Here is a 230,686-nt window from a genome sequence, read left to right as displayed (position 1 = left end):
ATCTGTTCGCTCATGCCGGCATCAGGCCGCGGGTGTCCATCGACCGCCAGGACCCGCAGGACCTGATGTGGATCAGGCGCGAATTTCTGAACGCCGAGGAATTCGACGGCCTGTGCGTGGTTCACGGCCACTCCCAGGTCACCGAGGCCATCAACCTGCCGCACCGCATCGCGGTGGATACCGGGGCCTATCACTCGGGCCGTTTGACCTGTGTGGTGCTCGACGGCGAGGATCGCCGGTTCGTCTCGACGGGCGGCTAGAACCGGCCTCTAGCCCGAGCGGGCGACGATATCGGTCAGCACTTCCTCCCAGCGATCCACGTGACTCTCCCATGCAAAACGCTTGCTGGCCACCAGATGGGCGCGCGCACCCGCCGCGTCGACCGGCGCCGGATCGGTCACCAGCCGCTGCACGCCGGCGACAAACGCCTCGTCCGAGCCGGCCAGCCAGCCGGTCTCGCCATTGTCGACGATTTCGTTGCTGGCGGTATGCAGACCCTGGATTCGGCTATCGAGCGCCAGCACCGGAAGGCCATGCTTCATGGCGTCGATCAGCGTCAGCCCCATATGCTCGAGCCGCGACGGAAACAGCAGCACGTCGCAGCGGCGGTAGAACGGCGACAGGTCGTCCTGCGCGCCGTGAAAATGGATCGGCAGGATGCGGCCGTCATCGGCGGCCTGGGTTTCGTAGATCGTCCGGTCATCGCCGTCGCCCACGATGTGCAACTCCCATTTCGCCCAGGGAGGCAGCGCCAGCACGGCCCGGATCGCCAAATCGAGGCGCTTGGTCGTGTGCAATCCCTCGGCCGTCACCAGCAGCCGGAGCGGGCCCAACGGGTCGCGCTGGCGCGGCGCGGCCTCGGTCCAGGTTGCCGGCGTGATCAGGGTGAAGCGGGCCATGTCATCGAGAGAGAGCTGCTCCATGATCGCCTCCATGCTGGTGCGGCAGAGCCTGACCGTGATGTCGGCACGCCCCACGGCCCAGCTCTGGAGGCGGCGGGCGGCCCCCATGGACAGACGGTGATGCAGCTTGGGCTCGGTGAAGCGCTCGATTTCCTCGGGATAGGTGAACGGATGCGGGAAGTAGACCCAGGGCCTGCGCCGGAACCTGGCGGCATGGCCGCGCATGAACAGGTGCTCCGACGCGACGGTGATATCAGGCGCCGGACACGACAGGTTCCGGATCGCCCGCCGGCCACGCGCCAGCGACAGCGGCAGCTCGAACTTTCGCAACAGCAGCCCTTGAGCCGGCGCCGGCAAGGGCAGCGGATAGACCGTGACCGGGCCATCCCGTCCCTGATCCGTCCGGGCAATGACGCTGATGCGGTGACCGCGCGCCGCGAGCGCGTCGATCAGCCTGCCATCATAGGCGTCTTCGCCTGTTGCTGAATCCAGGCGGCCGGTCAGAAAACGAATGTGCATGCTGACGGCTATAGCCCAAGGCCGCGGGCTTTGCCAGCGGCCGGCTTGCGTCGCTACTCGGCCAGATAGGCGTCCAGCGTCTTGTGTATGCGCCGAATGCGGATTTCCTGGTAGTTGCCCAGGGTCTGGCCCCGCTTGCGCGACGCCTTGAAGCCCTTCTGCTGCATGTCCAGATTCATGGTGTCCTGGTCATAGACCGCGCCCAGCAACGGGTTGAGCCCCGCTGCCTCGGTATAGGATTGCTTGACGTCCAGTCTGATCGGCGCGGGCGCCTCGGGCAATGCCTGGCCGTCGGCCAGCGGCCGTAGAAGCATCAGGTCGAAAATCGCGCTGTCCACATCCATGCCGTTGGGCCGGAAGCGGTAGAGCATGGGCAACGACACGCCCGGGAAGAAAAACATGTTCGGGAACAGGTGGTATTCGATCGAATCGAGCATCTCGCTGTCGCTGTAGGCGCTGAGGTCGATGCTGAACTCGGCGCCCATGGTCTCGCGCAGGAACTGGGCGGCCACGGCGCGCGCGGTCTCGCCCTCCTTCAAGGTCACATCGCGCGGCGCAAAGCGCATCTTGCCGATGATCTCCTGCTCGGTCTGCTCGACCGGGTAATGGGGACTCTGGATGCCGACCGTATGTACGAAGCGCGTCACCTTGTCGCTGAACGTGTCGTACTGGCAATTGGCGTCGCTGGTGATGGGCATGGACTGCGGATGGGTTTCGAGGACGTGATAGGCCTCGAGGAACGCTTCCTGCGACGCCTTCCAGTTGGCCGGCAGAATCTTCTGGATATGGACGGCCACGTAGCGCCTCGACAGGTCCCAGCGGCCCGACAGGTGCTCCGCCAGGGGGCCGAGATAGTCCGCCAGCGGCCCGGCGTTCTCGTCCATGTTGATCCAGATGAACCCGCCCCAGCGCGCCACCTTCACCTCGGGCAGGCGGTAGTCCTCGTCGGTAACCTTGGGAAAATCCCAGCGGCAGGGAATTTCCTTCAGGCTGCCGTCCAGGTTCCACGTCCAGCCGTGGAACGGGCAGCGAAACTGCATGACGCTGCCGACACTGTCCGATGGGCGCAGCTGGGTGCCCCGGTGCAGACAGGAATTGACGAACGCCTTCACCTCGCCAGGGGCGACGCGCGCGACCAGGATCGAATATGGCCCCACATCGTGGACATAATGGTCGCCCACTTCGGGAATATGCTCTTCCCTGCAGGCCCATTGCCAGGTGCGGTTCCACATCCGGTCGATCTCGGCATGGAAGAACGCCTCGGAGGTATAGCGCTCATACGGCATGTCGTCGTCACCGAGGAACGTATAATCCTCGGCGATCAGCGCCGCCGGCACCTGCCAGCCATCGCGCAGGATCAGGTCCCTGGTGCTGGGCCCGGGGCAACGCGCCTCGCCGGGTTTCAAAGCCTGAGGGTTCTGGATATTCATGGTTGCATCCCCTGTAGTATCCCACCGCCAGGCGGGGGCACGCTGGTGCGGCGCGAGCCTAGCCGACGCTGCCCGGTCGCGAACCTCTCAAATCTCATAGGTGCGGGCCGGTTCAGGAGCGGCCGGGCCGTTCCGCCACCTTCGCAGCCAAAAACAATAAGACAAACGTGATTGCTTTTGCAAAAATGCACGGATCAAAATATTATATTTATCTACAGTAGGTTAGATCATTTTTAGCGGTATCCCGCCCATATTGAAAATGCCGATCAACCTGTCAAAAATAGCATCTCTTATGGACGGATTGTTGATTGGGGCATAGCATGTGATCGATAACGCATGGGGAGGATGGCGTTCATGGTCACGGGGGATCTGACGAACATTCAACAACATGGACCCAAAGTCGCGCTTCGCGACACTGATACAGGGTCCGAATCCGGACGGACGGCCGAACTCGATTCGCGGCAACGGCGCAAACTGGCATTGCAGCATGCGAAGGAGAATTGCGATCCGGAACACTGGCAGACGACAAAGAGCGAATTCACGCGGGACAGTATCCTGCGGGCGATCGTGGATTGCCTGGCCGAGTTCGGCTATTCGAACCTGACGCTCGGTCAGGTCGCCCGCAAGGCGGGCCTGTCCAAAGGCGCCATGCAGCATCACTTCGAGTCGAAATCGGCCGCCATCGAAGCCGCGCTGCAATTCATCTTCCAGCAGCAACTCGAACTCCAGCAGAGCTACGCGCGTGGCCCCACCGAGCCTACGGATGATCAGCTCCACGGCCGGCGCATCGATGCGTTGTGGGGCTTCGTGCAGGATCCCTCCTATGTGGCGTTCCTGGAGATCGCCATGGCCGGGCGCACCGATCCCCATCTGGGCGCGCTGGTCAACGACCAATATTGGCGATTCCGCCAGCGAGCCCGCGAGAACGCCAAGACGGCGATGCCGGAATGGCAGCTGGACCAGGAGAAATTCCGGGTTGGCGGCGCGCTGGTCAATTACGTGCTGGAAGGCATGGCCCTGCGGCAAACCCTTGGCCTGTCGGAGGCGGACACCGACGCCGCGCTGCGCGCCCATCTGAAGAAGATGGTCGCCGCGCTGTTCGACAGTCAGAACGGCGACAAATAGCGCGGCACCGGACAGTCAGACGCCACTGGGACGCCAGGGCCGCCGCCCTCGAGACCTCGGGCCATGTTCCGTTCGACCTTTTGTGCAGTCAGGCGCCGCAGCCTGCCCCCGATGACCGGGCAGGCACCGCAGTGGCTGGCGCACATGGCGGCAGGCGATGGGTATCAGTCCACTGTCCGCAACCCCAGATACGTCCCCTTCGCCCAAATCAAGCCGCCATCGCCAGCTATTATGCGAAGGACCTTGCTCAGTTCGCTGAATACCAATGTTGAGCACGCCGAATACCAAATCATCGCATGGTCCAGATCACCTGATTTAGCTGGACTCCGTGAAATCGACACGAAACTATATATCTGCTTTTCGAGAATGTTTGAGGGGGAAGCAGATCGCGGCTTCTTGCGATCACGAAATCGCCAACATGAAAGGGAGCGATATGCGAACCAAGATATCACTACTGACCGTGGGCCTTTGCCTTGCTGCCGCACCCGCGCTGGCAGGCGACCTGACGCCGCAGAACGCTAGCGGTCCCATGATGCTTTCCGACACGCAAATGGACAGCGTTGTGGGTGGCCAAGTGATCGCCAGGTACCTCGTCACCGGAAAAGTCATTGGCACGGATACCAACGGGAACCCGATCTACAAAACGATCGACAAGCCGACACAGGGCGGGAAGATGTATGCTGGAGAGGGCCCGAACAATGAAGGCGTCACGTCCGTTCAGGATGTTGACGTTGGCGTCACTCTGCCTGTCCCTCTTCCGCCAGGCTTGCTTACCGTTGATGCGACCCTGGTCGGCAAGGGCCACGGTGCGAGGTTCGTTACGGTTAACCTGAACCTTCCGTGATCTCCGGAGACCTGGCCTGGCTCAATGCAGACGCACCCGTGCGTTTGCAGCTTCGGCCTTGAAGGCGGTATTGGCGCGCGTCGATGCCGCCTTCTCTTTTTGAACTGCGTCTGTGGTGCATGATTTCCTGAAAAGGCTTGCAGGCATAGTCCTCGTTGCCGCTTTTGCCATCGCCGGGACGATCCCGTCCGCTGCGGCGACAGGAACCCGGTCGCTCAAGGAAATGCGCGAGGCCGGCGTGGTGATCCAGAAATGGGACACCAGCTGCGGCGCCGCTGCCATCGCCACGGTTCTGACCTATCATTTCAACGATCCTGTTTCCGAGCAGGAAGTGGCGGGGGGTCTGCTGCGCCAGACCGAGCCGCTGAAGGTCCGTCATCGCGGCGGATTCTCCATGCTCGACATGAAACGCTACGTCGAAGAGCGCGGATACCGGGCCATTGGGTTCAAAGGCATGACGATCGAGGACATCCGGCATTTCGACGGCCCCATCGTTCCCATAAAGGTGCATGGCTACAACCACTACGTGGTTTTCGCTGGCCTGACACCAAAGGGCCGGGTCAGGCTGGCCGATCCCGCCTATGGAAATCGTACCTTGAGCCGGGACAAATTCGAGGAGGCATGGATGGGCGGGATGGCTTTCGTCATGCGGAGGGGTGATCCGTGACAGGGTGTTATCGCATCGTGCTTCTGCTGCTGACCTGCGCGTGCCTTTGCGCGGCGGGCCCGGCTGCCGCCGAGACGCTTGAACAGGTAAAGGCCGAGCTGGCGGCGCAGAAACAGATCAACGGATTGTTGAAACAGCGGATAGAGACCCTCGAGGCCGAGCTTGGCGGCCGCAAGATTCCACCACCGGCGGCGTCCGCCGATGCACCCAGATTCGAAGCGGACGACCCCGAACAGGACAGGGCGCTGGAAAGAACCCTGGTGCGCCGTGGCACCGCCGTCCTGCCGCCTGGAATCATCGAGGTGGCACCCAGTCTCGTCTGGAGCCGGGCCGGCGGCGGATTCATGGCCCCCGCCCAGAACATTTATGGCCTGGGCCTTGATGCCCGGGCCGGTCTCAAGGGCGGCTGGATGGTGGGAGCCAGTGTTCCGCTACTGCACCGTGAGGCGCCCGCCGGCGGGAACAACACCGGCCTGGGAGACGTGTCGTTCACGGTCTGGAAGTCGCTCTTGAGCCAGACCGAAAACCGTCCCTCGGTGGTGGCGAGCGTCCGCTATACGGCGCCGACGGGCGCAGATTTCGGGTCCACGCCCGTGCCCCTGGGCAACGGCTTTCACGTGCTGACCGGCCAGTTATCCGTTACCAGGAGCATCGCGCCGATCGCTTTCTATGGCACTGCCAGCTATTCCGACTTCATCGGGGAGACGATCCGGGGCATCGACCTGGACCGCAGCGGGATCTTCGGCCTCAATGTTGGCGTCAGCCTGGCGGTAACGCCTGACATCTCGTTGAACACCGGGTTCAATTTTTCATTTGAAGGCCGGGCTGCCGTTGGCGGCACCAAACTTCCCGGCACCCGGGAAACCCAAGGAGCGGTTGAACTGGGAGTCGGCGTCGTGCTGAGCCGGAACGTCTTCCTAACTGTCAGCGGAGCGTTCGGCGTGACGCCGGACAGTCCCGACGTGACAATCGGCATGTCTCTGCCCATGCGCTTCTAGGGCACCGGCTGTCCAAGGGGCACGGGCGTGCACCTTGCCCAGGACCGTCATGGCCTGCGTTCCCGGAAATCTGCCGTCACTTGAGTTCAACGACCGGTGAAACCGGAACATCACCTGAAACGTGAGCATTAATGTGCAACCGGAAGGAGACGCAATGCTGCTCGAGAAAATCAAGACGCCCGGACTCTCGCACCTTTCCTACCTGGTCGGGTCCGGGGGCAAGGCGATGGTGGTCGACCCCCGGCGCGACTGCGAAATATACGTCGAAAAGGCACGTGCCGAGGGCCTTGAGATCACCTACATAGTCGAAACCCACCGCAACGAGGATCTGGTCTCGGGCGCTCCGGTGCTTGCGCGCATGACCGGGGCGCAGGTGCTGCACGGCCCCAATGCCGATGGCGATGTCGTTTATGCGGACACCGCCAGGGACGGTGACCGCTTCCAGATCGGGCAACTCATCGTCGAAGTGCTCGAGACGCCCGGCCACACCTACGACCATCTCGCCTTCGTGCTTCATGACAAGGACTATCCCGATGGCCCCGTGGGTGTGTTCACGGGAGATGCACTGTTTGTGGGCGACGTGGGAAGGGCCGACTTCTACCCGGATCGCAAAGAAGAAGTCGCGGGCCTCCTGTTCGACTCGCTGCAAAAGATTCTTCGCCTGGGCGATCAGACGATCCTGTATCCGGCGCACGGAGCGGGCTCCGTCTGCGGCTCCGGCATGGCGGAGCGGGAATTTTCCACGCTGGGCCACGAGCGCCGCAACAACCCCCGCCTGCGGATCACGGACCGGGATGAGTTCATTCGCCTCAAGGTGAACGAGAACCACTATCAGCCGCCCTACTTCCGGCTGATGGGGCGCTTGAACCTGGAAGGGGGCAAGCAAGCACCGCGAGTGATGAGACCGCGCAGCCTTTCGCTTGATGAACTCAAGGCGGCGGGCGCCGACCATCTGGTCGATATTCGCGATCCGATGGCGTACGCCTCGGGCCATCTGCCGGGAAGCATGAGCCTCCCCGTGGACATGATTTCCGCCTTCGCCGGCTGGTTTATCCGGGAAAATGACACGGTCGTCCTCATTGCGTCCGATGCGAGCCAGCTTTGCGCGGCCATGGAGCACCTCAGCCGGATCGCGCTGGACAAGGTGATCGGCGGCTATGTCGGGGTGGTAGGCGCGGCGGCGAAGGGCGAGAAAATGGACGCTGTTCCCATGATCGGGACGCCCGAAGTGGCCCGGCGGTTACGCGAGGACAGGAACACCTGGACGTTGCTCGATGTACGGGACGCCGACGAGCGGGCCTCGGACGCGATTGCCGGGTCGGAGCATATCTATGTCGGCACACTCAACGAGCGCTACCGCGACCTCGACAAGAGCATGTCCTATACGCTGATGTGCGCCAGCGGGATGCGCGCGACGGTCGCGGCAGGCTGGCTTGCCAGCCAGGGTTTCGCCAATCTCGATATCTATCTTGGCTCGATGGGCGCCTGGAAGGCCGCACAAGGCTGAATTTCCATTTCAAGGACGCTGCCTCTGCCAGGCGGACGGCATGAAAAAGGGCGCGTAGGCCGCGCCCTTTTCCGTCGTCCGTGTACCGGCCGCTAGGCGCGGTTGGAATATTGCTTCAGCTCGAGCTTGGCGATGGTGCGGTTGTGCACCTCGTCCGGGCCATCGACAATGCGCAGGGTCCGCGCATTGGCATAGGCCGACGCCAGACCGAAATCGGTGGTAACGCCGGCGCCGCCATGGGCCTGGATGGCCATGTCGACCACCTTGCAGGCCATGCGGGCGCAGGCCACCTTGATCTGGGCAATGTCGGAACGGGCCGTCTTGTTGCCCTCCATGTCCATTTTCCAGGCGGCGTGATAGACCAGCCAGCGGCACATGTTGATCTCGGTGCGGGCATCGGCGATCCGGTCCTGCCACAGCGACTGGTCGGACAGCTTCTTGCCGAACGGCGTGCGCGAGACCAGGCGCTTGCAGGTCTTCTCCAGCGCCCGCTCGGCGACGCCGATGGCGCGCATGCAGTGATGGATGCGGCCCGGGCCGAGGCGGCCCTGGGCGATCTCGAAGCCGCGGCCTTCGCCCAGCAGCATGTTGGACACCGGCACCCGGACGTTCTCGAGCAGCACCTGGCCATGGCCCTTGGGCGCGTGATCGAAGCCGAACACCGGCAGGTGACGCTCGATGGTGATGCCGGGCGTGCCGGCGGGCACCAGGATCATGGATTGCTGCAGATGGGTGGCCGCTTCCGGGTCGGACTTGCCCATGAGGATGTAGACCTTGCAGCGCGGGTCCATGACGCCCGAGCTCCACCATTTGCGGCCGTTGATGACATATTCGTCGCCGTCACGCTCGATGCGGGTCGAGATGTTGGTGGCGTCCGACGAGGCCACGTCCGGCTCGGTCATCAGGAACGCCGAGCGAATCTCGCCGTTGAGCAGCGGCTTCAGGTACTTTTCCTTATGCTCGGCATTGCCGTAGCGCTCGAGCACTTCCATGTTGCCGGTGTCGGGCGCCAGCGAGTTGAATACTTCCGACGACCAGCCGACCCGGCCCATGATCTCGCAGAGCGGCGCGTAATCCAGGTTGCTCAACCCCTCGATCGTGTCGCTGTGCGGCAGGAACAGGTTCCAGAGGCCCGCTTCCTTGGCCTTGTCCTTCAGGTCCTCGATGATCTGGGGAATCTGCCAGCGGTTCGCGCCGAATGCGGCCATCTGCGCGTCATAGGTCGCCTCGTTCGGATAGATGTGCTCGTCGAAAAAGGCGAGCAGGCGCTGCTGCAGCTCTTTCGCCTTGGGGCTGAGTTGGAAATCCATCGGTGTCTCCCTTCAAACTGGCTCTTTCGCGGCCGTATTCATCGGCCGTTTGGCCGGGGGAAACAAGGATAAGTTACGTGTGCAGGCGAGCGGTCACTGCAGCAGCGAGCCGAGGATGCCGGCCTGCGCCGCCAGTGCCGCCGCCTGGGTGCGGTTATGCACGTTGAGCTTCTTCATGGCGTTTTCCAGGTGGAAGCGCACCGTGGGCACGGACCGGTTGATGATGGTGGCGATCTCGCCGTCGGTCTTGCCCAGCGCCACCCAGGACAGGCACTCGACCTCGCGCGCGGACAGGCCGGTGTCGCCCGTGCCGGCGGTGACGGTGGGCGCGTCCATGTCCTGCTGGGCGACGATGTCGAGGAACAGGATCGCGGCGAGCCGGAGCTGGGTGGAATAGTCCTCCAGCACCTGCTCGAATGGCCGCGCCTCGGTCCGCGCCACCCAGCTCATCGAGGCGACGCGCCCCAGCGGCAGATGCACCGGAATGGTGAGGCCGCCGGCGATCTGCCGCTCGGGCGTCAGGTGCCAGTGCTTGCCGCGGGTATCGGATGTCAGCGGCGACATGGTGACGATGTCCTTCGAGCGCCACACGAACGGCCGGGTGGAATAGCGGCATACATTGGCGATGGGGCTGATCAGGTTCAGCCGGTTGCGCTCCCAGTCCTCGCGGAAATCGGCGCCCCAGCCGAACAGCTCCGCATAGGTGCGCCCGTCGGGCGCGCGGGTCAGCATCGGGTCGGAATAATCGGCGATGCAGGAGGGATAGGGCAGGCCGATCACCGCGCCGATGTCCTTGGCGATCTCCACGGCCTGTTCGGTATCGCGGGTCCGCTCCAGCGTACGCAACAACGAAGCCAGTGGATCGGACTCGCCGGCCGCCATGTCTGTCTCCCCTTTGAAGTCAACGCGCTGGGCCTGATGATAGCGAAGCGCCTGCCGTGCGTCACGAACCACGACCGGTCACCGGATGGCTTTGATTGCACGGATGCAGCGGCAAATTAAACGTATGTGCAGCGATGGTCTCGCCTGACCGCGTCAACCTGTGGCATATTGGCGCCACGCAAGACCGAACGGGGAGACCGACCGCATGACCGTCCATAACGCCGCCTGGTACGCACAGCCCGCCGAGAAGTGGTCAGAGCCGCATCTCAAGGGTCAGACCATCCCGGGCTACCGCTATCATTCCAAGGAATTCTTCCATGACGAGTGGGAGAACATGTGGACCAAGGTATGGCTGCTGCTGGGCCGCGAGGACGAGATCCCGGAAGTCGGCGACTACCAGCAGGAAGAGGTCGGCCCCGAATCCATCCTGATGGTGCGCCAGGCCGATGGCGGCATCCGCGCCTTCTACAATGTGTGCCAGCATCGCGGCGCCCGCCTGGTGTTCAACGAGCTGGGCACGGTCGACGCCTTTACCTGCCCGTATCACGGCTGGCGCTGGGAGATCGACGGCACCTTGACCTTCGCGCTCGACCCCGAGGATTTCCCCGAGGGCGACCCGTGCGGCAAGCTGACCCTGAACGAGATCCCCTGCGACACCTTCGCCGGTTTCATCTGGGTCAACATGGATCCGGACTGCGTGCCGCTGAAGGACTATCTCGGCCCGATCTGGGACGACTGGAACGCCTACGAGATCCACACCTGGAAGCGCTACCTGGCGCTGACCGCGACGGTGCCGTGCAACTGGAAAGTGGTGCTCGACAATTTCAACGAATCCTATCACCTGCCGACCGTGCATCCGCAGGTCGACGGCGTGGTCGAGGAAAACTACCAGTGGACCCAGTTCGACATGTCGGAAGAGGGTCACAACCGCATGTGGATGCAGTCGGGCACGCCGTCGCATTCGCTGGCCAAGCGCGGCGACGACGAATTGCTGAAGCCCGGCCTGGCGTTCCTGCTGGAACAGTGGGGTCTTGATCCCGACGATTTCCGGGGCGGCCGCGAGTTCGAGACCCGCGAGGCGCTGCAGAAGGCCATGCGGGAAAAGGGCAAGGAGATGGGCTACACCCAGTTCGACAACCTCAAGGACCATCAGCTTACCGATACCTACCACTACACGATCTTCCCGAACTTCGCGGTGTCGGTGTGGGCGGACGGCTTCCACTTCCTGCGCGCCCGGCCGCACCCGACCGATCCGGGCCAGTGCCTGTTCGACAATTGGTGGTACGCGCCGGCGCCCGAGGGCCTGACCACGCCGGTGATGACCATCAACGGCCCGGTCGAGCGTGACGCCGAGGTCGAGCACGAGGTGTTCAACTATCTGGACCGCAGCCTGTCGACCCTGATCGACCAGGACATGGGCATCACCACCGGACAGCAGCTGGGCTTCCGCAGCCGCGCCTACAAGGGCGTGTACCTGGCGAAGCAGGAGCACCGCATCCGGCGCTATCACGAGGTGATCGACGAATATATCGAGGGCAAGCGCCCCGCGCCGAAGCGCTCGAGCGCCATCGCGGCGGAATAAACCGACACAACGGGCCGGAAAGGGGCGCTTCGGCGCCCCTTTTTTGTTCACGCAAGCGCCCGGCGGCCCGACCTGCGGAGCCATGCCAGAGCGCCGGCGGTCATCCCCTTGAACTTGGGCCAGCCCTCGGGACGATCGTCGAGCGGCGCCACCAGCAGCGCCGCCCCGGCCGGCAGCTGCCGCTTCGTGGCGTGATAGAGCCGCGACCGGGTCAGAGAACTTCGCACGAGCCAGAGATGGTCGGCGAGCGGATGAGCATCGCCCGCCCAGGCAAGCGCCGGACGCTCGTCCGGCGGAAGCCCGTCAAACCAGACGAGATACAGCAGCGGCGAGCCGGCGCCTTCCGAGGGGGTCTTCATGTGACGTTAACGAGCGGCGGGCCCGGCGGTTTCACCCGCCGGCAGGCACTATCAGACTCAACAGGTGACAGAAATGCGCCGCCGGACCGATAATGGCGCACCAATTCACGGGGAGTTATGTCCATGACCACACCGAATCCCGCCTGGGCCAAGGAGCCCGCGCCCCGCTATCCGGCGCCAACCTTCAAGGGCAGCAAGATCGAGGGCTTCCGCTATCACTCGAAGGAGTTCTTCGAGGAGGAGTGGGAACACATGTGGACCAAGGTGTGGCTGCTGCTCGGCCGCGCCGACGAAATTCCCGAGACCGGCGATTACCAGCAGGAAGAGGTCGGCCCGGAATCGATCCTGATGGTGCGCCAGGAGGACGGCGGCATCCGCGCGTTCTACAATGTGTGCCAGCACCGCGGTGCCCGCCTGATCTTCAACGATGTTGGCACGGTCGACGCCTTCACCTGCCCCTATCACGGCTGGCGCTGGGAAATCGACGGCCAGCTGACCTTCGCGCTGGACCCCGAGGATTTCCCCGAGGGCGATCCCTGCGGCAAGCTGACCCTGAACGAGATCCGCTGCGAGGTGTTCGCCGGCTTCATCTGGGTCAACATGGACCCGGATTGCGTGTCGCTGCAGGAATATCTCGGCCCGCTGTGGGACGAATGGTCGGCCTACGAGATGGATCACTGGAAGCGCTATCTGGCGCAGACCTGCACCGCGCCGATCAACTGGAAGGTGATCATCGACAACTTCAACGAATCCTATCACCTGCCCACGGTTCACCCGCAGGCGGCCGGCAAGACCGAGGAAAGCTATCTGTCGACCCAGTACGACATGGCGCCCGAGGGCCATGCCCGCATGTGGATGCAGTCGGGCAAGCCGTCGAAGCAGATGGAGTGGAACGGCGGCCAGGTGAAGATCGAGCCGGTGCTGGAGCGCCAGCTTCGCCTGTGGGAGCTGGATCCCGACGAGTTCCGCGGCGGCCGCGAATACGAGACCCGCGAAGCCATCCAGCAGGCCATGCGCAAGCTGGGCCCGTCACGCGGCTACAACCACTTCCAGAACCTGCGCGACCATCAGCTCACCGACGTCTATCACTACTTCCTGTTCCCCAACTTCGCGGTGTCGCTGTGGGCGACGGGCTTCCACTTCCTGCGCGCCCGGCCGCACCCGACCGACCCGACCCAGAGCGTGTTCGACCACTGGTGGTACTCGCCGGTGCCGAAGGATCTCGACACGCCGATCTACACGCCCAACGGCGTGTTCAAGGCCGGCGAGGATGTGGAACACGAAGTGTTCAATTACGGCGAGCAGAGCCTGGGCCTGCTGATCGACCAGGACATGGGCGTGACCACCGGCCAGCAGCTTGGCTTCCGCAGCCGCGCCTTCAAGGGCGTGTACCTGTCGGGCCAGGAAGCGCGCATTCGCCGCTACCACGAGGTCATCGACGAATACATCGAAGGCAAGGGCAAGCGCGCCGTGCCGAGCAATCCGCATACGGCCGTGGCCGCCGAATAAGCCTGACTTCAGGGGGTTCGGAAAAGGGGCGCTTCGGCGCCCCTTTTGTTTTGGCGATTGATGAGCCGCGCGTTGAACGTACGATGTGGAGGAGGATGGGACGTTGCGCGAAAACCTTGGACCGGTGCTCTGAGAAGTATGCAAGCAGCACAGAACCAGCATCTGGAAACCATCGGCTTCGGCGGCGATGGGGATGAAGTGGATGCCGTCTTGGAGGTTGAAAGGCACTTTGGTGTGTCGTTCAACTATGCAGATGCAGCAACCTGGCAGACTGCTGGTGACGTTTTCGACGCCCTCCTTAAAGCACTGCCGCCGGACGGGAGGGACCAAGAAAACCTCTGGTCCACATTCACCAAGATCATGTGCGATGAGACGGGCGCGGATGCATCGCGGGTTGGGTCGGATACGCTTCTGATTGCGCTACCGCTAAAGGTCGTATTGTGCAGGGGGCTAGAAAGACTGTTCCGCTCTCGCTAGCTTCCGAATTGGAGCGAAAACGCTCCTCTATGAACGCGGTAGCTACATCCCGACCAGAATATCCTTCCCATCCCAGTTTGCCGCGCGTTCCGATACCGTGCGGTACAGGTGCCGGATGCCCGGATAGTCGGTGTACAGCTCGACCATGCCGCCGGTCAGGTGGCGGGCGTCCATGTAGCAGGTGCGGTTTTCCGTGCCGCCGAAGATCATCGCCGTCGGGCAGCCCATGGCCTCGTAGCGGGCGCGTTCCTTCTCGAAGTCCGCGCACAGCACGGCGACATGATGGAATCCTTCCTGACCTTTCGGCCAGGTGTCGCGGTAGCAGGACGGGCCGTCATAGTGCTGCTGGATCAGCTCGACCTGGATCGGGCCGGCCTGGCACAGCGCCGCCGACAGCTCCATCTCGGCCGGCTGGCCGTGGTAGAGCACGTTGGGCAGCGTGATATGCGGCAGGTGGACGAACGGGCCGATGCCGAACGTGCGATTCCACTTCTCCGCCGCGGCGCGGATGTCGTTCACCACATAGGCCTGCTGCACGATGGCGCCATAAGGCATTTCCATGGGACGGTCCTTTCGTTTTCTCCCCTGTGCAACCAATAGCCGGACAGCAGCGCCACTGTCACCCCTGACAGGTGGCACCAGCGCCGGGCTTGCAGCATGATCCGGTTCGGATAACTCTCCCGGGAAGCGGGGAAAGGCTGCGCCATGACCAGACTGGACACGATGAACTTCTTCGACCCGGAGACGGTCGAGTGCCCGTTCGCGTTCTATGCGGCGGCACGGGCCGAGGCCCCGGTCTACAAACTGCCCAACAGCCCCATACCCGGCCGCGACGTGTGGCTGGTCACACCCTACAAGCTGGTGCAGGAGGTGCTGCGCGACTGGAAGCGGTTCTCCAACAAATTCGCCAGCCTGATGAGCGCCCGCGGCCAGCGCGATCCCGACGTGGAGGCGATCATGGCCGAGGGCTTTCCGCAGGTCGAGACCATGCTGACCCAGGATCCGCCCGCCCAGCGCGAGTACCGCACCCTGGTCAACAAGGCGTTCAGCGCGTCGCGCGTCAATTCCATGGAAACCTATATCACGCAAATCTGCGACGAGCTGATCGACGAGATGGCGAAGTCGACCGAGTGCGACTTCTTCGAGCGCTTCGCCATCCCCCTGCCCGTCTTCGTCATCGCGGACCAGCTGGGCGTGCCGCGCGAGGACCTGCCCCGTTTCAAGCGCTGGTCCGACGACGTGATTGCCAGCCTGAGCCAGATGGGCGGCAAGGACGCCCAGCTGCAGGGCGCCCGGTCGGTGGTCGAGATGCACCAATATTTCGCCAGGGTGGTGGAAAGCCGCCGGGCCGAGCCGAAGGACGACATCATCAGCGACGTGGCCAACGCCACTGTCTATGACGGCCGCCTGCTGACCATGTCCGAGGCGCTGTCGATCATCCAGCAGCTGCTGGTGGCCGGCAACGAGACCACCACCAACGCGCTGGCGGGCGGCATGGCTTATATCCTCGGGACGCCGGGCCTGGCCGGGAAACTGGGGGACGATATCTCGCTGATCCCCAACGTGGTCGAGGAAGTCCTGCGGCTGGAGGCGCCGACCAAGCATATGTGGCGCATCGTCACGCATGAGACCGAACTGGCCGGCGTGACCTTGCCGGAAGGCGCCATCCTGCTGTTGAGCTATGACGCCGCCAACCGGGACGAGGGCAAGTTCGAGGATGGCGACGCGTTCAATCCCGACCGGCCGAATGCCGAGGCGCACCTGTCGTTCGGCATGGGCACCCATTTCTGCGTCGGCGCCATGCTCGCCCGAAAGGAGATGAACATCGCCTTTGAGCGCCTGTTCACCCGCCTGACCGACTGGCGCCTGACGCCGAACAGGAACGAGTTGCGCCACATCGTCAGCATCCTGCACCGGGGCCTGACCGGCCTGCATGTCAGCTACCGCGCCCGCTGAGGAAAACAACCATCCCCTTCGTCTGTGGCTGGGAAGCCGGCGGCACGGCGATGAAGGTTGGCCTGGAGGCTGTCCAGACGCCGTTTCCGTCAGGTTCGGACGAGGCCGCCATCGCCGACGGGCTGAAGCTGGAAGCCGACGCGCGATTGGCGACCGCGCCTGCCGCCCATCAGGAAACCAGCGTCTCCTGGACCTGACGCAGACGGGTGCGGACGTCGTCGGCGATGTCGCCGGTGGTGACAGCCGCCAGCGCGAGGAGCAGTTCGTAAATCTGCCTGTCGGCCAGCCGGTCCATGGCGACCTTGCCGATGGCCCAGTCGTGCACGGCCGCGTACTGGTGATTGGCGGTCTGCGACGCCAACAGGTCGATATCGACCCAGGGCAGCAGGCCGCCCTGCTCGCGCAGGCTTGCAAACAACCGCCGGTGAGCCTGCATGGTGATGCGGCGCAGCAGGTCGCGGACCAGGTTCTCGGCGCTGGCCGAGAAATAGACCGTGACCATGGCGCGGGAATATTCGGGCATGCGCCGGATTTCCTCGGCGATCCAGCGCATGCGCGCAATGGTGCCGTCAAGGCCCGCGCCGCGCTCGGCGGTGTCGTGCGCCATCTGTTCTTCGAACAACTCGGAAACCGCCGTGGCGATCACCGTCTCCTTGTTGCCGTAGATGTTGTACAGCGTGGCCGACGCAACTTCCGACCGCTCGGCAAGCAGCCGCATGGTGACGCCGTCATATCCCGATTCGGCGATGAGCTTGCGCGCTTCCTCGAGCACCCGGGTGCGGCGGCGCGCCATGGACTCGCTGGAATACGAAGAACGCTTCTGACTTGCCGCGCTCACCTTGGTCATCATCTGTCCGTCACTGTTTCGGGCGCAAAGGTCTGCGTGATCCGCACTTCCAACCTTCATTGTCGCTTTTAGCGGTCGTACCGGCACGATTCAAGATCGCAGGCCACTTGACCGACGCGTCCGGCATCCCTAAAATTTTACATCGTTCCATTTTATCGGTTTGACCATCTGCGTCGAACCCGGAATGGTCGGGCCTTGGGGATTTGAAACGGCGGCCATGCCGCAAGTCATAAGATATCGCGGATCGCCGCGCCACGACGGGGAAATTTCATGGACGACTTCTTCGACATCAAGGACCGGGACTTTCAGGAAAATCCCCATCCCGTCTACAAGCGGCTGATCGCCGAGTGCCCGGTGCACAAGTCCGAACGATACGGCTTCTATTCGGTCAGCCGCTATCAGGACGTGAAGGAAATTCTGCGCGACACCGCCATGTGGTCGAGCAAGTTCGGTCCGGGCACCGCCTATGCCGACCCCAACGCACCCAACGCATTGGTCAACGTGGATCCGCCCGAGCACGACTTCCAGCTCAAGCTGGTCAACAAGGCGTTCACCCGCCAGTCGATCAACGCGCTGGAGCCGGACATCGCCGGCTACGTGAAGGAACTGATCGACACGTTGCAGCCGAACGGCCGCGCCGATTTGATGCGCGACTTCGCCATGCACATTCCGCTGTTCGTCATTGCCCGCATGCTGGGCGTCAATCCGGACGACCGCCTGATGTTCCGGGGCTGGGTGGAAGAGCTGACCATGGGCGTGTTCGGCGACGCCGATCCGGCGGTGATCCAGCGCGTCCAGGGCGAGTTCGGCGCCTATTTCACCAACGAGGTGCAGAAGCGTCACAAGGTGCTGGAACAGGGCGGCGATCTGGCGGACGATCTGATCACCCGCCTGCTGACCGCCGAAGTGGACGGCAAGACGCTGGAGCCGGCCCGCGTGCTGGGCTTCATCTCGTTCCTGCTGATCGCCGGCAGCGGCACCACGACCATGCTGGTGTGCAACACCATCCACCATCTGCTGAACAACCCTGACCAGATGGCCAAGGTACTGGCCGATCCCGCCCAGCTGATCCCGGCAGCGGCCGAGGAATCCATGCGGTTCACCGCGCCGGTGCACGGCCTGTTCCGCACCAACAACGAGGACGTCACCCTGCACGGCGTGCATATTCCCAAGGATTCCAAGGTGATGTGCATGTTCGCCGCGGCCAATCTGGACCAGGCGCAGTTCTCGGACCCCGACAGGTTCGACGTGGAGCGCGATGCCAGCGAGTTGCGCAAGCAGCTGGGCTTCGGCTGGGGCACCCACATCTGCACCGGCGCGCCGCTCGCCCGGATGGAAGCCAGGATCGCGCTGACCGAGGTGCTGACCCGGCTGCCGAACCTGCGCGCCGACGGACCGGCGGTGCAGACCGCCCCATCTGTGCTGTATGGTTTCGACCGTCTGCCGGTTGCCTGGGACGTGGAGTAACGCCGATGGAATACTTCGCCAACTACAACACCGGGATCGACCTCGACCCGGCGGACTGGGCGCTGGCGCGCGAGGCCGAAGGCTATACGGGCGTGGTCGTCAGCGATCATTTCTGGGTCGGCGACAAGCCCTACCCGCATGTATGGGTGACCTTGACCCGTATCGCCTGCGCGACGAAGGACCTGCGGTTCGGGTCGTCGTTCTGCAACAATCTGTTCCGCTCGCCGGTGGAGTTCGCCCAGGCGAGCCTGACCCTGCACCAGGTGGCAAAGGGCCGGTTCGAGGCGGGCCTGGGCGCCGGCTGGTCGGAGAACGAGGTGTCGGGCGGGCTGGGCCAGCATTATCCGCCAGCGCCCGAGCGCGCCGGACGCTACCGCGAGGCCATGAGCGTGGTGCGCGAGATATTCGACACCGGCAAGTGCACGTTCGGCGGCGACTATTACCGGATCAACGTGCCGGTGATCGGCCCCTATGACGGCACGCGGCCGCTGCTGGTCGGCTCGGCCGGCGGACCGCGCACACGGCGCGAGATCACGCCGCTGGTCGACCGGGTGGAGGTGTTCGCCGGCGAGTTCATCCGCGGCGGCTCGATCGACCTGGCCGCCCTCGCCACCGTGACCGACGACGACGTGCGCGAGATGATCGCCAGGGTTCGCGAGATCAAGGCGGACATCCCGATCGGCTACTTCACGCTGATGGCGGCCGGCGAGAGCGACGCAGTCAAGGGCCTGGAGGCGACGCTGGGCAACAATTTCGCCAGCGGCCTGGTAGGCCATCCGGAGAAGGTGGCGGCCAAGATCGCCCAGATGGAATCCTGGGGTCTGGGCCGCGTCCAGCTGACCGAACTGGTGCCGGGAAGCTATACCAATCTGGCGCCGCACCTGGCGCGCTAGACCTATCGTCCGAACGCCTGGCTGAAGGGGAGACACATGGCGCTCACGCACATATTGCAGCCGATCCAGATCGCGGGGAAGACGATCAAGAACCGGGTCGTCCGCACCGCCCACGCCACCGGCATCGGCGGCGGCGTCATGTCGGACGACCTGATCGAATATCACGCGGCCAGGGCGCGCGGCGGCGTCGGCCTGTCGATCCTGGAAATCCTGTCGGTGCATCCGACCAGCCCGGCGCCGCTCAACATGTTCGATCCGACGCTGGACGAGGGTTACGGCAGGCTGATGGATGCCGTCAGGCCCCATGGCATGACCGTGTTCCAGCAGATCTGGCATGCCGGGCACAATGGCACGCCGCTCGATGGCAGCCCGCCCTGGTCGGCGTCCGACATCCCCAATCCGCTGGGCGGCGCGGTGCCGATCCCGATGACCCGGGACATGATCGACGAGATCATCGGCGCCTATGCGGCCACGGCCGCGCGCTGCGACAAGGCGGGCATCGACGGGGTCGAGCTTCACTGCGCGCACGGCTATCTGGTGCAGCAATTCCTGTCGCCCAATATCAACAAGCGGACCGACGATTACGGCGGGCCGTTCGAGAACCGCGTCCGGTTCATGGTGGAAACGCTGCGCGCCATTCGCGCCGCGGTCCGCCCCGGCTTCGCCGTCGGCATCCGCGTCGCCCCCGACATGGTGGCGGCCGGCGTCGGCGTCGAGATGAACCAGATGGCGGTCGAGCGGGTGCAGCAGGAAGACCTGGTGGACTTCGTTAACGTCTCCATGGGCAACTACAACAGCTTTCCCAAGATGATCGGCGGCATGCACGAGCCCATGGGCTACGAACTGCCGACCAGCGTGCCCATCGCCAGGATCGCGATGGTCCCGACCATCGTCATTGGCCGGGTGCGGACACTGGAGGAGGCGGACCAGATCATCCGCCAGGGCGAGGCCGACATGGTGGGCATGACCCGCGCCAACATCGCCGACCCGGACCTGGTGCGAAAGACCATCGAGGGCCGGGTCGAGGAAATCCGGCCCTGCATCGCCTGCAACCAGGGCTGCGTCGGCAACCTGCTGGGTCCGGCGCGGCGCATGGGCTGCGCGGTCAATCCGGGTGTCGGCTTCGAGCGGTCCATCGGTGACGACCGCATCGGCACCGCCGGGGCGCAGAAGAAGGTGCTGGTGATCGGCGGCGGACCGGCGGGTCTGGAAGCTGCCCGCGTCGCCGCCCTGCGCGGCCACAAGGTGGTGCTGGCCGAGGCGACCGATGAACTGGGCGGCATGATGAATTTTGCCGCCAAGCTGCCAAAGCGCCACGGTATCGCCGACATCACCAAATGGCAGGAGGCGGAGATCTTCCGCCTGGGCGTCGAGGTCCGCCTCGGCACCTATATGGAGAAGGAAGACGTCCTCGCCGAGAATCCGGACGCCGTCGTCATTGCGACCGGCTCGATGCCGCGCATGGACGGCATCCAGTCGACCAATCCGGGCGAGCCGATCGGCCATTTCGACCGGCCCAACGTGTTGTCGAGCCTGGACCTGCTGACCCATGGCCGCAACCGCATCGGCAAGAGCGCCGTGGTGGTGGACGACGTGGGCCACTACGAGGCCATCGGCGTCGCCGAATATCTGATGGAGGCCGGCGCGGCGGTGAGCTACGTGACCACCCAGGCCATGTTCGGCACCAAGGTGGAAAGCGCCCTGATGACCGAGCCGGCGCTGGAGCGTCTGAACAAGGGCAAGTTCCAGGTGTTCACCCGCTACCGCATGACCGATATCGGCGACGAGGAAGCCACCATCCAGCCGACCTATGAGGGCGCGCCGTTGGCGGTGCCGGCCGAGACCGTGGTGTTCGTGTCGGCCAACCGGCCGAACCGCGACCTGTTCAACGAGCTGCGGGGCGCCATTGCCGAGGTTCATGTGGTGGGCGATGCAAATTCGCCCCGCTTCCTGCAAACTGCCATCCGCGAAGGCCATCTCGCGGCCAAGGCCATCTGAGGGGTGAGACGATGAGCGACGACCTGAAATATCTGCGTGACCGCGCCGACCTGACCGACCTTATCAACAAATACGCCACCGGCATCGACACGCGCGACTGGAAGCTCTACCGCTCGATCTTCGCCGACGAGGTCGACATCGACTTCTCTTCCTACAGCGGCCAGCCCGGCACACGCATGAAGGGCGACGACTGGGCTGCCGGGGTGCAGATGATGCTGCCCGGCTTCGACGCCACCCAGCACCTGCTGGCGAACATGGTGTTCGACATCAGGGGCGACGATGCGGTGGTCACCGTCTACATGCAGGCCGAGCACTTCCTGCCCAACAGCCAGGGCGATTCCAGCCACACGCTGGGCGGCTACTACACGCACAAGATCAAGCGCGGCAAGTCCGGCTGGAAGATCCATGCCACCAAGCTGACCGTAACCTGGAGCCGCGGCAACCGGCACGTCTACGAGCTGGCGCGCCAGCGGGTCGCCGAGCGCAACGCCAAAAAAGCCAAGGGCAAGAAGGCCAGGTAATCCAGAAACCCGGTGACGGCGCGGCGCAGGCAGGGCAAAGTCCCGGTTGTCCGATCACGGACCATGTCCGCCAGCCGGGAGAACCAGAGACAATGAAGCCTGAACGCCTTCGCGTCGTCCTGATCAGCGTCGCCGCCGCCGTCATCGGCTTCAATGTCTGGATGTATTTCACCTGGCCCGACCTGCCGCTGCTGCCGTGCAAGAACACGGAGGTGTCGCGCGCCGCCTCGCCCAACGGCAGGCTGGAAGCGGTGCTGTTCACGCGCGAATGCGCCAGCACGAGGTCAGTGGGATCGCAGGTTTCGGTCGTCGAGGCCGGCGAGCCGCTGGCCAACAAGAGCGGCAACGCCTTCGTCTCTAATGGAGGCGATGTCAGGGCGGCATGGGGCGGCCCCCGGGCCGCGATCGTCTGGACCGGTCCCTCGGCGTTGACCGTGAGCCACGACCCGACCGCCGAGATCTACAAGGCCGAAACCGAGGCCGCCGGCGCCGTCATCACCTATCAACCCGAATAATCCCTGCTCTGCCCGGCAGGCCCCGGCGCGTCCGGACCCAAGCCCGATCTCCGATAAAGCCCGATCTCCGATAAAGAATGGCTCCGCCCTGCCGCAGGGAAGCACGGCGGGGCGGAGCCTGAAGTCCGGGGAGTGGCATCCCCAAGAGCCGGACGCCTTCGCGGGCGCCCGGTTTGTCGTCCTATTGGAAGCGGTAAGTCACCTGGAACATCAGGGTGCGACCGCGCTGGGTGGTGCCCGCGAGATCGGCCCATTTGCCGTTCGGCGTACCGGTCCCGGAACCGGTCAGCGGCGAATCCACAGCGCTGAGCAGCACCACCTCGTTGGTCAGGTTGCGACCGATGAAGGAGACGGCCCAGCGGTCATCGTCGCTGTGCAGGGTCAGGCCCGCATCGATGGTGAAAAAGCCGCCCTGGACCGCATCCGGACGCTGCTGCGGATAGAGCGGGTAGGCGCTGGAATAGCGGCCATCCACGTTCCAGTCGAGCGCGAGCCCGTTGGAGATCGGCAGGCTGTAGCTGAAACCGGCGGTCAGCGCCCATTCGGGTGCAAGCTGCAGCCGGGTACCCGACAGGTTCTGGGTCTGAAACACGCCCGCGCCATTCGGCTGAAGGTTACAGCCCTGGGCCGGCGTCTGGCCCGCCCAGCAACCGCCGACATAGTCGGTGTACTTGGCGTCGTTATAGGCGACCGAGCCGCGCAGCGTCAGCTCGTCGGTGGCCGCGAAGTCCACGTCGAACTCGACGCCGGTGGTGCGAGCCGCCGCCGCATTGGCCACATGGAACGCCGCGATGGAGCTGTCGAAGATGTTCACCTGCAGGTCGCTGTACTGGTAGCGGTAGAACACCAGGTTGGCGCGCAGCGTATCGCCCAGCAGCGATGCCTTGGCGCCCAGTTCGAACCCCTTCACCTTCTCGGGACCGAATTCGAGCAGCGCGATCTGGTCCACCATCGGCAGCGTGCTCCTGCGGGGCGCCGTGCTGTGCGAGAAGCCGCCCGACTTGAAGCCCTGCTTGTAGGCGCCGTAGAGCATCAGCTCGTCTGTCGCATGCCAGCTCAGGGTGACCTGGGGCGACAGATTGTCGTTGCTGATGGTGCTGTCGAACGGATCGCTGGAGAACACGCCGTTCAGCAGCGCGTGCACATAGGTGTTCTGCAGGTGCGAGACCTTGCGTTCCTTGGTGTAGCGCAGGCCGCCTGACAGCTCGAGCGTGTCGACGATGTTCCAGATCGCCTCGCCGAACAACGACCAGGTGCGGCCGTCCTGCATGGAGGTGCGGTCCCAGCTGAAATATCGGCCGGTAGCCGCGTCGGCCGGCAGGGCGGCAACGCGCGACGTGTTGCGGAACGTCAGGTTGGTGTCCTGGTAGTAGGCGCCGACCATGAAGTTGAGCGGAAAGTCGAAGCTGGACAGCGCGCGGATTTCCTGGCTGAACGCGTTGAACTTGGTGTCTTCGTGGGCGAACACCTGCGACGCGTTCGAGAAGTCGTAATTGTCGAACAGCTTGCTGCGCAGGGAATGGTAGCCGGTCACCGAGGTGACGTTGATGTCCTCGAGGTCGTATTCGGCCTTGAACGAGATCGCGAGGCTCTTGTAATCGCCATAGGTAGAGCCGTCCTTCATCTCGGGGAAGTTGGCGCCGAGTTCGGGCGGCGCCATACCCCGCGACTGGCGGAAGTCCACGTTGCACTCGCCGTCGAGGTCGGGCACGCCGAAGATCGGCTGGGGGGTGTTGTTCGGGCCCTGGCAACCGAACTTCTGCACCACGCCCGAATAGCCGTCATTGTCCATGGATGCGCCCTGGACCTTCAGGGTCATGGTCAGGTCGTCGTTGGGCGTCCACTTGGCGGTGACGCGGCCGAGATATTCCTCCTTGCCGTTCACCCGGTAATCGCTGGCGCCGGGTAGAGTGAAGCCGAGCGGGTCGATGCCGGTGTGCGGCTGAGCGATGTTGCGCATCCAGCCGCTGGAATCGGTGGCGCGAAACGCGACGCGCAGGCCGAATGTGTCGGAGACGGGCACCGAGAAGGCGAACTCGCCCATTTTCTCCCGCGCCTCGACCTCGTAGCCAGCGCGGACATAGCCTTCGAACTCGCCCGTCGGATCGGCGGTCCTGATGCTGACAAGGCCGGCCGGCGTATTCTTGCCGAAATACAGGGTCTGCGGGCCTTTCAGCACCTCGACCTGCTGCATGTCCATGAAGCCCTGGGCGATCCACTGGCCGCGATTGTAGAACACATCGTCGATGACCAGGCCGACCGACTGGTCAAAGCCGGCGTCGACGGACGACGTGCCGATGCCGCGGATATACAGTAGCGCACCCGCGCCGCTGGAGCTGGGACTGATGGTCAGGTTGGGCGTGATCGTCGACACCTGGTTGAGGTCGGCGATGGCATAGCGTTCGAGCTCGGCCTTGCTGACGGCGGTGATCGCCACCGGCACGTCCTGCACGGTTTCCTCGCGTTTTCGGGCCGACACCACGACCGTGTCGAAATGCGGCCGGACGGCCTCGGCCGCCGGACGCGGCGGTGCGTCCTGCGCCGCGGCGCCTGCCGGATGCCACATCCACAGCGCCGCCACTCCCATGGCCGCCCATTGCCCGGTTGTCAGGCGTAATCCCTTGATTGTCATGACTTGCCTCCCCATAAGCGCTTTGTGCGCGATTGCCTCCCTCGCTTGGGCAAAGCACCGCCGTCCCCGGAAACGCCATGGCGCCGCCCGGCCGGTCATATGCGAAGTTCGAAACTTCCCCTTGCGATCTTCTACCGCCCAATTCTAGGGCGCGTATCAAATTACAGGCAAGCGAGATTAAAAGTGGATCGCTGTTCAATATTAAGAATATTGGAGAGTGTGTCATAAATGGCACAGGCAAAGCCGCGCCGTCCGGCCCCCACCAGACACGCAGGCAAAATCAGATTGTGGAAAGCCCGCCTATGCCAGGCGGCTGGGCTCGACGCTATAGGGCCCGGATTCCTCGACGGTGACGTGCAGCGCCTCGAACAGCCACTGGCCATCTACCCGCACATATTCTTCCTCGTAGAAGCCGATGATGCGGTGATACTGCAGCGAACCGTCCGGCACCTTGCCGGTGAATTGCATGACAAAGCGCCAGTGGCCGGTGGCGCGGTCGCCGACCGGGGTGATGATCGGGTTGAACACCATGTGGGCGCAGTTGCGGATGCGGCCGCTGTTGCGGACTCCGCCAATATAGTCCTTGATCGCCGCATGACCCTTGGCGTGAACATTGATGTTCTTGCCTTTCCACAACCCGTCTTCGATGAAGCACGCGGCCACCCTGTCGGGGTTGTGGTCGTCATCGCAGGCCTGGCAGTAGCGGGCCTTCAGTTGCTTGATCGCCTCGATGTCCTCGAGCCGCTGGATTCGTGCTTCAAGCGATTCACTCATGTCCGGTCTCCCCCAGTTTCCGGGGAACCCTAGCACAATCCGGGCGGCCGAAAACCTATTCGCCGGGAATGCCGCGCTTTACGCCGTAAGCGGCGATGGCGTCCATGACGGGGCCCGGAATGCCATCGCGCAGCAGGGCGCGGACGTGGTCCTTCAGGTCCTCGAGCAGCCGGCGCTTGCGGTAGTCTGCGTCGGTCCACATGAAGCTGACGGCCATGCCGATCATGGCATATTGCACGAGATCGGCGGTCAGGCCGAAGCGGTCGTCCTGATCGGATTGGGCGTGGGAATGATCTCGGCCGATCCGATCCCATTCCCGTTCATATTCCTCCTGTGCCGGACGCATGATGCTTTCCAGCTCCGGGTCGGTGCGGGCGGCAACGGTGAGTTCGTTGTAGGCCATGAACAGCGGGTCGGAAATCTGCTGCCAAAGGGTCTCGAGCGCGTGGCCGACAAAGTCCTCCTCACCCTCGATCCGCTCCAGGGTGTCGCGGTAGATGACCAGCCGCTTCTGTTGCAGGTAGGAGATCGCCGCCTTGGTGACGTCCACCATGGAGGGAAAATGATAGATGATGGCGCCGCGCGACAGGCCGGTACGGTCGGCGATCTGCTGCAGCGTGGTGCGGCCATAGCCGACATCGATATAGGACCGGATGACGGCGTCGAGGATTTCCGTGCGGGTTTCCGCGCTCTTGCGCGACTGCCAGGTTTCCCGGCCTGTCTGCCCACGTGCCCTGCCCTTGACCAGTTCCGTCATTTCGCCATCCATCGTTGTCTGCACCTCCGCCTCTGCACACCCGTTATACAACGCCAGCCGCTTTTTGACATAACAGTCGGATTTGATTGATCTTGACGGTCGTAGAAACTTGGGTAACGATTGTCACACAGTTACAGACCGCCAAAGACGGTTCCGGGGAGACTGCCTGCACAACCTAAAAACCAGCGTAGCCATAGCTATACACCGAAAGCGTTGCCAACCGGTAACATAAGTGTGTGGGAGCAGGCGTGCGCAACGTTCAGGTCGCGGGTTTCCCCGAGCGACGGACGAACTTCCGGATGCGGCCGCGTGCCGCATCGGAGGGGGACACAAGGCACGGCATCCGCCAAGTGTCCCTTACCCTCCTCCCTGAGGGAACTGAGCACCACTGGTCCCCGCCGGTGGTGCTCATTTTTTGCCCGTGGGCCACGGCGGCAGGCTGGTCACACACTGCCCGGTCGAGCGGGCGCGAGGCGCCGGGAACACTAGTCATCCAGCAACTCTCGGACCTTGCTGGCAAGCAAGTCGCGCGGGAACGGCTTGGACAGCAGCACCACGCCCTCATCCAGCCGGCCATGATGGGTTACCGCATCCTCGGTGTAGCCGGACATGAACAGGATGCGGCAGGTCGGCACGCGCGCGGCCACAGCCTCGGCGACGTCCATGCCACCCATGCCCTTGGGCAGCACCACATCGGCGAGCAGCAGATCCGGCCGCAGGCCGCCCACGATCAGTTCCACCGCAGCCGGACCGTCCGCCGCGGCGGTCACCTGGTAGCCCAGCGATTTCAGCAGCCGGTCGATGGTCTGGCGCACATCAGCGTCATCCTCGACCAGCAGGATGGTTTCGTGGCCGGGACGAATGGTCTCCTGCTCAGGCTTGCGCGCCATCGACGACACTGGCGCTGCATGGGCGCGGCGGAAATGCAGCACGATGCGTGTCCCCACGCCCACGCTGCTATCGATGGCGATATGACCGCCCGACTGCTTGACGAAACCATAGACCATGGACAAGCCCAGGCCGCTGCCCTTGCCCACATCCTTGGTGGTGAAAAACGGGTCGAAGGCACGCTCCTGAACATCAGGCGGCATGCCGGTACCGGTGTCGCTGACGGTAATCCGGACATGCTCGCCCTGCGCGACATCGTCGGGATGTTCGGCATCGGCCGGCTCAAGCACCACGTTGGCAGTCTCGATACGCAAGCTGCCGCCGTCGGGCATGGCGTCGCGCGCATTGACGATCAGGTTGAGCAGCGCCGCCTCGAGTTGGCCCGGATCCACCTCCATCGGCCAGATCGCAGGATCGAGATGCGTTTGGGTGTCGATGTTTTCCTGCAGCAGCCGGTGCAGGAGCTTCATCATGTTGCCGATCAGTTCGTTGGCGTTGATGACGCGCGGCTCCAGCGGCTGCTGGCGCGAGAAGGCGAGCAGGCGCCTGGTCAATTCGGCGCCGCGATCGACCGCGCTCAGCGCCACATTGATCGACTCCGCAACCTCCGGACGGTCGTCGACCAGCATGGTCGCCAGTTCCAGGTTCAGCTGCATCGCCATCAGCAGATTGTTGAAGTCGTGAGCGACACCGCCGACGAGCTGGCCCACGGTCTCCATTTTCTGTGCCTGGTTGAGACGCGCCTCTGCCCGCTTTCGCTCGGTCAGGTCGCGCGCGCTGGCGATGATCAGGCGGCGGTCGCCCAGGCGCATGTCGCTGACCGCCAGATCGACCGGAAATTCCTCGCCGCCGCGCCGCACGCCGGTAACCTCCCGCGGTGCGCCACCCTCGGCCGGCGCTGCGTGAAACGCCGGCATCAGAACAGCCAGGTCGCGGCCCGCAATTTCGGCCGCCGGGTATCCGAACAAACGCTCGGCCTCGGGATTGGCGGATTCAATCATGCCCTGATCATTGGCGGTGATCAGTGCCACCGAGGCGGATTCCATGATCGCCCGGTTGCGCGCCTCGCTCTCCTGGAGCTGTTCGACAACCCGCTGCTCGGCCGTGATGTCGGCCACGTAGCCTTCGAGCGCGACCACATTGTCATGCTCATCGCGGATGGCGCTGCCCTGTTCCAGCACCCAGCGCAATTCACCCTGCTTGGTGGTAATGCGATAGGACATCTGGAAGGCATGTCGGTTCTTGATGGCGCTCTGGATCCCGTCCCATACCCGTTGCCGGTCGCGCGGGTCGAGAACCTCCATATAGGAGATCAACTGATTGTCGATCAGTTCGTGCCCCTCGTAGCCAAGCACCTGCCGGCACGCGTCGCTGACAAAGCGCATTGTCCAGCGCTCGTCGTTCTCACAGCGGTAGACCATGCCCGACAGGTTGCGCATCAGCGCCGTCATGGCCCGTTCGGTCTCGCGATGGGCCTGCTCGAGCTGCCTGAACCCGGTGACATCCTGAAGCACCCCCGAAAGGCCGGTCAACGTTCCCGAAGCATCCCGTTCGGCTTCAAGAATGACCTGAAGATGGATTGTCTCGCCGTGTGGGGTCAGGAAGCGGTACTGCACTCGGGCGCTGTCGATTGCTCCGGACTCCAGCTCCTGTATGGCAGCCTCGAATTGCGGAAAGTCGTCGGGATGAATTTGGCGCTCAGCCAGCGCCTGGTCATAGGCGGCGTAACCACCGTCCAGGCCGAGGATATTCCGGGTTTCGGCGGGCATCTGGTAAATACCGCCGGCAATGTCCAGGCGCCAGGCCCCGACCCGCGCGAGTTTCTGGGCCTGACGCAGCTGGCCTTCGCGGCGCGACAGCACGGCCAGCGCCTTGTTGCGTTCGGTGATGTCGAGATAGGACACAATGACGCGGAACGGCTCGCCTTCGTCGTCGAGCACCACGCCGGCCAGCACCGCCACGTCGAATTCGGTGCCGTCGGCCCGGACCATGCGCAACTCGCCGGCCCAGCGGCCGGTTTCGCGCAGGGTCTCGATGGAACCGGCAACCTTGTCGGGATCGGTGATGAAGTCGCGGAACGGCCGTCCGTCGATATCATCGAACGAGCTGTATCCCAGCAGCGCGACAAAAGCCTTGTTCCCGTAGGTATACCGGGCGTCCAGGGTCGACAGGGTCAGCGGGCTGGCGGCCGTTTCGAATGCCCGGTCGCGGATCGCGAGTTCGCGTTGCGCCATACGCTGGTCGGTGATGTCCTGAATCGTGCCGTGCACCAGCACCGGCTTGCCGCCGCTATCGCGACTGGCGCGAACGGCAAGGCGCAGCCACACCGTGGTGCCATCTGGCCGGATCACGCGGGTCGTCAATTCCGGGCGCGGATCGAGCCCCGACCGGACGCGGGCAATGCGCGCGGTCATGTCGGCGACATCGGCCGGATGTACCGGCGCGATCAGATCGTCGATCCCGATGGTGATCGCATTGTCGCCCATGCCGAGCAGCCGGCACATTTCCGGCGAGCAATGAACCTTGTCGGTCAACAGATCCCAGTCCCAGGTTCCCACATGGGCGATCTGTTCGGCGATCTCGCGGGTCTTTTCCGTCGCCTGCTTCGCCGCCTCGGCCTCGACGCGCCGGGTGATCACCTCGGTCATCATCACCATGCCCCGCGGCGGGGCCGACCCGTCCCCCATCGGCACCAGTTCCCAGCGGATATAGACGGTCGTGCCATCCGAGCGATCGAACCGATCCTGCTCGCACCGCCGCGCCTCGCCCGCCAGGCACTTCGCATGCTCGTCCCGCCAGCGGTCGGGCACGTCGGGAAACACGTCATAGTGGCACTGCCCGAGGATCTGCTGGTCGCCCAGTTCGTAATCCTCGTACCAGCGCCGGCTGGCGGCCAGATAGCGCATGTCGCGGTCGAACACGGCGATGGCCGACGGCGCATACTCGAACAATAGCCGCACGAAGTCGTCGCCTGCATCGCCCGAGATCAGCCGTTCAAGCGCACCGGGATCGACATATTTGCTATCCGCCAAGCCCATCGGCCGAAATCTTGCCCCAAATGCTGCCTGAACACGCGTCGTACAATTGAGCATAGCCGATCGTTTCGGCCGCTCATACGGGACATTGTTCCGGCCCGTTACGGTGCGAGGGCCGATGCGGCGTCCTGCGACTTACTCTGGACGCGGTTCGATCTACGCTTTATCTCCTGTGCCCGCCGGATGATCGGCGATCCGTTGTTAAACCCCAACCGAGAAACAGACCCGCCATGGGACAGGACGACACCAAACGCCCGTATCCTGACGTTGAGCCAAATCCCAGCTTTCCCGCCATCGAGCGCGAGATCCTGGCATTCTGGCAGAACGAGGGCATTTTCGAGCGCTCGGTAGACGAACGGCCCGCCATCAAGGACGGCGCCAGCAACGAATACGTCTTCTATGACGGCCCGCCCTTCGCCAACGGCCTGCCGCACTACGGCCATCTGGCAACCGGGTTCGTCAAGGACATCGTGCCGCGCTACCAGACCATGAAAGGCCGCAAGGTCGAGCGCCGGTTCGGCTGGGACTGCCACGGCCTGCCGGCCGAGCTGACCTCCGAGAAGGAGCTCGGGATCTCGGGCCGTCAGGAAATCCTGAAATTCGGTGTCGAAAAATTCAACGAGCACTGCCGCACCTCGGTGATGCGGTTCACCCAGGAATGGGAGGACTACGTCACCCGCCAGGGCCGCTGGGTCGACTTCCAGAATGACTACAAGACCATGAACCTGCCGTTCATGGAGAGCGTGATCTGGGCGTTCAAGCAGCTTTACGACAAGGGCCTCGTCTATGAGGGCCACAGGGTCGTGCCCTATTCCTGGGCGGTACAGACGCCGCTGTCCAATTTCGAGACCCGGCTGGACAATTCCTATCGCGAGCGGCAGGACCCGGCGCTGACCGTGGGCTTCCTGCTGGAGCCGGTCGACGGCGAGACGGTGCCGACGCGGCTGCTGGCCTGGACGACGACGCCGTGGACCCTGCCGTCCAACCTCGCGCTGGCCGTCAACAAGGGCCTGGAATACGCCGTGCTGGAGCATGAAGGCCAGCGGGTGATCCTGGCGACCACGGCGCTGGACCGCTACGACCGCGAATTGGACGGCTGGGCACGCGTGGGCACGGTGACCGGCGCCCAGCTCGAAGGCCGCCGCTACACGCCGCTGTTCGACTATTTCCAGCACCTCGACGCGTTCCGGGTGCTGACCGGCGAGTTCGTCTCCGACTCCGACGGCACGGGCACGGTCCACATCGCGCCGGGCTTCGGCGAGGACGACATGGACGTGGCGCTGGCCAACGGCATCCCGATCGTGGTCCCGGTGGACGAGGCCGGCCGTTTCACCGCCGAGGTACCCGACTATCAGGGCGAGAACGTGCTGGAGGCCAACAAGGCCATTATCCGCGACCTGAAGGCGCAGCCGGGCGTGATCATCCGGCACGAGACCTACCTGCACAATTATCCGCATTGCTGGCGCACCGACACGCCGCTGATCTACAAGGCGATCACCGCCTGGTACGTCAAGGTGACGTCGATCCGCGAGCGCATGGTGGAGCTGAACAAGGGCATCGTCTGGAACCCGGAACATATCCGTGACGGTCTGTTCGGCAACTGGCTGGAGAATGCGCGCGACTGGAACGTCAGCCGCAACCGGTTCTGGGGCTGCCCGATCCCGGTCTGGCAGAGCGACGACCCGGCCTATCCGCGCATCGACGTCTATGGCAGCCTGGACGAGCTGGAGCGCGATTTCGGCGTGCGCCCCACCGACCTGCACAAGCCCATGGTCGATGAACTGGTGCGCCCGAATCCGGATGATCCCACCGGCCGCTCCATGATGCGGCGCGTTCCGGAAGTGCTCGACGTCTGGTTCGACAGCGGCTCGATGCCGTTCGCCCAGCTGCATTATCCGTTCGAGAACAAGGAACGGTTCGAGGCCAACTTCCCGGCCGACTTCATCGTCGAATACGTGGCCCAGACCCGCGGCTGGTTCTACACCCTGATGGTGCTGTCGACGGCGCTGTTCGACCGGGCGCCGTTCCGCTCGGCGGTATGCCACGGCGTCGTGCTGGACGAGAACAAGCAGAAGCTGTCCAAACGCCTGCGCAACTATCCGGACCCCATGGAGGTGTTCGACGAATACGGCGCCGACGCGCTGCGCTGGTACATGATCTCGTCGCCGCTTCTGTCGGGCGGCGACCTGTCGATCCCGCGCGAGGGATCCGGCATCGGCCCGGCGCTGCGCCAGGCTATCATCCCGATCTGGAACGCCTATTCGTTCTTTACCCTCTACGCCAACATCGACGGCTACAAGGCAAGCGTGCGCGCCGACCAGAAGGGCGTATTGGACCGCTATGTGCTGGCCAAGACCCGCGAGCTGGTCGAGCAGATCGAGGCGCGTCTCGACGCCAATGACCTGCCGGGCGCCTATGCGGTCGTGCCCTATTACATCGACGCCCTGAACAACTGGTACATCCGGCGCAGCCGCGCCCGCTTCTGGCGCGAGGCCGAGGACGGCGACAAGCGCGACGCCTATGACACGCTGTATACGGCGCTGACCTATGTGACCCGCGCGCTGGCCCCGCTGATGCCGTTCATCGCCGAGCGCATCTACAAGAGCCTGACCGGCGAGACCTCGGTGCATCTGAGCGAATGGCCCGATGCCACCGCCCTGCCCGCCGAGCGCGGCCTGGTGACGCGCATGGACCAGGTGCGCGAGATCTGCACCGCCGTGATGTCGCTGCGCGAGGCCAACAGCCTGCGCACGCGCCTGCCGCTGCGGACCCTGACCGTCGCCCATCCGGACGCGCAGGCGCTGACCGACTTCCAGGCGCTGATCGGCGACGAGGTCAATGTAAAGGCCGTGGCGCTGTCGACCGACCCCGCGTCCATGGGCGAGCAGCAGCTGAAGGTCAATCCGCAGATCGGCAAGCGTATCGGCGGCAAGATGAAAGACGTCATGAACGCCCAGCGTTCGGGCGACTGGACCATGGTGGACGGCGGCCGGATCGCCATCGCCGGCATCGAGCTGGATCCGGAAGACTTCAGTTTGCGCGTCGTCACCGGCGAGGGCCTCGATTCCGAGCCGTTCGACGGCGGCCGCGGCGTCGTGGTGCTCGATACCCGTATCTATGACGACCTGGAACGCGAAGGCTGGGCACGCGACTTCGTGCGCCTGGTGCAGCAGACCCGCAAGGATGCCGGCCTGGAAGTGACCGACCGGATTCACCTTTCCGCCCGCGTGCCCGAGAATGTCGCCGGCGCGCTGGCCGAGCATCGCGATCATGTGTGCCGGGAGACACTCGCCGTCGATTTGCGCTTCGGCGAGGATGTGCCCGGCGGTTTCAAGGCCGAGCACAAGCTGGCGGGCGAGACCGTCACCATCGAGCTGGCGCGGGCCTAGTCACTGGGTCTGGCTGGATTGGTGGGGCGAATGTCCGTGTGATATCGCCGCATTCCGCTAATCTCCCGCAACGGGAACAGCGGAGGATCGATCATGCACACCAGTCTGCTCGCGCCGATGATGACGCTGGTGCTGTGGACCTTCGTGATGTGGATCTGGCTGTACGCCACGCGCATCCCGGCGATCCGGCGGCTCCGCGTCTCGCTCGCCGCCGACCAATCGAAAGAGGCGTTCAACGCGCAGCTACCGCCCCAGGTGCGCTGGAAGGCGGATAATTACAACCATCTGCTGGAACAGCCCGTGCTGTTCTACGCGGTGGTGCTGGCGCTGTGTTTGGTCGGCCAGTGGGGCGATGTGAATGTCTTGCTGGCGTGGATCTACGTGGCGCTGCGCGTCATCCACAGCATCGTCCAGGCGACCGTCAACATCATCCTGCTGCGCTTCTGGATCTTCACCATCAGCACCATCGTGCTGCTGGTCCTCGCCATCCGGGCGGCGCTCGCCATCTACTAGCCACGCACGGCCGCAACCGCTGACCGTGATCATGCCGCGCAAGCCGACCTAATCCGCCTCGATAATCACGAAGGACAGATTGTCGGGTGCACCGCGGTCGAGGCAGGTGGCCTCGATAGTCTCGGCCGCGTCCATCAGGTTGACGATCCCGGACATGCTTGCAAGTTCGGCATCGCCGAGCACGCCGGTTACGCCATCCGTGGCGAGCACCAGCCGGTCGCCCGTCTCGATCGGACCGTGACAGGTATCCACCTGGAGCTCCTGGTGGGCGCCGAGCGCGCGGGTAATGACGTTGCGCATGGGGTGAACGCTCGCGTCCGCCTGGCTGAGCTCGCCCGCATCGACCAGCTGCTGGACATAGGAATGATCGCGGGTAAGCCGGGTGAGCGCCCCCTTGCGAAGCCGGTAGAGCCGGCTGTCGCCAACCCAGAGGCACGCGTAGAAGTCCTGATAGATCAGCACCGCCACGACCGTGCTGCCCATGGTCCGCTGCTGCGACTGCCGGGTGCCCTGGGCGTACAGGTCCTCGTTGATCCGGTACAGATCCTCGCGGACCTCCCGCAGGAATGTACGGCCGTCGATCGGCGGCTTCACCTTGGCAAGGCGTTCGATGATCATGGCGCTGGCCACGTCTCCTGCCCGGTGCCCGCCCATGCCGTCGGCGACGACGAACAGGCCGATATCGGTGCGTTCGAGGAACGCATCCTCGTTATGGGGACGCACCTTGCCGGTGTGGGTCCTGCCGATCGACCTGAAACTGAGTTTTCCGCCGTACACGCTGCTGCTTTGCCCGTTCGCTGTCAGTACCATTTCGGCAGGAGATATGCATCGTTGTCCAGCGACGACGGACGCACCTCCCTTCCCAGAACGATCCTGATACTGGCATCAGGCGGCGTCGATGGCTCTCCTATCGGCTCGGTGACGATGCTCATGAGACGTTGCCCCCTTTCCCTTATCCAGGGATCAAGCTGATGGCCCAGCGCCGCCAGCCTTTGCGCGGCCAGGTCCGGCACAGCCGGATTCCGTTGCGCGACCAGATAGACCGGCCCCTGCGCTGCTCCCACAGCGGCGCCGATCCGCCGGATGACGCCGATGTTGGCCTGTTCTGGCTCGGCGGTTCCGGAATGGAAAATCATGTCGCCGGAAACGCCGATGATCAGCGAGGGTCCGGACGCGTCGAACGTGACGACCTTGGTAGCGATATCGCCCTGCAAAGCGGCCCTGACATTGCCGGGCACCGGGTCTGAACGGGGCTGCAGGTCGGCGCTCCGCAACACCGCCGGATCGCCGGCCGCGGTTTCGCCGTTGACGATGGGCGGCCCCGCGTCGCCAAAAATCCAGACCGCGAGGGCCAGCGACGCCGCGATGAACAGCACGCCAGCCAGCATCATGGTGAACGGGTTGATATAGGCGAGCGCCTTGTGCGTGCTGCTCTGCGCGGCCCAGGATACCGACGAGTCCGGATGCTTGGGACCCTCTTCACGAATCGCGGCCAGCAATCTCTCGCGGTACTGGATCAGCAGGAGCGGGCCGCGCGCATCGGTCCGGAACGGCCCCTCGAAGCCCAGCGCAAGCACCACATACACCAATTCGAGCATGTCGTAGTCGTGCGCCGGGGAGGCCAGCGCCTCCTCCATCAGTTCAAAGACCTGCTGGCCGTTCGCGCGTCCATCCCGTGCCTGTGCCACCAGCGGCTGCTGGCGCCACTCTGCCTTGCCGGGCCAGGGCCCGTTGAGCGCGATGTCGTCGATCAGCGCCGCGGCCACCAACTCGCCCGACTTGCCCGCGCCTTCGTTGGCGCCGCCATAGGCCACGCGGTTACGGTAATCGTAAAGCGCGTTCTGGGCGATCGAGCGGATTTCGCGCATGGACTCGAACTGGTCCGGTGTCTCACGCAGCCGCTCCGCCAGGCTCAGCAACGCCGAGGCGGCCACCACCAGCGGATTGCCCCGCTTCAGGTTCACGGTGACCCGTCCGAAGCTCAGCGTCTCGAAGGGCGCCGGGCTGTTGCCGCTGTCACCCCGGGGACTGACCAGGAAGGGGTTGGCCATGTCGGCCGCATCCGCACGCGCGGCACGGAGCGAGGGGCGTGAACCGCCCCCGCCGTTACCGTCGAACTCGAATGGGTCGTTGGACTGCATGGCCTCGCGCTGTCCCCGTTACAACCTTTGGTACCCGATGGCGGTCATCGCGCTATGTCGATCTACCGCCACCTCACAAATCCGCGTTCTGCAATTGCCGCAGCCGGTCCTCGTAACCGCGCCGGAAATCCGCCATGAACGAACTGCGGTCCAGATCGGCGATATCGCGTTCCAGCTGTTCGAAATAGGCACGGTAAGTGTCCCAGGCCGCCGCCTTCTTGCCCCCTGCCGTCACGATCGACATGGTGCTTCGCTTGCCGAGCAGTTCCTCGATTTCGTCGGGATTGAGCCGGTTCACCAGCCCCACCAGCGCCCGGTGCATGCCCGACAGGACGGCCAACTGATGCCGTTTCACGTCGCGGAACGTGGCCTCGACCGCCTCTTCCGACGCCAGGTAGCCCTTCTGGTCGCTGCGCAGCAGGCGCACGGCCAGTTCGTCCGGCATCAGCGATTTGAACGGATTGGCATTGGACGGCGTGACCATGGTCTGTTCGGCGCGGAACTGGGCCTTCACCGCCGAACGGTCGCGCAGCAGATCATGTACGTGGCCGATGATCTGGCGGTACAGCCGACCGGCACGCTTCAGCACCGCCGCCGGCTCGGCGCCGCGCATGGTGGCCAGATCGAGCTGGGCGCCGTCCATGAACGCTGCCAGCGCGCCGTCACGGGGGATATCCGCCAGCGCGGCCGCTGGCTTTGTCGCCGGCGCTGCCACGGGCTCGGGCTCGGGCTCGCCGAACGGATTGTCGGGATGGAACGTCTCGCGGTCGCCCGGGGCGGTGTCCGTGTCGAGGTCCCCCTCCTCGACCAGAATGCTCAGTTGGTATTCGCCGATCCGGAGCTGGTCTTCATGTTCGACCTCGATGGCCCGGCCCCGCTCCAGCCGCATGGTGTCGCCATTCAGAAAAATGCCGTTGGAGCTCTTGTCCGTGACATGGATACGGTCGCCTTCCAAGCTGATCTCGCAATGCTGGCGCGACAGCAGGCGCGCCCGGTCAACCAGCACCCAGTCGCAGTCGGGCGCACGTCCGATCACCAGGGACCCCGACCTGAGCGTCCGCTCGTCTTCCACTATGTCGCCATCGTCGCCCGGACGCGTCAGGCGCAGCTTCACCAACGTCAAGCCCCTTCTCCCTCGATCACCATTCGCGCGGAGCGGGATCGCTGCCGCCCCGGCGCACTAAAACGACGCCCTGAACATCCTGACCTGTCATAGGGATGCCAGTAACCCCATATCCTTCAGACGCGCGCGGCGGCGCAACCTGTCACTATCGAGATCGGCCACCAGCGAGACATAATCCGGCCGCGCGCGCAGCGATGCCAGCGCCGGGTCCCATCCCACGACCGACACCCCTGCAAAGCGCTGCGACACGGCGCGGCGGAGCGCGTCCATGGCGTCGTCCTGCTTGCCGTCGAGCGCGTCGATCCGTGCCTCGAGATAAACGAGCTTGGGATGTTCGAAACCCATGGCCCGCTGGCGCGCCAGCCATGTACGGGCGCCCTCCAGCAGCGGCCGTGCGCCGGCAGTGTCACCGAGCGCCAGCCGCGCGCCGGCCAGCGTCAGGGCGGGCATGGCCAGCGGTGATCGCCCGTAGAGCGGCCCGGTGCCGTCATTGGACAGCGCCTCGAAGGGTGAGAGCAACGCCGCCGCTGCCTTGGAGTGGCCGGCGGCGGCCTCGGCATCGGCGAGCGCGAAGACACGTGCCTGATCGGCGGGATCGGCGGCGAACCGCTTGCGCGCCTCGGCCAGCGCGTCGGCAGGGCGTCCCTGGGCAAGCAGCACCATGTCCCGGGCATCCAGCCACTGCGCCGCTTCGGACGCGGCGCCAAGGTCCAGATAGGCGAGGCCGATCATGCTCCGGACCCTTTCGTCGGCCGGGTTGGCCTTGTTCGCCCTTCCCAGAAGCTGGATCGCATCGGCCGGGCGCCAATCGTCGGCGAGGCGCGCACCGCGCGCCGCCAGCAGGTTCTCGTTATCCGGATAGAGCGCATCGAGCCGGTCGAGCAGCATGTCGGCTTCAAGCCGGTGGTCGCTGAGCGCCAGAAACAGCGCCATGTTGAGACCGATGGCGAGCGACGTGGGGTCGAGCTCATGGGCCTTCCTGAGTTGATCGACGCCCTCGTCGAACCGGCCAGTTGCCGCATAGGCCTGGTAGAGCCACAACCGGGCCTTGGCCAGGTCGGGCTTCTGCTCGACCGCCTTGGCCAGGCTGGCGATCGCCGCGGCGGTGTTACCGGATGCCAGGTCGATCAGGCCGCTCACCGCCCTGGCATCGGCCAGCTTGGGATCCAGTTCCAGGGCCTTGTTCGCGAAGGGCCGGGCCCTGGCGACGGCGTCGGCGAGCGGCATCTGACCGTAGGTTTCCCAGGTCCGGCCCTGAAGCAGCAGCGCCTCGGCCAGCGCGGCGTGGGCCGGCGCCGATTTGGGATCGCGCATGATCGCCTGCTCGAAGGCCGAGGTCGCGGCAACCAGCGAGGCTTCCGTGCGCTGTGCCAGCCCGCTGCGGCCGCTGTTCAGGAGTTTGTTCGCCTGGCTTCCGGCATCCTGCGCTTCGGCATCGGACACTGCCGGCGGCATGATGATCTTTCGGACATCATCGACGATCGACTGCGCGAGATCGTCCTGCACCACCAGCATATCCGCCATCTCCCGGTCGAAGGTCTTCGACCAGAGCTGCACGCCGTTCTCGGTATCGATGAGTTGCGCCATGACGCGCAGCTTCGCGCCCGAGCGCTGGACGCTGCCGTCGAGGACGACCGGCGCATCCAGCTTCTTGCCGATGGCATGGATGTCCTCGTCATCGCCCGGCTTCTGGGACGCGGGCCCGGCGACGACCTTCAGGCTCGCCACTTTGGCCAGCCGGTTACGCACGTCCGATGTGATGGCCCGGGACATGCCTTCCTGTTCCGGCTCGACCGAGAGATTCGCAAACGGCAACACGGCCACGGTGTTGATGACCGGCATACCGGCCATCTGCGATCCACCTTCCCGCATGTTGACCGTGTAGCTCATGTAGCCGACGGCCGCGATAATGGCCACGAGCAGTGCATAATCGCCCAATTTGGCCGACGACAGGATCACCTTGCGGTGCTGGTCCACGTCCTCGGTGCGGCGCAGTCCCTCGGGCGTCATCTCGAACGCCCAGGTGACCAGGATCACGATCGGGAAGCCGAGCGCCAGCATGAGGAAGACGAACGTCGTGGACCAGGCCGGCAAGCCAAAGGCGTCGACAAGGTTGGGAACGAGCTCGATAAACGCAAAGGTGACGACGCAGTAGGTGCCTGCGATCCGAAACACGTTACGCCGCTTGAGCTCGTCGATCAGGCGCACTGCCCCTCCTGGGTCAGACTACAGCTTCAGTTTCCCCGATAAGCCCAAGCACTATATGCGATAATCTGCGTCGTGTGTAGCGTCCCCTCGCCCCTATGCGGCACGCAACCGCCGGGCCACCCAGCGTCGATTCGGAATCGCAACGGGATTTCGCGCCCCGCGCCACCTCATCGGCCGCTCGCCGATCGATCACTGGCCGGCGCAACCGCATCTGTCTGATCCGTAATACCGATTTCTTCGCAGAACGATTACGCATGTCATGCAGAATATCCCCATTGGTTAAAGGCCATTTACGATTGCCGCAGGATAGCTGATCATGCAGGTGTTCAGCACGGGCGTGAACGGTGCAAGCGGTATGGCGTACACAGATGCCAATCCGCTGGCAGGGGGGCTGTACCGGTCGGCTGACATGGAGCTAGCTCGAATCACCAAGGGGGGTGTGTCCGTGTCCATCATTTATAAAGCTATGGGTGCCGCTTTTGCCGCAGCGTTGTTGAGCGCCTGCGCATCCCAACAGGCCGCACCGCCACCGCCACCGCCGCCGCCGCCCCCTGTCGCCGCTCCCGTCGAGGAAGCGCCCGTCGTTGCCGAGCCCGTCTTCACGGCGACGCCCGATCTGACGCCCAGGGAACGTTTCAGGAAGGCCCTCAAGGATCTGGAAACCGGCGAAGCCGGTCAGGCCAAGGCCGAACTCCTGCAATACCTTGTGGATGTGCCCGAGAATAACGCGCGCGCCCAGGCGCTGCTGTCCCAGATCGAGTCCCCGATCGAGGAATATTTTCCGCCGGAAAACTTCACGATTGTGGTGGGTACGGGCGAAACCATGTCTACCCTTGCCCAGACGTTCCTGGGCGACGCGCTGAAGTTCTATGCGCTGGCGCGCTACAACGACATCGCCAATCCCAGCCAGGTGTCGGTGGGCCGGACGATCAAAATTCCCCAGACCGAGCAAACTCTCGCCGCGAAGGACGCCCGCGACAAGGGTATCGTCGCCAAGCCTGCGGAGCCGGATGCAGCCCTCGCCGAGGATGGCAGTGCCGCTGAACCCGCCGCCGATGGCAAGGCCCCGCCCGCAAAGGCGGTGCCCAAGGGCACGATGGACAAGATCCGCGCGATGGCAGCCTCGGGCGACACCGAAGGCGCGGTCAAGGCGATCGAGGCCAACAAGATCGGCGCAGGCCTGTCGTCCGCGGATTCGACATTCGTCGCCGACACCTATCTGGCCAGCGCCAAGTCGTTGCAGGGATCGAACGCGTCGGTCGCCGGGAGCCGTGCCCAGAAGGCGGGCGAGCTGTACCTGAACATGGGCGACAAGCCCGACAAGGCGCTCGAGGCGGCCCAGCTCGCCTCCACGCTCAACCCGAGCGGCGCCGGCACCCAGAAGCTGCTGGCCTCGGCCAAGTCTGCCGCCGCCGACCGCTACTACCGCAACGGCCTTTCGGCCTTCCGCAAGCAGGAGCTGGATGCGGCGATCAAGGCCTGGGACAAGGTGCTCGTGATCGACCCGACCCACGAAAACGCCAAGCTGCAGCGCGCCCAGGCGGTCGAGCTGAAGGACAAGCTGTCCAAGCTGAAATAGGGCCGCAGCCGGCGCCGCAATGGCGGCGCCGGCTGTCTCACCAGGTCCCGATACGGCAAACCCCACGATTCCCCAACGCGCGGCAGCCCCGCTGCTGCGCCACGCGGCACCCAAAAGGGTTTGTCAGCTGCGGGGCTTGGGAGGGCCGATGCGTTCCAGGTTCTGCTGCATCTTGCGCGCCTGATTGAGGCTCTGCTTGTACCGCCAGTTGCCGGGGTCGAGGTCGACCGCTTCGGCCAATTGCTCGACGGCCTTGGGCAGGTTCGAGTTCATCACCGAGATGCCCTGGCTGTAGAGCTGACCGGCCAGCTCCAGCCGCACAACATTGACCTTCGCCTCGATCGCCGGCTTTTCGCTATCCTCGGACATATCGGAAACCCGGTCCAGATAGGTCAGCGCGTCCCTGTAGCGGCCCTTGGCGCGGCTTTCGTCGATCAACTTGACGTAGGCGGATTTGCGGTAGCTGGCTGCCGACTTGTTGTTGGGGTTGCGCTTGAGAAACTGGTCCGAGATATCGATGACCTTGCGGTAGTCACCCCGCTTTAGCGGCACATTGACCTGAGCCTCGAATTCCTCGCTGGTGTCCTGCTCGCGTACCACGGTGGCGCGGTACTCGGTCATGGCCTCCTTGTCCTTCTTCCCCTGGTTGGCAAGCGCGAAAGCGCGGTCGATCTTGCGCAACCGGGTGACCGCTTCCTCGTCGCCGGGATCGAGCGACAGCATCTTGAGGAAGGCGGCCTGGGCTTGCCGGGTCTGCCCCCTGGACAATGCGGCGTCGCCCTCCCTGAGATATTCGGCCCGGCGGGCATCGATGATCTCGGACAGGTCGGCGACACGGCGGCGCGCTTCCTCGTCCTTGGGGTCGGCGGCGGCCACATAGCGCCATTCCCGCCGCGCCTCGACCAGCTTGCCGCGGAGTTCCAGGTCCCTGGCAAGCTGCTTCTTGCCGGTGATGAATCCGGCAAGCGCCGTGTCGTTGCCCGGCTGCACCGACACGGTTTCCCAATTACTGTTGGTGGTGCCGCAGGCGGCGAGCAGGAGGCCACTGAACACGGCCGGCAGGAAACTCGATTTCATCGGCCGGTCACCGCAACTTCATGTCGACGCGCACGGCGACATATTTCTTGAAGTCCGACAATTTGTCGTCGGAATAGACCATGTCCCGGCGCAGGATCAGCGGATCCGCAAAGGAGGGGTTGCCGCCGCGCTGCACCGTCGTGGCGGTGGCATATCCGCGCTCCTTCAGGATCGACAAAGCGGTCGGGCTCGTGTCGCCATAGGGATAGGCGAAATGCGTGATCGGCTTGCCGAGCTTGGCGGACAGCACGCCGTCGGGGACGACGATTTCCTGCGCGACCCGGTCCCCGTAGGCGGCGCCATTCGCTTCGTTCGGCAGCAGCGCCATGCTGGTATGGGTCTTGGAGTGGGATTCGATGTCGATCAGGCCGCTGGCTTCCATCTCGTTCATCTGCGCCCAGGTCAGCGACATGCCGGCGCCGATGAAATCGGAATAGACATATACCGTTGCCGGAAAGCCATACTTCTTCAGGATCGGAAACGCGACGTCGTAGGTCGAGCGATAGCCGTCGTCGATGGTGATGACCACCGACTTTTCCGCCAGCGCCTTGTCGCCGTTCAGAAAGGCGTGCAAGTCGGCCAGGTTGATCACCGAATAGCCGTTGTCCTTCAGATAGGCCATCTGCTGCTCGAAGGCGTTCTCCGAAACCTCCATCTTGTTGCGCGCGCGTTTGCCCGCGCCGAACTGGTGGTAACAGAGGATCGGGACGACCTGGTAGCCGTCGGCATCGACCGTCCATGCCTTGCCGGCGCGCAGCGGGATGATGACGATCTGCCCGGGTGTGAGTGACTGGGTCTCGTTCACCTCGGCAATGGCGCCGGACTTGTCCTCGTCGTTCAGATAGGTCTTCGCCAGGGTGCGCAATGTGTCCCCGCCGCCTGCGCGGACCAGCATGAAATCATCGGAGCGCGCCACGACCTTGTCGCGCGGCGCCTCGATCCGGACCTGCTCGGTGGCGCAGCCCGCCAGTATCGCCGCGAACGCCGCCACGGAAATCAGCCGCGTGAGAATCCTGGTCATCTCCATGAAATCAACGCTTTCTCGGCGACCGCGCGGCCGGCTTGGTTTCGTCCGGCTCCTCGGCGAAGGGATCGTTCTCATGCGCCGGTTCGGTCTCGTCGAACGGATTGTTCTCCGCGAACGGATTGTCTCCGCTGGCGGCAGGCGGCGCCGTTCCCTGCGGCGCGATCAACGTGGCGTCGATCACCGGCCGGACCGCAGGACCGACCGAAATGGCCGTCAGGTCGCTGTCCGTCGCCGGCGCATCGTCATCGTCGCGCCACATGGCGGGAATCGGCTTGTTCGAGACGTCGGGCACGTCGGTGTCGGCGGCGGCATGCTTGGCCACCAGGCCATTCAGCGCCTCGGCCATCCGATTGAACGAATTGAACAACTCGCCGATCTCGTCGCGCCGGACTTCCGAGATGCGCTGGTCGAAATCGCCGGCGGCCACCGCCAGCATCGACTGGCGCAACCGCTTCATGGGTTTGGCGATCAGGCCACCGAAGACGTAAAGCATGACCACCACCGCCCCCACAGTGACCACGACAAGCCCCATCATCAGCAGCCGGGTTATCGCCATCACCTGCTCGAGGCCGGCTTTCGACAGGCCCATGTAAATGCGGCCCACTTCCTTGTTCTGGAACAGGATCGGCGTATCGAAACGGAAGGTGCTGGTGCCGTCGGCCAACTCGACCGATGACGCGGTGACATCGGGCGAACGCTTCAGGATTTCAATGTTCTCGGGAGCCACATAAGGCTTTCCCGCCATCGCCGGATCGCTGGCGGCCCGGATGACACCGGTATGGTCGACGACCACAAGATTGGCGAAGGTCTCCCGCTCGCTTGCGTCCTGCACAAAGGTTTCCAGCCTGATCCAGTCTTCGCTGAGCACGGGAATGGCGGATTCCATGGCAATGAACTTCGCCAGCGAGGAGCCGGAATCCAGCTCCTGGTCCTGGATCGCCTTACCCAGGAAATGGAACACGCTGAACATCGCGCCGATCATGAACAAGGCGAGGATGCCGCCCATGGCGGCCGCCCACTTGACCTTGAGCGGGATGTACTTGTTGGCCGCGGCTTCCTGCTCCTGGTCGAGCAGCACGTTGAGCTCGCGCTGGAGCGCCTCGGCCACTTCCGCCCCGGTCTGGTAGCGCTTTTCCGGCCGCTTGTTGAGCATCTTGGTGACGATGCGCTGCAGGCCGACCGGCAGCTCGGGCGCGGTCTTCTTGATCGGTTCCGGGTCCTGCTGGGTAATCTGCAGCAACAGCGAGGTCATGGTGCTGGCATTGAACGCCTTGGCGCCGGTGAACAGCTCGTAAAGGATCACACCCAGCGAAAAAAGATCGGAGCGGCCATCCAGCTTCTCGCCCAGCGCCTGTTCGGGCGACATGTAGCGCGGCGTGCCGAGCACCGTCCCGGCGTGGGTCTTGCCCATGTCATCCGCGCCATCGCGCCGGGCAATGCCGAAGTCCGCCACCTTGATGGTTTCGCTGCCGCGCATGAACAGGATGTTGGCCGGCTTGATGTCGCGGTGGATGATGCCGAGCCGGTGGGCGTAGTCGAGCGCCTGGGCAAGCTGAATGCCGATGGAAACGATACGCTTGAGAGGAATCTTCTCGTTCTTCTCAAGCAGGTCGCTGAGCGTCTGCTCCTCGAGGAACTCCATGGTGATGTACGGCTTGCGCCCCACCCGGCCCACGTCGAAGATCGTCACGATGTTGGGATGCGAAATGGCCCCCGCCGCCCGCGCCTCGCGCAGGAAGCGGTTCATGTATTCCTCGTCGATGCACAATGCATCCTTGAGGACCTTGACCGCGACGGTCCGATCAATCTCGGGATCGTAGGCCTTGAAGACCTCGGCCATGGCGCCTTCGCCAATCATGCCATCGACCAGATACCGGCCGATCGACTTGGTCTCCGTAGTCTCAGCAGTCATGCAAGCCTCCTGCGCCCTTCCCCCTGAATCCTGAAAGGCCACCTTCATGCGGAGACAACTCTAGTGCAGGCAACAGGAATCAGCAAAGATTCTGCGCCGCAGCAAGCATTGCCCGCCACGAAGCCGTTGCGGCGCCGGAAGGACCGGAAGGCGGCCCCTAAGCACCTGTATTCGTTAGGGTCCGGCCGGCGGCAAGCGGTTCCAGCACGCCCCGCTCCGAACCCTCGATCACCACCGCGCCGACCGCCTTTGCATAAAAATCAGCCGGACCGACCCCACCGATGATCGAATAGGCATACCCTTGCGCCCGCTGCGCATGCAGCACCGACAGCAGCAACGCGCGGCCCACCCCCTGTGTCCTCGCGGCCTCCGCGACGCCCATCGGACCGAAGTAATTCCGGCAGGCCGCATCGTAGCAGGCGAAGCCGAGAAGCTGTCTGTTCTGCACCGCGATGTGGCACGCGGCCGGCAGACGGGCGAAAGCGACATCGACCTCGGCCGCCCAGCCGGGAAAACGCGCCGTCACCCAGGACAGCACGGAAGGGCGCTCGAGCACCAGCGCGGGACGCACGTCGATATCGATCGCCGCCATCCTGGCAAGCGCCTCGTCGAGGTCCGGAAGATCATAGAGCCTGGCAAGCATGTCTGGCATGCCCCGAGCCTAGATGATTCCGAGCCTGCAGTACCATCATCTTCTGTTGGAGTCGGGCGCGCGCGCGGGCCATAGTGCCTGCCAACAGAGACGGAGGACCGAATGGAACTGGGGCTGAAGGACAAGGTGATATTCATCGCCGGTGCGTCGCGCGGTATTGGCCGGGCCATGGCCGAGGCTTTTGCGCGCGAGGGATGCAAGGTGGCGATCACCGGCCGCACGGAAGAGTCGCTCGAAGAGGCACGCGCGGCACTGTCGGCCATCGGTGGCCGGGACGCGGTCGTGGCCGTTTCCGGCGACATGACGAAATCCGCCGATATCGCGCGCGCGCTCGACCGGACCGAGGCCAAGCTGGGCTCCATACATTGCGCCGTCGCCAATGTGGGCATCGGCCGGGCGCCGCTGGGTATCGACGTCAGCGACGACGACTGGGCAGCGGACATCGCCCAGAACCTGTCGGGCTCCATGTTCCTGGCGCGCGACGCGGTGAAGCGCATGCTGAAGCGTCAGCCCGCCGACCGCGACGGGGCCAACATCATCATGATCTCGTCCATTGCCGGTGTTGACGCCATGGGCACCGCGATCCCCTACGCAGCCACCAAGGCGGCGATCAACCACGCCGCCTGCGCAATGGCCAAGCTGGTGGGCAAGGACGGCATCCGCATCAACGCCATCGCGCCCGGCAACATTCTGTTTCCTGGCGGCGGCTGGGAAAAGATCACCTCCAGCCGTCCCGACGCATGGCAACGCTGGATTGATCGGGAAGTGGCGTTGCAGCGGTTCGGCAAGGTCGAGGAGATTGCCGACGCCGCGCTCTGGCTTGCATCGGACCGGGCCAGTTTCGTGACCGGGGCCACCATCGTCGTCGATGGCGGTCAGGTGCGCTAGCCGCCCCTGCAAAACAGAACGGGGCCGCGTCAACCGACGCGGCCCCGATCATTTGGCCATCGATGGATGGATCAGACGCGCTTGGAATCCTCGCGCGAGACCAGATTGTGCCAGCTGTGCATCGAGAGCAGGTGGCAGTAGATTACCGGCAGCGCACCGGCAGCGCGCAGCGCCTCGAAGGCATCGGCGGGAAGGGCGTTGAGCTTCTTCTCGTCGACCAGCTTGAACCCGGTCAGCGAGACCTTCTCGCCACTCTCGAGGGTAAAGGTGCCGCGGTTGCTGGTGAACAACTCGTACTTGCCGAGCAGCTTAGCCACCTCGTTCGTCTTCTGGAACTCGGCCTCATATGCCTGACAGAACTTGAGCGCGTTCTGGGTCACCTCGGTGCGCTTGCCGTCCAGGAAGAAGGGATTGTCGCGGTTTTCCATGATCCGCGCAGAGTTGCGTTCGATGCACAGGGTCAGCGTCTTCGAATTGGCATTGCGCATGAACACGAACGGATAGCGGCGGACATAGGCCGGCGCATAGATGCCCTTGGCCCAGCTGCCGTCATTCTCGATGAACAGGTTCGAGCCCTGGCGAAGGCCCAGAACGGCTACCGGGAACGGGTTGGCGGTGTCGGTGAACACGATCGGATAGTGGCGCACGGCCCGGGGCATTTCCGCCGCGTTGATCGGCAGCGAGTTCGCCGAACGGGCGAAATCGTACTTCGCCTCGGGAACGAGACTGATGTTCTTGTGCTTGTCGGCACGAAGCACCTCCGGCTTCTTGTAGAACAGCGGGAGGTTGCGTTCGGATTCCTTGGTGGTGGCTGTCGCCATGTGTAGATCTCTCATGCGCTGTTGGGGTCGTTCGAGTCGGGCAGTCTATGGGGCATGGCCGAAAAGTAAATCCCAGAATGCCGCGCGGGGGTGGTCCGCGCCTCCGAAACTCCAACTATTTCCTTGGGTTTTCGCCATTTTCACCCGCGTGTTCGGCACCGCCGCCGGTCCGGTTTTCGGTCTCAGAACTCGGTGTGGCCGCCTGCCGCGCCGCCCGGCGGCATGGCGCGCGGGATACGGACGAACAGCATCAGGACGATTGCCCCCAGCGAGGACAGCATGAGCCAGTGATAGCTGTTGAGGAAGCTGATCATCATCGCCTGGCGCGTCACCTCCTGGTTGAGGATCACCAGAGACTTGGTATCGGTCAGTGCCGAAAACGTTTCGGGCATACCGCCGAGGCGCCAGCTTTCAAAATATGGCGAGACGAACTGGACAAGTTCCGCATGATTGAGCTGGGTATATTGAGACAACAGCGCCACGCCGATCGACAGGCCCGCCGAGGTGCCCATGGCGCGGGTCAGGTTGAACATGGTCGCCGCCTCCACATGCAGGTGACGTGGCAGGCTGGCGAAGGCGATGGTGTTCAACTGGACGAACACCAGTCCCAGACCCAGTCCCTGGACGATGGCCGAGCGGATGATGTCCCATTGGCTGATGTCGGTGGACAGATGCGACAGGTCCCACAGGCCCAGCGCCGTCAGGGCAAGGCCGGCGATGACGATCCACCTGACGTCGATCCGGTTCATCAGGCGGGCGGACAGGATCATGCCGATCATCGTGCCGACCCCGCGCGGCGCCAGAACGTAACCGATGGTCAGGGCGGGATAGCCCATGACGTTCTGCAGCATGGGCGGCTGCAGCGCGACGGTGATGAACATGTTGGAGCTGACGACCACGAACAGCACCGAGCCGGTGACGAAATTGCGGTCGAGGAACAGCGCGCGGCTGACAAAAGGTTTGGCCGCCGTGACCATCTGTACCGTGAACATGTAGAACGCCAGCGCCGCCATGCCGGCGTAGATCTTGATCTCCGTCGACTCGAACCAGTGGACCGTTTCACCCCGGTCCAGCATCAGCTGGAACGAGGCGATGCCGATGATCAGCATGGCGAAACCGAACGTGTCGAAATAGGTGTCCGTGCTTGACTGGTATTCGTCGAGAAACACCCAGACACCGGCGATCGAGATCAGGCCGAACGGAACATTGACCAGAAACACCCAGCGCCAGTTGGAGACCTCGGTGATGTAGCCGCCAAGGGTCGGGCCCAGGATCGGCCCCAGCATCATGCCGACACCGATGATCGCCATCGCCTTGGCGAAGTATTCGCGGGGATAGATGCGCATCATCACCGCCTGGGCAAGCGGCAGCAGCGCGGCACTGGACAGCCCCTGCAGCGCGCGGAACAGCACCATCTGCTCAAGCGTCGCGGCCAAACCGCACAGCACCGACGTAAAGGTGAAACCGGCAAGCGAAGCCAGTAGGACCTTCTTCTGCCCTATGCGGGCCGCCAGCCAGCCGACGAGCGGTGTGCCCACTGCCGAGGCGACGATATAGCTGGTCAGCACCCAGGCAATCTGGTCCAGGGTCGCGGCGAGCGATCCCTGCATGTAGGGCAGCGCCACGTTGCAGATCGTGGTGTCGATCGACTGCATGGTGGCGCCGATCATGATGAAGATCACCACCATGGTGTTGCGGAAGCCGAGCCTGAACGGCTGGCCGTGAGCCGCGGCGGGCGCGGCCGCAGTCACCTGTCGCCGCCTCCAAGCGGCAGGCCGCGCTGGCGGCCGGTGTCGATCGACACATTGACGCTCATGCCGGCGCGCAGCGGCACCTTGCTGGTATCGCCGGTCAGTTCGAGCCGCACGGGCACCCGCTGGGTGATCTTGACCCAGTTGCCGGTGGCGTTTTGCGCCGGCAGCACGGAATATTCCGAGCCTGCCGCCGGCGAGATCCCGGACACGACAGCGCGCAAGGTCACATCGGGATAGGTATCGATTTCCAGCGTCGCAGTCTGGCCGGCCCGCACATGGGTGAGATCGGTTTCCTTGATGTTGGCCTCGACCCACATTGAATCGGTGGCCATCAGGGCGAACACCGTCTGACCGGCGGTGATATATTCACCGGGCTGCAGGCCTGTCTTGGCCACGATGCCGTTGACGCGGGTGTGCACCGTGGTGTTGCGCAGGTTGCGCTTTGCCTCCTCCAGCCTGGTCCGGGCGCGCAGTACCTTGGGATGTCTGGTGGCATCGCCGGCCAGACCGCCACCCAATTCGGCCATGACCGTCTCGATGCCACGGCGGGCAGTAGCGGCGCGGTTGCGGGCATCGGTAAGCCGGTGCTCCACCTCCTCGAGTTTGGCGCGCGAGATGGTGTTGGATTTGGCGAGCCGGGAATAGCGGGCGAACTCGTTCTGCTGGTATTCCACATCGGAGGACGCGGTGGCCAGTTCCGAACGCTTCATGTCGAGCTTTGCGCGCAGGGACTGAACATCAAGCCGCGCATCGGCCAGATCCGCCTCGGCTTCGGCAACGGCGATCTCATACGGCTCCGGATCGATCTGGAACAACGCGTCGCCAACCTTCACGGCCTGATTTTCGCGGATCATGATATCGATGACCTCGCCACTGACATTGGCGGCGACCGATACCATCCCTGCCCGGACATACGCATTGTCGGTGGTCACGTACCGCCCGCCCGACACATAAAGGTAACCGGCCACAAGCACCGCCACGAGCGGCCCCAGCACAAGCAGCGCTACCCGCACCGTGCGGCGGCGGCGCACTGGGCGCACCAGACTGTCTTCTCCCCGGTTTTCCGTCATACGTGCTTATTGTTCTTTGGCACGCAACGTTACCCGAATTCGGCAACAGTCAAAGCTGCTTTTTTGGCTCACCGGCCAACTTTGACCGCCATTGCCGAGGCGGCCAGTACACGAGGCCGACACGGGCCATCGGCGCGCCCAACGGGAACACCAGTCCGGCAGCACGAAACGCACTGGCGGCACGCGCCCCTAAAGCGGCGCAACCATACGGCTTGCGGAATAAAACACCGCACCGCAGGCGGGCGACCGGCTATTTCCCGATCTGCTTGGCTTGGCAGGCAGACCCCAGGAGCGTACGGCCGAATTGTCGGAGCGGCATCGCGGCACTGTCACGACCCGATTGGTCCCGGCGCGAGCAACGCTGCGCGCCGGGCCCGCGCCACCGGCCAACGGCCAACGACCAACGGGTACTAGGCCGCGCGCAGGTTCGCCGCCGCAAAGTCCCAGTTCAGCAGTTCGTCGATCACCGCATTCACATAATCGGGACGCACATTCTGGTAGTCCAGATAGTATGCGTGCTCCCACACATCGATGCACAGAAGCGGTACGGCGTCGCCGGCACAGAACGCCGGCATGGCATCGTGGGTATCGCGGACCTGCAGCGCGCCGCCTTCCAGGGTCACCCAAGCCCAGCCGCTGGCGAAATGACCCGTGGCCCGCTCCACCAGAGCGTCGCGGAAGCCGTCAAAGCCTCCGAATCCGGACTCCAGCAACCCGGTGAACGCCTCACCCGGCTTGCCGCCGCCTTCGGGCGACAGCGACTGCCAATAGAACGAATGGTTCCACGCCTGACCGGCCTGGTTGAACAGGGTGTCATGCTCGTCGTCGCCACACGTTTCCCGTACGATCTCCTCGAGGCCGAGGTCGGCAAACCGGGTGCCCTCGATCAGTTCATTGGTCTTCTTCACATAGGCGGCATGATGCTTGGTATGGTGGACCGTGAGCGTACGCTTCGAAATGCACGGCTCGAGCGCATCATAGGCATAGGGAAGATTGGGAAGCGTGATCATCGGCTACTCCGTCTTTTGATTCCGTGACACGGCCCCTTGCGCCGCGTTGGGCAAACAGGGAAAATTCCACGGGTGGGGGGATCGGTGGATTAACGCTGCCGCATGTCCCTGGTTCCAGAGGAATATCGGCGGCAAGGCGCATCAGGATCGGTTCATTCCGGGTTCAGCCCTTGTCTGGCAGACTGCAATATACAAGTGGAGCCGGCCAAGTAATCATCCTCTGCCGACTTCCACCGTCAACCCGCATAGGGAGAGACCGATGCGAAGGAGTGTAACGTCCACGCTGAAAGCGGCGCTAATTTCGGGCACGGCCTGTGCGCTGTTCATGGCTTCGTCGGCCTATGCTGCCGGCCGAGACGATGAAGAGAAGCAACGGTACAAGTTCGAACGTCAGGATCGAGGTGATCGGGGCCAGCGCGACGGCGAACGGCAGCAGCGAAAGCAGCGGGAACAGCCGCAGCAGCAACGCAACGTCACCCGCGAGCCACAGGACCGCGGCAGCGACGCGCGGCGCACCTACCAGCAGCGTCAGCAACAGCAACAGCAGACGGCGCCCCAACGCGCAGTCACGCGGGACCCGCAGGTCAATCGCGGCAACGACGCACGCCGGACCTACCAGCAGCAGCAGGGGCCGGCGCAGCGCGATGCGGTCCGGGACCCTCAGAACCGGCGCGGCAATGACAATTATCGCGGTCAGGCGCAGGACAACCGGCACGACCGGCGCAACGATCGCGGCAGCGCCCAGAACAATCAACGGGCAAACACCTGGGACAAGCAGGACAAGCGCGACTACAGACAGGAGCGCCACGACGACAAGCAGGACCACAAGCAGGACCGCCGCGGTGACCGCGCAGACCGGAAGGACGAGCGCCGGGCCGGCACCTGGGACAAGCAGGACAAGCGCGACTACAAGCAGGAGCGCCGCAGCGACAAACAGGACTATAAGCAGGACCGCCGCGAGGCCCGCGCCGATCGCCATGACGCGCGCAACTGGCGCAACGACCGCTGGCGCCATGATCGCAACGACTGGCGCCATGACCGGCGCACATGGGAGCGCCGCTGGTACGACCGCAACCGGCGTGATCGCGGCTGGGTCTGGCATCGCGCGCCGCACCGCAACTACGCATGGTACCGTCCGGGCTTCTCGATCGGCTACCTGCCGAGCGGCTATCGTCCCCTGCGGGTAGGCTACCGCGACTATTACTATTACCAGGGACTCTACTACTCGCGCGGATCGAGCGGCTATACGGTCGTGACGGCACCGTTCGGCGCCTTGCTGGCGTCTCTGCCGGTGGGCTACAGCACGCTCTATTACGATGACGAGCCGTATTATTATTACTATGGCACCTATTATGTCTGGGATGCGCGCTACGGCCAGTACCAGGTTGTCGCGCCGCCCGAGGGCCTGGCGGTGGACTATCTCCCCGACGGCTATGAGACTGAATATCGTGGCGGCGACCTGTATTACCGCTACGGCAATACCTGGTACCGTCCCGATTATCGGGATGACGGCAGCGAAGTGTTCATCAGCGTCCGCTTCTGAGCCAAAGCAACGAGCGCCCGCCCGGGACCTGCCGGGCGGGCTTTCGTTTGCCCTGCATCAAGCAGCCTGGCGAGTGATCGCAGTACTGCAGAATTGATCGGATTTCCGCATTCCGGTGATGTCACGTCATTGCAGGATCGTCTAATCTCGCGGCCCATAGGGCGTGCGGGGGGATGATTGTTGATTGACCTGACGAGGCGGAGCCTTCTGGCAATGGGCGCGGGCGCGCTGGCATTGCCGGTGCTGGGCCATGCACAGGTGCCGCGCCAGGCGTCCAATGTGCTGTTCATCTGCGTTGACGACCTGAATGAATGGGTCGGCTGCCTGGACACAAACAAGGCGACACGGACCCCGAATATCGACCGCCTCGCCGCCTCAGGCACCCTGTTCCGGAATGCCTATACGCCCGTTCCCACCTGCAAACCCGCGCGAGAAAGCGTGCTGCGCGGCCTTCTTCCCATGCGCACCGGCGTCTATACCAATGAAGATACGGTGCCGGGTTGGCTGCGCGCCCGCACCAACCTGCCCCGGCTGTTCCGCCGGGCAGGCTACCGGTCCCTGGGCGGCGGGAAGGTCTTTCACGGCAAGTTCCATTATGCAGGCCTCAATACGCTCGGCCGGCGCTCGGCACTCTGGCAGGAGGAATACGCCCAGGACGACGACTGGGACGAATTTCACCACTTCGACCACGAGTGCCTGCCCGATCCCTGGCCGGCAGCAGGCATCGACCGCCGCGAATTCGACTGGGGCGAGGCGCCGCCGGCTCATGCGACGCCCGATGAACGCCTGGCCGACTGGGCGACCGGCATCCTCCGCAAGCCAAGCGACAAACCGTTCTTCCTGACCGTCGGCATCTACAAGCCCCATGCGCCCTGGTACGCCCCGAAGGAATTCATCGACCTGATCGATGACGACGAGATTCCAATGCCGGTCAATCCGCCCGAGGCGATGAAGCGGCTTTATCCTGCCTATGACAGCAGCCGCTACCGCGATCCGATCGAGAAGAAGGGTTTGACGAAGGCCGCCATCAAGGGCTACCTGGCCGCAACCGCCTATGCCGACCATCAGATCGGCCGGATCATCGACGCACTGCATGCCGGTCCGCATGCCGCGAACACCCATGTGGTCCTGTGGAGCGATAATGGCCATCACCTGGGAGAAAAGCGGCAATGGGGCAAGCAGACATTGTGGGAGCAATCCACCCATGTGCCGATGATCATTGCGCCGGTCGGCGGTGCCGCCGGCCAGCACTGCGACCATTGCGTCTCGACCGTCGACCTGATGCAGACGGTCTGCGGGCTCGCCGGCATCACGCCGCCCGGCGACGTGGACGGTCGGGACCTGGCGCCGCTGCTCGCCGCGCCCGACATGCCCTGGCACTATCCAGCGCTCTCCATCAAGGGGCCTGACACAGTCTCGCTCAGATACGGCCCCTACCGCTACACGCGCTACTCCACGGGAGCGGTCGAACTCTACGATCACCGCGACGACCGCAAGGAGTGGAACAACCGGGCCGACAATCCCGCCTACGCGCCCGTGGTCCGTCAATTCGAGGGATTGTTCCCAAAGCGTTTCACCGAACCGGCAAGCGGCCCATTGACCACCAAACTGCGCCGTAGACTGGAAAACTACACGGACTGGATCAACACCGCCGTTACACTGCCCGATCCCTGCGGCGGCTAGGTTCGCTGTCTAGTAGGCATTCTTCTGGAACAGGACAACCGAGGCTGTACGGAGCAGGATCTGCAGATCCAGCCATAAGGACCAGTTGTCCACATAAGCGAGATCGTAGGCAACGCGCCGCTGCATGTCCTCGATGGACCGGGTTTCGCCGCGGGCGTCATGCACCTGCGCCCAGCCGGTGATGCCCGGCTTGATCTTGTGACGCGCCAGATAGTCGTCGATCCGGGCGGCAAATTCGGCGTTCATGTCGACGGCATGTGGCCGCGGCCCGACCAGCGACATATCACCGCGCAGCACGTTCAGCAATTGCGGCAACTCGTCGATGCTCGAGGCGCGAAGGAAACGCCCGATGCGGGTAATGCGCGGGTCGCCGCGGGTTGCCTGCCTGAAGCCGGCCTCGCCATTTGCATACATGGTGCGGAACTTGAGGATCGAGAACTCGCGTCCCTGGAACCCGATCCGGCGCTGCACATAGAATACCGGCCCCGGTGAATCGAGCTTGATCAGGATCGAGACTGCGGCAAGCATCGGCAGCAGCGCAAGCAACAGAGTCGTGGCCAGCAGGTAGTCAGCCACCAGCTTGATGATCCTGCCGTGCATGGAAAGCGGACTGCGCATCAGGTTCATGGCCGGCAGGCCGCCCAGCGTCGCGATAGGCCGGCCGATCCATTCGTGCCCCAGCCGAGGCAGCATCAACTCAACATCCAGCGCCAGGCTGCGGAGAGAGGCGACGCAGAGGTCGATGGTCTGCGGTTCGCGCCAGTTGAACAGCAGCACCACCCGGTCAGGCGACAAGGTCTCGGCCATTTCCGCAAGATGCTCCACGCCGTTCCGCACGGGACAGCCGTCGACCGACACCGGCATCTGGTTACCGATGGTCACCACGCCAAGGACCTTGAGCATGCGGGTGTTCTTCGAGGCCAGCCATGCCGAGAAGCTTGCGATGCGCTCGGGATCCCCCACCAGCAACAGCCGGTCGCACAGCGCGCCATTGTCCTGGGCCGCGCGGACGAACGCGGCCCGGACGAAGAACCAGACAACCAGCCCTGCGGTGCTGATCGTCATCCATAAGGTGAACCAGACTCGGGAGAAATCGGCGGACGTCTTGGACCCGAACCCGATACCCAGCAGGATCAGGGTCACCAAGAGCTGGGCGCCGATCAGCATCATGGTCTGCTGCGCGCGCCTGGCGTAGGTTTCCAGCGCGTAAAGCCGCCGCCAGCGGAAGATGTTCACGGAGAGGATGGCGCCCAGGAACACCGGGAACAGGTAGTTCGGGGCCAGCTCAAGCTCGCCGAACTTCAGTTGCGAGGCGATGATGGCGGCAGCCAAGATGACAATGACATCGCCGGCCATGGCCGCGAGTTCAATCGTTCTTGGCGTCCAACGGAAGTCCGTTGCCCGCGTCGCCGCTGCGCCGTTGATGGCGACCCCCTCTTTGCCCAATTGAAGCACGCGCCTTTGACCTCGTCCGCGCCTACTTTTCTGCCCCAGGTGATTTTGCGGGCAAATGGCCATCGTTGCCAAGCCAAAACACCCCTGTACCCCAAGGTGAGATGATTGCGCATGGATCGACTGCCAGTGTATGCCATGCCAGCGCATAATCGCGAACGAGGGATTCCCGTCCGTTGCAGAAGCCCGAGAAATCCGAAGACGGACTGACCTTCGGCGACGACATCGGCGAGCTCAAGCGAAAGTCGTTCCGCGGCGGCATGGCGTTCGCCATTGCGCAGGCGTGCCAGATCGTCCTGCAGGTGGTCTCGACGGTTGTTCTCGCGCGCCTGCTTACCCCAGCCGATTTTGGCCTTGCCGCCATGGTGGCGCCGTTCGCGGTCGCCATCGCGGTCATCAGCGATCTTGGGCTGGGCCAGGCGGTCGTACAGCGCAGGGAACTGACATCCGCTCACCTGTCGAACCTGTTCTGGGTGTCGTTGGCATTTCACCTGGTATTGCTGGTGATTTTCCTGGCGCTGACACCGCTGGTGGGCATGTTTTACGATCGGCCGGTTCTGACCACCGTAGCAGCGGTCTATTGCAGCCTTTTCCTGATCAACGGCCTTGGCAGCCTGCACAGATCCGTGCAGACCCGGCGGCTGCAGTTCGGACGGTTGGGCGCGTTCCGCTTCTCGTCCATGCTTTTCGGCATCTGCGTGGGCATCTTCATCGCAGCGCAATGGCATACGTTCTGGGCGCTGGTGGCAATTCCCGTCGCCACCAGCCTTGCCGGTCTGACGCTGTCATGGCTTGGCAGCGGCTGGCGGCCGGGCTTGCCAGACCGGCGCGTCGAAGTGCGCAGCATGATCGGCTTTGGCGGCAACGTCGCGTCGGTCAGGATCATGAACTTCATCTCCAGCAATGCCGATTCCGTGATGATCGGCAAGCTGTGGGGTGAAGTGGCGTTGGGCTATTACGACCGCGCCTACCGCCTGATGGTCACGCCCACCAACCTGATCACCGCGCCTCTCGCCAATATGGCGCCGACCGTGTTCGCCCGATTGTTCGACAACCCGGAGAGCTATCGCCGCGCGGTGCTGGGCCTGATGCGCCTGGTGCTGCTGGCCGCCATACCGGCGATGGCCTTCGCAATCGTGATGGCGCCGCAACTCATCCCCCTGGTCTACGGCGACGCATGGGACCAGGTGATACCGATCTTCCAGGCATTCGGCATCGCCGCCCTGTTGCGGTTTCAACTGGTCATGCTGGAATGGCTGTTCGTGGCCGAGGACCGAACCCGGGAATTCAGAAACTGGGCGGTTATCAGGACCGTTCTGATGGTCGGCTCTTTCGCTGTCGGGCTGCCCTGGGGCGGCCTGGGCGTTGCAACCGCCTATGCCGGCGCCATGCTCTTCCTGATGCTTCCCTGGCTAATATTCGTCGTGACCAGGCGCTCGCACATCCGGATCGCCGACATCGGCCTGACTTTTGCCGTTTTCCTGCCCGGCACGATTGTCGCCGTGGGCGCCATGGTGGCGGTCACGGCCACAACCACGCTGCCCGAATGGGCCACCCTGCTGGTCTGCCTGGCGCTTTCCTACGGTATCATCTGGGCGGCCGCCTGGCTGTTTCCCGCCGGCCGCCGTTCATTCAGGCTGGGGTTGGAGGTCCTGCGTCATGCGAGGCCAGTGCCGCCGGAGGCGGTCTGACCGACGCTTGCCCCAAGACCGTAGCGGCGTTGTTGCCTGCGCGCACCGCTGGTATAACGCCCCGGTCCGGCCGCATGCGAGGGTAGTAGTGGCGCCAACGAGAACAACGACTGCCGACCCCATCAAACGCCGGTCGGTCCGCCACATCGTCATCGGCGGGGTCCCGACGGCTGTCCTGGGATCGCAGGGTCTGGCCGACCGCATGGTTGCCGATTGCCTGGCGCACCGGGCGCAACCCGATCGCTGGCCGACCATGGTTTTCTCCACCAATGGCCATACCTTGTCGATGGCGGCCGTCAACCGGCGTTTCCGGGACAACCTGCTGAAGGCGGATATCATCCACGCGGACGGCGGCGTCATCGTCGCCGCATCCCGCTTCACCGACGCGAACATTCCGGAACGGACCGCAACCACCGACTTCATCCACCAGGCCGGGCAATCGGCAGTGGATGCCGGCGGTCTTCGGTTTTTTCTGCTCGGCTCGCCGGAGGACATCAACCGCGCCGCCGGCGAGAGGCTGGAAGCGCTTTACCCTCATGTGACCATCGTGGGACAGCACCACGGCTACTTCAAACCTGAAGATGAAGCGGAGATTTGCGACCTGATCAACAGCTCGGGCGCCGACGTGGTCTGGGTCGGGCTGGGCAAGCCGCTCGAGCAGGAATTCTGCGTGCGCAACCGGAGCCGCATCCGCGCCGGCTGGATCATCACCTGCGGCGGCTGCTTCCACTACCTGACGGGCGACTACCGGCGCGCGCCGGTGTGGATGCAGCGGTGGGGGCTTGAATGGCTGCACCGCATGGTGTTCGGCCCCAGCTACCTGATTGCCCGCTATCTGACGACCAATCCTCATGCGATCTACCTGATCGCCACCCGCACCCGCCGAAAGCCAGAGTAGACCGCCGCCGCATTCCTAGAGCGAACCGCGCCGAATGCTGCCATCAATGACGTCCGGCGGCGCCTGCATCCGGGACGCAGCGGCTTCCGGTCCGGCAAGTCGCCATTTCGTCGCGACCAGCCCCGTGGTGAACAAGAGCCAGGTTATCTCGGAATGCACGAAGATGGCCTTCTCGGCGATGCTGTAGATGAGGATGAACACCAGCAGCCCGCCATAGAACTGGGCCATCGGATCGTCATGCTTAAGTCCGTAACGGGTCACCCGGATGAACGCCTGGATCAGCAAGGCCGCCAGGCAGGCCAGCCCGACAAAGCCCAGTTCCAGCCAGGCGTCCAGATAGCCGTTGTGGCCATTGCCGATAATCGTGTTGCCACTGCCGAACATATTGAAGAATGCCCCGGCGGCATTGCTTTCGATCCAGAAGGATTCGTAGCCCACTCCAAAGACCGGATTAAGCCAACCCTGCTCGTAGGCCGCGCTCCAGATGAAGATCCGGTTGGTGAGCGTGTCGTCCCGTTGCAGGATATCGAACACCTCGCTTGAATAGAACGGCAAGGTCAACACCAGCACGGCGGCGAACAGCGCCCCAACGGCCAGCTTGGCAGGAAGCGGTGCGTCGAAGGGGGTTCGCGACCAGACGACGACGATGCTGACGAAAGCACCAAAGACGGCAGCGAAAGACGTCGCCGCCTGCGCCTGGAAGGTGCAGAGCGCGAACAGCCCGAGCACCAGGACGTCATATCGCTGCAAGCCCCAATTCGCCCGCCGCAGGCACCAGACCACAAGCATGCCCAGCGCCATGAAACGGCCAAAGGAGGTATTGATGCTGCAAACACCTTTCCACCAGCCCAGCTTGCGGCCGTACATTTCACGGCCCAGTTCGGGGACGAAGAGCGCTGCTATAACGCTCGCGATCGCGACACAAAACAGAGCCCAGGCTGCAAGCCGCAAAATATCCGTCGGCGGGAAGCGTAGTACGAGATAGAGACAGAAGGTCGTTGTCAGGGCGAAAGCCATCGAGCGTCTCAGCGCCGTTGGCGGGTCCACCGACCAGAAGGTGGATGCAACGATATATGCCACGACCACGAGCAATAACTTGTTTTGCACGAGCAGCTTCGGAAGATCCCTGACGTGATGCACGAGAAGCAGCAGCACCGCGGTGCCATAGAGGATCGCCAGCCACGTGAAGCGGGCTGGTGAGCTGTCATTGAGCGCGTTTTGACCGCCGCTGTTGCCCAAGGCGAACAGGCTGTCAAATCCACGACAGCATGTAATCATGACAAGAATGACGAATACGCGTTCCCAGGCTGGCGCCTTCGCTACCGAAGAAAAGCTCGTCTGATTGCTCACGCCGCGAAACCCATATGTGCCAACGTCCGCTCCGATACATACCCCGTGTCGCGACCGCCCGATAGAGTGGCACGCCAAAACTTCCCGCTCATTCCTGCCCCGCGACCTGCTCGAACCCGTCAATCATCCGGTCGAACGTGAAGTGCCGCGCCCGCTCTCGCGCCGCGTCGGACAGACATTGCCGCAATCCTGGGTCACCCAGCGTACGCCGGATGGCGTCGGTCCATGCATTTGGATCATTGACAGGCAGCAAGATGCCAGCGTCACGCCCATCCGGTCCGCGCAAGGTCTCGATCTGCTCCGGAATATCGCTGGCGACGATCGGCATGCCTTCGGCCATGGCCTCGAGCAGCGCGTTGCTCTGACCCTCGAATGTCGACGCAAGCGCAAACAGGTCGCAGGCGCGGAACAGGTCCGACAGCGCTTCCTTCGACAGATGGCCAAGCAGGTGAAGCCGGTCGGACATCCCCAGCGCGGCAGCCTGGCTTTCCAGCGCCGCCTTCCGCTGCCCGCTGCCCGCCACGACGAGGTGGGTTCGCTCGAGTCTCGACACGGCATCGATCAGCAGCGGATAGTTCTTCTGATCGGCAAGGCGTCCCACCGCAAGGACGATGCCCTCTTCGGCCGGAAGATTGAACGCCGCCCGGGCCTGTGCGCGGCCCATGGGACTCGGAATACGGCTTACGCCGTTGTGGATAACCCGGACCTTCCTGCGGTAGGCCAGCGGATAGCCGGCCACCGATGCTTCCACCGCATTCGACACGGCGGCAATGCCGGTATAGGCGCCGATAGTGCCAAGTACCCGGTCGAGAAACCGCAGCACCGGCTTGTATTCACTGCAGACGACCCGGTGCGCCGCCACGCGACCGCGCACGCCGGACAGAACGGCCACCACCTGCCCCAGCACATGGGCCAGCGGCGAAAAGCTGATGACCGTGTCCGGACGAAAGCGCCGCAGCCGCCTGAACAATAGCCAAGGGATCAGGAGGTAACCCAGCGATACCGACACGTCCCTGTCGATCACCAGCGCGCACGGACCCGGCGGCAGAGGATGTTCGGACCTGCGGTACAGGTACAAGACTTCGACCTCGTGTCCTCGCGCCTCAAGGGCCGCTGCGATTTTCGCCGCCACCTGAGGCGCCCCCCCCAGCGACCAGAAAGAGACAACAAATGCAATGCGGCGCTTTTGCAGGCTCATGGGCGCCGCATCGCATGGAACCAAAGGCTTCAGCATGCGCGCATAGCCGCCCGACCCGCCTCAATCCCCCACGAAATTACTGCCTCCTAAGATACGCTGCCCCACCGCCTGTATACCGCTATAGTCAGAGCTTCGCCACCGCAGGCAATTGCGGGTGCGGCCACGCATAAAACCAATTAATCTCGCCACCTCATGACCCTCAAATCCGATCAATCTGGCACCGTGAAACACCGGCCGTCGCGCCTGCCGATCGCCGCCGCGCACCGGCGCGTCCTGCGGGACCAGGTCGACGGGATGGTCAACCTCTACAAACGTCTGTTCACCTCGGCGGACAATCCCTTGCCGGATTGCCTCATTATCGGGGCGCAGCGCGCCGGCACCTCATCGCTTTACCGGAACATCCTGCAACATCCGGGCATCCAGGGCGCGACGCGCAAGGAGGTCCACTTTTTCGACCAGCATTTCGGGCAGGGCACCAACTGGTACCGTTCCTTCTTCAACGCGCCGGGGAACGGCAGTGCGCGCCGGCTCAGCATCGAGGCCACACCATACTACCTCTACCATCCCGCCGTGCCGCAACGGGTCAAGGCCGTGCTGCCGGAGGGACGGTTCATCGCCCTGTTGCGGGATCCGGTGGAGCGCGCCTATTCGGAATATCTGCATGCGCGCCAGCGGGGTTACGAACCGCTCGGTCTGGCCGAGGCGCTCGATGCCGAGGCCGGACGGCTGCGGGGCGAGGAAGAGCGGCTGCTGGCCGAGCCCGGCTATGCCAGCCACGCGCATCGCTTCCAGTCCTATCAGTCGCGCGGCCTGTATGCGCGGCAACTGGCGCGCTGGCTCGAGCTGTTTCCCCGAGACCGGTTCCTGCTGCTGAAAGCCGAGGACCTCTATGCCGACACGCAGGCGGTCGCCGAGCGGGTCGCGGATTTCCTCGGCCTGGCCAACAGTTCGATCGTTCCCACCTGGCGCAACAGCACGCCCGGCAAGGCGCCCATGCCCCGGGAAATCCGGGAGCGCCTGAGGCGCTATTTCGAGCCCGCCAATGCCGAGTTACGCGCCATTGCAGGCTCGGAATTCCAGTGGGACGACACGGCTGGCTGAACCAGCCTTTGCCGGTCAGGGCGTTTCGGCCGCCGGCACCGTGTCGCGGATCTGTCCCCCGCCGGCGGTCACTTCGCCGACAATGCGCCGGTCGGTCGCATCACGGTCCCAGGGCCGCGCGCCGGCATTCTCGAGCACCGAACGCATGACCGCATCGACCGGCAGGATCCGGATATCGGCGCCCGTCTGGACCGGAGGCTCGTCGACCAGCGGGTCGAAAATCGGCGTCGCATCCGTCGGCCATCCCGCGCCGAATACACGGGTGCCGCCAGCGTCATTGCCGCTGCGGTGGATGCGGCTTCCTGGCGCCGGCCCCTTCTTGCTCCACAGATCGAAGTCGCCCTTCGACGACGGACCCGTGCGGACCACGTTGCCCACGATCGACGCCAGCGTTGGCCCGTAATCGCCGCCATAGAGGTGGATGGCCTGGTCACCCGCGTCATAGATCAGATTGTTGGCCACCAGAGCCGTGACGCCCGACGCCAGCACGGGATTACGCCAGCGGTTATGGGCAAAGAGGTTGCCCTGGATCAGCACGTTCCTGGCGCCCGTGCCGACCAGCATGCCCATGGAATGGGAGCCCTTGGCATGCAACGACCGATCGAGCCCCTCGGCGATGATCGAATCCCGCAAGGTGACAGCCTCGATACCTGGAAACCACAGGCTGACATTTTCATCGATCGCCCAGGATATGGAGCAATGGTCGATAAGCACATTGCTGCTGGCGGGATTGCTGTTCTGTTTGCCGAGAATGGTGATGCCGTCCCGGTCGTCGGGAGAGGGCCCCGGACCGTCGCCCACGCGAATACGCAGATGGCGCACGATCACGTCGTTCGCCCTGATGCGCAGCGGCGCGCCCCATAGCGTGATGCCGGGCGACGGCGCTGATTCGCCGGCAATGGTGACGTTCGAATGCTTGATCTTGAGCGGCTGCCGGAGCCTGATCACACCCGCGACGGCAAAGCGGATGATTCGCGGTTCATCGGCCTCGATGGCGGCACGCAGGCTACCGGGTCCCTGATCCTTCAGATTGGACACCGTGATCGTCCTGCCGCCCTCGCCGCCCCGCGTCTGGGCCCCGGAGATGACGGGACCGGCGGCATCTGCTGCCACGGCAGCGGGCGCCATGGCCGATACGACGATGGCGGCGATGATCAGAAGAGAAAATCCACCCATGCCTTGTCTTACCTCCTGCCATTGCGTTCGCGAACCGCAGCCCGAAGGTTCGTGGTTGTTTCCCACAGATTTCCCAAAAGGGAACGGTCGGATTGCCACCCCCTCCTCGGCTGGCGCCTGATGCTGGCGCACGCCTTGCCGAGGCTGGTGTGATCGGGAGAGAGCCCGGCCATTTCCGCCAGCGACGGCAGATTGTCGGCCAGCGACTCGATGGAGACATGCAGGTAGTTGGTCATGGCCGGGCGCGCATCCAGCACCCGCCGGTTCATGGCTTCATAGAACGCGGTCGCACGGCCAAAGTCGAGGAACTGCCGGCGGCGCACCAGGCTGCGCGCCACGTCGACCGGTTGCCGTTCGATATGCACGAACAGCGCGTCGGGATAAATCTCCAGCCAGGACGGCAGGAACATGACCGCGGTGGGACACTTCCAGTGCCAGGGTCGCGATCGGTCGGGAAAGCTGTCCGGCAGTCCTTCGGCCAGCCATCCGCGGATGTCCGGCACCAGGTGCGCGTCGTCGTGAAAACCCTGGACGAACCCCATGTCGAAAATCGTCCGGGTCCATCCCTTGCCGGCAATATGGCTGATAAGGCGCCGGTGAACCTCGAGGAACGTCCTGTCTTCGAGCCATTCATTGTCGATACGGCCCGCCGCGCTGCCCAGGGTTCTCAGGACATCCACAACCAGCCGGGTTCCGGCGTGATTGGCGCCGAGCACGATGATCGGAGGCCGCTCGCTCATATCGCAGCCCGACGCCCGTCACCCAACAACAGGCTGGCATAGGTGTCGGCCGCGCGCCCGACGGAAAAGCTCCGTCCCCGCGCCATCAGGGTATCGCGGCACGGCGGGTCGTCCAGGGCCCGCATCATCGCGTCGGCAAATGCCTGCTCGTCGCCGACGGGCACCAGTTCACCGAGGTCGCCATCAAGCAATATCTCGCGCGGTCCGCTCGGGCAATCTGTCGCCACCGCGGGGCTGCCGCATGCCAGCGCCTCTACCAGAACCGTGGGAAACCCTTCCCAGGACGACGACAGCACGAACAGGCGCGCCCGCGACATGAATGCATACGGGTTGCTGGTGTAGCCGTACATCTCGACGTCTTCGGAGAGCCCAAGCTCGGTGATCAGCGCGGATAACCGGTCCCGTGCGCCGCCATTGCCAAGGATCAGCAGGCGCGCCGGTCTCTGCTGGCGCAGGATGCCGAACGCACGAAGCATCATCGGGTAGTTTTTCGCCGTGGCCAGCCTGCCGACCGCGAGGATCAGCGGTACGCCATCGTCGTTTGCCCAGGGATGCGGGCAAGGTTGGCCGGCCTTGTCGATGAGATCGTCGGACACGATGGGATTGTGGATGACCCGCATCTTGTCCGGTTTCATCCCCGAATAGCGGCACAGGGAATCACGCACGCCGTCCGATACGCAGACGATAGCGTCAGCCCAGGGATACGTCCAGCGGATGGCCCGGTAGGAGCGGCTGTTGCCGCCGAAATAATCGGCGCTCTTGTCCACCTGGTTATGCTCGGTAAGCACGATGCGGGCGCCGGTTCGCGCGATGCGTCCGGCCACGACCGCAGCGACATTGCACGACACCATCACCCCGACCACTGCCGAGGGACGGGTTTGCCGGATCAGCCTGGACAACGGCAGGATGGCCGCGAACCACCCTGAACCACCGATTTCGATCAACGCGATTCGCGGATCGATCCGCTCGAGGAATTCGCCGCGCTTTGCATAGACGGCAATGCCGACACGGATGCCCCGCGCCACCAGATCGTTGGCGAGCAAGATCGTCACGCGCTCGGCGCCGCCCGCCTGAAGGTGCTGCATGACGAAGAGCACGTCCAGCTGGTCCGAGGTCGTTTCGCTCGACCCATTTGAGGCGACGGTGGAGGCCACGGCCCTCGATCTCCAGCGGTCAGGAAGTATAGTAGCTCTTGTACGCCTTGCCGTAATAGGCGGTGCCGTATTGATAGGACGACAGGCGGTCCATATCGGCGCGGGTCATCACCACGCCAGCCACGGGGGCGGCATTGCCTTCGAGATGCTTGAGGCCGTCGATCAGCGTATTCCGGCTCGTCTTGCCCCAACGGACGACGAAGACGACAGAATCGCAGCGGTCCGCGATCACCTTGGCATCGGCCACGGCCAGCAATGGCGGCGTGTCGATGACGATCAGCCCGAATTGCGGCTTCATCTGGGTCAGCAAGGCGCGAAGCTTCTGGGACTCGATCAGATTCAGCACATTCTGGGTTTCGCTGCCTGCGGTGATGTACTGGAAGTTGAAGCGCTCGTCGGTACGCATGACGGCCTCCAGTTCCACCTGGCCCGCCAGGTATTCGACGAGGCCCGGGCCCCGTTCGACACCCAGTTCCTGGTGCAGGCGAGGCCGCCGCAGATCGCAATCCATGATCAGCACGCGCTTGCCAGCCGCAGCGGCGGTCGCGGCCAGCGATACACTGCTGACCGTCTTGCCTTCCGACGGATTCGATGAGGTGACCGCGATGATCTTCGGCGGATTATCGACGTTCGACAGATTGAGGCCGACCAGCAGATTCCGGTAGCTCTCGGTATACCGGGACATGGGCGCCGTCACGATCTGCATCGGCTTGCTGGTCGCGGCATTGGCCTTGCCCTTCAGTTCGGGCACGGTGGTCAGCACCGGCAGGCCGGTCCAGCGCTCGATGTCGCGACCGGTATGCACACCGCTATCGAGCCGCTCCACCACCATGGCGATGGCGAAACCCAGTCCTGTCGACGCGAGAATCGAGAGCACCAGGACGAACATGGTCTTGGGTGAACTGGGCCCGGACGGCGGCTGTGCGCGCGAGATCACCCGGGCGTCCGTGGTCTGCAGATTGGCCTGGTCGCTCAGTTCCTTGAACCGGCCGAGAAAGGTTTCAAGCAACGCCCGGCTGGCGTCGGCCTCGCGCGAAAGCTCGCGCAGCTTGATGCCGCGCTGGTTCTCGCTCGACATGTTGGCTTCAAGACGACGCTGCGCGCCCAGGAGCGAGTTCTCCCGCGAGCGGGCGATGGCAACCTCGCCCTGGAGCGAGGCGACGATCTTGGCGACCTCGCCCTTGAGTTTCTGCTGGATGTCCGCGAGTTCGACCTGGGCCTGAAGGATCTGCGGGTGTTTCGGCCCGTAGCGCTGGCTCAACGCGGCCATGTTGCGCCGCAAGGTACCTTCTTCGCCCTGCAGCCGCTGGATCAGATCATTGCCCAGTACCTCGGACACCGAACCGGTGCCGTCGCCGCTGTTGATCAGCGACTGCACGTTGGACAGCCGCGCCTCGGCCTCGGCGCGCTGGGTGCCCGCGAGGACAATCTGATTGCTGAGCGAGGCCATCTGCTCGGCCGAGGCCAGCGCCGCGCCCTTGCCTTCGATCAGACCAGCTTCCTGCCGGTACACCTCGACCGCCTGCTCGGCGGTGCGCACCTGATCCTTGAGTTCGTCCAGACGTTTGTTCAGCCAGGTCGTGGTGCGCTGGGTCGCCTCGAACTTGGCGTCCAGTTGCGAGACCAGATAGGCGTCGGCAACGGCATTGGCCAGCCTGGCGGCCTTTTCCGGCGATTCCGCCTCGACGGTCAGCGACATCACGCGGCTGCGGCCGCTGCTGGCCGCCGTGGTGGCGCCGGCCAGCGTGCTGGTGGCGCCGCGCTCGACATCCTCGATGGTCGGTGGCGGCGTGTCGTCGGCAAACAGGTTGTCGAGCAGCCTCCGGCCAAACCATGCGGGCTTCAGGTTGCCGTTGAATTCCGGGTCCTTGGTCAGCGAGAGCTCGCGGACAACCTTCCGCAGCAGACCGTGCGACGTAATCACTTCAAGTTCGGTCTGAATGGTCTCGAAGTCCGCCGGCAGTCCCGACAAGACGGACGTGGAATCAGCAACGCGGTTGACGCGCGGCTCGACCAAGATCAGCGCGGTCGACATGTATTTCGGCGTCACCATGCCGAGGCCCACCAGCGTCGCCAGCGTGACAACCGCGACCGTCGCCACGACCACCCAGCGACGGCGCCAGAGCAGGCTCAGCAGATCGCGGAATGCCGCCTCTTCCTGGTCCTGCCCACCCCACATGCCGTACAGCGACAGCAGGCTGCGGCGTCTTGTCTCGGACTGCTCATTCATTAGAAGGAAAACACCCTGGTTTGGCGCGCGCCCTGCGGGCGGCGGCGCTGCGTGACGATCGCGCCCGCGCGCGGCGCGCAGGCGTGCAGGAACAGGACGGCAGGCTGGCGTGCTGAAGCGAACAAACGGTGGTCCATGATCAGAAGTACCGCTCGCGAACCTTGATGACATCGCCGGGCATGACAGTCGTCTCGATAGGCTGCAGATCTTCGCCGGACGCGGTCCCCACGGAGCGTTTGATCAGGACCTGCTCGGTCTTGGCGCGGTAGGTAAACCCGCCCGCCAGTGCCACCGCCTCGAGCGCGGTCATGCCGCTCTGGTAGGGATAGCTTCCGGGCTTGTTCACTTCGCCGATGATGAAGAAGGGCCGATAGCTCATCACCTCGACATTGACGTTCGGATTCTTGACGTAGTCCGGCGTGAGCTTGTCGCTGATGGTCTGTTCGAGCGCGGCCGGGGTCAGCCCCTTCGCCGCGATCTGGCCGATCAGAGGCAACGAGACCATGCCATCGTCGCCAACCTTGAATTCGCCCGAGAGATCGCTCTCGCCGAATACCGTAAGGCGGATCTGGTCGCCGGGGCCCAGGATGTATTGGTGCGTGACATCGGCCGGCTGCGCGCTGGCTGGCGCGGCGATCACAGCGAAAAGAACGGCGATAGCCGCCGCGGCGGTCAGGAACAGTCCGCGCATCGGCCGGGGCATGGTTGCATTTTCAGTAGTCCACATGAAGGTTCACATAAGCGGTGTTTGTGTCATAGCCGTTGCCGAACACGTTGGAGCGGCGGGAATTGTAATTGTACCCTGCCCGCAACCGGAAGTGACGGCTGATGAGGTATTGCATGCCGAGGCCTCCCCGCCAATTGTCGTCGTCGCGCGCAATGCCCTCGTAGTGCCGGTTCAAATATCCGCCCGACAACGTTATCACAAGGTTGCGGCGCAGCTCGTGGTCCACTGTCAAGCCGAACGACGTGTTGAGCGACGCGGTACTCCCGACAAGCGTTGTTTCCTCGACGGTCCGTTCGCCGCTGATCGTGACTGTCGTCAGCTTGGTCGGCGCCCAGATGAAATTCAGGCCGCCTGCCACGCCGTCGATATCGACCAGGGCCATATCCTTGAACGACTGGCTTCGGTAGCCGACATAGCCTTCGGCCGAAATGGTGCCGGTAATCTCGACGATGACCCCGCCGAAAACGCCAAATCCCTTCGAATTCCTCTGGAATCCGTTGTCGTCGAATGCCTCGTCATAGGTGCGCCGGTCCATCAGCCCGCTGACATAGACCTGCACGTTTTCGGAAACGTCGTATCCGGCGCGGCCTTCCAGCGTCCATGTCAGCCGGTCGCGGTCGTCCTCGTCGATGATCACGCCCGTGCTGGATTCAACGTCATTGAAATCCAGGTAGTCGAGGGTGCTCTTGATCCGGAACGCCATGCGGTTGACGCGCTGCTCGAAGCGCAACTCCGGTGACAGGCGGTAGTAAATCGTGGGGTTGATACCGCGGGCGTCATCCGGCGAATCCCGCCGCTCGTGGTCACGTTGCGCCGCCAGTCTCGCCGTCAACTGGCTGTGCTCGGCGATATCGATGCGGCCTTCCGTGGTTACGCCGGCATCCTCGTAATTCTCGCTGGAATTGCTCGTATAGATGCCGAAATCGCCATAGGCGGTCATGGTGAGCGAGTGACGCTGCCAGAGCGAGCGGCCCGTGATCTGCGGCTTGACGATGGCGATGACATCATCGACCTTCGCGCCGCGTGTGGCATAGATGTTGTCGTTGTATTCGCCGCGCACATCCAGGGCCGGATAGAACATGAAACTGCCCGCCCTGATGCCGATGGCCTCATAGCCCCGGTGCACCCGGCCCTGCACGGTTTCGTCGATCACCGCCTTGCCAAACTCGACGGCGACGGCGCCGGTCGGCGCAACGACACCGGCTGACAGGATGGTCATGGCCGCGGCAACACGCCAAATGGCACCCTTTGCCACCGTCATTCCAAACCCAGCCGCTGTCGACATTCCGGACCCCCTTGCCCACCACCCGCCGGCGTCAGGCCCGCGGAAGGCCCGCGCTGGGGTCCCATCCGGCTGGTTCGCGCATTGCCTGCGGCACGCACGATCACACACTGGCCCTGACAAACCCTGCTATCGGCAGTGTTCGTTGATACGATACATATTGGATTCCACGGCGCATGTCACTGTGCGTTGCCACACCACGGACACATGGATGAACAGATTTGTCTTCAGACAGCGGCATCAGCGCCAAGGTCCTCGTCACCGGCGGCGCAGGCTATATCGGCAGCCATACGGCCCAGCAATTGCTGGATGCCGGCAACGAGGTCCTTATCCTCGATAACCTGTCGAACGGCGACAGGGCGATGGCGCCCGGCGGCGCCCGGTTCATCGAGGGCGACCTGGCCGACCGGACCTTGCTGGCGGAGATCCTGGCCGACGGTATCGACGCGGTGCTGCACTTCGCCGGTTCGATCGTGGTGCCGGAATCCGTCGCCGATCCGCTGGCCTACTATCGGAACAACACAATCAACACGCACGGACTGCTGCAGGCCTGCGTCGAAAACGGCGTCGATCGGTTCATCTTCTCATCGACGGCGGCGGTCTATGGCGACACAACGCTCGTCCCCGTGCCCGAGAACGCCCCAACCCTGCCGATCTCGCCCTATGGGTCATCCAAGCTGATGTCGGAATGGATGCTGCGCGACACGGCAGCCGCCCACAGCCTGCGCTATGTGGCGCTGCGCTATTTCAACGTGGCGGGCGCGGATTTGCAGGGACGGCGCGGCCAGGCGTCGAGAAACGCCACCCACCTGATCAAGCTGGCGGTGGAGACGCTGACCGGCCAGCGCGACAGACTGGCGATCTTCGGCGGCGATTACCCCACCAGCGACGGCACCGGCGTGCGCGACTATATCCATGTGGTCGACCTGGCCAACGCCCATGTGCGCGCCCTCGATTATCTGCGCGGCGGCGGCGACAGCCAGGTGCTGAATTGCGGCTATGGCAGGGGCAGTTCCGTAAAACAGGTGATCGGGGCGCTGGAGCGGGTGTCGAACCGGAAGATACCGATCGAGATGGCGCCGCGGCGCGCCGGCGACGTGGCCGAGCTGGTGGCCGAGGCCAGCCGCATCCGTGGCCTGCTGGGCTGGCAGCCCGAGCATGACGACCTGGAGTTGATCGTGAAGACAGCGCTCGACTGGGAGCGCAAGCGGGTTGGGCTGGGCTAGTCGAGGGCGATCAGCAGGGGCTTGAAGCGCCCCTTTTCCAAAGGTCCCTTGATGTTCGTTGCGATCACGAGGACCTTAGGATGTGGGCGGGCGACGTACAGCCCATTTGCGCTCGCCGGTTTCGGCATTTGATATCGCGCGACCTGCCCTGCGCCGAGCCGGTATAGAACGTGCCGACGGCGGTCTTCCCGGACGAGATAGGATTTCGATTTCGAAGCCGGATCGCTCGGCAGCAATTCCTGCGTGAACGTGCTCTCGTAGGTCGAGGTCCAGAACTCGCCGTCGGTGACCGCGATACCGGACATTGCCTCGGACCACTCATCTACAAGGGTGCCGGACAGTTCCTTATGCTTTCTCTCCAGAACGACTTCCATACCGTCGGGACAGACGCGGACCACGCGGCCATGTTCACCAAAATGCCTGAGGCCTACGGCAGCCAGAACGCAATCGCTGCGCTCGCGATCCGCTGCCAAACCGGTAACTGGACTGGTCTCTCCAGTTTCGGTGACGATACCGGTGGCAATATCTATACGCTGGATGCCGCCACCCCACTCACCTAGATTGCTCCCGGCATAGATGACGCTGTCATCACGCGGCGTCACTTGAGAATCAAAATGAAACCCGGATCCGACGCGCAGCACGGCACCTTTGAGCGCCGTTCGCTTCCACCCGGCTCCGGATGAGGCGTAGAGGGCGTTGCTGGTCAGGACAACGGGGGCGCCATCGTCGACGACCACGCCAATCGGCACCTCCATTTTGCCAAGCCGCACCCAAGCGCCGGGCAGGAAGCGGTCACCATTCCATCGGTCGACGCGTACCCGAACCTGAAAAGCACCGCCACGGTAGAACAACCAATTCGGGATATCCCGTACTAGCAGAACCCAAGGTCCGCCTTCGCCATCACTAATCGCAACGACACCCCGGCCATAATGCGACGCCAGATGTGTCAGATTGTGGTCAAGCGAGATCAGCGACTTCACAGGGCCGATGCCACCGACCAGCCATATCCTTCCAGCGGCGGATTTACCGTCGATAATGCGGCCAGCAAGCGGCTCGTCCGCCAACATCGGATGATAAGGTCGGATCAGGAATGCAGCTGTGAGCACCGCACCCACTGCGGCGAGCAGAAACAATCCCAGACAGACAAATGAAATTCTGCGAAACGTCTTCATCGGCTCCGCGCGTCCCCAAGCCGCTCGTCCCACTGGCTATTTCCAGCAAGACGAGCATGGCAGGAACGGAGCCGATGGAATACCGCTTTATCGGACCAGAATGGCTTCCTGCTTCCAGGGGGCGATGACCTCGTCACTCTCCTGGAAGGTCTTCGGCAGTTCCTCGACCATGTGCCAGGTGGCGGCGAGACGGCCGAAGCCGACGAAGAACGCCACCGTGGTGCCCAGCTCGACGATCTGCGCCTCGGTGAAGTGCTTGCGCAGATTGTCGTAGACCGCGTCGTCGATCGACAGATGGTTGGTGGCGAAACGCTCGCCATAATCGATGGCGGCCTTTTCCGCCTCGGTAAGGTTGGCGGCCTCGGCCGGACGCTCCAGCGAGCACACCAGATCCTCGGTGACGCCGTCATTGGCGGCCTCGGTGTAGCGGATCGCCATGCACGACCGGCACTGGTTGTGGAAGGCAACGCGCAGGCGCACCAGTTCGACCAGCCGCGGCGACAATGTGCGGGTGCGCTTCATCGCCCCGCCGAACCCGACAAAGGCCTTCGCCAGCTCGGGGACATTGGCGAAGATGCGCATCAGGCCCTGTTCCAGAGGCGTCGCCTCGTCGGCGCGGGTCATGGCGCGCAGTTCCGGATCCCAGTTCTCGATCTCGACCTTGGCAACTCGGGTCATTGGTTCGGCTCCTATTTCCTAGGCGTGAATTCGATGTGAAGTTCCTTGAGCGCCCGCAGGCAGAAGTTCGGCTGGTGACGCAGCTTGTTGCGGCCCGGCGCCAGCCAGAAGTCGTCGATCCTGTCGACGAAGGCCTTGAAGCCCCAGTACAGTTCGCGGCGGGCCAGCGGCGCGCCCAGGCAGTGATGGATGCCCGAGCCGAACGCCAGGTGACTGCCGGCGTTCTTGCGGTCCAGGTCCAGCTTGTCCGGGTTCTCGAAATGGCGCTCGTCGCGGTTGGCGGCGGCATAGCGGGTATTGATGACGGCGCCCTTCGGGATGGTGACGCCGTGCATCTCGATATCGCGGGCGGCGACGCGGAACAGGCCCTGCACCGGGCCTTCCAGGCGCAGCACCTCCTCGCTGAAAGTCTTCAGGTACTTGCCCGGGTCGGACTTCAGCTTGACCCAACTGTCCTTGTCCTCGGCCAGCAGCATGATGCCGGCCGACAGCGCGTTGGTGCTGGTCTCCGAGCCGCCGACGAAGGTGTCGCCGGTAAGCTCGGCATGCAGCTCGTTCTCGTTGAGGGTGCGGTTCCATTCCGGAATGAAGGTGTTGACCAGATCGGACAGCAGCGAATTGTCCGGCTCCCGGCGCAGCCGCTCGATGATCGGCTGGAAATAGTGCTGCTGCTGCAGCTCCATCTCGACCGACCAGCGTTCCTCCTCCTCGGTCTGCATCATGCCGAGGCGTTTGACCCAGGCGTCGGTCCACGCCTTGATCTGCCAGATGTCCTCTTCCTTCGCGCCCATCTGGCGGCCGATGATGATCAGCGGCAGCGGCACGGCGAACTGGCGCACCCAGTCGCAGTGGCCGTCCTCGATGAAGGCGTCGATCAGGCGGTAGGCCAGCGTCTCGACGTCGCCGTCCAGTTCCTTGATCTTGCCGGCGCGGAAGGTCTTGTCGAACAGGTTGCGCAGGGCGCGGTGGTCCGGATCGTCGCGCGCGGCGAGGGTCGCGGCCGGCAGCCAGCCCTTTTCCTCGTAGAGCTGCTTCATGCGCCTGGAGCGCTCGGTGTTGATGCGGGTGTCCTCGACGCTGCGGTCGCTGGAGAACGCCTCGGTGTCCATCAATACCTGGCGCAGATCCTCATAACGGGTGACGGTGTAGAAGCCGGTGACCGGGTCCTTCCAGATCGGCGCCTGGTCGCGCAGCATCTTGTAGGCGGGGTACGGGCATTCCTGGGTCTCGACGTCGAGAAGGTTCACCTCTTCGGGGGAATCGGGCCGGATGGGGTCGGCCATGCGGTTCACTTCGACGTCGGTCACTGTGTACTCCTTGCTGAACTACGGAGCGCACACCATCCCCACGGTCGCGCTCCCCTCGCATCCGGGGTAAGGATGCGTCAGGCACTGTATCGAGTCCACGAAAATTCATGCGTGACCGTATTGTGCCCGCGTGCTGGAATGCACAGGGGAACCGGGGAGACGATGCGATGCTGAAGGCGGTGGAGTTCTTTCGGAAACGTCCGGGCATGCCCGATGACGAATTCTACGACTACTGGCTGGCCAACCATTCCAGGGTGGTGATGGGCCTCCAGGGATTGGTCCGTTACACCCAGAACCATCCGCTTCCCGAAACGCGCGCCGGCGCCGAGCCGCTGTATGACGGCGTGGTCGAGGTGTGGTTCGAGAACGCCGAGGCGATGAAGCTGAACATGGCCAGCAGCTATTGGCCCGAAGTGGTCGCCGACGAGATGAAATTCATCGACCGGTCGTCGCTGGCCCTGCTGCTCGTCGACGAGCACACCATTCTGGATGGCGAATGGCCACGCAGCGGCGTGAAAAGCATCAAGACCGCGACACGCAAGCCGGGCATGGATGTCGCCTCGTTCCAGCGGCACTGGAAGGATGTACACGGCCCGCTGGTTGCCGCGATTCCGGGAGTGCGCCGGCACGTGCAGAATCATGTGAAGGCAGGAGCCTACAGGTCGGGCGCCGCCATATTCTGCGACGGGTACGGCGCCACCTGGTTTGACAGCCTCGCCGACGCGCGCGCCTCGGGCCCGACACCGGAGCACAAGGCGGTGGACGCCGACGAACCGGCGTTCAAGGATAATGCCGCGACCATCCGCATGATGGTGACCGAACATGTGATCAAGGCCTGATGCTGAAATTCGCCTCATTCTTCCGCAAGCGCCCGGACATCGGGCATGCCGAGTTCCACGACTACTGGGTGGATACCCACGCCGAACTGGTGATGAGGATGCCCGGTCTGGTGCGCTATGTGCAGAATCACCCGCTGCCCGGCACACTCACCGCGGCCTCCCGCTTCCACGGCTGCGCCGAGGTCTGGCTGGAAAGTGCCGACGCGCTGGTGCGCGAACCCGGCTCGCCGTTCTGGGAGGAAGTGGCGTTCCAGGAGGCCATGTTCATCGACCCGGACAGCCAGGTGGTGCTGCCGGTGGACGAAAAGCTGGTCAAGCAGGCCAAATGGCCGCGCGAGGGCATGAAGATCCTGCGGACCTTGCGGACCATGGCCGGCAAGGTGCCGCCTGTCTTCGCCATGCCGACGGTTGCGCGCTATACGCGGAACATCCTGCGCGGCGACACTCCGGCATTCTGCGGCGGCTACGATTCCAGCTGGTTCGCCAATCCCGGTGTCGCCAATGCGGCCGCGCCGGCCATGCGGGATACGGCAAGCCTCGAGGTCATGATCGTCAAGGAGTTCGTCATCAAGGCGTGATCGAGGCTTGACGATCCGCCGTCCCTGCTGGTCTGCTGCGTCCGGGGAAGAACCGCACGGTAACAAGGGGAACTGGCGATGAACGATCCGTTGACCGATATCTCGCGCGCGCAGCCGGACAAGCTCGCGGTGATCGACGACCGGCCTGACGGCACGCTGATCCGCTGGACCTATGCCGAGCTGGAGGAGAATGCCAACCGGCTGGGCAATGCCTTCCTGGCGCTGGGGCTGGAGCCGAAGAACCGGGTCATCTGGTTCGGCCGCAACTCGCCCTGGATCGTCGCCATGATGGCCGCCGGCCGCAAGTGCGGGGCAACCGCGGTGCCGATGAACTACCGGCTCGCGCCCGAGGAAGTCGCCTATATCGCCGACAATTCGGATGCCGACTTCATCTTTGCCGATGCCGAATTCGTGCCGGTGCTGGAGCAGCTCCGCAAGGATATCCCCAAGGTGCGCCAGATCGTCATCTTCGACGGGCCGCCCGGCAAGGACATGCTGAGCGCCGACGCGCTGATGGCGAAATCCACGGCCGAGACCATCATGCCCCGGCTGCTGCCCGGCCAGGCCAATTCCATGATCTATACGTCGGGCACCACCGGCCGGCCGAAGGGCGCCTACCGCGACAATATGGGCAACGCCGAACTGGCGATGAAGCTGATGGAACTGATCGGCTACCGGCCGGACGACATCTACATCACCACCGGGCCGCTTTATCACTCGGGTCCGTCGTCGTTCATGAGCATGGGGCTCGGCATGGGCCAGACCGTGATCCTGCAACGGAAATTCGATGCCGAGGACTGGCTGAGGCTGGTGGACAAGTACAAGGTATCATCCAGCTTCTCGGCGCCGACCCCGATCCGGCGCATCTGCCAGGTCGATGACGCCGTGTTCGCGAAATACGACGTCAGTTCCATGCGGGTGCTGATCGCCAACGCGGCGCCGTGGTCCTATGCGCTCAAGAAGATGTATCTGGACCGGTTTCCGCCGCTGTCGCTGTTCGAGGTCTATGGCTCGACCGAGCTTGGGGTGAACACCATTTTGACGCCCGAATACCAGCTTTCCAAGCCCGGCTCATGCGGCAAGCCCGCGCCGGGCGTCGAGATTTTCCTGCTGGATGACGACGGCAACGTGGTGACCAAGCCGCACACGCCGGGCGAGCTGTTCATCCGCAGCCCGGGCGTGTTCACCGAATATTACAAGGCGCGCGAGCAGTTCCTGAAGGACCGCAAGGGCGACAAGCAGACCGTGGGTGACGTGGCCTATTTCGACGAGGAAGGCTTCTATTACATCTGCGACCGCAAGAAGGACATGATCATCTCGGGCGGCATGAACATCTATCCCGCCGAGATCGAGGATTCGCTCGAGCATCATCCCGACGTGATGGACGTTGCGGTATTCGGCATCCCCAGCGAGGAATGGGGCGAGAGCGTCCACGCCATCGTCGTGCCCCGTCCCGGCAGCGGCCTGACACCGCCGGAGGTGATCGCCTATGCCCGCGAACACATGGCCAGCTACAAGGTGCCGCGCTCGGTGGACTTCATCGACGACATTCCGCGCACCGGATCGGGCAAGATCCTGAAGCGCGAGTTGCGCGAGCCCTACTGGAAGAACCAGACCAGCCGCGTCGGTTGATCCTGCGCAAGGACGGCCGGCAACCGCCGCCATAGGCTCTTGCCTGGAATTGACGCCGGGAGAGCCAGATGGGAACGACCCCCTATGACATGCTGGGCGGTGAGGCAGGCGTTCGCGCCCTCGCCAATGCCTTCTACGATGCGATGGACAGCCGGACGGACGCCCGCGACATCCGGGCCATGCACGGGAGTGATCTGACCGAGATCCGGGAAAAGCTGTTCGATTATCTGTCAGGCTGGCTGGGTGGTCCGCATCTGTACCGGCAGAAAACCGGCCGCGTATGCCTGACGCAGGCCCATGCGCCATTCGCGATCGGCGAGAAGGAACGCGACCAGTGGCTGCGCTGCATGGACCAGGCGCTGGAGGACGTGGGCGCGCCCGAGGAACTGCGTCAGGCCGCCAAGGCGCCGTTTTTCCGCATCGCCGACACAGTCCGCAATCGCCCCTGAGCGCGTCGGCCCCCGCAAGTATTCGCCAGCCGCGGGAACGGCTCAGCCCCACCAACCTGTCAGGGCGCTGTCCGCTCGGGCTCGTCCTCGATCATGTCTTCCGGATCGAGGGATTCATGCCGCGGCGCGTGGTCACCCACGGAGGTCACCAGGAAGAACGCCAGATTGACCGCCTGGAACATGGCGCCCGAGACCAGGAACATGCCGGCGACCGCCGCTTCCGGCGCATCGACATAGTGCGTGAGGCTCATGCCCAGACCGACCATCATCAGGTCCTGGTTGGGCAGGAACGGCAGCCGCGTAAGCACCATCTGGGCGGTCAGGAACAGCAGCCAGGTGAGAAACGGAACGTGCGGGAATACGACCGCCCACTGCGCCGTCTGGAGCAGCAGGATCAGCACCACGCGGAGTCCATGGATGCCGGTGATCCGTGCCGCCATGGGGAACGGCACGCTCAGGATCCGGCGATTGAGGCCCAGCACCACCAGCACCATCAGGACGCCGACAAGGACAGTGGCGGCTATGTAGCTGCCCGCATCGGGCTGGGCGCGAGTGATCGTATCGAGTTGGCCGGTGGCGAAGAACGCCGCCACCAGCAACAGGGTGAACGTATTGGACGCCAGCCCCGACAGCAGATTGTTGTCCTTGACCATGGACAATATCTGGCGCCCGTTGAACGGCAGGTGACGCTTGGCCCACAGGAACATGTAGGCCTCGCCCGAATAGCTCATCACCGCATAATTGTAGACCCGCTTGCGCACGAACATGGGCAGGCTGGACCAGAAGGAGATGGGCCAGCGCAACACCCGGTAGCTGACCAGTTCGGATACCGGAATGACGAAGTACATGGCGCCGAACAATATGTAGAACCATATGGACTCCGGCAGCGAGCGGCGCACTTCGCTCCAGCCGATCTCGGACACGCGGCTGATCAGATAGACCACCACGGCGCTGACCAGCAGCAGCTGCAGCCCCTTCAACGCCAGCTTCACCGGACGGCGCGACAGCCACTGGTTCCACGCAGGCACCGAGAAGAACTGCGATTTCCGTCCAACCGTCAACCGCGTCCCCTGTTCTCGCGCCGCCCCAGCGGCATAAAGCATTGTCCGGAAATTGAAAAGCCCGAGTGTCAGGTCAGCGCGGCGTCATCGACCAGCACCCGGCGCCGGGCAGCGCCGGACGCGCCGTCGGCGGCACCGGCGCGGTGCCGCTCGAGCACCTCGCAATAATGCTGTACCAGCGTCTCGATGACGGCGTCCCACGTATAGTCTCTCGAGCGCTCACGGGCCGCGCTTCCCATCCGGGCCCGCAACGCCGGATCGGCGACCAGTCTCGCCACTGCGTCGACAAATCCCCGTTCATCGTCGGGGCGCACCAGAAAGCCGCTTTCGCCATCAGCGACCAGCGATTGGGATCCGGTGGCATCGGCACAGACAGACGGCAGGCCGACCGCCATCGATTCCAGGGTGACGATACCAAAAGTCTCGGTGACGCTAGGATTGAGAAACAGTTCCGACGACGCATAGGCCCGCGCGAGATCGTCGCCATCGAGATAGCCGGTGAATACGGCGTCGTCGGGCAGCATCTCCTTGAACCGTGTCCGCTCGGGGCCGTCTCCCACCACCAGCACGCGATGTACAACACCCCTTTCGCGCAGCCCGGCGATGGTGCGCGCAAAGCAGTCGATTCCCTTTTCGAGCACCAACCGGCCGACGAAGGCAATGACCGTCTCGTCATCTCCGAAACCCAGAGCACGCCGCCATTGCAGGTCGCGCTTGTCCGGATTGAACCGCCCGTCGTCCACACCCCGGCTCCAGATTCGCACGTCTCGGGACATGTGCTGTTCACGGAGCACCTGGGCCGTGGATTCCGACGGTACGTAAATCTGCTCGCAGGGCCGATAGAAGTGCCGCAGGTAGCGGGTCGCCGTGCTTTCCAGCCAGGCCATCCGGTAATAGCGGAAATAGGTGTCGTAGCGGGTGTGGAACGAGGCAACCAGCGGAATGCCCCATTGCCGGGCTAGACCGCGCGCCGCATAGCCGAGAAGGTCGGGCGCCGACAGGTGGAACAGCGTCGGCCGGAATTCCCGCAGCCGTCGGCGCTGCTCGCGCGGCAGGCCCAGCGCAACCCGGTACTCGGATCGTCCCGGGATGGCGATCGAGGGCACCGACACCAGGGTTCCCGCAGGCTCGAAGGCTGGATGATCCGCAGTGGGTGAGAAGACAAGCGATTCGATTCCCCGGCGCTCGAGATGAGCGACCAGGTGGTTGAGGGCTACTGCTGCGCCGTCGGTCACATAATTGTAGTTGCCCGAGAACAGCGCGAGGCGAATCGATTGATCTGGCATGGCCGGTTGAGAGCCCTTGTTCGGCATCGGCCCATACTACGGCATCGGCAGCAGGAGGAACAATGGACCGAGACACTTATCCGCAGCCGGCAGCATTGCGCGACATTGCCACATCAACAGCTTCCGTCGCGCGCGGTTCCGTCAATACGTCTTTCGGTTGTACTGTTTTGCCATCCACCTCGTGACAGGGTAGAATAGCCGGGCCGGAGCCGTGGGGGCTGATCCGGCGTGAGACATAGGGACGATTTGGTCCCGGACAACCTCACAACCATGACGGGGCCGTCGGTGGTAGGTGCTGGAAGTGTTATTGCGTTGATCGAGGACGATCCCGCGCTCTCGCGGGGCGTGTCCGAATATTTTACGCTGGCAGGGTTCCACGTGATCGTCGGCGCGTCGTGCCGCGAGGCACGAGCCATTGCTGCCGCCCATCAGGTGGACCTGTTCATCCTGGACCGAAATCTTCCCGACGGTGACGGATTGTCGCTGGCAGGGCATTTGCGCCATGCCTGCGACGCGTCGATCATCATCCTGACCGGACAGGGCGACGTGAACGCCCGTGTCGAGGGCCTCAATACCGGGGCCGATGACTATCTGGTAAAGCCCGCCGCACCCGAGGAATTGCTCGCCCGCGTCAATGCCGTGATCCGCCGGGCGCGGGCCGGCCGGACCCGAATGGTATCAGCCAGCAATGTATGGCGGATCAACAACCTGACCCTGGACCCGGTCAACAATCAGCTCGGCGGCACCGCCGACGCCCAGGCAGATCTCACGGAGATCGAGACCCTGATCCTGTCCCGGCTGATCCAGAGCCAGGACGAACTGGTCGACAAGAACAGTCTGAGCATGTTTGCGCTGGGCCGGCCCTGGCAGCCGGAAGACCGCAGCATCGATGTGCATCTGGCCCGGCTCCGCCGCAAGTTCCGTGACGTCGGCCTGAACGAGAAAGCCATTCACACGGTGCGCGGCAAGGGCTACCGGTTCATCAGTATCGCGGCTGGTTGAGACAGAAACGGACGGGACCCACGTTATTCGCTGCCAGGGGGAGTGGCCTCGCGTGAGTCCCGTCTCTGTGGGGCTCGGTGAAGGGTTCAGCGCCCCAGATCGGCCATGGCCGTGGCGACACCGGCCGGCTGGTCGGCCGCCGCCAGGAACCAGGCGCCGGTTTCGCTAAGCGAATAGACCGCCTGATATTGGCGCAACTCGCTCGGCGCGGCGGTCTGCAGCGCAATGCAATCCAGCACCAGCGGGGCGCCGTCCACCAGGACAAGCGACACCATGTGCGCCCGGTCGTCGGACGCGACCAGGGTCATGCGCAGATCCTCGGCGGATACGCCCGAGGCGCGCAGCAGGAAATACTTGAACAGGGCGAAGTCTTCGCAATCGCCGCCCATCTTCTCGAACATTTCCGCGGGGGTCGCCCAGTAATCGGCCTTGCGATAGACGTCCCAATCGGACCAATAGCCCATCTCGTTGACCAGGTCGTTGACGCGGCGGACCCTTTCGTCGAGCGGCAGGGTCTTCAGTTCGGCGACGGTCTCGGTCCAGAAAGTGGCGAAGCAATGGTCGGCCGACGGGTCATCGCAGGCCGCCGGTGCTGCCATGGCCTGCTCCTGGCGGCGCAGCACGTCTGCCCAGCGGGTCGCATTCTTGACATCGAGCGGCATGACCACGCGGGCGCCAAACGCTTCGGTGAGCGGGTCGGCGGCGATATTCATCCGGTCGGCGATGGTAAAGGTGGGCTGCCCCTCCGCGGCGGACGCGGGAGAGGAGAGGAGCATGACCGCAGCAATCGACGCAGCGGTCAGGCCAAGCCACGACCGCAAGCGGCCAGAAGGCTGGGTAGACATATGTTGGCCCTTTCGGAAACCCCGCTACCCTTTCGGTCATCCCAGAGTCGCGGAATATCCGATGTCGGGCCGGTGGCTTTGCGTCCCATCATTCCTGATGGTTTGCCGTTTCGAGGAGTTAACGAACTTCTACACCTCTATTAAGGAGGGTACAGCCTGTTCGTTCAAGTACAATCCGGGTAAAAATGGCCGAATTATGGTTAAGATTTGTTGCTTCGAAACCAATTAGTTAAAATTTTCCGCAAATCAGGCGCCGATTCTACGAATCGAGCACCTCGCGCAACTTCTCTGCGAGATGACGTCTCGGGAATGGTTTGGACAGCAGCACCACGCCATCCTCCAGCCGACCCTGATGAACGATGGCATTTTCGGTGTAACCGGACATGTACAAGGTCTTGATGCCGGGAAGGCGCGCGCCGATGGCATCGCAGACCTGGCGGCCGGTCAGTCCCTTCGGCAGCACGATGTCGGCAAGCAACAGGTCCGGCTTGACGCCGCCCTCGACAAGTTCAAGGGCTTCGGGTCCGTCCGAGGCCACCACGACCGTATAGCCAAGCGACTGGAGCAGCGCCGTCACGGTCTGACGCACGCTCGCATCGTCCTCGATCAGCAGGATCACCTCGTTGCCGGTTTGCGCGACCGGTTCGGCAGTCCGGGCTTTCTCCACCTGCACGCCGCGCCGGTCCCGCCGGAAGTAGATCTTGATCGTCGTGCCCACGCCCAGTTCGCTGTACAGCTTGAGGTGCCCGCCCGATTGCTTGACGAAACCATAGGTCATGCTGAGGCCGAGACCGCTGCCACGCCCGACGTCCTTGGTGGTGAAGAACGGCTCGAATGCGCGCGCCAGCACCTGCGGCGACATGCCCGTTCCCGTATCGGAGACAGCGAGCATGACATACTCGCCGGGCTCGACGTCTCCATGCGTCACCGCATAATGCTCGTCGAGTACGGAATTGACGGTTTCGATGGTGATGCGCCCGCCCGATGGCATTGCGTCGCGCGCATTCACCGCCAGGTTCATCAGCACGTTTTCAAGTTGGGCGCGGTCGACCTCGACCGGCCAGATGTCGGGCTCAAGCACGCTGACGATGGCAATCTGCTCGCCCAGAGTCCGCTGCAGGATGCGCACCGTCTCGGTGACGAGCCCGTTGATGTCGATCACCTTGGGCTGCAATGGCTGGCGGCGGGAGAAGGCGAGCAGCCGCCGAGTCAGTTCGGCGCCGCGCGCGACGGAAGAGAGCGCCGCATCGGCATATTCGTTACCGTCCGGATCGTGCTCGACCATCTCCTTGAGCAGTTCCAGATTCACCTGCATGGCCATCAGCAGGTTGTTGAAATCGTGGGCAACACCGCCGGTGAGCTGGCCGATGGTCTCCAGCCGCTGCACCTGCTGCAGCTTGGCCTCGGCCCGCTTGCGCTCGGTAATATCCTGAATGGCGGCCACGAAGGTACGGCGCCCGCCGATGTCCATTGCGGTCACCGACATTTCGACCGGCGTGGCTTCGCCCTCGCCGCGGGGCACGGTGAATTCGTGCAGCACGCCAAGGCCCGCTTTGTGGCCGCCGGCCTCATCCTCGTCAACAGGCAGACGCATGGCGTCGCACGACTCGCGCTCTGACGGGGCAAACATATCCGCCAGATTCCGGCCCAAGAGCAGGGTCTCCTCCATGCCGAAGATGTTCTCGGCTTCTGGATTGAGCGACACCATACAGCCGGTCTCATCCAGCGTGACGATACCGATGGATGCCGCCTCCATTACCGCCCGCGTGCGTACTTCGCTGTCGCGCAGCGACTGTTCCGCCTGGCGCAGATCGGTGAGGTCGCGCCCCGAACTCAGCCATCCCGCGAAATTGTCGTCGTCGTCGTAGAGCAGCGATGTCACCCATTCGATCAGCCGCCGTTCTCCGGTGCGAGTGACCACCTCGCTCTCACGGACCCGGAAGCCCTGGCTGCGCTCGTCGGCCATTATGTTGACCCGTGCACGAAGTTCGTCATGCAATTCCGCGGGCACAGCCAGATCGTACCAGTCGCGGCCGATCAGCTCTGATTCCGAATAGCCCAGCAATTCGCGGCCCTGGCGGTTTATCAGGTTGATGTGGCCGTCGGGATCGAGGGCGATGATGACGCTGCCGGCAATATCCAGATAGCGCTCGGCCCGCCGCCTGGCCTCGCGGGCCTCGTCCTCGGCCTGCTTGATATGGGTAACGTCCTGGATGATGCCGGTCATGCCGGTGACCCGCCCGGTCTCGTCACGTTCGGCATGATTGATCGTCTGTACGTGCAGGGTGCCGCGGGTCGGCGACAGGAACCGGTACGTGGTCATGTCACTGTCGCTCAGCCCCTTGATCAGCAGGCGGGCGCCATCGTCGATCTTTTTCCAATCGTCCGGGTGGATCAGTTTGCGTCCCATCGCCGCGTCGAACGTGGCGTATTCGTCACCCAGGCCCAGGATTTCCCGGGTATGGGCCGGCATGGCGTAGCGGCCGGTCACCGTGTCGTAGGCGGTTTCGCCCAGGCGCGCCATGGTCTGGGCCTGACGGAGCTGACGTTCGCTGCGGGCAAGATCGCGCAGCGCCGCGTTCCGTTCGGTCACGTCCATGTATGACGCGATGATCAGCGGCTCTTCGCCCACGGCCCGATGGACGGCCGCGGTAACCAGAACGTCCCGGTGCTCGCCGCTGGTGCGGCGAATCGGCAACTCGCCGTCCCAGCGGTATGGTTCGTTCACCAGCGCCCCAAAGGCAGCTTCCGCCGCTGCGGGATCGCGGACGGTTTCCAGCGCATTGACCTTTTTCAGCGCTTCCTGGCTCTCAATGCCCAGCAGATCGAGGAATGCCTGATTGGCGTATACGAAGTAGCCGTCCATACCGGCCATGGCGACGGCGCCGACCGAGTTCTGCAGCGCGCTGTCGCGGAGAGCGATTTCGCGATCGGCCACCTTGCGCGCGGTAATGTCCTCCACAGCGCCATTCATGCGCACCAGCCGACCGGCGTCGTTGGTGAACCCGCGAGCGATGGCGCGAATCCAGATCGTCCCTTGTCCGGGCCGCACCAGGCGCATTTCGCTCTCGACATTCACGGCGCCGCCGGATCGGAGTTCGCCGAACCCCACGGTAACGCGCTCGGCGTCATCGGGATGGATGCGGCTCATCAGATCCTCGAGCCGGATCGAGGTGCGCGTCGTTGGATAACCGTAGATCCGCAACAATTCCGGCGAACAATTCAACGTCTCGCTGCCAACATCCCATTCCCAGCTGCCGACGCTGGCGATCTGCTGCGCCACCAGCAAATTGCGCTCGCTGTTCTGCAGCGCCAGGTCGGCCAGCTTCAGATCGGTAACGTCGCGGGTGGTGCCGACAATGCGAAGCGGTTCGCCCTTTCTGCCGCCCAGCACCTTGCCGTAGGCGCTGAGCCAGATGGTCTTGCCGTCCGGCAGCCTGGTGCGCAGCGTCAGGTCATAGGTCGAGCGGTTACCCGCCACGATTTCGCCGATCATGCGCGTCAGCTTCGCGCGGGTCTCCGGCGGGAACGCCGCCTGCAGATCATCGAGGGTCTCGCTGGGCGGCTCGCCCGCGCGACCAATAAGCCGCATGAAATTCTCGTCGGTAAGAACCCGCCCTTCCTTCGGCCAGATTTCCCAGGCCGCCGTGCCTGAGACCTCGCTCGCCAGCCGGTAGCGGCGATAGACCGCAGACAGTTCGCGCTCCTTGCGCCGCAGCTCGGTAACATCCTGCATGGCGCCAAACACCGACAACGGATTGCCCTCCGGGTCGCGGCTGATCTCGGCGATTACCCGGACATCGAGAATGGTTCCATCGTCGCGCAGCATGCGCATTTCGATGTCGTAGGGAATTTCGCCCGCCAACGCCCGGCCTACCTGCTTCATGACCCCGTCACGGTCGTCGGGATGAACCAGGCGGGTCCAGCTGGGCCGCTCGCCATCGGCTCTTACGTCGTCAAGCCCGAGCAATGCCGACAGGCCCGCGCTCCAGGTAACGACATTGGCGGCCACGTCCCATTCCCAGGCGCCGGACTTGCTGACGATCTCGGCGCGGTGCAGGCGGTCGGCCTCCGCCTCGACCTTCTCCTCCAGCATGCGCTGGCGGGTCATGACCTCGGAAAACATGATCATTCCGGCAATGTCGCCTTGGGCGTCATGCCAGGGGACATATTCCCATTTGACGGTCAGCCGCGCGCCGCTCGGCAGCACATAATCGTCGAGGCCCAATCTGATCGTTTCACCGGCAAGGCAGCGGCGGTGCCTTTCACGGCGCGTGTCGTCCAGGCCGGGAAAGAGGTCGTAGTGCGACTGGCCAATGATGTCGCGGCCTGTCAGTTCCAGGTCTTCGATCCAGCGTTCGCTGGTGGCCACATACCGCATGTCGCGGTCGAGCACGGCGACACAGGCCGGCATATGCTGCAGGAACAACCGCCACATCTCGGGACTTGCGGGCATGGACCATGGCAGGCGCGGATCAGCGCTCATGCCCACGCTCCGGCATTCCGGCCGCGCAGGGCAATCCGCGCGGCATTTGCCATGCGCCCAATAAGTGCCAGTTCAATCCCCATTTCCCGGCTCAGCCACTCCCGGACCGGAGCAGGCCATTGTCAGGGAACTGGCCACCCTTGGCCCACATCCCCAGGCATCATCGTCTTGGCGGTCATACTGCACTTAGTTGCACCGAGGGTAAAGTGTGCAGCGGAGGGCCGCCCTCATGTAACCTGCTTGAAGTGTTGCTGGAATTCCTCGGTGGTATTCACCCTCGGATAGGGATCGGCCGGCATGGGCACGCCGAGGAAGCGGCAGAGCGGTTCCCAGCCCTGCGAGGCTTCGAACACCAGCAGGCGATCACCGGGAATGACCTTCTGGACCGTTTCATTGTGCCGGTTGTAAACCGAGATTGCATGAGCACGGTTGTCGATATCGCCGCCGAAGGTGTCCTGAATCACCAGCTTTCGGACCATTTCCATCTGGATTCGAATGGCCTCCGGCGCCTCGGTGTGGTCCATCTGCATGGCACGGAAGATGGTGCTGCGGCAGCTGTCGAACCACTTGTCCGGATCGCGCAGACTGAGGATAACCTTGGCATCCGGATAATGGTCGGCCAGCTCGCGGTAATAGTTGCAGGAGGGCCAGTCCACCGTCGCCGTGTAGCCGCTGAATACCGCGTCCCAGTCCGGCTTGCCCCCGAATGCAATGTCGCGCCAGACCGCGCCGAAGCCGTGCTGGACCACCTCCAGCATGTGGTAGCACGGTTCGAAGCCGAGTCTCTCGAGCGCTCCCTTGAGCGACAGCGTGCCGGTACGGCCGAAGCCCGCGCCGATGACCGAAAGCGCCATGGCTTTCCCCTCCTCTGATACTCGGCGCCAAAGCCGCCAGCCGGGCAAGATTAGCGCAGGTGTCCATCCCCGCCACATATTCCTTGGAGGCGCGAGACGGATTGACGCATCCTGACCGCGCGGGACGGGAGACCCGCGCCAATCGACAATCGGGGAGCGAGACATGAGCGGACGGTTCGATCTGACGGGCAAGGTGGCGCTGGTCACTGGCGGCAGCAGGGGACTGGGCAAGGAAATGGTGCTGGCCTTCGCCGAGGCGGGCGCCGACGTGGTCATCGCCAGCCGCAAGCTGCCCAACTGCGAGGCGCTGGCGGCAGAAGTCGGCCAGCGATTCGGCCGCAAGGCGCTGGCCTATGGCGTGCACGTGGGCAACTGGAACGAGTTGGACGGTCTGGTCGAGGCGGCCTACGGCACATTCGGCAAGGTGGATATCCTGGTCAACAACGCCGGCATGTCGCCGCTCTATCCGTCGCCAGAGGATGTGAGCGAGGCGCTTTACGACAAGGTGCTCGACATCAATCTGAAAGGGCCGTTCCGGCTGAGCGCGCTGGTCGGCGGCCGGATGGCGAAGGGCGCCGGCGGCTCGATCATCAACATCTCCAGCATCGCCTCGCTGCGGCCGACGGCGAATGTGATCCCCTATGCCGCCGCCAAGTCCGGGCTCAACGCCATGACCCAGGCCTATGCCTTCGCCTATGGGCCGAATGTGCGGGTCAACTGCATCTGCTGCGGCGCGTTCCGCACCGACGTCTCGAAAGCCTGGGACATGGAGGCCGCCGAGGCACGCGCCCAGAACTATGCGCTCAAGCGCATCGGTGAACCGAACGAGGTGGTGGGCGCCGCGCTCTATTTCGCGTCGGACGCCTCGAGCTACACGACAGGCTCGATACTGACCGTGGACGGCGGCAGATGAGAACAGGATAGCCGATGGGTGCAGGTCCCAGGGTCGCGATCGTCGGCGGCGGCATGTCCGGCCTGTGCATGGGCATCGCGCTCCGGCAGGCCGGGCTGGAAGACTTCGTCATCTACGAGAAGGGCGCCAATGTGGGCGGCACCTGGTGGGAGAATACCTATCCCGGCGTCGCCTGCGACGTGCCCTCGCACCTGTACTCCTATTCGTTCGAGCCCAATCCGGAGTGGAGCCACGTCTATGCGCCGGGCGGAGAAATCCAGCACTATTTCGAGCGCTGCGCCGGCAAATACGGCCTGTGGCCGCATATCCGCGTCGGCCGCGAAATCACCGAGGCGCGCTTCGACGAGGCCGCCAGTCGCTGGCGCCTGACCACCGGCGCGGGCGAGCACGATGACGCCGACGTGCTGGTCAGCGCCATCGGCGCGCTGCACGTGCCGAACTACCCCGACATCGAGGGACTGGACGGCTTCGCGGGAGCCGTCATCCATTCGGCGGCGTGGAACCAGGACGCCGACCTTTCCGGCAAGCGCGTGGCCGTGATCGGCAGTGCGGCGAGCGCGGTGCAGATCGTGCCGTCCATCGTCGACAGGGTCGCGCATCTGGACCTGTTCCAGCGCACGCCCAACTGGATCATCCCGCGCCTCGACCGCGCCTATCCGGCCTCGTGGAAGCGCGCGTTCCGGAGCGTGCCGTTCCTCGGCCGGCTGCACCGCTGGCAACTTTACTGGATGCTGGAGAGCCGCTGGCCGCTGTTCCTGGGCCGCAACCGCCGCAACGCGCAGGAGAAGCGGCTGGCGCTGCGGCATCTGGAGGCGCAGGTGCCCGATCCGGACCTGCGCGCGAAACTGACGCCCGACTATCCGCCCGGCTGCAAGCGCATCCTGGTGTCCGACGATTTCTATCCGGCGCTTGCCCGCGAGCATGTCGACCTGGTGACCGATCCCATCGCCCGGATCGCGCCCGACGGCGTCGTCACCGCGGACGGCGCGCTGCACCGCGCCGACGTGATCATCCTCGCCACCGGTTTTCGCACCACCGACGTACCGAGGACCGAAATCGCCGGCCGCGACGGCCTGACCCTGCGCGAGGCGTGGCAGGACGGCATGGCGGCGCACCGGACGGTGGCCGTTCCCGGCTTTCCCAATTTCTTCATGCTGCTCGGCCCGGGCAGCGGCCTGGGCCACAGCTCGATTATCTTCATGGTCGAGCAGCAGGTGCGCTATGTCCTGCAATGCATCTGGAAGCTGGTCGAGCGCCGCACCATCGAGCCGCGCCCCGAGGCCGCCGCGCATTTCGACGCCGCCATGCAGCGGGGCCTCGCCGGCACCATCTGGCAGGCCGGCTGCAACAGCTGGTACCAGGACCAGAACGGCAAGATCACAACGCTCTGGCCGCACAGCACGCTCCGCTACTGGTGGGAGATGCGGAAGGTGCGGTTCGGGGAATACACGTTGAAATGACAGGGGAGAAACCGCCATGTCCACCGGACCGATAGAAGACGTCCTCGCCATCCGCGAGCTGGTCGAGCGCTACTGCGACGCCGTGATGCTGAAGGACCCAGCCCTCTGGGCGACGACCTGGGCCGAGGACGGCGCGAGCTGGGTGATGTACGGCAACCCGATGGACGGCCGGGACGTCATCGTATCGCGCTGGACCGACATGATGAGCGCGGTGAAGTCGATCAGCTTCTTCCCGATGATGGTGTCGGTCGACGTGGACGGCGACACCGCCACCAGCAAGAACTACTTCAAGGAAGACATCGAGCTGCACGACGGCCGGACCTATAGCTCCACCGGCTACTACAACGACGTGCTGGTGAAGACCGGCGGGTGCTGGTTCTTCAGGACTCGCACGCACACGTCGCTGCACCGGAGCGCGCAGATTTCGATCGCGACGGACCTGGAATGATCGCTGTCGAATAGCACCCTTACCGCCACCCCATCAGCCGTCATTCCGCCGGAGGGCGGAATCCAGTCCCCAACGAAAAGACCGGCGCGAAGCGCGCCGGACTGTCAAGTCTGGGTCCCGGCCTCCGCCGGGATGACGGTCGAGGGTTTAACACCCGCCCCTGATCGCCGGCAGGAAGTACACCTCCGACTCCGCGCCCACCTCTTCGAGAAACGCGTCCTGGTAAACCACCCCATCGATGGCGACGGCCATGGCGTCGGACTCCAGCACCTCGGCGATGCCGGGATAGCGTTCCTCCAGCGCCCTAATCAGGCGGCGGACATTGTCGCCTTCGACGCGGATCTCGACCTCGCCGCCGGCGAACCGGCGGCCCAGGTCTCCAGGCAGGACGACCTTCGCCACGTCAGCCTTTCGCTTTCCCGGCCGCCTCAAGCGCCGCCAGCACCTTCGGCGGCGAGAACGGCAGGTCGCGCATGCGCACGCCCGTGGCGTCATAGATGGCGTTGGCGATGGCCGCGAGCGGCGGCACGATGGGCGCCTCGCCCACGCCGCGCACGCCGAACGGATGGTTCGGGTTCGGCACTTCGATGATCACCGCGTCGATCATCGGCAGGTCCGACGCCACCGGCATGCGGTAGTCGAGGAAGCCGGGATTCTCCAGCCGGCCATCCTCGTCGTGGATGTATTCCTCGTTGAGCGCCCAGCCGATCCCCTGCACCACGCCGCCCTGCATCTGGCCTTCCACATAGGACGGATGCACCGCCTTGCCGGCGTCCTGGAACGCGGTGTAGCGCAGGATGGTGACCTTGCCGGTCTCGCGGTCCACCTCGACATCGCACAGATGCGTGGTCAGCGACGGGCCAGCGCCCGAGGCGTTGATAGAGGCGTGGCCCATGATCTGGCCGCCGGTCTTGGCCGCCTTCTGGGCGATCTGGGCGATGGTGAGCGAACGGTTGCCGTTCAGCTCCTGCGCCGCGCCGTCGCGCCAGCCGACCTGCTCCACGTCGATGTCCCACATCTTGGCGGCCCGCTCGCGCATCTGGCGCACGGCGTCCTCGGTCGCCTGCACCACGGCGATGCCGGTGGCGAAGGTGACTCGGCTGCCGCCGGTGACGTCGTTGAAGGCGATGGCGGTGGTATCGACGATGGAGGGACGCACCTTGTCGGCCGGGATGCCCAGCACCTCGGCGCACATCATCGCCAGCGAGGCGCGGGTGCCGCCGATATCGGGGCAGCCCTCGACCAGCGCGATGGTGCCGTCGCGGTTGACGACGACGGTGGCCGCCGACTGGCCGCCGATATTGATCCAGAAGCCGCTGGCGACGCCGCGCCCCTGATTCGGGCCCAGATTGGACTTGTAGTGCTGGTGGTCCTTGGCCGACGACAGGCACTCGAGGCCGCCGATCGGGCCGTGGGTCGGGCCGTAGGGCGACTTGGAGCCCTCGACCGCCGAATTCTTCGCCCGGAAGTCGATGGGATCCATGTTCAGCTCGCGGGCCAGCTCGTCGAGCACGGTCTCGAACGCGAAGGCGCCGTTGGGCGCGCCGGGCGCCCGGTAGGCGTGGATCTTCGGCACGTTGACGACCACATCGTAGCCGGTGATCGACAGGTTGGGGATGTCGTAGGGCGCCGAGCAGAACATCACCGCCGCGCCGACCGGCGAGCCGGGAAAGGCGCCGGCCTGGAACTTCAGCACCACTTCCGCCGTGGTGATCGTGCCGTCCTTCATGGCGCCGATCTTGGCGGTATACGAGCCGCCCGAGGTCGGGCCGGTGGCGCGCATCACCTCGCCGCGGGTCATGGCCATCTTCACCGGCCGGCCGGACGCCCGCGACAGCATCAGCGCCAGCGGCTCCAGATAGACCGTGGTCTTGCCGCCGAAGCCGCCGCCGATCTCGGCCGGGATCACCTTCAGCGACGAGGTTTCCAGGCCCAGCATGGTGCAGCACAGGTCGCGGATCATGAACTGGCCCTGGCTGGAGCACCAGACCATGGCCTGGCCGTCCTCGGCCCAGTTGGCGACGACGCCCTGCGGCTCGATATAGCCCTGGTGCACCGGCTTGCTGGTGTAGGTGCGCTCGATGACGATGTCGGCCTCGGCGAAACCCTTCTCGATGTCGCCCTTGGCGACGACGATGCGCTTGGCGATGTTGGAGGGCTTTTCGGGCCTGGGCTCGACGCCGTCGGTGAACAGGTCGTCATGCAGCAGCGGGGCGCCGTCCTTCATGGCCTCGTTCACGTCGATGACGTGGGGCAGCACCTCGTAATCGACCTCGATCAGCCCGAGCGCCTGCTGGGCGACGGCGTCCGAGATGGCGGCGACGGCGGCGACCGGGTGGCCGTCGTAGAACACCTTGTCGCGCGCCAGCAGGTTCTTCGCCAGGTGCTGGTTGCTGATCGCCGATTCGCCGGCCTGGGTGACACCGGCGTCGGGCAGCACGAGGTCGGCGCTGGTGACGATCGCCTTCACGCCGGGAAGCGCCAGCGCCTTCGCGGTATCGATCGACTTCACCTTTGCATGGGCGTGCGGACTGCGCAGGACACGGCCCCACAGCATGCCCGGCAGGGTGAAGTCGGATGCGTAATTGGCGCGGCCGGTCACCTTGTCGGCGCCGTCGTGGCGGATGGGACGGGTGCCGACGACGCGCAGGTTCTTCGGTTCGTAGGTCATGCGGGTTGCCCTTTCATCTCGGCGGCCGCGTGCTGCACGGCGCGCACGATCTTGTCATAGCCGGTGCAGCGGCAAAGGTTTCCGGCCAGCCAGTAGCGGATCTCGGTTTCGGTCGGATCGGGATTGCGGTCGAGCAGCGCCTTGGCGGCAACGATGAAGCCCGGCGTGCAGAACCCGCACTGAAGCGCGGCATCCTCGAGGAAAGCCTGCTGCACCGGATGCAGCCGGTCGGGCGCGCCGATGCCCTCGATGGTGGTGATCTGCTTGCCGGTCGCCTCGACCGCCAGCATCAGGCAGCCGCAAACCAGCCGCCCGTCGACGATGATCGAGCAGGCCCCGCAATCACCGGTGCCGCAGCCTTCCTTGGTGCCGGTCAGGCCCATGGTGTTGCGCAGCACGTCGAGCATGGTCTCGGGCGCGTCGCAGAGGAACTCGACGGGATCGCCGTTCACCGTGGTGGATACATGAGATTTGGCCATCAGCGCGCTCCCGCCCGTTCATAGGCGATCAGCGCCGCCCGTTTCGCCAGCACGCCGACCACTTTCCGGCGGTAGTCCGTGGTGCCGCGCTTGTCGTCGATCGGCATGGCCAAGGCGCTGGCCGCGTCTGCCAGCTTCGCCAGAATCGCCTCGTCGGGACGGTTGCCCGCGAGGATGCCCGGCGCGGCGTCCAGCACCAGCGCCGTCGGCGCGACGGCGCCGATAGCGACCCGTGCGTCGGCGATGGTGCCATCGGTGTTCAGCGTCAGGTTGACCGCGGCGCCCGCCACGGCGATGTCCATTTCGGTGCGCGGGATCAGCCGCAGATAGGCATCGGCCGCACGGCCCGCAGGTTTCGGCAGCAGGAACGAGACGACGATCTCGCCCGGCGCCAGCGAGGTCTTTCCCGGACCGGTAGCGATCTGCTCGACCGGAATGGCGCGGCGGCCGTTCGGGCCGACGATCTCGGCCACGGCGCGTGCGGCGATCAGCGCCGGCGTGGTGTCGGCGGCCGGCGAGGCGTTGCACACATTGCCGCCCAGGCTGGCGCGTCCCTGCACCTGGGTCGAGCCGATCAGGCCCGCGGCCTCAGCCACACCCGGCCAGGCCCTGACCAGCGCCGCGTGGTCGGTGATCTCGGCACCGCACGCCGCCGCGCCGATGCGGAAGCCTTCCCCGGTTTCGGTGATGGCACGCATAGCGTCGATGTTCTTGATGTCGATGACGGCGGCGGGCGACGCGGCGCCCGATCGCAGCTGCACCAGCAGATCGGTGCCGCCCGCGAGAATGCGGGCGCCGCCGATCGATGCCAATGCCGCCACGGCCTCGTCAATGGAGGCTGGTGACTGATACTGCATGAAACCTTCCCTGAGCTGTCGAACCGCGTCATCCCCGGCGCGGCGATTCTTTATGGCAAAAGCGACCGGCCCTGACCGGCCGCTTCCGGTGCTGAAGATTATGAGTGCCTTTTCATTGCAGGATCAAGTGCGACTACGGCAACAGACCCGGCGCGCCCGCTCAGGACTCGGCGGCCTGCGCCTGCTGGTGCAGCGGCGCCTCGCGCTCGGCCTGCCGTTTCAGGTAGCCGCCGAGTGCCCGGACAAGGCGCTGGGCGCGCTTTTCGCCGAGCGGTCCGGGCGCCGCCTCGACCGCGGCCAGCGTCTTGTCGATCAGCCCGCGCAGCCGGCGGTTCTCGGCCTCCAGCACTGCCATTTCGGGATAATGCGCGGGCGCATGCCAGACCCGGTCCAATTCCCGGGCGATGGCTGCGGAGAGCCCCTTCCAGGGCTCGTCCGCGACCTGCCGGGTTTCCTGCTCGATGGCCGCGAGCATCAGACGCTGATCGGCGATATCGCTCCAGACGATGTCCCCTTCCAGTTCGATGCGCACCGCCAGAAGATCGAGCCCGGCGATAACATCACGCACATGGGCCGCCGCGTCTCCGGCCAACGGCAGCACGCGCTGGCGCAAGGTACTGGCAAGGTCGTCGATAAGCGTCCTGGTCGTCGTCTTCATGCGCATGGGCCCCGCCATGCGGCCTTCCGGCCGAAATCCGCCGACAACGGACGATCCGTGCCCAACTGGATCATCTTGGCCTCCTGGAGGAGCCGCCCAGGCTCCTGTGAACATGCACTGGAATATCGGCCCTGTCCGGCGACGCGGCAATGACAAATTCTGTTGGGTCCAAGCCGTCGCCGACTGGCTATCCGTTCACGCCGGGGCTGCGGAAGCCGACGAAGCTGCGCTTGGGCCACAGGAAATCGATCCGGGTGCGGGCGATCAGCCACTTGCCGTCCACCTTCCGGTAGACGTCGTCATAGACACCGAACAGGCCGAGCGGGTTTTCCTGCCCCTCGCCCAGCGCCAGGTCGAGCAGGTACCAGCGGCCATTGGCCTCGGTCGGGCTCAGGATCCGAATCCACGGATTGGTGTTGGCATGCATGAACGAGAACGGCCGCTCGGCATTGGCGAACTTGGCATAATTGGCGCGGATGGTGTCGCGGCCGACCCAGTTCCCGCCATAGTCCTCGGTGAACTCGCAGACCGCGTCCTCGGTGAACAACGCGGCCAGGTCGTCGATCTGGCTGCCGTCAAAATAGTGCGAGTACATGATCCGCAGTTGCTTGATCTCTTCGATCTCGAGCAGCTCTTCGATGGTCATGACGATTCTCCTGCGAAAACGGCGATCCCGGCGACGATCCCGGCTGCCTTCAGACAGCCACCCGGCGCAACAATCAGGGCTTGGCGCCCTGGGCCTGCGCTTCGTTCTGGATGAACTGCACCAGCGTGCGTGCATCGGGCACACCGGTTTCGGGAATCTTGGCCGCCTTCTGGAAGGCGATCAACGCGGTCTTGGTGGTGTTGCCGTAGAGGCCGTCCGGCGTACCGGTGAACTGGCCCTGGGCCTTCAGCTTCTCCTGCATCCATTTCAGGGTCGATTGCCGAAGCGCGGCACGCGCGTCGCCCACCGTCACCTCGACGAGCTGCGATTGCGCGGTCACCTTGTAGGGCGCGAAGAAGTTCATCAGCTGGGCCACCGCGGTCTCGAAACGGAGAGTCGGCTGGGTGGTGCAATAATTGCGGACCATCTGGCCAACGATCGCGGCTTCGGTGACCGGCGACACATCGAAGGTCTGGGCCTGCAACCGGTTGATGCCGGTGAGATAGCCCTCCATCCAGGACATGTAAGGCATCACGTCCGTCGCGCTCTTGCCGACAGCGGCCATGTAGTCCGAACACGGCCGCGCGCCGATGCCCCGGACGATGTAGTTCCCCTTGGAATCGGCGGCATGGGCATCCAGCGACACCGTGCCGGTGAACGCCATGGCGGCCAAAGCCAAAACTGCGGATACCCGTGCGGCAGCCGTCGTGCGGAGGAAGCGTTTCATGGTGGCTCTACTCACAATTCGAGGTGGCGGGTAGCGCCAGGAGGCGCCGTTGCCGTGATTTGGCGGCGGAGTGTAGCGGCAGGGGACGCCGGAAACAAGGTGACCGAACAGCACGCCAAGAGCGGAAAACAGCCATTTCCGGCCGCTGGAAAACCGCTGGCAACGCGTTGAAGGGCAACGCGAAACTGCGAAAAAAATTTAACTTGATTCCGAAGGGTGAAACTCATATTTCACTGTCTGCCCAATAGTCGCACGTGCCCATAGGCGCCGGCACAACGTCCCCCAGGGATGAGGCGTCATATAGCAACGACGGTGAGGGCTTTTTTGGTCTCAGTCGGCTGTCCAAAAGCCGGCGACACTGAAGAGGCACACCATCTTTGCCCCATGTGCGGATCGGTCCTCCCGTTCCAACCTAAGGCACCCACCGGAGTTTCGCCGCGATTGGCGTTGTTCCATTCCGGTCTGCAGGAATCCCCCCAGGGTACGGCGCCTCCATCGCGTCTCCTGAGCGGCGTCCTTCGCGGGCAGCAATGAAGGTAGGGGATCAGTCTTATGGCGACCCAACGCGTTCTTGACTATCTGGCTTCCACGCGCCCCGAGGGCCCGTGTCTCGTCGTCGATCTCGACGTCGTTCGTGAGAATTATCTGGCGTTCGCCCGGGCGCTGCCGGAGACGCGCATCTTCTATGCCGTCAAGGCGAACCCCGAGCCGGCCGTCCTGCGCCTGCTGGCCGATCTGGGCTCGAGCTTCGACACCGCCTCGGTGGCGGAAGTCGAAATGGCCCTGGCCGCCGGCGCGACCCCGGACCGGATTTCGTTCGGCAATACCATCAAGAAGGAGCGCGATATCGCGCGCGCCTTCCAGCTCGGCATCGATCTCTATGCGGTCGACTGCGTCGAAGAGGTGGAGAAGATCGCGCGCCAGGCGCCCGGCGCCCGCGTGTTCTGCCGGGTGCTGACCGACGGCGATGGCGCTGAATGGCCGCTGAGCCGCAAGTTCGGCTGCGTGCCGGCCATGGCGGTCGGCGTGCTGGAGAAGGCGCGTGACCTGGGCCTGTCGCCCTATGGCATCTCGTTCCATGTGGGCTCGCAGCAGGGCAACGTGGAAGCATGGGACCGTGCGCTGTCCGACGCGTCCGCCGTATTCCGCACCCTGACCGAACGGGGCATTCAGCTGTCCATGGTCAACATGGGCGGCGGCTTTCCCACCAAGTACCTGAAGGACGTGCCACGGGTCGACGCCTATGCGCAGGCCATCTTCGGCGCCCTCCGACGACACTTCGGCAACCGTCTGCCCGAAACCATTATCGAACCGGGCCGGGGCATGGTTGGCGATGCCGGCGTGATCAAGGCCGAAGTCGTGCTGATCTCCCGCAAATCGGACAACGACAGCGTCCGCTGGGTGTATCTGGACATCGGCAAATTCGGCGGCCTGGCGGAAACCATGGACGAGTCCATCCGTTATCCCATCCGCACGCCGCGCGATGGTGATGCGGTCGCCCCCTGTGTCCTGGCCGGCCCGACATGCGATTCGGCTGACGTGCTCTATGAACGGACACCGTATCCGCTCCCCATTTCCCTGGAGATCGGCGACGAGGTCCTGATCGAGGCGACAGGTGCCTATACCACCACCTACGCATCGGTCGCCTTCAACGGGTTTTCGCCTCTGCAGGCGATCGTCATCTAAGGCACGGCCATGATCGTGGTTCGCAACGAAACGGCGCTGGACATTCCAGCGCGGGAAATCCTGCTGGACCGGGCCCTGCCCGGACGGCACCTGAAAACCTGCGAGAAGCTTCGGCGGGGTCGCGTCCCCGCCGAAGGGCTCGCGTTCAGCGCCCTGACAGGGCAACAGCTTGTCGGCACCGTGCGGCTCTGGCACGTCACCGCGGGAACCGCCGGGGCGGCCCTGCTGCTTGGACCGATCGGCGTGCTGCCCGAATACCACGGCCTGGGCATCGGCACCCTGCTGATGGACCATGCACTGGCCGAGGCCTCTGCCCGAGCCCATGGCGCCGTGATCCTGGTTGGCGATGCGTCCTATTACGGGCGCTTCGGCTTCACGGCCGAGCTTACCGGCCACCTGACGCTGCCCGGACCGGTGGAGCGGGACCGCTTCCTGGGTCTCGAACTGACCCCCGCCGCCCTGCGCGGTGCCTCGGGCATGGTTGCGGCCCTAGGCGAAGCGCTGGACGACGACCGACGCGGCTCGCTCATTGCCGCCAACGAGAACCAGACCGAAGAAACGCTGCTGACCGCGGCGCTCTAGACCCGTCCGGCCAGGCCGACGCGGGATTGCACTGGCCGGGATCGCGACACATGATCCGAAATGGAACGGCTCTACAGTCCGCCAGGACCGCAGAGCCGTTCCAATAATATGCAAGGAGTCCTTCACCATGACAGCATGGCCCATTCACGCCCATTTCACCGGTCCGATCATCATGATCGGATTCGGTTCGATCGGCCGCGGCACGCTGCCGTTGATCCTGCGACATATCGCGGGCGAACCCTCGCGGATCACGGTGATCGATCCGGATGACGCTCACCGGCGCATGGTGGAAGCGGAAGGCGCGAATTTCGTACACGCCGCCGTGCTGGAGGATTCCTACCGGGAGCTGTTGACCCCGCTGCTGACCGCCGGACCGAGCCGGGCCTTTCTGGTCAATCTGTCGGTGGATGTCTCGTCCGTCGCGATGATGGAATTGTGCAAGGATGTCGACGCCCTCTATGTCGACACGGTCGCCGAGCCGTGGCTTGGCTTCTACACGGATACCACCAAGAGCGTTTCCGAGCGGTCCAACTACACCCTGCGCCAGAGAGTCCTCGATCTGCGCGAGCGCCGCCCCGGCGGCCCGACCGCGGTCAATTGCTGCGGCGCCAATCCGGGCATGGTGTCCTGGTTCGTCAAGCAGGCGCTGCTCAATCTGGCGTCCGACATGGGCATGAAGGTCGAGCGGCCGGCCACCCGCGAGGCCTGGGCGCAGTTGATGCAGCAGGTCGGCGTCAAGGGCATCCACATCGCCGAGCGCGACACCCAGCGCGCCCGTGATCCCAAGCCGCAGGGCGTCTTCGTCAACACCTGGTCGGTGGAAGGCTTCATCTCGGAGGGCCTGCAGCCGGCCGAGCTGGGCTGGGGCACCCATGAGAAGGCGCTGCCGCCGGAAGGCCGCACCCATGAAGGCGGCTGCGGCGCGGCGATCTACCTCATGCGTCCCGGCGCCGGCACCCGCGTCCGCTCGTGGACGCCGACGGCACAGGCCCAGCATGGCTTCCTGGTGACCCACAACGAGTCGATTTCCATCGCCGACTATTTCACCGTCCGCGAGGACGGCAACGCCGTCTACCGGCCGACCTGCCACTACGCCTATCATCCCTGCGACGATGCGGTGCTGTCGCTGCACGAGATGGCCGGGTCCGAATGGCAGCGCCAGGACAACTGGACCATTCTGGACGAGCACGAAATCGTCGACGGCATCGACGAACTGGGCGTGCTGCTCTACGGCCACGGCAAGAACGCCTACTGGTACGGCTCGCAACTGTCCATCGAGGAAACCCGCGAGATCGCGCCCTATCAGAACGCCACCGGCCTGCAGGTGACCTCGGCGGTGCTGGCCGGCATGGTCTGGGCGCTGGAGAATCCGGATCGCGGCGTGGTCGAGGCGGACGAGACCGACTTCGAGCGGTGCCTGGAGGTGCAGCGGCCTTATCTGGGCCCCGTGGTCGGGGTCTATACCGACTGGACGCCGCTGGCCCACCGTGAAGGCGGCCTGTTCCCCGACGATTACGACGCCGAGGATCCGTGGCAGTTCTCGAACGTCATCGTCAGGTAGCCGAAGACTGCTGGGCCGCGGCGAGACGGGCGAGGCTCTCCTCGGGCCAGACGTCGCGGGGCCGGTAGAACCCGGGAAAGGCGGGCACGTCCTCGGGAAGCCGCACCCATGGCTGCCGGGTCGACGTGTAGATGTGGACGTCGGGCCGGCAGGCGGACGGGTCATCGAGCGTTCCGACGCGGACGAAATGGACCCGATCGCCAGCCGCCGCGTAATGGCTCCAGAGCGTCACGCCACATGCCGGGCACCGGGCGAAAACCTGTCCGTTGCCGCTGGCCGAGGGCAGGACAGTGGTGACAACCTTGCCGGCGGTCAACTGGAGCCGGTCGGCCTCGATCAGCGCGTTGACGGCGAAGGCCGATCCGTTCTCCCGCTGGCACCAGGTGCAATGACAGCAGTGGACGATGAGAGGCGGGCCGGTCAGCTGGTAGCGTGCGGCACCGCAGGCGCAGCGCCCCGGCAGGCGGGCAGGCTCATGATCCCCCATGGCACATCTCCATCAGCCTTCGTGACGGCTGGCATGGTACGACGCGCCGATCCGAATGAGAATGGCGGCCGTCAGGCCAGGCGGTCGAGGTCCCGGAACGCACGGACAATCTCGGTGCGGACCTCGTCAGGCTGGCTCTCGACCGCGCGGCTGAGATTGCGGAGCGCACGGCGCAGGCCGTAGACCTGGTCGACCAGCGACAGGATCACCGGCATGTCGTCTTCCTGGATCTCGAGCTGGTCGGTCAGATGGCATACCAGGCGGACCCGCGCCACGTCGACCTCGCTGAATGCAGGCGCTCCCTCCATCCGCTCAGGGCGGATCCATCCGTTGCGCACCAGCATGCGCAGCCGCCGGGTAGAGATTCCCGCCACGGCCGCCACCACATCCTGTTCGCTCAGTCTCATGATTACTCCTTCATCCCGGCGCGCGGGTTGTAGGCATGGCTTTCGCGCCACGACTTCATGAACGTCTCCAGGTCGTCGTCGATCCCGGCAGGCATGACGATCTTCAGCTTTACAAGCTGATCGCCCGCCGCGCGGTTCTTGCCGGCGGGCACACCCTTGCCGCGCAGCCTCAGGGTCTGGCCAGAACTGGCGCCCCTGGGGATGGTGAGGTTGACCTTGCCGGTGATGGTTGGGACCGCAACCTTGCCGCCCAGCACCGCCTCGTCGATGGCGATCGGCAGGTCGACGACAATGTCGTCGCCGTCGCGCTCGAACACCGGATGGGCGCCCACCTGCACGTCGACCAGCGCATCGCCCGCCGGGCCGCCGTTCATGCCAGGCATACCCTTGCCTTTCAGCCGGAGGGTCTGGCCCGACCGGGTGCCCGCGGGAATGGCGATGTCGAGGGTCTTGCCGTCAGGCATAGTGACCCGGCGCTTGGCGCCGTTCACCGCCTCCAGGAAATCCACCGGCAACTGGTAGCGCAGGTCCTGGCCTCGCATCCTGCGGGGTGCGCCGCCCTCGCGCTGGAACATGTTCGAGAACAGATCGGACAGGTCGGCGAAATCGTCGAAGCCGGCCGACGTCTGGTAGCGCGCACCGCCGTCCGCGTCGGCATATTGCCGGTAGAACTCCTGCTGCGGCGGCCGCTCGGTGCCCGAGGCGTCGATTTCGCCGCGGTCGAAGCGGGCGCGCTTGTCCGCGTCGCCGATGATGTCGTAGGCGGCGGAGATGGTCTTGAAACGATCCTCGGCCTTCTTGTCTCCCGGATGCAGGTCGGGATGGGCCTCCTTGGCGAGCTTGCGGTAGGCCTTGCGGATGGCGTCCTGGCTGGCGTCCCGGGCGACGCCGAGGACCTTATAGGGGTCTTCACTCAAAGGGCGGTACCTCTCGGGGCAATCATCAACTGCCCAACAATATGGTACCGCTTGCGCAGTTCCCAAGAGATACCCCGTGCGAAACAGCAAAAGACCCGCGAGCGAATGGCCCGCGGGTCGTTGTCGATCAGGTTATCAGCAAGGTGTGGGGCTAAAATCTGTACTGTGCCTGGAGAATGACCTCGCGGCCGCGCTCGAGCACACCCGTCACGTCATTCCGCGCACCGCCTGGCTTGTCGCCTGCGGTCAGGATGGCCAGTTCGTTGGTGAGATTGCGCCCGATCAGCGACAGCTCCCAGGTATCGTCAGGTTCGTGGAGACGGATGCTGGCGTTGAACTTGGCGTAGCCTTTCTGGCGGCTGCCCGGCTGTTGCAGGTCGTTGCCCCAGTAGGCGCTTACGTATTTCACGTCGCCCGTGATGCCGACATTCAACCAGTTGGCGACGGGAATGTCGTAGGTGAACCCGGCCGAGGTCGACACCTTTGGCGCCAGACCCAGCGGCTGGCCGGTAAGATTCTGGGTCCGGGCCGTGGTGCCTACGCTGACGTCACACCCTTCGTCGGCCCGCTGGCCGTTGAAGCACGGCGCGTTGCCCCAGTCTGTGTACTTGGCGTTGTTGTAGGTAAACGCACCGCGAAGCATCAGCTCGTCTGTTACCAGAAAGAACGCTTCCAGTTCGAAACCCTTGGTGACGGCGGTCGCTGCATTCAGTGTCCGGAATGATGTCGTGGCGATATCGAGCGAAGAGCGCTGAAGACCGCTGAACTCATAATAATACAGGTTCGCGTCGAGCCGCAGGCGATTGCCGGCCAGCTGGGCCTTGTAGCCGATTTCGCCGCCCTTGGCGGTTTCCGGGCCGAATGACAAGCCCTCGAAGGTATTGGAGCGCAGCAGGATGGCCGTCTGCGACACGCCGCCCGACTTGTAGCCTGTCCGGTAGGCCGCATAGATGGTCTGGTCGGCGGTGGGATGCCAGGTCAAGGTCGCTTCCGGCGACCAGTTGTTCTCCTGGATGCGGCCCGCGACAGACATGCCAGGCGGCAGCAGCGCTCCCTGATAGGCAGGATTCGCGTACACGTTCTGGTTGACGATATCCGCAGTCTCTTTGGTGTACCGGACGCCGCCGGTCAGTTGCAGCGTATCCGTAATGTCCCAGAGCAATTGACCGAAGCCGGACATGGTTTCACGGTCGGACGTATCTTCCGGCCAGTAGCCGATAACGAAATCGACCGCCGGATCGACCGGCACCGCATTCGAAAATCCGCCCCTGCCGACGGTGAAGCTGTTGCGCTTGGCGGATTCGTAATAGCCGCCCAGCACGAAGTTGACCGGCCCATCATACTGGCTGGTCAACCGAACTTCCTCGCTCCAGATGGTGGTCTTTTCACCGTTGATGCCGGGGAAGTAGGCAAGACCCGTATAGTCGTAGGCGCCGAGACCGTTTGAATCCAGCCGGTAGAACCCGGTGACGGCATCCAGGCTAACCGCGCCAAAATCATAGCTCAGGTCGAGCGACGCCAGGATGGACTTGCTGTCGGTAAAATATTCGCCGTTACCCTTCTTCGACAATGGATAGTTCGTGGCGGCGACCGGTCCTTGCGCGCCGACCGAGCGATATTTGTCGGGAATACAATCGCTGTTGGGGTCGAAGAATCCGCGGGTCTGCGAATGAACCTGGCCGTCCGCACAACTGACGACCTGGGTGATGCCCGTCAGCTCGTTGTCCTGATAGCGGCTGCCAAGCACCTTGAAAACCGCCGTAAATCTATCGTTCGGTCGGAATTCCATGGTTACACGGCCAACGAGGGCTTCCGATGCCGGCGTAAGCTTGTTGTTGGTGGCGCCGGGCAGCGGGCTGTTCGGCTCGAACGGATTGGCCAGCGGTCCGGCCGTATTGTGCAGCCAGCCGTCCATATCGCTGTAACGCATCGCGACCCGGATGCCGAATTTGTCTGTGACCGGGCCACCGATGGCCGCCTCGACAAAGCGTTCCTTGGCGCGGAACTCATACCCCGCCTTCACGAACCCTTCCCATTCGTTTCCCGGTCCCTTGCTGCGCAGCGAAATCACGCCGGCCGGGCTGTTTTTGCCGAAAAACAAGGCCTGCGGGCCTTTCAGCACTTCGACCTGCGCCAGATCAAAGAACGCCGCCGTGGCGATGTAGCCGCGGCTGACCTGGACACCATCGACGTTGATGCTGACCGCCGTATCGATGCCAGGGTCGCCGGAAGCGGACGTAATGCCGCGAATGGAAATAATGCCGCCATTGCCCGAGGTCGCGCGCGTGATCTGCACCTGTGGGATCATGTCACCGATCTGCGACAGGTTGTTGGCGCCATAACGGCCCAGCGCCTCGCTGCTGACGACGCTGACCGCTACGGGAACGTCGAGGAGAGTCTCCTCCTGCCGTCTTGCCGTGGTGGTAACGGACTCAAGGCCGCCAGTTTGCGCATAGGCCGGCATCGCGATGACGGATGCCAATATTAAGCTTCCTAGACGCTTGTTTTTGGATGACAAGAACTTCACGGTTTTCTCCCCAGTTGTGACGTCGTTCCGAGCCCCTTCTGTCGGATGGCTTCGGCAAGAACGTCGATTGTGCCCGGCGCCATCGCGCGGCGACCCGAGACCAGCCCGTCGAGCGCCGAATGGGCTTGGTTGCGCAGCCAGCCCACCCTTCCGTATCAACGGATTATCTGCATCTGGAGACGATCCTAGGCCCAATGAAAGCGGGCTGGGTACCTGTCAGGCCTGACAGGTCCGGCGGCTAGAACCTGGCGAAGCGGCGGACGAATTCGTTGTACTGGATGTCCTGGGTGTCGCCCCAGCCAATGCGGCCGTCCAGTTCCCAGCGGGTCTGACAGAAATAGACGTTCATGTTCTGCCAGGTCTGCCAGGGCATGCGCGCATCGATGGTGCCGCGGATGCGGTGGATCTTCCCGCCGGCATCCTCGATCTCCATCTCCTTGAGCCGGGGCGCCAGCCCGTCGGCCTCGCGGCGGGTGAGCACGGCAGCGCGCCGGACCGGAAGGGTCGCGCCATCGCGCCACACATAGCCCCAGATCAGGTTGCCGCCCGGCGGCGGCGACGGGAACATGCCGGCCCATTCCGGCCCCAGCGCCGGATCGTCATAGGCCAGCACATGGAACGCCAGGTCGTCGCCGAAGATGCCCACCATCCAGGAGATCGGCGGCACATTGCGCGACACCTCGTGACGCTCGTTGCTCCATGACCGGTCGCGGCTGAAATAGCCATCGACCGCGAATGTCTCGCCATGCAGGGTGACCTCGCCCTCGACCTTCATGGCCTGGGTGAAATGGTTGCCGCCCGGGCGGCCGGCGGGCGGCATGATCGCGGTCTGCAGCAGCCTGAACGACACGTCCCGTTCCGGATCCTTGCAGGTCAACTCGATCTGCCTGAGGGGCTCGATGACGCGGATATGCAGACCGAGCGGCGCGATCGTGTAGTCGGCGATGCCATTCTCGGGAAACGGCAGGAAGTGAAAATGGTTCACATACTCGCAGGCAAGCGTCGACCGCTTGATGCCGCGCCAGATGTAGACGCTGGCACTCATCACCCGCAGTGCCGGGTGGAACCACACATAGATCTCGCCGTTGAGCTGTTTGTCCGGAATGTTGAAGCCGAAATACGACGTTTCCGTGCTGGCGTAATGGGCACCGTCGGCGACCGGATGCAGGAATTCGTCCTGCGGCACGATGGTGCTGAGCGGCGCGCCCGCCATGGGCGCCGAATGACCGGCGGCGGAGATCACCTGCCCACGATTCCCGTTGCTCATGAGGTTGCCCTTTCCAGCCGATCGGCCACATCGAGAATGAACATCCGGTACAGCGGCACGCCCTGGTAGCCCATCTTCAGCGCCGGGTACCAGTCGTTGAGAAAGCCGTTCCAGGCCACGGCGCAGCACACCGCATTGCGCACACCGCGCCAGACCTCGTAGAAGCGCGCACCGCTTTCGCGGTAGGGCGCGCCGCCGGCGGCATAATAGGCAGCCAGGAACTCGTCCCACGGCATCAGCGGCTCGACCCGCTGGCGGCAATAACCCAGGTCTTCCGCCGGATCGCCGAGGTGGGAAAACTCCCAGTCGAGCAGCGCGGTGATCCGGCCATCATCGGTCAGGATATTGTGGAATCCCACGTCGGCATGGATCAGCGAAAGACGCGTAAGGTCCTGCGGCACATTGTCCGCCAGCCAGCGAAACGCCGCATCGAGGACCGGGGAATCATGCACCCTGTGTCGCTGCCACCGGTCATGCCAAAGCGCCACATAGTCGGCGATCTCATCGGCCGGAATCCGTTCGCCGGCCAGACCGATATCGGCGGGATCGGTGCTGTGGAGCGCCGCGAGCAGCGCCGCAAGCTGCAGACAGACGGATCGGCGCAGGGTTTCGTCCCGGTCCCAGACAGCGGTGTTGGCCTCTCCCGCGACGCGCCGCGTGACGATAAAGGGCTGCCCCAGCCAATCCTTGTCGGCTTCGCACCACAAGGGTTCGGCGATGGGCAGCCCGCACCGGAACAGGGCGCCGAGCAGGGGAAACTCATCGACGGCGCTGTTCTCGCCGGGCCCGAACGGCAGGTCGCGGCGGATCACCCCGTCGAGGCACAGGCCGTCAGGCCGGACGGCGCGGAACAGGATCGTATCCTTGGAATAGCCGCCATTCGCGGGCACGACGCTCTCGACCACTGCATCGGCCCAGCCGGTCATCCGCTCGCGGAGAAATCGTTGCAGCCGGTCGGCGGTAACCTCCACCTCCAGCGCCGCCAGCCGCTCTGCCGCATCGGCGGCATCGCGCTCGGCGTCATCGAAGTGGCCCTGGAACCGCGCCCGTTCCCCGGCCGCGGGATCGAAATCCTCGCGCATCCAGGCCACCATGTGACCCAGCATGTCATGCATCATGCCGGCCTTCAGGCGGGCTTCGCCGAGGCGCAAATCGGGCATGATCGCCGTGCCCAGATCCCGGCGGATGGCACTCAGAAGCTGCGCAAGAATGGCGCGGTCGTCGCTCAAACCGAAGTCCTCCCAAAGCACGTTCCCCGTGCCCGGCCGGAGTATCGGCCGGGCCGAAACGCCCGCGATACCTGTCATTCCTAGCAGGGTCCGGTCCAACAGGGTCTGGACATCCTGCCGATCCACAGGATTATTGCACATAACGACAGGGGAGTGTGCGGATGAGGATAGAGGGTGCGCGCGCCGTGGTGACGGGCGCCAACCGGGGGCTTGGCAAGGCGCTGGTCGAGGCGTTCCTCGAGCGCGGCGCCGCCTGCGTCTATGCTGCGGGGCGCAACCGGGATGCGTTGAAAGAGGCCTTCGGCGACCAGAAGCGCGTCATTCCCGTTGCCCTGGACGTGACTTCCGACAGGAGCGCCGTCGCAGCCTCGCGGATATGCCGCGACGCCACTGTCCTGGTCAACAATGCCGGTGCGCTGACCCATTCAAAGCTGATGGAGGCGGATGCTCTCGACAACGCCCGGCTGGAGATGGAAACCAATTACTGGGGAGTCCTGCATATGTGCCGGGCATTCGCCCCGGTCCTGGCCGGAAACGGCGGCGGCGCCATCGTCAACATCCTGTCCATGGGCGCGCTGGCCAACATGCCGTTCGTGGGCAGCTATTGCGCCTCGAAGGCCGCCACCTGGTCGCTGACCCAGGGAATCAGGGCCGAGCTGGCGGACAAGGGTACGCTGGTGATGGGCGTGATCGCCGGGCCGATCCAGACGGATATGGCGCGCGAGCACGAGCGCGAGGGGCGTTATCCCGGCTCAATGATTGCGAACGCCACGCTCGACGGCATCGAGGCGCGCCGGACGACCCTCTATCCCGATCCCCGCTCGGCGCAGGTAGGCGCCGACTTCGCCCGCGACCATTTCGCGGTGGAAGCGTCCTTCGCCAAATTCCTCTAGACTTGGATCAGTCCCATATTGGCGGCCTTGAGGGCCGCCTGGTGCTTGGAGACCGCGTTCATCTTGGCGCAGGCATTGCGGATGTGAAACTGCACGGTTCGCTCGGAAATGTCGATCAGACGCGCCACTTCCCACGCTGTCTTTCCCTGCGCCGTCCAGTGGAGGCATTCCAGTTCGCGCGTGGTCAGGTCCGCCGTCTGCACGTCTTCCCGGTGCAGCACGCCGTGATAGACCGACGACATGTGCGCGCCGATCAGCATCAGTTCGTTCCGCCACAGGCTCTTGCCCTGCTCGAATTCGCGCTCGGTATGCCGCGACAGGCCGACAAAACTGTCGAAACCGGCGAACGGCCCACGGACGGGCACCGAGATGCCGCGCTCGTATCCATGTTCCAGGGTAATCTCGAACAGCTTCGCCTGCTTGCCCGTACACCGCACCAGATAGTCGCGGACATCCCAGATCACCGGCAGCCAGCTCGACCGCGCCTGGCGCGAGATCGGATCGATGACATGAAACTCGTCGCGGCGGTATCGCAGCATCAGGTCCTGGCCGCAGCTGCACATGACATGGGCCTGATTATCGCCATAGGCCGTGAACAGGAACCCGGCGAACCCGATTCCGGTCAGGTAGCGGCCGACGGCCTCGCGCATGACGTCGTCGTCGCCCACAACCGACAATTCTTCCAGCAGCTGGTCGAGCAGGTGGTTCACGCTCGTTCTCCCCGCTAAAAGTGTAACATGGTTGAAATTCCACCGCCAAGGTCCCGCGAACTTGATGACGCCTGCGGCGTTGGTGTGGCGCATTCACCTGTCGGGCACGCCCGAACCCGGATATCCTCACGGCCATGACGCTTCGTTCTTCCTGGCGCCGGCGGTCCCGCGCCTTTCGAATCCTCACCGGCATCGTCGCTGTGCTGGCCTCGGCTGTGCTGGCGCTGTGGATATTCCGGGCGTCGCTGACGGAATGGGCGATCGAGAGCAGCATCGACGGCATGGGCCTTGGCCCGTCCGACGTGCGCGTTACCGATCTGGGCCTTGCGCAGGCCGACATGCGCCTGGTTTCGTCTGCCGCCGGTACCATCGACCGCATCCATGTAGACTACCGGATCGGCGATCTGCTGGGCGGCGCGGTGCGGCACATGATCATCGACGGCGCCCGCCTCCGCTTCGAGTGGAAAGACGGCAAGCTGGCGCCGGCCATCACATCCAGCGAAGGGCCGATCATCCTGCCGCTGGATCGGCTCGACATCCGGAATTCGAGCCTGACCCTCGACGTGAATGGCGACAGGATGATCGCCGACGTCTCGGGCGCGGTGACGGGCAAGGGCACTATCGGCGTGAACCTGGCGATGGCGTTGCGCATGCCGCAAGGGCAGGTGACAGGCCGATTGACCGGCGCCATGCAGCCGGACGGCGCGCTCGCCGGCACCTTCACCATCAGTGGCGGTGACCTCGCCGCGGGTTCGGTAAAGGCCGAGATGCTGACCGGCACGCTGCAGCTGGCTGCCAGCGCGCAGGGCATCGAGCTTATCGACGGAGCGTTCGGCTTCGCCCGGATTTCCGGCGGCACCGGCCCGCTCGGACCGGGCCGGTTGTCGGCCTCGCTGCGCCAGCCGCAGAACGTGCTGAACGTCGCGTTGCAGTCGAGGCCCGTCTCGTTCTCGCTGCAAGCGGACGGCGCCGCGCCCGGTGCGGGCGTGCCGTTCACCATGGAAGGCACCGCCGACGCGGCCTTCGTCAGCGGACTGGCGGGCGCCGACAAGCCGGCGGAAGGCGGCGTGCATCTCAAGGCGTCGGGCATGGCACCGCCCGGGCCGACCATGCAGGCCGCGTTCGCATCGGGGCTGGGGGACTGGCTGCGGCTGGGCAAGGCGCAGGCGACGCTCGACGGCACGGCAAGCGGGCTGGGCATCCCCGACATGGTATCCGTGAACGACGCGGTGGTATCGCTGGAGATCAATCTGGCGGATGGCGGGCTGACGGTCACCACGCCCAGGGGCATCACGGTGAACGGCATGAAGCTGGCCCCCGCCCTTGCCGCGAAGGGCAGCCTGTTTGCCGGCAGATCCAACCTGTCGATCGCGCCCGCGCCGGGTGCGCCGTTCCTCGCGATCACGCCGCAGGAGGTGGATGACCGGCTGACCTTCAGCGGCAATGTCAGCTACGAAACCCCTTCCCTGTTCGTCCGCGGCGACATTGCTGGCGCCGCGTCGCTGGATCCGTCGCAGTGGCTGGCGTCGGCCCGCGATGTGCCGGCGAAAGGCGACATCGAGCTGAAGACGCGGCTGGTGCTGAAGCTGCCGGAAAACCGCCACCTGCCGTCGGCCGAACTCTCGATGGCCGGCAATTACGATGTGGGCCCCCAGACAATCAGGCTGGTTGCCGACAGCGGCGCCCTGACGCTGCGCAACGCCCAATGGGGCGAGACCGTCTCGTTGCCCGGCACGTCACGCCTCGTGCTGCAGCCGGGCGCGGCCTACGCCATGGACCGCGCATCCGGCGCGGTCTCGGCAACCGCCGTGGCAGCGCCCCTCGCCTGGACCGCGCAGATCAAACGCGAGGGCGCAGAACCGGCCAAGATGACGCTGGGCGCCAAGCGGGTGGCGCTGACCATGGACGATGACGGGCTGAACGCCGTGCTGGGCGGCGGCCGGGCGGAAATGTCCGATAGCGGCGTGGCGGCGCGCGGAATACAGGCGACGATCACCCAGGCAGGCGGGACTACCCGCATCAGCGCCGCCATCGCCGATGTGCGGAGCACGCAAGATCCTGCCCTGTTCCCGTCGAGCAGGGTTTCGTTGAGCGCGCGCCTGGCCGGCTCGAAAGCCACCTTTTCCGCGGGCCTTGCCGGTGCGGGTAGCCTGCTCGACCTGAGCGCCAAGGGCCGGCACGACCTGGACAGCGGCAAGGGGAATGCCAACTTCGCCCTTAAACCCATCGACCTGTCGGGCGTCGGCACCCTGAAGGCCCTGTCCCCCAAGCTCGCATCCAGCGTCACCAAATCGAGCGGCACGGTCAGCGGCGAGGGTAGCCTGTCTTGGGGCCCCGATGCTCCGCCCGGCACACTGACGCTGGCGCTCAAGGACATCACCTTTGTCAACGACAGCCTCAACGTCAGCGCGCTCAATGGCGGCTTCCGGCTGGAAAGTCTGACACCCATGCGTTCAGCGGGCGGCCAGACCCTGTCCGGTATCCTGCAATTGCCGACGGTGAACGCGGTGCCGTTCGATGTCAGGTTCCGGCTGGAACCGGGCAAGCTGGTGCTGGAGCACGCTTCCGCCCAGGTGTTCGACGGCAAGTTCGAGACCGAGGACGCGGAGATCGACGCCGCGACCGGCGATGGCCGCATGAACCTGAAGGTCAGCGACATTGATCTGAAAACGGCCTTCGCCGTCCTCGATCTCGACCAGCTCAAGGGCACCGGACGGATCGGCGGCAGACTGCCGCTGCGGATCGAGAGCGGCCGGGTCGCCATCGAGAACGGACACCTGGAATCCTCGATCGCCGGTACGCTGCAAGTGGGCGTCGACAAGCTGGCCGATCAATTGCTGGACTATGGCGAGAATGTCGACATGGCATTCCGCGCCCTCACCGACTTCCATTACGACCGCATGGTCATCGACACCGACAAGCCGTTCGCGGGTTCAGGCAAGGCGATGTTCCGGCTGGAAGGCCACAACCCGGCGGTGATGGACGGTCACCCCTTCATTTTCAACATCAGCCTCGAAACCGACTTCGACTACCTGACCAGTTTGATGCTGGAACTTTCGGGTGCGGCAAACACCGCATTGGGCTGGGGTGCACGGGAGCTTGGCAGGAAATAACCCGCCAATGTGGCTAAGCGTACCGAACTGTCCTATGTTCTAGTGAAGGGCTCCAGCGAAATGAGAACAAGATTGATGGATCAAACGCTTACGCGGACGGGTGGATTGCTGGCGGTGATCATGGCTGTGGGCATGTCGCTCGCCGCCTGTTCGCCGACAGTCAAGGTGCAGGCCCCGAAGGAGCCGATCACCATCAACCTCAACATCAAGCTGGATGCCGACGTGCGCGTCAAGCTGGAGCAGCAGGCGAAGGAAGACATCGCCAGCAAGCCGATTTTCTAGGATGAACGCGATGATGAAAACCTTGTCCACCATGCTGAAAGTTGCCGCCCTGTGCCTCGTGGCCACCGGCACTGCCGCAACCTTCGTTCATACCGCGCCCGCCTATGCGCAGTCCAAACCGCTCGATGCGCCGCGCACCAGCGGCATCGTCGGTGAACGCTATGACGGCTATGCGGCGGTGCGCGACGCGAACGCGCCGGCGAGCATCCGCAAGCTGGTCGAGGACACCAACGCCGAACGCCGCAAGGTTTACGAGCAACAGGCCGCCTCCACGGGCGCGCCGGCTACGGAAGTCGGCAAGGTCTATGCCAGCCAGATCATGAGCGCAGCGCCCGCGGGCTGGTGGTTCCAGGGCGCCGATGGCGCCTGGGTGCAGAAGTAGGCAGGGCGTTTCCGTCCAAAGACGCGGGCGGAGGCCGCCTCCCTTCGCGCATGCACAATAAACTGCACTGGCCTGCCAAGATTCCCGTACCTGCCGGTTGCTTTCGGTCATTACAATCGCCGTAGCGGGAATTACGGCAGACCGGAGCGTTGCAGACCATGGGTATCAAGGCGGCGATTCACCATCTGACGCGCTATCGCTACGTGCGGCCCGTTTCGCTGGGGCCTCAGATCATCCGCCTGCGGCCGGCGCCGCATTCGCACACGCCGGTGCTGAGCTACTCGCTGAAGGTCAAGCCCGAGAACCACTTCGTCAACTGGCAGCAGGACGCCCATTCCAACTGGATGGCGCGCTACGTCTTCCCGGAGAAGGTCACCGAATTCTCCATCGAGGTCGACCTGGTGGCCGACCTGTCGGTGGTCAATCCGTTCGACTTCTTCGTCGAGGAATATGCCGAGCAGCTGCCCTTCGTCCTGCCCGACGACCTGAAAGTGGATCTGGCTGCCTATCTCGAGCCGGAGCCCGCCGGGCCTGAACTGACCAGGTTCCTCCAGACCCTGCCGAAGCACAAGGTGAAGACGGTCGACTTCCTGGTCGAGCTCAATGCCCGGCTGCAGCGCGAAACCCGCTACCTGATCCGGCTCGAGCCCGGTGTACAGGAACCAGAGGAGACGCTGGCGCTGAAATCCGGCTCGTGCCGGGACACCAGCTGGCTGCTGGTGCAGATCCTGCGCAATCTGGGCCTGGCGGCGCGCTTCGTCTCGGGCTACCTGATCCAGCTCAAGCACGACCTGAAAGCCCTGGACGGCCCCTCGGGGACCGATGTGGACTTCACCGACCTGCACGCCTGGGCCGAAGTCTACCTGCCGGGCGCGGGCTGGATCGGCTTCGATCCGACATCTGGCCTGCTGACCGGCGAGGGCCACATTCCGCTGGCCGCCACGCCGCACTACCGCTCTGCGGCGCCGATCGTCGGCGGCGTCGAGCCGGCCGAGGTGGATTTCCATTTCGAGATGAGCGTCACCCGCATCGACGAGCGGCCGCGCATCACCCTGCCGTTCTCCGACGAGGCGTGGGAGCGGCTCGACCAGGTGGGCGAGATGGTCGACCGCGACCTGGAGGCCCAGGACGTGCGGCTGACCATGGGCGGCGAGCCCACTTTCGTGTCGATCGACGACTACCAGTCCGAAGAATGGAACACCGCCGCCGTCGGCCCCACCAAGCGCGACCGCGCCGATGTGCTGATTCGCAGGCTGCGCGAGCGGTTCGCACCCGGCGGCATGCTGCATTATGGCCAGGGCAAATGGTATCCGGGCGAATCCCTGCCACGCTGGACGTTCTCGCTGTTCTGGCGCAAGGACGGCAAGCCGGTGTGGCGCAATCCGGACCTGATCGCCCGCGAGAGCCGGCGCGAGCACGCGGCCACCGAGGACGCGGCACGCTTCATCGAGGACTTCGCCTCACGGCTGGGCCTGCCGCTCGATTGCATCACGCCCGCCTACGAGGATCCGGGCCACTGGATGCTGAAGGAAGCCGCGTTGCCGGAAAACGTGGACCCGTCCAATTCCAAGCTGGAGGACGCCGAGGAGCGGGCGCGCATCGCCCGCGTGTTCGAGCGCGGCCTGACCAAGCCGACAGGCTACGTGCTGCCGGTGCAGCGCTGGAATGCCCGCGCCAGCGGCGGCTGGATCAGCGAGCGCTGGAGCTTTCGGCGCGGCAAGCTGTTCCTGGCCCCCGGCGACAGCCCCATGGGCTACCGGTTGCCGCTGGGGTCGCTGCCCCATGTCTCGGCCGGCTCGTACCCGTATATCCATCCCGCCGATCCGACCATCGAACGGCCGCCACTGCCCGACCCGGAAGTCATCCAGCAGGCCTATCAGCGCGCCGGCTTGCGTGCGCGCGAGCGCGAACGGCAGGTCGAGCAAGTGCCCGGCGGCTCGACCGTACGCACCGCCATGACCATGGAAGTGCGCGACGGCGTGCTTTGCGTGTTCATGCCGCCGGTCGAGGAACTGGAGGATTATCTGGAATTGCTCACCGCGGTGGAGGCGTCTGCCGAGGAACAGCAGATCGCCGTGCACATCGAGGGCTACCTGCCGCCGAACGATCCGCGCCTCAATGTCATCAAGGTGGCGCCGGACCCCGGCGTGCTCGAGGTCAACATCCATCCGGCCGCGTCCTGGACGGAATGCGTCGAGATCACCAAGACGGTCTACGAGGAAGCCCGCCAGACCCGGCTGGGCACCGACAAGTTCATGATCGACGGCCGCCACACCGGCACCGGCGGCGGCAACCATGTGGTGATCGGCGGCGCAACCCCGGGCGACAGCCCGTTCCTGCGCCGGCCCGACCTGCTGAAGAGCCTGATCCTCTACTGGCAGCGCCATCCGTCGCTGTCCTATCTGTTCTCCGGCCTGTTCATCGGCCCTACCAGCCAGGCGCCGCGCATCGACGAGGCGCGCCACGACGGCCTCTACGAGATGGAAATCGCCATGGCGATGACGCCCGGACCGAACGACGCGGAGTCCATCCCGCCCTGGCTGGTGGACCGGCTGTACCGCAACCTGCTGATCGACGTGACCGGCAACACCCACCGGTCGGAGATCTGCATCGACAAGCTGTATTCGCCGGATTCCGCGACCGGACGCCTTGGCCTGATCGAGTTCCGCTCGTTCGAGATGCCGCCCGACGCGCGCATGAGCCTGGCCCAGCAGCTGCTGCTACGGGCGCTGGTGTCGTGGTTCTGGCATCAGCCGCAGACCGGCAATCTGGTGCGCTGGGGCACCCAGCTGCACGACAAGTTCCTGTTGCCTCACTTCCAGTGGGCCGATTTCCTCGACGTCCTCGACGACCTCAACCAGGCCGGCTATCCCATGGACAGCACCTGGTACGAAGCCCAGCGCGAGTTCCGCTTTCCGTATTTCGGCGCCGTCGACTATGGCGGCGTGCATCTGGAACTGCGCCAGGCACTCGAGCCGTGGCATGTGATGGGCGAGGAAGGCGCGCCCGGCGGCACCGTCAGATTCGTCGACGCCTCGATCGAGCGGCTGGAAATGCGGGCCGAGGGCTTCAATCCCAAGCGCCACGTACTGGCCTGCAACGGCCGCCGCATGCCGATGACCGCGACCGGCCGGCACGGCGAGTATGTCGCGGGCGTGCGCTTCAAGGCCTGGCAGCCGTCATCGAGCCTGCACCCGACGATCCCGGTGCACGTGCCGCTGACTTTCGACCTCTACGATCTTTGGAATGGACGGTCGCTGGGCGGTTGTGTCTACCATGCTGCCCATCCGGGCGGCCGCAACTACGAGACATTCCCGGTCAATGCCTATGAGGCCGAAGCGCGCCGCCTGGCCCGCTTCCAGGCGTATGGTCACACGCCGGGCTGGTACTTCCCGGCGCCCGAGAACCGCACCGAGGAATTTCCGATGACGCTGGACCTGCGCCGGCCGCCGGAATAGTGAAGAGGCATGAGCGCCCTGGAACATAATCTCAGCGGAGAAGTCCGAAGACGGGCCCTGCTGCTGGACGGCTACGTCCCGCTGGCAAACGTCCACGACGAGATGATGGATTCGGGCGGCAACGTCCGTCCGCATTGGCAGGATCTGGTCGATTCATTCGCCTCGCTGGGCGTCCCGGAACTGGAGCGCCGGTTCGCGGCCGCCGACCGCCATCTGCGCGATGCGGGCGTGTTCCACCGGGTCTACGGCTCGGACGGGGACGAACGCACCTGGCCGCTCAACCATGTGCCGCTGGTCATCGATCCGGCCGAATGGAAGAAGCTGGAAGCCGGCATCGCCCAGCGCGCCGAATTGCTGGAAGCGGTGGTCGCCGACATCTACGGCGAGGCCAATCTGGTGCGCGACGGTCATCTGCCGGCCGCGGTGGTCGCCGGCAGCGACGACTTCCTGCGGCCGATGGTCGGCCTCGAGCCCAAGGGCGGCCATCATCTGCGGGTCTACGCGGTCGATCTGGGGCGCGGCCCCGACGGCAATTGGTGGGTCCTGTCCGACCGGACCCAGGCGCCGTCAGGCATGGGTTATGCGCTGGAGAACCGGATCGCCCTGTCGCGGTCGCTGCCGGACATCTACCGCTCGATGAATGTGTGCCGGGTCGCCGGCTTCTTCCAGACCCTGCGCGACACGCTGAACGAACTGCACGAGCGCGAGAATGCCCGGGTCTGTCTGCTGACCCCCGGTCCCCTGAACGAGACCTATTTCGAACATGCCTATCTGTCCCGCTACCTCGGATTCCTGCTGGTGGAGGGCGCCGACCTGGTCGTGCGCGACAGCCGGCTGGCCGTGCGCACCGTCGAGGGCGCCCAGCCCGCCGACGTGATCTGGCGCCGCGTGGACAGCGACTTCATCGATCCGCTGGAACTCAATCCCGGCTCCCAGCTGGGCGTGCCCGGACTGGTCGAGGCCGTGCGGGCGGGGCACGCGACGGTGGTGAATTCCATCGGCGCCGGTGTCCTGGAATCCCGCGCGCTGATGGGGTTCCTGCCTGCGCTGTGCCGCCAGGTCCTGGGCGAGGAACTGGCACTGCCCAATGTGGCCACATGGTGGTGCGGCCAGGAACGCGAGCGCAGCCACGTGCTGGAGAATTTCAACGACCTGGCCATCGCCCCGGCGTTCAACACCTCGAGCCTTGGCATTTTCAACGGCAGCCCGATCATTGCCAGCGACCTGGACCGCGCCGACCGCAAGGCCGTGCTCGACGCGCTGAAGCGCCGCAGTGTCGACTTCGTCGGCCAGGAAGTGGTGCGGCTGTCGACCACGCCGGTCTGGACCGGTACGGGGCTGGAGCCGCGCCCCTGCGTGGTGCGCGCCTATGCGGTGCGCACGCCCGATGGCTGGTCGGTCATGCCCGGCGCCTTTTCGCGGGTGTCCGAGCGGCTCGACGAACGCGCTGTCACCATGCAGCAGGGCGGCCGCGCCGTCGATGTGTGGATCCCGGCCGAGGAAGAGACGCCCCAGACCACCCTGCTGACCGAGCCGGACGAGGTGCAGATCACCCGCCGTGCCGGCACCCTGCCCAGCCGCGCCGCCGACAATCTGTTCTGGCTGGGCCGTTACATGGAGCGGGCCGAGGCCAGCCTGCGGCTGATCCGCGCGGTGGCGCAGCGCCTGTCTGACCGGGACGATCTGGACAAGAGGCTGATCGCCCGGCTGCGCGGCGCGCTGGTCGGCCTTGGCGCGATCAAGCTGGAGGAGCGCCAGACGCTGACCAGCGCCGATCTGGTCGCGGCGCTCTACGAGGCCAAGCAATTCGGCACGGCCGCCTCGCTGGTCCGGTCGGCACGCAACGCCGCCTCGGGCATTCGCGAGCGCCTGTCGCCGCAGGCCTGGCGCGAGCTGACCAAGCTGGGCGCGCATCTGGAGCGCCGCCTGCCGCCCACCGCCACCGACGGCGACATCATCGACGCCGCCGAGGAGGCGCTGGACCTGGTGGCGGGCTTTTCGGGTCTCAGCCAGGAGAACATGAACCGGCTGCTGGGCTGGCGCTTCCTGGAAATGGGACGGCGCATCGAGCGTGCCAGTGTCACCTGCTCGGTGGTCGAGCGCTTCATCCGCGGCGAGATCATCCGCGGCGGCCTGGACGTGCTGCTGGAATTCGCCGACAGCCAGATTTCCTACCGGGTGCGCTATGCCACGTCGGCCGGCCGGCCCGCGGTGCTCGACATGGTGACGCTGGATCCCAGCAATCCGCGCTCGATCGCATTCCAGATCGGCGTCATCGCGCGCACCCTTGCCGCGCTGCCGATCCAGCAGGCCGACGGCCTGCCCACGCAGGAGGAAAAGATCGCCGCGCTGCTGGTCGCCGAACTGGCCACCACCGCCGCCGTCGACGTGGACGCGGCCACCATCGGCTGGGTGCGCATGCAGGTGATGAAGCTGTCCGACCTGCTCACCTCCCGGTTTTTCGTGCATGGCAACGTGTCGGTGCGGGGTTGAGCGTGGCCGCCATGCGTTACGACATCAGCCAGACGACGCATTACGAATATGCCAACAACGTGGCGCTGTCGTCGCAGCTGGTCCGGCTGACCCTGGTCAACCGGCCCGGCCTGAAGGTGATCAGCCAGCGGGTCGATGTTGACCCGGTGCCGACGACCCAGCGCGCCTATCTGGACTTCTTCGGCAACGAGAATCTGTGGCTGTCGTTCCTCGAGCCGCACGGCGCGCTGATCATCGAAACCCGCGCATTGGTCGAGCGCGACGCGCCGCCGCTGCCCGATCCCAAGCAGACGCCGGCCTGGGAGGATGTGCGCGCGGCCTGTGCGGCGAACCTCAATCCCGGCCCGGACTCGCCGGTGCATTTCCTGTTCCACAGCCGGCGCGTGTCGCTGGACCCCAAGATCACTGCCTATGCCGCCCGCTCGATGAAGCCGGGACGGCCGATCCTCGAGGCGGTGACCGAGCTGTCCAACCGCATCTATACCGGCTTCGACTATGCGCCCGGCGTGACCGACGTGGCGTCCGATCCGCGCGAGGCGTTCGAGCTGCGCAAGGGCGTTTGCCAGGACTTTGCCCATGTGATGATCGCCGGCCTGCGCGGCCTCGGCCTTGCCGCTGCCTATATCAGCGGCTATCTGCGCACCCGCCCGCCGCCCGGCAAGAAGCGGCTGCAGGGCGCCGACGCCATGCATGCCTGGGTCGCCGTGTGGTGCGGCGACGAGCACGGCTGGATCGAGATCGACCCGACCAATGCCCGCCACGCCGGCAACGACCACATCCCGCTGGCCTGGGGGCGCGACTATGTGGACGTGGCGCCGGTGAAGGGCGTCATCCGCGTCTCCGGCGCCCATACGCTGAAGGCCACGGTGGATGTGGTCGAGATGGAACCCGAGCCGCCCATGGTCATGCCCGCCTAGACCCTGAAAGCACCGCCGCGCGGAACCGCGCAGGCCGCGTGTCCGTTTACCCGGTATCCGCAAACCACCGGTAGCCCCACATGACCGCAAGAGCCGACGCCCCTGCGAAGACGGCCGAGACTGAAGCCCGCGCCAAGCACACGGCGATCGAAATGGCCCGCGCCGCCGCCCCCGGACTTGCCGCGAGAATTGGCAGCACCCCGGCGACCACCTTTCGCGGCAACCCGGACATTTTCGGCCGGCTGGTCGAGGATCATGACCGGCACCGGGCCCTGTTCGCCATGGTCCAGGAGACCGACGGCAAGTCGCCCGAGCGCGAGCGTCTCTTCCGGGAACTGGTCCATGAGGTCAAAGCCCACGCCGCCGCCGAGGAGCAGGCGCTGTGGTCCACGGTCCTGCGCAATCCGGACACCACCGATGATGGACGGCACGCAGTGCACGAGCACAAGCAGATCGACGAGATGGTCGCCGATCTCGCCGCCCGCGACATGGCGACCCGCGCCTGGACCGAGCGCTTCGAGGCGCTCAAGGAGAAATATCTCCACCACATCCGCGAGGAGGAGCAGGAGCAGTTCGTCGCCGCCGAAAAGCACCTTTCCGCCGCCGACATTCGCCACATGAAGGGCGTGTTCGACCGGCGGAAGAAGGAAGAGAAGGCGTCAGTGACGATCGAGGAGAAGATCAGGCTGAAATCCTGACCGCCATCTCGACTTTTCCCATCCGGCGTCCCACTCTCCTTCTCCATGCGACAGGTGGTAAAGGGTATGGTCATCGACCGGGTCCGCGCCGTCTTCAACGACCGCGCCCGCGGCGAGACGCCGGTGCAGCGGCGTGACGACGGCCTGTTCGGCCCCGCCGCCGTCGCCTGGCGGGTGCACGGCGACGTGACCTCGATGATGGTCGGCGGCGTCGCCGCCCTGCTGCTGCAGATGCTGCATCCCGCCGTGCTCGCCGGCGTGTGGGACCACTCCAACTTCCGCCAAGACATGCTGGGCAGGCTGCGCCGCACCGCCCGTTTCATCGCCCTCACCACCTATGGCGGCCCCGAGGACGCCGAATCCGCCATCGCCCGGGTGCGCGCGGTGCATGGCTGCGTCCACGGGACGCTGCCCGACGGCACGCCCTATTCGGCCGGCGATCCGGCGCTGCTGGCCTGGGTGCACGTCACCGAGGCGGTCTGCTTCCTCGACGCCTGGCGCCGCTATGCCGAGCCGGACATGACGCAGGCCGACCAGGACCGCTACTTCGCCGAGGTCGCGGTGGTGGCGCACGGCCTGGGCGCGGACGAGGTGCCGGCGAGCCGGGCGGCGGCCCTTGCCTATATGGAAAGCATGCGGCCCCGGCTGCGGGCCGACAGCAGAACGCGGGAAGTGGCCCGGATTCTGCTCAACAACGCGCCGCAGCACTGGGCGGCGCTGCCGATCCAGCAGCTGACGTTCCAGGCTTCGGTCGACCTGCTGCCGGCATGGGCGCGGCACATGCACGGCCTGCGCCCGTCGACGCTGACGCGCCCCCTCGTCCATGGCGGCACCCGGGGCATCGCCGAAGTTCTCAGGTGGGCGTTCCGGTAGTGCGAGGCCGCAGCCGGTGTTTTCTGCACTCTCCCATGACGTGACTCTGCGAGCGTAGCGAAGCAGAATCACCGAGATTGAAGACGCGATGGATGTAGGACGGAGGGAGTTTTGCATTAGACTTGCCGCTAATTTTCACCGGAAAGGAGCGGACAATGCCTCACGTCATCGTCAAATTGTGGCCCGGCAAGACGCGGGAGCAGAAGGCCGAGCTGGCGCAGGCCATCGCCGACGATTTCGTCCGCCTCCTGGGCTCGAAGGACACATCGGTGTCGGTCGCGTTCGAAGAGGTACCGTCGGACGACTGGATGGCGACGGTGTTCGAGCCCGACATCCTCGGCAAGTGGGACAGCCTGTCGAAGCAACCCGGCTACGGCCCGCGTCCAGAATGAGGGTTGGCAGGCGCTGATGGCCGTCCTATAGCATCGCCAGCGATCAGATCAGGGGAACAATTATGCGCGATGTTGTGATTTGCGAACCGAGGCGCACCGCCGTCGGCGGTTTCGGCGGCTCGTTCAAGGCCACGCCTGTTCATGAACTCGGCACCGCCGTCGTCCGCGACATCATGGCGCGCACCGGGCTCAATCCCGAACTGGTCGAGGACGTGATCTTCGCCAACTGCTACCCGACCATGGACGCGCCGGCGCTGGGCCGCGTCGTCGCGCTGGATGCGGGCCTGCCGATCACGGCGGGCGGGCTTCAGATCGACCGCCGCTGCGGCTCGGGCCTGCAGGGCATCATCTACGCCATCATGCAGGTGGGCACCGGCGGCAGCGATCTGGTGATCGCTGGCGGCGCCGAATCCATGAGCCGGGCGCCGTTCTACACCACCGAGACACGCTGGGGCGTGACCGGCCAGGGCATCATGCTCGAGGACGCGCTGGCGCGCGGCCGCATCACCGCAGGCGGCAAGAACCATCCGGTGGCGGGCGGCATGATCGAGACCGCCGAGAATCTGCGCCGCGAATACCAGGTCACCCGCGAGGAACAGGACGAGCTGGCCGCCCGCTCGCATGCGCGCGCCACGGCCGCCATGGAAGACGGCCGCTTTGCCCAGGAGATCGTCCCGGTCACGCTGAAAACCCGCAAGGGCGACATCGTCGTCGACAAGGACGAGCATGTGCGCCCCGGCACCACGGTGGAGAAGCTGGCGACCCTCAAGCCGATCCGGCTGAAGCAGGATCCGGCCTCGACCGTCACCGCCGGCAATGCATCGGGCCAGAACGACGGCGCCTCGGCCTGCATCGTCACCACCCGCGAGATCGCCGAGCGCGAGGGCCTGAAGCCCATGGCGCGGTTGAAGTCGTGGTCGCTGGCCGGCGTCGGCCCCGAAGTGATGGGCATCGGCCCGGTCCCGGCGACGCAGAAGGCGCTGGAGCGCGCCGGCCTGACCTTGAGCGACCTCGACCTGATCGAGCTCAACGAGGCCTTTGCCGCCCAGGTTCTGGCCTGTACCAAGGCGCTGGGCCTGACCGACACGGACCACGAGCAGCGCATCAACGTCAACGGCTCGGGCATCTCCATGGGCCACCCGGTCGGCGCCACCGGCGGCCGCATCCTCACCACCATGCTGATGGAAATGGACCGCCGCGGCGCCCGCTACGGCCTCGAGACCATGTGCATCGGTGGCGGCCAGGGCCTGGCGGCGATTTTCGAGCGGGTATAGCCTTCGCCGGCCCCGGGCGCCCGGCCGGAACGGCGCACACGGACCGGCTCATCCGGCCTGATTGGGCACCGTTGTTTCCCCTCCGCCGGGCGGGATCAGGATCAGCGTGCGGCCCTCGACGCGCCAGGACGCAAGCTGGGACAGGAAGTTCATGCCCAGGACATCGACATTCCCGATGGCGGGCGAGATGACGACTTTCAGGTCCCGCGCCTCGATGCCGCCGATCACCAGCGTCCCGATTGTACCGGTCTCGGCCTGCACGGTGCCGTTGGCGGTCTTCAGAAGCACCGGGACGATCCCTGCATCCTGATCGATCGAGGCGATTGCTGACGTTTGCCGCGACAGCACGGTGACCGTGGCCCCGCTGTCGATCAGCATGCGCCGCTCGACGCCGTTGATCCGCGCCTGCGCCCAGAAGTGTCCGTCCCGCGCCATGCGGATGCGGACCTCCTCGCCAACCACCTGCTGGCTATCGAGTCCGATCGACTTCGTCAGGCGGGCCAGAGTGGGATCGAACGGCGCCTGCTGCAGCAGCACAAACAGCCCGAAAGCCAGCAGCGCGACCGAAAACAGCGCGCGCAGGACTCGGCCCAGAAAGGGGATTTTGAACAAGATGATGAGCAGCACGGCACCGCCTGCCGCATAGAGTGCGAGCCGCTGCCATTCGGGGTAGGTCGAAATATCCATCGTGCGACATCAACGACTGCGGTGGTCATTTGATCCCTCGCCGGGACCTGATCCGCAGAATGGATGGGCAGGTCCCTTATCCTCGGTCGAATGACACGTGCAATTCCTTCAGCCCCCTCAATACAAACCCCGGATAGTGCGTGAAATCGTTCCTGCCCGGCGTCAGCCGTAAGTTCGGCAGGCGAGCGATCAGCCGCTCGAACGCGATCACCAGTTCCATGCGGGCGAGCGGGCCGCCGGGGCAGTGGTGCTCGCCCTGGCTGAAGGCCAGGTGCTTGCCGGCGTTCTCGCGGTCGATGTCCAGCTGGTCGGGGCATTTGAAGACGTCGCCGTCGCGGTTGGCGGCGCCGAAGCGGATGTGGACGGTCGAGCCCTTCGGGATCGGCACGCCGCGGATTTCGGTGTCGCGGGTGGCGATGCGGTACAGGCCCTGGGTCGGCGATTCGAAACGCAGCACCTCCTCGGCGAAGTTCGGGATCTTCGACGGGTCGGCCCGCAGCGCGCCATACACCGCCGGGTCGCGCAGCATCAGCCACAGGCCCGACGCCAGAGTGAACGTCGTGGTCTCGTTGCCGCCCACATACATGTTGTCGACGATCGACGCGATCTCGTGGTCGGTCAGCGGGCGCTCGCCCTCGTAGCGCGCCTGCACCAGATGGGTGATGACGTCGTCCCTCGGCTCCTTGCGGCGCGCGTCGGCGGTGCGCCTGATGTAGTCCTGGAAGGCGACGCCCTGGCGGGCGACCTCCAGCTCCTGCTCCAGGGTCAGGCCGCGCATGAAGGGCAAGGTCCAGGCGGTCGACCATTCCTTCAGCTGGGGGATGTCCTCCAGCGGGAAGCCGATCATCAGGGTGATGATCCGCACCGGCAGCGGCACGGCGAAGTCCCGGATGAACTCGATCTCCCCGGACGCGGCGAAGCCGTCGATCAGTTCGTCAACCGTTTGCTCGATCATCGGCTGGGCGCGGCGCAGGGTGGTCTTGCTCAGCAGGTCCTTGTCGATCAGCACCCGGTATTTCTTGTGGTCGGGCGGGTCCATGCCCAGCAGCGGCCAGCGGGCGCGGCCGGTGTCCTTGCCGAGGCCGTGATCGATGTAGTACTGGCGCGCCTCGGGATGCTCGATGAGCTGTTCGCCGCCGTGGATTTCCGGCTGGTTGGAGAAGGTCTCCGGGTCGCGGATGACGGCGAGGACGTCCTCGTACTTGCAGATCACATAGGTGTCGCTGCCGGGGATGCGGTAGACCGGCGCCTGCTCGTGCAGCGCCCGGTAAGCGGGAAACCAGTCCGCCTGGGTCTTCGGGTCGTAGAGGTCGATCGAGTCGATAGTCACCTGGTCCTCCTGCCACCATAGTCCGCCCCGCCGGCGCGCCGCCTATTCGATGGGCCGGCGGTCGTCGAGAAGGTCGTCCGTGCCGGCCTCCGCGCGCTCCTCGGACACCATCTGGGCCACGTGGGAGTCGGGGGCGGTGTCGCCCGGCGCGGCGGATGTCACCGGCGGCGTCGCTGCAGGCCGTAAGGTCTTCTCGGGCGCCGTCGTCGCGGCCGCCGGCAATTCCACGCCCTTGTCGAACCGCAGGCGGTAGATCGGTTCGGGAAGGGCGAACCCGGCACCCTCGAGCACCGACTTGGCGGCCTGGATGGCGAGGCTGCGCCCCTTCAGGAAGTCGGTTTGCGTCTGGTCGATCCATCCGTAGAACCGCAGTACGATATTGGAGTCACCCACCTTCTGGATGATCGCCGTGGCCGGCGGATTGCCGAGCACGAAGGGCAATGCCTTGACCGCCTCCAGCCCGACCGCCATGCCCTGGATCGGATCGTCCTCGGCGTCGATGCCCAGTTCGAACTCGAAGCGGCGTTCGGGATTGCGCGTGTAGTTCAGGATCACCGCCTTGAACACGACCGAGTTGGGAATGCGCAGATGGTTGCCGTCGAGGGTCATCAGGATGCTGGCGCGCGAGGTCAGCCGCACCACGCGGCCTTCATGTCCTTCGATCACCACATGGTCGTTGGCACGGAACGGCTGGCGCAGGCTGAGCATCAGGCTCGACACGTAATTGTCGACGGTGTCGCGCACCGCGAAACCGATGGCGATGCCGATCACCCCGGCGCCGCCCAGCACCGCGCCCAGCAGGGCGGTGGCGCCCAGCACCTCCAGCGCGGCGATCAGCCCGACAACGATGGACACGAAACGGACGAAGGTGGCGGCCAGCTCGGCGAGGAACGGATTGGGCGTGATCCATCGCCAGAACCGGCCGACCGAGGCGAGAAGATAGCCCGCGGCCCCGATCAGCAGCCCCAGGGCGATGGCGACGCCGATCAGCGGCAAGGCACGGAACAGGCTGCGGACATCCTGGCTGATCTGGTCCAGCGTCGGGGCCAGATTGGTATCGAGGTCGAGGTCGCGCCGCAGGTCGTTCTGCACCGTGACCACGCCGGAGACGCGCGCGGCGATCGCCTCGGCGCGCGCCACATCCGCCTGACTCGGCACCATGCCGGATAGCGTGACGACGCCGGACGACACCCGCACCTCGACCGCGCCAAGGGCGTCGATCTCGGCAAAGATGCTGCGGATCCGGCCGGCGATGTCGGCGTTTTCCGACGCGGCGGTCGTGGTGGCGATCGGCGAGGGTTGCGGCGCCGGCGCGGCAACGTCCTCCTGTGTCCACCCCGGCGCGGGGAGCACGATCAGCAGGACGGCGGCAAGGGCAAGGCTCTTGAGCGTCTTCATGTCACAACGATAACGGCATTGGCCGCGCCTGCAAGCGGGCGCGTTCGGCTGACAGCGCGTATTCGGGGCATTCAGATCAGCGCGCCATCGGCTCATATGGCAGGCCCGGTGCGCGCTTCACCGTCACCCTGCCTGCCCCGGATATTTCCGCCCCAGCCAGTCCAGCATCGCCCGGGTCACTTCCTCGGGATGTTCCTGCTGGATGCAGTGGCCGCAATCCTCGACCCGGTAGCGTTCCACATCGTCGATATACTGCTCCATGTCGTCGCCGAAGCCCGGCGGCACGGCCGGATCGTCGGCGGCCTGGATGTAGAGGCAGGGGACGCGGATTTTCTGTTCCACATCGGCGGTGCTCTCCCAGTTCCAGCTCCAGTTGCGGTACCAGTCGATGGTCGAGGTGAAGCCGGTCCGCCGGTAGGTGTCGATATAGACCTGACGTTCCGCGTCGCTGAGGAAGACGCGGCCGGGGCGCGGGTCGATGCGCTTCTGGATGGTGCGGTTACGGTCTTCCTTGGGCAGCGCCTGGTATTCGGCGTAGCTGCGCGTCAGCTTGCGGAACTGGTTGGTGAAGATGGCCTCGACGTTGGTCAGCATGGCCTCGTCGGCGCGCCTCGAATCCTGGAAGTCGCAGATATACCAGTCCGGCCCCCACGCCTCGCGCATCACCTGTTCGGGGTCGCGGCGGCTGCGCGGGAAGAACGGCGCGCCGGCGCCGATCACCCCGGCAACGCGGCCCGGATGCAGCAGCGCCATCTGCCAGACCATGATGCCGCCCCAGTCGTGGCCGGCGAACACCGCCCTGTCATGGCCGAAGGCGTCGAGCAGGCCGGCCATGTCGGCGGTGAGGTGGTGGATGTCGTATTCGCGGATCACGCAGGGCTTTTCGGTCAGGCCATAGCCGCGCTGGTCCGGCGCCATGGCGTGATAGCCCGCCTCGCCCAGCGCCTTCAGCTGGTGGCGCCAGGCGTAGGCGAGTTCAGGCCAGCCATGGGCCAGCACGACAGGCGGGCCGTCCTTCGGGCCAGCCTCGTAGACCGCCATGCGGATGCCATTGATAGTGATGAAAGTCGGTTCCGGAAAGACTACCGGCATGGTGCGCTCCTCTCCCCAGGATGCGCCATGGTATGCGGCCAGGATGCCGGCAGTCACGGGCGCATTTTGGCACGGGCGCATTTTGGCGCGCGTGCAATTGGCAGCGGCGCCGGGTTACTCTCGATCCGGATCAGACAGGGAGAACGAGATGAAGGCGCTGGCAGCGGTCGTGCGGGAAGCGAAGGGCGATTTCGTCATCGAGGAAGTGGACGTGGACGATCCGCGTCCCGACGAGGTGCTGGTGCGCATTGTCGCCAGCGGCATCTGCCACACCGACATCGCGGTGAAGAACCAGGACATCGCCATTCCGTTGCCCATGGTGCTGGGCCACGAAGGGTCGGGCGTGATCGAGAAGGTCGGCAGCGCGGTCACCCATCTGAAGGTGGGCGATCACGTGGTGCTGAGCGGCGACAGCTGCGGCCATTGCCACAGCTGCCTCGAGGCCAAGACCGCCTATTGCGACGAGTTCGTGGACCGAAACCTGATGGGCCTGCGCGGTGACGGCAGCTCGCCGCTGAACCAGCACGGCCAGCCCTTGCGCGGCCGGTTCGTGGGCCAGTCGTCGTTCGCGACCTGGTCGCTGACACCGGCGCGCAGCGTCAACAAGATCCCGTCCGATTTGCCGCTGGAGCTGATGGGGCCGCTCGGCTGCGGCCTGACCACCGGCGCGGGTACGGTACTGAACGCGCTGCGGCCACCTTCCGGCTCGTCCGTCGCCGTGTTCGGCGTCGGGACAGTCGGTCTGTCAGCGATCATGGGGGCGAAGCTGGCTGGCTGCGCGACCATCATCGCCGTCGATGTGCGCCGCTCGCGCCTCGACATGGCCGCCGAGCTGGGCGCGACCCACTGCATCGACGCCAGCAGCCAGAATCCCGTTTCCGAGATCCGCAAGATCACCCGGCGCGGCGCGGATTTCTCGGCGGAATGCTCGGGCGTGCCCGTCGCCGTGCGCCAGGCGGTCGACTGCCTCGCCCGCCCCGGCTGGTGCGCCCAGGTCGGCGCCACACCAGGCGGCATCGAGATTCCGTTCAGCATGGACAATATCGGCCTGGGCCGCGGCATCAAGGGCGTGGTGATGGGCGACAGCGTCACCCAGACCTTCGTGCCCTATCTGGCCGAGTTGTGGCGCAACGGGCAGCTGCCCTACGACAAGTTCGTGAAATATTACGACTTCGCCGACATCAACCAGGCGGTGCACGACAGCGCCGTGACCGGCGAGGTGATCAAGCCGATCCTGAGGATGTAACCCCAGCCCGGATCGGCTCGCCGCCGCGACAACGCCTGCCTCAGCGCCTATATCATGCGTGTCCGGCATCGGCCGGACCCGCTGCCGCAGACCTTGCCATATACCCCCCAGGGGTATATATGAAGGCAGGAAAGCCAGGAGCAGGTTACCGCCATGAAAAAAGCTCATACCCATAGCGATCACGGCGCGCACGGCGCTGCGGCCGAGAGTCGTGTCGTGAAGGATCCGGTATGCGGCATGAATGTCGATCCTGCCACGGCGAAGCATTCGGCCATCCACAAGGGCGAGGCCTTCCACTTCTGCTCGGCTGGTTGCAAGACCAGGTTCGAGGGCGACCCGGAGAAATATCTGTCCCCCGCGCCGCCGCCAGCGCCGGGCGACGAGCACGCCGTCTACACCTGTCCGATGCATCCCGAGATCCATCAGGAAGGTCCAGGCGACTGCCCGATCTGCGGCATGGCGCTCGAGCCCATGGTGCCGACCGGGCACACACCGCGCAGCGCGGAAATGTCCTATATGGCCCGCCGCTTCTGGCTGGGCCTGGTGCTGACCCTGCCGCTGTTCGCCCTGGAGATGGGCGGCCACCTGCTGGGCTGGCACGGACTGATCGACATGCCCACTTCGGGCTGGATCCAGTTCGGACTGGCGACGCCGGTCGTGTTCTGGTCGGGCTGGCCGTTCATCCTGCGCGGCTGGCGCTCGGTGGTGGGACGGCACCTCAACATGTTCACGCTGGTTGCGCTGGGCACGCTGGTCGCGTGGGTCTACAGCACCATCGCGCTGGTTTTCCCGGACATCTTCCCGGCCACCTTCCGCGACCACAACGGATCGGTCGCGCTCTATTTCGAGGCCGCCGCCGTGATCACGGTACTGGTGCTGGTCGGGCAGGTGCTGGAGCTGCGCGCCCGCGAACGTACCTCGGGCGCCATCCGCGCCCTGCTGGGACTGTCGCCGCGCACCGCACGGCTGCTGAAGCCCGATGGCAGCGAGGATGAGGTCGACATCGCCGAGATCGCCCGGGGCGACAGCATTCGCGTGCGGCCCGGCGAGAAGGTGGCGGTCGACGGCGTCGTCACCGAAGGCCGCTCGGCGGTCGACGAATCCATGGTGACCGGCGAATCCCAGCCTGTCACCAAGGAGCCTGGCGACAAGGTGATCGGCGGCACGGTCAACCAGAGCGGCGCGATCACCGTTACCGCCGAGGGCGTGGGTTCGGACACCGTGCTGGCCCGCATCGTCGACATGGTGGCGACCGCCCAGCGCAGCCGCGCACCGATGCAGCGGCTTGCGGATTCCGTGGCCGCCTGGTTCGTTCCCGCCGTGATCGGCGTGGCCTTCGCGGCCTTCGTCGCCTGGTCGATCTGGGGACCTGATCCGCGGGTGCCGCACGGCCTCGTCGCCGCCGTCACCGTGCTGATCATCGCCTGCCCATGCGCGCTCGGACTCGCGACGCCCATGGCGATCATGATCGGCGTGGGCCGAGGCGCGCAGGCGGGCGTGCTGGTCCGCGACGCCGAGGCGCTCGAGCGCATGGAGAAGGTGGACACCGTGGTGGTCGACAAGACCGGCACGCTCACCGAAGGCCGGCCGGGCGTCAGCAGCGTGGTCACCGCGGCCGGCGTCGACGAGGACGACCTGCTACGGCTCGCGGCCGGGCTGGAGCGGCCCAGCGAGCATCCGCTTGCCCGCGCCATCATTCGCGCTGCCGAGGATCGCGGCCTCTCGATTCCACCGGTCACCGGCTTCGACAGCCCGCCGGGCAAGGGCGTGCTGGGCACGGTGGAGGGGCGGAAGGTCGCCATCGGCAACGCCGGTTTCCTCGCCGAGCAGGGCGTCGAGACGTCGCACCTGGCCGAACAGGCCGACCGGCTGCGCGATCATGGCGCGACCGCCGTATTCGTGGCGCTTGACGGCCGCGTCGGCGGCGTCATCGCCATCGCGGACCGGATCAAGCACAATGCCAGGTCCGTGGTCGAGGGCCTGCACCGGCAGAACATCCGCATCGTCATGCTGACAGGCGACAACCTGACGACGGCAAGAGCCGTGGCGGACAGCCTGGGCATCGACGAGGTCCACGCCGAGGTGCTGCCCGGCGACAAGCAGGCGCTGGTCGACACGCTGAGAGCGGAAGGCCGCGTGGTTGCCATGGCTGGTGACGGCGTCAACGACGCGCCGGCGCTCGCCGCCGCCGACGTGGGCATTGCCATGGGATCGGGCACCGACGTGGCCATGGAGAGTGCCGGCATCACCCTGCTGCAAGGCGACCTGTCCGGCATCCTGCGCGCGCGCCGCCTCAGCCGGGCAACCATGCGCAATATCCGCCAGAACCTGTTCCTGGCCTTCGTCTACAACGCCCTGGGCGTGCCGCTGGCGGCGGGCGTGCTGTACCCGCATTTCGGCATCCTGCTGACGCCGATCTTCGCCGCCGCGGCCATGTCGCTCTCGTCGGTCAGCGTGATCGGCAACGCGCTGCGGCTGCGGCGGGCAACGCTCTGATTCTGTTTGTCGTCCCGGCCATCGCGGGAACGGCAAACAGACGAGCGTCGGGCGTCCGTCACCTATCGCGTCCCCTGGGCCGGAAGCCCAGGCACATCACGCTGGCCGCCACCGCCGAGGCGGCGAGCGCCAGATAGGACGGCGCGTAACCGCCCGAGCCTTCGCGCAGCCAGCCGAACAGGACCGGTCCGGCCGCCGCCAGCACATAGCCGCCCGTGAGGCTCATGGCCGACAGCCGGCGCAATGCATCGGGCCTGTCCTCGTAGTCGACCGGCAGCATCAGCGAGAGGGGAAACATGGCGCCCGTGGACACGCCGACGCAGATCATCCACGTCCAGGGCGCGGCCATGGGCGCGAACGCCAGACCCGCGCAGCCGGCGGCGCCCAGCGCCACCGAGCCGATCAGCTGCCAGCGCCGGTCGCCCGCGTGGCGCGCGAACCATGTCACGCCCAGCGACGCCGCCATCTGGGCAAGCGACAACACCAGCAGCAGGGTGCCGGTCTGGCCGCTCGACCAGCCCGCCTCGGCATAGGTCGGCGGAATCCAGGTCAGGGTGGTGTAGAACATGGCCGACGACATGGCCGCGAACAGGGTGATGCGCCAGGCCATGCGGCTGCGCATGGGAAAGCCGAAGCGGGGCCCGGCGTCGCTGGCGGCCTGCTTGCGCACGCCCGCCACCACCAGCCAGAGCAGGGCGCCGGCAAGCGCCGGTGCCGTCCACCAGGCAAGTGCGGCGGACCACGAGGCCGACAGGCCCGGCGTCAATACGGCGGCTAGACCCGCGCCCGCGGTCATCGCCGTGGCCTGGACAGCCATTACCAGTGCCGCGGAATCGCCGAAGCGCCGCTTGGCGATCTCGGGCAGCAAGGTCTGCGCCGCGGCGATCCCCACGCCGCACAGCGCCGCCGACAGATAGAGGACAACCGAGAATTCGGCCAACCGCGCCAGCGCCCCGGCACCCACCAACAGGACAGAGGCAAGGACCACGCGCTCGCTGCCCTGGCGCCCCGCCAGCAGGGCGGCGAAGGCGGGCACGATGCCCATGAGCAGCACGGGAATGGTGGTGACGAGACCTGCCGCAGCGTGGCTGAGACCCAACGCGGTGCGGATGGTGTCGAGCAGCGGTGGAACGGAACTGATGGCCGGCCGAAGATTGGCGGACACCGCCACCATGGCAATCAGCAGCAGCCAATTCGCGCCCTGTCGGCCCATCGGCCATCACCCCCTGTGCTGGGGCGATAGCTAATCCATCCGGCCGCAGGCCGATACGGAAAAGTGCCCGCTACCCCTTCACAGGCGGCGCCGCGCTGCCGCCGAATACATAGATGATGAGGGCGAGGGCCGACACCAGCGCGATGAGGAAGAACAGCGCCATCCAGCGCCGGCCGCTGGTCCGCTCGTAGAGCCGGCCCTGACGGGCCTCTTCCCCGGTCATCACCGGCGGATCCTCAGGATGGAGATTTGAATCGTCGAGTTCCTTGGTCATGCCCCGTCAACGCGGTGAGCCCATTCATGTTCCCGAAGCAAGCGCGCCACCGAGCAGCGCCGCGTAGACCCGCTCCCTCATGCCTGACCGCCGGCCAAGCCCCATGCGATCCAGCAAGGGCCGCAGATCCTCGCCATCCCCGGCAAGAAAACCACGGATCGCATGCGAGGCCAATTCCCGCCGCCCCGCCCGCCGAAGTCGGTCCAAAGCGGGAAGAAGCCGCTGCTCCTCGGGTGTGAAATCAGTCCCGAACGGATATTCGGGCAGCAATCCCTGACGCCGCAAAGGCTCGAGCACGCCGGTCACATGGGCCGCATTGTTAAGTTCCAGGCTGGAGCCAAGCCGGAAGCTTTTCGGCAATTTCCCGGCAGCCTTGGCGCGCTTCACCAACGGCAGCTGGAAGGCGCTGTCGGTGACGGACAGCATGGCAGCGATGACGGCCGCATCCGTTTTCCCGCGCAGGTCGGCAATGCCGTATTCCGTAACGACCATGTCGCGAAGGTGCCGCGGGATCGATACGTGTCCATAGGACCACACCACGTTGGACGACGTTTCCCCTGCCCGGGTGCGGACCGCATCGACCGCGATGATCGACCGCGCGCCCTGCAATGCAAAGGCCTGGGCGACAAAATTGTATTGCCCGCCGATGCCGCTCACCACCCGTCCGTCCTCGAGCCCGTCCGAGACGGCCGCACCCATGAGAGTCGCCATCATGGCGCTGTTGAAGAACAGGCCGCCGACACGCGCGCGGCACTTCTCGTCTTCACCGCCATAGAGTTCGTTGACGAAGGTCACCGACGTCATATCGATGAGATCGCGCCGGGCCGCCGGCATCTCGCGCAGGCGCCGGTAGAATTCTCGCGAGCCCAGGAAGAACGCTGCATGGATCGCCTTGCCGCCGACACGCCGCGATATGACGCCGTTCTCCAGCAGCGCCAGGAAGCCGTCGGCGATCATCTCGCTACACCCGTACAAGCCCTGCTCGAATGGCGCCGCATGCAGCGGCGTCTCGCCAAGCGCATCGAGCACCGCGCGGAAGGCGGCATTGTTCTGGTGGCGCAACGACAGCGCATGGCAGACTGCGTCGCCCATGGTGCCGATACCGATCTGCAGCGTACCGCCATCTGGTATCAGGGCCGCCACCCGGAAGCCGATGGCATAATGCGACAGGCTGACCGGCTGGTTGGGTGGGCCGAACAACGGAAAGGCGCAGGCGGGATCGTCCAGAAGATAATCGAATTCCGCCCTCTCGACACGAGCGCTGCCGCCCATGAAGGGCAGCTCGGCGTTTACCTGCCCGATCATGACGAAGTCCGCACGGCCTTCGCGCCGGGCGCGCAGCAGGTCGAGCGTCAGATCCGGGTTGCAGCTCAAGCTGCAGTCCTGACCGTCCGACGCGACCAGCTGGGCGACCACATTGACACCGGCATCGAGCAGGTACCGCCACACATGGGTGTAGTTGCCCGAGATATAGTTTTGCTGGGCACGGGGCACTCCAAGCCACTGACCGGCTTGCAGGAAGAATTCGCGCACCTCGACGTTCGCGGGCAGCGTCCCGGCGCGGAGCATTGCGGCATAGGACAATCCGGGCCAGCCGGCGAACAGCCTGTCCGCAAGGGGTTCCATGAACCGGCGTTCCAGTTCACTCGCGCCCCGCGGCGTCTCAAGGGTCAACGCCGTGACGATGGTCAGCGAGATGCCTGGATCGGCGGCGGCCCGGCCGACAAGCTCGTTGGCCACATGGCTGGCCTTGCCAAGTCCCAGCGGCAGGCCCAGGACAATACGCTTGCCGACTCTTTCGATGACGGCGTCGACGAGGCGCGTCACGTCCTCGTGGAAGGATGGATCACTCCTCGGCAAGATTCATCCAGCCTTCATCCGGGTCGAACCGAGGACCGTGGTGACCGGCAAGGTCCATCAGCTTGCGGACAATGTCCTCGACACCCTGGCTGCGCGCATAGTGCAGGGGTCCACCGGTAAACGGCGCGAAGCCTGCCCCGAAGATCATGGCGGCATCGACAGTATTTTCCTCGGCAACGACGCCCTCGCGCAGACAGGCGACGCAGGCGTTGAGCATGGGCAGTATCAGACGGTCGGCCGTATCGGCGGGCGGATCGCCCGCGCGGCCCTTGCGCGGTTTGCCGCCAGTCCAGGAGTAGAATCCCTTGCCCGTTTTCATACCCAGTTCGTTGCGCGCCACCTTGTCGCGCAGCCGGTCCATGCCCGGTGTCGCCGGTGTCCGCAGCTTCTCCTGGAGCATGTCGGCCACGGCAAGGCAGATATCCAGCCCGACCCTGTCGGCCAGCTCGACCGGCCCGACCGGCATGCCGAACTTCTCCGCCGCCGCATCGATGGTCGGGCCGCCGAGGCCGTCCTCGAGCATGATCATAGCCTCGGCCATGTAGGGCATCAGTGCCCGGTTTACCAGGAAGCCGGGCTCGCTGGCCACCGGCGCAGGCAGCTTGCCGATCTGCCGCACGAAGGCCCGCGCCCGGCTGAAGGTGACGTCGAATATCTCCTGGTGGGCGACGACTTCGACCAGGTCCATGCGTGCGACCGGATTGAAGAAATGCAGCCCCACGAGACGGCCGGGATTGCGCAGGTCCGCCCCCAGATCGTCCAGCGAGATGCTGGAGGTGTTGGTGGCAAGCAGCGCCGACGGCTTCATGCGCGGCTCGATGCTGTCATAGATCGACTTCTTCAGCTCCAGGTTCTCGGGCACCGCCTCGATAACCAGATCCGCCTGCGCCACGCCATGGCCGCGCGGATCGGGGATCAGCCGGTCGAGCGCATCGCGGATGTCGATGCCTTTCATCTGCCGTTTGCGGTACAGCGCGCCGGCCCGGCGAATGGCGTCGCCGATGGCCTCGGGCTTCTGGTCCGACAACGTGACCCGCAACCCTTTGAGGGCGCACCATCCGGCGATGTCCCCGCCCATGGAGCCGGCGCCGATGACATGGACATGGTGCAGCGGCTTGCCGGATTCACCCATCTTGCGCAGTGCCTCGCGCAACGAGAAAACCCGGATCAGGTTCTGCGCCGTGCGGCCTGCCAGCAGGCCCGCAAAGCTCTTGATCTCCTCGTTGCGCATGGCGCCCGGCCGGTCGGCGAATTTCTCCCAGAGATCGACCAGCGCAAAGGGCGCGGGATAGTGCTCCTCGCGCGCCCGCTTGCGCACCTGGGCGCGCATCCGGTTGGCGAGGAACCGGCGCAATATCGGCATGCGCTCGATCCGGGCGCGCCGTGTCGGCCGCGGCGGCGTGAGCCCGCCCTCGACGGCGGCGCGGACAGCGGCGGCAACATGCCTCTCCTGCGTCACCAGATCAACGAGGCCGACCGCCTTTGCGCGGCCGGCATCGAGCGTCTTGCCGGTCAGCATCATGGTCATGGCCTCGACCGGCGCGATCAGGTTGACCGAACGTACGGTGCCGCCAAGGCCCGGATGGAGACCGAGCAGCACCTCGGGAAATCCCAGGGACGCGCCGTCGATGGCGATGCGGGTGCGGCAGGCAAGCGCCAGTTCGAGACCGCCGCCCAGACAATGGCCATGCACGACCGCCACCGTCGGTATGGCGAGTTCGGAAATGGCGTCGAGCACCATGTGACCTTGCAGCAACTGGCGCTCAGCCTCGGCGGGGTCCACCTGGCCACTGAACCGGCTGACGTCGGCGCCGGCGCAGAAACCGGCGGATTTGGCTGACCGGATCACGATGCCGGTGGGACTCTCCGGCAGCAGCCGGCGCAATACATCGGCCAGTTCGTTGAGCACTTCCTCATCGATGGTGTTGACGGAAGCGCCCATCTTGTCGAACAGCAGCCAGGCGACGCCATCCGCGTCGCGGCCATGACGCCAGTGACGCAGCATCTGGCTCGAGCCCATGGCGAGGCCCAGTTCCAGTTCGCGAGGCTCCAGCGCCGCCAGCACGTCTCTCGTCAGCGGGCGCATGCTAGATCCTCTCGATGAGCATGGCGCCGCCCTGGCCGCCGCCGATGCACTCGGTGGCGATGCCTCGGTGCAGGTCCATGCGGTGCAACGCGTTGACGAGGTGAAGCACGATGCGATTGCCGCTGGCGCCGACCGGATGCCCCATGCTGATGGCGCCGCCGTCCGGGTTGAGCCGGTCCCGTTCGATCCGGCCCAACGGGCCGTCCAGTCCCAGGACATTCTGGCAATAATCCGCGTCGTTCCAGGCGGCGAGGCACGAGAGAACCTGGGCGGCGAACGCCTCGTTCAGCTCCCACAGATCGACGTCGGCCATGCTCATGCCCCGGCGCTTTAGCAGATCGGTCGCGCATAGGGTAGGCGCCAGCCCCATGATCGACGGATCGAGCGCCGACCACTGGCTGTCGAGGATCACCGCGCGCGGCTTGAGCCGGTGCTTCTCCAGCGCCTCCTCGGAGGCCAGGATCACCCATGACGCGCCGTCGGTGATCTGTGAGGCGTTGCCCGCGGTGATCTTGCCATAGGGCGGCTCGAACACCGGCCTCAAGGCCGCCAGTTGTTCAGGCGTGCTGTCAGGCCTGACGCCGTCATCGGCCTCGAACACCGCGCCGGCGCGCGTCATGGCCGGCTCGACTTCATCCTCCAGCCAACCGCTGTTCTGGGCATGCGCGAGACGGTGGTGGCTTTCGGCGGCATAGGCATCGGAGGACTCGCGCGACACGCGGAACAGATGGGCGATGATTTCGGCGGTCTGTCCCATGTTCAGCTCGACCACCGGATCGGTGAGGCCGCGCTCCAGCCCGATGACCGGCTTGAGGAACCGTGGCCGAAAGCCCGCCAATGCCCGGACGCGGGCGGCGAGGCCTCGCGCCGACATCAGGCCGCCAAACCAGGCGGCGGCGTCCTGCTGGAAGACCAGCGGCGCATGGCTGAGCGCTTCCGCGCCGCCCGCAAGGACGAGCTCCGCGTCACCGGCCTGGATGGAACGAAAGGCATTGTCGATCGACTGCATGCCCGATCCACAATTGATCTGGACCGTATAGGCGACGGTCTCGGTGCCCATGCCCAGCCGCAGCGCCGCGACACGCGCCGGGTTCATCTCGTCGGCGACGACATTGACGCAGCCCAGGATCACCCGGTCGAAAGCGGTGCGCGGCATGTCCTGACGGTCGAGCAGCGGCCGGCCGCACTGCACGGCCAGATCGACAGGCGTGAATGGACCGGGTTTGCCACGGGCCTTGAGGAACGGCGTGCGGGCGCCGTCGACAATATAGACGGGACGGCCGACCCTCAGCGGACCGCTTGCGATTTCATGCTGATCGAGGGCGGCGATGGTTGCTCTCCTTGTGGTGCGGTCTGTTCCGGTGTCAGGTACTCGGCGGCGAAATCATCGACGGCGATGACCGCGGCCACGGCCTCGTTCATGGCGTGGACCTTGTCGGCCTCGCGCTGGGTGATGATGCCTTTCGCCTGCGCCTGATCCGGATCATCCACGCCGGCCTTGCGCATGCGGTCGGCCAATGGCTCATGCGCGAAGACCATGGCGAAAGCATGGTCAAGCCGCGCGATCCCCTCCTCGCCATGTCCGTGGTAGAGGCCTTCGGTGAGACGATCGCGCGTGGCCGAAGGCGCCAGCAGCAGATCGGCGCATTTGCCGACCAATGCGTCATCCGGACCGAACCGGCGGGCGCCAAAAGGCTGCACGGCGAATTTCAGCAGGCCGGCGGCAAAACGGCTGGGCAGATTGGCAAAGACACCCTCGAAGGACGATTCGATGGCGGTAAAACCCGCCGCCATGCAGTAATCGACCAGCGGCAGATCCTCGGCCTGGCGGCCCTCGTCCTCCCAGCGTTTCAGCACCGCCGACAGCAGATAGAGTTCGGCGAGAATGTCGCCGAGGCGCGCCGACAGCATCTCGCGCCGCTTGAGCGCGCCGCCCAGTGTCATGAGCGCCAGATCGGCGCTAAGCGCGAAGCCGGCGGCATAGCGGCCCAGCCGCCTGTAATGATGGCGAACCGCGCCTGTATCGGGCGCCGGCGACGTCGCCGCGCTCGTCCAGGCCCGTGCCATCGCACGGAAGAACGTGGCGATGGAGTGGCCGGCATGCTTCCAGAACACGGCGTCGAAGGCGGCAAGGCCGGCGTCCCGGTCTTCCATCTCGAGCGCCGCCATCTCGTCGATCAGATAGGGGTGGCAGCGGATCGCGCCCTGACCGAACACGATCAGGCCGCGTGTCAGGATATTGGCGCCCTCGACGGTGATGCCCACGGGCACCGCCTTGTAGAGATTGCCCAGGTAATTCAGCGGGCCGTCGATCACCGCCTTGCCGGCATGGACATCCATGGCATCGTTGGTGCAGATGCGCATGCGCTCGGTGGCGTGCAGCTTCATGATGCCCGAGATCACCGATGGCTTGTGCCCCAGGTCCAGCCCCGCGCAGGTCAGCCGGCGGGCGGCATCGACCAGATAGGCGTTGGCCGCAATCCGTGCCAGTGGCTCCTGGACGCCCTCGAACTTGCCGATGGCGATGCCGAATTGCCGGCGGACGCGGGCATAGGCGCCGGTGGTGTGGGCGCAGAACGCAGCGCCCGCCGCCGCAAGGGAGGGCAGCGAAATCCCGCGCCCCGCCGCCAGCGCCGCCATCAGCATCTTCCAGCCCTTGCCAGCCTGCGCCGCGCCGCCGATGATGTTGTCGAGCGACACGAATACATCGCGGCCCCAATTGGGACCGTTCTGGAACATCTGCCCGGACGCGATGTGACGGCGGCCGATTTCCACGCCGGGCGTATCCGTCGGGATCAGGGCCACGGTGATGCCCAGATCGGCCGCGCCGCCGAGCAAGCCGTCCGGATCGCGCAGATTGAAGGCCAGTCCCAGCACTGTCGCGACCGGCCCAAGTGTGATGTAGCGCTTGTGCCAGTTCAGCCTGATGCCGAGTTCGCCATCGTCCCCCCGACAGACCACGCCGGTGTCGACCATGGAGGCGGCGTCCGATCCCGCTTCCGGACTGGTCAGCCCGAAGCAGGGTATTTCCTCGCCCACCGCCAGCCGCGGCAACCAGTATTCCCGCTGCTTGTCGGTGCCGAAATGCATCAGCAGCTCGCCAGGCCCCAGGGAATTGGGCACCATGACCGTCACCGCGAGGGCGACCGAGCGAGTCGACAGGGTTCGCACCACTTCGGAATGCGCGAAGGCGGAAAAGCCCAGGCCGCCATACTCCCGGGGAATGATCATGCCGAAAAAGCCGTGGCGCCTGATGAAGGCCCAGGCCTCGGGCGGCAGGTCGTGCGTTTCCTGGTTCACCGTCCAGTCGTCGACCATGGCGCAGAGTTCCTGCACCGGCCCGTCGAGAAACGCCCGCTCTTCATCCGACAGGGTCGCGGGAGGCGTGGCGAGCAGTGCATCCCAGTCGGGATCGCCCGTGAACAGGGCCGCGTCCCACCAGGTATCACCCGCTTCGAGCGCCTCGCGCTCGGTCGCGGACATGGCCGGCAGAACCGCTCGTGCCCAGTCGAAGATCGGCCGCGTCACCAGCCTGCGGCGTAGTGATGCAAGCGTCATAAACCACTCCCGTCGATAGTGTTAGCCACGACAACGACGTCAGTTCACCCTTGTTCCGGTCGACATGACTTCCATATAGGGCAACAATTAGGGGAAGATGGGCCGCAACCAAGGAACCTGTGCAGGCCAGACAGCGTTTCATCGATCCAATGCCGGAGCCCGCGGTGGTTTCGGACAGTAGGGGAACTGCCGTGACCGCCCAGCCGCCGCCGGCGTCAGCCATTCAGCCGGCCCTGCACCCATCAAGCGACAGCCTCGCCGAGGCCTATGCGCGTGTGCGCGGCACCAGCGTGGCGCTTGCCGCGCCGCTGACGGCCGAGGATCAGGTGATCCAGAGCATGCCGGACACCAGCCCGACCAAGTGGCACCTGGCGCACACGACCTGGTTCTTCGAGACATTCCTGCTGAAGCCGCATCGGTCCGGCTACCGGCCGCTGAACGAGGTCTATGACCACCTGTTCAATTCATACTACCAGCAGATCGGATCGCCTTTTCCCCGCCCCCAGCGCGGGCTGCTGTCGCGGCCCACGGTCGACGAAGTGCTCGATTACCGCGCCTACGTCGACGAAGCCATGGCGTCCCTGCTGGACGGACTGGACCCGGCGCTGGCGCCGCTGGTCGAGTTGGGGCTGAACCACGAGCAGCAGCACCAGGAACTGCTCGTCACCGACATCAAGCATGTGCTGTCGCTCAATCCGCTGGACCCGGCGCCCTATGGCGCGCGCGAGCGCCGCGCAGCCGCCGCGCCAGAAATGTCGTGGCAACCCTTCGCGGGCGGCCTGCGCGGGATCGGCCACGAGGGCGACGGCTTCTCCTTCGACAACGAGGGCCCGCACCACCGCCACCACCTGGAACCCTTCGTGCTGGCCACGCATCCCGTGACCAACGGCGATTATCTTGCCTTCATGGAGGCGGGCGGCTACCGCGACCCGGCGCTGTGGCTGGCGGAAGGCTGGACCATCGTCGGCGAGCACGGCTGGAGCGCCCCCCTCTATTGGGAACAGCGCGACGGCGGGTGGACGCGCTACACCCTGCATGGCCGCGAGGCTGTCGATCCGGCCGAGCCGGTATGCCATGTGAGCTATTACGAGGCGGCGGCCTATGCGGCCTGGGCCGGACACAGGCTGCCGACCGAGGCGGAATGGGAAATTGCGGCCCGAAGCCAGGCGGCCGGAGGCCATTACCTCGACCTCGGCCAGATGGAACCCCGCGCCTGCAGCGAACCGGGCCTGCGCCAGATGTTCGGCGATGTCTGGGAATGGACCATGAGCGCCTATGCGCCCTATCCGCGCTACCGGGCGGCTGAAGGCGCCATCGGCGAATACAACGGCAAGTTCATGAGCAACCAGATGGTGCTGCGCGGCGGCAGTTGCGCCACACCCTCAGGCCATGTGCGCGCCACCTACCGCAATTTCTTTCCTCCCGACGCCCGCTGGCAATTTTCGGGAATCCGGTTGGCAAAGGACGAATGATAATGGACAAGCCTGCTGTCGCTTCCGGCGTCTCCGACCAGGCCCAGCCGTCATCGTCCGGCGCCGTGCCGGCGTTTCTGCTGGACCGGCACCCGCCGAAAGACAACTTCGCCGCCGACGTGCTGGAGGGCCTGGCCAAGCCCCAGAAGCAGATTCCGCCAAAATATTTCTACGACGCGCGCGGCTCGGACCTGTTCGAGCGCATCTGCCAGACGCCGGAATATTACGTGACCCGTACCGAACTCAAGCTGCTGTCGGATATCGGCCCCGACGTGGCCGGCATCGCCGGCCGCGACGTCACGGTGATCGAGTTCGGCAGCGGCTCGGACGCCAAGATCCGGCGGCTGCTCGATGCGCTCCCCAGCCCGGGCGCCTATGTGGCCATCGACATCAGCCGCGCCGCACTCGAGCCGGCCATCGAGGATCTGGCCCGTGACTATGCGGATATGTCCGTGGGCGGGATCGTCGCCGACTTCAGCGCCCCCGTGGCCGTGCCGCACGACGCCCTGTCCGGCGGCCGGAAGCTCGCCTTCTTTCCCGGCTCCACCATCGGCAACATGGAGCGCAGCCGAGCCCGGCAGTTCCTGGCCGATGTGCGCGCCATGCTGGCGCCGGAGGACGGCTTCCTGGTCGGCGTCGACCTGCGCAAGGGACGCGACATCCTGGACCCGGCCTACAATGACGACGCAGGCGTGACCGCCGAATTCAATCTGAATGTGCTGCGGCGGATCAACCGGGAACTTGGCGGCTCCATCGACCTCGGCAATTTCCGGCATCTGGCGTTCTACAACGAGACCGAGGGGCGCATCGAGATGCACCTGCGCTCGACCACCGACCAGCAATTCGAGGTGGCGGGCCGGCAATTTGCAATGGAGCGGGACGAGACGATCCACACCGAAAATTCCTACAAATACTCGGTGGCCGAATTCGCCCTGGCGGCCGAGAGCGCCGGCTTTCGTGTGATGCGGACATGGCAGGATCCCAGGTCGCTGTTCAGCATCCACTACCTGGCGGCAGCCTGAGGAACAAAGCGGCCCCCTTCCGGTTGATCGGTCAAGATCATCGCAAGGAGTTGGCCATGGCCGAACATTCAGGCACGAAACCCGCCCAGCATCAGGACCACCAGCCCGGAGAAGAACGCCAGATGCGGCCGCGGCCGCACTACGAGCCGCGCTTTCCGGGGTCCATGCGGCTCGAAGGCAAAGTAGCGCTGATCACCGGCGGCGACAGCGGTATCGGCCGCGCGGTGGCGGCGTTGTTCGCCCGCGAAGGCGCCAGGGTCGCAATCGTCTATTTGGAGGAAACCGAAGACGCCAAGGCAACCCAGGATATCGTCGAAGCCGAAGGCAGCGAGTGCTTTTCCATCGAGGGCGACGTGGGCGACCCCGCCTTCTGCGATCACGCGGTGAAGCAGGTGATGGACCGCTTTGGCCGGTTGGACGTGCTGGTGAACAACGCCGCCGAGCAGCACCCCCGCAAGGATGTACGCGATATCCCGCCCGGGCAGATCGAGCGTACCTTTCGCACCAACGTTTACGGCTATTTCTTCATGGTCCAGGCAGCGCTCGACTACCTGAAGCCGGGCGCCGCCATCGTCAACACCGCTTCGGTGACGGCGTACCGGGGAAGCAGCCACCTGATGGACTATGCGGCGACGCGCGGCGCGGTGGTGTCGTTTACCCGCTCGCTGGCCAGTTCGCTGGCCGACCGCCGCATTCGGGTCAACGGTGTCGCGCCGGGGCCGATCTGGACACCCCTGATACCCGCCAGTTTCGACGCCGACCACGTGGCCGAGTTCGGCGGCGACACGCCCCTGGGGCGGCCCGGCGAGCCCAACGAGGTGGCGCCGTGCCACCTGTTCCTGGCTTGCGACGATTCCAGCTACATGACTGGCCAGGTGCTGCATCCGAACGGCGGCGATCTCATGGCGAGCTAGCCTGCTCGGCTATCTGAAGGCTGGTCGAGCAGCGCGCTTCCTCTGTTGCGCGGGTCAGCTCGTCCAGCTTGATCGCCCGGGCCGAAAATCGGTGCCCGCCGGAACGTCACCGGAACTGGCACGTTCTCCAGAAACCACCACAGCAAGGAGACACGCCATGCCCCAGGGAGACAAATCCGCCTATACGGACAAGCAGAAGCGCAAGGCCGAGCATATCGAGGAAGGTTACGAGAAGCGCGGCGTCGGCCAAGAAGAAGCAGAACGCCGCGCCTGGGCCACCGTCAACAAGGAGAGCGGCGGCGGCAACAAGAGCGGCTCGGGCCGCGGCAAGAAGGATACCCACGAGGCGGCGAAAAAAGGCGGCCGCAAGGGCGGCGCCGCCTCGGCGTCACGATCGGCCGCCGAGCGCTCGGAATCGGCCAAGAAAGCCGCCGAGACCCGCAAGCGCAACGCCGAGAAGGACGCTCACTAGCGGTCGGAATTCGGACAACGCAACAGGCGGCCCCGGTCGCCGACGGGGCCGCCTCTGCACAGGCTTATTCGGACGCCGCCGCAGGCGTGGCCAACTCGAGCACGCCACAGGCGACGCGGCCGCCGGAATTGCCGGACGGATCGCTCTTGTAGTCGTCGGGGCCGGCATGAACCACGAACGAGGTGCCGTCCTCGTCCGCGAGCGAGTTGTCGGCGCCCGGCTTCAGCGAAACACCGGTGAGGAACATGTCCACCGTCGCCTCGCCCGACGCGGATGCCTCGATGTTCGGCAGATCGCCGGCATGGCGGCCCGCATCGTTGAGGATGCCGTGCTTGGCGTGTCCCGGATTGAAATGACCGCCGGCAGTGGCGAAGTCGCCCTCGCAGACGCCCTTTTCGTGGATGTGGAAGCCGTGGCTGCCAGCTGTCAGGCCTGTCAGCTTGCCGGTCATGGCGATGCCTGATCCGCCCGGAGTCAGCGTCACGGTGCCTACGACGGCGCCCTTCTGGTCCTTGAGCACCGCGCTGGCGCCGCCGGGCGCCGGCTTGCCGGTTTCACTGCCCGAGGCGGGCTTGGTGGATTCCTCGGCCCAGGCCGGGGCGGCAATCGCGCAGGCCAATGCCGCCATGCCCGCGATCGTTTTCCAGTTCGACATGTATCTCTCCTTGTCTCGGCCCGTCATTGCCGGGCGCTGCCCATGAATTTCATACGTCGGCCGGGCTGTTGCCAGCATTCCTGTCCCCTACGTGCTTTGCCGGCCGGCCCGGATGGGTATCGTCGGTCGGCATGAACCGCTCGAGCACGCGGATGATGACCAGGATGAACAGGGCCAGAATGGTCGCCAGGCCCGCCACCACATAATAGCCGATGCCGCAGGCAAGGCCCACAGCGCCGGTCAGCCACAGCGACGCGCCGGTGGTCAGGCCGGCGACACGGGTGCCCGAGGTGATGATGGTGCCGGCGGCAAGAAACGCCACGCCCGCGGTCACTGCCTCGATCACCCTCAACAGGTCGATGGAATTGCGGCCGTCCAGGTGTTGGGACCTGGAGAACACTTCCAGCGCGATGATCATGAAGGTGCAGGCGGCGAGCGCCACGAGCATGTGGGTGCGCAGCCCTGCGGGGCGGTTGCGATATTCACGCTCGATTCCCAGCAAGGCTCCGAGCAGCACCGCAAGTCCCATGCGTGCCGCCATTTCGCCGATCGAGGTCTGTGTGGCGAATAGTTCGATAACGCCTTCGGTAATCCTCACCTTGGTTCCCGAGTATCTGCCTGTCTTGGGCAACGCCCACAGGTAGGCCGGTGTTCCGGCCCGGAAGCGGCGTGATCGTTATCCTTCGGGCCGGTGGAACAGCATCATGGCGCCGATCGCCAGCAGCGAGCCACCGGCACCGGCCATGCCACCGATGACAAATCCCGGCAGGCTGGAATTCGCCAGGTAGAACGCGAGGCTGACGAGCACAAGTCCCAGTGCCGCCAGGATCGCGTAAAGGCGCTTCTGCAGAGGCGTGAGCGGTCTGTGTTTGCGAGGCTGGCACGCAACTGTCTCGGGCGTAGGAGACGCGGGTTCGTCCATGGCATGGCTCCCGTGGCTGACTTCGTCTGACGGGCGGATCATAGACCAGCCGTCCCGTCCCCGTGAAGCGCTATGGCGTATCCAGAACAATCACCCGGTTGCGGCCGGTCCCCTTGGCCGTATAGAGGGCCGCGTCGACACGGGCGATAATGCGGTCGACCGGCTCTTCGGGATCGGCAACGGAGGCGCCGATGCTGGTGGTGACCTCGACCTCGCGGCCGTCCTCCAGCATCACGGGCGTCGAACTGAGCGCGTCCGCGATCTTTTGCGCCACCGCGCCCAGCGTATCCAGTTCGACATTGGACAGCAGCACCACGAACTCGTCGCCGCCCCATCGCGCCGCCACGTCATAACTGCGCAGGCTCCTGCCCAGCCGGCGCGCCATCTCGATCAGAACCTGGTCGCCGCCGTGATGGCCATAGCCATCGTTGACGTTCTTGAACATGTCGATGTCGATGAGCAGGAGCCCCATGGACTGCCGGTTGCGTGCCGCCCGGTTTCGCTCCTGCGCGGCGGCATGGACAAATCCGCGACGGTTGTACACCTCGGTCAGCGGGTCCACATGCGCGAGCCGCTCCAGCTTTTCGGTGCGCTCCTGCACCCGCTCTTCGAGCAGCCTCGTATTGTCGCCCACGCTCCGGGCCATATCGGCAAAAGCGCGCGACAGCCGGCCTAACTCGTCACGGGAGGAGTCGACAGGATCGACGGCGAAATCGCCGCCCTCGACACGCCGCACGGAATCCTCCAGCCGGCCGATGCGGTTCAGCACCGCCTGCCGGAACAACAAGGTGATCAGCAGCGTCGCCGCCGCGATAGCCAGGGTCAGGGCGCCGCCGATGGGATTGAACATTTGCCGCTCGATCAGCATGTCCACGTCCATCAGCGTGACGTTGAACCAGCCGATCCGGTCCAGATAGCCGACGCCTGCCAGCACCCGGTGCCCATCGATCTCGACGAAGCGGGATTCGACACGGTTCTTCTCGGCGATGACCCGTTCCATCATCTCGGCAAGCGCCTCGCGGTCCCCCTGACGGTCAAGCAGGCGGAAGATGGTTTTCTTCGATTTGGCGTCTTTGGTCAGGCTGTGGAAGTCAACCATGCGCGGATCGCGGTGCGCCTGGATGGCGCCGCTCCGGTCGACGAACACGCTGTCGATTCCCTTCTGGGGAAAATCCACAACCTCGCGGATGAAGTCGGTCAGGTCGATGCCGGTACCGATCATGCCAACGGCCGTGTCGCCATCACGCACCGGACAGTTCACCCAGACCTTGGTGACCCGCAGATTGTCGTCGTGATCCACGTTGAGCTGGCAATCGTGGCCCGAGGCGATGGTCTTGTAATACCAGCCATCGCGGGCATTGTCCGGCGCCAGCGTGTAACGCAGCTGGTTGCCCTCATAGGTATTGTCGCGGTCGTTGAAATAGTAGTTGCCGGACTTGCCGATCACCATGAAGTAGCTGCGGTCCTTGAACGCCAGCCGATAGTGCTCGAGTTCCGCCATGCCGCGCTGTCTGTCGCCAGGATCGTCCTCGTTCCGCGCCCATTCGATGATTGCGGGAGACCGCGCCAGGGTCTGCGCCAGCGAGGCCTCGCGGAACAGGGTCTCGAGACCGCGGTAGCGGTCGAACTGCACCTGCTTTTCGGCAAAAAGGGTCCCGAGCCGTACCACGGCACGGTCCACCAGGTGGTCGAACGCCAGAAATGCCGCGCCGGCCGTCGCGATAAAGATCGCGACGGTCAGCAGCAGGACTCTCGCGTGCAAGCTGGCCGCGAACCGCGTCATGTACCGTCCAGGCGGCTTCACCGAGCACGCCCCCCTCAGATCTGGTTTGCCGCATCGTATCTGGATCGTACGCTACGGCAAAGCTTTCAGGGAGCGGATCAGCCAGCCAGTCTTTTCTCCCGCGCCCACACCCTGAGCGACTTGGCGGCATCGATGAACGGAGTGACGCCGTCCTTGCCCAGTGGGACGACGCCTTCGTCCTCGCCGGGGGAAATCCCCGCCGCCTCGAGCAACGGCGCGGCACCGGCGGCATGACCGATAACCTTCAGGTGCCGCCAGGCGTCGGCGACAAAATCCCGGGCGTCCGGGTCCTTGGCCAGCGCATCGGCTCCCGCCTCGGTGACGACGAGCGCCACCGCGTCGAACAGCACCGACGGCGAGGCGGCAAGCTTGCCCTTCGCATCGTGCGGTCCGCCGACCTTCTGGGCGATCACCATCAGGACGCCGCCTTCCGCCTCGACCGCCTTGCGCAGTGCCGCGACCGTGCCGGCATCGGCGTCGTCCGTCACAAGGCATGCCACGGTGCGGCCCGAAATGGACTTCGGCGCCTTGGCGATGATGCTCAGCGGCGGCGACGGCGGCAGGTCGATCGGTTCGACCGCCGTGTCGGCCGGCTTTGGCACGGTGATGTTGAGTCCGTCCGCCACCTGCCGGGCCAGTGCCGGATCCACATGGACCAGATGGCTCACCACCCGCTGCCGGATCGCCGGCGTCTCGACCTTCGACAGCTCGAAGGTAAAGGCCGAGGCAATATGGCCCTGCTCGGTTTCGGTCTGACTGCGATAGAACTGCCGGGCCTGCGAATAGTGATCGGCGAAGGATTCGGGACGAATCCGGGTCTTGCCGTCGCGTTCGGGCGCCGCATAGGTCGTGAAGCCGCGCTGCGGGCATTCGCGCGGGCCGTCAGCGCCGAGGGAGTTGGGTTCGTAATTGACGCGGCCCTTGTTCACCGTCTGGCGCATATGGCCGTCCCGCTGGAAGTTCTGCATGGGGCAGATCGGCTGGTTGATCGGAATCTCGTGGAAATTGGGACTGCCCAGGCGCTTGAGCTGGGTATCGAGATAGGAGAACAACCGGCCCTGCAGCAACGGATCGTCCGAGAAATCGATGCCCGGCACGATATTGGCGGGGCAGTAGGCGACCTGTTCGGTTTCGGCGAAAAAATTGTCCGGGTTCCGGTCGAGCACGAGGCGTCCGACCATGGTCAGCGGCACCACTTCCTCCGGGATGATCTTGGTGGGATCGAGCACATCGAAGTCGAAATCGTTGGCCTCCTCCTCGCTGAACAGCTGCAGGCCCAGTTCCCATTCCGGGTAGTCGCCACGCTCGATCGCTTCCCAGAGATCGCGGCGGTGATAATCGAAATCGGCGCCGTAAATCTTGACGGATTCGTTCCAGATCAGCGACTGCATCCCTTGCTTGGGCCGCCAGTGGAACTTGCAGAAGGTTGATTTTCCCTTGGCGTCCACCAGCCGGAAGGTGTGAATACCGAAACCCTCCATGAAGCGCACCGAGCGCGGGATCGCGCGGTCGGACATCGCCCAGGTCGCCATGTGGATGCTCTCGGGCATCAGCGAGATGAAATCCCAGAAGGTGTCATGGGCGGATGCTGCCTGCGGGAAGCCCCGATCCGGTTCCATCTTCACCGAATGGATCAGGTCGGGGAACTTGATGGCGTCCTGGATGAAGAACACCGGGATGTTGTTGCCCACCAGATCGAAATTTCCCTCATTGGTATAGAACTTCACGGCGAAGCCGCGCACGTCGCGCGGCGTGTCGCCCGAGCCCGCGCCGCCCGCCACCGTCGAGAATCGCGCGAACACCTTGGTCTTCTCACCGGGCCGCTGCAGGAAGTCGGCCTTGGTGAACTTGCTGAGCGATTTGTAGACCTCGAAAAATCCATGGGCCGCCGAACCGCGCGCATGCACGATGCGCTCCGGAATGCGCTCGTGGTCGAAGTGCATGATCTTCTCGCGCAGCACGAAGTCCTCAAGCAGGGTCGGCCCGCGCGCACCGACGGTCAGCGAGTTCTGGTTGTCCGAGATCACAACGCCCTGATTGGTGGTGAGCGGCGGATGGCCCGCACCCGCCGTCTGGTGCAGTTCGTCGCCCTTGCCCCTGGACACGTCCGCCGCCGTCGAAGGTTTCTTCGCCATGTTCGATCCCCGTTGCTTCAGGTGGGTCCGGCCGTCGCGCCGGGATATGGGAGCAACGCGGGCACCTTGGAACGGTTCCAATAATTTCCGCCCCATCAAAACCGGTCGTTCCCTGACGCAGCCTGGGGTACCGTCTTGTGGACGACGGTCCATGAGAGGGGAGTTCGCATGGCTGAGGGCAGGTGGCGGGTCAAGCCGATCGAACATCTGGGCGACCGTGACGGCACAAGCCGCCTGAAGCGTAGCCTCGGCCCCATTCACCTGACCCTGATCGGCGTGGGCTCCATCGTCGGCACCGGCATCTTCGTGCTGACCGGGATCGGCGCCGAGCGAGCCGGTCCAGGGCTGATCCTGGCCTTCGTCATCGCCGGTTTCGTCTGCGCCATGGCAGCATTGGCCTTCGCCGAGCTGGCGTCGATGATCCCGGTGGCCGGGAGCGCCTATACCTATACCTACGCAACCTTGGGAGAGATGGCGGCTTGGATCGTCGGCTGGTGCCTGATCCTGGAATACGCCATCGCCGCCAGCGCCGTGGCCGCAAGCTGGTCGGCCTATGTGACCGGCTGGATGAACGACGCCGGCTGGCAGATCCCGCTGGTATTGAGCAATGGCTGGTTCGACGGCGGCATCCTCAACCTGCCCGCCATGTTCATCGCCTGCGTGGTCACGCTGCTGCTGGTGATCGGCACGCGTGAGAGCGCCACCGTCAACGCCGTTCTGGTCGCCATCAAGCTGGCGGCGCTCACCCTGTTCGTGGTATTCGCCGCGCCTTACGTGGAGGCGCGCAATTACGAGCCGTTCCTGCCTTACGGCTATGGCGGCGTGCTGTCGGCCGCCAGCCTGATCTTCTTCGCCTATCTGGGATTCGACGCCATCTCGACCGCCGGCGAGGAGACGCGAAATCCCAACCGGGACCTGCCGCTGGGGATCATCGGCTCATTGCTGGTCTGCACGGTCATCTACATGATCGTGGCCGCCGTCTCGGTTGGCGCGCTGCCGTTCGAGCGGGTGATGCACAGCGACGAGCCGCTTGCCTTCCTGGTGCGGACGCTGGGCCACGGCACCGCCGGCGACATCATCGCGGCCGGCGCCATCATCACCCTGCCGACCGTGATCATGGTGATGATCTACGGCCAGACCCGCATCTTCTTCGCCATGGCGCGGGACGGATTGCTGCCGCCGGTGTTCGCGCGGGTTCACGGCAAGCGCGGCACGCCGCACGTGGTAACCCTGGTGACCGGCGCCGCGATCGTGGTCATGGCGGGCGTATTCCCCATCGAGGACATCGTCGAACTGGCCAATGCCGGCACCCTGCTCGCCTTCATCGTGGTGTCGATGGCCGTGCTCATCCTGCGCGGCACCCAACCCGACCGGCCGCGTCCCTTCCGCTGCCCGGCCCCGCTGCTGGTCTGCGGGCTGGCGATTCTGGGCTGCCTGGTGCTGTTCACCAGCCTGATGTCCGGCACGATCATCCGCTTTGGCGTCTGGGTCGTGATCGGGCTGGTCGTCTACTACCTGTACAGCGGCCGGCGCAGTCCCTTGCGCAAGCCGCCCGAGCCCAACATCACGCCGTGATGTCGCGGTCGCGGGTCTCGGGCAGGAAGAACAGCACCACCAGGAAGCCGACCACCACCACGCCGGTCATATACCAGAGGCCGGAATAGACATCGCCGGTCGAGACGATGATGTATTGCGACACGAACGGCAGCAGGCCGCCAAACCAGCCGGTGCCGAAATGGTATGGCACCGACAGCGAGGTATAACGCACCTTGGCCGGGAACAACTCGGTCAGGATCGCCGCGACGGGACCATAGGCGATCGCCGACAGGAAGATCAGCGCCAGCACGATGAGGATCACCAGCGGATAATTGGTCCGCTCGGTATCAGCGGTAAGCGGGTAACCTGCGGCGGTGATGGCGACCACCAGCGCTTCCTCGTCGAGACCCTCGATATTGACGCCGCCGAAGCTGATCACCACGTCCTTGCCCGGCTCGCCCGGCACCCGTTCGTAACTGATGCCGCGCTTGGCGAGGAAGGCCATGGCGCGGGCGCATTCGGTGGTCTGCTTCTCGGCAAAGGCGTCATACGGGCAGTCGGTCGAGGCGACGGTGACGGGCGCCAGTTTCATGGCCTCGGCCATGGCCGGATTGGCGGCGCCAGCCAGCGCATGGAACAGCGGAAACACCAGCAGCACCGAGAGGCCGTAGCCGGCCAGCAGCACCTTCTTGCGGCCCACCTTGTCGGACACCCAGCCCATCAGGATCATCAACGGCATGCCAAGGGCGACCGAGATCGCCATGATGATCTCGGAATGGCTGGCGTCGAGCCGCATGGTGTCGCGCAGGAAATAGAGCACCGAGAACTGGGCGGTGTACCAGATGACGGTGTGGCCGGCGGCGACGCCGAACAGGGCGACCAGCACCAGACGGGCGCGGGACCAGGTCGAAAAGGCTTCCTTCAGCGGGTGCTTCGAGGTCTTGCCCTCGGCCTTCATCGCGGCGTAGACGGGGCTCTCCGACAGCTTGAGGCGGATGTAGAGCGAGATCGACAGGATCACCAGCGAGAAGGCGAACGGAATGCGCCAGCCCCAGTCGTCGAATACTGCCTCGGACACAAGGGCCTTCGACCCCAGTACGACCAGAATCGACAGCAGGAAACCTGCGCCCGCCGACATCTGGATGAAGCTGGTATAGAAGCCGCGCTTGCCCGGCGGGGCGTGCTCGGCCACGTAGATTGCCGCGCCGCCATATTCGCCGCCCAGCGCCAGGCCCTGCAGCAGGCGGGCCGTAACCAGCAGGATCGGCGCCCAGATGCCGATGGTTTCATAGGACGGGATAACTGCGATGGCCGCCGTCGCCAGCCCCATCATGGTGATGGTGACGAGGAAGGTGTATTTGCGGCCGATCAGGTCTCCGATATGGCCGAAAACAATGCCGCCAAGCGGGCGCACCAGAAAGCCCGCGCCGAACACCGCAAGCGATTTCAGGAACGCGGCAGTGCCGCTTTCACCCGGAAAGAAGTGCTGCGCCAGCAGCGCGGCCAGCGTGCCGTAGATGAAAAAGTCGTACCACTCGAAGACGGTGCCCAAAGTCGAGGCGGTGATTACGAGCCGGTTGCGCTTGCCGAGGGATTCCGCTGAAGACGACATCGGGCGATCCTGCCATGGTGGACGATACAGCCGGATCAAGAACCCCGCGCGGCGCCTTTGGCGCCTTCTTCCCCCGCTAGGGCGCGCAGCACCCGATCACGGCGGTTCCCCTGCCCCGGTCCAACCGTCATACAGGCATGATACTTCCGTCACAAGAGGCTGGGATCAGGCCTGCGCCTAGTGCTTGCCGCCCATCTTGTGCGCCTTGACGGTAATCAGGTCCATGACCGCCAGCATCACGCCCGACAGCACGAATGTCAGATGGACGATCACCATCCACATCAACTGGCTTTCCGGCACCGCCGAGATGTTCATGAAACTCTTCAGCAGCTGGATGCCGGAGATGGCGACGATGGAGGCAATCAGCTTCAGCTTCAGGCCGCTGAAGTCCACCTTGCCCATCCAGTCCGGCTTGTCCTCGTGATCGCCGATATGAATCTTGGACACGAAATTCTCGTAGCCCGAGAAGATCACGATCAACAGCAGGTTGCCGGCAAGCGACAGGTCGATGAGCCCCAGAATGGCCAGGATCGTCGCGGATTCGGAAAGCTCGAGCACATGGGGCGCGACATGCCACAGCTCTTGCATGAACTTGATCAGCAGCAGGATCAGCGAGAGGATGAGGCCAATGTAGAACGGCGCCATCAGCCATCGGCTGGCGAACATCGATCGTTCAATGAACCCTTCAACGGCTTTCATATCAATCTTCCAAGCAACTCAGGACACCGCGCCTGCACGGAGCCAAATTATGGGTTTGCGGCGCAATATAAAGCGATTTGTTTGCACACGTCCGCTCAGGTCAGCTGGGTGACCACGACCGCGCCGCGCGGCGTCGCGACCATGGTGTGCTCGTACTGCACGGTCGGCGCGGTCGGCTGGCTGAGCAGGGTCCATTCGTCACCGGCGGAATCGGCCGCCCACTGGGCGCCCAGCGACAGGAACGGCTCGATGGTAAACACCAGTCCGTCGCGGATACGGCGGCGTTCGGACAGGTCGGGCCAGGTGGGAATATGTTCGGGATCCTCGTGCAGCGACCGGCCGACGCCGTGGCTCGCCAGGTTCCGCACCAGCGTATAGCGATTGCGGCGGGCGAATTCGCCGATGGCGGTGCCGATGGCGCCCAGCGAATTGCCGGTCTTCACCTGCCGGATACCGGTCCACAGCGCCCGTTTGCCGTCGCGGCACAGCCGGTGCACCCGAGGCTGAACGTTGCCCACGGGAAACGAGGCGCCGGTATCGGCGAAATAGCCGTCCTTTTCGGCCGACACGTCGATGTTGACCAGATCACCGCCGCGAATCACCCGGTCGCCGGGAATGCCGTGGGCGATTTCCTCGTTGACGCTGATGCAGGTGGCGCCCGGAAAGCCATAGACCAGTTCCGGCGCGGACACGGCGCCCGCCTCGTCGAGCATCCGGCGGCCCAGCGCGTCGATCTCGCCAGTGCTGATGCCGGGGCGCAGCGCCTCGCCCATGGCGTGCAGCACACGGGCGACGATGCCGCCGATCTCCCGGAGCTTCTCCAGGTCATTCTCGTTGCCGATGGTCATGGTCAGATCCTTTCCTGCGGCCAAGAAACCGCCTTCGACCTGCTTATCTGATATAAGCGGCCCGGCACAAGAACAGGACGGAAGGTGTGGACGGAATCGTGGACGAGACGCTGCTGCAGCCGGATGACCCGCCGGCATTCGAGATCGTCAATGCCGGTGGCAGAAGTGCCGCCTTCCTGATTTGCGACCACGCATCGAACCGGATTCCCCGGCGGCTCGGCACGCTGGGCCTGAGCGACGGAGAACGCGCGGACCACATCGCCTGGGACCCGGGCGCCGCGCATATGGCACGGCGATTGTCGGTGCTGCTCGATGCGCCGCTTGTGCTGAGCGGATATTCCCGGCTGGTGATCGACTGCAACCGCCCGCTGGCGAACACCCAGCTCATCGCCCCTGTGAGTGGCGGCGTTACCGTGCCCGGAAATGCCGCCATCGCACCAGAAGACCGCGCCGCGCGGATAGACCAACTGCACCAGCCCTATCACGCCGCTATCGAGGACATGCTGGAGAAGCGCCGCGGGCGTCCCACCCTGCTGCTGTCGATCCACAGCTTCACCCCGGATATGGGCGATGGTCCCCGCCCGTGGCCTATCGCCATCGCCTATGGCAGGGACGACCGGCTGGCGCGGCTGCTGATCCCGGCGCTGCGCCAGGATGGAACGGTTGTCGGCGACAATCAGCCCTATGCCGTCACGCCCGACAGCGATTATTCCATTCCCGTGCACGGCGAGCGGCATGATATTCCGCATGTGCTGGTCGAAACCCGGCAGGACGGCATCCGCACGCCGGAGACGGCCGCGGCCTGGGCGGACAAGCTGGCTCAGGCGTACCGTCGGATCGAAGCCCCGGCGCTGCGGCTTACCTGAGGCGCTGGGTCGGGGAGCCATCCGGGTAATAGAATCGCTCGATCCGGTCGGCGGGGTCGCGGGTCGCAACCCACACCACCAAGGCGACGACAACCAATAATTCCAGCACCATCACCACCATGGGCGCGAAACCGGCGAGAGCGGTGCCGATCGTGCGGGGTACGCTTCGGCGCAGGGCGAGAACGAAGGCCGCCATCGCCGCAGACATGGCGCCCGCCTGCCAGGTGAGCAGCGTACCGGCCCGCTTCATACCGCGCGCAAAGTCGTCGCCCGTCGGGCTCATGGCATTGAAGGCGACGAAGGAAGCAATGAAGAAAGCCAGCCAGACGCCAGCGGCGGCGAACACCCAGATACGAGGAGTCATGGGCCACTCCCGCGAGAGTTACCCCGGAATTCTGCGCCAAAGTTGGAAAATTGTCATCCGGCCCGATGTCAGCCCACAACTTCGTCCGTCCAGACCTTGAACTGGCGCAGCTGGTGGGGACCGAAGGTGCTGGTGATCGCCACGTCCGAGGCGTCACGGCCGCGGGCAATGACGATGCGGCCGATGCGCGGCGTGTTGTGGCGGGCGTCGAAGGTGTACCACCGGCCGCCGAGAAACACCTCGAACCAGGCCGAGAAATCCATGGGCGCCGGGTCGCGCGGTACACCGATGTCGCCCAGATAGCCGGTGCAGTAGCGCGCCGGGATATTGAGGGCGCGGCACAGGGTGATCGACAGGTGGGCGAAGTCGCGGCACACCGCCTTGCCCTCGGTGAACGCATCGAGCGCCGTGCGAGTCGGGCGTGCGTCAGGATAGGAAAAGCGCAGATGGTCGTGGACGAAATCGACCACCGCCTGGACCCTTTGCCAGCCGCCTGCAACATCACCGAATTTGGCCCAGGCGAAGCCGGCGAGACGGTCGGTCTCGCAATAGCGGCTGCCCAGCAGATAAACCAGCGTTTCATGGGGAAGCTCCTCGACCGCCAGCTGCTGGGCGTCCTCGGCAACCGGATCGGGGAAACCGCTGTCGCGCACCACCGCCTCGGCGCCAATGCGGATCTGTCCCGCCGGCGCGACCAGCCGCGTACACTTGTTACCGTAGCCGTCCATATAATGGGTCAGCGGCACCTGCGGATCGGTCGACATGGTGTCGGGGACGATGATGTCGCCCGCCCGGTCCGGATGGATATTGAGGGTCACGATCATCGGCGTCGGCTGACAGCACTCGTAGATCAGGTCGTAGCCAACCCTGATCTGCATGACCTGTTCCCTGACATAGACGGCTGAGACGTCGTTCATGAGATTTCCCAGTTCAGTGGCGACCGGAACACCGAGCGCGTACAAGAATGAATGCCCCTCGGGCCTCGGCCGCGCCGCCTGCCGGGCCATCTACCAATAATTACGATCCAGCAGGCCGAAGGTTCCGGGCCTTGCACCGCGTCCTCCCATCTCGTGGCACGCTCGGGAGAACCAATGGCATCCGTGCGGGTTTCCATTGATCAGCGACAAAGGGCAGAGCATTGCGGACGGCCAGATGGTTCATGGGAATTTTGCTGCTCGCCGGCGCCGCAACGGCGCTGGCGGTTCACCTGGGATGGGTCAAGGTGCCGCCCAATTTCGCGCCGTGGAGCGACGTTGAGCTGGAGCATGAACCGGGGTGGTTCGCGAAACTCCAGATCAATGGCCTTGCAAGGGACGTGGCGGCGTGCCGGGCGGCGCTGGACCGATCGGAGCTCCGCTACGAGGCGCTGCCCGACCGCCCCGAGCGCAACGGCTGCGGCCTGTCGGGCGGCGTGAGCATCGTCCGGTCGCACATCCCCTACAGCAGCGGATTTCAAGCGACCTGCGCGCTCGCCGCCGGGCTTTACTGGTACGAGAACCTTGCCGACCTCGCCGCCCGCCGCCACTTGGGAAGCGGCCTTGCCCGCATCGATCACCTCGGCAGTTATGCCTGCCGCAATATCGGCGGCGGCGACTCCGGCCGGCGCAGCCAGCATGCCACGGCGAACGCCCTCGACATCGCCGCCTTCCGGCTACAGGACGGGCAGATCGTGTCGGTACGGCGCGACTGGGGCAAGGACACCGCCAAAGGCCGCTTCCTGCAGGAGGCCCATGACGGGGCGTGCCGGTTCTTCAATACGGTCCTGGGCCCCGACTACAACGCCGCGCATGCCGACCACTTCCATCTGGACCTTGGGCCGGCGCGCCTATGCCGCTGATTGCCTCTCGTGAGTACCCTCGCCGATCTCCTCGACGATGCTGGCGATAAAGGCGGGCAGATCATCCGGTGAACGGCTGGTCACCAGGCCCTGGTCGACGACGACATCCTCGTCACGCCAGTGGCCGCCGGCATTCTCGACGTCGGTGCGGATCGAGGGGTAGGAGGTAACCTGTTTGCCGCCGATCAACCCGGCTTCGACCAGCAGCCACGGGCCATGACAGATCGCCGCCACGGTCTTGCCGGCACCGTAGAACTCCCGGATGATGTCGATGGCCTTTTCCTCGGTGCGCAGAAGGTCCGGGTTGATCACGCCGCCGGGCAATACCAGCGCGTCGTATTCATTGGCGCTTACGGCGCCGAGTTCCATATCGACGGGCACGGCGCCGCTCCAGTCGCCGTCTTCCCAGCCCTTGATCTGGCCGGACTTGGGGGATGCGACATGCACGGTCGCACCCTGTTCCCGCAGCTGCCGGCGCGGCTCCATCAGTTCGGATTTCTCGAACCCGTCGGTGGCGAGAATAAGTATCCTGGCATTGGCGATATCGGTCATCGGAGTTCCTTTCCAGAGTCCCAGCCCTCGCCCGTTTCAACCGCGCAGGATGGACATGGTTCCTCAGGCGGATACTGAAGGCGTCGGATGGTGCCGGCGGGCGCGCAGGATCAAGCGCACCGGTCCCCGGAGCCGCCGCAGTTCACCCGATTCAAGGCGAACGCCGTGGCTTCAGGGCCGCAGGCCCACCTGCAGCCATGGCTTGCCTTCCTCGGTGACGCCGAAGCCGATCATGCCGTGCCGGCCCGTCCTGTCAGGGGCGCCGTTCCCAAGCATGGCTTCGTAAATCGCCGTGTCCCAACCGTATCGCCTGGCCAACTCCCGCAACTTGCGGCTGACTGTCTCATCGCCGCCGAGCATGGGTCCGGCCTGGACGAAAAATCCGGCCGCGACCAGACGCCCGTCAAGGGTGGCAAGGCTAAGGCCGGCATCGCCGGGCAACAGATAATCCTCGCACGGACGGCCGGTCAGATGGGATGCCAGGTCGATGACCGCGTTCACATGCAGACCGCAACGGATCAGCAGCCGCTCGGTCTCCCATATTTCGGGTTTCTGCAACCGGCCATAAAGCTCGACCGTCCCGGCGCTGCCGTCGATGCCGGCCATGCGCCAGACGATTCGGGACGGAATCGAGTGCAGGATCGAGGGACGCAGCAGGTCGACCGGCAGCTCGGCGCCGGCCATATCGACATGCAGCTTGTACCGGTCGCCCTCGCCGTCATGGCGGCCGCTGACCCAGGCGCCGAACCGCAGCGCCTGACCGGTCTGCGGCATCAGCCAGTCGGGTACGCCGGTATTGACGCCCAAGCCCTGCAACACCTGCAAGGCATGGCCGAGCCGCTCGCCCTCCGGCGTATCCGGCCCCGACGCTTCCGAGGTCCAGCGCACGGACGAGTCCCGCGAGGACCAGGACATCTCGACCGGAAAACCCGTATTGGTGAGAGAGCTGGCCCGCCAGGCGATCTCCGGCGAACGGGAGCGGCGCATATTGGAGAGCGCGGCTCCCAGCGCCCGGCCCGCACTGCGTGCCGCAATTGGCGCGACGGGGCGTAACCGGGCGAGCGCGGCATCCAGCGGCGCCGCTTCCGGCGCGATGCGAACTGCGAAGGTCATAGCTATGGGTACCACTTCCTCGTCGGACGTCTGAAAAGGAGACGCCTGAAACCGCCATTGGTTCCCACCGCGTGTAGCGGAATCGGACCTGCTCTGGCCCCGTCCAGCGGGGCGCGATCCTGCGCTTCACCTCGTCAGTCCGGTGGCCTGTGAAAGGTGTCGTTCGGGCCGGCTGAAATTGTTGGCCGCCCGTCAGAACCCAGGTGCAGCATCGGCGCGATGCGGCCCGTTCTCCGGAAAGCTGCGCGCATGGGACGCCGCCCTTCGGGTGACGCTCAGGCGATGGACAAGGTGAAGCCCCGCGGCGGCAAGCCGCGGGGCTGAAGTCGAAGCCGTATCCGGATGGTTCGAGCTAGCTCTTCAGCGGCTCGCCTCGCGGCGTGGCGATGTACCGGTCGAGCAGCCGGTGCATGTGGCGCAGGCGGGATTCCTGGTAATTGCCCAGGGTGACGCCCTTCTCCAGCATCTTCATGCCCTTCTGCACACGCGGCATGTTGGAGACATCCTGCTCGAAGATCGCCGAAATCTGGTCGAGTTCGGGCGCCTCGTTGAAGGACTGGTCCGGGCGCAGGACATTCAGCGGCGCCGGATCGGGGCGCGGCCCGTCGTCCGGCACCGGATGCAGCAGCATCACATCCATGATCGAGGTTTCCGGATCGTTGCCGTTGGGCCGGAACCGGTAGATCAGCGGCAGGCTGAAATTGAACCAGGGGAAGAAGTTGGGGAACAGGAAGTACTCGATGTTATCGAGGATCTCCGTGGTGCTCAGCGAGGAGAGGTCGGCGCCGAAGCGTTCCTCCAGTTCCTCGCGCATCACCTTGACGTAGCGGCTGCGCGCGGTTTCGCCGGGCTTCAACGGCAGCGCGCCGCCCCGCTCCTTGAGCTTGGGCGACTGCATCATGATGTTGGCGATCTCCTGTTCGGAGAGCGGCGTCAGGTGCGGACTGGTCACGCCGCCCTGGGTATACAGCCGGCTGATCCGGTCGCCGTAGAGATCGTACTGGGTGTTGGCGTCGCCGGTCACCGGCATGGCCTGCGAGTGCGCCTCGACCACGTGATACGATTCGATGAAGGCTTCCTGCGCCACCTTCCAGTTGCACGGCATGATGCGCCGGACATTCGCCGTCATGTAACGGCGCTCCAGCGGGAAACTGGAGAAGTGCTGCGGCAGCACGCCCAGCCACTCTTCGAGCGGCATGGCGTCCTTGTCCATGTTGATGAACACGAAGCCGCCCCAGGTGCCCACCTTCACTTCGGGCAGATTGTACTGGGCTTCATCCACATGCGGGAAATCCCACTTGCAGGGAATCTCTTTCAGCGATCCGTCCAGGTTCCAGGTCCAGCCGTGGAACGGACAGCGGAACTGGGTGACCGAGCCGTCCTCGGCGCGAAGCTGGGTGCCGCGGTGCAGGCACGCGTTCTTGAATGCCTTGATGCTGTTGTCGTCCGAGCGAACGATGATGAACGACAAGTTGCCGATGTCGTAGACCACATTGTCGCCGATCTCGGGGATTTCCTCCTCGCGGCACGCCATCTGCCAGACCCGCGACCACATCCGCTCCATTTCCAGGTCGTGATAGTCCTGGCTGATGTAGCGCTCGACGGTCAGCGTCTCGTCACCCTGATATTCCCAGGATTCCGAGTGGAACCATTCGGGCGGATTGTCGCCGTCCCGATCGATGATCTGCTGGACGCTGGGGCCGACGCTGCGCGCCTCCCCGGGCTTCATGCCGCCTTTAACCTGCTTATTCACCGTCATCTCCCCAATCGGCAAACATGGTCGTCATTGCGATACAAGTACGCAAGCTAACCATGAAGACGGATCAGAGTCACGCCTGCGCGCGTCTCGCCCGGTCGGCCGAAAACAGGGTCGCCGCAAGCAGCAGGGCGCCGAGGAGGAAACAGGCGGTCGACATCCAGGCTACCAGCGAATAGCCACCGATGTCGATGACCCGGCCGCTGATGATGGGCGCAACGGCGGCGCCCAGGGTGACGAAGGCCGGATTGGCCGCGGCCAGCCGGCCACTGGGGTCCTGCCGCGCAAATGCGGTCAGCACGACGGGCATCATGGCCGTGGGCAAGGTGGCATAGAGCGCCACGCCGATGATGAACATGGGCAGGTCCTGCGCGTTGGCCATGATGTTGGCCGAGATGGCAAGCATGGCGAGCACCACACCGGCGAACAGCGCCGCGGGCACCTTGACGCCGTAAAGTCCGGACAGGACGGGCAGCACCACCGACAAGCCGCTGACCGCCACGAACACATAGCCCAGCGTGGTCATGGGCACGCCGGTACCAACGCCGATGCGGACGATGAAGATCGCAAGCGCCGAGTGCCCCAGAAAGATCACGCCCAACCCCACCAGCGGCGGCCATTGCCGCATCCCCAGCGACGGCGCCTTCTGGTCGCCCTCGCCTTCCACGGGCGCGGCGCGGCCCGGCAGGGTGACGATGAAACCGAGGGCCAGCACGGCCATTGCCGCATAGAGCCCATAAGCGCCGGTGATGTCGTAGGCGCCAATCAGCCGCGGCAAGGCGATCGACAGCAATATGCCCAGCACGCCCACCGAACTGTTCAGGGCGCCGAACAGCACATTGGGCCGGTCGCTGCGCCCGGCCATGAACATGACCACTGCGATCACGCTGCCGCCGCCCAGGCCCGCAAGCACCCGAAACACCATGAGCTGGTCGATGGAGCCGGTGAAGATGCCGCCGAAATTGGCGGCGGCCGCCAGCGTCATGCCGGCAAACGCCGCGTTGCGTGGCCCGAGCCGGCCGGCAAGGCGGCTGCCCGCCAGCGTGCCCGCGGCGATCGACAGCAACTCGACGGTCGCCAATGTGCCATAGGCGGCGTTGCTGCCGCCAAAGCGCTTGGCGATGGCCTCGATGTTGAATGCCATGCCGATGGATGCGGCGATGGCCGCGCCCATGATGACGGCCAGAAATATAATCGGCGCAAGACCGCGCCAGCGACCCGGCGGAAGATCGACGCGCGCCGCCTCTGCCACCGTCAAGCGATTGCCCCTGTACGCAAGCTGGAAACAGCGTATCGCATCCCCGTCACTCCCCATTCCGGCGCCGGCGCGGCACTCGGCCACAGGAATGTTACCCATCGGTAAGAGCGGCGTCTTGTAATTTATGATGCACGTCTCTGGCCGTCGGCACGCCGCCCGGCCGCTGTTCCCGCGGCGACCAATTCGTTACCCATCTGGTCGGTCGGATCACGCCGAACATTGACTCTCCCTCGCAAGGTCCCGAAGCTTTCGTTTCGGGGCCGGAGCGGGTCACCCGTTCGTCTGCCATCAGCCGGGGGAACGCGAGATGAGCGAGATCAAGGGCACGCATGGCGTTTCCTACAATACGGTCGACGGTCAGTATTTCGAGCGGCGCGGGCTGCGGCGATATGCCGGGGTATTTTCGCTGTGGGCGCTGGGCGTAGGCGCCGTCATCTCGGGTGACTTCTCCGGGTGGAACTTCGGCCTGGCTTTCGGCTGGGGCTCGATGTTCGTCGCCACCATCCTCATCTCGATCATGTATCTCGGTCTGACCTACTCCATTGCCGAAATGTCGCCGGCCCTGCCGCATACGGGCGGCGCCTACTCCTTTGCGCGGTCGGCGATGGGGCCGTGGGGCGGGTTCATCACCGGCATCGCCGAGAATATCGAGTACATCCTGACGCCGGCCGTGATCGTGTTCTTCATCGGCAGTTACGTGGAGGCGATCCTAGGGACGCCCTCCTCGTTCCAGCCGTTCTACTGGCTGGCCGGGTACCTGATCTTTCTGGGCATGAACCTGTTCGGCGTGGAACTGTCCTTCAAGGTAACCGTCTTCGTCACCCTGGTGGCGCTTGCGGTGCTGGTGATCTTTTTCGTCAGCGCCATTCCCCATGCGGATTTCGGCCGCTGGGCCATGAATATCGGTGTCGGTCCCGACGGGACGCTGATCGAGTTGCCGGACGGCGGCGGGCCATGGTTCCCCGACGGATATCACGGCGTCCTGGGCGCCCTGCCTTTCGCGGTCTGGCTGTTCCTTGCCATCGAACAGCTTCCCCTGGCCGCCGAGGAATCGGTCGACCCGCGCCGCGACATGCCCAAGGGCATCCGGCTGGGCATCTTCACCCTGATCCTGACCGGCTTCGGCGTGCTGTTCTTCAACGCCTCGATCGGGCCGGGTTCGTGGGGTCTGAAGGAATCAGGCGAACCGCTGCTCGACGGATTCCGGTCCATGTACGGCACCAGCATCGCCAATCTGCTGGCGCTCGCGGCCATTCTGGGTCTGATCGCCAGCTTCCACGCGATCATGTATGCATTCGGACGGCAGATCTATTCGCTGTCCCGGGCAGGCTACCTGCCCAAGGGCCTGTCGATCACACATGGCAAGCACAAGACGCCGCATGCCGCGCTGATCGCGGGCAGCGCGGTCGGCATGGCGGTGATGCTGGCCATCTGGTTCCTCTACCCCGACGACAGCGGCTCGCTGATCGGCGCCACGCTGCTCAACATGGCCGTGTTCGGCGCCATGCTGTCCTACATCTACCAGGCCATCTCGTTCATTCTGCTGCGGATCAACATGCCCGACATCGAGCGGCCCTATCGCAGCCCGTTCGGCATCCCCGGCGCGGTGGCGACCATGCTGATCGGGCTGGTGACCATCTATTTCCAGGTCACCGACCCGGCTTTCCGCACGCCGGTGATCGCCACCGCCTGCTATTACGCGATCATGATCCTCTATTTCGCGGTGTTCGGGCGGCACCGGCTGGTGCTGTCGCCCGAGGAGGAGTTCGCCATGACCAAGGGTGCGCCGGGGCACAGCGACTGATAGGCTTTTCGGCGCGGTGTCCTTGCATCGCGCCGTTTCAACCGGACGAGACGCGGAACTCATGGATCCAAGACAGGTGAAGACCGCCGACGACGCCAGGGCGATCGTCGAGCAGCGGGGGCTGGCCCACGTCAAGGTCGGCGTGTTCGACGTCGATGGCGTCATGCGTGGCAAATATATGAGCAAGGACAAGTTCTTCTCGGCCCTCGACAACGATTTCGGCTTCTGCGACGTGGTGCTGGGCTGGGATTCGAACGACCAACTCTACGACAACGTCAAGGTCACGGGCTGGCACACGGCCTATCCGGACGCCATGGTCCGCATCGTTCCCAACAGCTGCCGCGCCGTGTCCATGGAAGGCGACATGCTGCTGTTTCTCGGCGAGTTCGCCGGCGAGGCCGAAGGCGTCTGCCCGCGCGGCGTGCTGCGGGGTGTGCTGGGCCGGGCGAACAAGCTGGGCTTCGGCGTGCGCGCCGCCGCCGAATTCGAATTCTTCGTGTTCGATGAGACACCTCATTCGGTGCGCGAGAAGAACTACCGGGGCCTCAAGACCATCACGCCGGGCTATTTCGGCTATTCCATGCTGCGCAGTACGGTACATGCCGACTTCTACAAGGAACTGCTAGACATGGCCGCGGCCATGGATTTCCCCATAGAGGGCCTGCACACCGAAACCGGACCGGGCGTCATCGAGGCAGCCTTGAATCACGACGTGGCCCTGGCCGCCGCCGACAAGGCGGCGCTGTTCAAGACCTTCGTGAAAATCCTGGCGCAAAACCGCGGCTGGATGGCGACGTTCATGGCCAAGTGGTCGCCCGACTGGCCCGGCCAGAGCGGGCACCTGCATGTGTCGCTGACCGGCAAGGACGGCACGCCGGCATTTCACGACCCGGCAATGCCACACGCCATGTCCGACACGATGCGGTGGTTCGTCGGCGGTCAGCAGCAGCTGATGCCCGAACTGCTCGCCATGGTCGCGCCAACGGTCAATTCCTACACCCGGCTTGTTCCCGGCTTCTGGGCCCCAACCCAGGCAAGCTGGGGCGTGGAGAACCGCACCTGCGCGCTGCGAGTCATCGGCGGATCGCCCAAGGCGCAGCGGATCGAGTACCGGGTCGCGGCCGCCGACATCAACCCCTACATCGCACTGGCCTGCGCCATCGGCTCGGGCCTGTGGGGGATCGAGAACAAGGTCGAGCCAGACGACCCGGTTACCGGCAACGCCTACGAATTGGACTTCCCGGCGTCGCGCAGCCTGCCGCGCACCCTGACGGAAGCGGCCGAACGGCTGCATAAGTCACGAGCGGCGCGCGACCTGTTCGGCAACGCCTTCGTCGAACACTACGCCGCGACCCGCGACTGGGAGGAACGTGAGTTCCGAAAGGCGGTCACCGACTGGGAGCTGGCCCGCTACTTCGAGATCATCTGATGGCTGCGACCCTGCACTGCGTGAGCCCGGTGGACGGGCGCGTCTATGTGGAGCGTCCGCTGGCGGAAGCCAGCGCCATCGACGCCGCGCTGGACGAGGCCCTCGCGGGCCAGCGTGCGTGGCAGGCCACGCCATTGGCCGAGCGCCAGACGCTGCTGTCGAAGGCGGTTGACGCCTTCGTGACCCATGGGCCGGAGATCGCCACAGAACTCACCTGGATGATGGGCCGTCCCATCGCCTATACGCCCGGCGAAGTGCGCGGCTTCGAGGAGCGGGCGCGCGCCATGATCGAGCTGGCCGAGGATGCACTCGCGCCGCTCGATCCGGGGCCCAAGGAAGGTTTCAAGCGGTACGTCACTCATGAGCCGCTGGGCGTGATCGCGGTGATCGCACCGTGGAACTATCCCTATCTGACGGCGGTGAACGCGGTGATCCCGGCGCTGGCCGCTGGCAACGCGGTGATCCTGAAGCACTCCCACCAGACGCCGCTATGCGCCGAACGCTTCGCCCAGGCCTTCGACGCCGCGGGCCTGCCGGGCGGCGTGTTCACCCACCTCCATCTGAGCCATGCCGACGCGGCAGCGCTGATCGCCGACAGGCGGATCGGCGGCGTCTGTTTCACCGGTTCGGTCGAAGGCGGCCATGCGGTGCAGCGGGCGCTGGCCGGCAAGTTCGCCGCCGCCGGGCTGGAGCTGGGCGGCAAGGACCCGGCCTATGTGCGCGCCGACGCCAACCTGCCGCACGCTATCGAGAACCTGGTGGACGGCGCAATGTTCAATTCGGGCCAGAGCTGTTGCGGCATCGAGCGCATCTATGTACACGAGCGCCTGTTCGACGACTTCGTCGCCGGTGCGTGTGCGCTGACCCGGAACTATGTCCTGGGCGATCCGACGCAGCCGGACACCACGCTGGGCCCCATGGTGCGTGCCTCGGCGGCCGCCTTCGTGCGCGATCAGATCGACGAGGCCGTGAAGCAGGGCGCCTCGGCGCTGCTGAACCCGGCGCACTTTCCGGCCGACGCCGCTGGAACGCCCTATCTGGCGCCCCAGATACTGGTCAACGTGGATCATGCCATGCGGATCATGACCGAAGAGACCTTCGGCCCCGCCATCGGCATCATGAAAGTGACGTCGGACGAACAGGCCGTGCGGATGATGAACGACAGCGCCTATGGTCTGACCGCCGCCATCTGGACCGAGGACGTCGAGGCGGCCGAGCGGATCGGACGCCGGATCGACACCGGTACGGTGTTCATGAACCGCTGCGACTATCTGGATCCGGCGCTGGCCTGGACCGGGGTCAAGGACAGCGGCCGCGGCTGCACCCTGTCGGCGCTGGGCTACCACGCCCTGACCCGGCCCAAATCCTTCCATCTGCGCACCACGACGCGCTGAGGACACCGACCATGAGCGACTCGCTGACTGGCAACTGGAACTATCCGACGCGCATCCTGCACGGTCCCGGCCGCATCAAGGAACTGGTGCAGGCTTGCCGGACGCTGGGCATCGACCGGCCGCTGTTCGTCACCGACAAGGGGCTGCTGCCATCGCCCATCGCCCAGGCGGCGCTGGAGGATCTGCGGCGTCAGGGCATCGAAACGGCAGCGTTCTGCGACATCAAGCCGAACCCGGTAGGCGCCAACATCGACAACGGCGTCTCAGCCTACAGGCAGGGCGGCCATGACGGCGTGATCGCCTTCGGCGGCGGATCGGCGCTGGATGCGGGCAAGGCGATCGCCTTCATGAGCGGCCAGACCCGGCCGATCTGGGACTTCGAGGACATCGCCGACTGGTGGACCCGCGCCGATCCTGACGGCATCGCTCCCATCGTCGCCGTGCCGACCACGGCAGGCACCGGCTCGGAAGTGGGCCGCGCCGCCGTTGTGCTGAACGAGGACCTCCACGAGAAGAAGATCATCTTCCATCCCAAGATGCTGCCGGCCATCGTCCTCTCGGACCCGGAGCTGACCGTCAAGCTGCCGGCGCACATCACCGCGGCGACCGGCATGGACGCCTTTACCCATTGTTTCGAGGCATTCTGCGCGCCTGGCTTTCATCCCATGGCCGATGGCATCGCGCTGGAAGGCATGCGGCTGATCGTCGAGCACCTGCCCCGCGCCGTCGAGGACGGCGGCAACATCCTGGCCCGCTCGCGCATGCTGACCGCCGCCTCCATGGGCGCCGCGGCATTCCAGAAGGGACTGGGCGCGGTTCATGCCATCTCCCATCCGGTCGGCGCGCTCTATGACACCCATCATGGCCTGACCAACGCCGTCGTTCTGCCCTATGTGATGATGCACAACCGCCCTGCGATCGAGGGCAAGATGGGCCATCTGGCTGCCGTGCTTGCCCATTCCCATCCCGGCTTCGATTCGGTGATGGCCCAGGTGCTGTATCTGCGGGACCGAATCGGCATTCCGCACACCCTGGCGGAAATCGGCGTCGACGCGCGCCGCGCTGCAGAGATCGGCCGCTTCGCCGAAGCCGACCCGTCGGCTGGCGGCAACCCCATCGCGGTGACGGCGTCCGTCCTCGAGGGCATTTTCCGCGCCGCCGTTTCCGGCCGGATCGAAGACGCGGCCCAACTCCACTGAGAACGCGACATGCCGAAAATTCTCATCGTCGAAGGCAACACCGCCGAGGGCCGCCGGCGTGCCGTTGCCGCGCGGGGGCGAGAGGCCAACCTGCTCTATGCCGAATCACTGCGCCGAATCAGGGGAGACCTGACCCTCGGCGTGGCGTTTCCGGCGGACCCGGACACGGCCCTGCCCGATTTGGCGGCGCTGAAAGCCTATGACGGCATTGCCTGGACCGGCTCGTCGCTCAACGTCTACAACGGCGGGCCGGAGGTCGAGCGCCAGCTCGAATTCTGCCGCACCTGCTTTGCCTCGGGCGTGCCCCAGTTTGGCAGTTGCTGGGGTCTGCAGGTCGGCGTGGTGGCGGCCGGCGGCACGGTGCTGAAGAACCCGCTGGGCCGCGAGATCGGCCTTGCCCGCAAGATCCTGCTGACCGAATCCGGACGCGCCCACCCGCTCTACGAGGGCCGTCCGAGCGTATTCGACGCCATCGCGGTCCACCGGGATATTGTTACTGCACTGCCCGAAAATGCCCGGATATTGGCCTATAATTCCATGACTCGCGTGCAGGCCGCCGCCTTCCAGGTGGGCGCCGGCGCGTTCTGGGGCGTGCAATATCACCCGGAATACACCTTCGGCGAAATCGCGGCGTCCATGCGCCGCTATACCGCCGGCCTGGTCGAGGAAGGGTTCTTCCAGACCGAGGCCGCTGCGGCCCTGGCCGCCGACACCTTCGCCTCGTTCGATCGGGGCGGCACCGCGGGCGATCGATGGGTCTTCGGCGTCGACGCCGACGTGCTCGATCCGGCGGAAAGGCTGCGCGATCTGGCCAACTGGATGCGATTCATTTCGGAAGAATAATGACCTCGTAATGCGCAACCTGCAATTCTGGCTTGCGTTGGCGCGCGAGGCTGCCCATCATTCTTGCGTCATGCTGCTGCGGTTTGCCGATCGTCTCGCCAAGTTTGGGTATGGATTGCTGCCAATCGTTCAGGTTGATGCGCGGCTCGTCCGACGTCGCGCCACTTATTGATTGGAGAAAGCCGATGCCCGTCGGTACCGTGAAGTGGTTCAATAGCACCAAAGGTTATGGCTTCATTCAGCCCGACTCTGGCGGCCCTGATGTGTTCGTACACATTTCAGCCGTCCAGCGGGCCGGTATGGAGAGCCTCAACGAAGGCGAGAAGGTTTCCTACGAGGAGCAGCGCGATCCCAAGCGCGGCAAGACTTCGGCCGAAAACCTTCAGAAGGCCTGAGTCTCAACCGGATTACGGCAAGGGGCGCCGCCTGTCGGCGCCCTTTGTCATTTCCGGCGCTCCATGACAGGATGCGGCATGCGCGTCCTGCTACCGATTTTCTTCCTGTCCTGCCTCGCATTCCCGGCCCACGCCGAGGAAGTGGGCTGCGTCTCCACCACGTTCCGTGGCCTGGGACTGCTTAACGACAAGGTTTGCGTCGACAGTTTCCGCGACCCCAAGGTCGGCGGCGTGGTCTGTCATGTGAGCCGCGCCAGGACCGGCGGCGTCAAGGGCGCGATCGGACTGGCCGAAGATACCTCCGACGCGTCCGTTGCCTGCCGCCAGATCGGCCCGATCACGTTCAAGGGGACGCCAAAGGACGGCGAAAACGTCTTCCGGGAAAGCCGGTCATGGCTGTTCAAGAAACTGCAGGTCGTCCGGTTCTACGACCGGGCCAACAACACGCTGGTTTACCTGAGCTATTCGGACAAGCTGGTTGAAGGGTCGCCGAAGAACTCGATCTCCACCGTGCCGATCATGCCTTGGAGCAGACCGGCAAGGTAGCCGATCAGGCGGCCATCAGCGCCTTGGCCTGCTCGGCCCTTTCGCCGTGCCGGCGTTCTTCCTTGCCGTTCTGGCGCAGCAGTTTCGCCACTTCCTCGTTGCCGATTCGGGCAGCCCATCCCTCGTACATCACCTCGCCGCCGAACTCGCCCGCCGCCATGGTCTCAAGCAGCGCCACGTCGACCCGAAGACTTGCGGGCGCGGTATCGTAGGGGTTGGTATCCGGCGTCGGAATGTCGAACGTCTCGCCGGTGAGAATGCGAATCGCGGTCTGCAATCGCCTGGCATGGGCCATTTCCTCACGCCCATTGGCCTTCAGCAGCGCGCCGATTTCCTCGGACGGCGCCCCTGCCGCCAGGGCGTCGTAGAAGCTCTGGCCACTCGCCTCGAGACAGACCATCAGCTTCAGGTCGTCGACACTGGGTGTCTCGATGGTGCCGATATAGGCGAAGGCCGCTTCAGAAGTCTGCGGCATCGTGGCGGGTAGCGGGCTCATGGCTCTCTCCTGTTTCCTACCGGTAACATATCCCGGACCGGCGCCGCCAACAAGCGTGGTTGACGGTTGACTCGGTTGGCGATTGGGCTTGATCTAACGCATACGGGAAACAGGGGAATTCAGATGAACATCGAAACGCTGGACGTGAACGCGCTGCTGGAGCGGTTGCACCGGGTGGAAGCCGTCACCGAGATCATGAACCTGAAGTCGCGCTACTGCGCCGGGTGCGACGACAACCACAACGCCGATTCGCTCGAGGCCATCTTCGTGCCGGAAGGCCGCTGGAAATGCGACGCCATGGAGGTCGATGCCAAGGGTCACGCCGAACGCCGCGTCTTTTTCGACGGGCTGGCGAATTCGGGTCGGATCCGCAATTCGCAGCACATGGTGACGAACCCCAACATCACCGTGACCGGCGACCGGGCGACCGGCTACTGGCGGATGATGATGGTCTATGCCGGCAACACGCCGGACGGCACGGTCCAGTTCTTCCGTATCCTGGGCTATTATCAGGACGACTTCGTGTTCCGTGACGGCCGCTGGTACTTCGAGACCATCCGGCCAATGGTGGAAGATACGGAAGCCTATTCCGTAGAGCCCAGCAAGTTCGCCACGGCCGGCCTGGTGATGGCCGACGAACTCTAGCTGTTCAGAGACCTTCCTCGATGTCGTAGCCGGTCAGATCCCAGGGAACGATCAGTTCCTTGCCGTCCCAGTTGGCCGCCATGTCGCGGGTTTTCTGATACATGGCGCGCACGGTCTTGTGCTGCGGATAAAGTTCGATCATGTGGCCCAGCGGGTCGCGGGCGTCGATGTAACAGAACTTCTTGCCCACGGCGATGAACTCGCTGGCGAGCGGATAGCCGGCGGCGACGAAGGCGTCGCGCTCCTTTTCGTAATCGTCGGTAAAGCAGGCGACGTGATGGAAGCCTTCCTCGCCGTTCGGGAACATGTCGTGGAAGGCGCTGGGCGTCTTCGAGGTCAACTCGACCAGTTCGATGTTGAGATCGCCCGACTGGACGAAGACGCCGCGGATTCCGATGGGCTCCTCGGGCCGGCCTCGATAGGTGTGTTCGGTCAGCGATCCGGCCTGGCCGCCCATGAACGGACCGATACCGTACATCTGGTTGAGCCGCTTGCAGGCCGCCTCCAGATCCCGGACGATATAACAGTTCTGGATGATCTTGGCGGCGTTCAGGATTGGCCTCATCGTACGTCTCCCCTTTTCTGACGATTGTTTCATAAACGTACTGTAGAGACGGTCCGGACGGCTGAATAGTATCGGCGCGCCGGGAATCTCCCCTTGCCGGGAATATCTGCTACAATCGGAGGTTGATAAGCGTGCAGTAAGGGCGTGGGGATCAGGTGCCAGACGACACGATGCTAGCGCTCGAGGGCCGGGTCCGTCTCGAGCAGACAAGAATGATGTACCGCACGCCGGTCATCCCGTTGCTCAACGTGGTCACCGCCGGAATCACCGCAGCGGCGCTGTCGCCCGTCTATCCGGCGTCATTGCTGGTCGGCTGGATCGTGGCGTTCATCATCATCGCCGCCTGGCGCCTGCATCTGTGGCAGCGCTTCTCCGCCGCCGACCAGGAGACGTTGGAAACGGCTCCGTGGCGACACCGGTTCGTCAGCGGCGCGGTGGCGACAGGTTGCCTGTGGGGATTGGCCGGCTCGGTCGTCTTCATCACCAACGATGTGGGATTCCACGTCTTCGTGGTGTTCGTGCTGGGCGGCATGACGGCCGGCGCCATGGTAGGCAACGCCACCTATATGCCGGCATTCTACGGGTTCGCACTGCCGGCCATCCTGCCCATGGCGATGATGCTGTTCATCATCGGCGATGGCAGGTCGGTCGAGATGGCGCTGCTCCTGCTGGCGTTCTCGGCGGTGCTTGCGGTGGCGGGGCGCAACATGCACCGCTGGATCGAAAGCAGCACGCGGCTGCAGATCGAGCGGGAGCAACTCATCGACCGGCTGCGCAACGCCAGCGAGACCCTGGAGCGGGAGATCGAAACCGGCCGCGACCGCGAGATCGCCATGCAGGATATCACGGCCGCGCTGGAGGACCGCACCCGCTCGGTCCACCTGCTCAACGGCATGGTCCAGCGCCTGCAGGAGGCAACCACCGACCAGGAACTGAGCGACATCGTCGGCAGCTATGCCCCGCAGATCGTCCCCGGCCGTGCCGGCATCCTGTTCCTGATGAACAACTCGCAGAATATGCTGAGCGCCATCGCCAGCTGGGGCGACGCCGTGGGCACCGAACCGGGTTTCGCGCCCGACGATTGCTGGGCGCTGCGGCGCAGCCAGGTTCACCTGGTGCCGGCGGGCGGCCGCGAGGTGCGCTGCCAGCACGAGCATCCCGATTTCAACGGCGGCTACGCCTGCTATCCCCTGCTCGGACGCGGCAGCATTGTCGGCCTGCTCTATATCGAAGGCGAAGCCGCGGCCGCGGGCCTTGACGAAGGCCTCAGCACCCTGTCCAGCAATCTGGGGCTGGCGCTGGCCAATTACCGGCTGCGCGAGGCGCTGCGCGTCATGTCACTGCGCGACCCGCTGACAGGCCTGTTCAACCGGCGCTATCTCGAGGAGGCGCTGGTGCTGGAATTTGGACGCGCGTCACGCTCGGCCGAGGGCGTTGGCGTCATTGTCGGCGACCTGGACCACTTCAAGCTGCTGAACGACACCCACGGCCATGACGGCGGCGACGCGGCGCTGCGCGCCGTCTCCCAGGTGCTGGTGGCCAGCGTCCGCAAGGGCGATATCGCCTGCCGGTACGGCGGCGAGGAGTTCGTTCTGGTGATGCCAAGCACCTCGCTGGACCAGACCCGGGAGCGCGCCGAAGACCTCCGGCGCGCGCTGGAGCAACTGGAAGTCCCCTTCCACGGCAAGTTGATCTCGCCGATCACCATGTCGATCGGCGTCGCCGCCTACCCCAAGCACGGCAGTTCGCCCGACGCGGTCCTGCGTCAGGCAGACAAGGCCATGTACCAGGCCAAGCAGTCCGGCAGGAATCGGGTCGTGGTTGCCGGCAGCCTGAAGGACGTTCCCAACGAGGGCGTGCCGGGCTGAACACGTTCCCGTGGTTCGCGGCCGCCGGGACGGCTATATACACTCCACCAAATCGCAAGCCACCGGAGTAACAGGCCGTTGAGGCTATCGCCCGTTCCGAGCGCCGTCGCGCTCAGCTGCCGCCACCCTGCGCTCGTCGCTCTCGCCGCCGTGCTCCTTTGCGCACTGGCGGCCTGGTATGTTTCTGGCCATTTCAAAATGACCACCAAGACCGAGGAACTGATCGCCTCGGACGTCAACTACCGCATGCGCAATATTGCCATGGAGAAGGCGTTCCCGCAGGTCGGTGACCTGATCGTGGCGGTGATCGATGCCAAAACTCCGGAACTCGCCGAAAGCGCCGCCGCCCGGCTCGAGGAACGGCTGCAGGCCGATACCACGAACTTTGCGGGTGTGCGCCGCCCCGACGGGGGTGCGTTCTTCTCTCATGCCGCGCTGCTTTACGGTTCGGTCGAAGACGTGGAGCAGGCAACCGATGCGATGGTCGCCGCCCAACCCTTTCTGGGCCAACTGTCCTATGATCCCAGCCTGCGCGGCGTGATGGATGTATTCAATGCGGCCCTGCTGGGCATCAGGAGCGGCGAGACCACCTTCGCGCAGATCGACAAGCCGCTTGCGGCGCTGGCCGACGCCATGGAGGCGGTGAACGCCGGCCGGCCCGCCTATTTCTCATGGCAGGCCATACTGGGCGATGGCGGCGGCTCGCGCCTGCAGGCGCCGCTGCGCCGTTTCATCCTGGTGAAGCCCAGACTGGATTATCAGTCGCTGATGCCCGGCAAGCAGGCGTCTGATGCGATCCGCGAAAGCGCACGCGACCTGGGCCTGGATCCCGACCATGGCGTGACCGTGCGTCTGACCGGCTCGGTCGCCATGGAGGACGAGGAATTCGCCTCGCTCGCCCACAATATCTGGCTGGTCAGCACGGCGATCATCGGCTGCATGCTGCTGATGCTGTGGCTGGCCACCCGTTCGCTGCGCACCGTTGCCGCCATCATGACGACCACCATGGCCGGGCTGCTGATCACCATGGCGCTGGGTCTGGTCACCGTCGGGCGGTTCAACCTGATCTCCGTCGCCTTCATTCCGCTGTTCGTCGGCCTGGGTATCGATTTCGGCATCCAGCTCAGCGTCCGGTTCCGGCAGGAGCGCCTGACCGAGCCTGATCCGAAGCTGGCGCTGCGGCGCGCAGCCGACGCTCTCGGCGGGGCCCTGACCCTTGCCGCCGCCGGCATCTGCCTGGGCTTTCTCGCCTTCCTGCCGACCTCCTATGTGGGCATTTCCGAACTGGGCATCATCGCCGCCGCCGGTATGGCGGTGGCGCTGGCGCTGAACGTGACGCTGCTGCCGGCCCTGCTGCTGCTGTTCCGCTCGCCGCTGCAATCGCTGGAAGTCGGGCGCAAGGCGCTGGCGCCGGTCGATGCGTTCCTGCTGCGTCGGCGCAAACTGGTGCTGTGGACCTTCGGGCTGCTGATGGCCGCCAGTATTGCGGGACTGCCGCTGGTGAAGTTCGACTTCAACCCGCTGCACCTGCGCGACCAGAACGGCGAGGCGGTCGCCACCCTGCACGACCTGATGAGCGATCCAGACCGGACGCTCAACACCATCGACGTGCTGATGCCCGGCCCGGACGAGGCTGCGGCCCTGGGGAAAAAGCTCGCAGCTCTGCCCGAGGTGTCACAGGCCATTACCATTTCTAGTTTCGTGCCCGCGGACCAGGACGCCAAGCTGGCGCTGATCGGCGATACGGCCAGCCTGCTCGATCCGACACTCAATCCGATGGACGCCGCCCCGCCGCCCACGGATGCCGAGACCGCCGCCAGCCTGTCGGAGACCGCCCGTTCGCTGCGCACGGCGGCCGTGGGACGCGATGACGCCGCCAATGCACTGCGGCTCGCCGGCGCGCTCGAGACGCTGGTGGACGGCCCTGCGGAGCGACGGGTGATCGCCGAGAAGGCGCTGATCGAGCCCTTCAGGGTCCTGCTGGACCAGACCCGCGCCGCGCTGATGGCCCAGCCGGTCACCATGGCCGATCTGCCGCAGGATCTGGTCCGCGACTGGGTGAGCGAGGACGGCCGCGCCCGCATCCAGGTGTTCCCCACGGGCGACAGCAACGACAACGCCACGCTGAAGCGATTCGCGCACGCCATCCAGTCGGTGGCGCCGGACGCGTCGGGACCGCCGATCTCGGTGATCGAGGCCGGGGATACCATTTCGGGCGCCTTCGTGCAGGCGGGCATACTGGCGCTGATCGCGATTACCCTGTTGCTGCTTGCGGTACTGCGCAGCGTGACCGAAGTGGCCGCAACGCTCGCGCCCATCGTGCTGTCTGGGTTCCTGACGCTGGGCACCTGCGTGCTGATCCAGTTGCCGATCAACTTCGCCAACATCATCGCGTTCCCGCTGCTGTTCGGCGTCGGCGTCGCGTTCCATATTTATTTCGTCATGGCCTGGCGGGCGGGCGAGAAGGACCTGCTGCAATCGAGCCTGGCACGCGCGGTGCTGTTCAGCGCGCTGGCAACCGGCGCCGCCTTCGGCAGCCTGTGGCTGTCGGACCATCCCGGCACCGCCAGCATGGGCAAGGTGCTGGTAATTTCGCTGGTCTGGACCCTGATCTGCGCGCTGATCTTCGAGCCGGCCCTGCTGGGAACGCCGCGCGGCGCGCCGGAAAACGACAGCGAAGACCCCGGTACGAAGGCCGCTTGAACAGCTGGCGGGCCGGAATGATCCGCCAATGCCCATAGCCGCCCGAGGCCCTGCGGCAGCGCCCATTCGCCGTCGACAAGAGAAGAATTTCGGAGTCTTCCGGCGTGCGCCGCCGTGCTAGTTTTCACGCCGAAAGTGGCGCGCCGGACTTGGAAGGAATGGAATGACGCTCGATCTCGCCCGGCTGCTGTCCACCGACGGCCCGGACAAATACGACCTTCATAACAGGTACCTGAACACACAGATGGTCAGGGTGCTGCGCACCATCGGCTTCGACCGCAATTATGTGCGCGGCAAGGGCCAGTATCTTTACGACCAGGACGGCCACGCCCATCTCGATCTGCTCAGCGGTTTCGGCTCATTCGCCATAGGACGCAACCATCCGACCGTGATCGCCGCGCTTCAGGAAGTGCTGGGCGGCGAGTTGCCCAATCTTGTCCAGATGGACGTGCCGGTACTGGCCGGCGTGCTGGCCCAGCGGCTGCTGGCCTACATGCCCGGCATGGAAAAGATGTTCTTCTGTAACTCCGGCGCCGAGGCCGTCGAGGCATCGATCAAGTTCGCACGCTTCGCGACCGGACGGTCGCGCATAATCTTCTGCGAACATGCGTTTCACGGTCTGACCAACGGTGCGCTGTCGCTCAATGGCGACGCCAATTACCGGGGCGGCTTCGAACCGCTGCTCCCGGGATGCACCGCCGTGCCGTTCAACGAACTGGAGCGGCTGGAAGCGGAACTGGCGCGCGGCGACGTGGCGGCCTTCATCGTCGAGCCGATCCAGGGCAAGGGCGTGAACATGCCGGCCGGCGATTATCTGCGCGAGGCCGCCCGGCTATGCCACAAGCACGGCGCGCTGTTCGTCGCCGACGAAATCCAGACGGGTGTGGGCCGTACCGGCCGGTTCCTTGCCATCGAGCACTGGGACGTGGACGCCGACATGGTGCTGCTGGCCAAGGCGTTGTCTGGCGGGTTCATTCCCGTGGGGGCGGTGGCGGCGAAGAAGTGGGTCTATGACAAGGTCTTCGACCGGATGGACCGGGCCGTGGTCCACGGCTCGACCTTCGCCAAGAACGACATGGCCATGGCGGCCGGGCTTGCCACGCTTGAGATCATCGAGTCCGAGGGCCTCATCCGCCACGCCGACGTGATGGGCGACGCGATCCTTGGCGACCTCGCCGCCATGGTTGGGCGGCACGAATTCGTCAAGGAGGTGCGCGGCAAGGGCCTGATGATCGGGATCGAGTTCGACAAGCCCCAAAGCCTGACCCTGAAAGCGGCCTGGGCGCTGCTGGAGCAGGCGCGCAAGGGCCTGTTCTGCCAGATGATCATCATTCCGCTGATGCAGGATCACCGGATCCTGTCGCAGGTGGCGGGCGACAACATGAACGTGATCAAGCTGCTGCCGCCCCTGACCATCACGGATGTGGACCGAGCATGGATCCGGGACGGATTCAACGCGGCGATCGCCGACGCCCACCGTGTTCCCGGCGCGATCTGGGATCTTGGCCGCACGCTGGCCGGTGGTGGCATCAAGGCTCGTGCAGGCGCGGCGTGAGAGCAGAGATTCACGGATAAAGGGTTTTGCAAAGCCCGTTCACCCGGGCAATCATGCTGGCCTGTCTTGAGCTGCCCAGGTCCGGTTGAATACCGGCAGGCGGCGCGAGCACCTGGGCCGATCTCGCCCGGGCGGGACAAACGGGGACGGAAAGGGGAAAGCATGAGCAGGCTCTGCGAGGGGCGCGTCTGTGTGGTCACGGGCGCGGGACGCGGTATCGGTCGTGAATATTCCAAATTGCTGGCCGAACATGGCGCCAAGGTGCTGGTGAACGATCTGGGCGCGGCGGCCGACGGCGTTGGCGCCGATCAGACGCCGGCGCAACTGGTCGTGGACGAGATCAAGGCCGCAGGTGGCGACGCAGTCGCCAATTATGACGACGTGTCGGACTTCAAGGCAGCCAAGCGGATGATCGACCAGGCCGTCCAGACCTGGGGCAAGCTCGATGTCGTGATCAACAATGCCGGCATCCTGCGCGACCGCATGCTGGTCAACATGACCGAGGAGGAATGGGACGCGGTCATCAGGGTGCACCTGAAAGGCACCTTCGGCCCCGCCCATCACGCCGCCGCCCACTGGCGCGATGTGGCCAAGCAAACCGGCGAGCCGGTCGATGCCCGGATCATCAACACCTCGTCGGTGTCCGGCATCTACGGCAATATCGGCCAGACCAATTACGGTGCGGCAAAGCAGGGCATCGCGGCGTTCAGCATCATCGCCGCACGCGAACTTCGCCGTTACGGCATCACGGTGAACTGCATCGCGCCCGGCGCATTGACCCGCCTTACCGAGAATTTGCGCGAGCGCACCGAGGAAGAGAAGAAACAGGGCGACCCGTTCTGGATCGCGCCCATCGTCACCTGGCTGGCCAGCACGGAATCGAAGGACGTGACCGGCCGCATGTTCGAGGCATCGGGCCGCATCCTCGCCATCGCCGAAGGCTGGCACCGCGGTCCCATCACCGAACCCATCGCCGACCCGACAAACCTAGGGCCGGTGGTGGAACGGCTGGTCGCCAAGGCGCGCAAGAACGCCGGCATGGACGGCATGGACCTTGACTAGAAGGAACGAAAAATGAGCGACTTCACCGCCGATGAGATCAAGCGGCTGCGCGCCCTGCTGGACATCGACGACATCCGCAAGCTGGGCCTGCTCTATTCCCAGTTGCAGGACCACGCCTATCTGGACCGGCTCGTGGACATCTTCACCGAGGATGCGCTGTGCGAGTTCGGCCCCTACGGCACCTGGAACGGCCGCGACGAACTGCGCCGAAACTTCGCCCAGGTGAAGGAGGACATGGGCGGCGAGGCATTCAGTGCCCTGCACGCCAACTCGCATCACTGGGTGGAACTCACCGGCCCGACCAGCGCCGTGGGCCGCCGCTACCTGCTCGACCTGGTGACCAGCCGGCCCAAGAACGACCATCCCTTCATCTGGCTGGGACTTTATGACGAGGAATACCGCAAGGTGGCTGGCGCGTGGAAGATCGCCCGCACCAGCCTGCAGTTCATGTGGCCGGAACGGCATTTCTCGGCGGGCTTCCCTGGCGAGTTCCCGCCCAAGAACTAGGAGCGCTCCGTGCAGGCTGGCTTGGCATTGGAACCCGAACGCTGGGCCGCCAGACGTCAGAGGCCGAGATCTGCGATGTCGAGCCGGGGCTTGCGGTGGCCAAAGGCAGAAAGCCGCGCCGTGCGCTCGGTGACAGGCAGGATGCCGTGAAGTCGATCAAGACCAGGCTGAACACGCTCTACTTCGGCAAGTCCAAGGAATCGATCCGTTTCCAGGCCAAGCTCCTGGTGTTCGACGCCGCCCTGATCGCGTTCTTCATCGTGTCTCCGTTCCTCGAGCATGGCCCCCTGTTTCTCGTCATCGATTACGTCATCGCAGCGGTCCTGCTGATCGACCTTGTGGCGCGGGCCTGGGCGTACGGGAATTTCAGAAAGTGGGTGTCGCGGCCCATCGTCTGGGCGGACATCATTGTACTGCTGTCGCTGGTCATCCCGGTCTATGCGGCCAATCTGGGCTTTCTGCGCATCCTGCGCGCCTATTCGCTGATCAACGGGCAGGCATTCTGGCGCATCATCGGCCACGGCCGCTGGATGAACAGCCATCTGGCGGAATCCGCGAAGGCGATCGCCAATCTCACCGTATTCATCTTCATGATGACGGCGTTGGTGCACAGCGGGTTCGCGGCGCGCGTGCCGGCGGTTGCGTCCTATATGGACTCGCTCTATTTCACCGTCACGACGCTGACGACCACCGGCTACGGGGACATCGTCCTGCCGGGGTTTGGGGGACGGCTGTTGTCGATCCTGATCATGATCGGCGGCGTCTCGCTGTTCTTCCGGCTGGTCCAGGTCACCATGCGCACGCCGAAGGTCCGACACCCGTGCCCGTACTGCGGGCTGATGCGCCATGAAGCGGACGCCGTGCACTGCAAGGCCTGCGGCGCCAGCATCCGTATCGAATACGAGAACGAATGAAGCCGCCGCGGCGCCGTGGGAATCGCAGGCGAACGGCAGCCGGTGTGACGGAGTTTCCCTGCCGCGTCCCACGATTTTTGACATGGGCGGCAACCTCGGCGTTCAATACGGGCCCGGCGCGTCCCATGGCAGCGGCGCAAGCCCAGACCGGCCTGCGGCCAGCAGCGTCCGGCCAACCGATTGGAGAGACAGATGGCCCTGCATGATCATGGTCTCACGCCCAAGCCAGCCTATGTGCCCGACGACCGGGTCGTCGATATCGACATGTACAATCCGGCAAACGTTTCGGCGGATTTCCATCTGGCATGGAAAGCGATCCAGGACGAGGCCAGATACAACGTCATGTGGACTCCGCGCAACGGCGGTCACTGGATAGCGTTGCGCGGCGATGCCCTGACCGGCGCGCTGAACGACTACGAGACATTTTCCAATCGTATCATCCTGGTGCCTCGCTCGATCGGCGAGTTGCACAACATGCTGCCGACCACGCTCGATCCGCCGGAGCATCGCGCCTACCGGAATGTCATCAATCCGGGCTTCGTGCCAAGCCGGATCCGTGGCCTGGAGCCGACCATTCGCTCGATCGCGGTAGAGTTGATCGAGACAGTGCGGGCCTCCGGCGCCTGCAATCTCATCACCGCCTATGCCGAGCAGTTCCCAGTGCGGGTTTTCCTCGCCATGGTCGACTTGCCCCTCGCTGATGCGACAAAGCTGAAGCGCCTGTCCGATCAACTCGTACGGCCGGACGGGTCCATGACCTATGAGGAAATCAGGCAGGCGTTCGATGCCTATGCCCGGCCCTATATCGAGGCGCGCCGGGCCAATCCGGGAGATGATTTTTTCAGTGAAATCGTCAACGCCAAGGTCGGCGGGCGCGAGCTGACCTTCGATGAGTGCATCAACTTCATCACGCAGATCCTGATCGCCGGCCTCGACACCGTCGTCAATTTCCTCGGCTATCTGTTCCTGTATCTGGCGCGAAACCCGGAGGACCGGCAACGGCTCGCAGCGGACAAGTCGCTGATCCCCGCAGCCGTCGAGGAACTCGTACGCCGGTATGGGCTGGTCACCATCGGCCGGCTTGTCACGCGCGATACCGACTTTCATGGCGTCACCCTCAAGAAGGACGACATGATGGTATTGCCGACGCAGTTGCATGGCCTTGACGAGCGGCAGAATGCCGACCCGATGAAGGTTGATTTCGCCCGGCCGCCGCACAGGCATTCAGGCTTCGGCAAAGGTCCGCATCATTGCGTGGGGGCGCCGCTCGCGCGGGTGGAAATACGCATCACCCTGGAAGAGTGGTTGTCGCGCATTCCTGAGTTCAGCCTGGCGCCAGGCGCCGAGATCGAATGCATGGGCGGCATCGTCGGCTGCGTTCGAGACCTGCCGCTGGTGTGGGACCCGGCGACGACCCGCAAGACGACATGACACACGCCGACGCTGCGTCGATTGCGGCGTCAAACTAACGGGCTGCAAGAAAATGGGCGCGAACCCTGCGGCCCGCGCCCATCAGCCAAGTCCTTGAAACCCTATTCGGCCGCCTGCCGCTCGGGCTGCTGGAACAGCGCGTTGAGCTGGTCGTCGGGAGTCTCCAGCAGGCGCTGGACCCAGCCGTGGAATTTCTGTCCGCCCCACTCGTTGCGGCCGAACAGCGAATGAGTCCGGGCGCCGGCACCGAGCGATTCCTGCACCTGCAGGCCGGTCTTGTAGTCCTCGTCGCGGACCACGTTCTCCAGCAGGTCGAACTGCTTGCGGGCACCGTCCTTGCCGGCCTGATCGGGCTCGGATTCCATCATGTAGTACTGGGTGGTGAAGGACTCGCCGACAGTCTCGCCCGGAAACAGCTGCGAGATCATCACGCCGCGCCCGCCGCCCTTGAACGAGGCGATGGAGATATGCGGGAAGATGGTCCAGACGCCGGTCATGATGTCTTCCATCGGCCACTCGCTCTCCGGCATGTTGTCCAGATGCGCGTAACGGTCGGGGGAGGTCACCCGCTGGTGCGGACCCCACGCATAATAATTGGCCTGCGGCGAACGGGCGCCGCCGATGGTGTTCTTGTGCAGCACCGGCAGGTGGTAGAAATCCAGGTAACCGTCATAGGCCACCTTCCAGTTCGGGCCGCGCAGGACGCGCGAGTCGAACAGGTGCCACTTGTCGAAATTGAAGTGGGCGAGCATGTCGTCATAGCCCGACAGGAAGGCCTCCATATCGATGGTCGAGTGCGGATCGAGTACCGCCCAGATCAGGCCGGCACGCTCGATGGTCGGCAACGCGGGCAACCCGTATTCGCTGCGGTCGAACTCGCCGAACTCGTCGCTGGCGGCGACGCCGACCAGATCGCCCTCGTTGTTGTAGGTCCAGCCATGATAGGGGCACACGAACCGGCTGGCCTTGCCGGTGCCGCAGTCGCGCAACTGGGCGCCGCGATGGCCGCAGGCGTTCAGGAACGCACGGGCCTTGCCGTCCTTGCCGCGGGTGATCAGCACCGGTGTGCCGAACGGCGTCATCGCCTTGTAGTCACCCGGGTTCTGCACCTCGGCGCTGGGCGCCAGCATCAGCGGCATGCGCTTGAAGATCAGGTCGATCTCGCGCTTGAAGCGCGCCTCGTCCGTGTAGGCCGACGCCGGCACCTTGTAGACGCCCGGCGCCTGTTCCATGGTGCCCGCCTTGTGGTGCGCGATATTGTGGCGGACGATCTCGACCAGCTTCTCTCTAGACATGGATATCCTCGTTTTCCTGAGCGCGGCTCGTGCCCGCGAATCATGCACCGATATAGCACGACCTCTCCCGCCGTGCGTGGTACGACATGCGTTATATTATGCAGCCTAGCATAAAACAATCAGCTCGATAAACGGCCGATGTTGCCGGATGCCGGCCAGCGCTTTAGGGTTTCGGGAACCTTGGGGAGGGGAACCGATGCCACACGACCGACACAAGCTGTTCGCCTTTTGCGCGGCCATCATGATCTGGCTTGCGGCGCCGGCGGTCCAGGCGACGCCGCAGCCCGCGCCGCCCGGCGGGCCGATAGCAGAATTCGCGGCCAACGATCCCCACAGCATCCAGACCTACAGCTATACTTTGTGGGCACGCATCCTCGACGCGGTGATCGAGCAGGACGACAAGGGCAATAACAGCGTCAATTACGGCGGGCTGGGAATCCAGGGACGCGACGCGCTGGACGCCTTCGTCAACGAAATGACCAACACCCCGGTTGCCCAGCTCAACAGGAACGAACAATTGGCGTTCTGGCTGAACCTTTACAATGCCGCCACGCTGCGGGCGATGTTCGACCGGTTCAACGCCCTGGGGAGCGGCGGACAGGATTTTGCCAGCCGCAACCCATGGGCCGACACCCAGCGGCTCAACATCAAGAAGATGTACACTGACGACGACAATCCGTGGGCTGTCCGCAACCTGACCGTCTCCGGGGTCACCCTGTCGCTGAACGATATCGAACACCGCATCCTCTACGCCTACTGGAAGCCCGGCCTGGTGCTCTACGGATTGTCGTGCCCGCTGCGCGGCTGCCCGGCCCTGAGCAAGGCGCCGTTCCAAGGCTCGCAGGCCGAGCGCCAGCTCGCTGCCGCCGCCGAGCGATTCATCGCCGACACGGACAATGTAAAGCTGAAGGGCGGCGCGCTGCGGCTGTCCGAACTCTATGAGTGGCATCAGGCGGCGCTGGGCGGCGAGACAGGCGTGCTGGCCCATCTGCGTGAGCATGCCGGAGCCCGCCGCGCCGAATTGGCCACCGCGACGCAGATCGCCAGCTACGATTTCAGCTGGAAGCTGGCCGGCAAGCCGCCGCCGTCATCGCGAAAAATGCCGCGCGGGCAAATCAATCGGGGCGCCGGCGCCGGCGGTTCATTCCAGGAGTAGGGCCATGCCACTTCACCCCGCAATCAGCAGCGGCAATGTGGCCGTCATTACCGGCGGCGCGAGCGGTATCGGACTCGCCGCGGCCCGCCGTTTCGCCTCAGCTGGAATGAAAGTCTGCCTGGCCGACGTCAGCGACCGGCTGGAGGCGGCGCGGGCCGAGGTGGCGGCGCTGTCGCGCGACGCGGACGTGATTGCCCTGCGCACCGATGTCAGCCGCATGGACGACGTCCAGCGCCTGAGAGACACAGCCTACGATACGTTTGGCGCGGTGCACGTGCTGATGAACAATGCCGGCATCGGCGCGGGCGGCGGCCCGTTCACCGACTACGCGGGCTGGCAGCAGGTACTGGCGGTCAATCTGTGGGGCGTGATCAATGGCGTGCAGGCTTTCACACCCGCCATGATCGCGCAGGGAACAGCGGGCGCCATCGTCAACACCGGCTCCAAGCAGGGCATCACCTGTCCACCCGGCAACACTGCCTACAATGTCACCAAAGCAGGCATCAAGGTGCTGACCGAAGGGCTGCAGCACGAGTTGCGCAACACGCCCGGCTGCCGGATCAGCGCCCATCTGCTGGTGCCCGGCTTCACCTTCACCGGCATCACAAAGGGCAACCGCGCGGAAAAGCCGCCCGGCGCGTGGACCGCCGATCAGGTGGTCGATTATGCCATGGACGCCATGGCCGCTGGCGACTTCTACGTCATCTGTCCCGACAACGACGTCTCGAGCGACATGGACCGAAAGCGTATCCGGTGGTCGGCGGACGACATCGTCAGGAACCGGCCGCCGCTTTCCCGCTGGCATCCGGACTATAAAAGCAAGTTCGAGGCATTTAAGCTGGATTAGGGTAGGCTGAATCGACCGGGTGGCCGGGGACCCGTTCCCCGTGTGATGCTTCGAATTGACGGATGTTACGGAGCAGCACATAACTGCCGCCCCAAGCTGACGAAGGGCGCAACTTGACGCTGCCATCCATCCACGCATTCGCCACCATTCTCCTGACCATTGGCACCTTTTGGCTGTTCGCGACCGGCAAGCTCCGGATCGAGCTGGTGTCGATGATGGTGATCGGCATCCTGGCGCTGGGCTTCTATTTCTTTCCGCTGGAGACCGGCGAGGGCTTCACCGGAATGGCCATCGCCTTTGGCGGCTTTGGACACGAGGCCCTGGTCGCCATCTGCTGCCTGATGATCCTGGGACGCGGGCTGGTGGTGACCGGTGCGCTGGAGCCCGCCGGTCGCTTCCTCGCCCGGCTGTGGCGCGCGAACAAGCCGCTGGGCATGCTGTGCAGCCTCGTCATCGCTGCCGGCCTGAGCATGGTCGTCAACGACACGCCGGTCATGGTGCTGACCCTGCCGATCCTGCTCAATCTGGCGACCCGGGTGGGCGTGCCGGCGTCCAAGACGCTGATGCCGGTCAACTGCGCGATCCTGATCGGCGGCATGGCGACCACGATCGGCACCTCGACCAACCTGCTCGTCACCTCCATCGCGGCCGATCTGGGTCTGCCACGCTTCAGCGTGTTCCATTTCGCCGACATCGCGCTGATGGCGGGCGTTATCGCCCTGCCCTATCTGTGGTTCGTCATGCCCCGGCTGCTGCCGAGCAACTCGTCGGCGGCATCCGGATCGTCACGGCTGTTCGAGGCCGCGCTGTTCATCGTGCCGCAGAGCACCGTGGTCGGGACGCCGACCAGCGAGCTGGAAAAGCGCATCGGCCACGAGCTGAAGATCACCTCGGTCATTCGCCCCGACTTCATGGAATACGGCGCCCAGGCTGTCAGCAAGCTGGAGCCCGGCGATCTCGTCAGGGTCGAGGGCACCATGGCCCACCTGCGCGAGGCCAGCGAGGACCTGAAGGCGCCGCTCGCCCATCCCACCGTGCTGGAGACCCTGCGATCCCTGCGCGACGACCCCGCCGACGATGACGACGATGTGGTCGCCGAACTGGTGGTGGGCGCGGATTCGCCGCTGACCGGTCAGTCCATCAAGTCGGCGCAGATCGCCGATCGCTACGGCGTGGTGGCAATCGGTCTGCACCGGCCGAACCGCACATTGTTCGCGGAACCGCATCACTCGGCCGACGAAGTGCTGGAATTGGGCGACGTGGTGCTGGTCCAGGGAACGGCGCAGCGGCTGCGGGCCATGGAACTGGGCGAGAGCGCCCTGGTCCTGGAAGGTGCTGCAGAGATGCCGCGCAGCGGCAAGGCCAGCGTCGCGATGGCCATTATGGCCGCGGTCGTGTTCCTGGCATCGTTCAAGCTGATGCCGATCTCGATTGCCGCGCTGGGCGGCTCCATCGCCATGATCGCGACCGGGTGCATCCGGTTCGACCGCATCGGCCGCGCCCTCAGCGCCCAGGTGATCGTGCTGGTCGCCGCCAGCATCGCCCTGGGACGGGCATTGATGGAGACAGGTGCCGCCGGATGGCTTGGCGAGATATTCGCCGTCGTGCTGCAGCCCTTGCCGGCTGCGGCCGTCCTGGCCGCGATGATGCTGTTCGCGACCCTGCTGACCAATTTCGCGTCCAACACCGCGGCGGCGGCAGTCTGCACGCCCATCGCCGTCAGCCTGGCGAAGACGCTCGGCATCCCGGCCGAGCCGCTGGTGCTCGCGGTCCTGTTCGGCGCCAATCTTTGCTACGCGACACCGTTCGCCTACCAGACCAATATTCTCATCATGTCGGCCGGCGGCTACGAATTCCGCGACTATCTGCGCGCCGGTGCGCCGCTGGTGGTGATCATGATCGTGTCGCTCTCGGTCCTGCTGGTGCTGCGCTACAACTTGTAGCGCAGCCTCGCCGGCCTAGCCTTGGGGCAACTCGTCATACTGGGTCAACTCCACGGGGCCGGCGACGAATTCGCCGAACCGGGGAATCGCCGCCTTCATATGCGGCGCCGTGCCGTGGGCGTCGATGGCTGCCTGGTCGGTCCAGCGTTCGATGAACACGTACTCGCCTTTCCGCTCGGTGCGGAACAGGCTGTAGAACAGATTGCCCGGCTCGTTGGCCCGGACGGCGTCGATGACGCCCTTGCAGAAATCCTCGAAGGCCTGCTCCTTGCCGTCCTGGATCTTTACCCGCGCGGTCACTCCGATCATCGTGCTCACCATACCTGCTCGAGAATTTCAACCTGCACGTCGCCTTCCAGCATGGCGCCGACCTTCGGCATCACGGCAGCGACATGATCCGAATTGCCGTGCGCATCCAGCGCGCCACGGTCCCTGTAGGCTTCCAGCGCCACGAATACCTGCGGGTCCTTCGTGGCATAGCCGCGGTAGAAGTGATTGCCTTGTTCCTGCGATTCCACGGTGCGGGTCATGCCCGCCATATGGGTGCGGAATGCGTCGACCTGCTCCGCCTTGATACGGAGGGTTGCGATAACGCCGATCATGCTCGTCTCCCCTTGTGCGGGCCGAGCATAACGCCCGGCCACGAGCACTGACAACCGCGGTTCACGCGCCCGGCACCGCTTCCGCCGCGCGCGGCGCTGGCCGGGGCGGATGCAGGAATGCCATGGCGATGATCGACGGCACCAGCAGCGCCAGCAGCATGTAATAGGCGCCGTCATAGCTGCCGGTGACATCGCGGACCCAGCCCGCGAGGACTGCGCCGAACGACCCCAGCGTAATCAGGAACAGCAGCATGCCCATGACCTTGCCGAAGTCGCGGGCGCCGAACTGGCGGGCGCAGAACACGCCGAGCAGGGTGAATTCACCGGCCGCCACCCCCATCAACGCGGCGAACGCCCAGATCGCCGGCATGGACGGCCGGCCGATCAGCAGCAGCGCGCTGGCGGCAAGGCAGGCCATGGCGATCCAGTACAGCGTCCGCAGACCGAAACGGTCGCTGAGCGCACCGAATGCCAGCTTCGAGGCCATCTGGCCGGCGGCGCTGATCGACACGATGAACGCGGCGGTCTGCGCGTCGAGGCCGATGTCGGCCGCATAGGGCCCCCAGTTCTGCTGGATGCCGCGAAACGCGAAGTTGGGCGTGAAGAATGCGATGGCGAGAATCCAGAACGCCCGGTTGCCGAGAATCTCGCGCAGTGTCCACGCCCGTCCATCCATGATTGTGCGCGCCATCGCGGCCTCGTCGCCGGCCGGTTCGGGTTCGAGCCCCATGTCCTCGGGACGGCTTCGCACCACCAGCCACGCAGCGGGCAGGGCGACGGCAGCGACCAGTGCGGCCAGCGCCAGATGGGCGTGGCGCCAGCCCAGCTCGCCGATCAGCCAGGTGGTCAATGGCGGCATCAGGAACCCGCCCATGGCGAGGCCGCTGATGCCGATACCGATGGCAAAACCCCGGTTGCGTCGAAACCATGCGGCGCCCAGCGCCTGCGCGACCAGTGGCCCGGTCAGCAACAGGGCGACGCCGACGAGGGTGGCGTAGATGGCGCCCACCTGCCATGCAGCACTGGCCTGCGACAGCATCACATAGGCCAACACGAACGAAGCGATTCCGCCGCACACCAATATCCGGATCGGCACCCGCGCCATGGCGCGGCCCGCGAACGGCGCCATGGCGCCCATGGCGGCGATGGAAAACGACGTACTCCACATCAAATCGGCCCGGCTGGCGCCGAACTCGGCCATCCAGTGGGTCACCCAGAAGGTAAAGGAATACATGGCCAGGCCATAGACCAGCGCCTGACACATGAACGCCACGGCCATGACGTTCCAGCCGTAATACAAGCGCATGAACCCGTCGCCTCCCCGAAATTCCCCGGGGTCGATGCTAGTTCATCCGATCCATCATCGACACCCGAAACGCGGAACAGGCCCGGCACATTGTCGCGCGGCCGGGCCTGTGGATGGCGGAAAGTGGATGTCAGAAGGAGGCGGAACGTCTCCGGCGCCGGACCAGCGCCAGGCCCATCAGGCCGGCGCACAGAAGCCCCAGCGCGCCGGGTTCCGGCACATCGACCGTGAAGGCAACTTGGTCCACATGGGGAGAGATCGCCGAGTTCCCGCCAAGGGCCTGGAAGACCAGCCGGATGGTTTCACCGGCGGCGACAGTCACGTTGAAGACATTCGGCGTCCACAGGGCGTTGTTCATCGCCATCGAGGAGGGCGCGAGGATCGTGCCGGAAATGGTACCCACCAGCGAAACCGCGCCCAGCGCCGCCTGGCGCGGCCAGGCGTCGAAGCTCAGCACAGCCGAACTCGAGGTGATGTTGAGCGGCACCGTGAACAGCTGGAATACGGAATCGCTGCCATTGTTGGCGTTCAGCTCCAGGCTCTGGCCGGTCGACAGGCCATCGCTGCCCGTCGTCGGCGATCCCAGGAAGCCCTGCTGCCACAACTCGATGCCGCTGCCGGTGGTGCCCCAGCCGGGAACGCCATTGGTCGGAAAGATGGTGTAGTCGGTGACACTGCCGGGCGTTTCGAACTCGCCATTGGAAATCAGGTTGACGGGTGTCGCCTGCGCGGCGCCCGTCGTCACGATCACGGCAAAAGCCGCCGCAACAAAACCCATTCCCAAACGCATTCGCTGTCCATTGCCCGATTGGCGCGCCTTGCGGCACTCACTATTTATTTCGAATTTTATATATCATCCGGGCGTCGGACACAAGGAGCGATCCTGCAGGGAACCCTGGAGCCGTCAGGGCTGCTCCTCGAGATACAGGCTGTAGCCGGGCCGCCACAGCTCGTGCGCACGCTTCCAGGTGGCGAAGGATTGCAGGATGTGCGGCGGGTCGCCGTGGATTTCGGTGAAGCAGCCGTTGACCGAGCGCGTATCGAAATAGGCGGCGTCGACCTTGTCGGCATAGAGCCGGCAGGCGCATTCAAAGCCCATGTCGAGCAATCGCTGGTACTCGACCTCGAAGTCATGGACCAGCACGCCAACATGGTGGTGACCTTCCTCGCCCCGCTTGAACATGTCGCGGTAGATGGAGGCCTTCTCGTCGTGCTGCTCGATGAACTGCACCATGATGTCGCCCTGATAGCCGAAGGCATAGGACACGTCGGCTTCCGTGTCGGTGCCGCGATAGTCGAACTTGTCGGTCTTGTGGTGCGGCACGCGGCGAAACGGGCCGGCGCCGAACAGCCGGTTCCAGCGCTTGATCGCATCCTCGATATCGTCGACGAAATAGGCTTCCTGAAACAGGCTGTACTTGGTCACGGTCATGGTCGGTCTCCTTCCCCTGGGAGCGGCAGTATCCCGAACGTCCATGCCGAATACAAGCACCCTTGCAGAAAAGTCTCAGAGCTTGATTTCGTAGCGCGCCACGGCCGCCTCATCCCACTCGACGCCGGAGCCGGGCCGGGTGGACGGCTCGAGGATGCCGTTCGCGGCGCTGACCGGTTCGGTGAGGATCGGACTCGCCCATTCGAGGAATTCGAGCCAGTGCGCCGTGGGCGTGACGGACATCATCTGGGCGCTGATTTCCGGAAAGAAGTGGCTGGACAAAGGCACGCCGTGCGCCTCGGCCAGCGCCGCGCATTGCAACCAGCCGGTGACGCCGCCGATACGGCCGATGTCGATCATGACGCAGTCGGTGGCCTGGGCCTTCACCGCCCGGGCCATGTCCTGCACGTTCCACCAGTTCTCGCCCATCTGGATCGGCGTACGGAAGTCGCGGGCCAGCGCGGCGTGGCCATCCAGATCGCCTGAATCCAGCGGCTCCTCGACCCACAGCAACCCTTCCGGCTCGAGCGCGGCCATGCGCGCGGCGGCCTCGATGTTGGACAGCCGCATATTGTAGTCGACCATCAGCTTCATGCCCGGCACCTCGGCACCGATGGCGCGGATCACCGCGAGGTCATCGTCGGCGGTCGGATAGCCCAGCTTGATCTTGATGGTGGCGAAACCGGCATCGGCCAGTTCGCGCGCCTCGCGCGCCACCGAGTCCGGGCCGCCCAGACCGGTGCTGTCATAGGTGGCAAGCGGCTTGGCCGTGCCACCCAGTAACCGGGCAAGCGGCAGGCCGGCCGAGCACGCCAGCGCATCCCAGGCAGCCATGTCGATCACCGACAGCACCATGGCGGCGATCCCCTGCATGCCCAGATAGCGGAAGCTGCTCCAGATCTTGCGGTTGATGGCCAGCGGCTCGAGGTCCATGCCGACGAGCAGCGGTTCCATGTTGCGGGTCATGGCCACCAGCGGCGCGACCGCCTCGTCGTGATAGCAGAACAGATAGGCGCGGCCCGTGACGCCCGCGTCTGTCTCCAGATCCAGCAGCAGCAGGGGCGATTTGGTGAACTTCGCCGTATGGAAGATCAGTGGCCGGGGGCGCGGCACGACGGCGGCACGTACACGCAATCCGGTGATTTTCGGGGTCATGGCTGTTTCCTGTTCCGGGGACTGCGCAGTCTTAGCCGGGATCGTCCGCGCCGCCAACACCGGGCCTTGCCATTTTTTATATCGCGATATAATTAATGGCATCGCAAACCTGGGAGCCCGCCATGGAACTGGATTTCGCCAAACTGTCCCGCCCCGAACGCTACAAGCTGCTGGTGTCGACCGTGGTGCCGCGCCCCATCGCCCTGGTTACCACCGTCAGCAAGGACGGCATCGTCAATTCGGCGCCTTTCAGCTTTTTCAATGCCATGAGCAGCGAACCGCCGCTGGTGGTGCTGGGGCTGGAGGTCACCGATTATTCACCGCGCAAGGACACCGGCGACAACATCCGCGACACCGGCGAATTTGTCGTCAGCCTGGTCAGCGAGGCAATCGCACCGCACATGAATCTGTGCGCCATGGACTTCCCCGCCGAGGAGGACGAGATGGACAGCGCCGGTCTGACCGCCGTGCCCGGCGTGAAGGTGAACGTGCCCTACATCAAGGAATCGCCGGTCAGCTTCGAGTGCAAGCGCATGACCACCATGGAAGTGGGCACCGGCAACCGCATCGTCGTCGGCGAGGTGGTCTACATGCACATCGACGATGCCTGTTTCGACGCTGAGAAGATGTATGTGGACGCGCCCATGCTGAAGCTGATCGGCCGCATGCATGGCGGCGGCTGGTACACGACGACGGCCGGCATGTTCAACATGCCGCGCATCGCCTATGCCGACTGGGCGGTCGAGCGGAAGCGGCCCTAGGCCGCCCGCCAGCCATCCGGCGTGATGATGCGGATGGGATCGCTGCCGTCCCAATCGACGGAGGCGCGGCGCACCATCTCGTTGCGGGCGAGGATGCCGGGCGAGGCGCTGATCACCTCGGTGAAGATGTCGAAGTCCTTGCGGGTGTCGAAATAGCCGAACTTCACCGAGCCGTCGGGCGCGCCGCCTTCCATGGCGGTGGCGTAACCGGCCTGCTCGTAATAGGCCTTGTCGGCGGCGAAATCGTCGGTGTAGGTGCAGACGTGGTGAAACCCGGTCTGCCCTTCGGGAACCATGTCCCGGTAGACGCTGGGGCCCTTGCTGTGCTGGAAGATCAGCTCGATCTGCACCGACTGGGCCTGCGCCAGGCCCACGGACAGCCGCAGCTCCGAAGGCTGGCCGCGATAGAGCGTGCCGTCCAGGTTCAGCTGCTCGAGCACATAGAACGGGCCGATACCGTAGAAGTCGAGCCATCGCGTCATGGCGGCTTCCAGGTCGTTCACCACCCAGGCGTTCTGGAACACGTTTCTGTCGGTCGGCAGCCGCATCGAATTTCCCCATGATTGCGCAATTGCGGCCCTGACTGTGAAAGCTCCGGCGGCCAAGCGCAAGGCGGCCAGCGCCGACCCTGTTGACCTTGGCCTCTTCCGGCCCATCTTCCGGCGACGCCCACCAGGGAACCCATATGCGCCTGCCCTCCCTCTTCCTGATCGTCATGGCGCTTGTCGGCGCGCTCCACGGCTATATCGGCATCCGGCTGCTGCCCGACCTGCCGGTGAGCGGCACCTGGCGCCTGGCGGGCGCCGGCATGCTGACGGCGTCGTTCCTGCTGATGCCCATGAGCGTGGCGTCGCGGGGAGTCCGGCAACAACCCTTGTCCGATATCCTGGCCTGGGCCGGCTCGCTGTTCATGGGCTTGTTCTCGTCGCTGCTGATCCTGACCCTGATCCGTGATCTGGTGCTGCTGGGCATGGCCCTGTCCGCGTCCGATCCGGCGTTCACCCGCTTCGCGGTCCGCTCTGCCGTGGCCGTCCCGGTCCTGGCTGTCCTGGCGACACTGATCGGCTTGATCAACGCACGACGGCGCGCCCAGATCAAGCATGTGGAGGTGCCCATTGACGGCCTGCCCGATGCGCTCCACGGTTTCGTCATCGCCCAGATCACCGACATCCATGTAGGACCGACCATCAAACGGCGGTACCTCGATGCCATCGTCGATGCCGTCAACGGCATTGGCGCCGACCTGATCGCGGTGACCGGCGATGTGGTCGACGGCAATGTGCGCGACCTGGCGCATCACACCCAGCCCCTGTCGCGGTTGACCGCGCGGCACGGCGCCTTCTTCGTCACCGGCAATCACGAATATTATTCGGGCGCGCCGGCCTGGACTGCCGAGATGCGGCGGCTGGGCCTGATCGTGCTGGTGAACGGTCACAACGTACTGGACCACGACGGCGCGTTGCTGGTGATCGCCGGGGTACCGGATTACAGCGCCCATCACTTCGACCCCGCCGAGCGCAGCGATCCGGCCGCCGCCATCCGCGGCGCGCCCGAGGGTCTGCCGCGTATCCTGCTGGCGCACCAGCCGCGCAGCGCAGCGGCCGCCGCTGAGGCCGGTTTTCACCTGCAGTTGTCCGGTCATACCCATGGCGGCCAGTTCTGGCCCTGGAACCATTTCGTCCGGCTGCAGCAGCCGTTCATCGGCGGCCTGGACCGACTCGGCGATCTGTGGGTCTATACCAGCCGCGGCACCGGCTATTGGGGCCCACCCAAGCGTCTGGGCGTGCCATCGGAGATCACCCGGATCCGGCTGATTCCGGCCGGTTGACTCGAATCCCCTTCGCTTGTGCGAAACGGCACGGCTGACGTGCGCGGCGCGGTAGCCTTGACATCCTCCCAGGCGGCGCACCTATACTGATGCCAATTCCTGGCAGGCCGGTTCGAGTCATTCTGCAGCGCAACATCGTAGCGGAGGATTCCCCGCCGGATAGCCAACCAGAGAGCCGATCCGTGAGCGCCACGCGATATCGCCAACAGCGTCAGCCCGGCTTCCCATCGCTCCGGCGTATCGCCCTTGCCTGCATGTTGCCGTTGTGGCTCGCCGCCTGCGGCGCCGAGGGCGAGACGTCGGGCGCGCCGCCGCCACCGCCCGTCAGCGTCGCCAAGCCGCTGGTGCGCGAGACGGTGGAGTGGGATGAGTACACCGGCCGGTTCCAGGCCACCGAGGACGTCGACGTGCGCGCCCGGGTGAGCGGCTACCTGTCGTCGATCAACTTCGCGGACGGCGAGACCGTGAAGAAGGGCGCCCTGCTGTTCGTCATCGACCAGCGGCCGTTCCGCATCGCCGTCGACCGGGCGCAGGCCGAGCTGGTGTCCGCCAAGTCGCAGCTCGACCTGGCCGGCCGCGACCTGGAGCGCGCCGAGGCCCTGTTCAGCCGCGGCAACATCTCCGAGCGGGTGCTGGACGAGCGCCGCCAGGCCAAGCGGTCCGGCGAGGCCGCCGTCACCGTCGCCGAGTCGGCGGTGCGCGACGCCAGGCTCAACCTGGAGTTCACCGAGGTGCGCGCGCCGGTCGCCGGCCGGGTGAGCCGCTACCAGGTCAGCGTCGGCAACCTGATCAGCGGCGGCACTGCCGAATCGACGCTGCTGACCACCATCGTCTCGCTCGACCCGATCCACTTCTATTTCGACGCCGACGAGGCCGCCTACCTGAAATACACGCGGCTTTCCAGCGAAGGCAGCCGGCCGAGTTCACGCGACGCACCCAACGAGGTCGCCGTCGCGCTGCAGGACGAGGACGGCTTCCCGCACAAGGGCCACATGGATTTCGTCGACAACCGGGTCGACCGCTCGACCGGCACCGTGCAGGCGCGGGCCGTGTTCGCCAACCCGGACAACGTGCTGCTCCCCGGCATGTTCGGCCGGCTGAAGCTGATCGGCAGCGGCAGGTACAACGCCGTCCTGCTGCCCGACAGCAGCATCGGCAGCGACCAGTCGCGCAAGTTCGTCTACGTGGTCGCCAGGGACAACACCGTGGCCTACCGGCCGGTCGAACTCGGCCCGCTGTCGGACGGACTGCGCATCGTCCGGTCCGGCGTCGGCAAGGACGATCTGGTCATCGTCAGCGGCCTCCAGCGCACCCGGCCCGGCGGCAAGGTGACGCCGCAACCGGTCGCCATCGACAAGCTCGGTGCGGCGGCGGCCGGCGGCACATGAAGTTCAGCCATTTCTTCATCGACCGGCCGGTCTTCGCGACCGTGCTGTCGCTGTTCATCGTCATCGTCGGGCTTATCGCCTACGCGGTGCTGCCGGTGTCGCAATATCCCGAGGTGGCGCCGCCGACCATCGTCGTGACGGCCGCCTATCCCGGTGCCAGCGCCCAGGTGATCGCAGACACGGTGGCGACGACGCTGGAGCAGGAGATCAACGGCGTCGAGCACATGATGTACATGTACTCGCAGGCGACCGGCGACGGCCGCATGACCCTGACCATCACCTTCAAGCTGGGCACCGACCTGGACCAGGCCCAGGTGCTGGTTCAGAACCGGGTCGCCATCGCCGAGCCGCGGCTGCCCGAGGAGGTGCGCCGGCTGGGCGTCACCACCCGCAAGAACTCGCCCGACCTGATGATGGTGATCCACCTCCTCTCGCCCAAGGCGACCTACGACCAGCTTTACATCAGCAACTACGCCCTGCTGCAGATCCGCGATCCGCTGGCGCGCATCGACGGCGTCGGCGACCTGCAGATGTTCGGTGCCCGCGACTACTCCATGCGCATCTGGCTGGATCCGGACCGACTTTCCACCCTGGACATGACGGCGGGCGACGTGGTCGCCGCCATGCGCCAGCAGAACATCCAGGTGGCGGGCGGCACGCTGGGCGCGCCGCCGGTGCGCACGCCCGAGGCGTTCCAGCTGTCGGTCCAGCTCCAGGGCCGTCTGACCGAGCCGGCCCAGTTCCAGAACATCATCGTCAAGTCGGGCGCCGACGGAAAGCTGGTGCGCCTCAAGGACGTGGCCAGGGTCGAGCTGGGCGCCCGCGACTACGTCACCCGCAGCTTCCTCGACGGCCAGCAGGCCGTGGTCCTCGCGGTGTCGCAGCGGCCCGGCGCCAACGCGCTGGAGACCGCCCGCAAGGTGCAGGACGAGATGGCGGCGCTGTCGAAGAACTTCCCCAACGGCCTGGAATACCGGATCATCTACAATCCCACCGAGTTCATCGCCGAATCCGTCGACGAGCTGATCAAGACCATCTTCGAGGCGGTGTTGCTGGTGGTTGTCGTCGTGCTGGTGTTCCTGCAGAGCTGGCGCGCGGCGGTGATCCCGATCATCGCAATCCCGGTGTCGTTGATCGGCACCTTCGCGGTGATGGCGCTGCTGGGCTTCTCGATCAACAATTTGACGCTTTTCGGGCTGGTGCTGGCGGTCGGCATCGTGGTCGACGACGCCATCGTCGTGGTCGAGAACGTCGAGCGCAACCTGGCGCTGGGCCTGTCGCCCAAGGAGGCCTCGCGGCGCACCATGGACGAGGTCGGCGGCGCGCTGGTCGCCATAGCGCTGGTGCTGGCGGCGGTATTCATCCCGACGGCGTTCATCTCGGGCATCTCGGGCCAGTTCTACCGCCAGTTCGCGCTGACCATCGCGGTCGCCACCGCGATCTCGGCGTTCAACTCATTGACCTTGAGCCCGGCGCTGTGCGCGCTGCTGCTGAAGCCGCACGATACGGCGGGCCATGCGGAGAGGCCGTTCCGCGCGGCGCCGCTGGCATGGAGCTTCGCGCGCTTCAACCGGGGCTTCGACTGGCTGTCGGACCGCTACGGCATGACGGTGTCCGCGGTGACGCGGCGGAGCGGGCGCATGCTGTTGCTGTATGGCGGTCTGATCGGCCTTACCGTGCTGGCGTTCAGCCAGGTTCCGGCCGGTTTCATCCCGGTGCAGGACAAGGGCTATTTCATCGTGCCGATCCAGCTGCCAGACGGCGCCTCGCTGGACCGCACCGCCGAGGTGGTCGAGCGCGCCGAGAAAATCATCCTGGGCACCAGGGGCATCGTCCACACCGCCACCTTCGCAGGCTTTTCCGGCGCGACGCGCACCAACGCCTCCAACGCGGGTGCCATCTTCGCGGTGATGGCGCCGTTCGACGAGCGCGCCGCCGAGGGGCTGACCGGCGACATGGTGCAGGCCGACCTGCGCAAGCGGCTGATGCAGATCGAGGACGCGTTCATCCTGGTGCTGCCGCCGCCACCGGTCGAGGGCATCGGCACCGCCGGCGGCTTCAGCATGCGGCTGCAGGACAAGGAAGCGCGCGGCCGCGCCGCGCTCGAGCAGGCCACCGGCGAGATCATCCAGGCGGCCAACGCGACGCCGGGGCTGGTCGGCGTATTCACGCCCTACAGCGGCAATACGCCCCAGCTTTACATCGATGTGGACCGCGAGCGGGCCCAGATGCTGAACGTGCCGGTCGCCAACGTGTTCGAGACGCTGGAGGTGTTCCTCGGCTCGGCCTATGTCAACGATTTCAACCTGTTCGGCCGCTCCTACCGGGTGACCGCCCAGGCCGACGCGCCATTCCGCATCAAGCCGGAGGACATCGCCCGGCTGCGCGCCCGCAGCGCCGACGGCGCCATGGTGCCGCTGGGCTCGCTGGTGACGTTCCGCGACATCTCCGGCCCGGACCGGGTGCCGCGCTACAACCTGTACCAGGCGACCGAGATCAACGGCGACATGCTGCCGGGGTTCAGCTCGGGCGAAGCGATCGAGGCGATGGAGGAACTGGCCGCCAGGCACCTGCCCAGCGGCATCGGCTTCGAATGGACCGACCTGGCCTACCAGCAGACCCAGGCCGGCAACACCGCCGCGCTGATCTTCGCCCTGTCGGTGCTGTTCGTTTTCCTGGCGCTGTGCGCCCAGTACGAAAGCTGGACCTTGCCCTTCGCCATTATCCTGATCGTGCCCATGTGCCTGCTGTCGGCGGTCGGCGGCGTCATGCTGCGCGGCATGGACAACAACATCCTGACCCAGATCGGCTTCGTGGTGCTGATCGGCCTGGCCAGCAAGAACGCGATCCTGATCGTGGAATTCGCCCGCGCGCTCGAGGACCAGGGCCGCGACCGCTTCCAGGCCGCCCTCGAAGCCTGCAAGCTGCGGCTGCGGCCGATCCTGATGACGTCGTTCGCCTTCATCCTGGGCGTGGTGCCGCTGGCCATCGCGTCGGGCGCCGGCGCCGAGATGCGGCAGGCGCTAGGCACGGCGGTTTTCTTCGGTATGCTGGGCGTGACGGTGTTCGGGCTGCTGTTCACGCCGGTGTTCTACGTGGTGATCCGCGGCCTGGCCGAACGGCGTGCCCTGCGCCGAACGGCGGACGCGGGCGCTTGACGCGAGGAGCATGGCGATGCTTGACATGGACCTGGATACGACGGTGCGGCGGCTCGCCGCCTGCGTGGTCGAAGGCGGCTGCGACCAGGGCGAGGCGGCCGAAAGTTCGTCGAAGCGCATGACCGCCGCCCTCGCCATCCTCGATCAGCAGCTTCAGGCCGTGGAGCGGACGCTGAGCGACGACGAGGCCGAGGCGCTGGTGCCGCTGCTGATGCGCTACCGCCGCGCCGTCCAGGAGGGCACCGCCGACTACAACCTGTCGCTGCTCGCCCAGGCCATCGCCAACGTGGCGCGCGCCGGCACGGCGGCCGGCGAGTTCCTGCCGCTCGCCGATATCCTCGCCATCATCTCGCCGCGCGAGATGGACGTGGTGCAGAGCCTGCATCAGTACGTCAACGATTGCGGCATGCTGCTGCGCGACAAGACCAAACGTAGTGCCAGCGCCGAGCGCCGCGCCATCGAGGCGCTGGTGCCGTCGGTGTTCAGGTCCGAGGACGAGTTCCGCTCGGTCGCCGCCGGCCTACTGCGTACCGGCCTGATCGAGCCCATGCTGACCCACGGCAGCATCATGTATGCGCCGTCGGCGCTGGTCGACCGGCTGGACCGGATCATCCCGCTGGGCGACTGCCCCAACTCGCGGCGCGCCGTTTGAGTACGGTCGACGACATGGCCGAACCGCTGCCGGACGAACTGCGCAGCCGCGAGCACCAGATGTTCCCGCACCTCCCCGAAGAGGTGGCGGAACGCATCGCCGGGTACGGCCAGGTCGAGGATGTGCCGGCCGGCGTGCTGGTGTACCAGCGCGGCCAGCGCGACAGCGACTTCTTCCTGGTGCTGGAGGGTGCGCTGGAGATTTTCGGCCACGACGAATATGGCCGCGAAACCAGGGTCACGGTGCACCGCGAACGCCAGTTCACCGGCGAGGTCGACCTGTTCAACGACCACGAGAACCTGGTCAGCGCCCGCGCCGTCGTGGACGCGCGTCTTGCGCGGCTGGACCGGGCCGCCTTCCGCCGGATGATGTCCGCCGAAGCGGACATCGCCGAGACGATCATGCGGGCGTTCATCCTGCGCCGCGTCGGCCTGATGCGCCGCGAGCAGGGCGGCGCGGTCGTCGTGGGGCCGGGTCATGGCGCGGATACCTTGCGGATCATGCGTTTCCTGACCCGTAACGGCTATCCCTACCGGCTGGTCGATACCGACAGCAACCCGAACGCGGCCGGCGTGCAGCTGTGCTTCCAGATCGGCCCCAACACGCTGCCGGCGGTCATCGTCCAGGGCGGCGCCGTACTGGGCAATCCGCCAATTCCCGAGCTGGCCGACAGGCTGGGCCTGACCGCCAGCATCGATCCGCTGCATGTTTACGACCTCGTGGTGGTGGGCGCGGGCCCGGGCGGACTGGCCGCGGCGGTCTATGCGGCCTCGGAAGGCCTCGATGTGCTGGTCGTCGAGTGCATGGCGCCGGGCGGCCAGGCCGGCACCAGCTCGCGGATCGAAAACTATCTGGGCTTTCCCACCGGCATCTCGGGCGAGGCGCTCGCCGGCCGGGCGCAGGTGCAGGCGCAGAAGTTCGGCGCGCGGCTGGCGGTGTCGCGGCAGGCGCTGAAGCTGCATTGCGAATACCTGCCCTACCAGCTCGAGCTCGACGACGGCAGCAGGGCGTCGGCGAACGCGGTCGTGGTGGCGACCGGCGCCCGATACCGCCAGCTCGACGTGCCGGACTACGGCCGGTTCGAGGGCCAGGGCATCCATTACGCGGCCACCGCCATGGAAGGCCAGCTCTGCCACGGCGAGGAGGCCATCGTCGTGGGCGGCGGCAATTCGGCTGGCCAGGCCGCCGTGTTCCTGTCGCGGATCGCCAGGCACGTCCACATCCTGGTGCGCGGCCCGAGCCTGAGCGCCACCATGTCCGACTATCTGGTTCGCAGGATCGACGCCTCGCCGCGCATCACCTTGCACCCCGGCTGCGAAGTAACGGGCCTGGAAGGCGATGCCACACTGCGCCATGTCTCATGGACCTGCCGCGATAACGGACAGGTCACCCGCATCGATTGCGGCAACCTTTTCGTGATGATCGGCGCCGTACCGAACACGGACTGGCTGGACGGCTGCCTGGACCGGGACGCCCAGGGCTTCGTCGTCACCGGAGGTCACAATCATGGCGCCTACCCGGCCTCGCCCTATGAAACCAGCCGCTCCGGCGTCTACGCCGTTGGCGACGTCCGCGCCGGGTCGGTGAAGCGCGTGGCCTCGGCGGTGGGCGAAGGCTCGGTGGTGGTGCAGGCGGTCCATGGTTACCTGGAAAGCCTGCGGTCCACCATCGCCTGACCCGGACGGATTAGGCGACCAGCGCCTCCGACGTGTTGAAGAACAGCGCCTGGCTGATCGTGGCCTGGACCGTGCGATGGTCGAACGGCTTGGTGATCAGGAAAGTCGGCTCCGGGCGCTCGCCGGTCAGCAGCCGCTCGGGGAACGCGGTGATGAAGATCACCGGCACTTCCATCTGGCCCAGGATTTCCTTGACGGCATCAAGGCCCGAGCTGCCGTCGGCAAGCTGGATATCGGCCAGCACCAGGCCCGGCTTGTGATCTCGCGCGGCCTTCACCGCCTGGTTGCGGGTCATGGAAATGGCGACGACCTGGTGCCCCAGATCGGTGACCAGCGAGGCCAGATCCATTGAGATGGCCGGCTCGTCCTCGATGATCAGCACCTTGGTGCGCTCCTGGCGCTGGATATCTGCCAGCGCCATCTCGACCAGTTCGCCCACTTCATCAGGCGTGATGCCGATGATCTCGGCGGTCTCGTTCTCGCCGAAGCCCTCCATGGCCGTGAGCAGCAGCGCCTGCCGGCTGACCGGCGTCAGTTCTTCAAGCCGCCGCTGCAACCGCCGCTCGGGCTTGGCCATCGAATCGTCGAGGTCGGCCGGCTCGTCCACATGGGCTGTCATCCAGATGGCATAGAACACCTTGTAGAGGCCCACCTTGGCGCCCACATCGCGCGGAAATTCGTCCGGCGCCTCGACAATGGTCTCGAGGCAGGCCCGTACATAGGCGTCGCCATGGACCTGGCTTCCGGTCAGCGCGCGCGCATAGCGGCGAAGATGGGAGAGATGAGGAGCGAGGTCAGCTGCGAGCGACATGGGAACTCTCCGTGTGTTTTCGAGTTGTAGTAGCGACACGAGGCTTCACATCGAGTGAAAACCTTGAGTCGTGGGGATGCAAGCGTTCAGTCATTGACCCGTTTTCGCCGAAGGGCTGATAATCGGATGAATCTAGAACGGGCATTCGGGCACTGACAGGGCAGGTGAACGTGACGCAAGGCAAAGACTCCGGGATCAAGAAGCCCGAGCAACGCAAGCGCTTGGGCGACAATCTCCGGCGATTGTATGACGAAGTTGTCAACGAACCAGTTCCCCAGGAGATGCTGGACCTGCTGTCTCGCCTGAAGGACGAGCCGCCGAAGAAGTAGCCGGCGCCTCGTTGATTACCGGAAATTTCATCTCGCAGCGTAGCCCCTCGGCCGCATAATCCATCTCGATCGAGCCGCCAAGCGCCATCAAATTGTGATTGATCAGGCGGGAACCAAAGCCGGATTCGACGGGCGCCTCGACCCTGGGGCCGCCGGTCTCGCGCCAGGTCAGCGCGACCATGCGCTCGCCGTCCTCGTCGCGGACAACCCGCCAGCGTATTTCGACGAAACCCTCGCCTTCAGCCAGGGCGCCGAAGCGGGCTGCATTGGTGACCAGTTCATGGAACGTCATCGCCAGCGTCAGCGTGGCACGCGGCCCGAAATCGGCGTCGTCACCCTCCACATCGAGCCGCGATGAGCCGAAGGCCGAGAGCGCTTCGGCGAGGATGATCTTGAGCGGCGTCTCCTGCCACTGGCACCGTACCAGCAGATCATGCGCGCGGCTCAGCGCGAGCAGACGGCTGCTGAACGACTCGCGGAACGATTCCAGCGAATCCGTATAGCGCAGGGTTTGCATGGCAATGGCATAGACGGTCGCCAGCGCATTTTTCACCCGGTGATTGAGCTCGCGCGCAAACAGGATGTGGCGATCCTCGGCCACTTTCTGATGGGTAATATCGGCCATCATGTTCACCGCGCCGATGAACCGGCCGGTTGCGTCATAAAGCGGCGTCGGATGGGGCAGGATCGCGACCCGGGAACCGTCCGGACGCTCCAGGGTCAACTCAACCCCCCGTACCGGCCGACGCTCGCGGATCGCAATGGCCATGGGCGTTTCATCGTGGGGCAGCACCGATCCGTCGCTGCCGTAGACTCTCCAGGGAGCGCTCCAGAGGCTGCTGCCCTCTTCCGGTACGGCGCCCCAGAGGTCGGCCGCCGCCTGGTTGAAATAGGTAAGGCGTCCCTCGGGATCGGCGACGCAGATTGCCGCCGGCAAGACGTCGAGCATGTCCCAGAAACGGGTGGTCGTGCCGGACGATTCAGGACGGGACTGGAAGGTCACAACCGTGCCGACATATTCGCCTTCGTCCCACACCGGCTCGGCGTTGGCCAGCACGTCCAGGCGTGTTTCGGGCGAGGGGCACAGGGTCAGCGCCGCATTTGTCTGGGCCTGGCCAGACTCCAGGAGGGCCTGGAACTGCCGCCCGGAGCCGTCGTTGCCGGCCATGCTGGCCCACGTATCTTCCGGCCCGGGCTCGCGGCCCCACACGCCCGTTGCCTTGGCATTGCAGCCCACAATCCGGCCTGCAGCATCCAGGATGCAGGCAGGCGTCGGCAGCAGTCGCAGCGCGTCTGCAAGAATAAGCAAATCTCCCCCGTTGGCCTGGTTCATCACGTGCCCATTCTGTGCCTCCAAAAAGGCGGCGTTCATTGCAATCCTATTCCGGCGTCTTTCCCAGGGACGCAGCGGGTTGACCATCAAGGGCCTCGGAAATCGTGCCGCCATCCCATACCCGCCGCTCCGCGGATACGGTGCCTGCCATTATACAACCGGTCCGCGCCGCCGAAGTTCCCGGACAGTGCGGATTTTCCGGCATCGGGCGCGTCAGGCGCCGCCCGGTACCTTCAGGAGGTGATCAAGGATGGCTTTCAGGTCCGATTCGGCGAACGGCTTGGGAAGCACGGGCTGTTCGGCGTATTCGCGAAGGGTGTCGGCCGAATAGCCGGTAAAGAACGCGAACGGAATGTTGCGCTTGGTGAGGATGCGCGCCACTTCGAAGGTATCCTGGCCATGCAGCTTGAGATCGACGATGGCGCAATCGAAACCGCCGCTGCTCGCCGCCTCGACAGCGGCAGGAAGCCGCCCCGCCGTGGTAACGTTCGACATCCCCAGATCGATCATCATCTCCTCGACGATCATCGAGATTGCCGGATCATCCTCGACCAGGAGAATGCTGGTTTCGCGCATCAATCAATCCCCAACTCATTACCGTAATCGGACGGAACCGCCCGCAAAAGCCGCGCGGGCCTCAAGAGGCCCAGCAAACTACCCTAGACCAAGAACTCGTTGGCGGTAACTCACCACCTGACAATCGGTTCCCGAAAAAATGCAGGCATGGCCGTCCCGCTACTCGGCGGGGCCATTCATGAGGCGGCCCAATTCGGCCCGGCCGCGTGCGACCCGGCTCCTGATCGTGCCGATGGGACAGCCGCAGATTTCCGAGGCTTCCTGATAGGACATGCCGCCCGCCCCCACCAGCACCACGGCCTCGCGCCAGGCGTCGGGAAGTTGCATCAGCGCGCGCTGCAGGTCGTCGAGCATCAGCCCCTGATCCTGCGAGGCCGGCGTCGACATGGCCGAATCGGCAATCTCGCCGCCAGTCTCCATGGTGGTCGAAAGCCGCCGCCGGTCGGACAGGAAGGCATTGCGCAGGATCACGAATGTCCAGGCCCGAAAGCTAGTGCCGGCCCGGAAACGGGTGCGCGCAGCCCATGCCTTCATCAGCGTTTCCTGCACCAGATCATCGGCCCGGTCACGCGTGCCGCTGAGGCTGCGGCCGAACGCACGAAGCGACGGCAGCACCGCTTCCAGCTCGCGGGCGAACTCGGCGTCAGACAGCGATTCGCCGATTTCGGACTCTGTGTCTTCGCTCACGGGCCTGACATCGTTGTTATCGGACTCTACTCGTACCGCCGCGTAGGAACCATCATGCGCGTCCAATGTCCAGCCGACCCAGCGTCAGTCTGGTCCGGCATGAATGGCCTCGTGGACCTTGTGCGCCAGCTGATACAGCGTGAACGGTTTCCCGATCAGTTGCACGCCCGGATCGACCACGCCGTTGTGTACGACCGCATTGCGGGTGTAGCCGGTGGTGAACAATACCTTAAGTCCCGGCCGACGCTCCAGCGCCCGGTCGGCCAGTTCCCGTCCATTGACGTCGGGCATGACGATGTCGGTAAACAGGAGCGTGACCTCCGGGTGTTCGTCGAGCAGCCTCAACGCCGCTTCTGCACCATTGGCATGGATGACCGTGTAGCCCAGGTCGCGCAGCGCATCGACCGACATCTGCCGAACCCGGTCGTCGTCCTCCACGACCAGAATCACCTGATGGGGCGCGCCCTGGGGCGGCGGCGCCATGTCGGCATCGGGCTGCGCCGTGGTTGCGGCACCATGGTGCCGCGGCAGGTAGATTTTCACCGACGAGCCGGAACCCGGTTCGGAATAGATCTTCACGTGACCGCCCGACTGGTAGACGAAGCCGTGGACCTGCGAAAGGCCCAGCCCCGTGCCCTTGCCGGCCTCCTTGGTGGTGAAGAACGGCTCGAATGCCTTGGCGACCACCTCTTCCGGCATACCGGTGCCGGTGTCCGAGACCGCTACCAGCACATACTGGCCCGCCGGCACGCCTACATGGTTTGCGGCGTACATGTCATCCAGATGGGCGTTGGCGGTTTCGATGGTGAGCCTGCCACCGCCGGACATGGCGTCACGGGCATTCACCGAGAGGTTCAGAATGGCGTTCTCCAGCTGCCCCGGATCCACGTTCACGGTCCAGAGCCCGCCAGCGAGGACCGTTTCGACCCGGATGGTCTCACCCAATGTCCGGTTCAGCATGTCCGACATGCTGGCGACCAGCCGGTTGATCTCGATAGGCTCCGGCGACAGCGGCTGCTTGCGTGCGAATGCCAGCAGGCGGTGCGTCAGTGTCGTGGCGCGTTCGGTGCCGTCCATGGCCTGGGCGATATAGCGCTCCACATCAGTTTCGCCCCTGGCCAGCCGCCGCGACAGCAGATTCAGGTTACCGACGATCACCGCCAGCATATTGTTGAAGTCGTGCGCGAGACCGCCGGTGAGTTGCCCCATGGCCTCCATCTTCTGCGACTGGCGCAACTGTTCCTCGACCGCCGCCCGGGTTTTCGCCTCCTGCACCAGCTGGCTGTTGACCACCCGCAGTTCGTTGCGGGTCCGCACCAGACCGGCGCTTCGCCGATAGGCGTCAAACACCGCATAGGCCGCAAGCAGGATCACCGCCACAATCGCGGCGACAATCGCCATCTCGAGGCGTCGGACGGCGCGGCGGGTATTGTCCTTCAAGGCGTCCAGATACTGGTCCTCGCCGGACCGCATGACCGCGACGATGGACCGCGCCCGGTCCATCAGCCGCTTGCCCTCGTCGCTGCCGATAATTGATGTGGCCTCATCGATCCTGCCGGCTGCATAAAGGGCGATGCCGTTATCAATGATGACCAGCCGCCGCTCCATGACCCCTGCGAGCGCGTCGAGCGCCTGCTGGTGCGCCGCGTTTCCTGCCGTCGCCCGGCGCAGATATTCAAGGCGCTCCGGGATATGCGGCGCGCCGTTGTTGTAAGCGTCAAGATATTGCGGGTCGCCCGTAAGCAGATAGCCGCGCTGGCCCGTTTCGGCATCCTGCAGCGCCGACAGCAGCTGCCAGAGGCCGTTTTCAATCTCCAGCGAGCCACGGACCTTCTCGTTCATGTCCTCGTGCGCGCGCACGAGCGCTCCGGTCGCCAGGACCACGAGCACAAGCATCATAAATCCGATGATCAGCGGGAAAATGCTTCTCATAGATCGGCCGCAACCTCATCCCCGGCGCAATGCAAGACTGTGTCCTCTTCCCCTGAGCGGCGCGCCTGCACCTGCTACCGCAGCCATCACTGCCGTTCGATGCTATCGCATCCGATGTGCCGAAACACTGGCACAGGCAGGGCGTCAGCCTCTTTCGGCATTCCCCGGCAGATGCCCCATGACCCACCTGTCGAGTTCCTCGCGGTCCAACCGCTCGACCCCCTCGAGGAAATCCCACACCTGCGGCACCGTGGCGGCTTCCGAGATGATCCGGCCATCCGGGTCGGGAAAGGCCAGCAATACCTGTCCGCGGCCGTCCCGGTGCACCCCGATCGAGCACCAGTTGCCTTCGTAATGGGTGACGAATTCCGCTGCTCTTGTCCTTACTTTCATGATGCCGGCGTGTTGTTGAAGGGTGTCGACAGGCATCTCGGCCCATATGGTCAACAACATCGGAAGGCGAAAGTTCCCGTCAGATGGAGCCGCCGCCATCCAGCACCACAAGGCTGCCGGTCATGAACGGGTTCACCATGCAGGCGATTATCTGCATCGCCACGTCATCGGCTTCGCCGACCCTGCCAACCGGCAATCCCCGGCCGATCTGCTCCATGCGATCGGCCTTCTTGTCGGCTGGCATGGTGTCCCACAGCGGCGTGTCGGCCGCGCCCGGAATGATCGTATTGACCCGCACCGGCGCCAGATCCTGCGCCAGGCCGCGCGACAGGGCATTCACCGCCGCGCCGATTGCCGACAGGGCGGCCATGCCCTTTGGCGGTCGAAGCGTGGCCGCGCCGGTTACCAGTGTCAGCGAGCCGCCGGGTCCGAACTGCGCGTTACGCGCCACATGGATGACGCTCCAGAACCGCGCATTGGCCTGTTCGTGCATGTGCTCGAGCGACATCGGCCCGGGCGGCGGCAACTCGCCGGCCGACAACACGATGTGATCAAGCGTTCCCAGCCGCGCCAGCATGCCGGCAATGGCGTCGCCATCGCGGACATCGACCACGGCCGTCTGGCACTGATCGCCGATCCGCGCCGCCGCCGCGCGCAGCTTGTCCTCGGATCGGGAGGCGATGGTGACGTGGGCGCCTTCGCGGGCGGCTCGCGCGGCGGTCGCCTCGCCAAAGCCCGAACTGCCGCCGATGACGAGCACCCTTGCGCCGTTCAGCGAAATCGCGGCCACGGTCCGGCCCCTAGGCCGACTTGGTGAACTTGAGATGCAGCTCGAGCAGCCCCATCATGATGCCCGGCTGGTGCCGGAACGTGTTGCCCTCGTCATATTCCAGGCTGTCGATGCGATCGAGCAGGCGATCCCAGGCAATCTGCTGTTCCAGCCGCGAGATACCTGCACCCGGACAGATGCGGGGCCCCTGCGAGAAGGTCAGGTGCCGGCCGACGCCCTTGCGGTCGAGCATCACCTCGGCCGGACATTCGAACTCGTCCGGGTCCAGATTGCCGGCAGCCCAGCGCATATGAAGAATGGAGCCTTTCGGCACCTTCACGCCCTGGAACTCCTCGTCCTGGATGGTGTAGCGGGTCGACAGACCTTGCGTCGGCGCCCGAAGACGCATGCCTTCCTCGGTAAAGGGGCGCAGCTTGGAGCGGTCTGCCTTGATGGTCTGGAACAGATCCGGATCCTCGCAGAGGAGCTGGGCTTGTTCGGCAATGGCATACTGGGTGGTCTCCAGGCCGCCGATCAGCATGGCATAGACGATGCCGTTGATCTCGACGTCGGTCAGCTTGCGATCCAGCGCCTTGTAGGTCACCTGGGTCAGGAACGAGATCATGTCGTCCTGCGGATTGCTGCGCTTTTCCACGACCCAGTCGGCGACATATTCCTTGAAGCCGTCGAGAATCCTGAACTGCTCGGCGGTCTCTTCGGGGGTGAGCTGGTTGCGGTGGCCGCGGCCATAGACGAACGCCGCGACCTGGGCGGTGCCCCAGCGCTCGAGCTTCTTCAGGTCCGACTGCGGAAAGCCGAGGACGGCGGCCATTACCATCTGCGGTAGCGGCCGGGCGAACTCGTTGACGAAGTCCACCTTGCCGTTGTCGATCCAGTTGTCGATCAGCTCATCGGTAAATCGTGTGATCATCGCCGTGTTGCGGGTGGCGCCCGGGCCAACCCATGGATCGGTCAGCTCCTGCCGGTGCGCACGCCACAGCTCTATGCTGGGACGCAGGCTGAGGATGGACACCTGCATGGCGTTGAGCTGTTGCTGCGAGCCATCGGGATTGGGCTTGGGCTTGTCGGACAGGAAGGCGGGAAAGCGCACCGGATCCTTCACCACCAGCGAGATGTCCTCGTATTTGGTGAGGATGAAGCCGTCGTGGTTCGGCGTGGTGCCTTCGCCGGGAATGCGGTGCACCGGGGACTCGCTGTGCAGGATCGGATAGGCCTCGTACCAGTGTTCCTGCGCGCCCGGCGAGAACAGGTCCACGTCTCTCACGGACACGGGACATTTCATATGGTTCGGTTCGGTGCGCGGCGTCGTGCGTGCCATGGCGAAAATCTCCCGTTTCTGGCCAAGTGGCGGCCATTCGGCCCTGCCACAGTCATGCTTGCAGGTGAACAGGATTGCAAGAATTTTGCAATGGGTCAGTGGCAGGAACGGCACCGCCTGCCCGGCAGACCTGCGCCGTTGCGTACGCGGCCATCAATGCGGATCTGCCAGCACGAGCGGAAATCCGGCAAGGAGGGGCGTCCGGTCATGGTGCAGTCGATACGGCATCGCACCGTTTACCGGTACCATCAGGCAGTCCAGCCGGCCCCGCACCGGCTCGCGCAAGCCGTTCTGTTATTCCGGTGCTGAATTGACCGTTCCGGGCGCTCTGGCGACCCAGAGCCGTAACGACGAAGGCACCCAGTCGCCGGCCGCAACCTGACACCGGTGACGGTCACGCGCCACATCGGGCAAACCATCCCCGTCTCCGGAAGCGTCATCGGCATGACGAATGCCCTCAGGGTGATGCCGGTAGAGGTGAGCGTGACGGCCTGAGCCGATCCTAGGCGGCGAGCGGAACGTTTCGCGACAGCGGGTAATCGTCGGCATCATAGAGCCGGCGGATATCGGCTTTCTCAAAGCGGTCGCCGTCGACCTCGAGCGTGGCCGTCGCAAAGCCACTTGCTCCTTCAACCGCGAACTGAACTGCCGCGGCGGCCGAGACAAAGCGCTTGTAGACGAGGCGTTTGCCACCCGCGCCAATGCCGCGCAGGAATAATTCAGCTGGTACCTGGTAATCGAAGGCGTTCATATCCGTATCCTAGTTGAGTAGCCTGCCGTCGGACTGGCGCGTGTCATCGAAGCAATCCATGGTGCTCACCGTGTGCCACATCAACTCGGCAAGCCACGTCCGGGTTGTCACTGCAGCGGCCGGCCGGTTCAGCGCGTTCCAGGACTTCATGATGGTGTGATGCACCAGTGCATAGGCCAGATTCGGGTCGTCCGTGTAGGACGACGCCCAGGCATGCAACTCGGGTTCCATCAAGAATATCTCTTCGCGCCGGCGGGACGCTTCCATGGGCATAGCGGTCTTTCATGGTATCGCGGGATTGCATGGCGCCGACGGGCGGATGGCCACGCAAGGTCGTTTAGAGGGGCTGAACGAATGACTATACAATGTTTTCCAAAAAAATTCCATGCCGGACATCCGGCAAAGAAATAATAACCAATATTGCGCTTGCATCTTCCGTATTTATACTCTAACTACGCCTCATCAAATTCGTATTGGTACGGCCAAGCTCGATGCTCCAGTAAAGTGCGAGCGCCAACCCTGACCCCCTCAATATCGAAAATTTGGTTCGTCCGGAACTGTTCCGGCCGATGATTCTATTCCACAAGGAACGCACTATGACCAATGGAACCGTGAAGTGGTTCAACGCCCAGAAGGGCTTCGGATTCATCCAGCCCGACGACGGCAGCGCCGACGTTTTCGTGCACATCTCGGCCGTCGAGCGCGCCGGGCACACCAGCCTCAATGAGGGCCAGAAGCTTGGCTTCGAGCTCGAAAAAGATCGCAAGACCGGCAAGTCGTCGGCCTGCAATCTGCAGATCGGCTAAGCTGCGGCATTTCATGCCGTCCCTGGCATGAGCTTCGGCTCGCCGGGGCGAGAGGCGGTCCGCAAGGACCGCCTTTTTTGCGTTCAGGGCACGTCCTGCCAGGGGTCGAGCGACAAAAGGTCGGTCACGCCGCCGATGGCGGCCACGTTGCTGGCCGCAGCCCGCTCCACCGAGAAACGCGTCAGATAGTGAGGACCGCCTGCCTTCGGGCCGGTCCCGGACAGACCCTCGCCACCGAACGGCTGGATGCCGACGACGGCGCCGATCTGGTCCCGGTTCACGTAGATATTCCCGACCTTCATGCGCGCTGCGACCCGGTCGATGACCGACGGCAGCCTCGTGTGCAATGACAGGGTAAGGCCGAAGCCCGCGCCGTTGATCAGATCGCACAGCCCATCGAGCGACTCGCCGGCATAGGGCGCCACATGCAGCACCGGGCCAAACACTTCGCGCGCCGGCATCTGCGGCCTGGCAAACCGGATCAGATGCGGCTGCAGGAAGACGCCGTCGCGGGGCACCGTGCCGCTGCTGACGACGTCGAGGCCCCGCCCGCTCATCTCCGCCACATAGGCGGCCAGCTTATCGCGCGATGTCTCGTCGATGATCGGACCGATGTCGGTCGATTCACTTATGGGATCGCCCAGCCGGAGTTCGGCCATGGCGCCGGTCAACAGGCTGGTGAACGCGTCATGCACATCGGCCTGCACGAACACGACGCGGGCGGCCGAACAGCGCTGACCGGCGCTGTCGAAAGCCGAGCGAATCGCATCCGCCACCGCCCGCTCGAGCAAGGCGCTGGAATCGATGATCATGGCGTTGATGCCGCCGGTCTCGGCGATGAATGGCACGATGGCGCCGCCGCGCGCGGCGAGGTTGCGCTGGATATTGTCCGCCGTGTCGTTCGAGCCGGTGAACGCAACACCGGCAATCCGCCGGTCACCAATGAGCGCACCGCCCACCGCTGCGCCGCGACCGGGCAGGAAGTGCAGCACGTCGACGGGCACGCCTGCCTCGTGAAGCAGCCGGATCGCGGCGAAGCCAGTCAGCGGCGTCGGCCCCGCCGGCTTGGCGCACACCGCGTTGCCGGCCGCCAGCGCGGCCGCGACCTGGCCGGTGAAGATGGCCAGCGGGAAGTTCCATGGACTGATGCAGGCGAACACGCCGCGCCCGCGCAACGTCAGCTCGTTACGCTCGCCGTCCGGCCCCGGCAGCACCATTGGACGTTCGAAACGCAGCCGGGCCTGCGCCGCATAATATCGCAGGAAGTCCGTCGCCTCGCGCAGCTCGGCGAGCGCGTTGGGCACGGTCTTGCCGCCCTCGCGCACGCACAGCGCCATCAGCAGCGCCCGGTCGCGCTCGAACAGGTCTGCGGCTTTTTCCAGGATTGCCGCGCGCGCCGCGCCGCCCCGTTGGTCCCAGGACGCTGCGGCGGCAACCGCCAGCGACAGGGCGCGGTCGACGTCCGCCGCACCGGCATTGACCATGGTGCCCACCAGTCTCGACCTGTCCGCTGGCTCGCGCAGGTCGACGGGCTCGCCGCCCACCGGCTGCCCGCCAACCAGCGCATGCCCCTGCAGCGGCACCGCAAGGGCGGCCGCCATATCGCGCCTGATCGCATCGCCGAAGGGCGGCTCGCTGACGATCAGGCCCCGTGCGTTGCGCCGCTCCGGCTGGTAGAGATCCGCCGGCCGCCGAACCGCCGGATGCGGCTTGGATTTCAATGCCGCCACCCGCTCGACCGGATCGGCGATCACCGCCTCGACCGGCACGTCATCATCGGCCAGCCGGTTGACAAAGGAGGTGTTGGCGCCGTTCTCCAGCAGCCGGCGCACCAGATAGGGCAGCAGGGTCTCGTGGCTGCCCACCGGCGCGTAGATGCGGCACGAGACGCCCAGGGATTTCACAGCCTGCTCGTGCAGTGCGTCGCCCATGCCGAACAGCCGCTGGAACTCGTAGTCACTGCGTCCACCCGCCATGGCATGAACGGCGGCGACGGTGTGGGCATTGTGGGTGGCGAACTGGGGCACGATGTAGGGCTGGGCCAGCATCCGCCGGGCGCAGGCCAGGTATGATACATCCGTGGCGCCCTTGCGGGTGAACACCGGGAACTCGTCGAGGCCGAGCTGCTGGGCCAGCTTGATCTCGCTGTCCCAATACGCGCCCTTCACCAGCCGCACCGGCCAGCGCCGTCCGGTGACGCGGCCCTTTTCCGCCAGCCAATCGAGCACTGCCATGGCGCGCTTGCCGTATGCCTGTACCGCGAGGCCGAAGCCGTCCCAGCCCGCCAGACCGGGCGCGTCCGCGACCGCCTCGATGACCTCAAGCGACAGGTCAAGCCGCGCGGCTTCCTCGGCATCGACGGTCAGCAGGACGCCAGCGCCGCGTGCGGCCACGGCCAGCTTGTGGAGCTTGGGCACAAGTTCGGCCATCACCCGGTCCCGTTGGCCCGGCTCGTAACGGGGATGCAGCGCAGACAGCTTTACCGACACGCCCGGCGCGGTGAGCGGATCGAACGGACCGGCGCCCTTTGCGACCGCCATGATCGACACCAGGTAGCGGTCGAAATAGTCCTGGGCCTGGGCCGCGGTCATCGCCGCCTCGCCCAGCATGTCGAACGAAAACCGGTAGCCGGGCCAGTTGGCGGTGGCTTTCAGCGCCTTCTCGATGGTCTCGCCCATGACGAACTTGCCGGCGAGCAGCAGCATGGCCTGGCGGATCGCGGCGCGCACCACCGGCTCTCCCATGCGGCCGACAAGGCGCGGCAGCAGGCCGCCCGCGTCGTCGGCCATGCGCAGCACCCGTGCGCCCAGCACCAGTCCGTAGGTCGAGGCGTTGACGAACAGCGAATCGGACTCGCCCAGATGGGCCCGCCAGCTTGCCGAGCCGATGCGGCTTTCGATCAGCTCGTCGACGGTTTCGGTATCGGGAATACGCAGCATGGCTTCGGCAACGCACAGCAGCGCGATGCCTTCCTCGGTCGACAAATCGTATTCCTGCATGAAGCGGTCGATGCCGCCCTGCCGCCTGCGGCCGTCGCGCGCCGCGGCGACCAGCAGGCGCGCGACCCTGTCGGTCTCGCGCGCTTCCCCGGGCGCCAGCCGGGCGACAGGGACCAGCCGCGCGACCGCGTCGGTCTCGTCCCGGAGATAAGCCTCGGCGATGGCCTGGCGGGTTTGGCTGCTCATCGATTTCCTGTCGCAGGATGTGCCTCATCATAACATGGCGCCAGAACGGCCCCCGTCATCTGCTTGACCCTCATGCTTGACTTGCGCGGCGGATGCCGCCCAACTCTGGGCATCATTCCAGGGGAGAATTCAGGATGCGCGATCTATCGGGCCGGACGGCCTTCATCACGGGCGGCGCCAGCGGCATCGGCCTGGCCATGGCGGACGCGTTCGCCGACAAGGGCATGCGGCTGGTCATCGCCGACGTCAACAAGGCCGGGCTCGACCAGACAGAGAAACACTTCAAGGCGCGCGGCACCGACGTGCTGACCATGCTGCTCGACGTCACCGACCGGGGCGCGCTGGAGGACGCGGCCAGGAAGATCACGGCGTTCGGCAAGCTGCATGTGGTGTGTGCCAATGCGGGCATTCCGCCGTCGGGCGCCAAGGTTGCCGAGACCGAGCCGGAGAAGTGGGACCGGATGATGGCCATCAATCTGACCGGCGTCTACAACACGGTCCACTACATGCTGGGCCTGCTGCGCGCCCATGGCGAGGGTGGACACATCGTCATCACCTCGTCCATGGCCGGCGCCGTGGCGGCGTCGCCCATCGGCGATTACGTGGTGGCCAAATATGCCGCGGTCGGCTTCGGCGAGGTGATGGCCTGGGAGCTGAAGCCCGACAATATCGGCGTGTCGATCCTGATGCCCGGCACCGTCGTCAGCAATCTCAGCGGACGGCCCGCCGACGGCCCGCCGACCGGCATGAACGCATCCGACGTGGGCCGGCGCGTGGTGGAGGCCATCAAGGCCAATGAGCTCTACGTCTTCACCCATGGCGACTACCGCGCCCATGTGCAGGCCCGGTGCGATGCGCTGATGGCGGCGTTCGGCGACTCCGCCCAGCCCGGCTTCAAGGAGCCGAAGCAGGTGATGGCCATGATGAGCCAGAACGCCTACCCGCCGAAGGAATAGGCGACTCGCCCGCCGGATCAGGCGGTGCCTGGCGCAGGATGGGCGAATTCTGCCAGCGGGATACCCATCTGCCCAAGGAGACGGTCGAGGGAGCGCAATTCGAAGTCCTTGAACTCCCCCGACCTGACCGTGGCCATGAGGCGCGAGACCATCTCGACGCGCCATCTGTCGGCGCCCGTAAGCACCATGGACCCCGAGAGCGCGATGAGCTCGCGCCAGCAACCGGCTTCCGCGTCACTCAGGGATTGCGGCGGCTCGCCCACGCCGGAGGTCGCCTGCTGCGCCTTGTCGGCGTCCCTGTAGCGCTGCAGTGACGTTCGCTCGTCAACTTTGGCGGTGCGAACCGGCTTCGCGCGATCGGGGGGTCGACTCATCTTCGGTTCCTTTGGTGACGGGGCTGCGCGACATGCGGAAAATCCGTCTGTGGCACTATCCCTCGACAATACGCCTTAAGTAGGACGGAACGGTCTTACACCAAGCCAGCGTCGGGCGATCGATCCCGCCTGTCAGGCATCCCTGAATTCCTGCCAGCGGCGGTCGAGATGATCTTGCTCGTCCATCACCGTGTTCCAGCAGGCGATCCGGCCCAGCCGGTCCCAGATGGCGCCGCCGAACCGCAGGAAACCGGCGGGGCTGATCACGTCGCCGAAGGCGTCGGTGATCGGCTCGACCGACGGGCGGCCCTCGTACCAGAAATCCCATTCGTTGCGGGTGAGGAAGTCGCGTGCGGTGGCCGGCACCGAACTGTAATAGCCGGCCCGAGCCACATAGGCGCCGGCCCAGCCTGCATTGTACCAGTTCATGTACTGGTAGGCGGCCTCGAGCGTCAGGCCGTCCACATGGCGCATGATGCTGAGGCCGGCCGACCAGCCGCGGTAGCCTTCCGCCAATCCGGGATAGTCGCATTGCACCCCGAGAGCCCGTACCTTGGACACGGCGGGCGCCCACATGGACTGGATCACCACGTCACCCGAGGCGAGCAGATCGATCGATTCCTCGTAACGCTGCCACAGGATGGTGAAATGGCCGGATTTCTTCAGTTCCATGAGCCGGTCCACGGTGGCATCGATCTCGGCGCGGGTCATGTTTCCCATGTCGGCATAGCGCACAACGCCCGCCGCCTCGAGCGCCATGGCCGCGTCGAGGATGCCGATCGCCGGGATATCGACCAGCGCCGCCCTGCCTTTGAACTCGGGATTGACCAGATCGGACCAGCTTCTCACCGGCCGGCCGATCAGATCGGTGCGCACGCCCAGCGTGTCGGCGTTGAGAATGTGCGGCACCATGGCGATCGTATCTGTCTGGCCGGGCGCGAACTGCTTGCTCGACGGCGTATCCAGATACTGCACCGTGAAGGGATTGCTGCCCTGGCGCGGCGTGGCGGTGCCGTCCGGCCGCGTGCCGGTGGTGAAGATCGGCAATGTCTGGTCCCACCAGTCGTAGCGAAATAGCGGGATCCCCTGAAGCACGCCCCTTGGCACCACCAGTTCGTACGCCCAGTGATCCAGATCGAGGATATCGGTGAACTCGGGCTCGGTGATCGCCCGCTGGATCAGGGTGTCCTCGTCGTCCACCGTCATCTCGATCCGGAAGCCCAGATCCTTCTCTGCCTGCAGGGCGATCTGACCGATGGCGGAATAGCTGGGACCATGATGGCGCAGCACAACTTCCCGGAACTTCTGGTCCCAGAACACGGGTGCGCGTTGCGGTTCGTCGGCCATTGGCCCTGCCTCTGGATGTGCGGATAGCTGCCTAGCCAGAGTCCGGAATCCCGCGGCGAAGATCAACTGGAGATTGCGGTGCGCCGCACCTGATCACAGGCCCGATGAATTGTTTTGGGCGACGCGGCGATGCCGCTTATTCTTGCCGCGAGACGCGTGACGGGGGAGGCAGGATATGGCGCCGCGGGCTGAATGGCTGGAGCTTGTGAAGGAAGAGGCGCTCGACCCTGACCGCCCCATCGTCGACCCCCATCATCATCTGTGGGAGCGACCGGGCTTCCGCTATCTGCTGGATGAATTCCTGGCCGACCAGCAGGGCCACAACATCATCGCCACCGTCTATGTGCAGGCCGCGTCCATGCACCGGATCGACGGGCCGGAGCCGCTGCGGCCGATCGGCGAGACCGAATTCGTCAACGGTATCGCGGCCATGAGCGCCAGCGGCATTTATGGCACGTCGCGGATGAACGCCGGCATCGTCGGCCACGCGAATCTTCGTCTGGGCGCCGCTGTCGCCGACGTGCTCGACGCCCACCTGGCGGTGGCGCGCGGCCGGTTCCGCGGCATCCGGCACGCCGTTGCCTCGGACACCGATCCGGCCGTCGACAGGGCGATCATGATCGCCGCCGGCTGGGATCCATCCAAACCGCCGCCCGCGCGCCCGGTGCCGCCGCCGGGCCTGCTGGGTGACGCGGCGTTCCGCGAGGGCATCGCGACGCTGGGCAGATATGGCATGAGCTTCGATGCCTGGCTCTATCACCCGCAAATCCCCGAGCTGACGGCACTGGCCCGCGCGCGGCCCGAGGTCAGCATCATCCTCGACCATGTGGGCGGCGTCCTCGGCATCGGCCCCTATGCGGGCAGGCACGCCGAGGTCATGGCCAAATGGAAGGCAGACATGGCCGAGTTGGCCACCTGCCCCAATGTCAGCGTCAAGGTTGGCGGCCTGACCATGCCGATCTGCGGCTTCGGCTGGGAAAACAACGCCGCGCCGCCCACCTCCGAAGATGTCGCCGCCCGCACCCGCGACTGGTACCTCTTCGTCATCGACACCTTCGGGCCGGAGCGCTGCATGTTCGAGAGCAACTTCCCCGTCGACAAGTCATGCTGCTCCTACATGGTGCTATGGAACGCGTTCAAGCGCATGACCGCCGATTTCTCCGAAGCGGACAAGACGGCACTGTTCTCGAGCACAGCGAAACGGGTCTACAGGCTTGACCTGTAACTCCTGGGCGGCGTCCGGCGAATGATCCATGAGACTTCATGGAGGCTGAGCCATGTCACGCAAGATCCGCGCGGGATTGGCCGCGCTGGCGATCGGAATCGTCCTGGCAGCCGGGCCCGCGTCGGCCACCGCGCCGGTTGTCGTCGAATTGTTCACCAGCCAGGGCTGCTCGTCGTGTCCGCCGGCCGATGCCCTACTGGCCACGCTGAGCGAAAGGCCGGGCATCGTCGCGCTCAGCTTCGGCGTCACCTATTGGGACAAGCTGGGCTGGAAGGATACGTTCGCCAGCCGGGAATATACCCGGCGCCAGCACGATTACGCCGCCACGCTGGGCAAACGCAGCGTGTTCACACCGCAGATCGTCGTGAACGGGCGGGCCGATGCCGTCGGCAGCCGCCGTCAGGAGGTGGACGCGCTGATCGACGCCGCGCGCCGGCAGCAGGCTGGTCCCGCGGTCACGCTGTCGGCGAAGCAGGTCACCATCGGACCGGGCAGGACGGCGCGGGCAGCCGACGTGTGGCTGGTGCGTTACGAACCGCGGATTGTACAGGTGGCGATCCGGCGCGGCGAGAACGGCGGCCGGACATTGCCGCACAGGAATGTGGTCCGCTCGCTTGTCCGCCTCGGTGGCTGGACCGGCGAAACGACCGTCATGCCGCTGCCGCCGGCGCCGCCCGGTCTCAGGACGGCGGTCCTTGTGCAGATGCCGGACGGCGGACCGATCCTGTCGGCGGCGTCGCGATAGGCCACCGGCGAGCGCCGCACTGCAAGGCGCCGCCCGATGTCTGACGCTGCTGGAGAATCCTCCACGCCGGCGCCGCCCGACGGGCTGCTGAAGCACCGCGCATTCCTGTGGTTCTGGACCTCGCGGGTGCTGATGGCGATGGGGTTCCAGATCACCTCGGTCGCCATCGGCTGGCGCATCTACGAGATGACCGGCAGCGCCTATGCGCTGGGCTTCGTCGGCCTGGTGCAGTTCCTGCCCATGCTGGCGCTGACCCTGGTGAGCGGCCATGTGGCCGACCGCTACGACCGCCGGATGATCGTCATCATCTGCCAGTTCTTGGAGGCGGCGACACTGGCCTTTCTGGTCTACGGCATCTTCGCCGGGTGGACGGGCGTCTTCGGCATCTATGCGGCGGTGGCCCTGCTCGGCGCGGCCCAGGCGTTCGTTGCGCCGACTCTCTCGGCCATGCTGCCCGCCGTGGTGCCCACGGCACTGCTGCCCAGGGCCATGGCCATGTCCTCGTCGGCGTTCCAGACCGCCATGATCGTCGGCCCGTCGGCAGGCGGCGTGCTCTATGCCTTCGGCGCGCCAGTGCCGTTCATCGCGGCCGGCGTCTGTTTTCTTGTCGGCGCCCTCGCCACCATCATGATCCGCGTCGAGCGGCGCGCCCCGTCGCGGGAGCCGGTAACGCTGAAATCCGTGTTCGGCGGTCTCACCTTCATCTGGGGGCGGCCGGTGGTGCTGGGCACCATTTCGCTGGACCTGTTCGCCGTATTGCTGGGCGGCGTGGTGGCGCTGCTGCCGATCTTCGCCAAGGACATCCTGCAGACCGGGCCGTGGGGCCTTGGCCTGCTGCGCGCCATGCCGGCGGTCGGGGCGCTGGCGATGGCGGCAGTGCTGACCAAGTACAATGTCGAGCGCGGCATCGGCATGAAGATGTTCTGGTCGGTGATCATCTTCGGCGTCGCCACCGTCATCTTCGCGCTGTCGGTCAATCTGTGGCTCTCGCTGGTCGCGCTGTTCGTGCTGGGAGCAGCGGACAATGTCAGCGTGGTGATCCGCACCTCGCTGGTGCTGCTGCAAACGCCCGACGAGATGCGCGGCCGGGTGAACGCGGTCAATTTCCTGGCGATCGGCACCTCCAACCAGCTGGGCGAATTCTGGGCCGGCATGATGGGCGGCCTGATGGGCGTGGTGGTGGCCGGCGCGCTGGGCGGCACACTCACCATCGCGGTGACGCTGCTGTGGATGAAACTGTTCCCCGACCTGAGAAAGGCCGACCGGTACGAAGTTGCCGACGATTGATCGTTACCGCGTCCAGCCCCCGTCGCGGGCGGCCTTTTCCGCCGCGGCGTCGAATGGCGAGCCGCTGATCATGGTGTCGACCGCCTCCAGCACGGACGTCTCGCCAGCCGCCTGCCGATACCCGCCACCTATTTCGGGCGCGGCGCCAATGGCGAGCCGGAGCCGCCAGTAATCGTCCGATTTGCAGGCGATGCCTGAAACAGCATCCTGCCTTGCTGCGCTGAAACTTCGGCACAGGGCGCCCCCGGCGTCTCGAAACGTCAGGCCGATCCTGACCGGGCTGCCAACGGCCGCCGGATCGTCGGCGGCAAGTTGGCGCTCCAGCGCCCGGGCCAGATCCCCGCGGGCGACAAGACCGTCGCCAGCCGTGCCCACCATGCCGGATGGACCGGACAGCAGATAACCCGCGGCCACGCCAACGGCCAGCGTCGCGGCAAGCGCGCCCCACCGGGCCGCGAGCGATGGCCGATGCAATTGCCGGCTTTCACGGGCTACTGCGAGATCGGTCACATCGGCTCCGCCGGCCAGCGCCGCGAGGCCTGGCGGCAGCGGTTCGGAAAGAATGGGCTCGAATGCGCCCCTGATCGCGCCGCGCAGCGCCATGTGCCGTGCCAAAACCTCCGCCAGCGCCGGGTCGGCGGCGACGGCGGCCTCGACAGCTGCCCTTTCCGCGCCGGTCAACTCACCGTCCGCATAGGCCATCAGGGTGTTGTCATCCACGATCACTGCCATCCTCCCCATCAACCGGCGCCAGCGCCCGCACCAGCGCAGCACGGCCACGCAGCAGCCGGCTTGTAAGCGTGCCCACCGGTATCTCCAGCACATCAGCTGCCTCGGCATAGCCTAGGCCCTCGACCAGCACGAGGGCGATGGCCTCGCGCTGCTCGTCCGGGAGCTGTTGCAGGGCTGCCTGGGCCCGGTGAAGATCCAGCCGCGCCTCAAGGGCCGGGAGCGGATCGGCGCCTACCCCCATCCCTTCTTCCTCGGCGCCGAAAACCAGGGCGCGTCGCCGCTGCGCGCGAGTCTCATCGATCCAGGCGTTGCGGATGATGCGAAACATCCAGCTGTCAAGGCGCGTTCCAGGTTGCCATTGCCGGCGTGCCCGAAGTGCCCGCTCCACCGCCGACTGCACAATGTCGTCAGCCTGAACTGCGTCCCGCACAAGCGCGCGCGCGAACCGCCGGAGCCTGGGCAGCAGGTCGACCAGTGCGGTTTGAAATTCGTCCAAAGGCTTCCTACGCTCTTCATGTGGATGAAACGGCCGGGACCCGACGTTTCATCCATGACATAGACGTTAAACGCATCAGACATGAAACAAGCACTGAAGATTACTGGATTGCTGGCCGCCACGTTGCTGTTGGCTACGCCGGGACGAGGCCAGATTCTGGGTCCGGTCGGTCAGACCGTGGACGGTTTGGCGCGGCCGGTGCTGCGAGGCGCCGGTCTGGATGGGACGGCCGAGGCAATTATCCGGCCGGCGCGAAGTATCGCGAGTGTCCAGCTGAAGTCTCTGCTGCGGGACAACGCGGCGGTGCTGGAGGCCGACGACGGCGGATTTCCAGTGGTTCGCGGCACGGTTGTGGCGCTTTCTCCGAATGAAGCCGCGGTTGGTCGCGCCCGCGCGGCAGGCTTCGACCCGGTCAGCCGGGAAACGCTCGAAGGCCTTGGCGTCACCCTGGTTACGCTACGTGTTCCCGAAGGCATGCCGGCGCGCCGGGCACTAAAGAAGCTGAGGGCGCTTGATCCGTCCGGACGCTACGACCTCGATCATCTCTATACAGGTGCAGGCGCGAGCAGCGACAAGGCGCTCGCGCCTCCCGCCGCTGCGACAGGCGGCACCCCGCGCATCGGCCTCATCGACAGTGGCGTGGCCGCCCATCCCGCGATCGACGGCCTCATCGCCGAGCAGTCCGGCTTCGCTCCGGGCGGCGTGGTCGCCGGCGCCCATGGCACCGCCGTCGCTTCGTTGCTGGCGGGACGGCATGGAACATTCAACGGCGCCGCGCCGGGCCAGATGCTGCTGGTTGCCGACGTCTATGGCAGCGGACCGACTGGCGGTTCGGCACGAATGCTGACCCGTGCGCTGGCCTGGATGGCCCAGCGCCATGTGCCGGTTGTCAATATCAGCCTGGTCGGGCCGCCCAACGCCATTGTCGAGGCGGCGATCTCGGCCCTCATGCGCCAAGGCGTCGCCATCGTCGCCGCGGTGGGAAACGACGGTCCTGCCGGCGCACTGGCCTTTCCCGCCGCCTATGATGGCGTGATCGCGGTGACTGGCGTAGACCGCCGGGACAAGGTGCTGACGGAAGCCGGGCGCAGCAAGCGGGTGGACTTTGCAGCGCCGGGCGCCGACATGGCGGCAGCGGCCGCCAGCGGCGGCTATGCGCGAGTTCGCGGCACATCCTATGCGGCGCCGCTTGTGGCCGGAAAACTCGCTCTGGCAGCGCCCGCATTGAACAACCCCATGGCTGCCGTAGAGACCTTGGCGGCACAGGCGCAGGATCTGGGCCGTCAAGGGATCGATCCGGTCTATGGCCGCGGCCTGATCTGCGGTACCTGCCGCAACGCCATGCCCTGACACCGCTGTACCCGGAAAAAACGCCGTCCGCGTGAATGAAAATCCCGATCCGAAACGTTGTTGGCTTGAGGGACACGAGAACGTCCCGCTTTGACAATGGAGACGGACAATGCGGAGCTCGAAATTTGCACTACTCGTCGGCCTGGGCGTTTCCTTCGCTCTCGCCGCCCCGGCATCGGCCCAGTTGCTTGGTGGCGGCGGCCTTGGCGGGTCCGTGGGCGGCACGTTGAACGGCGTCGGCAATGTGGGCAGCGGCCTTAATAACGCAGGCCGCGGCGTATCCGGGAGCGTGGCTGGCACCGGAAATGTCAGCGGCAAGGCCTCCGGCAGCAAGTCGGTCGACACGCGTTCGGGATCGGCAGGCGCGAGCGGCAACCTTACCGGCGCGGCGACGGGCACGCTGGACAGCACGACCTCTGCGGTCGGCCAGAGCGCGACCGGCTCGCTAGGCGGTAGCGTTGCCGGATCGAACGAGGTCAATGCGGGCGCCGCCTCACCCGTTGGTGGCACCGACGCTATCGGATCCACAGTGACCGGCGCACAGGGCACCATCGACAGCACGGTCAGCGATACGTCTGGCGGCGCCGTCGATGGCGCGGCGTCCGGACTGAATGCCGCAGGATCGGCAGCTGGCGACGCCTCGGGTGGCGCCGATGCCGATTCCCCTTCGATGCTGCCCGATGTGGGCTCGGCCGCTTCAGCGGCCGGTGATGCCACCGGGGCCGCAACCGGCGCAACGTCGGGCGCAGGCAACCTGACCGGCGCCGTGACGGGCCAGGGAAACGCCGGCAGCTCGGCAGGCGGCGGCACGGCAGCGGCGACGAGCACCTTCGATGCCGCCGGCAGCACCGCCACCAAGGTCAATCCCGGCATGGTGGTAAAGGATGAGGCCGGCCGCACCATCGGCAAGGTCCAGTCAGTGAACAGCACAGCCAGCGGCACCGTCGACAGCGTCCTGGTCAAGACGCGGGGCGGGATCGCAGCGATCCCCGCCGACCAGCTGTCCTTCTCGGGTGAGGGCCTCCTGAGTGCCATGAGCCGCGCTGATGTCCGCAAGATGGCCGGCAGCGACGCAGCCGCCGCAGCCAGTGGGACGGGCACCGCATCGGGTGACGGCGCCGCCCGACAATAATCCACGGGGCGCCGCCCGCAGCCCAAACCAGCGGACAACGGCGACGGTGGAGGAAGAGGCGGCCGGAGGGGGCTGCCTCTTCCGCTTATCGCTCCAGTCCCATATAGGCGGGATCCACCTCGTTGATGGAACAGGCCGGAGACGCGTAGTCGCCGGGTTCCTCGGCCATGCGGAGCACCCGCGCCTCGAAGGGCCGCAGGACGCGGCCGTGGCCGTCGTAATTGCCGGTCACCATCATGCCGTCCCGGCCCAGGTCGCCGATGTCGACGGCGGCGGCGGATACGTTGAGCATCACCAGCAGCAGCACGTCGTCCAGCGCCCGGACATAGGCGAAAATGTCCGGATTTCCCGCGTCGACGGGTACGAAGTCGCCATGAACCAGCGCGGGCGTGGCCTTCCTCAGGGCGATCATCCGCCGGTAATGGTGGTACACCGAACCCGGATCCGCCCGTTCGGCGGCGACGTTGGTGACAGCATAATCGGGATTGGTTCGAATCCACGGCGTGCCTGAAGTAAAGCCGCCATGGCGCGAGGCGTCCCATTGCATGGGCGTCCGCGCGTGGTCCCGGCTGACCTGCATGTGTTCGGCAAGGAACTCGTGCTCGGCGCGCCCTTCGGCGAGGGCCGCCGCCCAGCCGTTCCGGGCGACGATATCGCGAAATTCGCCGATGGCCTCGAACGGCGTGTTGATCATTCCGATCTCGTCGCCCTGATAGATGTAGGGCGTACCGCGCAAGGTCAGCAGCATGGTCGCGAACAGCGTGGCGGCCGCCCGCCGGTGCGCGCCCGTGTCACCGAACCGCGACAGCAGGCGCGGCAGATCATGGTTGCCCAGATAAAGGCTGTTCCAGCCTCGCCCGGCCAGCGCCCGGTCCCAGCGGATCAGGATGTCCTTCAGGTCGGACAGGCGCCACGGCGCGGGACGCCAGAAATCGTCGGGCATGCGGTCCAGCCCGGCATGGTCGAAATGGAAGATCATGTCGAGTTCGCCGCGCTCGGCCGCCACGTAGAGCGGCGCGTCTTGCGCGCTGACGCCGGGCGCCTCGCCCACACTCATCACCCCCAAAGGCGCCAGCACCTCGCGGCGCATTTCCTGCAGATAGAGATGCACCTTCGGACCATTGGCATAGAACTCGAAATGCACGCCGGCTTGCGGGGTATCGAATGGCTGCTTGGAAATGAACGAGATCACGTCGAGCCGAAAGCCGGCCACGCCCTTGCCGGCCCAGAACCGCATGACGTCGTAGAGCTCGCGCCGCAGTGCCGGGTTCTCCCAGTTCAGGTCGGGCTGCCCGGGCGCGAAGAGGTGGCAGTACCAGTCGCCGGTCGGCTCGTTCCGCGTCCACGCGCTGCCGCCGAACACGGCACGCCAGTCGTTGGGCGCGTCGCGCCAGAGATAATAGTCGCGGTACGGGCTGTCCTTCGACGCCCGCGCCGAGCGGAACCACGGATGCTGGTCCGAGCTGTGGTTGAACACCAGGTCCATCATCAGCTTCAGGCCCCGCGCGCGCATCTCCGCCACCAGCCGGTCGAAATCCTCCATGGTGCCGAATTCGGGCGCGATGGCGCGGTAATCCGACACGTCATAGCCGTTGTCCACATTGGGCGACGCACAGACCGGGCACAGCCAGACGATGTCGACGCCCAGCTCGGCCAGGTAATCCAGCTTTTCGGTAATGCCCCGCAGGTCGCCGATGCCGTCGCCGTCCGCGTCACGGAAGCTGCGCGGATAGATCTGGTAGACGACGGCTTCCTTCCACCAGGCCCCGGCGTCCGCCTCAATAGGCATTGGAGAAGCGGGTCATGTCGACCCTCTCGCGCGTGCTGCCCCAATCCCCTGGACCCGGCTCGAACAGGCCGGGAATGGCGGTGCCGCAATTGTCGCAGCGGCCATGGGCGTCGAGGTGCCAGTCGGACAGCAGGTGCCAGTCGCGGCCGACCAGCCGCTCGCCGCAGCACGGACAGTAGGTGCTTTGCCGGCCTACATCGTGGACGTTGCCCACATAGGAATAGTTGACGCCGTTGGCGCGGGCGATGCGGCCCGCGCGGATCAGCGTCTCGTGCGGCGTGCGCGCCTTGTCGAGCATGCGGTAGTCCGGATGGAACGCGGTGAAGTGCAGCGGCACGTCCGGACCCAGATTCTCCATCACCCACTGGGTCATGGCCTGGATCTCGGCTTCGCTGTCGTTCTCGCCGGGGATCAGCAGGGTGGTGATCTCGAACCAGACGTCGGTCTCGTGCCTGAGATATTTCAGGGTCTCGAGCACCGGCTGGAGATGGCCCTTGGTGACCCTCCAGTAGAAGTCCTCGGTAAAGGCTTTCAGGTCCACGTTGGCGGCGTCCATGTGGCGGTAGAACTCGGCGCGCGGCTCGGCATTGACGTAGCCGGCGGTCACCGCCACCGATTTTACCCCCACCTCGTGACAGGCCTGTGCGATATCGATCGCATATTCGTGGAAGATCACCGGGTCGTTGTAGGTAAAGGCCACCGACCAGCATCCGGTGGCGACGGCGGCTCGCGCGATGGCCTCGGGCGAGGCGGCGGCCGCCAGCTTGGACGCCTCGCGCGACTTCGAAATGTCCCAGTTCTGGCAGAAGGTGCAGGCCAGGTTGCAGCCCGCCGTGCCGAACGACAGGACCGGCGTTCCCGGCAGGAAATGGTTCAGCGGCTTCTTCTCGATGGGATCGATGATGAAGCCCGACGAGCGGCCATAGGTGTCGAGCTGGACCTTGCCGCCGTGGGCCGAGCGCACGAAGCACAGCCCGGCCTGGCCCTCGGCCAGCTTGCAGGCGCGCGGGCACAGGTCGCACTGCACCCGCCCGTCGCCCAGCGCGTGCCAGTAGCGGGTCGGATGGCCCGTGTTTGCCGTTTGGTCTGCGCTCGCCATATGGCTATTCTAAAGCGCTTTCAGCCAGGGTGAAATCGCCTTGGCACCCGAAAGGCACGGCAGCATTGCGCTGGTGCGGGCCAAAGGATTGGGAACTGGACATGAATGTCGACGCCAACCGCGTGAAGCAGCCAGGCGTGGCCGGCCTGTTCTATCCGGCCGACCGTGAAGCCTGCGCCGCCCAGGTCGACGCGTGCCTGAAGGCCGCGCGGCCAGCCTCGGTCGACGCCAAGGTGCTGGTCGCGCCACATGCGGGCTTCGTCTATTCGGGCATGGTGGCGGGCACCGCCTATGCGACGCTGAAGGAGCGGCGCGACATCATCAATCGCGTGGTGCTGCTGGGGCCGAACCACCGGGTCGGTTTCTCCGGCCTGGCGCTGTCGACCGCCGAGCGCTGGGCGACGCCGCTGGGCGAGATTCCCGTCGACCTGGACGCCATGGCGCGGCTGCGTGCCCTGCCCGGCGTGATGGTTGCCGACGAGCCCTTCGCCCAGGAGCACAGCCTGGAGGTACATTTGCCGTTCCTGCAGGCGGTGCTGGGCGAATTCTCCCTGGTGCCGGTGCTGGTCGGCAACGCCGGCCCCGAGGAGGTCGCCCGGGTGCTGCGCGAATGCTGGGGCGGACCCGAGACGCTGATCGTGATCTCGTCGGACCTGAGCCATTTTCACGACCACGAAACCGCGACCCGCATGGATGGCGAGGCGGCCCAGGCCATCGAGCTGCTGCGCCCCGACCTGCTGAAGGACCAGCAGGCCTGCGGCAATCGGCCGCTGCGCGGCCTGATGCTGGAAGCCCGCCGCCGCGACCTGCGGGTGACGGCGCTGGACGTGCGCAATTCGGGCGACACCCGCGGCAACAAGGAGCGGGTCGTCGGCTATGGCAGCTTCGCCCTGGAATATGCCGAAACCGCCCGCGTCGGCGACGGGGACCGCCGGACGCTGCTCGACGCGGCGGTGGCCTCGATCCGCTACGGCATCCAGCACGGCAAGGAACCGAACGTGACGCTGAAAAACGTGTCGCGCCCGGTGCTGGCCATGCGCGGCACCTTCGTCACCCTGACCCTGGACGGCAGGCTGCGCGGCTGCATCGGCAGCGTCGTCGCCAACCGGCCGCTGATCAACGATGTCGTCTCCAATGCCTACAAGGCCGCCTTCGCCGACCCGCGCTTCCCGCCGCTGACCGCCGCCGAGCTGGACCGGCTGGATGTGGAGATCTCCATCCTCAGCCACCAGCGCCCGATTTCGTTCGACAGCGAGAAGGCGCTGCTGGCCGCGCTCCGCCCCGACCGGGACGGGCTGGTCATCGGGGACGATGGCAAGCGCGCGCTGTTCCTGCCCACGGTATGGCAGACGCTGCCGCACCCGCGAGATTTCCTGCTCCAGCTGAAGCGCAAGGCCGGCATGGCCGACGACCACTGGTCGGACAGCTTCAAGGCCAACCGGTTCACGACCGAGACGTTCCACCGGCATTTCGGATAGGGCGGGAGTCTACCTCAAAGCTGTCATCCCCGCGCATGCGGGGACCCAGGCGGGGCAGGGGCTCCGGCCACACTGCGCCTCGATCACAAAGAACCTCGTTCTATAGCCGGAACCCAGCCCTATGAAGAACTGGGTTCCCGCGTGCGCGGGAATGACGGCCGATGGTTGGCTAACTCTATTCCGCCGCGTTCGCCGCCACATTCAGCGGCTCGGCCGCGTGGTGCCAGGGTTTTTCCTCGTAGGGCTCCATCATCGGTACGGCACGCAGGTGCTCCGGAATATTCTCGACGCCGATCATCCGGTCGATGGACTCATGCGCATAATAGATGCGCCGTTCCATGTAGCTGAGCCGGTAGCCCTTGAAGCCGGGCGAGAGCACCGCCTTCTGCTGCCATTCGAGGAATTGCAGGTCCTCGGCCATCACGATGTCCCAGAACGCCAGCAGCGGGTCCCAGCCCGCCGGGCGCGGCGCGTCGCCCCAGTCACGGCCGAAATGCACCACGTCGACGCGGGTGCGGGTCCGCGAGATCGGCCAGAACATCAGGAACTGGCGGGCGGTCTCTCCCACCGGCGTGATGATGTTGGGGAAGATGTTGTGCGAGACATGATAGTCGCGGGCGATTTCGCCGGCCGGCACATTGGGCATGGTCACCACGTTGCCGTCGCCGTAGCCGCGCAGCTTGCGCTGCTTGGCGGGCGGCGCGTTGGTCGGACAGGTCATGCGGGTATGGCCGTTGGGCAGCAGGCCCATCACCGCGCCGCGGTGATCGAGCGACTCGCCCACCGTCGTCGGATGGATGCCCTTGATGTGATAGACCTCGAGGAATGCATCCATGGTGAGCTTCCAGTTGCAGTCCAGGGTGTAGGACTTGATCTCGGCCGGGCGCAGCTGGTCGATCTCGAACTGCTGGAACTCGTCGGCGATCATGCCGAGCCATTCGAGCAACGGCGGCGCGTTCTGGTCCTCGTTGACGAACACGAAGGGGCCCCACATCTCGCAGCGCACTTCCTGCAGGCCGAGCGTGGACTTGTCGAACGGCGCGGGGAAATCGCGCTCGTCCATCACGGAAATCAGGCGGCCCTTGGTGTCATAGGTCCACTGGTGATAGGTGCAGCGCAGCAGCGACTGCTTGCCGCAGGCCTCGCGCACCAGCGGCGCGCCCCGGTGCGAGCAGACGTTGTAGAACGCCCGGATCTTCTGGTCCTTGTCGCGGATCAGGAAGATCGGCGCGTCGGGAATGTCGAGCAGCACGTAGGAGCCGACCTCGGGAAGCTGGCTCTGGTGCGCGGCATAGAGCCACACCTTCGACCACAGGTGCTGCTTCTCCAGCTCGAAGAACTCCTGGCTGACATAGCGGCCCGGTGGCAGCGGTGGCAGCGCCGGGAAATCCGCGGGCGGCCCCTCGCGGTCCTGCTCCCACTTCATCCGCGCCTTCAGATTCGCAATCGACTTGGGATCGTCCATCGCCCGTTCTCCCCGGCAAGGTCCTGCTCAAGTATGACGCCCGTTTTACCATCACGCGAGCATAATAGGAATAGTAGATTATGTGCCAATTTTAGTAAACCGTCCTGACGGCAGGCCGACGCCAAAACGGTTCTGGACGCCTCATAGTTTAGGCGGAACAATGCCGCCGACTGTCCCTGGGGAGAATTCCATGTCCGAACCCGTGCTGCTGGTCGAGAAGACCGGCGAGATCGCCACCGTCACCCTCAACCGGCCCAGCGCCATGAACGCCCTGTCGCGGGAGCTGCGCGGCGCCATCGCGGCGGCGGTGGACGAGCTGGAGGCCGATCCCGCAATCCGCGTGATGATCCTGACCGGCGCCGGCAAGGCGTTCTGCGCCGGCCTCGACCTGAAGGAGCTGGGCCAGAAGGGCCTGTCCAATCCCAACGACACCATCACCTTGGGCGATCCCGTCCGGTCGCTGGGCAAGTTCAGCGGGCCGATCATCGGCGCGATCAACGGCGTCGCCATCACCGGCGGCTTCGAGTTGGCGCTGGCCTGCGACGTGCTGGTCGCCTCGCCCAACGCCAGGTTCGCCGATACCCATGCGCGTGTCGGCGTAATGCCGGGCTGGGGCCTGAGCCAGAAACTGAGCCGCGCCATCGGCATCTACCGCGCCAAGGAGCTGTCGCTGACCGGCAACTTCCTGTCGGCCCCGCAGGCCGCGGAATGGGGCCTGATCAACCGGGTGGTCGCGCGCGAGGAGGATCTGCTGCCCACCTGCCGGCAACTCGCCCAGGACATGCTGTCGGTGATCCCCGAAATGCTGGTCAGCTACAAGGGCGTCATCGACGAGGGCTTCGCCCAGTCGTTCGGCGACGGCATGCAGACCGAGCAGCGCCGCGCCCGCGCCGCCAATGTGGCCGTGTCGCCCGAGGAGGTCGAGAAGCGCCGCGCCGCCATCCAGGCGCGCGGCAAGTCGCAGGTGTGAGCATGGTCCCGTTCCATTTCGGCATGACGCTGGACGTGCCGGCGACGACCGCGTGGAAGGTGCTGCGCGATTTCGGCTCGCTGCTGGCTTGGGTCAAGGGCGGCGACACCGCCACGCTGGAGACGACCGGCAGCGGCGTCGGCATGGTGCGCGACTTCACCCTGCCGCGCTTCGGCACCGTGCAGCACCGGCTGGACGAAGTGAACGAGGCCGAGCGCGCCATCCGCTATTCCCTGACCAAGGGGCGGCCGCTCGACATGAAGGACTACTGGACCCGCATCTCGCTGACCGACACGGGCGGCGGCCAGTGCCGGATCGACTGGCTCTCGGAATTCGAGCCCCATGACGGCGCCGACCCGGACGTCATCGCCGAGGGTCTCTCCGGCGCCTACCGCGACATGTCGGAGCGGCTGGCGGTCTACGCCAGCACGCTCTGACCCGGCCGTTCCCTCAGCCGAACGAGGTCGGCGTCATCTTGCGGGGGAAGTCGTCGCTGACCATGCGCTTGGGCCACAGGAACTGCAGCACGCACTTCTTGATCTTCCACTCGCCGCCGACCTTCTCGTAGTCCTCGTCATAGATGCCGTACCAGACCACCGGGTTGGCGCGCGGGTCGGGCTCGTTGGAAATGTCGTGCAGGTAGGTGCGACTGATGGCGTAGGTGTCGCTGGTCATCTCGATCCACATGTTCGTGGTCGCGTGGAAGCCGCCATAGGGGACCGCGTTCTTGAACACCTCGGCCCAGCCCTTGTGGATCTGGTCGCGGCCGGTCCAGGTGCCGTACGGGCCGAACACGCAGACGCAGTCCTCGGCGACGATCTGGGCCAGCGCCGGAATGTCGCGGCCATCCATCAGATGCGAGTACATCTGCTTCACCTTGCGGATCTTTTCGATCTCCAGCAGCTTGCGGAGTTCCTTGACCTCGTCGGCGGTAAAATCGCTCATGCTTTCAACTCCCCTGCGCGCGCTCCGGCCCCTCCGGAATCAGTCACGCGTGAAGGCAGACTAGCATGACGCCGCGGGCTTACAACGGGCGATAAGGACGCTACTGTGCGCCCGAACGGGAAGGAGATTGCTGTGGAGCAGGCCGCGGCCCTCGAAGGCACCTGGGACTACGTCATCGTCGGCGCGGGATCGGCCGGATGCGTGCTGGCCAACCGGCTATCGGCGGACCGTGCGGTGCGGGTGCTGCTGCTGGAGGCGGGCGGCAACGCCAACTACCACTGGGTGAACATCCCCATCGGCTACCTGTTCTGCATGGGCAATCCGCGCACCGACTGGCTGATGAAGACCGAGCCCGACGCCGGGCTGAACGGCCGGGCGCTGGACTATCCGCGCGGCAAGGTGCTGGGCGGCTGCTCCTCGATCAACGGCATGATCTACATGCGCGGCCAGGCTGCCGACTATGACGGCTGGCGCCAGCAGGGCAACACCGGCTGGGGCTGGGACGACGTGCTGCCCTATTTCCGCAAGTCCGAAGACTATCACAAGGG

General features: G+C 65.2%; 198 protein-coding genes, 1 pseudogene and 1 riboswitch (2 of these 200 running past the window's edge). Of the genes and pseudogenes, 92 read left to right on the top strand and 107 right to left on the bottom strand.

The window, feature by feature from the left end; all coding sequences use genetic code 11:
- On the top strand, positions 1 to 260 hold the end of the coding sequence (locus WJU21_RS12645; RefSeq protein ID WP_346323800.1) for a metallophosphoesterase family protein. Its footprint begins 493 nt before the window's first position; 260 of the gene's 753 nt are visible here — the last part of the coding sequence; its start codon lies beyond the left edge, outside the window; it ends in the stop codon at positions 258 to 260.
- A 9-nt stretch (positions 261 to 269) separates the two neighbouring features.
- Here WJU21_RS12645 and WJU21_RS12640 read toward each other — a convergent pair whose 3' ends face one another.
- Both WJU21_RS12640 and WJU21_RS12635 read right to left on the bottom strand, forming a co-directional pair.
- A complete protein-coding gene (locus WJU21_RS12640) occupies positions 270 to 1,421 on the bottom strand; it encodes a glycosyltransferase family 4 protein (RefSeq protein ID WP_346323799.1) in 1,152 nt (383 codons plus the stop codon).
- 53 nt (positions 1,422 to 1,474) lie between these two features.
- Entirely contained in the window at positions 1,475 to 2,851 is a 1,377-nt protein-coding gene (locus WJU21_RS12635) for an aromatic ring-hydroxylating dioxygenase subunit alpha (RefSeq protein ID WP_346323798.1), read from the bottom strand.
- 480 nt (positions 2,852 to 3,331) lie between these two features.
- On the opposite strand from WJU21_RS12635, the gene WJU21_RS12630 reads away from it, so the two are divergent.
- The 5 genes from WJU21_RS12630 (at position 3,332) to WJU21_RS12610 (ending at position 7,992) form a co-directional block, all read left to right on the top strand.
- On the top strand, positions 3,332 to 3,976 hold the full coding sequence (locus WJU21_RS12630) for a TetR/AcrR family transcriptional regulator (protein WP_346323797.1): 645 nt from the start codon (positions 3,332 to 3,334) through the stop codon (positions 3,974 to 3,976).
- 433 nt (positions 3,977 to 4,409) lie between these two features.
- Positions 4,410 to 4,820, top strand: coding sequence for a hypothetical protein (locus tag WJU21_RS12625; protein WP_346323796.1), 411 nt, complete (start codon positions 4,410 to 4,412; stop codon positions 4,818 to 4,820).
- A gap of 115 nt (positions 4,821 to 4,935) precedes the next feature.
- Entirely contained in the window at positions 4,936 to 5,487 is a 552-nt protein-coding gene (locus tag WJU21_RS12620; protein ID WP_346323795.1) for a C39 family peptidase, read from the top strand.
- On the top strand, positions 5,484 to 6,485 hold the full coding sequence (locus WJU21_RS12615; RefSeq protein WP_346323794.1) for a transporter: 1,002 nt from the start codon (positions 5,484 to 5,486) through the stop codon (positions 6,483 to 6,485). Before WJU21_RS12620 ends, WJU21_RS12615 begins: the two co-directional genes overlap by 4 nt.
- A gap of 154 nt (positions 6,486 to 6,639) precedes the next feature.
- A complete protein-coding gene (locus WJU21_RS12610; protein ID WP_346323793.1) occupies positions 6,640 to 7,992 on the top strand; it encodes an MBL fold metallo-hydrolase in 1,353 nt (450 codons plus the stop codon).
- Positions 7,993 to 8,084: 92 nt separating this feature from the next.
- Here WJU21_RS12610 and WJU21_RS12605 read toward each other — a convergent pair whose 3' ends face one another.
- Together WJU21_RS12605 and WJU21_RS12600 are read right to left on the bottom strand one after the other, a co-directional pair.
- Complete coding sequence (locus WJU21_RS12605; protein ID WP_346323792.1) at positions 8,085 to 9,302, bottom strand: acyl-CoA dehydrogenase family protein; 1,218 nt, start codon at positions 9,300 to 9,302, stop codon at positions 8,085 to 8,087.
- 93 nt (positions 9,303 to 9,395) lie between these two features.
- The gene (locus WJU21_RS12600; RefSeq protein WP_346323791.1) at positions 9,396 to 10,184 is read right to left on the bottom strand and encodes a LuxR C-terminal-related transcriptional regulator; all 789 of its coding nucleotides are present in this window, start codon (positions 10,182 to 10,184) and stop codon (positions 9,396 to 9,398) included.
- Positions 10,185 to 10,389: 205 nt separating this feature from the next.
- On the opposite strand from WJU21_RS12600, the gene WJU21_RS12595 reads away from it, so the two are divergent.
- The gene (locus WJU21_RS12595) at positions 10,390 to 11,766 is read left to right on the top strand and encodes an aromatic ring-hydroxylating dioxygenase subunit alpha (protein WP_346323790.1); all 1,377 of its coding nucleotides are present in this window, start codon (positions 10,390 to 10,392) and stop codon (positions 11,764 to 11,766) included.
- Positions 11,767 to 11,813: 47 nt separating this feature from the next.
- Here the strand turns inward: WJU21_RS12595 and WJU21_RS12590 are convergent, their stop codons facing one another.
- On the bottom strand, positions 11,814 to 12,125 hold the full coding sequence (locus tag WJU21_RS12590; protein WP_346323789.1) for a hypothetical protein: 312 nt from the start codon (positions 12,123 to 12,125) through the stop codon (positions 11,814 to 11,816).
- Between the two features lie 123 nt (positions 12,126 to 12,248).
- Here WJU21_RS12590 and WJU21_RS12585 point away from each other — a divergent pair, with 123 nt between their 5' ends.
- Both WJU21_RS12585 and WJU21_RS12580 read left to right on the top strand, forming a co-directional pair.
- The gene (locus WJU21_RS12585; protein ID WP_346323788.1) at positions 12,249 to 13,634 is read left to right on the top strand and encodes an SRPBCC family protein; all 1,386 of its coding nucleotides are present in this window, start codon (positions 12,249 to 12,251) and stop codon (positions 13,632 to 13,634) included.
- 138 nt (positions 13,635 to 13,772) lie between these two features.
- Positions 13,773 to 14,111, top strand: a complete 339-nt coding sequence (locus WJU21_RS12580) for a hypothetical protein (protein ID WP_346323787.1) — start codon at positions 13,773 to 13,775, stop codon at positions 14,109 to 14,111.
- 42 nt (positions 14,112 to 14,153) lie between these two features.
- Here the strand turns inward: WJU21_RS12580 and WJU21_RS12575 are convergent, their stop codons facing one another.
- The gene (locus tag WJU21_RS12575) at positions 14,154 to 14,672 is read right to left on the bottom strand and encodes a VOC family protein (RefSeq protein ID WP_346323786.1); all 519 of its coding nucleotides are present in this window, start codon (positions 14,670 to 14,672) and stop codon (positions 14,154 to 14,156) included.
- Between the two features lie 144 nt (positions 14,673 to 14,816).
- On the opposite strand from WJU21_RS12575, the gene WJU21_RS12570 reads away from it, so the two are divergent.
- Together WJU21_RS12570 and WJU21_RS12565 are read left to right on the top strand one after the other, a co-directional pair.
- Entirely contained in the window at positions 14,817 to 16,067 is a 1,251-nt protein-coding gene (locus tag WJU21_RS12570) for a cytochrome P450 (RefSeq protein ID WP_346323785.1), read from the top strand.
- Positions 16,068 to 16,117: 50 nt separating this feature from the next.
- On the top strand, positions 16,118 to 16,264 hold the full coding sequence (locus WJU21_RS12565) for a hypothetical protein (protein WP_346323784.1): 147 nt from the start codon (positions 16,118 to 16,120) through the stop codon (positions 16,262 to 16,264).
- Here the strand turns inward: WJU21_RS12565 and WJU21_RS12560 are convergent.
- A complete protein-coding gene (locus WJU21_RS12560) occupies positions 16,237 to 16,914 on the bottom strand; it encodes a TetR/AcrR family transcriptional regulator (protein ID WP_346323783.1) in 678 nt (225 codons plus the stop codon). The two genes, WJU21_RS12565 and WJU21_RS12560, sit on opposite strands and share 28 nt — an antisense overlap.
- Before the next feature lie 270 nt (positions 16,915 to 17,184).
- Here WJU21_RS12560 and WJU21_RS12555 point away from each other — a divergent pair, with 270 nt between their 5' ends.
- From WJU21_RS12555 to WJU21_RS12535, 5 genes are all read left to right on the top strand, one after another.
- Positions 17,185 to 18,381 carry a cytochrome P450 gene (locus tag WJU21_RS12555; protein WP_346323782.1) on the top strand — a complete coding sequence of 399 codons (1,197 nt, stop codon included), beginning with the start codon at positions 17,185 to 17,187 and terminating at the stop codon, positions 18,379 to 18,381.
- A 5-nt stretch (positions 18,382 to 18,386) separates the two neighbouring features.
- Positions 18,387 to 19,274 carry an LLM class flavin-dependent oxidoreductase gene (locus WJU21_RS12550; RefSeq protein ID WP_346323781.1) on the top strand — a complete coding sequence of 296 codons (888 nt, stop codon included), beginning with the start codon at positions 18,387 to 18,389 and terminating at the stop codon, positions 19,272 to 19,274.
- A 36-nt stretch (positions 19,275 to 19,310) separates the two neighbouring features.
- Complete coding sequence (locus tag WJU21_RS12545; RefSeq protein ID WP_346323780.1) at positions 19,311 to 21,272, top strand: FAD-dependent oxidoreductase; 1,962 nt, start codon at positions 19,311 to 19,313, stop codon at positions 21,270 to 21,272.
- A gap of 11 nt (positions 21,273 to 21,283) precedes the next feature.
- Positions 21,284 to 21,793, top strand: coding sequence for a nuclear transport factor 2 family protein (locus tag WJU21_RS12540; RefSeq protein ID WP_346323779.1), 510 nt, complete (start codon positions 21,284 to 21,286; stop codon positions 21,791 to 21,793).
- Between the two features lie 92 nt (positions 21,794 to 21,885).
- The gene (locus WJU21_RS12535) at positions 21,886 to 22,308 is read left to right on the top strand and encodes a hypothetical protein (protein ID WP_346323778.1); all 423 of its coding nucleotides are present in this window, start codon (positions 21,886 to 21,888) and stop codon (positions 22,306 to 22,308) included.
- A gap of 181 nt (positions 22,309 to 22,489) precedes the next feature.
- Here the strand turns inward: WJU21_RS12535 and WJU21_RS12530 are convergent, their stop codons facing one another.
- The 4 genes from WJU21_RS12530 to WJU21_RS12515 form a co-directional block, all read right to left on the bottom strand.
- The gene (locus tag WJU21_RS12530; protein WP_346323777.1) at positions 22,490 to 24,940 is read right to left on the bottom strand and encodes a TonB-dependent receptor; all 2,451 of its coding nucleotides are present in this window, start codon (positions 24,938 to 24,940) and stop codon (positions 22,490 to 22,492) included.
- Positions 24,941 to 25,240: 300 nt separating this feature from the next.
- The gene (locus tag WJU21_RS12525; protein ID WP_346323776.1) at positions 25,241 to 25,714 is read right to left on the bottom strand and encodes a nuclear transport factor 2 family protein; all 474 of its coding nucleotides are present in this window, start codon (positions 25,712 to 25,714) and stop codon (positions 25,241 to 25,243) included.
- 55 nt (positions 25,715 to 25,769) lie between these two features.
- Positions 25,770 to 26,471 carry a TetR/AcrR family transcriptional regulator gene (locus WJU21_RS12520; RefSeq protein ID WP_346323775.1) on the bottom strand — a complete coding sequence of 234 codons (702 nt, stop codon included), beginning with the start codon at positions 26,469 to 26,471 and terminating at the stop codon, positions 25,770 to 25,772.
- Between the two features lie 485 nt (positions 26,472 to 26,956).
- On the bottom strand, positions 26,957 to 30,397 hold the full coding sequence (locus tag WJU21_RS12515) for a PAS domain S-box protein (protein ID WP_346323774.1): 3,441 nt from the start codon (positions 30,395 to 30,397) through the stop codon (positions 26,957 to 26,959).
- A 227-nt stretch (positions 30,398 to 30,624) separates the two neighbouring features.
- Here WJU21_RS12515 and ileS point away from each other — a divergent pair, with 227 nt between their 5' ends.
- Complete coding sequence (gene ileS / locus WJU21_RS12510) at positions 30,625 to 33,783, top strand: isoleucine--tRNA ligase (RefSeq protein ID WP_346323773.1); 3,159 nt, start codon at positions 30,625 to 30,627, stop codon at positions 33,781 to 33,783.
- A gap of 93 nt (positions 33,784 to 33,876) precedes the next feature.
- The gene (locus WJU21_RS12505; RefSeq protein ID WP_346323772.1) at positions 33,877 to 34,296 is read left to right on the top strand and encodes an MAPEG family protein; all 420 of its coding nucleotides are present in this window, start codon (positions 33,877 to 33,879) and stop codon (positions 34,294 to 34,296) included.
- Between the two features lie 48 nt (positions 34,297 to 34,344).
- On the opposite strand, the gene WJU21_RS12500 is transcribed toward WJU21_RS12505, so the two are convergent.
- From WJU21_RS12500 to WJU21_RS12485, 4 genes are all read right to left on the bottom strand, one after another.
- Entirely contained in the window at positions 34,345 to 35,073 is a 729-nt protein-coding gene (locus WJU21_RS12500; protein WP_346323771.1) for a protein phosphatase 2C domain-containing protein, read from the bottom strand.
- A 23-nt stretch (positions 35,074 to 35,096) separates the two neighbouring features.
- Positions 35,097 to 36,437: a type IVB secretion system protein IcmH/DotU gene (icmH, locus tag WJU21_RS12495; protein ID WP_346323770.1), complete on the bottom strand. Its 1,341-nt coding sequence runs from the start codon at positions 36,435 to 36,437 to the stop codon at positions 35,097 to 35,099.
- Positions 36,438 to 36,510: 73 nt separating this feature from the next.
- Complete coding sequence (gene tagH, locus WJU21_RS12490) at positions 36,511 to 37,551, bottom strand: type VI secretion system-associated FHA domain protein TagH (RefSeq protein ID WP_346324062.1); 1,041 nt, start codon at positions 37,549 to 37,551, stop codon at positions 36,511 to 36,513.
- A gap of 96 nt (positions 37,552 to 37,647) precedes the next feature.
- On the bottom strand, positions 37,648 to 39,768 hold the full coding sequence (locus WJU21_RS12485) for a tetratricopeptide repeat protein (protein WP_346323769.1): 2,121 nt from the start codon (positions 39,766 to 39,768) through the stop codon (positions 37,648 to 37,650).
- A gap of 445 nt (positions 39,769 to 40,213) precedes the next feature.
- Between WJU21_RS12485 and WJU21_RS12480 the strand changes: the two genes are divergently transcribed.
- Positions 40,214 to 41,347 carry a LysM peptidoglycan-binding domain-containing protein gene (locus tag WJU21_RS12480; protein WP_346323768.1) on the top strand — a complete coding sequence of 378 codons (1,134 nt, stop codon included), beginning with the start codon at positions 40,214 to 40,216 and terminating at the stop codon, positions 41,345 to 41,347.
- 123 nt (positions 41,348 to 41,470) lie between these two features.
- Here WJU21_RS12480 and WJU21_RS12475 read toward each other — a convergent pair whose 3' ends face one another.
- The 4 genes from WJU21_RS12475 to WJU21_RS12460 form a co-directional block, all read right to left on the bottom strand.
- On the bottom strand, positions 41,471 to 42,424 hold the full coding sequence (locus WJU21_RS12475; protein WP_346323767.1) for a hypothetical protein: 954 nt from the start codon (positions 42,422 to 42,424) through the stop codon (positions 41,471 to 41,473).
- Between the two features lie 7 nt (positions 42,425 to 42,431).
- Complete coding sequence (locus WJU21_RS12470; protein ID WP_346323766.1) at positions 42,432 to 43,445, bottom strand: polysaccharide deacetylase family protein; 1,014 nt, start codon at positions 43,443 to 43,445, stop codon at positions 42,432 to 42,434.
- A 10-nt stretch (positions 43,446 to 43,455) separates the two neighbouring features.
- Positions 43,456 to 45,363, bottom strand: coding sequence for a protein kinase (locus WJU21_RS12465; protein ID WP_346323765.1), 1,908 nt, complete (start codon positions 45,361 to 45,363; stop codon positions 43,456 to 43,458).
- A 157-nt stretch (positions 45,364 to 45,520) separates the two neighbouring features.
- Complete coding sequence (locus WJU21_RS12460) at positions 45,521 to 46,006, bottom strand: GNAT family N-acetyltransferase (RefSeq protein ID WP_346323764.1); 486 nt, start codon at positions 46,004 to 46,006, stop codon at positions 45,521 to 45,523.
- A gap of 111 nt (positions 46,007 to 46,117) precedes the next feature.
- On the opposite strand from WJU21_RS12460, the gene WJU21_RS12455 reads away from it, so the two are divergent.
- Entirely contained in the window at positions 46,118 to 46,903 is a 786-nt protein-coding gene (locus WJU21_RS12455) for an SDR family oxidoreductase (RefSeq protein WP_346323763.1), read from the top strand.
- Positions 46,904 to 46,974: 71 nt separating this feature from the next.
- Here WJU21_RS12455 and WJU21_RS12450 read toward each other — a convergent pair whose 3' ends face one another.
- The 4 genes from WJU21_RS12450 to WJU21_RS12435 form a co-directional block, all read right to left on the bottom strand.
- Positions 46,975 to 47,724 (bottom strand): SapC family protein, encoded by a 750-nt coding sequence (locus WJU21_RS12450; protein ID WP_346323762.1) that lies wholly within the window; start codon positions 47,722 to 47,724, stop codon positions 46,975 to 46,977.
- A gap of 182 nt (positions 47,725 to 47,906) precedes the next feature.
- A complete protein-coding gene (locus WJU21_RS12445) occupies positions 47,907 to 49,475 on the bottom strand; it encodes a DHA2 family efflux MFS transporter permease subunit (RefSeq protein ID WP_346323761.1) in 1,569 nt (522 codons plus the stop codon).
- Positions 49,472 to 50,518, bottom strand: coding sequence for an HlyD family secretion protein (locus tag WJU21_RS12440; RefSeq protein ID WP_346323760.1), 1,047 nt, complete (start codon positions 50,516 to 50,518; stop codon positions 49,472 to 49,474). Before WJU21_RS12440 ends, WJU21_RS12445 begins: the two co-directional genes overlap by 4 nt.
- 440 nt (positions 50,519 to 50,958) lie before the next feature.
- Positions 50,959 to 51,558, bottom strand: coding sequence for a superoxide dismutase (locus tag WJU21_RS12435; RefSeq protein WP_346323759.1), 600 nt, complete (start codon positions 51,556 to 51,558; stop codon positions 50,959 to 50,961).
- A 259-nt stretch (positions 51,559 to 51,817) separates the two neighbouring features.
- Between WJU21_RS12435 and WJU21_RS12430 the strand changes: the two genes are divergently transcribed.
- Together WJU21_RS12430 and WJU21_RS12425 are read left to right on the top strand one after the other, a co-directional pair.
- A complete protein-coding gene (locus tag WJU21_RS12430) occupies positions 51,818 to 53,101 on the top strand; it encodes a DUF6515 family protein (protein WP_346323758.1) in 1,284 nt (427 codons plus the stop codon).
- A 180-nt stretch (positions 53,102 to 53,281) separates the two neighbouring features.
- Positions 53,282 to 54,784, top strand: coding sequence for a sulfatase (locus tag WJU21_RS12425; protein WP_346323757.1), 1,503 nt, complete (start codon positions 53,282 to 53,284; stop codon positions 54,782 to 54,784).
- A gap of 9 nt (positions 54,785 to 54,793) precedes the next feature.
- Here WJU21_RS12425 and WJU21_RS12420 read toward each other — a convergent pair whose 3' ends face one another.
- Entirely contained in the window at positions 54,794 to 56,140 is a 1,347-nt protein-coding gene (locus WJU21_RS12420; RefSeq protein ID WP_346323756.1) for an undecaprenyl-phosphate glucose phosphotransferase, read from the bottom strand.
- 272 nt (positions 56,141 to 56,412) lie between these two features.
- On the opposite strand from WJU21_RS12420, the gene WJU21_RS12415 reads away from it, so the two are divergent.
- Together WJU21_RS12415 and WJU21_RS12410 are read left to right on the top strand one after the other, a co-directional pair.
- Positions 56,413 to 57,927, top strand: a complete 1,515-nt coding sequence (locus WJU21_RS12415) for a lipopolysaccharide biosynthesis protein (RefSeq protein WP_346323755.1) — start codon at positions 56,413 to 56,415, stop codon at positions 57,925 to 57,927.
- 88 nt (positions 57,928 to 58,015) lie between these two features.
- Complete coding sequence (locus WJU21_RS12410; protein ID WP_346323754.1) at positions 58,016 to 58,825, top strand: WecB/TagA/CpsF family glycosyltransferase; 810 nt, start codon at positions 58,016 to 58,018, stop codon at positions 58,823 to 58,825.
- Positions 58,826 to 58,840: 15 nt separating this feature from the next.
- Here the strand turns inward: WJU21_RS12410 and WJU21_RS12405 are convergent, their stop codons facing one another.
- Complete coding sequence (locus WJU21_RS12405) at positions 58,841 to 60,175, bottom strand: O-antigen ligase family protein (RefSeq protein ID WP_346323753.1); 1,335 nt, start codon at positions 60,173 to 60,175, stop codon at positions 58,841 to 58,843.
- 88 nt (positions 60,176 to 60,263) lie between these two features.
- Positions 60,264 to 61,373 (bottom strand): glycosyltransferase family 4 protein, encoded by a 1,110-nt coding sequence (locus tag WJU21_RS12400; protein WP_346323752.1) that lies wholly within the window; start codon positions 61,371 to 61,373, stop codon positions 60,264 to 60,266.
- A gap of 222 nt (positions 61,374 to 61,595) precedes the next feature.
- On the opposite strand from WJU21_RS12400, the gene WJU21_RS12395 reads away from it, so the two are divergent.
- Complete coding sequence (locus WJU21_RS12395) at positions 61,596 to 62,474, top strand: sulfotransferase (protein WP_346323751.1); 879 nt, start codon at positions 61,596 to 61,598, stop codon at positions 62,472 to 62,474.
- 15 nt (positions 62,475 to 62,489) lie between these two features.
- Here the strand turns inward: WJU21_RS12395 and WJU21_RS12390 are convergent, their stop codons facing one another.
- The 6 genes from WJU21_RS12390 to WJU21_RS12365 form a co-directional block, all read right to left on the bottom strand.
- Positions 62,490 to 63,650, bottom strand: a complete 1,161-nt coding sequence (locus WJU21_RS12390) for a pectate lyase (protein ID WP_346323750.1) — start codon at positions 63,648 to 63,650, stop codon at positions 62,490 to 62,492.
- Positions 63,651 to 63,658: 8 nt separating this feature from the next.
- Complete coding sequence (locus WJU21_RS12385) at positions 63,659 to 64,390, bottom strand: sulfotransferase (RefSeq protein ID WP_346323749.1); 732 nt, start codon at positions 64,388 to 64,390, stop codon at positions 63,659 to 63,661.
- Positions 64,387 to 65,544 carry a glycosyltransferase gene (locus WJU21_RS12380; protein ID WP_346323748.1) on the bottom strand — a complete coding sequence of 386 codons (1,158 nt, stop codon included), beginning with the start codon at positions 65,542 to 65,544 and terminating at the stop codon, positions 64,387 to 64,389. The genes WJU21_RS12385 and WJU21_RS12380 overlap by 4 nt, the downstream gene beginning before the upstream one ends.
- 19 nt (positions 65,545 to 65,563) lie before the next feature.
- Positions 65,564 to 67,774 carry a polysaccharide biosynthesis tyrosine autokinase gene (locus WJU21_RS12375; RefSeq protein WP_346323747.1) on the bottom strand — a complete coding sequence of 737 codons (2,211 nt, stop codon included), beginning with the start codon at positions 67,772 to 67,774 and terminating at the stop codon, positions 65,564 to 65,566.
- A gap of 139 nt (positions 67,775 to 67,913) precedes the next feature.
- Positions 67,914 to 68,477, bottom strand: a complete 564-nt coding sequence (locus tag WJU21_RS12370; protein WP_346323746.1) for a polysaccharide biosynthesis/export family protein — start codon at positions 68,475 to 68,477, stop codon at positions 67,914 to 67,916.
- Positions 68,478 to 68,487: 10 nt separating this feature from the next.
- Positions 68,488 to 69,720 (bottom strand): outer membrane beta-barrel protein, encoded by a 1,233-nt coding sequence (locus WJU21_RS12365; RefSeq protein ID WP_346323745.1) that lies wholly within the window; start codon positions 69,718 to 69,720, stop codon positions 68,488 to 68,490.
- A 284-nt stretch (positions 69,721 to 70,004) separates the two neighbouring features.
- On the opposite strand from WJU21_RS12365, the gene galE reads away from it, so the two are divergent.
- Positions 70,005 to 71,009 carry a UDP-glucose 4-epimerase GalE gene (gene galE / locus WJU21_RS12360; RefSeq protein ID WP_346323744.1) on the top strand — a complete coding sequence of 335 codons (1,005 nt, stop codon included), beginning with the start codon at positions 70,005 to 70,007 and terminating at the stop codon, positions 71,007 to 71,009.
- Here the strand turns inward: galE and WJU21_RS12355 are convergent.
- The 3 genes from WJU21_RS12355 to WJU21_RS12345 form a co-directional block, all read right to left on the bottom strand.
- Positions 71,006 to 72,181 carry a hypothetical protein gene (locus WJU21_RS12355; protein WP_346323743.1) on the bottom strand — a complete coding sequence of 392 codons (1,176 nt, stop codon included), beginning with the start codon at positions 72,179 to 72,181 and terminating at the stop codon, positions 71,006 to 71,008. The genes galE and WJU21_RS12355 overlap by 4 nt on opposite strands.
- 87 nt (positions 72,182 to 72,268) lie before the next feature.
- Positions 72,269 to 72,859, bottom strand: a complete 591-nt coding sequence (locus tag WJU21_RS12350; RefSeq protein ID WP_346323742.1) for a carboxymuconolactone decarboxylase family protein — start codon at positions 72,857 to 72,859, stop codon at positions 72,269 to 72,271.
- An 11-nt stretch (positions 72,860 to 72,870) separates the two neighbouring features.
- The gene (locus WJU21_RS12345) at positions 72,871 to 74,166 is read right to left on the bottom strand and encodes a cytochrome P450 (RefSeq protein WP_346323741.1); all 1,296 of its coding nucleotides are present in this window, start codon (positions 74,164 to 74,166) and stop codon (positions 72,871 to 72,873) included.
- Positions 74,167 to 74,333: 167 nt separating this feature from the next.
- Here WJU21_RS12345 and WJU21_RS12340 point away from each other — a divergent pair, with 167 nt between their 5' ends.
- The 4 genes from WJU21_RS12340 (at position 74,334) to WJU21_RS12325 (ending at position 77,664) form a co-directional block, all read left to right on the top strand.
- A complete protein-coding gene (locus tag WJU21_RS12340; RefSeq protein WP_346323740.1) occupies positions 74,334 to 75,005 on the top strand; it encodes an EthD family reductase in 672 nt (223 codons plus the stop codon).
- Positions 75,005 to 75,583: an EthD domain-containing protein gene (locus WJU21_RS12335; protein WP_346323739.1), complete on the top strand. Its 579-nt coding sequence runs from the start codon at positions 75,005 to 75,007 to the stop codon at positions 75,581 to 75,583. The genes WJU21_RS12340 and WJU21_RS12335 overlap by 1 nt, the downstream gene beginning before the upstream one ends.
- 78 nt (positions 75,584 to 75,661) lie before the next feature.
- Positions 75,662 to 77,215, top strand: a complete 1,554-nt coding sequence (locus WJU21_RS12330; protein ID WP_346323738.1) for an AMP-binding protein — start codon at positions 75,662 to 75,664, stop codon at positions 77,213 to 77,215.
- A 68-nt stretch (positions 77,216 to 77,283) separates the two neighbouring features.
- Complete coding sequence (locus tag WJU21_RS12325) at positions 77,284 to 77,664, top strand: group II truncated hemoglobin (RefSeq protein WP_346323737.1); 381 nt, start codon at positions 77,284 to 77,286, stop codon at positions 77,662 to 77,664.
- 59 nt (positions 77,665 to 77,723) lie between these two features.
- On the opposite strand, the gene WJU21_RS12320 is transcribed toward WJU21_RS12325, so the two are convergent.
- Positions 77,724 to 78,725 (bottom strand): hypothetical protein, encoded by a 1,002-nt coding sequence (locus tag WJU21_RS12320; protein WP_346323736.1) that lies wholly within the window; start codon positions 78,723 to 78,725, stop codon positions 77,724 to 77,726.
- A 68-nt stretch (positions 78,726 to 78,793) separates the two neighbouring features.
- Complete coding sequence (locus WJU21_RS12315; RefSeq protein WP_346323735.1) at positions 78,794 to 80,011, bottom strand: glycosyltransferase family 1 protein; 1,218 nt, start codon at positions 80,009 to 80,011, stop codon at positions 78,794 to 78,796.
- A gap of 285 nt (positions 80,012 to 80,296) precedes the next feature.
- Here WJU21_RS12315 and WJU21_RS12310 point away from each other — a divergent pair, with 285 nt between their 5' ends.
- Complete coding sequence (locus WJU21_RS12310; RefSeq protein ID WP_346323734.1) at positions 80,297 to 81,013, top strand: response regulator transcription factor; 717 nt, start codon at positions 80,297 to 80,299, stop codon at positions 81,011 to 81,013.
- Between the two features lie 86 nt (positions 81,014 to 81,099).
- On the opposite strand, the gene WJU21_RS12305 is transcribed toward WJU21_RS12310, so the two are convergent.
- The 3 genes from WJU21_RS12305 to WJU21_RS12295 all read right to left on the bottom strand — a co-directional run bounded on the left by WJU21_RS12305 (position 81,100) and on the right by WJU21_RS12295 (position 87,198).
- Positions 81,100 to 81,858: a transglutaminase-like cysteine peptidase gene (locus WJU21_RS12305; protein WP_346323733.1), complete on the bottom strand. Its 759-nt coding sequence runs from the start codon at positions 81,856 to 81,858 to the stop codon at positions 81,100 to 81,102.
- Positions 81,859 to 81,869: 11 nt separating this feature from the next.
- Positions 81,870 to 81,975: riboswitch (cyclic di-GMP riboswitch) on the bottom strand.
- Between the two features lie 142 nt (positions 81,976 to 82,117).
- A complete protein-coding gene (locus tag WJU21_RS12300) occupies positions 82,118 to 86,344 on the bottom strand; it encodes a PAS domain S-box protein (protein WP_346323732.1) in 4,227 nt (1,408 codons plus the stop codon).
- Between the two features lie 227 nt (positions 86,345 to 86,571).
- The gene (locus WJU21_RS12295; RefSeq protein WP_346323731.1) at positions 86,572 to 87,198 is read right to left on the bottom strand and encodes a sulfotransferase family protein; all 627 of its coding nucleotides are present in this window, start codon (positions 87,196 to 87,198) and stop codon (positions 86,572 to 86,574) included.
- Positions 87,199 to 87,361: 163 nt separating this feature from the next.
- Between WJU21_RS12295 and WJU21_RS12290 the strand changes: the two genes are divergently transcribed.
- The 3 genes from WJU21_RS12290 to WJU21_RS12280 are packed head-to-tail and all read left to right on the top strand — an operon-like array spanning position 87,362 to position 90,019.
- On the top strand, positions 87,362 to 88,111 hold the full coding sequence (locus WJU21_RS12290) for a glucose 1-dehydrogenase (RefSeq protein WP_346323730.1): 750 nt from the start codon (positions 87,362 to 87,364) through the stop codon (positions 88,109 to 88,111).
- Between the two features lie 14 nt (positions 88,112 to 88,125).
- The gene (locus WJU21_RS12285; RefSeq protein ID WP_346323729.1) at positions 88,126 to 89,571 is read left to right on the top strand and encodes an NAD(P)/FAD-dependent oxidoreductase; all 1,446 of its coding nucleotides are present in this window, start codon (positions 88,126 to 88,128) and stop codon (positions 89,569 to 89,571) included.
- Between the two features lie 16 nt (positions 89,572 to 89,587).
- A complete protein-coding gene (locus tag WJU21_RS12280; protein WP_346323728.1) occupies positions 89,588 to 90,019 on the top strand; it encodes a nuclear transport factor 2 family protein in 432 nt (143 codons plus the stop codon).
- Between the two features lie 147 nt (positions 90,020 to 90,166).
- Here WJU21_RS12280 and WJU21_RS12275 read toward each other — a convergent pair whose 3' ends face one another.
- The 7 genes from WJU21_RS12275 to WJU21_RS12245 form a co-directional block, all read right to left on the bottom strand.
- On the bottom strand, positions 90,167 to 90,421 hold the full coding sequence (locus tag WJU21_RS12275; RefSeq protein WP_346323727.1) for a MoaD/ThiS family protein: 255 nt from the start codon (positions 90,419 to 90,421) through the stop codon (positions 90,167 to 90,169).
- A gap of 1 nt (position 90,422) precedes the next feature.
- On the bottom strand, positions 90,423 to 92,690 hold the full coding sequence (locus WJU21_RS12270; RefSeq protein ID WP_346323726.1) for a xanthine dehydrogenase family protein molybdopterin-binding subunit: 2,268 nt from the start codon (positions 92,688 to 92,690) through the stop codon (positions 90,423 to 90,425).
- Entirely contained in the window at positions 92,687 to 93,169 is a 483-nt protein-coding gene (locus WJU21_RS12265; RefSeq protein ID WP_346323725.1) for a (2Fe-2S)-binding protein, read from the bottom strand. Before WJU21_RS12265 ends, WJU21_RS12270 begins: the two co-directional genes overlap by 4 nt.
- Positions 93,169 to 94,026, bottom strand: a complete 858-nt coding sequence (locus tag WJU21_RS12260) for a xanthine dehydrogenase family protein subunit M (RefSeq protein WP_346323724.1) — start codon at positions 94,024 to 94,026, stop codon at positions 93,169 to 93,171. The genes WJU21_RS12265 and WJU21_RS12260 overlap by 1 nt, the downstream gene beginning before the upstream one ends.
- Before the next feature lie 160 nt (positions 94,027 to 94,186).
- Positions 94,187 to 94,702, bottom strand: a complete 516-nt coding sequence (locus tag WJU21_RS12255; protein WP_346323723.1) for a hypothetical protein — start codon at positions 94,700 to 94,702, stop codon at positions 94,187 to 94,189.
- Between the two features lie 169 nt (positions 94,703 to 94,871).
- Positions 94,872 to 95,330 carry a nuclear transport factor 2 family protein gene (locus tag WJU21_RS12250; RefSeq protein ID WP_346323722.1) on the bottom strand — a complete coding sequence of 153 codons (459 nt, stop codon included), beginning with the start codon at positions 95,328 to 95,330 and terminating at the stop codon, positions 94,872 to 94,874.
- A gap of 73 nt (positions 95,331 to 95,403) precedes the next feature.
- On the bottom strand, positions 95,404 to 96,057 hold the full coding sequence (locus WJU21_RS12245; protein ID WP_346323721.1) for a peptidoglycan-binding domain-containing protein: 654 nt from the start codon (positions 96,055 to 96,057) through the stop codon (positions 95,404 to 95,406).
- Positions 96,058 to 96,609: 552 nt separating this feature from the next.
- Between WJU21_RS12245 and WJU21_RS12240 the strand changes: the two genes are divergently transcribed.
- The 3 genes from WJU21_RS12240 (at position 96,610) to WJU21_RS12230 (ending at position 99,886) form a co-directional block, all read left to right on the top strand.
- Complete coding sequence (locus WJU21_RS12240; protein ID WP_346323720.1) at positions 96,610 to 97,743, top strand: type III PLP-dependent enzyme; 1,134 nt, start codon at positions 96,610 to 96,612, stop codon at positions 97,741 to 97,743.
- A gap of 9 nt (positions 97,744 to 97,752) precedes the next feature.
- On the top strand, positions 97,753 to 98,325 hold the full coding sequence (locus WJU21_RS12235; RefSeq protein WP_346323719.1) for an N-acetyltransferase: 573 nt from the start codon (positions 97,753 to 97,755) through the stop codon (positions 98,323 to 98,325).
- A gap of 127 nt (positions 98,326 to 98,452) precedes the next feature.
- Complete coding sequence (locus WJU21_RS12230; RefSeq protein ID WP_346323718.1) at positions 98,453 to 99,886, top strand: saccharopine dehydrogenase C-terminal domain-containing protein; 1,434 nt, start codon at positions 98,453 to 98,455, stop codon at positions 99,884 to 99,886.
- Here WJU21_RS12230 and WJU21_RS12225 read toward each other — a convergent pair.
- From WJU21_RS12225 to WJU21_RS12200, 6 genes are all read right to left on the bottom strand, one after another.
- Positions 99,879 to 100,373: a GFA family protein gene (locus tag WJU21_RS12225; RefSeq protein WP_346323717.1), complete on the bottom strand. Its 495-nt coding sequence runs from the start codon at positions 100,371 to 100,373 to the stop codon at positions 99,879 to 99,881. The two genes, WJU21_RS12230 and WJU21_RS12225, sit on opposite strands and share 8 nt — an antisense overlap.
- 71 nt (positions 100,374 to 100,444) lie before the next feature.
- The gene (locus WJU21_RS12220; protein WP_346323716.1) at positions 100,445 to 100,780 is read right to left on the bottom strand and encodes a chaperone modulator CbpM; all 336 of its coding nucleotides are present in this window, start codon (positions 100,778 to 100,780) and stop codon (positions 100,445 to 100,447) included.
- A gap of 2 nt (positions 100,781 to 100,782) precedes the next feature.
- Positions 100,783 to 101,697, bottom strand: a complete 915-nt coding sequence (locus tag WJU21_RS12215) for a DnaJ C-terminal domain-containing protein (RefSeq protein ID WP_346323715.1) — start codon at positions 101,695 to 101,697, stop codon at positions 100,783 to 100,785.
- Between the two features lie 151 nt (positions 101,698 to 101,848).
- Positions 101,849 to 104,179 (bottom strand): TonB-dependent receptor, encoded by a 2,331-nt coding sequence (locus tag WJU21_RS12210; protein ID WP_346323714.1) that lies wholly within the window; start codon positions 104,177 to 104,179, stop codon positions 101,849 to 101,851.
- Positions 104,180 to 104,462: 283 nt separating this feature from the next.
- Positions 104,463 to 105,491: a hypothetical protein gene (locus tag WJU21_RS12205; protein ID WP_346323713.1), complete on the bottom strand. Its 1,029-nt coding sequence runs from the start codon at positions 105,489 to 105,491 to the stop codon at positions 104,463 to 104,465.
- Complete coding sequence (locus tag WJU21_RS12200) at positions 105,488 to 106,720, bottom strand: phosphotransferase family protein (RefSeq protein WP_346323712.1); 1,233 nt, start codon at positions 106,718 to 106,720, stop codon at positions 105,488 to 105,490. The genes WJU21_RS12205 and WJU21_RS12200 overlap by 4 nt, the downstream gene beginning before the upstream one ends.
- 161 nt (positions 106,721 to 106,881) lie before the next feature.
- Between WJU21_RS12200 and WJU21_RS12195 the strand changes: the two genes are divergently transcribed.
- The gene (locus WJU21_RS12195) at positions 106,882 to 107,613 is read left to right on the top strand and encodes an SDR family oxidoreductase (RefSeq protein WP_346323711.1); all 732 of its coding nucleotides are present in this window, start codon (positions 106,882 to 106,884) and stop codon (positions 107,611 to 107,613) included.
- On the opposite strand, the gene WJU21_RS12190 is transcribed toward WJU21_RS12195, so the two are convergent.
- A complete protein-coding gene (locus WJU21_RS12190) occupies positions 107,610 to 108,323 on the bottom strand; it encodes a LuxR C-terminal-related transcriptional regulator (RefSeq protein WP_346323710.1) in 714 nt (237 codons plus the stop codon). The two genes, WJU21_RS12195 and WJU21_RS12190, sit on opposite strands and share 4 nt — an antisense overlap.
- Positions 108,324 to 108,457: 134 nt before the next feature.
- On the opposite strand from WJU21_RS12190, the gene WJU21_RS12185 reads away from it, so the two are divergent.
- From WJU21_RS12185 to WJU21_RS12140, 10 genes are all read left to right on the top strand, one after another.
- Positions 108,458 to 111,436, top strand: a complete 2,979-nt coding sequence (locus WJU21_RS12185) for a YdbH domain-containing protein (RefSeq protein WP_346323709.1) — start codon at positions 108,458 to 108,460, stop codon at positions 111,434 to 111,436.
- A gap of 75 nt (positions 111,437 to 111,511) precedes the next feature.
- The gene (locus WJU21_RS12180) at positions 111,512 to 111,718 is read left to right on the top strand and encodes a YnbE family lipoprotein (RefSeq protein WP_346323708.1); all 207 of its coding nucleotides are present in this window, start codon (positions 111,512 to 111,514) and stop codon (positions 111,716 to 111,718) included.
- A gap of 10 nt (positions 111,719 to 111,728) precedes the next feature.
- A complete protein-coding gene (locus tag WJU21_RS12175) occupies positions 111,729 to 112,100 on the top strand; it encodes a YdbL family protein (protein ID WP_346323707.1) in 372 nt (123 codons plus the stop codon).
- Between the two features lie 158 nt (positions 112,101 to 112,258).
- Positions 112,259 to 115,558 (top strand): transglutaminase family protein, encoded by a 3,300-nt coding sequence (locus tag WJU21_RS12170; protein WP_346323706.1) that lies wholly within the window; start codon positions 112,259 to 112,261, stop codon positions 115,556 to 115,558.
- A 9-nt stretch (positions 115,559 to 115,567) separates the two neighbouring features.
- Positions 115,568 to 118,051, top strand: a complete 2,484-nt coding sequence (locus tag WJU21_RS12165; protein WP_346323705.1) for a circularly permuted type 2 ATP-grasp protein — start codon at positions 115,568 to 115,570, stop codon at positions 118,049 to 118,051.
- Between the two features lie 11 nt (positions 118,052 to 118,062).
- Positions 118,063 to 118,968: a transglutaminase family protein gene (locus tag WJU21_RS12160; protein ID WP_346324061.1), complete on the top strand. Its 906-nt coding sequence runs from the start codon at positions 118,063 to 118,065 to the stop codon at positions 118,966 to 118,968.
- Between the two features lie 80 nt (positions 118,969 to 119,048).
- Positions 119,049 to 119,666, top strand: coding sequence for a hemerythrin domain-containing protein (locus WJU21_RS12155; RefSeq protein WP_346323704.1), 618 nt, complete (start codon positions 119,049 to 119,051; stop codon positions 119,664 to 119,666).
- 66 nt (positions 119,667 to 119,732) lie between these two features.
- On the top strand, positions 119,733 to 120,539 hold the full coding sequence (locus WJU21_RS12150) for an oxygenase MpaB family protein (RefSeq protein ID WP_346323703.1): 807 nt from the start codon (positions 119,733 to 119,735) through the stop codon (positions 120,537 to 120,539).
- A 155-nt stretch (positions 120,540 to 120,694) separates the two neighbouring features.
- Positions 120,695 to 120,931 (top strand): tautomerase family protein, encoded by a 237-nt coding sequence (locus WJU21_RS12145; protein WP_346323702.1) that lies wholly within the window; start codon positions 120,695 to 120,697, stop codon positions 120,929 to 120,931.
- Positions 120,932 to 120,993: 62 nt separating this feature from the next.
- Positions 120,994 to 122,205, top strand: a complete 1,212-nt coding sequence (locus WJU21_RS12140) for an acetyl-CoA C-acetyltransferase (RefSeq protein WP_346323701.1) — start codon at positions 120,994 to 120,996, stop codon at positions 122,203 to 122,205.
- 48 nt (positions 122,206 to 122,253) lie between these two features.
- Here WJU21_RS12140 and WJU21_RS12135 read toward each other — a convergent pair whose 3' ends face one another.
- The 4 genes from WJU21_RS12135 to WJU21_RS12120 all read right to left on the bottom strand — a co-directional run bounded on the left by WJU21_RS12135 (position 122,254) and on the right by WJU21_RS12120 (position 126,712).
- Positions 122,254 to 122,892: a TIGR02281 family clan AA aspartic protease gene (locus WJU21_RS12135; protein WP_346323700.1), complete on the bottom strand. Its 639-nt coding sequence runs from the start codon at positions 122,890 to 122,892 to the stop codon at positions 122,254 to 122,256.
- Positions 122,893 to 122,968: 76 nt separating this feature from the next.
- A complete protein-coding gene (locus WJU21_RS12130; protein WP_346323699.1) occupies positions 122,969 to 124,222 on the bottom strand; it encodes a cytochrome P450 in 1,254 nt (417 codons plus the stop codon).
- A 42-nt stretch (positions 124,223 to 124,264) separates the two neighbouring features.
- Positions 124,265 to 125,620, bottom strand: a complete 1,356-nt coding sequence (locus WJU21_RS12125; RefSeq protein ID WP_346323698.1) for a mechanosensitive ion channel family protein — start codon at positions 125,618 to 125,620, stop codon at positions 124,265 to 124,267.
- Positions 125,621 to 125,743: 123 nt separating this feature from the next.
- Positions 125,744 to 126,712 carry an alpha/beta hydrolase gene (locus WJU21_RS12120; protein ID WP_346323697.1) on the bottom strand — a complete coding sequence of 323 codons (969 nt, stop codon included), beginning with the start codon at positions 126,710 to 126,712 and terminating at the stop codon, positions 125,744 to 125,746.
- A 148-nt stretch (positions 126,713 to 126,860) separates the two neighbouring features.
- On the opposite strand from WJU21_RS12120, the gene WJU21_RS12115 reads away from it, so the two are divergent.
- Together WJU21_RS12115 and WJU21_RS12110 are read left to right on the top strand one after the other, a co-directional pair.
- A complete protein-coding gene (locus WJU21_RS12115) occupies positions 126,861 to 127,958 on the top strand; it encodes an NAD(P)-dependent alcohol dehydrogenase (RefSeq protein ID WP_346323696.1) in 1,098 nt (365 codons plus the stop codon).
- Between the two features lie 153 nt (positions 127,959 to 128,111).
- Complete coding sequence (locus WJU21_RS12110; protein ID WP_346323695.1) at positions 128,112 to 130,454, top strand: heavy metal translocating P-type ATPase; 2,343 nt, start codon at positions 128,112 to 128,114, stop codon at positions 130,452 to 130,454.
- Positions 130,455 to 130,512: 58 nt separating this feature from the next.
- On the opposite strand, the gene WJU21_RS12105 is transcribed toward WJU21_RS12110, so the two are convergent.
- The 6 genes from WJU21_RS12105 to WJU21_RS12080 all read right to left on the bottom strand — a co-directional run bounded on the left by WJU21_RS12105 (position 130,513) and on the right by WJU21_RS12080 (position 139,445).
- A complete protein-coding gene (locus tag WJU21_RS12105; RefSeq protein ID WP_346323694.1) occupies positions 130,513 to 131,667 on the bottom strand; it encodes an MFS transporter in 1,155 nt (384 codons plus the stop codon).
- Between the two features lie 70 nt (positions 131,668 to 131,737).
- Positions 131,738 to 131,941, bottom strand: coding sequence for a hypothetical protein (locus tag WJU21_RS12100; RefSeq protein ID WP_346323693.1), 204 nt, complete (start codon positions 131,939 to 131,941; stop codon positions 131,738 to 131,740).
- A gap of 24 nt (positions 131,942 to 131,965) precedes the next feature.
- On the bottom strand, positions 131,966 to 133,801 hold the full coding sequence (locus WJU21_RS12095; RefSeq protein WP_346323692.1) for an acetyl-CoA hydrolase/transferase C-terminal domain-containing protein: 1,836 nt from the start codon (positions 133,799 to 133,801) through the stop codon (positions 131,966 to 131,968).
- A complete protein-coding gene (locus WJU21_RS12090; protein ID WP_346323691.1) occupies positions 133,788 to 135,887 on the bottom strand; it encodes a 3-hydroxyacyl-CoA dehydrogenase NAD-binding domain-containing protein in 2,100 nt (699 codons plus the stop codon). Before WJU21_RS12090 ends, WJU21_RS12095 begins: the two co-directional genes overlap by 14 nt.
- A gap of 1 nt (position 135,888) precedes the next feature.
- Positions 135,889 to 137,178 (bottom strand): acetyl-CoA C-acetyltransferase, encoded by a 1,290-nt coding sequence (locus WJU21_RS12085; protein ID WP_346324060.1) that lies wholly within the window; start codon positions 137,176 to 137,178, stop codon positions 135,889 to 135,891.
- Entirely contained in the window at positions 137,175 to 139,445 is a 2,271-nt protein-coding gene (locus WJU21_RS12080) for an acyl-CoA dehydrogenase (RefSeq protein WP_346323690.1), read from the bottom strand. The genes WJU21_RS12085 and WJU21_RS12080 overlap by 4 nt, the downstream gene beginning before the upstream one ends.
- A gap of 191 nt (positions 139,446 to 139,636) precedes the next feature.
- On the opposite strand from WJU21_RS12080, the gene egtB reads away from it, so the two are divergent.
- From egtB to WJU21_RS12060, 4 genes are all read left to right on the top strand, one after another.
- Entirely contained in the window at positions 139,637 to 140,917 is a 1,281-nt protein-coding gene (gene egtB, locus WJU21_RS12075; protein ID WP_346323689.1) for an ergothioneine biosynthesis protein EgtB, read from the top strand.
- Between the two features lie 2 nt (positions 140,918 to 140,919).
- The gene (gene egtD / locus WJU21_RS12070) at positions 140,920 to 141,939 is read left to right on the top strand and encodes an L-histidine N(alpha)-methyltransferase (protein WP_346323688.1); all 1,020 of its coding nucleotides are present in this window, start codon (positions 140,920 to 140,922) and stop codon (positions 141,937 to 141,939) included.
- 56 nt (positions 141,940 to 141,995) lie between these two features.
- Entirely contained in the window at positions 141,996 to 142,853 is an 858-nt protein-coding gene (locus WJU21_RS12065; RefSeq protein ID WP_346323687.1) for an SDR family oxidoreductase, read from the top strand.
- A 157-nt stretch (positions 142,854 to 143,010) separates the two neighbouring features.
- Positions 143,011 to 143,325: a plasmid stabilization protein gene (locus WJU21_RS12060; RefSeq protein ID WP_346323686.1), complete on the top strand. Its 315-nt coding sequence runs from the start codon at positions 143,011 to 143,013 to the stop codon at positions 143,323 to 143,325.
- 64 nt (positions 143,326 to 143,389) lie between these two features.
- Here WJU21_RS12060 and WJU21_RS12055 read toward each other — a convergent pair whose 3' ends face one another.
- From WJU21_RS12055 to WJU21_RS12035, 5 genes are all read right to left on the bottom strand, one after another.
- Positions 143,390 to 143,980: a superoxide dismutase family protein gene (locus WJU21_RS12055; RefSeq protein WP_346323685.1), complete on the bottom strand. Its 591-nt coding sequence runs from the start codon at positions 143,978 to 143,980 to the stop codon at positions 143,390 to 143,392.
- A gap of 49 nt (positions 143,981 to 144,029) precedes the next feature.
- Positions 144,030 to 144,578 carry an MgtC/SapB family protein gene (locus WJU21_RS12050; protein ID WP_346323684.1) on the bottom strand — a complete coding sequence of 183 codons (549 nt, stop codon included), beginning with the start codon at positions 144,576 to 144,578 and terminating at the stop codon, positions 144,030 to 144,032.
- 78 nt (positions 144,579 to 144,656) lie between these two features.
- Positions 144,657 to 144,902: a hypothetical protein gene (locus WJU21_RS12045; protein ID WP_346323683.1), complete on the bottom strand. Its 246-nt coding sequence runs from the start codon at positions 144,900 to 144,902 to the stop codon at positions 144,657 to 144,659.
- A gap of 70 nt (positions 144,903 to 144,972) precedes the next feature.
- Positions 144,973 to 146,685: a diguanylate cyclase gene (locus WJU21_RS12040; protein ID WP_346323682.1), complete on the bottom strand. Its 1,713-nt coding sequence runs from the start codon at positions 146,683 to 146,685 to the stop codon at positions 144,973 to 144,975.
- 98 nt (positions 146,686 to 146,783) lie between these two features.
- Positions 146,784 to 148,841, bottom strand: coding sequence for a catalase (locus WJU21_RS12035; protein WP_346323681.1), 2,058 nt, complete (start codon positions 148,839 to 148,841; stop codon positions 146,784 to 146,786).
- Positions 148,842 to 149,009: 168 nt separating this feature from the next.
- On the opposite strand from WJU21_RS12035, the gene WJU21_RS12030 reads away from it, so the two are divergent.
- Positions 149,010 to 150,416 carry an amino acid permease gene (locus WJU21_RS12030; protein ID WP_346323680.1) on the top strand — a complete coding sequence of 469 codons (1,407 nt, stop codon included), beginning with the start codon at positions 149,010 to 149,012 and terminating at the stop codon, positions 150,414 to 150,416.
- On the opposite strand, the gene WJU21_RS12025 is transcribed toward WJU21_RS12030, so the two are convergent.
- From WJU21_RS12025 to map, 3 genes are all read right to left on the bottom strand, one after another.
- A complete protein-coding gene (locus tag WJU21_RS12025) occupies positions 150,406 to 151,989 on the bottom strand; it encodes an MFS transporter (protein WP_346323679.1) in 1,584 nt (527 codons plus the stop codon). The genes WJU21_RS12030 and WJU21_RS12025 overlap by 11 nt on opposite strands.
- A gap of 177 nt (positions 151,990 to 152,166) precedes the next feature.
- Entirely contained in the window at positions 152,167 to 152,688 is a 522-nt protein-coding gene (locus tag WJU21_RS12020; protein WP_346323678.1) for a TIGR00645 family protein, read from the bottom strand.
- A gap of 95 nt (positions 152,689 to 152,783) precedes the next feature.
- A complete protein-coding gene (gene map, locus WJU21_RS12015; RefSeq protein ID WP_346323677.1) occupies positions 152,784 to 153,536 on the bottom strand; it encodes a type I methionyl aminopeptidase in 753 nt (250 codons plus the stop codon).
- Between the two features lie 86 nt (positions 153,537 to 153,622).
- Between map and WJU21_RS12010 the strand changes: the two genes are divergently transcribed.
- Positions 153,623 to 154,402 (top strand): N-formylglutamate amidohydrolase, encoded by a 780-nt coding sequence (locus WJU21_RS12010; protein ID WP_346323676.1) that lies wholly within the window; start codon positions 153,623 to 153,625, stop codon positions 154,400 to 154,402.
- Here the strand turns inward: WJU21_RS12010 and WJU21_RS12005 are convergent.
- Together WJU21_RS12005 and WJU21_RS12000 are read right to left on the bottom strand one after the other, a co-directional pair.
- On the bottom strand, positions 154,395 to 154,766 hold the full coding sequence (locus WJU21_RS12005) for a hypothetical protein (RefSeq protein ID WP_346323675.1): 372 nt from the start codon (positions 154,764 to 154,766) through the stop codon (positions 154,395 to 154,397). The two genes, WJU21_RS12010 and WJU21_RS12005, sit on opposite strands and share 8 nt — an antisense overlap.
- A gap of 68 nt (positions 154,767 to 154,834) precedes the next feature.
- Positions 154,835 to 155,644: a transglutaminase family protein gene (locus WJU21_RS12000; protein WP_346324059.1), complete on the bottom strand. Its 810-nt coding sequence runs from the start codon at positions 155,642 to 155,644 to the stop codon at positions 154,835 to 154,837.
- A gap of 281 nt (positions 155,645 to 155,925) precedes the next feature.
- Between WJU21_RS12000 and WJU21_RS11995 the strand changes: the two genes are divergently transcribed.
- Entirely contained in the window at positions 155,926 to 156,603 is a 678-nt protein-coding gene (locus WJU21_RS11995) for an extensin family protein (protein WP_346323674.1), read from the top strand.
- Here the strand turns inward: WJU21_RS11995 and WJU21_RS11990 are convergent.
- The 4 genes from WJU21_RS11990 to WJU21_RS11975 form a co-directional block, all read right to left on the bottom strand.
- The gene (locus tag WJU21_RS11990; protein WP_346323673.1) at positions 156,592 to 157,155 is read right to left on the bottom strand and encodes a type 1 glutamine amidotransferase domain-containing protein; all 564 of its coding nucleotides are present in this window, start codon (positions 157,153 to 157,155) and stop codon (positions 156,592 to 156,594) included. The two genes, WJU21_RS11995 and WJU21_RS11990, sit on opposite strands and share 12 nt — an antisense overlap.
- Positions 157,156 to 157,326: 171 nt before the next feature.
- Complete coding sequence (locus tag WJU21_RS11985) at positions 157,327 to 158,268, bottom strand: hypothetical protein (RefSeq protein ID WP_346323672.1); 942 nt, start codon at positions 158,266 to 158,268, stop codon at positions 157,327 to 157,329.
- A gap of 352 nt (positions 158,269 to 158,620) precedes the next feature.
- Positions 158,621 to 160,021 carry an aromatic ring-hydroxylating dioxygenase subunit alpha gene (locus WJU21_RS11980; protein ID WP_346323671.1) on the bottom strand — a complete coding sequence of 467 codons (1,401 nt, stop codon included), beginning with the start codon at positions 160,019 to 160,021 and terminating at the stop codon, positions 158,621 to 158,623.
- Positions 160,022 to 160,097: 76 nt separating this feature from the next.
- A complete protein-coding gene (locus tag WJU21_RS11975; protein WP_346324058.1) occupies positions 160,098 to 161,276 on the bottom strand; it encodes an MFS transporter in 1,179 nt (392 codons plus the stop codon).
- A 313-nt stretch (positions 161,277 to 161,589) separates the two neighbouring features.
- On the opposite strand from WJU21_RS11975, the gene WJU21_RS11970 reads away from it, so the two are divergent.
- From WJU21_RS11970 to WJU21_RS11940, 7 genes are all read left to right on the top strand, one after another.
- A complete protein-coding gene (locus WJU21_RS11970) occupies positions 161,590 to 163,086 on the top strand; it encodes an amino acid permease (RefSeq protein ID WP_346323670.1) in 1,497 nt (498 codons plus the stop codon).
- A 61-nt stretch (positions 163,087 to 163,147) separates the two neighbouring features.
- On the top strand, positions 163,148 to 164,515 hold the full coding sequence (locus tag WJU21_RS11965) for a glutamine synthetase (RefSeq protein WP_346323669.1): 1,368 nt from the start codon (positions 163,148 to 163,150) through the stop codon (positions 164,513 to 164,515).
- Positions 164,515 to 165,909 carry an aldehyde dehydrogenase family protein gene (locus WJU21_RS11960; protein WP_346323668.1) on the top strand — a complete coding sequence of 465 codons (1,395 nt, stop codon included), beginning with the start codon at positions 164,515 to 164,517 and terminating at the stop codon, positions 165,907 to 165,909. The genes WJU21_RS11965 and WJU21_RS11960 overlap by 1 nt, the downstream gene beginning before the upstream one ends.
- Before the next feature lie 11 nt (positions 165,910 to 165,920).
- Positions 165,921 to 167,108 carry an iron-containing alcohol dehydrogenase gene (locus tag WJU21_RS11955; protein WP_346323667.1) on the top strand — a complete coding sequence of 396 codons (1,188 nt, stop codon included), beginning with the start codon at positions 165,921 to 165,923 and terminating at the stop codon, positions 167,106 to 167,108.
- A 9-nt stretch (positions 167,109 to 167,117) separates the two neighbouring features.
- Positions 167,118 to 167,951, top strand: a complete 834-nt coding sequence (locus WJU21_RS11950) for a type 1 glutamine amidotransferase (RefSeq protein WP_346323666.1) — start codon at positions 167,118 to 167,120, stop codon at positions 167,949 to 167,951.
- A gap of 185 nt (positions 167,952 to 168,136) precedes the next feature.
- Positions 168,137 to 168,346: a cold-shock protein gene (locus WJU21_RS11945; RefSeq protein WP_346323665.1), complete on the top strand. Its 210-nt coding sequence runs from the start codon at positions 168,137 to 168,139 to the stop codon at positions 168,344 to 168,346.
- A 78-nt stretch (positions 168,347 to 168,424) separates the two neighbouring features.
- Entirely contained in the window at positions 168,425 to 168,892 is a 468-nt protein-coding gene (locus tag WJU21_RS11940; RefSeq protein ID WP_346323664.1) for a CreA family protein, read from the top strand.
- Between the two features lie 4 nt (positions 168,893 to 168,896).
- On the opposite strand, the gene WJU21_RS11935 is transcribed toward WJU21_RS11940, so the two are convergent.
- Positions 168,897 to 169,388, bottom strand: coding sequence for a ferritin-like domain-containing protein (locus tag WJU21_RS11935; protein WP_346323663.1), 492 nt, complete (start codon positions 169,386 to 169,388; stop codon positions 168,897 to 168,899).
- 123 nt (positions 169,389 to 169,511) lie between these two features.
- Here WJU21_RS11935 and WJU21_RS11930 point away from each other — a divergent pair, with 123 nt between their 5' ends.
- On the top strand, positions 169,512 to 170,033 hold the full coding sequence (locus tag WJU21_RS11930) for a nuclear transport factor 2 family protein (RefSeq protein ID WP_346323662.1): 522 nt from the start codon (positions 169,512 to 169,514) through the stop codon (positions 170,031 to 170,033).
- A 4-nt stretch (positions 170,034 to 170,037) separates the two neighbouring features.
- Here the strand turns inward: WJU21_RS11930 and WJU21_RS11925 are convergent, their stop codons facing one another.
- Positions 170,038 to 170,598 (bottom strand): VOC family protein, encoded by a 561-nt coding sequence (locus WJU21_RS11925; RefSeq protein ID WP_346323661.1) that lies wholly within the window; start codon positions 170,596 to 170,598, stop codon positions 170,038 to 170,040.
- Positions 170,599 to 170,768: 170 nt separating this feature from the next.
- Here WJU21_RS11925 and WJU21_RS11920 point away from each other — a divergent pair, with 170 nt between their 5' ends.
- From WJU21_RS11920 to WJU21_RS11890, 7 genes are all read left to right on the top strand, one after another.
- A complete protein-coding gene (locus tag WJU21_RS11920) occupies positions 170,769 to 172,466 on the top strand; it encodes a sensor domain-containing diguanylate cyclase (RefSeq protein ID WP_346323660.1) in 1,698 nt (565 codons plus the stop codon).
- Between the two features lie 78 nt (positions 172,467 to 172,544).
- Complete coding sequence (locus WJU21_RS11915) at positions 172,545 to 175,169, top strand: MMPL family transporter (protein ID WP_346323659.1); 2,625 nt, start codon at positions 172,545 to 172,547, stop codon at positions 175,167 to 175,169.
- Positions 175,170 to 175,332: 163 nt separating this feature from the next.
- Positions 175,333 to 176,724, top strand: coding sequence for an aspartate aminotransferase family protein (locus WJU21_RS11910; protein ID WP_346323658.1), 1,392 nt, complete (start codon positions 175,333 to 175,335; stop codon positions 176,722 to 176,724).
- Between the two features lie 162 nt (positions 176,725 to 176,886).
- Positions 176,887 to 177,786 (top strand): SDR family oxidoreductase, encoded by a 900-nt coding sequence (locus WJU21_RS11905; RefSeq protein WP_346323657.1) that lies wholly within the window; start codon positions 176,887 to 176,889, stop codon positions 177,784 to 177,786.
- A 12-nt stretch (positions 177,787 to 177,798) separates the two neighbouring features.
- Positions 177,799 to 178,293 (top strand): nuclear transport factor 2 family protein, encoded by a 495-nt coding sequence (locus tag WJU21_RS11900; protein WP_346323656.1) that lies wholly within the window; start codon positions 177,799 to 177,801, stop codon positions 178,291 to 178,293.
- 95 nt (positions 178,294 to 178,388) lie between these two features.
- On the top strand, positions 178,389 to 179,207 hold the full coding sequence (locus tag WJU21_RS11895; protein ID WP_346323655.1) for an ion channel: 819 nt from the start codon (positions 178,389 to 178,391) through the stop codon (positions 179,205 to 179,207).
- 192 nt (positions 179,208 to 179,399) lie between these two features.
- Complete coding sequence (locus WJU21_RS11890; RefSeq protein ID WP_346323654.1) at positions 179,400 to 180,638, top strand: cytochrome P450; 1,239 nt, start codon at positions 179,400 to 179,402, stop codon at positions 180,636 to 180,638.
- A 101-nt stretch (positions 180,639 to 180,739) separates the two neighbouring features.
- On the opposite strand, the gene WJU21_RS11885 is transcribed toward WJU21_RS11890, so the two are convergent.
- Positions 180,740 to 181,933, bottom strand: a complete 1,194-nt coding sequence (locus WJU21_RS11885; protein WP_346323653.1) for an aromatic ring-hydroxylating dioxygenase subunit alpha — start codon at positions 181,931 to 181,933, stop codon at positions 180,740 to 180,742.
- A 196-nt stretch (positions 181,934 to 182,129) separates the two neighbouring features.
- On the opposite strand from WJU21_RS11885, the gene WJU21_RS11880 reads away from it, so the two are divergent.
- From WJU21_RS11880 to WJU21_RS11870, 3 genes are all read left to right on the top strand, one after another.
- Positions 182,130 to 183,089: a DUF547 domain-containing protein gene (locus WJU21_RS11880; RefSeq protein WP_346323652.1), complete on the top strand. Its 960-nt coding sequence runs from the start codon at positions 182,130 to 182,132 to the stop codon at positions 183,087 to 183,089.
- A gap of 4 nt (positions 183,090 to 183,093) precedes the next feature.
- Positions 183,094 to 183,936 carry an SDR family NAD(P)-dependent oxidoreductase gene (locus WJU21_RS11875; RefSeq protein ID WP_346323651.1) on the top strand — a complete coding sequence of 281 codons (843 nt, stop codon included), beginning with the start codon at positions 183,094 to 183,096 and terminating at the stop codon, positions 183,934 to 183,936.
- A gap of 113 nt (positions 183,937 to 184,049) precedes the next feature.
- The gene (locus tag WJU21_RS11870) at positions 184,050 to 185,879 is read left to right on the top strand and encodes an SLC13 family permease (protein ID WP_346323650.1); all 1,830 of its coding nucleotides are present in this window, start codon (positions 184,050 to 184,052) and stop codon (positions 185,877 to 185,879) included.
- 15 nt (positions 185,880 to 185,894) lie between these two features.
- Here WJU21_RS11870 and WJU21_RS11865 read toward each other — a convergent pair whose 3' ends face one another.
- The 6 genes from WJU21_RS11865 to WJU21_RS11840 all read right to left on the bottom strand — a co-directional run bounded on the left by WJU21_RS11865 (position 185,895) and on the right by WJU21_RS11840 (position 190,374).
- Complete coding sequence (locus tag WJU21_RS11865) at positions 185,895 to 186,188, bottom strand: putative quinol monooxygenase (RefSeq protein ID WP_346323649.1); 294 nt, start codon at positions 186,186 to 186,188, stop codon at positions 185,895 to 185,897.
- A gap of 5 nt (positions 186,189 to 186,193) precedes the next feature.
- Positions 186,194 to 186,481, bottom strand: a complete 288-nt coding sequence (locus WJU21_RS11860; RefSeq protein ID WP_346323648.1) for a putative quinol monooxygenase — start codon at positions 186,479 to 186,481, stop codon at positions 186,194 to 186,196.
- Between the two features lie 61 nt (positions 186,482 to 186,542).
- A complete protein-coding gene (locus WJU21_RS11855) occupies positions 186,543 to 187,787 on the bottom strand; it encodes an MFS transporter (protein WP_346323647.1) in 1,245 nt (414 codons plus the stop codon).
- Between the two features lie 130 nt (positions 187,788 to 187,917).
- Complete coding sequence (locus tag WJU21_RS11850; RefSeq protein WP_346323646.1) at positions 187,918 to 188,565, bottom strand: PEP-CTERM sorting domain-containing protein; 648 nt, start codon at positions 188,563 to 188,565, stop codon at positions 187,918 to 187,920.
- A gap of 126 nt (positions 188,566 to 188,691) precedes the next feature.
- Entirely contained in the window at positions 188,692 to 189,219 is a 528-nt protein-coding gene (locus WJU21_RS11845; RefSeq protein ID WP_346323645.1) for a VOC family protein, read from the bottom strand.
- 75 nt (positions 189,220 to 189,294) lie between these two features.
- Positions 189,295 to 190,374 (bottom strand): enolase C-terminal domain-like protein, encoded by a 1,080-nt coding sequence (locus WJU21_RS11840; protein WP_346323644.1) that lies wholly within the window; start codon positions 190,372 to 190,374, stop codon positions 189,295 to 189,297.
- Positions 190,375 to 190,496: 122 nt separating this feature from the next.
- Here WJU21_RS11840 and WJU21_RS11835 point away from each other — a divergent pair, with 122 nt between their 5' ends.
- Entirely contained in the window at positions 190,497 to 191,135 is a 639-nt protein-coding gene (locus WJU21_RS11835) for a flavin reductase family protein (protein WP_346323643.1), read from the top strand.
- On the opposite strand, the gene WJU21_RS11830 is transcribed toward WJU21_RS11835, so the two are convergent.
- Positions 191,132 to 191,683, bottom strand: a complete 552-nt coding sequence (locus WJU21_RS11830) for a VOC family protein (protein ID WP_346323642.1) — start codon at positions 191,681 to 191,683, stop codon at positions 191,132 to 191,134. The two genes, WJU21_RS11835 and WJU21_RS11830, sit on opposite strands and share 4 nt — an antisense overlap.
- A 137-nt stretch (positions 191,684 to 191,820) precedes the next feature.
- On the opposite strand from WJU21_RS11830, the gene WJU21_RS11825 reads away from it, so the two are divergent.
- From WJU21_RS11825 to WJU21_RS11805, 5 genes are all read left to right on the top strand, one after another.
- Complete coding sequence (locus tag WJU21_RS11825; protein WP_346323641.1) at positions 191,821 to 192,963, top strand: metallophosphoesterase; 1,143 nt, start codon at positions 191,821 to 191,823, stop codon at positions 192,961 to 192,963.
- Positions 192,964 to 193,145: 182 nt separating this feature from the next.
- Positions 193,146 to 194,351: an efflux RND transporter periplasmic adaptor subunit gene (locus WJU21_RS11820; protein WP_346323640.1), complete on the top strand. Its 1,206-nt coding sequence runs from the start codon at positions 193,146 to 193,148 to the stop codon at positions 194,349 to 194,351.
- A complete protein-coding gene (locus WJU21_RS11815; RefSeq protein ID WP_346323639.1) occupies positions 194,348 to 197,509 on the top strand; it encodes a multidrug efflux RND transporter permease subunit in 3,162 nt (1,053 codons plus the stop codon). Before WJU21_RS11820 ends, WJU21_RS11815 begins: the two co-directional genes overlap by 4 nt.
- 16 nt (positions 197,510 to 197,525) lie before the next feature.
- Complete coding sequence (locus WJU21_RS11810) at positions 197,526 to 198,161, top strand: hypothetical protein (protein WP_346323638.1); 636 nt, start codon at positions 197,526 to 197,528, stop codon at positions 198,159 to 198,161.
- Positions 198,158 to 199,837, top strand: coding sequence for an FAD-dependent oxidoreductase (locus WJU21_RS11805; protein ID WP_346323637.1), 1,680 nt, complete (start codon positions 198,158 to 198,160; stop codon positions 199,835 to 199,837). The genes WJU21_RS11810 and WJU21_RS11805 overlap by 4 nt, the downstream gene beginning before the upstream one ends.
- 10 nt (positions 199,838 to 199,847) lie before the next feature.
- Here the strand turns inward: WJU21_RS11805 and WJU21_RS11800 are convergent, their stop codons facing one another.
- The 10 genes and pseudogenes from WJU21_RS11800 to WJU21_RS11755 all read right to left on the bottom strand — a co-directional run bounded on the left by WJU21_RS11800 (position 199,848) and on the right by WJU21_RS11755 (position 208,988).
- The gene (locus WJU21_RS11800; RefSeq protein WP_346323636.1) at positions 199,848 to 200,648 is read right to left on the bottom strand and encodes a response regulator; all 801 of its coding nucleotides are present in this window, start codon (positions 200,646 to 200,648) and stop codon (positions 199,848 to 199,850) included.
- A gap of 258 nt (positions 200,649 to 200,906) precedes the next feature.
- Positions 200,907 to 202,286 carry an HWE histidine kinase domain-containing protein gene (locus tag WJU21_RS11795; protein ID WP_346323635.1) on the bottom strand — a complete coding sequence of 460 codons (1,380 nt, stop codon included), beginning with the start codon at positions 202,284 to 202,286 and terminating at the stop codon, positions 200,907 to 200,909.
- 237 nt (positions 202,287 to 202,523) lie between these two features.
- Positions 202,524 to 202,886, bottom strand: a complete 363-nt coding sequence (locus WJU21_RS11790; RefSeq protein ID WP_346323634.1) for a response regulator — start codon at positions 202,884 to 202,886, stop codon at positions 202,524 to 202,526.
- Positions 202,887 to 203,063: 177 nt separating this feature from the next.
- Positions 203,064 to 203,573: pseudogene (locus WJU21_RS11785) on the bottom strand (sigma-70 family RNA polymerase sigma factor); the annotation flags it as partial.
- 84 nt (positions 203,574 to 203,657) lie between these two features.
- Positions 203,658 to 205,469 (bottom strand): CHASE3 domain-containing protein, encoded by a 1,812-nt coding sequence (locus tag WJU21_RS11780; RefSeq protein ID WP_346323633.1) that lies wholly within the window; start codon positions 205,467 to 205,469, stop codon positions 203,658 to 203,660.
- A 180-nt stretch (positions 205,470 to 205,649) separates the two neighbouring features.
- Positions 205,650 to 205,898 carry a hypothetical protein gene (locus WJU21_RS11775; protein WP_346323632.1) on the bottom strand — a complete coding sequence of 83 codons (249 nt, stop codon included), beginning with the start codon at positions 205,896 to 205,898 and terminating at the stop codon, positions 205,650 to 205,652.
- 79 nt (positions 205,899 to 205,977) lie between these two features.
- Positions 205,978 to 206,688 carry an SDR family oxidoreductase gene (locus tag WJU21_RS11770; RefSeq protein ID WP_346323631.1) on the bottom strand — a complete coding sequence of 237 codons (711 nt, stop codon included), beginning with the start codon at positions 206,686 to 206,688 and terminating at the stop codon, positions 205,978 to 205,980.
- A gap of 10 nt (positions 206,689 to 206,698) precedes the next feature.
- The gene (locus WJU21_RS11765) at positions 206,699 to 208,006 is read right to left on the bottom strand and encodes a cytochrome P450 (protein ID WP_346323630.1); all 1,308 of its coding nucleotides are present in this window, start codon (positions 208,004 to 208,006) and stop codon (positions 206,699 to 206,701) included.
- Between the two features lie 502 nt (positions 208,007 to 208,508).
- Positions 208,509 to 208,757, bottom strand: coding sequence for a hypothetical protein (locus WJU21_RS11760; protein ID WP_346323629.1), 249 nt, complete (start codon positions 208,755 to 208,757; stop codon positions 208,509 to 208,511).
- A 9-nt stretch (positions 208,758 to 208,766) separates the two neighbouring features.
- The gene (locus WJU21_RS11755) at positions 208,767 to 208,988 is read right to left on the bottom strand and encodes a hypothetical protein (RefSeq protein ID WP_346323628.1); all 222 of its coding nucleotides are present in this window, start codon (positions 208,986 to 208,988) and stop codon (positions 208,767 to 208,769) included.
- Positions 208,989 to 209,353: 365 nt separating this feature from the next.
- Between WJU21_RS11755 and WJU21_RS11750 the strand changes: the two genes are divergently transcribed.
- Complete coding sequence (locus tag WJU21_RS11750) at positions 209,354 to 209,563, top strand: cold-shock protein (protein WP_346323627.1); 210 nt, start codon at positions 209,354 to 209,356, stop codon at positions 209,561 to 209,563.
- Positions 209,564 to 209,646: 83 nt separating this feature from the next.
- Here the strand turns inward: WJU21_RS11750 and putA are convergent, their stop codons facing one another.
- Positions 209,647 to 212,748 carry a bifunctional proline dehydrogenase/L-glutamate gamma-semialdehyde dehydrogenase PutA gene (gene putA / locus WJU21_RS11745; RefSeq protein ID WP_346323626.1) on the bottom strand — a complete coding sequence of 1,034 codons (3,102 nt, stop codon included), beginning with the start codon at positions 212,746 to 212,748 and terminating at the stop codon, positions 209,647 to 209,649.
- Positions 212,749 to 212,882: 134 nt separating this feature from the next.
- On the opposite strand from putA, the gene WJU21_RS11740 reads away from it, so the two are divergent.
- Positions 212,883 to 213,704, top strand: coding sequence for an SDR family NAD(P)-dependent oxidoreductase (locus WJU21_RS11740; protein ID WP_346323625.1), 822 nt, complete (start codon positions 212,883 to 212,885; stop codon positions 213,702 to 213,704).
- A 17-nt stretch (positions 213,705 to 213,721) separates the two neighbouring features.
- On the opposite strand, the gene WJU21_RS11735 is transcribed toward WJU21_RS11740, so the two are convergent.
- Complete coding sequence (locus WJU21_RS11735; protein WP_346323624.1) at positions 213,722 to 214,078, bottom strand: hypothetical protein; 357 nt, start codon at positions 214,076 to 214,078, stop codon at positions 213,722 to 213,724.
- 132 nt (positions 214,079 to 214,210) lie between these two features.
- A complete protein-coding gene (locus WJU21_RS11730; RefSeq protein WP_346323623.1) occupies positions 214,211 to 215,425 on the bottom strand; it encodes an extracellular solute-binding protein in 1,215 nt (404 codons plus the stop codon).
- Between the two features lie 175 nt (positions 215,426 to 215,600).
- Between WJU21_RS11730 and WJU21_RS11725 the strand changes: the two genes are divergently transcribed.
- From WJU21_RS11725 to WJU21_RS11715, 3 genes are read left to right on the top strand one after another with little or no spacing between them, the layout of a single operon-like run.
- Complete coding sequence (locus WJU21_RS11725) at positions 215,601 to 216,650, top strand: amidohydrolase family protein (protein WP_346323622.1); 1,050 nt, start codon at positions 215,601 to 215,603, stop codon at positions 216,648 to 216,650.
- A gap of 52 nt (positions 216,651 to 216,702) precedes the next feature.
- The gene (locus WJU21_RS11720) at positions 216,703 to 217,395 is read left to right on the top strand and encodes a DUF1223 domain-containing protein (protein WP_346323621.1); all 693 of its coding nucleotides are present in this window, start codon (positions 216,703 to 216,705) and stop codon (positions 217,393 to 217,395) included.
- A 36-nt stretch (positions 217,396 to 217,431) separates the two neighbouring features.
- A complete protein-coding gene (locus WJU21_RS11715) occupies positions 217,432 to 218,682 on the top strand; it encodes an MFS transporter (RefSeq protein WP_346323620.1) in 1,251 nt (416 codons plus the stop codon).
- Positions 218,683 to 218,685: 3 nt separating this feature from the next.
- On the opposite strand, the gene WJU21_RS11710 is transcribed toward WJU21_RS11715, so the two are convergent.
- Positions 218,686 to 219,408: a zf-HC2 domain-containing protein gene (locus tag WJU21_RS11710; protein WP_346323619.1), complete on the bottom strand. Its 723-nt coding sequence runs from the start codon at positions 219,406 to 219,408 to the stop codon at positions 218,686 to 218,688.
- Entirely contained in the window at positions 219,395 to 219,910 is a 516-nt protein-coding gene (locus WJU21_RS11705; RefSeq protein ID WP_346323618.1) for a sigma-70 family RNA polymerase sigma factor, read from the bottom strand. The genes WJU21_RS11710 and WJU21_RS11705 overlap by 14 nt, the downstream gene beginning before the upstream one ends.
- Positions 219,911 to 219,991: 81 nt before the next feature.
- On the opposite strand from WJU21_RS11705, the gene WJU21_RS11700 reads away from it, so the two are divergent.
- Both WJU21_RS11700 and WJU21_RS11695 read left to right on the top strand, forming a co-directional pair.
- The gene (locus WJU21_RS11700; protein ID WP_346323617.1) at positions 219,992 to 221,260 is read left to right on the top strand and encodes a S8 family serine peptidase; all 1,269 of its coding nucleotides are present in this window, start codon (positions 219,992 to 219,994) and stop codon (positions 221,258 to 221,260) included.
- A gap of 109 nt (positions 221,261 to 221,369) precedes the next feature.
- Positions 221,370 to 222,392 carry a hypothetical protein gene (locus WJU21_RS11695; protein ID WP_346323616.1) on the top strand — a complete coding sequence of 341 codons (1,023 nt, stop codon included), beginning with the start codon at positions 221,370 to 221,372 and terminating at the stop codon, positions 222,390 to 222,392.
- A gap of 85 nt (positions 222,393 to 222,477) precedes the next feature.
- Here WJU21_RS11695 and WJU21_RS11690 read toward each other — a convergent pair whose 3' ends face one another.
- Entirely contained in the window at positions 222,478 to 224,181 is a 1,704-nt protein-coding gene (locus tag WJU21_RS11690; RefSeq protein WP_346323615.1) for an alpha-glucosidase, read from the bottom strand.
- The gene (amrS, locus tag WJU21_RS11685) at positions 224,171 to 225,280 is read right to left on the bottom strand and encodes an AmmeMemoRadiSam system radical SAM enzyme (protein WP_346323614.1); all 1,110 of its coding nucleotides are present in this window, start codon (positions 225,278 to 225,280) and stop codon (positions 224,171 to 224,173) included. The genes WJU21_RS11690 and amrS overlap by 11 nt, the downstream gene beginning before the upstream one ends.
- A gap of 101 nt (positions 225,281 to 225,381) precedes the next feature.
- Between amrS and amrB the strand changes: the two genes are divergently transcribed.
- Positions 225,382 to 226,758 carry an AmmeMemoRadiSam system protein B gene (gene amrB, locus WJU21_RS11680; RefSeq protein ID WP_346323613.1) on the top strand — a complete coding sequence of 459 codons (1,377 nt, stop codon included), beginning with the start codon at positions 225,382 to 225,384 and terminating at the stop codon, positions 226,756 to 226,758.
- A 175-nt stretch (positions 226,759 to 226,933) separates the two neighbouring features.
- Here amrB and WJU21_RS11675 read toward each other — a convergent pair whose 3' ends face one another.
- Positions 226,934 to 228,223 (bottom strand): aromatic ring-hydroxylating dioxygenase subunit alpha, encoded by a 1,290-nt coding sequence (locus WJU21_RS11675; protein WP_346323612.1) that lies wholly within the window; start codon positions 228,221 to 228,223, stop codon positions 226,934 to 226,936.
- A gap of 190 nt (positions 228,224 to 228,413) precedes the next feature.
- Between WJU21_RS11675 and WJU21_RS11670 the strand changes: the two genes are divergently transcribed.
- Both WJU21_RS11670 and WJU21_RS11665 read left to right on the top strand, forming a co-directional pair.
- Entirely contained in the window at positions 228,414 to 229,193 is a 780-nt protein-coding gene (locus tag WJU21_RS11670; RefSeq protein WP_346323611.1) for an enoyl-CoA hydratase, read from the top strand.
- Between the two features lie 2 nt (positions 229,194 to 229,195).
- Complete coding sequence (locus WJU21_RS11665; RefSeq protein ID WP_346323610.1) at positions 229,196 to 229,630, top strand: SRPBCC family protein; 435 nt, start codon at positions 229,196 to 229,198, stop codon at positions 229,628 to 229,630.
- Positions 229,631 to 229,643: 13 nt separating this feature from the next.
- On the opposite strand, the gene WJU21_RS11660 is transcribed toward WJU21_RS11665, so the two are convergent.
- A complete protein-coding gene (locus tag WJU21_RS11660; RefSeq protein ID WP_346323609.1) occupies positions 229,644 to 230,138 on the bottom strand; it encodes a nuclear transport factor 2 family protein in 495 nt (164 codons plus the stop codon).
- A gap of 132 nt (positions 230,139 to 230,270) precedes the next feature.
- Between WJU21_RS11660 and WJU21_RS11655 the strand changes: the two genes are divergently transcribed.
- Positions 230,271 to 230,686 carry the beginning of a GMC family oxidoreductase N-terminal domain-containing protein gene (locus tag WJU21_RS11655; RefSeq protein WP_346323608.1) on the top strand. Its footprint extends 1,204 nt past the window's final position, so 416 of the gene's 1,620 nt are visible here — the first part of the coding sequence; it begins with the start codon at positions 230,271 to 230,273; its stop codon lies off the right edge, out of view.

It is taken from the genome of Emcibacter sp. SYSU 3D8 (assembly GCF_039655875.1).
GTDB lineage: Bacteria > Pseudomonadota > Alphaproteobacteria > SMXS01 > SMXS01 > RI-34.
The sequence above is the reverse complement of the archived record's forward strand: the minus strand, read 5'-3'. Positions and strand labels throughout refer to the sequence as shown.

Excerpts from the sequence above, each read along its gene's own strand:
- WJU21_RS11885 (WP_346323653.1), bottom strand. The coding sequence starts at position 181,933 with ATGTCTAGAGAGAAGCTGGTCGAGATCGTCCGCCACAATATCGCGCAC.
- WJU21_RS11735 (WP_346323624.1), bottom strand. The coding sequence starts at position 214,078 with ATGAGTCGACCCCCCGATCGCGCGAAGCCGGTTCGCACCGCCAAAGTT.
- WJU21_RS12570 (WP_346323785.1), top strand. The coding sequence starts at position 14,817 with ATGACCAGACTGGACACGATGAACTTCTTCGACCCGGAGACGGTCGAG.
- WJU21_RS12030 (WP_346323680.1), top strand. The coding sequence starts at position 149,010 with ATGGCTGAGGGCAGGTGGCGGGTCAAGCCGATCGAACATCTGGGCGAC.
- WJU21_RS12420 (WP_346323756.1), bottom strand. The coding sequence starts at position 56,140 with ATGGCCGGCGATGTCATTGTCATCTTGGCTGCCGCCATCATCGCCTCG.
- WJU21_RS12040 (WP_346323682.1), bottom strand. The coding sequence starts at position 146,685 with ATGACGCGGTTCGCGGCCAGCTTGCACGCGAGAGTCCTGCTGCTGACC.
- WJU21_RS11660 (WP_346323609.1), bottom strand. The coding sequence starts at position 230,138 with ATGAGCGATTTTACCGCCGACGAGGTCAAGGAACTCCGCAAGCTGCTG.
- WJU21_RS12550 (WP_346323781.1), top strand. The coding sequence starts at position 18,387 with ATGGAATACTTCGCCAACTACAACACCGGGATCGACCTCGACCCGGCG.
- WJU21_RS12060 (WP_346323686.1), top strand. The coding sequence starts at position 143,011 with ATGCCCCAGGGAGACAAATCCGCCTATACGGACAAGCAGAAGCGCAAG.
- WJU21_RS11670 (WP_346323611.1), top strand. The coding sequence starts at position 228,414 with ATGTCCGAACCCGTGCTGCTGGTCGAGAAGACCGGCGAGATCGCCACC.
- WJU21_RS12105 (WP_346323694.1), bottom strand. The coding sequence starts at position 131,667 with ATGGGCCGACAGGGCGCGAATTGGCTGCTGCTGATTGCCATGGTGGCG.
- WJU21_RS12155 (WP_346323704.1), top strand. The coding sequence starts at position 119,049 with ATGACCGCAAGAGCCGACGCCCCTGCGAAGACGGCCGAGACTGAAGCC.
- WJU21_RS12465 (WP_346323765.1), bottom strand. The coding sequence starts at position 45,363 with ATGACTGCTGAGACTACGGAGACCAAGTCGATCGGCCGGTATCTGGTC.
- WJU21_RS11810 (WP_346323638.1), top strand. The coding sequence starts at position 197,526 with ATGCTTGACATGGACCTGGATACGACGGTGCGGCGGCTCGCCGCCTGC.
- WJU21_RS12265 (WP_346323725.1), bottom strand. The coding sequence starts at position 93,169 with ATGGCCAAATCTCATGTATCCACCACGGTGAACGGCGATCCCGTCGAG.
- WJU21_RS12175 (WP_346323707.1), top strand. The coding sequence starts at position 111,729 with ATGATGAAAACCTTGTCCACCATGCTGAAAGTTGCCGCCCTGTGCCTC.
- WJU21_RS11760 (WP_346323629.1), bottom strand. The coding sequence starts at position 208,757 with ATGAACGCCTTCGATTACCAGGTACCAGCTGAATTATTCCTGCGCGGC.
- WJU21_RS11985 (WP_346323672.1), bottom strand. The coding sequence starts at position 158,268 with ATGACCTTCGCAGTTCGCATCGCGCCGGAAGCGGCGCCGCTGGATGCC.
- WJU21_RS12020 (WP_346323678.1), bottom strand. The coding sequence starts at position 152,688 with ATGAAAGCCGTTGAAGGGTTCATTGAACGATCGATGTTCGCCAGCCGA.
- WJU21_RS12150 (WP_346323703.1), top strand. The coding sequence starts at position 119,733 with ATGGTCATCGACCGGGTCCGCGCCGTCTTCAACGACCGCGCCCGCGGC.
- WJU21_RS12605 (WP_346323792.1), bottom strand. The coding sequence starts at position 9,302 with ATGGATTTCCAACTCAGCCCCAAGGCGAAAGAGCTGCAGCAGCGCCTG.
- WJU21_RS11955 (WP_346323667.1), top strand. The coding sequence starts at position 165,921 with ATGAGCGACTCGCTGACTGGCAACTGGAACTATCCGACGCGCATCCTG.
- WJU21_RS12370 (WP_346323746.1), bottom strand. The coding sequence starts at position 68,477 with ATGCCCCGGCCGATGCGCGGACTGTTCCTGACCGCCGCGGCGGCTATC.
- WJU21_RS12350 (WP_346323742.1), bottom strand. The coding sequence starts at position 72,859 with ATGACCCGAGTTGCCAAGGTCGAGATCGAGAACTGGGATCCGGAACTG.
- WJU21_RS12560 (WP_346323783.1), bottom strand. The coding sequence starts at position 16,914 with ATGACCAAGGTGAGCGCGGCAAGTCAGAAGCGTTCTTCGTATTCCAGC.
- WJU21_RS12375 (WP_346323747.1), bottom strand. The coding sequence starts at position 67,774 with ATGAATGAGCAGTCCGAGACAAGACGCCGCAGCCTGCTGTCGCTGTAC.
- WJU21_RS11825 (WP_346323641.1), top strand. The coding sequence starts at position 191,821 with ATGCGCCTGCCCTCCCTCTTCCTGATCGTCATGGCGCTTGTCGGCGCG.
- WJU21_RS12245 (WP_346323721.1), bottom strand. The coding sequence starts at position 96,057 with ATGAAACGCTTCCTCCGCACGACGGCTGCCGCACGGGTATCCGCAGTT.
- WJU21_RS11860 (WP_346323648.1), bottom strand. The coding sequence starts at position 186,481 with ATGATCGGCGTTATCGCAACCCTCCGTATCAAGGCGGAGCAGGTCGAC.
- WJU21_RS12000 (WP_346324059.1), bottom strand. The coding sequence starts at position 155,644 with ATGCAGATCAGGGTTGGCTACGACCTGATCTACGAGTGCTGTCAGCCG.
- WJU21_RS12045 (WP_346323683.1), bottom strand. The coding sequence starts at position 144,902 with ATGGACGAACCCGCGTCTCCTACGCCCGAGACAGTTGCGTGCCAGCCT.
- WJU21_RS12185 (WP_346323709.1), top strand. The coding sequence starts at position 108,458 with ATGACGCTTCGTTCTTCCTGGCGCCGGCGGTCCCGCGCCTTTCGAATC.
- WJU21_RS12505 (WP_346323772.1), top strand. The coding sequence starts at position 33,877 with ATGCACACCAGTCTGCTCGCGCCGATGATGACGCTGGTGCTGTGGACC.
- WJU21_RS11790 (WP_346323634.1), bottom strand. The coding sequence starts at position 202,886 with ATGCGCGAAACCAGCATTCTCCTGGTCGAGGATGATCCGGCAATCTCG.
- WJU21_RS11890 (WP_346323654.1), top strand. The coding sequence starts at position 179,400 with ATGGCCCTGCATGATCATGGTCTCACGCCCAAGCCAGCCTATGTGCCC.
- WJU21_RS12385 (WP_346323749.1), bottom strand. The coding sequence starts at position 64,390 with ATGAGCGAGCGGCCTCCGATCATCGTGCTCGGCGCCAATCACGCCGGA.
- WJU21_RS12080 (WP_346323690.1), bottom strand. The coding sequence starts at position 139,445 with ATGACGCTTGCATCACTACGCCGCAGGCTGGTGACGCGGCCGATCTTC.
- WJU21_RS12520 (WP_346323775.1), bottom strand. The coding sequence starts at position 26,471 with ATGACGGAACTGGTCAAGGGCAGGGCACGTGGGCAGACAGGCCGGGAA.
- WJU21_RS12305 (WP_346323733.1), bottom strand. The coding sequence starts at position 81,858 with ATGTCTACCCAGCCTTCTGGCCGCTTGCGGTCGTGGCTTGGCCTGACC.
- WJU21_RS11995 (WP_346323674.1), top strand. The coding sequence starts at position 155,926 with ATGGGAATTTTGCTGCTCGCCGGCGCCGCAACGGCGCTGGCGGTTCAC.
- WJU21_RS11930 (WP_346323662.1), top strand. The coding sequence starts at position 169,512 with ATGAACATCGAAACGCTGGACGTGAACGCGCTGCTGGAGCGGTTGCAC.
- WJU21_RS12640 (WP_346323799.1), bottom strand. The coding sequence starts at position 1,421 with ATGCACATTCGTTTTCTGACCGGCCGCCTGGATTCAGCAACAGGCGAA.
- WJU21_RS11965 (WP_346323669.1), top strand. The coding sequence starts at position 163,148 with ATGGATCCAAGACAGGTGAAGACCGCCGACGACGCCAGGGCGATCGTC.
- WJU21_RS12115 (WP_346323696.1), top strand. The coding sequence starts at position 126,861 with ATGAAGGCGCTGGCAGCGGTCGTGCGGGAAGCGAAGGGCGATTTCGTC.
- WJU21_RS11970 (WP_346323670.1), top strand. The coding sequence starts at position 161,590 with ATGAGCGAGATCAAGGGCACGCATGGCGTTTCCTACAATACGGTCGAC.
- map (WP_346323677.1), bottom strand. The coding sequence starts at position 153,536 with ATGACCATCGGCAACGAGAATGACCTGGAGAAGCTCCGGGAGATCGGC.
- WJU21_RS11835 (WP_346323643.1), top strand. The coding sequence starts at position 190,497 with ATGGAACTGGATTTCGCCAAACTGTCCCGCCCCGAACGCTACAAGCTG.
- WJU21_RS12475 (WP_346323767.1), bottom strand. The coding sequence starts at position 42,424 with ATGAAATCGAGTTTCCTGCCGGCCGTGTTCAGTGGCCTCCTGCTCGCC.
- WJU21_RS11675 (WP_346323612.1), bottom strand. The coding sequence starts at position 228,223 with ATGGACGATCCCAAGTCGATTGCGAATCTGAAGGCGCGGATGAAGTGG.
- WJU21_RS12435 (WP_346323759.1), bottom strand. The coding sequence starts at position 51,558 with ATGATCACGCTTCCCAATCTTCCCTATGCCTATGATGCGCTCGAGCCG.
- WJU21_RS12055 (WP_346323685.1), bottom strand. The coding sequence starts at position 143,980 with ATGTCGAACTGGAAAACGATCGCGGGCATGGCGGCATTGGCCTGCGCG.
- WJU21_RS12120 (WP_346323697.1), bottom strand. The coding sequence starts at position 126,712 with ATGCCGGTAGTCTTTCCGGAACCGACTTTCATCACTATCAATGGCATC.
- WJU21_RS11740 (WP_346323625.1), top strand. The coding sequence starts at position 212,883 with ATGCGCGATCTATCGGGCCGGACGGCCTTCATCACGGGCGGCGCCAGC.
- WJU21_RS11905 (WP_346323657.1), top strand. The coding sequence starts at position 176,887 with ATGAGCAGGCTCTGCGAGGGGCGCGTCTGTGTGGTCACGGGCGCGGGA.
- WJU21_RS12170 (WP_346323706.1), top strand. The coding sequence starts at position 112,259 with ATGGGTATCAAGGCGGCGATTCACCATCTGACGCGCTATCGCTACGTG.
- WJU21_RS11840 (WP_346323644.1), bottom strand. The coding sequence starts at position 190,374 with ATGACCCCGAAAATCACCGGATTGCGTGTACGTGCCGCCGTCGTGCCG.
- WJU21_RS12530 (WP_346323777.1), bottom strand. The coding sequence starts at position 24,940 with ATGACAATCAAGGGATTACGCCTGACAACCGGGCAATGGGCGGCCATG.
- WJU21_RS11765 (WP_346323630.1), bottom strand. The coding sequence starts at position 208,006 with ATGGCACGCACGACGCCGCGCACCGAACCGAACCATATGAAATGTCCC.
- WJU21_RS11715 (WP_346323620.1), top strand. The coding sequence starts at position 217,432 with ATGTCTGACGCTGCTGGAGAATCCTCCACGCCGGCGCCGCCCGACGGG.
- WJU21_RS12635 (WP_346323798.1), bottom strand. The coding sequence starts at position 2,851 with ATGAATATCCAGAACCCTCAGGCTTTGAAACCCGGCGAGGCGCGTTGC.
- WJU21_RS11855 (WP_346323647.1), bottom strand. The coding sequence starts at position 187,787 with ATGCGCTTGTATTACGGCTGGAACGTCATGGCCGTGGCGTTCATGTGT.
- WJU21_RS12005 (WP_346323675.1), bottom strand. The coding sequence starts at position 154,766 with ATGACTCCTCGTATCTGGGTGTTCGCCGCCGCTGGCGTCTGGCTGGCT.
- WJU21_RS12585 (WP_346323788.1), top strand. The coding sequence starts at position 12,249 with ATGACCACACCGAATCCCGCCTGGGCCAAGGAGCCCGCGCCCCGCTAT.
- WJU21_RS12545 (WP_346323780.1), top strand. The coding sequence starts at position 19,311 with ATGGCGCTCACGCACATATTGCAGCCGATCCAGATCGCGGGGAAGACG.
- WJU21_RS12110 (WP_346323695.1), top strand. The coding sequence starts at position 128,112 with ATGAAAAAAGCTCATACCCATAGCGATCACGGCGCGCACGGCGCTGCG.
- WJU21_RS12165 (WP_346323705.1), top strand. The coding sequence starts at position 115,568 with ATGAGCGCCCTGGAACATAATCTCAGCGGAGAAGTCCGAAGACGGGCC.
- WJU21_RS12600 (WP_346323791.1), bottom strand. The coding sequence starts at position 10,184 with ATGGCGGCCGGCGAGTCCGATCCACTGGCTTCGTTGTTGCGTACGCTG.
- WJU21_RS11695 (WP_346323616.1), top strand. The coding sequence starts at position 221,370 with ATGCGGAGCTCGAAATTTGCACTACTCGTCGGCCTGGGCGTTTCCTTC.
- WJU21_RS12125 (WP_346323698.1), bottom strand. The coding sequence starts at position 125,620 with ATGAAGACGCTCAAGAGCCTTGCCCTTGCCGCCGTCCTGCTGATCGTG.
- WJU21_RS12390 (WP_346323750.1), bottom strand. The coding sequence starts at position 63,650 with ATGGGTGGATTTTCTCTTCTGATCATCGCCGCCATCGTCGTATCGGCC.
- WJU21_RS12285 (WP_346323729.1), top strand. The coding sequence starts at position 88,126 with ATGGGTGCAGGTCCCAGGGTCGCGATCGTCGGCGGCGGCATGTCCGGC.
- WJU21_RS12300 (WP_346323732.1), bottom strand. The coding sequence starts at position 86,344 with ATGAGCGCTGATCCGCGCCTGCCATGGTCCATGCCCGCAAGTCCCGAG.
- WJU21_RS12140 (WP_346323701.1), top strand. The coding sequence starts at position 120,994 with ATGCGCGATGTTGTGATTTGCGAACCGAGGCGCACCGCCGTCGGCGGT.
- WJU21_RS12365 (WP_346323745.1), bottom strand. The coding sequence starts at position 69,720 with ATGACCATCCTGTCAGCCGGTGTCGTTGCGCCGACCGGCGCCGTCGCC.
- WJU21_RS12135 (WP_346323700.1), bottom strand. The coding sequence starts at position 122,892 with ATGGATATTTCGACCTACCCCGAATGGCAGCGGCTCGCACTCTATGCG.
- WJU21_RS12035 (WP_346323681.1), bottom strand. The coding sequence starts at position 148,841 with ATGGCGAAGAAACCTTCGACGGCGGCGGACGTGTCCAGGGGCAAGGGC.
- WJU21_RS11815 (WP_346323639.1), top strand. The coding sequence starts at position 194,348 with ATGAAGTTCAGCCATTTCTTCATCGACCGGCCGGTCTTCGCGACCGTG.
- WJU21_RS11775 (WP_346323632.1), bottom strand. The coding sequence starts at position 205,898 with ATGAAAGTAAGGACAAGAGCAGCGGAATTCGTCACCCATTACGAAGGC.
- WJU21_RS11925 (WP_346323661.1), bottom strand. The coding sequence starts at position 170,598 with ATGAGGCCAATCCTGAACGCCGCCAAGATCATCCAGAACTGTTATATC.
- WJU21_RS12400 (WP_346323752.1), bottom strand. The coding sequence starts at position 61,373 with ATGAGCCTGCAAAAGCGCCGCATTGCATTTGTTGTCTCTTTCTGGTCG.
- WJU21_RS12450 (WP_346323762.1), bottom strand. The coding sequence starts at position 47,724 with ATGGCGACAGCCACCACCAAGGAATCCGAACGCAACCTCCCGCTGTTC.
- WJU21_RS11830 (WP_346323642.1), bottom strand. The coding sequence starts at position 191,683 with ATGCGGCTGCCGACCGACAGAAACGTGTTCCAGAACGCCTGGGTGGTG.
- WJU21_RS12180 (WP_346323708.1), top strand. The coding sequence starts at position 111,512 with ATGGATCAAACGCTTACGCGGACGGGTGGATTGCTGGCGGTGATCATG.
- putA (WP_346323626.1), bottom strand. The coding sequence starts at position 212,748 with ATGAGCAGCCAAACCCGCCAGGCCATCGCCGAGGCTTATCTCCGGGAC.
- WJU21_RS12260 (WP_346323724.1), bottom strand. The coding sequence starts at position 94,026 with ATGCAGTATCAGTCACCAGCCTCCATTGACGAGGCCGTGGCGGCATTG.
- WJU21_RS12580 (WP_346323787.1), top strand. The coding sequence starts at position 13,773 with ATGCAAGCAGCACAGAACCAGCATCTGGAAACCATCGGCTTCGGCGGC.
- WJU21_RS11960 (WP_346323668.1), top strand. The coding sequence starts at position 164,515 with ATGGCTGCGACCCTGCACTGCGTGAGCCCGGTGGACGGGCGCGTCTAT.
- WJU21_RS12255 (WP_346323723.1), bottom strand. The coding sequence starts at position 94,702 with ATGGCGGGGCCCATGCGCATGAAGACGACGACCAGGACGCTTATCGAC.
- egtD (WP_346323688.1), top strand. The coding sequence starts at position 140,920 with ATGGACAAGCCTGCTGTCGCTTCCGGCGTCTCCGACCAGGCCCAGCCG.
- WJU21_RS12610 (WP_346323793.1), top strand. The coding sequence starts at position 6,640 with ATGCTGCTCGAGAAAATCAAGACGCCCGGACTCTCGCACCTTTCCTAC.
- WJU21_RS11945 (WP_346323665.1), top strand. The coding sequence starts at position 168,137 with ATGCCCGTCGGTACCGTGAAGTGGTTCAATAGCACCAAAGGTTATGGC.
- WJU21_RS12355 (WP_346323743.1), bottom strand. The coding sequence starts at position 72,181 with ATGAAGACGTTTCGCAGAATTTCATTTGTCTGTCTGGGATTGTTTCTG.
- WJU21_RS12460 (WP_346323764.1), bottom strand. The coding sequence starts at position 46,006 with ATGCTTGCCAGGCTCTATGATCTTCCGGACCTCGACGAGGCGCTTGCC.
- icmH (WP_346323770.1), bottom strand. The coding sequence starts at position 36,437 with ATGCAGTCCAACGACCCATTCGAGTTCGACGGTAACGGCGGGGGCGGT.
- WJU21_RS11700 (WP_346323617.1), top strand. The coding sequence starts at position 219,992 with ATGAAACAAGCACTGAAGATTACTGGATTGCTGGCCGCCACGTTGCTG.
- WJU21_RS11845 (WP_346323645.1), bottom strand. The coding sequence starts at position 189,219 with ATGACCGTGACCAAGTACAGCCTGTTTCAGGAAGCCTATTTCGTCGAC.
- WJU21_RS12515 (WP_346323774.1), bottom strand. The coding sequence starts at position 30,397 with ATGGGCTTGGCGGATAGCAAATATGTCGATCCCGGTGCGCTTGAACGG.
- amrB (WP_346323613.1), top strand. The coding sequence starts at position 225,382 with ATGAATGTCGACGCCAACCGCGTGAAGCAGCCAGGCGTGGCCGGCCTG.
- WJU21_RS12235 (WP_346323719.1), top strand. The coding sequence starts at position 97,753 with ATGATCGTGGTTCGCAACGAAACGGCGCTGGACATTCCAGCGCGGGAA.
- WJU21_RS12280 (WP_346323728.1), top strand. The coding sequence starts at position 89,588 with ATGTCCACCGGACCGATAGAAGACGTCCTCGCCATCCGCGAGCTGGTC.
- WJU21_RS12145 (WP_346323702.1), top strand. The coding sequence starts at position 120,695 with ATGCCTCACGTCATCGTCAAATTGTGGCCCGGCAAGACGCGGGAGCAG.
- WJU21_RS12330 (WP_346323738.1), top strand. The coding sequence starts at position 75,662 with ATGAACGATCCGTTGACCGATATCTCGCGCGCGCAGCCGGACAAGCTC.
- WJU21_RS11920 (WP_346323660.1), top strand. The coding sequence starts at position 170,769 with ATGCTAGCGCTCGAGGGCCGGGTCCGTCTCGAGCAGACAAGAATGATG.
- WJU21_RS12090 (WP_346323691.1), bottom strand. The coding sequence starts at position 135,887 with ATGCGCCCGCTGACGAGAGACGTGCTGGCGGCGCTGGAGCCTCGCGAA.
- amrS (WP_346323614.1), bottom strand. The coding sequence starts at position 225,280 with ATGGCGAGCGCAGACCAAACGGCAAACACGGGCCATCCGACCCGCTAC.
- WJU21_RS12590 (WP_346323789.1), bottom strand. The coding sequence starts at position 12,125 with ATGAAGACCCCCTCGGAAGGCGCCGGCTCGCCGCTGCTGTATCTCGTC.
- WJU21_RS11780 (WP_346323633.1), bottom strand. The coding sequence starts at position 205,469 with ATGCTTGTGCTCGTGGTCCTGGCGACCGGAGCGCTCGTGCGCGCGCAC.
- WJU21_RS12295 (WP_346323731.1), bottom strand. The coding sequence starts at position 87,198 with ATGGCGCTTTCGGTCATCGGCGCGGGCTTCGGCCGTACCGGCACGCTG.
- WJU21_RS12325 (WP_346323737.1), top strand. The coding sequence starts at position 77,284 with ATGGGAACGACCCCCTATGACATGCTGGGCGGTGAGGCAGGCGTTCGC.
- WJU21_RS11935 (WP_346323663.1), bottom strand. The coding sequence starts at position 169,388 with ATGAGCCCGCTACCCGCCACGATGCCGCAGACTTCTGAAGCGGCCTTC.
- WJU21_RS11910 (WP_346323658.1), top strand. The coding sequence starts at position 175,333 with ATGACGCTCGATCTCGCCCGGCTGCTGTCCACCGACGGCCCGGACAAA.
- WJU21_RS12470 (WP_346323766.1), bottom strand. The coding sequence starts at position 43,445 with ATGACCAGGATTCTCACGCGGCTGATTTCCGTGGCGGCGTTCGCGGCG.
- ileS (WP_346323773.1), top strand. The coding sequence starts at position 30,625 with ATGGGACAGGACGACACCAAACGCCCGTATCCTGACGTTGAGCCAAAT.
- WJU21_RS11690 (WP_346323615.1), bottom strand. The coding sequence starts at position 224,181 with ATGCCTATTGAGGCGGACGCCGGGGCCTGGTGGAAGGAAGCCGTCGTC.
- WJU21_RS12315 (WP_346323735.1), bottom strand. The coding sequence starts at position 80,011 with ATGCCAGATCAATCGATTCGCCTCGCGCTGTTCTCGGGCAACTACAAT.
- WJU21_RS12230 (WP_346323718.1), top strand. The coding sequence starts at position 98,453 with ATGACAGCATGGCCCATTCACGCCCATTTCACCGGTCCGATCATCATG.
- WJU21_RS12250 (WP_346323722.1), bottom strand. The coding sequence starts at position 95,330 with ATGACCATCGAAGAGCTGCTCGAGATCGAAGAGATCAAGCAACTGCGG.
- WJU21_RS12525 (WP_346323776.1), bottom strand. The coding sequence starts at position 25,714 with ATGAGTGAATCGCTTGAAGCACGAATCCAGCGGCTCGAGGACATCGAG.
- WJU21_RS12025 (WP_346323679.1), bottom strand. The coding sequence starts at position 151,989 with ATGTCGTCTTCAGCGGAATCCCTCGGCAAGCGCAACCGGCTCGTAATC.
- WJU21_RS12340 (WP_346323740.1), top strand. The coding sequence starts at position 74,334 with ATGCTGAAGGCGGTGGAGTTCTTTCGGAAACGTCCGGGCATGCCCGAT.
- WJU21_RS11755 (WP_346323628.1), bottom strand. The coding sequence starts at position 208,988 with ATGGAACCCGAGTTGCATGCCTGGGCGTCGTCCTACACGGACGACCCG.
- WJU21_RS11875 (WP_346323651.1), top strand. The coding sequence starts at position 183,094 with ATGCCACTTCACCCCGCAATCAGCAGCGGCAATGTGGCCGTCATTACC.
- WJU21_RS12065 (WP_346323687.1), top strand. The coding sequence starts at position 141,996 with ATGGCCGAACATTCAGGCACGAAACCCGCCCAGCATCAGGACCACCAG.
- WJU21_RS12595 (WP_346323790.1), top strand. The coding sequence starts at position 10,390 with ATGACCGTCCATAACGCCGCCTGGTACGCACAGCCCGCCGAGAAGTGG.
- WJU21_RS12195 (WP_346323711.1), top strand. The coding sequence starts at position 106,882 with ATGAGGATAGAGGGTGCGCGCGCCGTGGTGACGGGCGCCAACCGGGGG.
- WJU21_RS12625 (WP_346323796.1), top strand. The coding sequence starts at position 4,410 with ATGCGAACCAAGATATCACTACTGACCGTGGGCCTTTGCCTTGCTGCC.
- WJU21_RS11940 (WP_346323664.1), top strand. The coding sequence starts at position 168,425 with ATGCGCGTCCTGCTACCGATTTTCTTCCTGTCCTGCCTCGCATTCCCG.
- WJU21_RS11725 (WP_346323622.1), top strand. The coding sequence starts at position 215,601 with ATGGCGCCGCGGGCTGAATGGCTGGAGCTTGTGAAGGAAGAGGCGCTC.
- WJU21_RS12430 (WP_346323758.1), top strand. The coding sequence starts at position 51,818 with ATGCGAAGGAGTGTAACGTCCACGCTGAAAGCGGCGCTAATTTCGGGC.
- WJU21_RS11665 (WP_346323610.1), top strand. The coding sequence starts at position 229,196 with ATGGTCCCGTTCCATTTCGGCATGACGCTGGACGTGCCGGCGACGACC.
- WJU21_RS12335 (WP_346323739.1), top strand. The coding sequence starts at position 75,005 with ATGCTGAAATTCGCCTCATTCTTCCGCAAGCGCCCGGACATCGGGCAT.
- WJU21_RS11900 (WP_346323656.1), top strand. The coding sequence starts at position 177,799 with ATGAGCGACTTCACCGCCGATGAGATCAAGCGGCTGCGCGCCCTGCTG.
- WJU21_RS11990 (WP_346323673.1), bottom strand. The coding sequence starts at position 157,155 with ATGACCGATATCGCCAATGCCAGGATACTTATTCTCGCCACCGACGGG.
- WJU21_RS11730 (WP_346323623.1), bottom strand. The coding sequence starts at position 215,425 with ATGGCCGACGAACCGCAACGCGCACCCGTGTTCTGGGACCAGAAGTTC.
- WJU21_RS12555 (WP_346323782.1), top strand. The coding sequence starts at position 17,185 with ATGGACGACTTCTTCGACATCAAGGACCGGGACTTTCAGGAAAATCCC.
- WJU21_RS11720 (WP_346323621.1), top strand. The coding sequence starts at position 216,703 with ATGTCACGCAAGATCCGCGCGGGATTGGCCGCGCTGGCGATCGGAATC.
- WJU21_RS12220 (WP_346323716.1), bottom strand. The coding sequence starts at position 100,780 with ATGAGACTGAGCGAACAGGATGTGGTGGCGGCCGTGGCGGGAATCTCT.
- WJU21_RS12565 (WP_346323784.1), top strand. The coding sequence starts at position 16,118 with ATGAAGGTTGGCCTGGAGGCTGTCCAGACGCCGTTTCCGTCAGGTTCG.
- WJU21_RS12160 (WP_346324061.1), top strand. The coding sequence starts at position 118,063 with ATGCGTTACGACATCAGCCAGACGACGCATTACGAATATGCCAACAAC.
- WJU21_RS12100 (WP_346323693.1), bottom strand. The coding sequence starts at position 131,941 with ATGACCAAGGAACTCGACGATTCAAATCTCCATCCTGAGGATCCGCCG.
- WJU21_RS12240 (WP_346323720.1), top strand. The coding sequence starts at position 96,610 with ATGGCGACCCAACGCGTTCTTGACTATCTGGCTTCCACGCGCCCCGAG.
- WJU21_RS12535 (WP_346323778.1), top strand. The coding sequence starts at position 21,886 with ATGAAGCCTGAACGCCTTCGCGTCGTCCTGATCAGCGTCGCCGCCGCC.
- WJU21_RS12225 (WP_346323717.1), bottom strand. The coding sequence starts at position 100,373 with ATGGGGGATCATGAGCCTGCCCGCCTGCCGGGGCGCTGCGCCTGCGGT.
- WJU21_RS12540 (WP_346323779.1), top strand. The coding sequence starts at position 21,284 with ATGAGCGACGACCTGAAATATCTGCGTGACCGCGCCGACCTGACCGAC.
- WJU21_RS12575 (WP_346323786.1), bottom strand. The coding sequence starts at position 14,672 with ATGGAAATGCCTTATGGCGCCATCGTGCAGCAGGCCTATGTGGTGAAC.
- WJU21_RS11865 (WP_346323649.1), bottom strand. The coding sequence starts at position 186,188 with ATGATCGGAGTGACCGCGCGGGTAAAGATCCAGGACGGCAAGGAGCAG.
- WJU21_RS11950 (WP_346323666.1), top strand. The coding sequence starts at position 167,118 with ATGCCGAAAATTCTCATCGTCGAAGGCAACACCGCCGAGGGCCGCCGG.
- WJU21_RS11850 (WP_346323646.1), bottom strand. The coding sequence starts at position 188,565 with ATGGGTTTTGTTGCGGCGGCTTTTGCCGTGATCGTGACGACGGGCGCC.
- WJU21_RS12270 (WP_346323726.1), bottom strand. The coding sequence starts at position 92,690 with ATGACCTACGAACCGAAGAACCTGCGCGTCGTCGGCACCCGTCCCATC.
- WJU21_RS12455 (WP_346323763.1), top strand. The coding sequence starts at position 46,118 with ATGGAACTGGGGCTGAAGGACAAGGTGATATTCATCGCCGGTGCGTCG.
- WJU21_RS12205 (WP_346323713.1), bottom strand. The coding sequence starts at position 105,491 with ATGAGCAACGGGAATCGTGGGCAGGTGATCTCCGCCGCCGGTCATTCG.
- WJU21_RS11800 (WP_346323636.1), bottom strand. The coding sequence starts at position 200,648 with ATGTCGCTCGCAGCTGACCTCGCTCCTCATCTCTCCCATCTTCGCCGC.
- WJU21_RS12290 (WP_346323730.1), top strand. The coding sequence starts at position 87,362 with ATGAGCGGACGGTTCGATCTGACGGGCAAGGTGGCGCTGGTCACTGGC.
- WJU21_RS11750 (WP_346323627.1), top strand. The coding sequence starts at position 209,354 with ATGACCAATGGAACCGTGAAGTGGTTCAACGCCCAGAAGGGCTTCGGA.
- WJU21_RS11880 (WP_346323652.1), top strand. The coding sequence starts at position 182,130 with ATGCCACACGACCGACACAAGCTGTTCGCCTTTTGCGCGGCCATCATG.